Source organism: Streptomyces sp. NPDC007025, from assembly GCF_042869455.1.
Taxonomy (GTDB): Bacteria; Actinomycetota; Actinomycetes; order Streptomycetales; family Streptomycetaceae; genus Streptomyces.
On sequence record NZ_JBIAFT010000015.1, the window covers coordinates 1 to 200,814 of the forward strand.

179 protein-coding genes, 1 rRNA gene and 3 pseudogenes are annotated in these 200,814 nt (G+C 73.5%); 69 read left to right on the plus strand and 114 right to left on the minus strand.

Annotation, left to right across the window (positions count from 1 at the left end):
- Positions 1-694 precede the first annotated feature (694 nt).
- From ACFYMO_RS26215 to ACFYMO_RS26230, 4 genes and pseudogenes are all read right to left on the minus strand, one after another.
- Complete coding sequence (locus ACFYMO_RS26215) at positions 695-850, minus strand: hypothetical protein (protein ID WP_366772565.1); 156 nt, start codon at positions 848-850, stop codon at positions 695-697.
- Positions 851-873: 23 nt separating this feature from the next.
- Entirely contained in the window at positions 874-1,161 is a 288-nt protein-coding gene (locus ACFYMO_RS26220; protein WP_366772564.1) for a hypothetical protein, read from the minus strand.
- A gap of 66 nt (positions 1,162-1,227) precedes the next feature.
- A pseudogene (locus tag ACFYMO_RS26225) lies at positions 1,228-1,647 on the minus strand (IS1380 family transposase); the annotation flags it as partial.
- A gap of 326 nt (positions 1,648-1,973) precedes the next feature.
- Entirely contained in the window at positions 1,974-2,912 is a 939-nt protein-coding gene (locus ACFYMO_RS26230) for an MBL fold metallo-hydrolase (protein WP_388549611.1), read from the minus strand.
- A 104-nt stretch (positions 2,913-3,016) separates the two neighbouring features.
- Between ACFYMO_RS26230 and ACFYMO_RS26235 the strand changes: the two genes are divergently transcribed.
- Positions 3,017-3,955 carry an AraC family transcriptional regulator gene (locus ACFYMO_RS26235; protein WP_366772563.1) on the plus strand — a complete coding sequence of 313 codons (939 nt, stop codon included), beginning with the start codon at positions 3,017-3,019 and terminating at the stop codon, positions 3,953-3,955.
- A gap of 299 nt (positions 3,956-4,254) precedes the next feature.
- On the opposite strand, the gene ACFYMO_RS26240 is transcribed toward ACFYMO_RS26235, so the two are convergent.
- The 5 genes from ACFYMO_RS26240 to ACFYMO_RS26260 form a co-directional block, all read right to left on the minus strand.
- Positions 4,255-4,869, minus strand: a complete 615-nt coding sequence (locus tag ACFYMO_RS26240; RefSeq protein WP_366772562.1) for a TetR/AcrR family transcriptional regulator — start codon at positions 4,867-4,869, stop codon at positions 4,255-4,257.
- On the minus strand, positions 4,869-5,720 hold the full coding sequence (locus ACFYMO_RS26245; RefSeq protein WP_366772561.1) for an oxidoreductase: 852 nt from the start codon (positions 5,718-5,720) through the stop codon (positions 4,869-4,871). Before ACFYMO_RS26245 ends, ACFYMO_RS26240 begins: the two co-directional genes overlap by 1 nt.
- Before the next feature lie 668 nt (positions 5,721-6,388).
- Positions 6,389-7,438 (minus strand): hypothetical protein, encoded by a 1,050-nt coding sequence (locus ACFYMO_RS26250; RefSeq protein WP_388549409.1) that lies wholly within the window; start codon positions 7,436-7,438, stop codon positions 6,389-6,391.
- Positions 7,439-8,052: 614 nt separating this feature from the next.
- Entirely contained in the window at positions 8,053-8,853 is an 801-nt protein-coding gene (locus ACFYMO_RS26255; RefSeq protein ID WP_366772539.1) for an alpha/beta hydrolase, read from the minus strand.
- 94 nt (positions 8,854-8,947) lie between these two features.
- On the minus strand, positions 8,948-10,036 hold the full coding sequence (locus ACFYMO_RS26260) for an NADH:flavin oxidoreductase/NADH oxidase (RefSeq protein WP_366772538.1): 1,089 nt from the start codon (positions 10,034-10,036) through the stop codon (positions 8,948-8,950).
- A gap of 122 nt (positions 10,037-10,158) precedes the next feature.
- On the opposite strand from ACFYMO_RS26260, the gene ACFYMO_RS26265 reads away from it, so the two are divergent.
- Complete coding sequence (locus tag ACFYMO_RS26265; RefSeq protein WP_388549413.1) at positions 10,159-10,731, plus strand: TetR/AcrR family transcriptional regulator; 573 nt, start codon at positions 10,159-10,161, stop codon at positions 10,729-10,731.
- A gap of 77 nt (positions 10,732-10,808) precedes the next feature.
- On the opposite strand, the gene ACFYMO_RS26270 is transcribed toward ACFYMO_RS26265, so the two are convergent.
- Both ACFYMO_RS26270 and ACFYMO_RS26275 read right to left on the minus strand, forming a co-directional pair.
- Positions 10,809-11,597, minus strand: a complete 789-nt coding sequence (locus ACFYMO_RS26270; RefSeq protein ID WP_388549614.1) for an amino acid permease — start codon at positions 11,595-11,597, stop codon at positions 10,809-10,811.
- A complete protein-coding gene (locus tag ACFYMO_RS26275; protein WP_366772536.1) occupies positions 11,489-12,079 on the minus strand; it encodes an amino acid permease in 591 nt (196 codons plus the stop codon). The genes ACFYMO_RS26270 and ACFYMO_RS26275 overlap by 109 nt, the downstream gene beginning before the upstream one ends.
- A gap of 105 nt (positions 12,080-12,184) precedes the next feature.
- Between ACFYMO_RS26275 and ACFYMO_RS26280 the strand changes: the two genes are divergently transcribed.
- Positions 12,185-12,673, plus strand: coding sequence for an Lrp/AsnC family transcriptional regulator (locus tag ACFYMO_RS26280; protein ID WP_366772535.1), 489 nt, complete (start codon positions 12,185-12,187; stop codon positions 12,671-12,673).
- A 58-nt stretch (positions 12,674-12,731) separates the two neighbouring features.
- On the opposite strand, the gene ACFYMO_RS26285 is transcribed toward ACFYMO_RS26280, so the two are convergent.
- Entirely contained in the window at positions 12,732-13,376 is a 645-nt protein-coding gene (locus tag ACFYMO_RS26285) for a dihydrofolate reductase family protein (RefSeq protein ID WP_366772534.1), read from the minus strand.
- Positions 13,377-13,468: 92 nt separating this feature from the next.
- On the opposite strand from ACFYMO_RS26285, the gene ACFYMO_RS26290 reads away from it, so the two are divergent.
- A complete protein-coding gene (locus ACFYMO_RS26290) occupies positions 13,469-13,975 on the plus strand; it encodes a helix-turn-helix domain-containing protein (RefSeq protein WP_366772533.1) in 507 nt (168 codons plus the stop codon).
- 106 nt (positions 13,976-14,081) lie between these two features.
- Here the strand turns inward: ACFYMO_RS26290 and ACFYMO_RS26295 are convergent, their stop codons facing one another.
- The gene (locus ACFYMO_RS26295) at positions 14,082-14,426 is read right to left on the minus strand and encodes a hypothetical protein (RefSeq protein ID WP_019356506.1); all 345 of its coding nucleotides are present in this window, start codon (positions 14,424-14,426) and stop codon (positions 14,082-14,084) included.
- Between the two features lie 519 nt (positions 14,427-14,945).
- Between ACFYMO_RS26295 and ACFYMO_RS26300 the strand changes: the two genes are divergently transcribed.
- The 3 genes from ACFYMO_RS26300 (at position 14,946) to ACFYMO_RS26310 (ending at position 17,427) form a co-directional block, all read left to right on the plus strand.
- Positions 14,946-15,941: an Acg family FMN-binding oxidoreductase gene (locus tag ACFYMO_RS26300; protein WP_366772532.1), complete on the plus strand. Its 996-nt coding sequence runs from the start codon at positions 14,946-14,948 to the stop codon at positions 15,939-15,941.
- A gap of 20 nt (positions 15,942-15,961) precedes the next feature.
- Positions 15,962-16,651 carry a CBS domain-containing protein gene (locus ACFYMO_RS26305; protein WP_366772531.1) on the plus strand — a complete coding sequence of 230 codons (690 nt, stop codon included), beginning with the start codon at positions 15,962-15,964 and terminating at the stop codon, positions 16,649-16,651.
- A 62-nt stretch (positions 16,652-16,713) separates the two neighbouring features.
- Complete coding sequence (locus tag ACFYMO_RS26310; RefSeq protein ID WP_388549419.1) at positions 16,714-17,427, plus strand: CBS domain-containing protein; 714 nt, start codon at positions 16,714-16,716, stop codon at positions 17,425-17,427.
- Positions 17,428-17,535: 108 nt separating this feature from the next.
- Here ACFYMO_RS26310 and ACFYMO_RS26315 read toward each other — a convergent pair whose 3' ends face one another.
- The 3 genes from ACFYMO_RS26315 to ACFYMO_RS26325 form a co-directional block, all read right to left on the minus strand.
- Entirely contained in the window at positions 17,536-18,363 is an 828-nt protein-coding gene (locus tag ACFYMO_RS26315) for an FAD:protein FMN transferase (protein ID WP_366772528.1), read from the minus strand.
- On the minus strand, positions 18,356-18,766 hold the full coding sequence (locus ACFYMO_RS26320) for an FMN-binding protein (RefSeq protein ID WP_366772527.1): 411 nt from the start codon (positions 18,764-18,766) through the stop codon (positions 18,356-18,358). The genes ACFYMO_RS26315 and ACFYMO_RS26320 overlap by 8 nt, the downstream gene beginning before the upstream one ends.
- 75 nt (positions 18,767-18,841) lie before the next feature.
- Positions 18,842-20,212, minus strand: a complete 1,371-nt coding sequence (locus ACFYMO_RS26325) for a ferredoxin reductase family protein (RefSeq protein WP_366772526.1) — start codon at positions 20,210-20,212, stop codon at positions 18,842-18,844.
- A gap of 178 nt (positions 20,213-20,390) precedes the next feature.
- On the opposite strand from ACFYMO_RS26325, the gene ACFYMO_RS26330 reads away from it, so the two are divergent.
- The 3 genes from ACFYMO_RS26330 to ACFYMO_RS26340 all read left to right on the plus strand — a co-directional run bounded on the left by ACFYMO_RS26330 (position 20,391) and on the right by ACFYMO_RS26340 (position 23,747).
- Positions 20,391-21,134, plus strand: a complete 744-nt coding sequence (locus ACFYMO_RS26330) for a response regulator transcription factor (protein WP_366772525.1) — start codon at positions 20,391-20,393, stop codon at positions 21,132-21,134.
- A gap of 1 nt (position 21,135) precedes the next feature.
- The gene (locus tag ACFYMO_RS26335) at positions 21,136-22,599 is read left to right on the plus strand and encodes a sensor histidine kinase (protein WP_388549424.1); all 1,464 of its coding nucleotides are present in this window, start codon (positions 21,136-21,138) and stop codon (positions 22,597-22,599) included.
- A 215-nt stretch (positions 22,600-22,814) separates the two neighbouring features.
- Entirely contained in the window at positions 22,815-23,747 is a 933-nt protein-coding gene (locus ACFYMO_RS26340; protein ID WP_388549427.1) for a universal stress protein, read from the plus strand.
- A gap of 74 nt (positions 23,748-23,821) precedes the next feature.
- On the opposite strand, the gene ACFYMO_RS26345 is transcribed toward ACFYMO_RS26340, so the two are convergent.
- The gene (locus ACFYMO_RS26345; protein ID WP_366772522.1) at positions 23,822-24,709 is read right to left on the minus strand and encodes a universal stress protein; all 888 of its coding nucleotides are present in this window, start codon (positions 24,707-24,709) and stop codon (positions 23,822-23,824) included.
- A gap of 515 nt (positions 24,710-25,224) precedes the next feature.
- Between ACFYMO_RS26345 and ACFYMO_RS26350 the strand changes: the two genes are divergently transcribed.
- The 5 genes and pseudogenes from ACFYMO_RS26350 to ACFYMO_RS26370 all read left to right on the plus strand — a co-directional run bounded on the left by ACFYMO_RS26350 (position 25,225) and on the right by ACFYMO_RS26370 (position 32,055).
- Positions 25,225-27,690: a phosphoketolase gene (locus tag ACFYMO_RS26350; RefSeq protein WP_388549430.1), complete on the plus strand. Its 2,466-nt coding sequence runs from the start codon at positions 25,225-25,227 to the stop codon at positions 27,688-27,690.
- Complete coding sequence (locus ACFYMO_RS26355) at positions 27,687-28,535, plus strand: universal stress protein (RefSeq protein WP_366772521.1); 849 nt, start codon at positions 27,687-27,689, stop codon at positions 28,533-28,535. The genes ACFYMO_RS26350 and ACFYMO_RS26355 overlap by 4 nt, the downstream gene beginning before the upstream one ends.
- Before the next feature lie 183 nt (positions 28,536-28,718).
- On the plus strand, positions 28,719-31,154 hold the full coding sequence (locus ACFYMO_RS26360; protein ID WP_388549434.1) for a glycoside hydrolase family 65 protein: 2,436 nt from the start codon (positions 28,719-28,721) through the stop codon (positions 31,152-31,154).
- Positions 31,155-31,438: 284 nt separating this feature from the next.
- Positions 31,439-31,552, plus strand: a pseudogene (locus ACFYMO_RS26365) (helix-turn-helix domain-containing protein); the annotation flags it as partial.
- A 155-nt stretch (positions 31,553-31,707) separates the two neighbouring features.
- A complete protein-coding gene (locus ACFYMO_RS26370) occupies positions 31,708-32,055 on the plus strand; it encodes a hypothetical protein (protein ID WP_388549623.1) in 348 nt (115 codons plus the stop codon).
- 8 nt (positions 32,056-32,063) lie between these two features.
- Here ACFYMO_RS26370 and ACFYMO_RS26375 read toward each other — a convergent pair whose 3' ends face one another.
- Positions 32,064-32,477: a MarR family transcriptional regulator gene (locus ACFYMO_RS26375; RefSeq protein WP_366772519.1), complete on the minus strand. Its 414-nt coding sequence runs from the start codon at positions 32,475-32,477 to the stop codon at positions 32,064-32,066.
- A 17-nt stretch (positions 32,478-32,494) separates the two neighbouring features.
- Between ACFYMO_RS26375 and ACFYMO_RS26380 the strand changes: the two genes are divergently transcribed.
- The gene (locus tag ACFYMO_RS26380; protein ID WP_388549437.1) at positions 32,495-33,499 is read left to right on the plus strand and encodes an alpha/beta hydrolase; all 1,005 of its coding nucleotides are present in this window, start codon (positions 32,495-32,497) and stop codon (positions 33,497-33,499) included.
- Between the two features lie 335 nt (positions 33,500-33,834).
- Here the strand turns inward: ACFYMO_RS26380 and ACFYMO_RS26385 are convergent, their stop codons facing one another.
- The 6 genes from ACFYMO_RS26385 to ACFYMO_RS26410 form a co-directional block, all read right to left on the minus strand.
- Positions 33,835-35,508, minus strand: coding sequence for a DUF262 domain-containing protein (locus tag ACFYMO_RS26385; protein WP_366772517.1), 1,674 nt, complete (start codon positions 35,506-35,508; stop codon positions 33,835-33,837).
- A 180-nt stretch (positions 35,509-35,688) separates the two neighbouring features.
- Positions 35,689-36,480: a class II aldolase/adducin family protein gene (locus ACFYMO_RS26390; protein WP_388549441.1), complete on the minus strand. Its 792-nt coding sequence runs from the start codon at positions 36,478-36,480 to the stop codon at positions 35,689-35,691.
- Positions 36,477-37,490, minus strand: a complete 1,014-nt coding sequence (locus ACFYMO_RS26395; RefSeq protein ID WP_388549443.1) for a C-terminal binding protein — start codon at positions 37,488-37,490, stop codon at positions 36,477-36,479. The genes ACFYMO_RS26390 and ACFYMO_RS26395 overlap by 4 nt, the downstream gene beginning before the upstream one ends.
- Before the next feature lie 150 nt (positions 37,491-37,640).
- On the minus strand, positions 37,641-38,426 hold the full coding sequence (locus ACFYMO_RS26400; protein WP_388549446.1) for a hypothetical protein: 786 nt from the start codon (positions 38,424-38,426) through the stop codon (positions 37,641-37,643).
- A 409-nt stretch (positions 38,427-38,835) separates the two neighbouring features.
- On the minus strand, positions 38,836-39,648 hold the full coding sequence (locus tag ACFYMO_RS26405) for a L,D-transpeptidase family protein (RefSeq protein ID WP_388549448.1): 813 nt from the start codon (positions 39,646-39,648) through the stop codon (positions 38,836-38,838).
- A gap of 191 nt (positions 39,649-39,839) precedes the next feature.
- On the minus strand, positions 39,840-41,900 hold the full coding sequence (locus ACFYMO_RS26410) for a phosphocholine-specific phospholipase C (RefSeq protein ID WP_388549451.1): 2,061 nt from the start codon (positions 41,898-41,900) through the stop codon (positions 39,840-39,842).
- Positions 41,901-42,235: 335 nt separating this feature from the next.
- On the opposite strand from ACFYMO_RS26410, the gene ACFYMO_RS26415 reads away from it, so the two are divergent.
- The 3 genes from ACFYMO_RS26415 to ACFYMO_RS26425 all read left to right on the plus strand — a co-directional run bounded on the left by ACFYMO_RS26415 (position 42,236) and on the right by ACFYMO_RS26425 (position 46,758).
- On the plus strand, positions 42,236-43,486 hold the full coding sequence (locus ACFYMO_RS26415; RefSeq protein WP_366772511.1) for an aromatic acid exporter family protein: 1,251 nt from the start codon (positions 42,236-42,238) through the stop codon (positions 43,484-43,486).
- Between the two features lie 268 nt (positions 43,487-43,754).
- A complete protein-coding gene (locus ACFYMO_RS26420; protein ID WP_366772510.1) occupies positions 43,755-45,008 on the plus strand; it encodes a lycopene cyclase family protein in 1,254 nt (417 codons plus the stop codon).
- A 187-nt stretch (positions 45,009-45,195) separates the two neighbouring features.
- The gene (locus ACFYMO_RS26425) at positions 45,196-46,758 is read left to right on the plus strand and encodes an FAD-dependent oxidoreductase (protein WP_388549455.1); all 1,563 of its coding nucleotides are present in this window, start codon (positions 45,196-45,198) and stop codon (positions 46,756-46,758) included.
- 7 nt (positions 46,759-46,765) lie between these two features.
- On the opposite strand, the gene ACFYMO_RS26430 is transcribed toward ACFYMO_RS26425, so the two are convergent.
- The 6 genes from ACFYMO_RS26430 to ACFYMO_RS26455 form a co-directional block, all read right to left on the minus strand.
- Positions 46,766-47,797 carry a DUF5914 domain-containing protein gene (locus tag ACFYMO_RS26430; RefSeq protein WP_366772508.1) on the minus strand — a complete coding sequence of 344 codons (1,032 nt, stop codon included), beginning with the start codon at positions 47,795-47,797 and terminating at the stop codon, positions 46,766-46,768.
- Positions 47,794-48,753, minus strand: coding sequence for a phytoene/squalene synthase family protein (locus ACFYMO_RS26435; RefSeq protein ID WP_388549458.1), 960 nt, complete (start codon positions 48,751-48,753; stop codon positions 47,794-47,796). Before ACFYMO_RS26435 ends, ACFYMO_RS26430 begins: the two co-directional genes overlap by 4 nt.
- On the minus strand, positions 48,750-50,309 hold the full coding sequence (locus tag ACFYMO_RS26440; RefSeq protein ID WP_388549461.1) for a phytoene desaturase: 1,560 nt from the start codon (positions 50,307-50,309) through the stop codon (positions 48,750-48,752). Before ACFYMO_RS26440 ends, ACFYMO_RS26435 begins: the two co-directional genes overlap by 4 nt.
- A 491-nt stretch (positions 50,310-50,800) precedes the next feature.
- Entirely contained in the window at positions 50,801-51,403 is a 603-nt protein-coding gene (locus ACFYMO_RS26445; RefSeq protein ID WP_388549464.1) for a phospholipase A2, read from the minus strand.
- Between the two features lie 347 nt (positions 51,404-51,750).
- Positions 51,751-51,990 carry a hypothetical protein gene (locus tag ACFYMO_RS26450; protein ID WP_366773502.1) on the minus strand — a complete coding sequence of 80 codons (240 nt, stop codon included), beginning with the start codon at positions 51,988-51,990 and terminating at the stop codon, positions 51,751-51,753.
- A 395-nt stretch (positions 51,991-52,385) separates the two neighbouring features.
- Positions 52,386-53,372 (minus strand): ATP-dependent DNA ligase, encoded by a 987-nt coding sequence (locus tag ACFYMO_RS26455; protein ID WP_388549467.1) that lies wholly within the window; start codon positions 53,370-53,372, stop codon positions 52,386-52,388.
- 350 nt (positions 53,373-53,722) lie between these two features.
- On the opposite strand from ACFYMO_RS26455, the gene tdh reads away from it, so the two are divergent.
- The 3 genes from tdh (at position 53,723) to ACFYMO_RS26470 (ending at position 57,029) form a co-directional block, all read left to right on the plus strand.
- Positions 53,723-54,751, plus strand: a complete 1,029-nt coding sequence (gene tdh, locus ACFYMO_RS26460) for an L-threonine 3-dehydrogenase (RefSeq protein WP_388549470.1) — start codon at positions 53,723-53,725, stop codon at positions 54,749-54,751.
- Between the two features lie 152 nt (positions 54,752-54,903).
- Positions 54,904-56,133 carry a glycine C-acetyltransferase gene (locus ACFYMO_RS26465; RefSeq protein WP_366773505.1) on the plus strand — a complete coding sequence of 410 codons (1,230 nt, stop codon included), beginning with the start codon at positions 54,904-54,906 and terminating at the stop codon, positions 56,131-56,133.
- Positions 56,130-57,029 carry a LysR family transcriptional regulator gene (locus ACFYMO_RS26470; RefSeq protein ID WP_019355419.1) on the plus strand — a complete coding sequence of 300 codons (900 nt, stop codon included), beginning with the start codon at positions 56,130-56,132 and terminating at the stop codon, positions 57,027-57,029. Before ACFYMO_RS26465 ends, ACFYMO_RS26470 begins: the two co-directional genes overlap by 4 nt.
- A gap of 54 nt (positions 57,030-57,083) precedes the next feature.
- Here ACFYMO_RS26470 and ACFYMO_RS26475 read toward each other — a convergent pair whose 3' ends face one another.
- Positions 57,084-57,959, minus strand: a complete 876-nt coding sequence (locus ACFYMO_RS26475) for a hypothetical protein (protein ID WP_366773506.1) — start codon at positions 57,957-57,959, stop codon at positions 57,084-57,086.
- 166 nt (positions 57,960-58,125) lie between these two features.
- Between ACFYMO_RS26475 and ACFYMO_RS26480 the strand changes: the two genes are divergently transcribed.
- Positions 58,126-59,583: a sugar porter family MFS transporter gene (locus tag ACFYMO_RS26480; RefSeq protein WP_388549475.1), complete on the plus strand. Its 1,458-nt coding sequence runs from the start codon at positions 58,126-58,128 to the stop codon at positions 59,581-59,583.
- A gap of 25 nt (positions 59,584-59,608) precedes the next feature.
- Here ACFYMO_RS26480 and ACFYMO_RS26485 read toward each other — a convergent pair whose 3' ends face one another.
- Positions 59,609-60,688 (minus strand): MBL fold metallo-hydrolase, encoded by a 1,080-nt coding sequence (locus ACFYMO_RS26485; protein ID WP_366773508.1) that lies wholly within the window; start codon positions 60,686-60,688, stop codon positions 59,609-59,611.
- A 157-nt stretch (positions 60,689-60,845) separates the two neighbouring features.
- On the opposite strand from ACFYMO_RS26485, the gene ACFYMO_RS26490 reads away from it, so the two are divergent.
- Together ACFYMO_RS26490 and ACFYMO_RS26495 are read left to right on the plus strand one after the other, a co-directional pair.
- A complete protein-coding gene (locus ACFYMO_RS26490; protein ID WP_366773509.1) occupies positions 60,846-61,727 on the plus strand; it encodes a LysR family transcriptional regulator in 882 nt (293 codons plus the stop codon).
- Positions 61,724-62,629, plus strand: a complete 906-nt coding sequence (locus ACFYMO_RS26495) for a serine hydrolase (RefSeq protein ID WP_366773510.1) — start codon at positions 61,724-61,726, stop codon at positions 62,627-62,629. Before ACFYMO_RS26490 ends, ACFYMO_RS26495 begins: the two co-directional genes overlap by 4 nt.
- Before the next feature lie 68 nt (positions 62,630-62,697).
- Here ACFYMO_RS26495 and ACFYMO_RS26500 read toward each other — a convergent pair whose 3' ends face one another.
- Complete coding sequence (locus ACFYMO_RS26500; protein ID WP_366773511.1) at positions 62,698-63,693, minus strand: SigB/SigF/SigG family RNA polymerase sigma factor; 996 nt, start codon at positions 63,691-63,693, stop codon at positions 62,698-62,700.
- Between the two features lie 258 nt (positions 63,694-63,951).
- Positions 63,952-64,182 (minus strand): DUF6480 family protein, encoded by a 231-nt coding sequence (locus ACFYMO_RS26505; protein WP_366773512.1) that lies wholly within the window; start codon positions 64,180-64,182, stop codon positions 63,952-63,954.
- 101 nt (positions 64,183-64,283) lie between these two features.
- Between ACFYMO_RS26505 and ACFYMO_RS26510 the strand changes: the two genes are divergently transcribed.
- Positions 64,284-65,054, plus strand: coding sequence for an IclR family transcriptional regulator (locus tag ACFYMO_RS26510; RefSeq protein WP_366773513.1), 771 nt, complete (start codon positions 64,284-64,286; stop codon positions 65,052-65,054).
- Positions 65,055-65,059: 5 nt separating this feature from the next.
- The gene (locus tag ACFYMO_RS26515; protein WP_366773514.1) at positions 65,060-65,905 is read left to right on the plus strand and encodes an SMP-30/gluconolactonase/LRE family protein; all 846 of its coding nucleotides are present in this window, start codon (positions 65,060-65,062) and stop codon (positions 65,903-65,905) included.
- Positions 65,906-66,046: 141 nt separating this feature from the next.
- Here ACFYMO_RS26515 and mmsB read toward each other — a convergent pair whose 3' ends face one another.
- The 10 genes from mmsB to map all read right to left on the minus strand — a co-directional run bounded on the left by mmsB (position 66,047) and on the right by map (position 76,133).
- Positions 66,047-67,276: a multiple monosaccharide ABC transporter permease gene (gene mmsB, locus ACFYMO_RS26520; RefSeq protein WP_366773515.1), complete on the minus strand. Its 1,230-nt coding sequence runs from the start codon at positions 67,274-67,276 to the stop codon at positions 66,047-66,049.
- A gap of 7 nt (positions 67,277-67,283) precedes the next feature.
- Positions 67,284-68,816: a multiple monosaccharide ABC transporter ATP-binding protein gene (mmsA, locus tag ACFYMO_RS26525; RefSeq protein WP_388549616.1), complete on the minus strand. Its 1,533-nt coding sequence runs from the start codon at positions 68,814-68,816 to the stop codon at positions 67,284-67,286.
- 44 nt (positions 68,817-68,860) lie between these two features.
- On the minus strand, positions 68,861-69,979 hold the full coding sequence (chvE, locus tag ACFYMO_RS26530; RefSeq protein WP_388549482.1) for a multiple monosaccharide ABC transporter substrate-binding protein: 1,119 nt from the start codon (positions 69,977-69,979) through the stop codon (positions 68,861-68,863).
- A gap of 2 nt (positions 69,980-69,981) precedes the next feature.
- Positions 69,982-70,956, minus strand: coding sequence for a hypothetical protein (locus ACFYMO_RS26535; protein WP_366773517.1), 975 nt, complete (start codon positions 70,954-70,956; stop codon positions 69,982-69,984).
- Between the two features lie 47 nt (positions 70,957-71,003).
- Positions 71,004-72,038, minus strand: a complete 1,035-nt coding sequence (locus ACFYMO_RS26540) for a zinc-binding dehydrogenase (protein ID WP_388549485.1) — start codon at positions 72,036-72,038, stop codon at positions 71,004-71,006.
- A complete protein-coding gene (locus tag ACFYMO_RS26545) occupies positions 72,035-73,201 on the minus strand; it encodes a mandelate racemase/muconate lactonizing enzyme family protein (protein WP_366773519.1) in 1,167 nt (388 codons plus the stop codon). The genes ACFYMO_RS26540 and ACFYMO_RS26545 overlap by 4 nt, the downstream gene beginning before the upstream one ends.
- A 192-nt stretch (positions 73,202-73,393) precedes the next feature.
- Complete coding sequence (locus ACFYMO_RS26550) at positions 73,394-73,774, minus strand: DUF3662 domain-containing protein (protein ID WP_366773520.1); 381 nt, start codon at positions 73,772-73,774, stop codon at positions 73,394-73,396.
- Between the two features lie 176 nt (positions 73,775-73,950).
- A complete protein-coding gene (locus ACFYMO_RS26555; protein ID WP_366773521.1) occupies positions 73,951-74,346 on the minus strand; it encodes a DUF2795 domain-containing protein in 396 nt (131 codons plus the stop codon).
- A gap of 10 nt (positions 74,347-74,356) precedes the next feature.
- Complete coding sequence (locus tag ACFYMO_RS26560) at positions 74,357-75,121, minus strand: VOC family protein (RefSeq protein ID WP_388549489.1); 765 nt, start codon at positions 75,119-75,121, stop codon at positions 74,357-74,359.
- 244 nt (positions 75,122-75,365) lie between these two features.
- Entirely contained in the window at positions 75,366-76,133 is a 768-nt protein-coding gene (gene map / locus ACFYMO_RS26565; protein WP_388549491.1) for a type I methionyl aminopeptidase, read from the minus strand.
- A 60-nt stretch (positions 76,134-76,193) separates the two neighbouring features.
- Between map and ACFYMO_RS26570 the strand changes: the two genes are divergently transcribed.
- The 3 genes from ACFYMO_RS26570 (at position 76,194) to ACFYMO_RS26580 (ending at position 78,724) form a co-directional block, all read left to right on the plus strand.
- Positions 76,194-76,469 carry a helix-turn-helix transcriptional regulator gene (locus ACFYMO_RS26570; RefSeq protein WP_366773525.1) on the plus strand — a complete coding sequence of 92 codons (276 nt, stop codon included), beginning with the start codon at positions 76,194-76,196 and terminating at the stop codon, positions 76,467-76,469.
- Between the two features lie 147 nt (positions 76,470-76,616).
- Positions 76,617-77,258 (plus strand): CatB-related O-acetyltransferase, encoded by a 642-nt coding sequence (locus ACFYMO_RS26575; RefSeq protein ID WP_366773526.1) that lies wholly within the window; start codon positions 76,617-76,619, stop codon positions 77,256-77,258.
- Positions 77,259-77,575: 317 nt separating this feature from the next.
- Entirely contained in the window at positions 77,576-78,724 is a 1,149-nt protein-coding gene (locus tag ACFYMO_RS26580) for a macrolide family glycosyltransferase (protein ID WP_388549619.1), read from the plus strand.
- A 90-nt stretch (positions 78,725-78,814) separates the two neighbouring features.
- On the opposite strand, the gene ACFYMO_RS26585 is transcribed toward ACFYMO_RS26580, so the two are convergent.
- The 10 genes from ACFYMO_RS26585 to ACFYMO_RS26630 all read right to left on the minus strand — a co-directional run bounded on the left by ACFYMO_RS26585 (position 78,815) and on the right by ACFYMO_RS26630 (position 90,039).
- On the minus strand, positions 78,815-81,562 hold the full coding sequence (locus ACFYMO_RS26585) for an alpha-mannosidase (protein ID WP_366773528.1): 2,748 nt from the start codon (positions 81,560-81,562) through the stop codon (positions 78,815-78,817).
- Entirely contained in the window at positions 81,559-82,743 is a 1,185-nt protein-coding gene (locus ACFYMO_RS26590; protein WP_388549496.1) for a Gfo/Idh/MocA family protein, read from the minus strand. Before ACFYMO_RS26590 ends, ACFYMO_RS26585 begins: the two co-directional genes overlap by 4 nt.
- On the minus strand, positions 82,740-83,756 hold the full coding sequence (locus ACFYMO_RS26595) for a sugar phosphate isomerase/epimerase (RefSeq protein ID WP_366773530.1): 1,017 nt from the start codon (positions 83,754-83,756) through the stop codon (positions 82,740-82,742). The genes ACFYMO_RS26590 and ACFYMO_RS26595 overlap by 4 nt, the downstream gene beginning before the upstream one ends.
- Positions 83,757-83,794: 38 nt before the next feature.
- Positions 83,795-85,012, minus strand: a complete 1,218-nt coding sequence (locus ACFYMO_RS26600) for a CehA/McbA family metallohydrolase (protein WP_388549499.1) — start codon at positions 85,010-85,012, stop codon at positions 83,795-83,797.
- Positions 85,009-86,121: an ABC transporter ATP-binding protein gene (locus ACFYMO_RS26605; protein WP_366773532.1), complete on the minus strand. Its 1,113-nt coding sequence runs from the start codon at positions 86,119-86,121 to the stop codon at positions 85,009-85,011. The genes ACFYMO_RS26600 and ACFYMO_RS26605 overlap by 4 nt, the downstream gene beginning before the upstream one ends.
- Positions 86,121-86,957, minus strand: coding sequence for a carbohydrate ABC transporter permease (locus ACFYMO_RS26610; protein ID WP_366773533.1), 837 nt, complete (start codon positions 86,955-86,957; stop codon positions 86,121-86,123). The genes ACFYMO_RS26605 and ACFYMO_RS26610 overlap by 1 nt, the downstream gene beginning before the upstream one ends.
- A complete protein-coding gene (locus tag ACFYMO_RS26615; protein WP_366773534.1) occupies positions 86,954-87,979 on the minus strand; it encodes a sugar ABC transporter permease in 1,026 nt (341 codons plus the stop codon). The genes ACFYMO_RS26610 and ACFYMO_RS26615 overlap by 4 nt, the downstream gene beginning before the upstream one ends.
- The gene (locus tag ACFYMO_RS26620; protein ID WP_366773535.1) at positions 87,954-89,357 is read right to left on the minus strand and encodes an extracellular solute-binding protein; all 1,404 of its coding nucleotides are present in this window, start codon (positions 89,355-89,357) and stop codon (positions 87,954-87,956) included. Before ACFYMO_RS26620 ends, ACFYMO_RS26615 begins: the two co-directional genes overlap by 26 nt.
- A gap of 139 nt (positions 89,358-89,496) precedes the next feature.
- A complete protein-coding gene (locus ACFYMO_RS26625) occupies positions 89,497-89,667 on the minus strand; it encodes a hypothetical protein (protein ID WP_019355387.1) in 171 nt (56 codons plus the stop codon).
- A gap of 15 nt (positions 89,668-89,682) precedes the next feature.
- Positions 89,683-90,039, minus strand: a complete 357-nt coding sequence (locus tag ACFYMO_RS26630; RefSeq protein WP_366773536.1) for a PRC-barrel domain-containing protein — start codon at positions 90,037-90,039, stop codon at positions 89,683-89,685.
- A gap of 597 nt (positions 90,040-90,636) precedes the next feature.
- Here ACFYMO_RS26630 and ACFYMO_RS26635 point away from each other — a divergent pair.
- The 4 genes from ACFYMO_RS26635 (at position 90,637) to ACFYMO_RS26650 (ending at position 94,235) form a co-directional block, all read left to right on the plus strand.
- Entirely contained in the window at positions 90,637-91,065 is a 429-nt protein-coding gene (locus ACFYMO_RS26635; protein ID WP_366773537.1) for a hypothetical protein, read from the plus strand.
- 190 nt (positions 91,066-91,255) lie between these two features.
- Positions 91,256-91,876 carry a carbonic anhydrase gene (locus tag ACFYMO_RS26640; RefSeq protein ID WP_366773538.1) on the plus strand — a complete coding sequence of 207 codons (621 nt, stop codon included), beginning with the start codon at positions 91,256-91,258 and terminating at the stop codon, positions 91,874-91,876.
- An 11-nt stretch (positions 91,877-91,887) separates the two neighbouring features.
- Complete coding sequence (locus ACFYMO_RS26645; RefSeq protein WP_388549508.1) at positions 91,888-93,456, plus strand: SulP family inorganic anion transporter; 1,569 nt, start codon at positions 91,888-91,890, stop codon at positions 93,454-93,456.
- Positions 93,453-94,235 carry an SDR family NAD(P)-dependent oxidoreductase gene (locus ACFYMO_RS26650; RefSeq protein WP_360300177.1) on the plus strand — a complete coding sequence of 261 codons (783 nt, stop codon included), beginning with the start codon at positions 93,453-93,455 and terminating at the stop codon, positions 94,233-94,235. Before ACFYMO_RS26645 ends, ACFYMO_RS26650 begins: the two co-directional genes overlap by 4 nt.
- A gap of 61 nt (positions 94,236-94,296) precedes the next feature.
- Here ACFYMO_RS26650 and ACFYMO_RS26655 read toward each other — a convergent pair whose 3' ends face one another.
- The 3 genes from ACFYMO_RS26655 to ACFYMO_RS26665 all read right to left on the minus strand — a co-directional run bounded on the left by ACFYMO_RS26655 (position 94,297) and on the right by ACFYMO_RS26665 (position 97,773).
- On the minus strand, positions 94,297-94,878 hold the full coding sequence (locus ACFYMO_RS26655; protein WP_388549512.1) for a tetratricopeptide repeat protein: 582 nt from the start codon (positions 94,876-94,878) through the stop codon (positions 94,297-94,299).
- Positions 94,879-95,030: 152 nt separating this feature from the next.
- The gene (locus ACFYMO_RS26660; RefSeq protein WP_366773540.1) at positions 95,031-96,083 is read right to left on the minus strand and encodes a M23 family metallopeptidase; all 1,053 of its coding nucleotides are present in this window, start codon (positions 96,081-96,083) and stop codon (positions 95,031-95,033) included.
- 127 nt (positions 96,084-96,210) lie between these two features.
- Positions 96,211-97,773, minus strand: a complete 1,563-nt coding sequence (locus tag ACFYMO_RS26665; RefSeq protein ID WP_388549515.1) for an MFS transporter — start codon at positions 97,771-97,773, stop codon at positions 96,211-96,213.
- Between the two features lie 171 nt (positions 97,774-97,944).
- On the opposite strand from ACFYMO_RS26665, the gene ACFYMO_RS26670 reads away from it, so the two are divergent.
- The gene (locus ACFYMO_RS26670) at positions 97,945-98,505 is read left to right on the plus strand and encodes a TetR family transcriptional regulator (RefSeq protein WP_366773542.1); all 561 of its coding nucleotides are present in this window, start codon (positions 97,945-97,947) and stop codon (positions 98,503-98,505) included.
- Between the two features lie 143 nt (positions 98,506-98,648).
- On the opposite strand, the gene ACFYMO_RS26675 is transcribed toward ACFYMO_RS26670, so the two are convergent.
- Together ACFYMO_RS26675 and ACFYMO_RS26680 are read right to left on the minus strand one after the other, a co-directional pair.
- On the minus strand, positions 98,649-99,023 hold the full coding sequence (locus ACFYMO_RS26675; protein ID WP_366773543.1) for a DUF6479 family protein: 375 nt from the start codon (positions 99,021-99,023) through the stop codon (positions 98,649-98,651).
- Positions 99,024-99,137: 114 nt separating this feature from the next.
- On the minus strand, positions 99,138-99,857 hold the full coding sequence (locus tag ACFYMO_RS26680; RefSeq protein ID WP_366773544.1) for an MgtC/SapB family protein: 720 nt from the start codon (positions 99,855-99,857) through the stop codon (positions 99,138-99,140).
- A 257-nt stretch (positions 99,858-100,114) separates the two neighbouring features.
- Here ACFYMO_RS26680 and ACFYMO_RS26685 point away from each other — a divergent pair, with 257 nt between their 5' ends.
- Positions 100,115-100,282 (plus strand): hypothetical protein, encoded by a 168-nt coding sequence (locus ACFYMO_RS26685; protein ID WP_366773545.1) that lies wholly within the window; start codon positions 100,115-100,117, stop codon positions 100,280-100,282.
- A 169-nt stretch (positions 100,283-100,451) separates the two neighbouring features.
- On the opposite strand, the gene ACFYMO_RS26690 is transcribed toward ACFYMO_RS26685, so the two are convergent.
- Entirely contained in the window at positions 100,452-102,251 is a 1,800-nt protein-coding gene (locus tag ACFYMO_RS26690) for a PP2C family protein-serine/threonine phosphatase (RefSeq protein ID WP_366773546.1), read from the minus strand.
- Positions 102,252-102,385: 134 nt separating this feature from the next.
- Between ACFYMO_RS26690 and ACFYMO_RS26695 the strand changes: the two genes are divergently transcribed.
- The 4 genes from ACFYMO_RS26695 to ACFYMO_RS26710 all read left to right on the plus strand — a co-directional run bounded on the left by ACFYMO_RS26695 (position 102,386) and on the right by ACFYMO_RS26710 (position 107,613).
- Positions 102,386-102,784: a S4 domain-containing protein gene (locus ACFYMO_RS26695; protein WP_366773547.1), complete on the plus strand. Its 399-nt coding sequence runs from the start codon at positions 102,386-102,388 to the stop codon at positions 102,782-102,784.
- 74 nt (positions 102,785-102,858) lie between these two features.
- A complete protein-coding gene (locus ACFYMO_RS26700; protein ID WP_366773548.1) occupies positions 102,859-104,223 on the plus strand; it encodes an MFS transporter in 1,365 nt (454 codons plus the stop codon).
- Positions 104,224-104,446: 223 nt separating this feature from the next.
- Entirely contained in the window at positions 104,447-105,238 is a 792-nt protein-coding gene (locus ACFYMO_RS26705; protein WP_388549521.1) for a beta-phosphoglucomutase family hydrolase, read from the plus strand.
- Entirely contained in the window at positions 105,235-107,613 is a 2,379-nt protein-coding gene (locus ACFYMO_RS26710; RefSeq protein ID WP_366773550.1) for a glycosyl hydrolase family 65 protein, read from the plus strand. The genes ACFYMO_RS26705 and ACFYMO_RS26710 overlap by 4 nt, the downstream gene beginning before the upstream one ends.
- Before the next feature lie 56 nt (positions 107,614-107,669).
- On the opposite strand, the gene ACFYMO_RS26715 is transcribed toward ACFYMO_RS26710, so the two are convergent.
- Together ACFYMO_RS26715 and ACFYMO_RS26720 are read right to left on the minus strand one after the other, a co-directional pair.
- Positions 107,670-108,884 carry an acyl-CoA dehydrogenase family protein gene (locus ACFYMO_RS26715; protein ID WP_366773551.1) on the minus strand — a complete coding sequence of 405 codons (1,215 nt, stop codon included), beginning with the start codon at positions 108,882-108,884 and terminating at the stop codon, positions 107,670-107,672.
- A gap of 8 nt (positions 108,885-108,892) precedes the next feature.
- Positions 108,893-109,915 (minus strand): phosphotransferase family protein, encoded by a 1,023-nt coding sequence (locus ACFYMO_RS26720; RefSeq protein ID WP_366773552.1) that lies wholly within the window; start codon positions 109,913-109,915, stop codon positions 108,893-108,895.
- 225 nt (positions 109,916-110,140) lie between these two features.
- Between ACFYMO_RS26720 and ACFYMO_RS26725 the strand changes: the two genes are divergently transcribed.
- A complete protein-coding gene (locus ACFYMO_RS26725) occupies positions 110,141-110,290 on the plus strand; it encodes a hypothetical protein (protein WP_019355368.1) in 150 nt (49 codons plus the stop codon).
- Positions 110,291-110,344: 54 nt separating this feature from the next.
- Here ACFYMO_RS26725 and ACFYMO_RS26730 read toward each other — a convergent pair.
- The 4 genes and pseudogenes from ACFYMO_RS26730 to ACFYMO_RS26745 form a co-directional block, all read right to left on the minus strand.
- Positions 110,345-110,841, minus strand: a pseudogene (locus tag ACFYMO_RS26730) (gluconokinase).
- Positions 110,842-110,879: 38 nt separating this feature from the next.
- Positions 110,880-111,194 (minus strand): DUF202 domain-containing protein, encoded by a 315-nt coding sequence (locus ACFYMO_RS26735; protein ID WP_366773553.1) that lies wholly within the window; start codon positions 111,192-111,194, stop codon positions 110,880-110,882.
- Positions 111,191-111,589, minus strand: coding sequence for a YidH family protein (locus ACFYMO_RS26740; protein ID WP_019355365.1), 399 nt, complete (start codon positions 111,587-111,589; stop codon positions 111,191-111,193). Before ACFYMO_RS26740 ends, ACFYMO_RS26735 begins: the two co-directional genes overlap by 4 nt.
- 68 nt (positions 111,590-111,657) lie before the next feature.
- Positions 111,658-112,182, minus strand: a complete 525-nt coding sequence (locus ACFYMO_RS26745) for an NUDIX domain-containing protein (RefSeq protein ID WP_366773554.1) — start codon at positions 112,180-112,182, stop codon at positions 111,658-111,660.
- 134 nt (positions 112,183-112,316) lie between these two features.
- Between ACFYMO_RS26745 and ACFYMO_RS26750 the strand changes: the two genes are divergently transcribed.
- On the plus strand, positions 112,317-114,008 hold the full coding sequence (locus ACFYMO_RS26750) for an FAD-binding dehydrogenase (protein WP_366773555.1): 1,692 nt from the start codon (positions 112,317-112,319) through the stop codon (positions 114,006-114,008).
- 155 nt (positions 114,009-114,163) lie between these two features.
- Here ACFYMO_RS26750 and ACFYMO_RS26755 read toward each other — a convergent pair whose 3' ends face one another.
- The 4 genes from ACFYMO_RS26755 to ACFYMO_RS26770 form a co-directional block, all read right to left on the minus strand.
- Complete coding sequence (locus tag ACFYMO_RS26755; protein WP_366773556.1) at positions 114,164-115,132, minus strand: NADPH:quinone oxidoreductase family protein; 969 nt, start codon at positions 115,130-115,132, stop codon at positions 114,164-114,166.
- Between the two features lie 50 nt (positions 115,133-115,182).
- Positions 115,183-115,728 carry a TetR/AcrR family transcriptional regulator gene (locus tag ACFYMO_RS26760; RefSeq protein ID WP_366773591.1) on the minus strand — a complete coding sequence of 182 codons (546 nt, stop codon included), beginning with the start codon at positions 115,726-115,728 and terminating at the stop codon, positions 115,183-115,185.
- A 132-nt stretch (positions 115,729-115,860) separates the two neighbouring features.
- Positions 115,861-117,579, minus strand: coding sequence for an AMP-binding protein (locus tag ACFYMO_RS26765; protein WP_366773557.1), 1,719 nt, complete (start codon positions 117,577-117,579; stop codon positions 115,861-115,863).
- Positions 117,576-118,385, minus strand: a complete 810-nt coding sequence (locus ACFYMO_RS26770) for an SDR family oxidoreductase (protein WP_388549528.1) — start codon at positions 118,383-118,385, stop codon at positions 117,576-117,578. The genes ACFYMO_RS26765 and ACFYMO_RS26770 overlap by 4 nt, the downstream gene beginning before the upstream one ends.
- Before the next feature lie 425 nt (positions 118,386-118,810).
- On the opposite strand from ACFYMO_RS26770, the gene ACFYMO_RS26775 reads away from it, so the two are divergent.
- Positions 118,811-119,392: a hypothetical protein gene (locus ACFYMO_RS26775; RefSeq protein WP_366773559.1), complete on the plus strand. Its 582-nt coding sequence runs from the start codon at positions 118,811-118,813 to the stop codon at positions 119,390-119,392.
- A 235-nt stretch (positions 119,393-119,627) separates the two neighbouring features.
- Complete coding sequence (locus ACFYMO_RS26780; protein ID WP_388549531.1) at positions 119,628-120,092, plus strand: MaoC family dehydratase; 465 nt, start codon at positions 119,628-119,630, stop codon at positions 120,090-120,092.
- Here the strand turns inward: ACFYMO_RS26780 and ACFYMO_RS26785 are convergent.
- The 3 genes from ACFYMO_RS26785 to ACFYMO_RS26795 all read right to left on the minus strand — a co-directional run bounded on the left by ACFYMO_RS26785 (position 120,073) and on the right by ACFYMO_RS26795 (position 123,413).
- Positions 120,073-120,708 carry a TetR/AcrR family transcriptional regulator gene (locus ACFYMO_RS26785; protein ID WP_366773561.1) on the minus strand — a complete coding sequence of 212 codons (636 nt, stop codon included), beginning with the start codon at positions 120,706-120,708 and terminating at the stop codon, positions 120,073-120,075. The genes ACFYMO_RS26780 and ACFYMO_RS26785 overlap by 20 nt on opposite strands.
- Before the next feature lie 124 nt (positions 120,709-120,832).
- Entirely contained in the window at positions 120,833-121,918 is a 1,086-nt protein-coding gene (locus ACFYMO_RS26790) for a zinc-binding dehydrogenase (RefSeq protein WP_366773562.1), read from the minus strand.
- A 76-nt stretch (positions 121,919-121,994) separates the two neighbouring features.
- Positions 121,995-123,413 carry an aldehyde dehydrogenase family protein gene (locus tag ACFYMO_RS26795; protein ID WP_366773563.1) on the minus strand — a complete coding sequence of 473 codons (1,419 nt, stop codon included), beginning with the start codon at positions 123,411-123,413 and terminating at the stop codon, positions 121,995-121,997.
- A gap of 193 nt (positions 123,414-123,606) precedes the next feature.
- Between ACFYMO_RS26795 and hmgA the strand changes: the two genes are divergently transcribed.
- Positions 123,607-124,989, plus strand: a complete 1,383-nt coding sequence (hmgA, locus tag ACFYMO_RS26800; protein WP_366773592.1) for a homogentisate 1,2-dioxygenase — start codon at positions 123,607-123,609, stop codon at positions 124,987-124,989.
- Between the two features lie 107 nt (positions 124,990-125,096).
- On the plus strand, positions 125,097-125,873 hold the full coding sequence (locus ACFYMO_RS26805) for a GntR family transcriptional regulator (RefSeq protein WP_388549536.1): 777 nt from the start codon (positions 125,097-125,099) through the stop codon (positions 125,871-125,873).
- Between the two features lie 163 nt (positions 125,874-126,036).
- Here the strand turns inward: ACFYMO_RS26805 and ACFYMO_RS26810 are convergent, their stop codons facing one another.
- Positions 126,037-126,303, minus strand: a complete 267-nt coding sequence (locus tag ACFYMO_RS26810; RefSeq protein ID WP_037705985.1) for a hypothetical protein — start codon at positions 126,301-126,303, stop codon at positions 126,037-126,039.
- A 296-nt stretch (positions 126,304-126,599) separates the two neighbouring features.
- Here ACFYMO_RS26810 and ACFYMO_RS26815 point away from each other — a divergent pair, with 296 nt between their 5' ends.
- Together ACFYMO_RS26815 and ACFYMO_RS26820 are read left to right on the plus strand one after the other, a co-directional pair.
- Positions 126,600-127,817, plus strand: coding sequence for a DUF5925 domain-containing protein (locus ACFYMO_RS26815; RefSeq protein ID WP_366773565.1), 1,218 nt, complete (start codon positions 126,600-126,602; stop codon positions 127,815-127,817).
- 145 nt (positions 127,818-127,962) lie between these two features.
- Positions 127,963-128,574: a hypothetical protein gene (locus tag ACFYMO_RS26820; RefSeq protein ID WP_366773566.1), complete on the plus strand. Its 612-nt coding sequence runs from the start codon at positions 127,963-127,965 to the stop codon at positions 128,572-128,574.
- A gap of 74 nt (positions 128,575-128,648) precedes the next feature.
- On the opposite strand, the gene ACFYMO_RS26825 is transcribed toward ACFYMO_RS26820, so the two are convergent.
- Positions 128,649-129,041: a GntR family transcriptional regulator gene (locus tag ACFYMO_RS26825; RefSeq protein WP_366773567.1), complete on the minus strand. Its 393-nt coding sequence runs from the start codon at positions 129,039-129,041 to the stop codon at positions 128,649-128,651.
- Between the two features lie 95 nt (positions 129,042-129,136).
- Here ACFYMO_RS26825 and ACFYMO_RS26830 point away from each other — a divergent pair, with 95 nt between their 5' ends.
- Complete coding sequence (locus ACFYMO_RS26830; RefSeq protein ID WP_366773568.1) at positions 129,137-130,069, plus strand: GNAT family N-acetyltransferase; 933 nt, start codon at positions 129,137-129,139, stop codon at positions 130,067-130,069.
- Positions 130,070-130,105: 36 nt separating this feature from the next.
- Here ACFYMO_RS26830 and ACFYMO_RS26835 read toward each other — a convergent pair whose 3' ends face one another.
- The gene (locus ACFYMO_RS26835; protein WP_366773569.1) at positions 130,106-131,302 is read right to left on the minus strand and encodes a MarP family serine protease; all 1,197 of its coding nucleotides are present in this window, start codon (positions 131,300-131,302) and stop codon (positions 130,106-130,108) included.
- Between the two features lie 348 nt (positions 131,303-131,650).
- On the opposite strand from ACFYMO_RS26835, the gene ACFYMO_RS26840 reads away from it, so the two are divergent.
- Both ACFYMO_RS26840 and ACFYMO_RS26845 read left to right on the plus strand, forming a co-directional pair.
- A complete protein-coding gene (locus ACFYMO_RS26840) occupies positions 131,651-132,670 on the plus strand; it encodes a lytic polysaccharide monooxygenase (protein ID WP_388549542.1) in 1,020 nt (339 codons plus the stop codon).
- A gap of 101 nt (positions 132,671-132,771) precedes the next feature.
- Positions 132,772-133,434: a pyridoxamine 5'-phosphate oxidase family protein gene (locus tag ACFYMO_RS26845; protein ID WP_366773571.1), complete on the plus strand. Its 663-nt coding sequence runs from the start codon at positions 132,772-132,774 to the stop codon at positions 133,432-133,434.
- 40 nt (positions 133,435-133,474) lie between these two features.
- Here the strand turns inward: ACFYMO_RS26845 and ACFYMO_RS26850 are convergent, their stop codons facing one another.
- Positions 133,475-134,401, minus strand: coding sequence for an alpha/beta fold hydrolase (locus tag ACFYMO_RS26850; protein ID WP_366773572.1), 927 nt, complete (start codon positions 134,399-134,401; stop codon positions 133,475-133,477).
- A gap of 333 nt (positions 134,402-134,734) precedes the next feature.
- Here ACFYMO_RS26850 and ACFYMO_RS26855 point away from each other — a divergent pair, with 333 nt between their 5' ends.
- Positions 134,735-137,050 (plus strand): heavy metal translocating P-type ATPase, encoded by a 2,316-nt coding sequence (locus tag ACFYMO_RS26855; protein ID WP_366773573.1) that lies wholly within the window; start codon positions 134,735-134,737, stop codon positions 137,048-137,050.
- A 39-nt stretch (positions 137,051-137,089) separates the two neighbouring features.
- Here ACFYMO_RS26855 and ACFYMO_RS26860 read toward each other — a convergent pair whose 3' ends face one another.
- The 3 genes from ACFYMO_RS26860 to ACFYMO_RS26870 all read right to left on the minus strand — a co-directional run bounded on the left by ACFYMO_RS26860 (position 137,090) and on the right by ACFYMO_RS26870 (position 142,561).
- A complete protein-coding gene (locus ACFYMO_RS26860; RefSeq protein WP_366773574.1) occupies positions 137,090-138,112 on the minus strand; it encodes a helix-hairpin-helix domain-containing protein in 1,023 nt (340 codons plus the stop codon).
- Positions 138,109-141,588 (minus strand): DNA polymerase III subunit alpha, encoded by a 3,480-nt coding sequence (locus tag ACFYMO_RS26865; RefSeq protein ID WP_366773575.1) that lies wholly within the window; start codon positions 141,586-141,588, stop codon positions 138,109-138,111. The genes ACFYMO_RS26860 and ACFYMO_RS26865 overlap by 4 nt, the downstream gene beginning before the upstream one ends.
- A 208-nt stretch (positions 141,589-141,796) precedes the next feature.
- Positions 141,797-142,561: an SDR family NAD(P)-dependent oxidoreductase gene (locus tag ACFYMO_RS26870; protein ID WP_366773576.1), complete on the minus strand. Its 765-nt coding sequence runs from the start codon at positions 142,559-142,561 to the stop codon at positions 141,797-141,799.
- Between the two features lie 130 nt (positions 142,562-142,691).
- Here ACFYMO_RS26870 and ACFYMO_RS26875 point away from each other — a divergent pair, with 130 nt between their 5' ends.
- Both ACFYMO_RS26875 and ACFYMO_RS26880 read left to right on the plus strand, forming a co-directional pair.
- Positions 142,692-143,360: a TetR family transcriptional regulator gene (locus ACFYMO_RS26875; RefSeq protein ID WP_366773577.1), complete on the plus strand. Its 669-nt coding sequence runs from the start codon at positions 142,692-142,694 to the stop codon at positions 143,358-143,360.
- A gap of 202 nt (positions 143,361-143,562) precedes the next feature.
- Positions 143,563-144,591, plus strand: a complete 1,029-nt coding sequence (locus ACFYMO_RS26880; RefSeq protein ID WP_388549547.1) for an aspartate-semialdehyde dehydrogenase — start codon at positions 143,563-143,565, stop codon at positions 144,589-144,591.
- 257 nt (positions 144,592-144,848) lie between these two features.
- Here ACFYMO_RS26880 and ACFYMO_RS26885 read toward each other — a convergent pair whose 3' ends face one another.
- Both ACFYMO_RS26885 and ACFYMO_RS26890 read right to left on the minus strand, forming a co-directional pair.
- Positions 144,849-145,889 carry a S1 family peptidase gene (locus tag ACFYMO_RS26885; protein ID WP_366773578.1) on the minus strand — a complete coding sequence of 347 codons (1,041 nt, stop codon included), beginning with the start codon at positions 145,887-145,889 and terminating at the stop codon, positions 144,849-144,851.
- 646 nt (positions 145,890-146,535) lie between these two features.
- Positions 146,536-147,450 carry a S1 family peptidase gene (locus tag ACFYMO_RS26890; RefSeq protein ID WP_366773579.1) on the minus strand — a complete coding sequence of 305 codons (915 nt, stop codon included), beginning with the start codon at positions 147,448-147,450 and terminating at the stop codon, positions 146,536-146,538.
- Positions 147,451-147,927: 477 nt separating this feature from the next.
- Here ACFYMO_RS26890 and ACFYMO_RS26895 point away from each other — a divergent pair, with 477 nt between their 5' ends.
- The gene (locus ACFYMO_RS26895) at positions 147,928-148,386 is read left to right on the plus strand and encodes a cell division protein SepF (protein WP_019355337.1); all 459 of its coding nucleotides are present in this window, start codon (positions 147,928-147,930) and stop codon (positions 148,384-148,386) included.
- Between the two features lie 49 nt (positions 148,387-148,435).
- Here the strand turns inward: ACFYMO_RS26895 and ACFYMO_RS26900 are convergent, their stop codons facing one another.
- Positions 148,436-149,620, minus strand: coding sequence for an acyl-CoA dehydrogenase family protein (locus ACFYMO_RS26900; RefSeq protein ID WP_366773580.1), 1,185 nt, complete (start codon positions 149,618-149,620; stop codon positions 148,436-148,438).
- A gap of 43 nt (positions 149,621-149,663) precedes the next feature.
- A complete protein-coding gene (locus tag ACFYMO_RS26905; protein WP_366773581.1) occupies positions 149,664-151,400 on the minus strand; it encodes an MFS transporter in 1,737 nt (578 codons plus the stop codon).
- A 196-nt stretch (positions 151,401-151,596) separates the two neighbouring features.
- Here ACFYMO_RS26905 and ACFYMO_RS26910 point away from each other — a divergent pair, with 196 nt between their 5' ends.
- The 3 genes from ACFYMO_RS26910 to ACFYMO_RS26920 all read left to right on the plus strand — a co-directional run bounded on the left by ACFYMO_RS26910 (position 151,597) and on the right by ACFYMO_RS26920 (position 154,093).
- On the plus strand, positions 151,597-151,731 hold the full coding sequence (locus ACFYMO_RS26910; RefSeq protein ID WP_366773582.1) for a hypothetical protein: 135 nt from the start codon (positions 151,597-151,599) through the stop codon (positions 151,729-151,731).
- A complete protein-coding gene (locus tag ACFYMO_RS26915; RefSeq protein WP_388549553.1) occupies positions 151,724-152,890 on the plus strand; it encodes a hypothetical protein in 1,167 nt (388 codons plus the stop codon). The genes ACFYMO_RS26910 and ACFYMO_RS26915 overlap by 8 nt, the downstream gene beginning before the upstream one ends.
- Before the next feature lie 294 nt (positions 152,891-153,184).
- Positions 153,185-154,093 (plus strand): phosphatase PAP2 family protein, encoded by a 909-nt coding sequence (locus ACFYMO_RS26920; RefSeq protein ID WP_388549556.1) that lies wholly within the window; start codon positions 153,185-153,187, stop codon positions 154,091-154,093.
- A 10-nt stretch (positions 154,094-154,103) separates the two neighbouring features.
- On the opposite strand, the gene ACFYMO_RS26925 is transcribed toward ACFYMO_RS26920, so the two are convergent.
- The 5 genes from ACFYMO_RS26925 to ACFYMO_RS26945 form a co-directional block, all read right to left on the minus strand.
- Positions 154,104-154,331 (minus strand): I78 family peptidase inhibitor, encoded by a 228-nt coding sequence (locus tag ACFYMO_RS26925; protein WP_366773585.1) that lies wholly within the window; start codon positions 154,329-154,331, stop codon positions 154,104-154,106.
- Positions 154,332-154,600: 269 nt separating this feature from the next.
- Complete coding sequence (locus ACFYMO_RS26930; RefSeq protein WP_388549559.1) at positions 154,601-155,587, minus strand: helix-turn-helix transcriptional regulator; 987 nt, start codon at positions 155,585-155,587, stop codon at positions 154,601-154,603.
- A 95-nt stretch (positions 155,588-155,682) separates the two neighbouring features.
- Entirely contained in the window at positions 155,683-156,681 is a 999-nt protein-coding gene (locus ACFYMO_RS26935; protein ID WP_366773587.1) for a hypothetical protein, read from the minus strand.
- The gene (locus tag ACFYMO_RS26940) at positions 156,678-157,928 is read right to left on the minus strand and encodes a glycosyltransferase family 4 protein (protein WP_366773588.1); all 1,251 of its coding nucleotides are present in this window, start codon (positions 157,926-157,928) and stop codon (positions 156,678-156,680) included. The genes ACFYMO_RS26935 and ACFYMO_RS26940 overlap by 4 nt, the downstream gene beginning before the upstream one ends.
- A 270-nt stretch (positions 157,929-158,198) precedes the next feature.
- Positions 158,199-158,822 (minus strand): transglycosylase family protein, encoded by a 624-nt coding sequence (locus ACFYMO_RS26945; protein ID WP_366774538.1) that lies wholly within the window; start codon positions 158,820-158,822, stop codon positions 158,199-158,201.
- A gap of 459 nt (positions 158,823-159,281) precedes the next feature.
- On the opposite strand from ACFYMO_RS26945, the gene ACFYMO_RS26950 reads away from it, so the two are divergent.
- Positions 159,282-160,097 (plus strand): hypothetical protein, encoded by an 816-nt coding sequence (locus tag ACFYMO_RS26950; protein WP_366774542.1) that lies wholly within the window; start codon positions 159,282-159,284, stop codon positions 160,095-160,097.
- Between the two features lie 203 nt (positions 160,098-160,300).
- Positions 160,301-160,591, plus strand: coding sequence for a hypothetical protein (locus ACFYMO_RS26955; protein ID WP_366774537.1), 291 nt, complete (start codon positions 160,301-160,303; stop codon positions 160,589-160,591).
- Between the two features lie 54 nt (positions 160,592-160,645).
- Here ACFYMO_RS26955 and der read toward each other — a convergent pair whose 3' ends face one another.
- The 5 genes from der to aroH all read right to left on the minus strand — a co-directional run bounded on the left by der (position 160,646) and on the right by aroH (position 165,276).
- The gene (gene der, locus ACFYMO_RS26960) at positions 160,646-162,124 is read right to left on the minus strand and encodes a ribosome biogenesis GTPase Der (protein WP_366774536.1); all 1,479 of its coding nucleotides are present in this window, start codon (positions 162,122-162,124) and stop codon (positions 160,646-160,648) included.
- 72 nt (positions 162,125-162,196) lie between these two features.
- A complete protein-coding gene (locus ACFYMO_RS26965) occupies positions 162,197-162,862 on the minus strand; it encodes a lysophospholipid acyltransferase family protein (RefSeq protein WP_366774535.1) in 666 nt (221 codons plus the stop codon).
- Complete coding sequence (gene cmk, locus ACFYMO_RS26970) at positions 162,859-163,593, minus strand: (d)CMP kinase (RefSeq protein WP_254693418.1); 735 nt, start codon at positions 163,591-163,593, stop codon at positions 162,859-162,861. Before cmk ends, ACFYMO_RS26965 begins: the two co-directional genes overlap by 4 nt.
- Before the next feature lie 213 nt (positions 163,594-163,806).
- Positions 163,807-164,898, minus strand: coding sequence for a prephenate dehydrogenase (locus tag ACFYMO_RS26975; protein WP_366774534.1), 1,092 nt, complete (start codon positions 164,896-164,898; stop codon positions 163,807-163,809).
- A 15-nt stretch (positions 164,899-164,913) separates the two neighbouring features.
- The gene (gene aroH / locus ACFYMO_RS26980; RefSeq protein ID WP_366774533.1) at positions 164,914-165,276 is read right to left on the minus strand and encodes a chorismate mutase; all 363 of its coding nucleotides are present in this window, start codon (positions 165,274-165,276) and stop codon (positions 164,914-164,916) included.
- A 130-nt stretch (positions 165,277-165,406) separates the two neighbouring features.
- Here aroH and ACFYMO_RS26985 point away from each other — a divergent pair, with 130 nt between their 5' ends.
- On the plus strand, positions 165,407-165,727 hold the full coding sequence (locus tag ACFYMO_RS26985) for a DUF952 domain-containing protein (protein ID WP_019355320.1): 321 nt from the start codon (positions 165,407-165,409) through the stop codon (positions 165,725-165,727).
- Positions 165,728-165,847: 120 nt separating this feature from the next.
- On the opposite strand, the gene ACFYMO_RS26990 is transcribed toward ACFYMO_RS26985, so the two are convergent.
- The 9 genes from ACFYMO_RS26990 to ACFYMO_RS27030 all read right to left on the minus strand — a co-directional run bounded on the left by ACFYMO_RS26990 (position 165,848) and on the right by ACFYMO_RS27030 (position 177,468).
- Positions 165,848-167,080, minus strand: coding sequence for a pseudouridine synthase (locus ACFYMO_RS26990; protein ID WP_366774532.1), 1,233 nt, complete (start codon positions 167,078-167,080; stop codon positions 165,848-165,850).
- Positions 167,080-167,856 carry an SMC-Scp complex subunit ScpB gene (scpB, locus tag ACFYMO_RS26995; RefSeq protein WP_366774531.1) on the minus strand — a complete coding sequence of 259 codons (777 nt, stop codon included), beginning with the start codon at positions 167,854-167,856 and terminating at the stop codon, positions 167,080-167,082. The genes ACFYMO_RS26990 and scpB overlap by 1 nt, the downstream gene beginning before the upstream one ends.
- Positions 167,849-169,048: a segregation and condensation protein A gene (locus tag ACFYMO_RS27000; protein ID WP_388549569.1), complete on the minus strand. Its 1,200-nt coding sequence runs from the start codon at positions 169,046-169,048 to the stop codon at positions 167,849-167,851. The genes scpB and ACFYMO_RS27000 overlap by 8 nt, the downstream gene beginning before the upstream one ends.
- Positions 169,049-169,073: 25 nt before the next feature.
- Positions 169,074-169,748, minus strand: coding sequence for a hypothetical protein (locus tag ACFYMO_RS27005; protein WP_366774541.1), 675 nt, complete (start codon positions 169,746-169,748; stop codon positions 169,074-169,076).
- On the minus strand, positions 169,745-170,809 hold the full coding sequence (locus ACFYMO_RS27010) for a ParA family protein (protein ID WP_388549572.1): 1,065 nt from the start codon (positions 170,807-170,809) through the stop codon (positions 169,745-169,747). Before ACFYMO_RS27010 ends, ACFYMO_RS27005 begins: the two co-directional genes overlap by 4 nt.
- 526 nt (positions 170,810-171,335) lie before the next feature.
- Positions 171,336-172,451 carry an alanine dehydrogenase gene (ald, locus tag ACFYMO_RS27015; RefSeq protein WP_366774540.1) on the minus strand — a complete coding sequence of 372 codons (1,116 nt, stop codon included), beginning with the start codon at positions 172,449-172,451 and terminating at the stop codon, positions 171,336-171,338.
- A gap of 349 nt (positions 172,452-172,800) precedes the next feature.
- A complete protein-coding gene (locus tag ACFYMO_RS27020) occupies positions 172,801-174,912 on the minus strand; it encodes an AAA family ATPase (RefSeq protein WP_388549575.1) in 2,112 nt (703 codons plus the stop codon).
- A gap of 259 nt (positions 174,913-175,171) precedes the next feature.
- The gene (locus ACFYMO_RS27025; protein ID WP_019354069.1) at positions 175,172-175,813 is read right to left on the minus strand and encodes an NUDIX domain-containing protein; all 642 of its coding nucleotides are present in this window, start codon (positions 175,811-175,813) and stop codon (positions 175,172-175,174) included.
- 5 nt (positions 175,814-175,818) lie between these two features.
- Positions 175,819-177,468: a CTP synthase gene (locus ACFYMO_RS27030; RefSeq protein ID WP_388549579.1), complete on the minus strand. Its 1,650-nt coding sequence runs from the start codon at positions 177,466-177,468 to the stop codon at positions 175,819-175,821.
- A 410-nt stretch (positions 177,469-177,878) separates the two neighbouring features.
- Between ACFYMO_RS27030 and ACFYMO_RS27035 the strand changes: the two genes are divergently transcribed.
- Positions 177,879-179,708 carry a glycoside hydrolase family 15 protein gene (locus tag ACFYMO_RS27035; protein WP_366774527.1) on the plus strand — a complete coding sequence of 610 codons (1,830 nt, stop codon included), beginning with the start codon at positions 177,879-177,881 and terminating at the stop codon, positions 179,706-179,708.
- 113 nt (positions 179,709-179,821) lie between these two features.
- On the opposite strand, the gene ACFYMO_RS27040 is transcribed toward ACFYMO_RS27035, so the two are convergent.
- From ACFYMO_RS27040 to ACFYMO_RS27075, 8 genes are all read right to left on the minus strand, one after another.
- Complete coding sequence (locus ACFYMO_RS27040; protein ID WP_388549582.1) at positions 179,822-181,042, minus strand: glycosyltransferase family 4 protein; 1,221 nt, start codon at positions 181,040-181,042, stop codon at positions 179,822-179,824.
- A gap of 215 nt (positions 181,043-181,257) precedes the next feature.
- A complete protein-coding gene (gene recN / locus ACFYMO_RS27045; RefSeq protein ID WP_388549585.1) occupies positions 181,258-183,000 on the minus strand; it encodes a DNA repair protein RecN in 1,743 nt (580 codons plus the stop codon).
- Positions 183,001-183,292: 292 nt separating this feature from the next.
- Positions 183,293-184,294, minus strand: a complete 1,002-nt coding sequence (locus ACFYMO_RS27050; RefSeq protein WP_388549587.1) for an NAD kinase — start codon at positions 184,292-184,294, stop codon at positions 183,293-183,295.
- Entirely contained in the window at positions 184,291-185,097 is an 807-nt protein-coding gene (locus ACFYMO_RS27055) for a TlyA family RNA methyltransferase (protein WP_366774523.1), read from the minus strand. The genes ACFYMO_RS27050 and ACFYMO_RS27055 overlap by 4 nt, the downstream gene beginning before the upstream one ends.
- Before the next feature lie 3 nt (positions 185,098-185,100).
- Entirely contained in the window at positions 185,101-185,610 is a 510-nt protein-coding gene (locus ACFYMO_RS27060) for a hypothetical protein (protein WP_388549590.1), read from the minus strand.
- A gap of 40 nt (positions 185,611-185,650) precedes the next feature.
- Positions 185,651-186,496: an ABC transporter ATP-binding protein gene (locus ACFYMO_RS27065; RefSeq protein WP_388549593.1), complete on the minus strand. Its 846-nt coding sequence runs from the start codon at positions 186,494-186,496 to the stop codon at positions 185,651-185,653.
- A gap of 59 nt (positions 186,497-186,555) precedes the next feature.
- Positions 186,556-187,608 carry a FecCD family ABC transporter permease gene (locus tag ACFYMO_RS27070; protein WP_388549595.1) on the minus strand — a complete coding sequence of 351 codons (1,053 nt, stop codon included), beginning with the start codon at positions 187,606-187,608 and terminating at the stop codon, positions 186,556-186,558.
- Entirely contained in the window at positions 187,605-188,684 is a 1,080-nt protein-coding gene (locus ACFYMO_RS27075) for an iron chelate uptake ABC transporter family permease subunit (protein WP_366774520.1), read from the minus strand. Before ACFYMO_RS27075 ends, ACFYMO_RS27070 begins: the two co-directional genes overlap by 4 nt.
- A gap of 168 nt (positions 188,685-188,852) precedes the next feature.
- Between ACFYMO_RS27075 and ACFYMO_RS27080 the strand changes: the two genes are divergently transcribed.
- Together ACFYMO_RS27080 and ACFYMO_RS27085 are read left to right on the plus strand one after the other, a co-directional pair.
- Complete coding sequence (locus ACFYMO_RS27080) at positions 188,853-189,881, plus strand: ABC transporter substrate-binding protein (RefSeq protein WP_366774519.1); 1,029 nt, start codon at positions 188,853-188,855, stop codon at positions 189,879-189,881.
- A 104-nt stretch (positions 189,882-189,985) separates the two neighbouring features.
- Entirely contained in the window at positions 189,986-190,882 is an 897-nt protein-coding gene (locus ACFYMO_RS27085; RefSeq protein ID WP_388549599.1) for a siderophore-interacting protein, read from the plus strand.
- 69 nt (positions 190,883-190,951) lie between these two features.
- On the opposite strand, the gene ACFYMO_RS27090 is transcribed toward ACFYMO_RS27085, so the two are convergent.
- Entirely contained in the window at positions 190,952-192,025 is a 1,074-nt protein-coding gene (locus ACFYMO_RS27090; protein WP_366774517.1) for an HAD hydrolase-like protein, read from the minus strand.
- Between the two features lie 145 nt (positions 192,026-192,170).
- On the opposite strand from ACFYMO_RS27090, the gene ACFYMO_RS27095 reads away from it, so the two are divergent.
- The 5 genes from ACFYMO_RS27095 (at position 192,171) to ACFYMO_RS27115 (ending at position 198,915) form a co-directional block, all read left to right on the plus strand.
- Positions 192,171-193,442, plus strand: coding sequence for a DUF1015 domain-containing protein (locus tag ACFYMO_RS27095; RefSeq protein ID WP_366774516.1), 1,272 nt, complete (start codon positions 192,171-192,173; stop codon positions 193,440-193,442).
- 190 nt (positions 193,443-193,632) lie between these two features.
- Positions 193,633-195,144, plus strand: a complete 1,512-nt coding sequence (locus ACFYMO_RS27100) for an aspartate aminotransferase family protein (protein ID WP_366774515.1) — start codon at positions 193,633-193,635, stop codon at positions 195,142-195,144.
- Entirely contained in the window at positions 195,138-196,529 is a 1,392-nt protein-coding gene (locus tag ACFYMO_RS27105; RefSeq protein WP_388549604.1) for a lysine N(6)-hydroxylase/L-ornithine N(5)-oxygenase family protein, read from the plus strand. The genes ACFYMO_RS27100 and ACFYMO_RS27105 overlap by 7 nt, the downstream gene beginning before the upstream one ends.
- Positions 196,526-197,107, plus strand: coding sequence for a GNAT family N-acetyltransferase (locus ACFYMO_RS27110; protein WP_366774513.1), 582 nt, complete (start codon positions 196,526-196,528; stop codon positions 197,105-197,107). The genes ACFYMO_RS27105 and ACFYMO_RS27110 overlap by 4 nt, the downstream gene beginning before the upstream one ends.
- Positions 197,104-198,915 (plus strand): IucA/IucC family protein, encoded by a 1,812-nt coding sequence (locus ACFYMO_RS27115; RefSeq protein WP_388549608.1) that lies wholly within the window; start codon positions 197,104-197,106, stop codon positions 198,913-198,915. Before ACFYMO_RS27110 ends, ACFYMO_RS27115 begins: the two co-directional genes overlap by 4 nt.
- Positions 198,916-199,043: 128 nt before the next feature.
- Here the strand turns inward: ACFYMO_RS27115 and ACFYMO_RS27120 are convergent, their stop codons facing one another.
- On the minus strand, positions 199,044-199,757 hold the full coding sequence (locus tag ACFYMO_RS27120) for a tetratricopeptide repeat protein (protein WP_366774539.1): 714 nt from the start codon (positions 199,755-199,757) through the stop codon (positions 199,044-199,046).
- A 962-nt stretch (positions 199,758-200,719) separates the two neighbouring features.
- A 5S ribosomal RNA gene (rrf, locus tag ACFYMO_RS27125) occupies positions 200,720-200,814 on the minus strand; the annotation flags it as partial.

Consider the following 200,814-nt stretch of genomic DNA (forward strand, 5'->3'; position numbering starts at 1 on the left):
AGTACCGACCCCGGCTCATCGACGGCTGCCTCGCCGAGACCGGTCTCGCCATCAGCCCCTGACCGGAGGCGACACCACGAGTTCAACCTCAGTAGACAGGTGCATGCAATATCACTCGTTCGAGTCATTGCCCAGCGGGAGCTGCTAGATACTTCCGATAATAGAATTCTCTCTCCATGGGCACCAGAGCCGTGGCGGCAGCACGTCAAACACGTCGGAAACAGATGTGGAGAGAATTTCGATCAACGGCCGAGGACTCGCGCCGACAACGCTGCGATCCACGGACGGAAGGGACCGGGCACCTGGCAGGCAAATACGGGAGCACGACGCGTCGTGTGGGCTCGCGGTGCCCCGAGCCCGGGCAGATGTAATTCCCCTCCCCCGAGAGGAACGCTGTCGCTTCAGGGAGAGATCCGAGTCCGCGGGGGTCCTCATGTGTCGACCAGTGCCGTATACGCGGCCGTGCTCGATGTGATGCGGACCGCCGGCGGGCAGCTGACTCAGCTTCCGCCCGATCAGCGGGCCCTGAACAGGCTCGCGTCACAAGCCGTTACGGAGGGGCGCGAGCGTGTCACGCGGACGTGGCCGGGATCAGGGTATCCGTCTCGAGGTCTGCCGGAATCACGCCGCGGTCATGTCGGGAATTCCTGCGCCCGGACATCCCTGCCCGGGAACTGCCGGGTCCGGCCACCGGTTACTGATTCACCGCGACGATGGTCCCGCCGCCGTTGCGCGCCCTGGCTGCTTCGGCCTCGCGGCGGGTAGGGTAGTCGCGTGCGACGCCGTTTGGCAGGATCAGCCGGTAGACGGTCACGGTCCGGCGGGCGCGCCCGCCGCAGTTGCATCCCATGACGTTCCTCCTTTTCGAGCGCCTCAGTCGAGCCAGGTAGCCGCCAGGCCGACGAGGTAGGACAACGTCAGCGTCATGGTGATGGCCTGGAAACCGATGGTGCCGCCGATCAGATAGGCGAGTGGGACGATGGACGCGGAGGTCCAGACGCCGGCGCACCAACCGCAGGTGACCAAGTAAGAGATCTTCGATTCGTCTCCGAACCGGTCGGCCACCCATGAGCGGAATCCCGCAGCCAGCTCGTCCTTGGTTATGAATCTGGTAATACGACAAACAGCACCTAGCGTCAACAGAAACACCACCGCGTCCATACGTTCACCGTAAATACCTTTCCCTGAAAGGGAATACCCTCATGCGGATATTCCACCCTTCGCGTCGACCTTGTTCCGCGCAGTCTCGTACAGGGTCAGGTTGCGCAGGCCGGGGGAGCAAGCGGCTCTGATGCGGTCCTCCGGCCTGGCCCGGTGACGGATCTCGAGTCCGGCGGTCGGATGGTCGGCGGCGCCGGTGGCAAAGCACGTGACCCGCATGCCGTCCGCACGTGATCCTCAACTGCACCCCGGGAAGGAGACGTTCCTTTCGGACGATCAGCCGCATGCCCGTGGGGCAGCCGGTCAGGATGTCGCCGGCCAACTCCCCGGCCCAGGCCCCGTCCCGGACCTGCCACCAGTCTCGACGGCGGGAGTCCAGGCAGCCGATGCGGGGATCTTCAGCACATGCTGGTGAATCTGCTCGGTGATCAACATGCCGACCGAGTAGGACAGCCGGCGCCCGCGCTTCGCGAGCCAGGCCACGCACTCATGCCGGTCGACGGACTGGATGTGTCGCACTCGCTGGGAACTGCCGCACGAATAGATACTCCGGGACCGCGCCGCTACGCCAGTGCCACGCTCAACGCTGACCAACGCGCCCCCTCCGGCACCGCCCGTCGAAAACAGCTCTCCCAACACCTCGGGCACCCTCCGCACCTCCGGGCAGAGGAGCGAGTCGTTCCGAGCCGGACGCCGGGGCGCCCGGCTCGGCCCGTGGGATCCGGGCTGACGCAGGTGGCGACGGTCGCACCGGCCGCGGAGGCGTCGAGGGTTTCCAAGTACGGCCCAACGGTGAGCGGATGGGTCGCGGCTCACTCGAAGGCGGGTGCATTCTCCTTCCGACTGGCTGTTGCCCAGGGGCCGAGAGCGAATCTGTCACCGTCCCGTCGTACTTCGAGGGACCCTGCGCCACCGAAGTGCGCGGGAACGAGTAGTTCCCGTTCGTCAGCAGCCCGCCCGAGAATCCGACGGCGGCTGGCCACGGCTTGTTCCGGGGCCAGGCAGGCGCTGCTGTTGCAGCAGGGGTGCAGGATCTGCACCGGGCTGTGCAGCAGATCTCCGACGAAGACCGCCCGGTCGCTGCCGGACGCGAGGCGCAGCACGGACGAGCCGGGAGTGTGGCCGGGCGCGGACTCCAGGGTGAGGTGTTCGTCGATGCGGTGGAGGCCGTCCCACAGCACGCTCTGTCCGGCCTGGTGGATGGGCGCGACGCTGTCTTCGTAGATCAGGCGATCGACGGCCTGCGCGGCGTTCCCGTACGCATTGTCCGGGCCGTAGTGGAAGTCGTCGGCGGCCGGAATGAGGTATTGGGCGTTGGGGAACGCCGGTGTCCACTGTCCGTCCCGGTCGACGGTGTTCCAGCCGACGTGGTCGACGTGGAGGTGGGTGTTGACGACGACATCGACGTCCTGCGGGCGGATTCCGGCCCTCGCCAGGAGGTCGAGGAACTCACTCCGGGAGTGGTGGAACGGCCCCATGCCGGGTCGCTCGCGCCCGTTCCCCGCTCCGGTGTCGACCAGAACGGTCCTGCCCGCGCTGCGCAGTACCCAGCTTTGCAAAGCGAGCACCACCAAGTCGCCGTCCGGCTCCCAGTGGTCCGGTGCCAGCCAGCCCGCGTTGTTCTCCCACACATCGGGCGCAGCTCCCGGAAACATGCCGGAGGCAGGCAGGAACGGCTCGTACCACTCGACGATCCGGATGACCTCGACATCCCCCAGCACCATGCGCTGCACACTCTCGTTCTCCTTCATCACGCGTTCGACCTTAGGAAAAGTCGGACGAGCGCCTCAATACGCAATCGGCTCAGAAAAATACGAATCCCCCTCACTCTCTATACGACAGATACCTTGGACGAATGGATGTGGTGAGCGATGCGATCTCTGCCGTGCACCTCGGGCACCCCTGGTCCCACCGGCTGCGGACAAGCGGGAACTGGTGCGCGCAGCTGGACCCGTACGACGGCGCGGGCTTCTACGTCGTCCTCAAGGGCCACTGCCGGCTCCTGACCGACAGCAGCGCCCCCACGCCTCTCGGCGTGGGGGACGCAGTGCTGCTGCCCCATGGCACAGGCCACGTGATCGCCGATTTCCCGGTCGATGCGGCGGTCGCGAAGAAGAAGGCGGTGCCGTTCGAGCAATCGCTTGTGGAGACAGAGCACCGAACCCGGCCCGCTCGCTACGAGACGGACATCCTCTGCGGCAAGTACTGGCTCGACTGCAGCCGCATGCACCCGCTCATGGCAGAACTGCCCGAGGTCGTCCACCTTCCCAGCCGCGTAGGCGACCATCTCGAACTCCGTGCCGCCATCGAGCTGCTCGCCGGTGAGCTGGACGAGATACGGCCCGGCTCCTGCGTCGCGCTCCCGAGCCTGCTCGACCTCCTCCTCGTCTACATGATCCGCGCCTGGATGACCGAGACCACCAGCGGAGCCTGGCCCCGCGTGCTGGGCGACCCGGTGACGGCCGCCGCCCTGCGGGCGCTGCATTCGGACCCGGCCGCGCCATGGAGCAACGACCTTCTGGCGGCGGAGGCGGGCGTCTCCCGTCCCACCCTGGCGCGCCGGTTCACCAGCCTGGTCGGCCGCCCTCCGATGGCGTACCTCACCTGGTGGCGCGTGATCCGCGCCGCCGCCCTGCTCCGCGACACCCGCGACACCCTGGCCACCATCGCCGGCCGGGTCGGTTACGGCAGTCCGTACGCGCTTTCACATGCCTTCCAACGCGAGTTCGGCACCACACCGGGGCGGTACCGGACGCAGACCGCGGGGCGGTCCGCCGGGGCCGAAGCAAACTGACAGCGAAACTCGGTCAGGCGCGACGCCCGCAGCCACAGCGGAATGACATCCGCCAAGGCCCTCGGCAGGACTCGCCACGCACAACACGACGAGCCGGAAGGCGGTGGTATCCGGAATGCCCTCCCCCGCGTGGTCAGCAGACTGTAGTGGAACGTGTCCGGGGTGCCGCAGGCGCTGTCACGGCACGTTGCCCGGCGGTGACGACGACGGCGTCCGCGGGCAGTACGTGCTGCCCGCGCTCCTGTCGGCACGGTCGGCCCCGAATCCGGTTGCATTCCGCGCTGTCCGCACCGAGCGTCTCAGGGGGCCAGACCGGCGCTGATCAGCCAGATGTGTTCACAGGTGGCGGATGCCTCTTGCAGCTCCTCGCGGGACTCTTGCGAAGCGTGGTAGAACGTTCGCTCGATCATCCAGCACAGGGCACGTGCCATCGCCGATGCCTGTTCCGGTCCCGGGCCGGCCTGGACTCCGGCTCGTTCCAGGACGGCGGTGATGGCCGCCATGAACAGATCAGCCGTGCGGTTCCACAGTTCGCCGATCTCCGGGACGGTCAACGACAGGTCGATCGCCGTACGCATGACCAGCCCGTGTGCGTTCCACAGCTCGACGGTGCGCTGCATGGCCGCGGTGATGGCCGCGCGCGGCTCGTCGGTCTGCGCAGCCACCCGGGACCGCTCCCACAGGTGCTCGACCGTGCGGGCCACGAGTGCCGCGACCACTTCTTGCTTGGAGCCGAAGTAGAAGTACAGGGCACCGCGAGTGATGCCGGCGCCCTGGGCGATGTCGCCGACGGTCGTGGAGTCGTAGCCCTTTTGCGCCAGCAGAGCCTCGCACGTGTCGAGGATGGCACGCTCCCGGACATCGCCCTTGCGTTCGGCAGAGCGGCGGCTCTGCGCCGAGTGGTGACCGGGCATCAGAGCTGGGCGCCTTCGGCGAAGTCGGTGGTACGGGAGAGCGTCTCCCATGCGCGGATGTCCTCGTCGACGGCCGTGCGCGCGGCGGTGACCAGTCGCAGTGCGTCCGAGCCCAGGACGAGGTGCGCCGGTGGCTGCTCGACCGAGGTGATGTGCACGACGGCGTCCCCGGCCTTGGCCGGATTGCCCAACTGGTTCCCGCTGGCCTTCTGCCGCGCTTCCCTGATGGGGGTGAACAGTTCGTCGTAGTCGTCGATGGACTGCGCGGCGCGTGTCATGGACCGTCCGGCCCAGTCGGTGCGGAACGAGCCGGGTTCGATCGCCGTCACGTGGATCCCGAACTGCGCGACCTCCTTGCCCAGCGCCTCCAGAACACCTTCCAGGGCGAACTTGCTGCCGCAGTAGGCAGACATTCCGGGTACGGCCATGAGTCCGCCCATGGAGGTGACGGCCAGCAGGTGTCCCCGGCGGCGCCGTCGCATAGCGGGCAGCGCCGCCTGAAGGGTGGCCATCGCCCCGAATACATTGACCTCGAACTGCCGTCGCACCTCGTCCAGCGGGGTTTCCTCGAAGGTGCCCTCCAGGCCGTACCCGGCGTTGGCGATGACGACATCCAGCGGGCCGACGTTCTGCTCCACTTCCGCGACCAGACCGGAGACGGCGTCGCCGTCGGTCACGTCCACTATCCGGCCGTGCGCGTGTCCGGGTGCGAGATCTTCGAAGACTCGCAGGTCCTTCGCTGTACGGGTGGTGCCGACGACGGTGTGCCCGGCGGCCAGGGCGGCTTGGGCGAAGGCACGTCCGAGGCCCGCGCTGACTCCGGTGACGAGCCAGTTCCGCTTCTTCTCCATTGCGTGTTCCTCCAACAGGGTCCGACAGGGAGCTGAGGCTCCTCCACATGAAAAGTCTACACGGTGTCGATTTCTATCGTCGGAGTGTAGATTCCTCTGCGCTCCACGGCGCAACGAGAGCGGGTCGGCCGCTCGGCGAGGGCGGGCGTCCGCCGATGGGGAAGCGGGCCGGGAAGCCGGGCGGACCGGACGGGCGGGAGCCCCGCCGGGGCCGGCACCCGCCGGGCGCGTGCGCGCGTTCCCGGCCGGTGCGGTGCAGGCGGGCCGTTGCGCGGAACCCGGTAGTGATCGTCGAGCGGATCGGCGCTGCCACACCGCGGAGAGCCCGACCGGCAGGCACGGTCCGGGGGCCCGCACCGGGATCGAGCGTGGTGACGGCGCGCGACGCACGCGCCGAGGCGCCCCGCACCTCAAGGGGTGCGGGGCGCCCGTGATGGTGCCCCGTGGGGCGGGCGTCGCCACGGAAAGGCCCTCACCTCGCTTCCCGCAGCGCGGCGACGGGAAAGGGTGGATCATCCGGCGTCCTTCGGACGGCGGGCAGCAGCAGCCGGACGGGGCCGGGGAGCGCCGGGATACGGGGCGGGCGAGGGTGGGGCGGAGGGTCCGGGTCCGGCCGGGCCGGTCGTTAGGTCCGGGCCGGTCCCGGTCCCCGCCCTGTGGCCTCGGGATCAGCCCTCCGGCGGGAAGCGGAGCACCGCGCCGACGCCGTCCGGCAAGCCCGTGCCCGGCTGTACGACGGCCACCGAGGCACCGGTCTGCGCTCCGGTCTTCAGCAGGAGTGCCTCGCGCTTGGCGTCCGTGCCCTGTTCGAGGAGCAGGGTGTCGACGGCACCGTTCTCGGCGGCCTTCATCACCTCCGGGTCGCCCTTGGCCGCGAGCCGGTTCGCACCGGCTTGCTCCAGACGGGCGGCGTGCCCGGCCTCCGCCTCGGTGGAGTGCTGTGCGGCGATCCGCAGCACCTCGTCGAGGAGGGCGGCCTCGGCACCGGAGTCACCGCGTCCGCCGCGGTCCGTCTCCTCCAGCACCCCGGCGAAGTCACCGGAGAGCTGTTCGCGAACGGCTGTGCGGCCTTGCACCTCGCCGGCCAGGACGAGGATGTCCGGGCGGAACTCGGCGACAGCCGCGCCGACGGCCGCCGAGATGTCCTTGGCGTTCTGCCGCACGGCCTCATCCGCGCGGCGCTGGATCCGCCGGTGTGCGAGCGCGCCCTCCCGCACGTGGTGCGGGCTCTCGACGGCACCGCCCCGCACCTCCGCACGGGCCACCTCGTCCGGCTCGTGTTCGGCTGCGACGACCAGCCGCCGCAACTCGGCGTCCTCCTGGCCGGTGACGACCAGCAGCACCCGCACGGCCTGCGCCGCTTCCCGCACATGCGCGCCGAGCTCCGGAAGCACGCCCGCGTACGCCGTGTCGCCGCCCCCGAGGGCCGCGTCCCACGGCTGGTCGAGGACGACGCCCTCGCCCGCCGCGGCCACCAGGACCCGGCCGTTCGTCTGGGCTTCGCCGAACTGGGCCGACTCCAGCGCCGCCTCCAGGGCGTCCAGAGCCGAGGCGTCGGCGTGCTCGCTCTCCAGCCGCTCGCGGAGGTTCTGCCAGCGGAGACGCACCTGCTTCTCCGCATCCTCACCCGGAGCACGGCCCTCCAGGTAGACCGTCACGAACGGCCCTTCGTGCGCGTATACGGACTTCAGCTCGTCGAGTTCCATGACGTGCCCCACTACAGTCTCCGTCGGTCGGTCGGTGTGTCTGGCGGGACGGGTGTTCCCCGTCTGACGTCGGCAGCTTCATGAGCTGCCGCCCGGCCTCCCTGTGTACCCTGCGAGCGCTGTGTAAACGTGCTGGTGAGGAGCGAGCTTCCGGGCTCCTCCACGCTCCGGGTCCGGAGGGCGATCTGGAGGATCGCGGAGTCCTGAACTGGATCCGGATCGGCCCCTCGCCCTGGACTTCGGAGAGCACCGCTTCGTCGTTCCGCTGGACCCCGACCCGAGCGGTGGCCCCGAGGCGGCCCACATGGTCGGCGTCGACGAGAGCGGCCGGACCTCTGTCCTCGGGGGATGTGGATCTGGTAGCGAGGGCGCGCCCCTGACCCGGGCGGCGGCGAAGCAGAACGCCCCGGGGACACGTCGTCGGCGACGAGCCGGTGGATGCCGAAGGTGAAGCGGTCGCGCCCACCTCCGGGGCCCGGACGATGGCCGCTCCGGCTGGCTCCCTCAGCTCCTCGGGAACGGGCGGGCCGGGTGGCGCTGCCGTGCCCGCCCGCTTCAGCAGCCGTCGGCCAACGGGGTCGGTGTGGCGCCCGGTTCGTGCGCCGGGCCGGTTCGGCGAGTTCGGCCTACCGGGTGGCGAACTCGGTGAGGAGCCGGGCGGTGGCCTCGGGGGACTCGGCGGGGAAGTGGTGGGTTCCCAGGTCGACGAGGACGAACTCGAGGCGGCCTTGGTACCGGTCGATGGCTTCCTGGCTGGTCAGGGCGCGTATCGCGAACACGGTGATCGGCTGCCTGGTCTCGCGCAGCGCCGCGTCCATGTCCCAGGACACCAGCCCCTCGATGGAACGCAGTCCCGCCGGCTGCCGCACCCTCGACATCTTCGCCGTGTAGGTCTCGGTCAGTGCGGGGTCGGCGCCTTGCGGTGTCCCTCCCGCGACCAAGCCCCGGACCGCCGCGGGGAAGTCCTCGCGGAACGCCCGCAGCACCTTCCGCGCCCGGGCCTCTTCCTGGGCGGGGAACAGCGCCAGGTAGTGCAGCGCGTCCAGCGCGACCACGCGCGAGACCCGCTCCGGGAGTATCCGCCCGACCTCGACGGCGACGGCTCCGCCCATCGAGTGCCCGGCGACCACGGCCGAGCCGACCGATTCGGCCTCCAGGACGGCCACCACGTCGCGGGCGAACTCCTCGATCGTCCAGACCGCCCGGGTGGACCGCGACTCGCCGTGTTCGGCCAGGTCCACCGCCAGCACCCGGCAGTCGTCGGGCAGATGCCGGGTGAGTGCGTCGAAGTCGCCGCGGTCGCACGCCCAGCCATGGACGAGCACCAGCGCCGGCCCGTCGGCCGGACCGCTCGCCGTGTACCGGATCGTCGTGTCTCCCCCACGCCGGACCTCGCGGTGCGCGGCGGCCCTGTACACATCCGTCATCTCACGTCTCCTTCGTCAATTTGACTGTCGTCGCTGTCGTCGCTGTCGTCGCTGTCACGGTCGCAGTCGTCTCTGCGGTCGGCGGGCTGCGGTGTCACAGCGCGCGTCGGTACTGGGGCGGCCAGGCAGCCGGGCCGGTGGCCGGGGCGCGCAGGGCGAAGTAGGGGTCGCGGAGCAGCGCGCGCCCGATCATCACCGCGTCCGCCCGGCCGCTCGCCACGAGGTGGTCGGCCAGGGTCAGATCGTTGATCTGCCCGACCGGGGCGACCGCGAGCCCCGACGCCGTCTTCAGGGTGTCCGCGAACTCGGCGTGGACCGCCTCCCGCACCGGCGCGCGGGCCTCCCGGTCCCGCACCACGAGACCGGAGGAGACATCGAGGAGGTCGATGCCCACGGCCGCCAGTTCCTTGGCGAACGCCGCGGTCTCGTCGAGGGTGAGGCCGCCGGCGATCCAGTCCGTGGCGGTGATGCGGAAGAAGGCGGGCTTCTCCGCCGGGAACGCTTCCCGGACGGCCCGGGCCACGCGAAGCGGCATGCGCATCCGGTTCCGCGGGCTCCCGCCGTATTCGTCCGTGCGCCGGTTGGCGGCCGGAGAGAGGAACTCGTGGAGGAGGTAGCCGTGCGCGCCCTGGATCTCGACGGCCTGATACCCCGCCAGGTCGGCCATCCGGGCTGCCTGCGCGAAGGCCTCCACCGCTTCGTCGATGTCGGCACGGGTCGCTTCCCGGGGAGGACGCAGGTCCCCGAAGGGGGTCGCGGAGGCACCGGTCGTCGCCCAGCCCCCGTCGGCCTCGCTCACCGAGCCGTTCTGCCCCGCGCCCACCCAGGGCAGTTGGTGTGACCCTTTCCGGCCCGCGGCCTGCAACTCGACGGCGGGGACGGTGCCGTGCGCGGCGAGGAATGCGGTCAGACGCCGGTGCGCGGCGGCCTGTTCCTCGTTCCAGAGCCCGAGGTCCGCCGACGTGGTGCGGTGCGAAGGTCCCACGGCGGTGGCTTCGACCATGACCAGACCCACCCCTCCGACCGCTCGGGATCCGTAGTGCACCAGATGCCAGTCGGTCGGCTTCCCGTCCGCCCCCGCGGCGTACTGGGCCATCGGGGACATCCACACGCGGTTGGCGAACGTGACGTCCCGCAACCGCAGCGGACGCAGCACGGAGACCACCGAATCCGGTCCGGACACAGCTGAACCCACCCCCTGAGACATACTCACTTTGCAGCGATGACTGCGTTAATGAATCGAAGGTAGCACAAACGCAGTGATCACTGCATCAAAAAAGCAGTGATCAATGAAATAATGGCCGGATGCCCGTTCCGACATCGCCCTCGCCCCACACCGGCAGCCGCCCCGGCGGCCGCTCCGCCCGTATCCGGGCTGCCGTGCACCGGGCCGTCAGGGAACTGGTCGCCGACGAGGGCGGCGAAGTACTGACGGTCCCCGCGATCGCCGCCCGGGCCGGCGTGCACGCCACGACCGTCTACCGCCGCTGGGGCTCCGTCGCCGACCTGCTCGCCGACGTCGCGGCGAGCCGCTTCTCCGGCGACCTCGTGGTGCCGGACACCGGCAGCCTCCGCGGCGACCTGGAACGCTATGCCTCCGACCTCGCCAAGGACCTCGGCGACCCGGACACCCTCGCCCTGGTACGGGCCACCATCGGCACGGGCGGAGGGCAGGGCGCCGCCGCGTGCAGCGGGGAGCGCAGCCAGACCCTCGATGCCGTCCTCGAACGGGACCGGGCTCGGGGACACCAGCCCCCGACCCTCGAACGCGCCACGGACGCCCTGCTCGCCCCCCTCTACTACCGGGCCGTCTTCACCGGGGCGCCCCTCACCCCGGAATGGACCCGGAGCCTGGTGTCCGACCTGCTGCCGGACTGAGGACTGCTGACCACGGCTGACCACGCCTGACCGCGGCTGAGTCTGCCGGGGGCATGCGGGCCGGTTCGCCGGGGGCGTCAGACGGGTGCCGGCATGGATCGGGGAGTCCGCGACCACGCCATCAGGACCACGGCGAGGGCGACGAGGACGGGCCGGCCCGCGAGCGTCAGGAGCAGGAGCACCACCCCGAAGGCTGTGCCTGCCGCGAGGCGCAGGGCGCCGGTCAGGAGGCGCGCGGCGGAGGCCATGCAGCCCAGATACACGGCCAGGAAGAGAGTGGTGGGCAGACCGACGAGCTGTGCGGTCGTCACGGCTCCGGCGCCGACCAGGCCGAGCAGGAGGGCGCTGACGGCGGCGATGGCCACCACGATGCGCACCGATCCGTGCCGCTCCTGCCGGACCGCGCGGCTCTTCCCGGACAGTGTGCTGGGCCCTCTCCCCGGGTCGCGTACCAGCGCCGCGGCCATGGAGGCGGCTCCCGTCAGGTAGGCGTTGGTCGCGGCCAGGGTCAGTGCGATCGCGCACGCGGCGGCCAGCTGCGGGCCCCGGACGCCGATGGCGACGCGCAACAGGTCGGCCAGCGGCACCGCCCCGTCCGTGGCGGGCCCCAGTACTGCGACGGTGGCGCCGGCCATCGCGAGGTAGAGGACCGCGGTGACGGCGAAGGCGACCGCGACAACCCGCGGCAGCTGCCTGCCCGGGTCGCGCAGCCGGACGGTGAGCGGTGCTGCCGCCTCCCACCCCACGAAGGCGAGCATCAGCGGGGAGGCCGCCCCCGCGATTCCGGACCACCCGTGCGGGGTGAACGGCGTCCAGTGGCCGGCGTGCGCCTCGGGGGCCGCACCGGCCACAGCGAGCACCACCAAGGCGACGAGCACGGCCACCAGCGCCAACTGGAGTGAGGTGCCCGTCCGCACGCCGACCAGTCTGACGCCAGGACCAGCACCAGCAGGCACACCGCCGCCGCGAACGCCGCCCGGGTGCCGCCTCCGAGCAGCTCGGCGACATACGCGCCGCCGATGAGGCAGACCACAGGTGCCCCGGTGACGACCCCGGCGAGGAAGCACCAGGCGGCGGCATGCCCGGCACGGGGGCCGAGGCCGGCGGCGGTGTAGCCGGCGGCGCCGACCGTCGAGCCCATCCGGATGCCGAGCCGGCTGAACACGGCGGCGACGAGGCCGGAGAGCACGAGCAGCGCCAGCCAGACCAGCAGGGAAGCGGGCCCGGCCTTCCGGACGGCGAGGCCGGGCAGCAGCAGCATGCTCGGGCCGAGCAGGGCTCCGATGTACAGAGCCGCGGCTCCGGCTGTGGACAGGTGCGCGGGCGGTGCGGACGGCGAGTCGGACATGGAGCGAGCATGGCCCGGTCCGCGCGGCACCCGATGGCGAGTTGCGGCGCCCACAGCCGGTTCTGCGCAATACCGTGCGTCTCGACGCCCCCTATCCTGCACATCATGCCGAGCTCTCCCTACGACCGCATCGATCGTTCGATCCTTGAGCACCTGCAGCGCAACGGACGGATGGCGAACGTCGATCTCGCCGAAGCCGTGCGCCTCTCCCCCTCGTCCTGCCTGCGGCGCACCAAGACGCTGGAGGCCGACGGTGTCATCTCCGGCTACCGCGCCGAACTGGACCGCGACCGCGTCGGCTTGGGGCTGACGGCTTTCGTGGCGCTCACAGTCGAGCAGCACTCCCGGGCGACTTCCCGCTTGATCGAGGAGGCGCTGATCGCGATTCCCGCGGTCGTCGCCTGCCATGTGGTGTCGGGAGAGGCCGACTTCCTCGTCGAGGTGGCCGTCCCGGACCTGGCCGCCTACGAGGTGGTGCTGCTCGGTGAGATCCTCGCGATCGGTCCGGTTCGCGACGCCCGGAGCACCTTCGCCATCCGCACGGTGGTCGACCGCGGCCCGCTGCCGGTGGACCACTGGCCGTCCCGACGTTGACCTGTCCCTCGGAGGTTGAGCCGTCCGGAGACCGACCGGGCGGCTCGGATCCGTCCGCTCAGTCGGCGCCGATGCGATTCCAGAACTGGTGCGTGAGCCCGCTTGCCGAGGTCACCGACTCGACGGTGAAGCGGTCCTCGACTCCGGCGAGCCCGTCCCACATCGAGACCCCGGCGCCGAGGACGACGGGCACGGTGACCAGGTGCAGGAAGTCGATGAGATCGGCTGCCAGGAACTGCCGGACGGTGGTGGGGCCGCCGCCGATCCGGATGTCCCGGTCGCCGGCAAGGTCCTGGGCGTAGGCGAGAGCGTCCTCGGGCGTGGCGTCGAGAAAGTGGAAACTCGTCCCGTTCTCGAAGGAGATGGGGGCACGCCGGTGATGGGTGAGCACCACCACCGGGGTGTGGAAGGGGGGCGCGTCGCCCCACCAGCCTCGCCAGTCCTCGTCGGTCCACTCGCCGGTCTGCGGGCCGAACTTGCCCCGGCCCATGATCTCCGCCCCGATGCCCTGGCCCCAGGTGCTCGTGAGGGCACGGTCGAGGGTGATCGGGGCGTCCACGGCGTCCACACCGTGGATGAACCGTCCGTCGAAGCGCGCGAACAGCGCTCCGGCCTCCCCGATGGGCTTGTCGAGCGTGACCGTCTCGCCTGCGCTGTAGCCGTCGAGTGAGACGTTGAAGTTGTGCACGCGGACCCTGGCCATGCGACCCTCCGAATAGTGCTTGCGAAATGCAATTGGATGAGGGAAGTCTATGATGCAGGAGTTGCATATCGCAATCGCTCAGGAGGTACGTGTTGCGCGAGAAGCCGCGTTCGGGGTGCGCGATCAACGCCGCACTGGAGGTCCTGGGAGACCCCTGGACGCTGATCGTGCTGCGTGACGTGATCTTCGGTGGCCGGCGGCACTTCCGGGATCTGCAACTCCGGAACGAGGAGGGGATCGCCTCCAACATCCTCGCCGGCCGGCTGCGGAAGCTCGTCGAGACGGGGCTGCTCACCCGTGACGACGCCACGCGTGGCCAGAAGGCGACCTACACCCTCACCGAAGCCGGCATCCAGACCCTCCCGGTGATGGCCGCGCTCGGGGCGTGGGGGGTACGGCACCGGCCCACCACCCCGGAGCTCGCGGTGCGCGCCCGCATTCTCGCGGAAGGTTCCCCGGAATTCGTGGAGGACCTCATGGACGAACTGCGCGAGACCCACCTCGGCATCGCCCGCAAGAACCCGAAGAGCCCCAGCGTCTCCGAACGCATGCAACAGGCCTACGAAGCCGTACGGTCGCAGGAGTCACAGGCCCCCTGACCGCCGCCCCCCTCCTCGCGGAAGCCGCTGAGATCCCGCCCCGGAAACCCGTCGATCGCGGCGCACTCGGTGCCTCGAGGGCCAAGGGCGGGGGCGCGGCAGGGAGTCAGTCCGCCTGCGCGGCGCCTCCGTCCGGTCGTGGTGGGCGTCGCTCGATGCGGAGGAGGAAACTGACGACCCCGCAACCGAGTCCTGCGGCCAGGAGGAGACCGGCGTACCCGATCTGGCGTATGTGGCGGGTGTTGCACTCCACGGTGTGCAGGCGAGGGTCTTCCGGAGCGATGGTCGGCCCGCAGGAGGGGCTGTGTGCCCCTGCTCCCTCTTCCTTGAGCGGAACGCACAGCATCATCGTCACGGTCACCACCGCGGCGAGGGCCAGCCCGGCCAGGAACCGGGACCACAGCCTGACCTCGTCCATCGCCTCCTCGAAGGTCTCGGTCTCCCCGCTCATCGCCCAGCGCCCCCGCTTCTCGGTCGTTTTCGCCCGGGCGCAGACTACGCCAGGGCGTTCGACGCCCGGCGCAGCTGCCTCGGTTCACCGGTCGGTCTGCTCGCCTTGGCGGTCCGAGCCCGGGCCGAGAGCGTCAGCCGGTCCGCCGAGCCCCACGCGGTCCCGGCGGCTGTCCGGTGCGTCGCCGGTTCCGCAGCCCGCGGCCGGCAGGCATACGGCGGTCACGGCGAGCGAAGCACCTGCGCGGTGCGTGGAGACGGGCACGGACTCCTGTCAGGTGGACGGGAGCGGGCCCGATGTTGCGGGCCGCGGACGGCAGCCGGCGCCTGCGGCCCCGCAGATCTCTCGAACCGACTCACCACTGTAGACACCTGATGCACTCTGCGTAGGCAGGTTCGCGCCGAGAGGGGGTGACGGGGACGGTCCGCAACGCTGTGATGAGAAGCCGCAGGAGCGCGGCGGGTGACCGCTGGCCCTGCGGCGCCATCGGGTTCACGCTGGAGATGAAGGGAGGCTGTCATGCCGGCAACTCCGCAACTCGACGACGAGCTCGTCAGGGAACTGATCGGCGACGCGGTCGCCGCTCCCTCCATGCACAACGCTCAGCCGTGGCGCTTCGTCTACCACCGCACGGCGCACGTGGTCGACCTCTACGCGGACAGGCTGCGCGCCATGCCGACGGCGGATCCGGAGGGCCGGGCACTGCACATCGGATGCGGTGCGGCACTGCTCAATCTCCGGGTGTCGGCATGGCACGCGGGTCTGCGGCCGGTGGCGACCGTGCACAGCGCGGCCGACACCGCCGAGCCGCTGGCCACGGTGCGCCTGGAACGTGCCGCCCCGCACGAGATCGACTACGACCTGGCCGGGCTCCACGGGGCCGTCTCCGCGCGGCACACCAGCCGCTACCCCTATGCCGAGACACCTCTCCCGGGCCCGCTGCGGCAGCGCCTGGCCGACCAGGCGCGGAGCGAGGGCGCGATGCTCAGCTTCCCCTCCGGCTGGCATCTGGAACTGGTACTCGACGTGATCGAGGACGCCGAGTCGGAGTCAGGCTTCACCGGTGATCCCGACGAGCAGAAATGGGTGCGCACCGGGGCCGACGCCTCGGACACCACGCGGGACGGGATCCCCGAGTACAGCCTCGGCGCGCGCAGGCGGGAGGGCAGGGCGCCGGTCCGGGACTTCGCCCGCGGCCATGCCGAGACCGACCGCGGGGCGGCGGCCTTCGAGCGGATGCCGCAGCTGGCGGTCGTCTCCACCCGCGAGGACAGGCCGCTGGACTGGGTGGCCGCCGGGCAGGCCATGGAGCGCGTGCTGCTGCTCGCCACCCGGGAAGGCGTGGCCAGCTCGTTCGCCACCCAGGCCCTGGAGCGGCAGGAACTGCGCTGGCTGCTGCGGGATCCCGTGGCGGGTGCGGGTCCGGTCCAGATGATCATGCGGCTGGGGTACGGGCCGATGGGGGCGCACACTCCCCGGCGTTCGGTCCAGGACGTCCTGGACACAGCTCCCTGAGGGATCCGAGGGAGGCAGCCATGAGCACCACGAGGGCCCCGGCCGACCGGGCTGCGCGTACCGGGAACGCCGCGCAGCCGTCCTCTCCGCGCACCGTCGGTGACGTGATGACGCACACTGTCGTCGCCGTGGGAAGCGCCGCGGGCTTCAAGCAGATCGTCAGGACGCTGCGCGAGTGGCGGGTCGGTGCCGTGCCCGTACTCGAAGGCGACGGCCGGGTGATCGGTGTGGTCTCCGAGGGTGATCTGCTTCCCGCGCCCGACGACGCGGGAGGTGTCCGCCGGGCTCCGGGAGCGGACGCCGCGGCGCACGGCGGGCCCGGCCGACAGCGCGGCTCGGCGGCGGATCTGATGACGAGCCCCGCGGTGACGGTGCGGAGCAGCACCCGGGTGAGCGAGGCCGCCCGCACCATGGCGGCCAGGAAGCTGAAGAGCCTCCCGGTGATCGACGGGGACGGCAGGCTGATCGGCATCGTGAGCCGCGCCGATGTCCTCAGCGTCTACCTGCGGTCCGACGAGGAGATCGCGCGGGCGGTGCGTGAGGAGATCCTCGCGCCGCTCTCCGGCGCCGTCGGCGAGCTGCGGGCCGAGGTGCACGACGGTGTCGTCACCCTGTCGGGCCGGGCGTCGGATCCCGAACTGGTTCCGCTGGTGGTCCGCACGGTGCTGGCCCTCGAAGGGGTCGTGGACGTGCGTGCCGGCGGCGTCTGAGTCGCGGCCGGGCACCGGTGCCCTCGTGCCGGACCGCGGAGAGAGGCAAGGAGGCCGGGCTGATGAGGCACAGGGCAGTACGCGATCTGATGAGCCGCCCCGCGGTATGCGTCCACCCCGGTACCGGGCTGAAGGAGACCGCCCGGCTCATGGCCGGGCACGGCATCAGCGCGGTACCCGTCGTCGACGAGGACGAGAAGCCGGTCGGGATGGTGTCGGAGGGCGATCTGGTCCGGGCCCAGGCCGAACTCCCGGAACCGGCCGAGCTGCTTCCCGCCGGGCACGCGCGGGCCGGCCGGCGGCGGACCGGAACGAGCGGAAGGCCGGGAGGGACGGGAGGTGGGGCGGCGGGCGCGAGCGGGGAGCGGCCCGGCACCGCGGGGGCCCTGATGTCGAGCCCCGTCGTTCCCGGCAGACCGGAATGGTCGCTGGTGGAGGCCGCCCGGACCATGCGCAGCAACGGGGTGAAGCGGCTGCCCATCGTCGGGGAGACCGGCAGAGTGCTCGGGGTCATCAGCCGCGCCGATCTGATGACGGTCTTCCTGCGCAGGGACGACGCCATCGCGGACGAGATCACCGACGACGTGCTGCGCGGGGCCCTCGGGCTCTCGGCCACCCAGATCTCGGTCACCGTGTCGGAGGGCGTCGTACGGGTGCGGGGGCGGATCGGCGCACACGACTCGCCGGAACTCCTCGAGCGGCTGTGCCGGGCCGTCGACGGGGTGGTCGACGTACAGCTCGACCTCAGCGGGCCGGGGCAGGCATCGGCCGCCTGAACTGACCGATCGAGCTGCCCGGCGCGACCGGGTGACCGGGCTGCCGCGGCGGCGTGCCTGCCCGGCGTGGCCGGTGACCGGCCCACGGCCCCGACCTCCCCGGGAAGCTCACTGGTACGCCGCTCCGCGGGGGAAGTCCGGCCCGGCTCGGACGGTTCCGTCGTCGGCGACGGTGAGCAGGGCGTAGCCGGGGTGCGCGCGGATCCACGTGTGGGCCGCCGCCGGGCCGAGGACCACCGACGCTGTCGCGAACACGTCCGCCCACACCGCGTCGGGTCCGGTCACGGTGGCGGACAGCAGCCCGGTGGCGGGCTCTCCCGTGCGCGGGTCGGTGATGTGCCGGCCGCGCTCGCCGGGGCCGGACGTGGCGACCGCGCAGTCGGCGCCCTCGACGACCGCCAGCAGCCGGTCCGGGCGGCGCGGGTCGACGATCCCGGTGCGCCGGACCGCACCGGGACCGGCCGCGGGCCCCAGGCGCACGTCACCGCCGCCGTTCACGCAGGAGCAGGGCGCTCCGGCGCGGCGCAGTGTCCGGTAGGCCTCCTCGACGGCCCAGCCCTTCACCACGCCGCAGGGGTCGAGGCGGCCGGTGGCCCAGGCGTCGAAGGCGCCGCGGGTGGCGCTGTGGGCGCGGTCCGCGAGTTCCAGCATCCGTACGACCTCGCGCGGCGCCCGGGCGCGGCCGAGTTCGCCCCGGTTCATCCTGCTCACGACGCTGTCCGCGCGGAAGGGCGAGTAGAGCCTGTCGATGTGGTGCAGCAGCGCCACCGCCCGGTCGAGGGCGCGGCGGACGCGGGGCTCGGGCGGATGGTCGAGCACGAAGGAGAACACGGTGCCCATGACCGGCTCGCTGTGCCGGAACGGGGCGACGGGAGCGGCGGGGGCGGCGGAGGCCACCGGCGCGGCGGAAGCGGCCGACACCGCGGGGTCAGCCATGGGAGCGGTCCAGCGCGCTCTGCAGGGAGCTGATGTATCCGTCGCTGGTGTAGGTCGCGCCGGACACCGCGTCGATCCGGGCGCTCTGGGCGGCGAGCGCCTCGCGGGTGAGCTGCGGGACCGCCGAAGCGGCGATCTCCCGGTCGCGGGCGTTGCCGTCGGGCAGCCGTACGGCCTCGACCCGGGTGAGATGGCCCTTGGTGAGCGTGATCCGCAGCTGCACGGGCCCGTACTCGGTCGGGACGACGTCCCCGGTGAAGACGCCGGTGCGGCCGGCGGCCGGCGCGGTGCCGCCGCCCGCGGCCCGGGTGCCGGGACCGTCCGGCGGCCGGTGCGGCTTGGCGGCCAGGACGGTGACGAGGGCGACGAGGGTGACGGCGGAGGTGATGACGACGCGTCGCACGGTTCTCCCCTTTGCGGAGTGCAGGCGCTGCCTGTGGAGCGAAGGCCCGGCGGCACGCGGAGCGAAGGCTCCGCGTCACAGGGCGAAGGCTTCTTGATGGATGCGGCGGGAGGGGACCCCGGCGGCCACGAGAGCGGACCGGGCGGCCTCGGCCATCCCGGGCGGCCCGCAGACGAAGCAGTCCCGCTCGGCGACGTCCGGCACCAGTGCGCGCAGCGCGCCCGGTTCCATGGGCAGCCGCAGGCCGGACGGTTCACTGACCGAGTAGTGCACCCGGGCTCCGCGCGCCGCGGCGATGGCGTCCAGCTCCTCGCGCAGCACCAGGTCGTTCGGGGTGCGGGCGCGGAAGAGCAGCACGGGATCGCCGGGCAGTGTCTCGAACAGGGCACGCAGCGGGGCGATTCCGACCCCGCCCGCCAGCAGCAGGCTCTTCGAGGAGCGGGCGCGCGCCGCGGTCATCGCCCCGTAGGGGCCCTCGGCCCACACCCGGGTACCGGGCCGCAGCCGGGCGAGGGCGGCGCTGTGCCCGCCCGCCGCCTTGACCGTGATCCGCATCCCGTGCGGTCCGACGGGGGCGGACAGCGAGTAGGGGGTCGCGGTCCACCACAGGCGCCGGTCGAGGAACCGCCAGCGGAAGAACTGGCCCTCCCGTGCCGCCATCTCGCCCAGCCGGCGTCCCGTGAGCCGGACCGAGACGACGCCGGGGCCCTCGGGGCGCACCTCGGCGACCCGGAGCCGGTGCCGCAGGCCGAACCGCAGGGGTGCCAGCAGCCGGAAGACCACCAGCAGCCCCGCGGCCGTCGCGTAGAGCGCGTACCAGGCGGCCCGCGCGGCCGGGTCGCCGGTGAACTCGGCGCCGTTGCTCAGCTGGTGGCCGAACGCGAGGAAGATCGCCGCGTAGGTCAGCAGGTGCAGGAAGTACCACGTCTCGTAGCTGAGCCTGCGCCGGGCCGCTCGGGCGGAGAGGACGGCGGTGGCCAGGAACAGCGCGCAGGCGACGGTGGCCTTGAGCATGTCCGGGTAGTCCAGGACCAGCCGGGCGGTCTGCCGCAATGGCCCGGTTCCCCCGGTGAGTGCGTACCCCTCGGTGATCAGCACGGCGTGCGCCAGGATCAGGGAGATCGTGTAGCGGCCGGCGGCGGCGTGCCACCGGGCGAGCCGGTCGGTGCCCAGGGTGCGGTCGAGCACGGGTATCCGCGCCATCAGGACGACCAGGACCGCGCACAGGTATCCGGCCAGCAGCCCGGTCAGCCGCCCGGCGCCGGTCAGCCAGCCCGCGGCGCCGACCACCGACCCGGTGTCGGCCCACCACAGGGCCACCACACCGGCGGCGCCCAGCCAGCCCGCGGCGTACACGAGGAGTGCGGCCGAGGTGTCGCGGCCGGGCAGGGGCAGCCCGGCCCGGCCGCGGCGCGGCGGGGTGGAACGTGCGGCGTGGGCTGCCATACGGGGGCCTCCTTGCGGCCGGGACGGCGCACCGGGCACGGTGCCCGGCGGCGACGCCCACGGTGCCCCCGCTTCTTCAGAGAAGCCTCTGAAGAAGCGTCCCGCTGTGCGGCTCAGAGGGAATTCATAGGCGAGGCGGCCCCGCACGGGCGGGAGGATCGGCGATCCTGGAGGCACCATGGAAGACTCCGCCTGCACCCCGACCGGACCGCTGCGGCCGGACGGCAGCCCGGCCCGCGTCCTCGTCGTGGACGACGAGGAGGACCTGACGGAGGTCCTGGCCGTCGCTCTGCGCGAGGAGGGCTGGCGGGTGCGGACGGCCCGGACCGGGGCCGCCGCCCTCAGCCGCGCGGCCGAGTTCGAGCCCGACGCCGTCGTACTGGACTGGATGCTGCCCGACCAGGACGGGCTGGCCGTGCTGCGCACCCTGCGGGCCGCCCGTCCGGAGGTGTGCGTGCTGTTCCTCACGGCGCGGGACGCCGTCGAGGACCGGGTGACGGGCATCACGGCGGGCGGGGACGACTACGTCACCAAGCCGTTCAGCCTGGAGGAGGTGCTGGCGCGGCTGCGGGGGCTGCTGCGCAGGGCCGGACCGGCAGCCGCCGCGGACCCGACGGGCCCCCGGCTGATCGTGGCCGACCTGGTGCTGGACGAGGAGGCGCGCGAGGTGACGCGCGGCGGCGCTCCGGTCGATCTGTCCCGGACCGAGTTCGAGCTGCTGCGCTATCTGATGAGCAATCCCCGCCGGGTGCTGTCGAAGGCACAGATCCTCGACCACGTCTGGTCCTACGACTTCGGCGGGCGCTCCCATGTGGTGGAGCTGTACATCAGCTATCTGCGCAAGAAGATCGACGCGGGCCGGCCGCCGCTGATCCGTACGGTGCGCGGCGTCGGCTACGTGCTGCGGCCCGAGGCGAACTGAGGTGCGCCGGCTCCCCGCGCCCCGCTCGCTGCGCGGCCGCCTCATCCTCGGCCTGGTGGTCCTGCTGGCGGTCGTCTGCACCTCCGTGGGGGCCGCCACCGTGCTGGCGCTGCGGGGGTTCCTCACGGACCGCCTGGACGAGCAGCTCACCGCCGGGCGCGGCCGGTTCGCCGCCAGCCTGGAGCACGAGCACGCACCCGACGCCGACAACGACGGGGACGGGGACACCCGGGGGCAGGCGGAGGACACGCTGGGGGCGCGGATCGTCGGCGGCCGGGTCGTCGGGGCCGCCGTGGTCAAGGACACCGACGACGACCGCCTCGAGTTGACCCCCGCGGACCGGCGCGCCCTCGTCGCCGTGCCGCGGGACGGCCGGGGGCACACCGTCTCGTTGACCGGGGTCGGTGACTACCGGGTGGCGGCCTGGTCCGGGGACGAGCACGACACCCTGCTGACGGGGCTGCCCCTGCATCCGGTCGAGGAGACCCTGCACCGTCTGGAAGCCGTGGAGGCGGGGGTGTTCGGGCTCGCTCTGGCGGCCACCGGGACCGTGGGCGCGCTCTGGGTGCGCAGGTCCCTGCTGCCGCTGGAGCGGGTGGCGGACACGGCGGACCGGGTCGCCGAACTGCCGCTGGCCTCGGGGCAGGTGGACATGCCGCCGCCGGTTCCCCGGGCGGATCCGGCGACGGAGGTCGGACGGGTGGCGACGGCGATCAACCGGATGCTCGGGCACGTGGGGGACGCGCTGGACCGGCGGCACGCCGTCGAGGAGCGGCTGCGGACCTTCGCCGCCGACGCGGGCCACGAGCTGCGGACCCCGGTGGCGAATGTGCGGGCGCGTGCCGAGCTGGCGCTGCGGCACCCCGGTCCGCTGCCCGGCGACGTCCGCCGTTCGCTGGAGCGGGTGGCTGCCGAGTCCCGCCGGATGAGCGTCCTGGTGGACGAACTGCTGTTGCTGGCGCGGCTGGACGCGGGACGCTCGCTGGAGCGGGAGCCGGTCGACCTGACGCGGCTGCTGCTGGACGCGGCGGAGGACTGCCGGACGCTGTATCCGGAACACCGTTGGACCCTCGACCTGCCCGCGGCACCGGTCGTCGTCGTCGGTGACGGATTCCGCCTGCAGCAGGTGGTGAGCAATCTGCTCGCCAACGCCGGCCGGCACACTCCGCCCGGTACCCGGGTGGAGGCGGTCCTCGGCCGCGCGGCGCGGGAGGCCGTGCTGACCGTCACCGACGACGGACCGGGGATCCCGCGGGAACTCCTCGGCCAGGTCTTCCACCGGTTCACCCGGGGCGAGGCGGGACGCTCGCGGGAGCAGGGGTCCACGGGCCTGGGGCTCGCCATCGTCGACGCCGTCGTCTCCGCGCACGGCGGAACCGCCGACGTCGAGAGCCGCCCGGGACGCACCCGCTTCCGCATCACGCTGCCCACGGAGTCCCCGGGGCGGCCGGCCGCGGACGACTGACCGCCGGACACGGAGCCCGCCGGCCGGGACCGCCCGGCCCCGGTCGCACCGGGCCGTCCCGGTACCGGGCACCGGCGCTGCGCCAGGTACGGCGGCCGGTACGGCGTTCCCGCGGAGCGGCACCGGTGGACAGCACCCGGACCGGGCGCGACGCTGACGGTATGCCCGATGCCCGGCATGGCGGGCATACCGGTCTTGGTGAAAGAGGGTGCGAGATGGGCCCGAGCTTCACGGTAGGCCTCGACGGCTCGCCCGAGAGCACGGCGGCTGCACGGTGGGCAGCCGGTACCGCGCAGCGCTGGGAGTCGGCCCTGCGCCTGGTGGCGGTCCGGACGGGTCCGGCGGGTGCCGCTCCGGGGCGGGAGCCGGAGGCGCGAGCGGAGGCGGCACCGGAGCCGGGCGGGCAGGCGGAGGCGTCCGACGTGCTGCCGACCGTCGCGGCCCAGCTGCGCGCCGAGCATCCCGCCGTGCCGATCAGCACCTCGGCGCTGGAGGGGGCCGCCGCGGGGGTCCTGACGCAGCTGTCGGGCGAGGCCGAGCTGCTGGTCCTCGGCTCGCGCGGGCTGGGTGCCGTGCACGGCTTCCTGGTCGGCTCGGTCGCCCTCCCCGTGGTCGCCCACACCCGGTGCCCCCTCGTCCTCGTCCGGGACTCCTCCCGTACGGACGAGCGCGCCGCACGGGGGACGGCCGAGCCCGCGGAGCGGGTCTCCGCGCACCCGGCACCCGGCGTGGTCGTGGGCTTCGACGTGCGGGAACCGGCCGCGGAGCCGCTGGAGTTCGCCTTCGCGGCCGCCCGGAGGTGGGGCGCACCGCTGACGGTCCTGCACGGGTGGGAGCCGCCGCCGGTCTACGGGGCGCGACCGCTGCCGCTGGCCGCGACGGCGCTGGAGGACGTGCTGGGCGAACGCGCGACGCTGCTGAAGCAGGCGGTGGAGCCGTGGGCCGAGCGCTACCCCGAGGTGGCGGTGGACGCGCGCGCCGTCCTGGAGCAGCCGGCAGTGCTGCTGACGCGGGCCGCCGCCGAGGCCCGGCTGCTGGTGGTGGGGCGGCGCACCCGCGCCGCCCGGCTGGGTACGCACATCGGCCCCGTGACACACGGGGTCATGCACCACGCGTCCGCACCGGTGGCCGTGGTACCGCATCCCTGAGACCGCTGTCCTCGACGTCCGCGGGCGCCCCGCCGGAGGCGGCGCGGGAGGGGGAGCCATGCGGTGCCCGCGTCTCAGGGCTCCCGGTCCGTGCCGGGGACCACGGCGACCGGGCAGGGTGCGTGCTGCAGCATCGCGCTGCTGACCGATCCCAGCAGCAGCCCGGGGAAGCCGCCTCTCCCCCGCGAGCCCACGACCAGGAGTCCCGCACCGGCGGCCGCGTCGAGCAGGGTCTGCCGGATGCGCCCGTTCACGCTCCGCCGCTCGACGGGCACCTCCGGACAGCGGTCGGCCCAGCCGGCCACCGCCTCGGCGAGCAGGCGCTCCTCCCCGCCCCGCAGCTCCTCCACGACCTCCTCGATGGATCTGGTGGGGTCGGTGTGCGGGAGCGTGGGCACGCTCCACTCCGTCCACGCGTGCAGCGCGAGCAGGTCCGTCTCGTGCACGGCCGCCTCCTGGAAGGCGAAGGCGGTCGCCGCTTCGGCGGCGGGCGAGCCGTCCACGCCGAGCACCACCGGGCCGGCCGGCGGCCGCGCGGAGCGGGCCACCAGTACCGGGGTTGGGGCGACGGCGGTCAGGTGGCGGGTGACCGAGCCGAGCAGTCCGCCCGCGACCCGGCCGTGTCCGCGGCTGCCGACCACCGTCAAGAACGCCTCCGCCGCGAGTGCCGCCAGCTGGGAGCGGGCGTCGTCCGTCGAGAGCGCGGTCTCGATCGCGAGGCCCGGTGCGAGGTCCGCGGCCCGGGTACGTGCTTCGCGCAGGATGCTCTCACCGCGCTCGCGCAGTGCGTGCGCACCGGTCTCGTGGCGCACCGCGGCCAGGCTCGGTGGCGGTGTCCGGTCCACGGCGTGGGCGATCACCAGCCGCCTGCCGTGTGCCGCGGCCTCCCCGGCGGCCAGCGCCAGCGCCGCTCCGGCCGGCTCGGAACCGTCCGTGCCGACGACAACCGGAGCGGCGTTCACCGCGGCGCTCCGCGGCGTGCGTACGGGGTGCGACTGGTCATGCTGGCTCCCTGCTGTCGTGGCGCCGGGCTCACCGGCCGGGACGCCCGGCGCGCGGCGCGGAGAGCGGGCTCCCTTGCCGGGTCCCCCCGGCGGAGGGCCGGGTCCCGGTCGCCGGGCCGTGCCCCGGCTGTACGGCCGAGCCCCGGAGCACCCGGGTCCTGCCGGAGAGGACCCCGGGGGCCCGGCCCGGACACCCGGCTCCTGCACGGAACGCTCCCGTCCCGGGCGGCCGGCGGCAACCGGACCGGTGCCCCACCGCCCGGCGCTCACCCGTACGGGTTAACGCCAGGTTGTTCGTCAGCACGAGGATCCTGCGGTTCGCGCCTGCCGGAGGCCGGCTCGCCGCGTCCTACCGTGCCTTCCCGCGTGCCGTCTCCGCGGGACGGGGCGACGATGGCGGGGCGGAGGGGAATCGCAGGAACCGCCACCCGCGCGCTTCACGGCGCCGGCCGTTCGTCGTCACGGAGGTCTCCGTGCCCGCAGAGTCCGCAGCCGGCCAGGCAGGCCCGACCACCGCACCCGCGCCCGGCGCCGCCGAGCTGGACGCGCTGGAGGCACACTGGCGCGCCGCCTGCTATCTGTCCGCCGGACAGCTCTACCTGCGGGCGAATCCGCTGCTGCGCACGCCGCTCGAACCGGCGCACATCAAGCCCCGACTGCTCGGGCACTGGGGGACGTGCCCCGGCCTCAACCTGGTCCACACCCATCTCAACCGGATCATCAGGGCATGGCGCCGGCCGACGGTCTGCATCTGGGGGCCGGGGCACGGCGCCCCCGCGGTGCTGGCGAACTCCTGGCTGGAGGGCAGCTACAGCGAGCTCTATCCCGACGTCACCCGGGACGAGGCGGGCATGGGCCGGCTGTTCGCGCAGTTCTCCTCGCCCGGCGGCGTGCCCAGCCATGTGGCGCCACAGACACCGGGGTCCCTGCACGAAGGGGGCGAACTGGGCTACTCGCTGGCGCACGCCTACGGCGCCGCGCTGGACAATCCGGACCTGCTGGTGGCCTGCGTGATCGGGGACGGCGAGGCCGAGACCGGCCCGCTGGCGGCGTCCTGGCACGGCAACAAGTTCCTCGATCCGCTCCATGACGGCGCCGTGCTGCCGATCCTCCACCTGAACGGCTACAAGATCGCCAACCCGACGGTGTCCGCGCGGATGGACCGGGAGGAGCTGGACCAGCTGCTGCGCGGCTACGGGCACGACCCGCTGCACGTCCGCGGGACGGAACCGCGCCGCGTGCACGAGGCGATGGCCCGGGCCATGGACACCGCCATGGAGCGCATCGCCGGTATCCAGAACGCCGCGCGGGACGCCGGGCTCGGCGAGCGGCCCCGCTGGCCGGTCATCGTGCTGGAGACCCCCAAAGGCTGGACGGGGCCGGCCACCGTGGACGGCGTACCGGTGGAGGGGACCTGGCGGTCCCACCAGATCCCCCTGGCGGGGGTGCGGGAGGACCCGGCGCGGCTGCGGGAGCTCGCGGAGTGGCTGCTCTCCTACCGGCCCGAGGAGTTGTTCGACGAGCGCGGGGCTCCCCGGGACCAGGTGCTGGCCTGCGTGCCGCACGGGGAGCTGCGGCTGGGCGCCTCGCCCTACGCCAACGGCGGTCTGCACACCCGCGAGCTGCCGCTGCCACGCCTGGAGCGGTTCGCCGTCCCGGTGCCGGAGCCCGGCCGCAGCCGGCACAGTCCGACCGAGGTGCTCGCCGGACTGCTCGCCGACCTCGTGGAGGCGACCGCCGAGCGCCGCGACTTCCGGGTGGTCGGACCGGACGAGACGGCGTCCAACCGGCTCCAGGAGCTCTACCGGGCGACGGGCAAGGCCTGGCAGGAGGCGGTCCTTCCGGTCGACGAGCACCTGGACCGGCACGGGCGGGTGATGGAGGTGCTCTCCGAGCACCTGTGCCAGGGCTGGCTGGAGGGCTACGTCCTGACGGGGCGCCACGGGGTGTTCTCCTGCTACGAGGCGTTCGTGCACATCGTCGACTCCATGGCGGCGCAGCACATCAAGTGGCTGAAGACCGCCGCCGCGCTGCCCTGGCGGCGGCCCGTGCCCTCCCTCAACTACCTGCTCACGTCGCACGTGTGGCGGCAGGACCACAACGGCTTCTCGCACCAGGACCCCGGGTTCGTCGACCACATCCTCAACAAGAGCCCCGACGTGGTGCGGGTCTACCTGCCGCCGGACGCGAACACGCTGCTGTCCGTCTGCGACCACGTGCTGCGCAGCCGCGACTACGTGAACGTCGTCGTCGCCGGGAAGCACCCCTGCTTCGACTGGCTGTCCCTGGAGGAGGCCCGCGCCCACTGCGCCCGCGGCGCGGGCATCTGGAGCTGGGCCGGGTCCGGGGAGAGCGGCCGGGAGCCCGATGTGGTGCTGGCCTGCGCGGGTGACGTGCCGACCATGGAGATCCTGGCCGCCGCCGCGCTGCTGCGGGAGCAGCTGCCCGAACTCGCCGTACGGGTCGTCAACGTCGTCGACATGACCCGTCTGCTGCCCCGCGAGGAGCACCCGCACGGGATGCCCGACAACGAGTTCGACGCGCTCTTCACCCGGGACCGGCCCGTCGTCTTCGCCTACCACGGCTACCCCTGGCTGGTGCACCGGGTGGCCTACCGGCGGGCCGTCCACGACCAGCTGCATGTGCGCGGCTACAAGGAGATGGGCAGCACGACCACGCCCTTCGACATGGTCGTCCGCAACGACATGGACCGCTTCCGGCTCGTGATGGACGTCATCGACCGCGTCCCGGGGCTGGCACCGCGGGCCGCCGCGGTGCGGCAGCGGATGGCGGACGCGCGCAGCCGCCACCACGACTGGATCCGGGAGCACGGCGAGGACCTGCCGGAGATCGCCGGCTGGGAGTGGCGACCCTCGCCTCCGGGACCGTCCGGGGAGTCCGGACGGCAGCGGACCGATGCGGCGGGAGGCTTCGCATGAACGAGGTCGTGGTCGGGGTGGACGGCTCGGAGGAGAGCACGCGGGCCGCCCGGTGGGCGGGGCGCGAAGCCGGGGCGCGCGGCGCGGTGCTGCGCATCGTGGCGGCAGCCGGGCCCTGGGCGACGCCGGCGCCCGAGAGCAGCCCGGCGCCGGGTTCCTCGTGGCCGCGGGAGAACACCCGCGCGGCGGCGCAGGCGGCGCAGGACGCGGCCGGCGAGGTCGCCGTGCGGGAAGAGGTGGTCGGTGAGCGGCCGGTGAAGGCGCTGCTGACCGCCGCCCGGGAGGCGGACATGCTGGTCCTCGGCTCCCGGGCGCTGGGGCCCGTGACCGGGTTCGTCCTGGGGTCGGTCGGACTGTCGGTGGTGGCCCACGCGACGCTGCCGGTGGTGGCGGTCCGCGACGGCGGGGCCGGCGCCCCGGCCCCGGTGCTGGTCGGGGTGGATGTCACACACGACTGCGACCCGGTGCTCGGCTTCGCCTACGAGACGGCCCGGCAGCACGGTGTGGGGGTCCGGGTGCTGCACGCCTGGAGCATCCAGCACCAGTACGCCTATCCGTCGGCGCTGCCGGACCCTGCCGCCGTCGACCGGGCCGAAGCGGAGGCGGGGCGGGCGGTGGAGGAGGTGCTGGAGCCGTGGCGGCAGCGGTACCAGGACGTCGAGACGCGTGTCGTGCTGGCCCTCGGCGCCGCCGCGCCGTTCCTGCTGGACGAGAGCAGCAGCGCCGCGCTCCTGGTGACCGGACGGCGGACCAGGGGGCACCCGTTCCCCACCCGGATCGGTCCCGTCACGCACGCGGCCCTGCACCACGCGGCCTGCCCGGTGGCAGTCGTACCGCACCGCTGATCCCGGCCCGCACCCGCGCCGGCCGGCGGTGCGTGGACCGGCATGCCGGGGCCGGGCCCGGTGCGCGCCGCCGCGGGCGCCGGCGGTGGCCGCCTCCCGGCCGCTCTGTTTACCTGGAACCGGGCCGGACCGCCCGTCCGGCCCGGTGGCGGGATCCCGCGGCGCCGGACGGAGGGTGGGACCATGCCGGGGAACGAACCTCCGCACGACGAGTGGACCTGGAGCTACGAGGGGTACTCGCCGGAGCAGGAACGGCTCAGGGAGGCCCTGTGCACCCTGGGCAACGGCTACTTCGCCACCCGGGGAGCCGCACCCGAGGCCGAGGCCGACGCGCACCACTACCCGGGGACGTACGCCGCCGGCTGCTACGACCGGCTCACCTCACACGTCTCGGACCGGCAGGTCGAGAACGAGGACATGGTCAACCTGCCCAACTGGCTGCCGCTCCGCTTCCGCCCGCGCCCGGACCGGGACGGCGGGGAGCCGCCCTGGTGGGCGCCGGACCAGCCCGGGCTCCTGGAGCACCGGCAGCTCCTCGACCTGTGGGGCGGAGTCCTCTCCCGGCGGCTGCGGTACCGGGATCCGGCGTCCGGGCACCGGCTGCGGGTGGTGCAGGAGCGCATCGTCCACATGGGGGACCCGCACCGGGCGGCGCTGCGGACGACGTTCACCGCGGAGAACTGGTCCGGAGAGCTGGAGGTGGAGGCCGGTCTGGACGCGACCGTGACCAACAGCGGCGTCGAGCGGTACCAGGACCTCTCCGGTGCGCATCTGACCGCGGCGGAGGCGGGTTCCGCCGGGGAGGACACCGTCTGGGTGCACTGCCGCACCCGCACCTCCCACCACACGATCGCGGTCGCCGCTCGCCTGGAGTGCTCGGCCGCGGACGCCCGCGTCCGGGTGACCGCGCTGCAGGGCGGCCGCGCACGGCAGCGGCTCGTCCTGACCCTGCGTCCGGGCGAGAGCGTGCACGTCGACAAGACCACGGCCCTCTACCGCAGCGGGGACCGGGGGATCAGCGCTCCCCTCACCGCGGCGCTCGAATCGGTCGAACGTGCCCCCGCCTTCCCCGCACTGCTGGAGTCGCACCGGCTCGCCTGGCGGCACCTGTGGGAGCGGGCGCATCTGGAAGTGCCCGGGGAGACCGGGCGCATCCTGCGGCTGCACCACTTCCACGTGCTGCAGACCCTCTCCCCGCACACCGCAGGTCTGGATGTGGGGGTGCCCGCCCGCGGGCTGCACGGTGAGGCGTATCGCGGGCACGTCTTCTGGGACGAGCTGTTCGTGCTCCCGTACCTCAATCTGCACTTCCCCGAGGTCTCCCGCGCCCTGCTGGCCTATCGGCACCGCAGGCTGCCCGCGGCCTGCCGGAACGCCGAGGCCGCCGGGTACGCGGGGGCGATGTATCCGTGGCAGAGCGGCAGCGACGGACGCGAGGAAGCCCAGACCCTGCATCTCAACCCGGAGTCCCGGCGCTGGCTGCCGGACCACTCGCGGTTGCAGCGCCACGTGGGAGCGGCCGTCGCCTACAACGTCTGGCGCTACGCGGAGGTCACCGGCGACCTGGAGTTCCTGCACACGCAGGGCGCCGAGATCCTGCTGCCGATCGCACGCTTCTGGTCCAGCGCCGCCACGTACGAGGCGGCCGACGGGCGCTACCACATCCGGGGTGTGCTGGGGCCGGACGAATACCACGATGCCTACCCCGGCAGCGGACGGCCGGGCATCGACGACAACGCCTACACCAACGCGGCCGCCTCCTGGGTGCTCACCCGGGCGCTGGAACTCGTCCGCGGCCTCCCCCACCCGCGGCGGGACCATCTGCCGGCCGAACTGGGGCTCACCGCGGCGGAGCTGGACCGCTGGGAGGAGGTCTCGCGGCGGCTGTGCATCCCCTTCCACGGCGGGGTCATCGACCAGTTCGACGGCTACCACGCGCTGGCGGAGCTGGACTGGCAGCGCTACCGCGACCGGTACGGCGACATCCGCCGACTCGACCGCATCCTGGAGGCCGAGGGGGACTCCGTCAATCGCTACCAGGCCTCCAAGCAGGCCGACCTCCTGATGCTCGGCTACCTGTTCCCGCCGCGGGAACTGGCCGCCCTCTTCCAGCACCTGGGGTACCACGTCGACGAGGAGACCTGGGACCGCAGCGTCGACCACTACCTCTCCCGCACCAGCCACGGCTCCACCCTCAGCGGACTGGTCCACGGCTGGCTGCTGTCCAGGGAGCAGCGGCCCGATGCATGGCGCTACATGCAGGAGGCCCTGCGGGGCGACGTGTGCGACCTCCAGGGCGGCACCACTCCGGAGGGCATCCACCTCGGCGCCATGGCCGGCACCCTCGACCTGGTCCAGCGCGGCCTGACCGGGCTGGAGGCACGGGACGGCACGCTCCACCTGGCGCCCGCCGCCGTCCCCGAACTGGGCAGCTACGGCTTCACCATCCGCTTCGGCGAGCACTGGGGCGTCCGCATCCGACTGCGCAAGGACTTCCTGGAGGTGAGCCTCCCGTCGGCGGAGCGGGCGGCGCTGCGGGTCGCCCTCGGCGGGCACACCGTCCTCGTCGCCCCCGGCGAGAGCCGCACCATCAGCCTGACGGAACCTCCGCGTCCCTGACCAGGACATGACGGAGGGACACACGAAGCGCCGGAGCCGCCGCCGTGCCATCGACCGCTCCGCCTCCGGGCCACCGGAGGCGGCTCTCCGGCGCCAGCGCTCTGGCCGGGATGGTTCGCCGGGGCGGTCGTCCGGGCGGTTGGACGCACGGTGCCGTCCGCTCCGACTGCTGGGGGTGTAGTGGCTGAGCTTGTCCGTGTGCGCAGGTTGACCGACCAGAAGGGGCAGAAGCTGCAGCAGCTCGTGCGCCGGGGCAGCACCAGTTCGGGCGCTACCGGCGCGCGATGGTGCCGCTGGCTTCGGCCGGCGGGAACCGGGTGCCGGTGATCGCGAAGCTGGTGCAGGCCGATGAGGACACCGTCCGCGACGTGATCCACCGGTTCAACGAGATCGGCCCGGCCTGCTTGACCCCTCGGTGGGCGGGAGGCCGTCCCCACCTGCTCAGTTCTGACGACGAGGACTTCGTCATCCAGACGGCCACCACCGCCCGAGCAAGCTCGGCCAGCCCCTCACCCGCTGGTCCGTCCGCAAGCTCGCCGCCTACCTGCGGAGAGTGCACGGCCGTGTCATCCGGATCGGCCGCGAGGCGTCACGGTGCCTGCTCGCCCGCCGGAGCGTCACCTTCCACCGGACCAAGACCTGGAAGGAGCCGCCTGACCCCGAGCGCGACGCCAAGCTGACCGCATCGCTGCACGCCTACCTCCGCTGGCGCAACGCCAACGCCCGCCACCGCGATGTCCTGGCCGCCGAACGCAAGGAGCGCGCCCGCATCCGCAGCGGGAAAAGGGATCCGCTGGGGCAGACACCCCCTCGCCACCGCAGCCTGAACGATCCAACGAATCTACGCGGTCACAGCAGCACGGGCGAGCAGAGGCTCACCGGGCAGGCGAACCGCTCGTGACCATGGACTCATGCGGGCGAGAGCATCTCCTGAAGGATGCGCTGCAGCTCGGTGCGGTCCTGGGGGGTGACCCTCGCCAACCTGCGGTCGTACTCCGCCGCGAGGGCTGCAAGTGCACGATCCCGTGCCTCTGTGCCCTCAGCGGTCAGTACGAGCCGGTGACGCCGCAGGTCCGCTTCGTCGATCTCGCGGCGGATGAAGCCCTTGGCGACGAGGTTGCGGACGTAGACCGTCACGCTTGCCTTGGGCAGCAGCAGTGCCGTCGCGATCTCGGCCGGGTACGGCGATGCCTCCACCTCGGCCAGGACGAAGAACTCCTTCGTCTCCAACCCGAGCTCGGCCAGCTCCTCCGTGCAGGCATCCATCACGACTGCCAGCAGCCGCTGGTTCAGCGTCCACAGCTGCGCCCCATCGACCGGCATGCGGCCCCTCCCTCCATATGGTACAGTTTCGTATTAGTTTCAGATCATATAAAAACAGTCGCGTACTGGACTCCTATGGAACAACAATCTCCCGAAAGAAGCCAGGCATGATTCAGCACCTCAGGATCCCGCGCGGCCCCATCAACCTCGCCGCGGACCTCCACCTGCCCGAGAACGCCGACAGCAGCGCGCCGCTGCCCGCCGTGGTGCTCTCCACCCCGGGCAGCAGCGTGAAGGAGCAGATCGGCGCCAACTACGCCTCCCGTCTCGCCGCCCGGGGCATCGCGGCGCTCGTCCTCGACCCCGCCCATCAGGGTCAGAGCGAGGGCGAGCCCCGCGACCTCGAAGACCCCTACCGCCGAGGCGAGGACATCTCCTGCGCCATCGACGTGCTCACCACGGCCCCCGGCATCGACCCGCAGCGCATCGGCGTCCTCGGCATCTGCGCCGGCGGCGGCTACGCCGTGCACACCGCCCGCACGGACCACCGCATCAAAGCGGTCGGCACGGTCGTCCCCGTCAACATCGGCAACGCGTTCCGCAGCTTCTCCCCCGACGGTCCGGCCACAGCACTCGACGCCCTCGCGGACGCACGGACCGAAGAGGCCCGCTCCGGCGAGACGACCCGCGTGAACTGGCTGCCCGACACCCTCGAGGACGCCGCGGCAGCGGGCCTGACCGACATCGACACCACTCAGGCCGTCACCTACTACCGCACCGAGCGCGGCGGCAACGAACACTCCACGAACCGGCGCCTCCTGCGCAGCGACTCCCTCCTGCTGGGCTACGACGCCTTCCACTTGGCCGATCAGCTCATGACCCAGCCCCTCCAGGTCGTCCTCGCCGGACGCATCGGCAACACCGGCTCCTACGACATGGGCATGGAGCTGTGGAAGCTGGCCCCCGACCCGGTCGACCTCATGGTGATCGACGGCGCCGGCCACTACGAGATGTACGACGAGCCCGCATACGTCGACGCCGCCGTCGAAAGGCTGACCAACTTCTACGTCAACAACCTGTAAGGCATCCAACCCGGCGGACCTGTGCGGTCACAGCACTGGCGGGACCCGCGACCGGCACGGAACCTCCCGGTGAGCGCGCCGGTCCCGGAGCGCGGGTCGAGGCAGTCGAGGGCCGTCCCCACCCCGCGCGCAAACCGACATATCCGCCCTCACCAGGAACTCGTCCACCGCGTCCTGCCCTCCTCGATGTGCTCTCCCCGTTCGGACGCGGCTGCCGCGGCCAGAGCTGCCCGGCCGGTGCGCCCACGGAACGATGCGTGCACCGGTGCGCCGCAAGTGCACCCCGCAGAGCACTCGGGCCCAGCGGCCCCTCCCGGACTCTCCGGAGCGGGCACTCACAGGCGCCACTCCTCGAAGAGGACACCCAGCAGATTCTCCTGCCTGGCTTTGAGCAGTTCGGGAGTCCATTCGCTGTGCTGGAGCACCTGGCTGGTCAGGGCGAAGGGGACCACTCCGCCACGGCCCGTGAAATACTTGGCCTTCTTGGCAGCGAACACGTAATTCTGTGCGGCCGAGTTCTTGGCACGGTTCAGCAGCACCAGGTTGCCCAGCCGGTGCGTCCACTGATGACGTTGTTCCTCGTCGAACAGCTCGGCCCACTGCGAGTCGGGACTCGGGTTCTGCGGCAGTACGTGCTCCACCGTGATGAGCGGGTGGTCGTAGGTGACTCCCTGTCCACGAGCCAGGAGTTCGTCGAGGCGGAGAAGGACGTACTTGCGAATCTTGCCGACCAGGTAGAGCTCGCCGTCGAGCTTGGCCCGCGTTTCTGCCCGCTCCTCCTCTCGGAGTTCGAGCGCCGGCGAGTCGAGCCCATGGCCTTCGTCGAGTTGCCGAAGGAGTTCGGCATAGCGCGTCACCCGGGGGGTGGTGTAGACACGGCGGATGAACATGCTGGCCGACAGCCGCTCCAGCGCACGCATGAAGGTGTCGAGCCAGTCGGGATCGTTCTCGTGATGTCGCAGCGCCCAAAGCGCCGCAGGCCGCCAATCGTAGTTGTCGACCTGCTGCAGTTTCCTGAACCAGGCGTTGACCGCCTCCGCGCCGGAGGCGGACTCGTAGCGAGCTTCCCGTATGCGGGCGTACGCCTCGGCATAGGGGCGCACAACATCGTGCACGAAGACTTCGGCACGGTCGGGGAGGTAGCGACTGAGTACCTGTTCGGGGAACTCTTTGAGCAACTCCTGCTCCGCACGCTTCTTGGCGAAGATCATGCGCAGATGGAGGAACAGCTCGGCGAAATCATCACGCCCCAGCATCTCCTCGGCGTCCTCCCATGCGGTAGCGCAGTCCTGGGATTCCGCCGCTTCGAGAGCACCGATGATCTGCGACTTGAAGATATCGGTAGGAGACAGGTCAAGGCCCCGCGAATTCATGACGCTGAAGATCCGGTGCGCACTTTCGAGGTCGGGGGTGCTGACGACCACAAGGAATGTCCGGTCTGCGAGCATCTGAGCCAATGCCAGCCGGCGTTCCTCGGACAGCGCGGCGAGGTCGCGATGCAGGATTGCCGAGTTGCGGAGCACCGCCTTCTGCGCATCAGTCCGCAACTCGCCTTCACGGAGCGCCAACAGCGCGCCCAGCGCCCCCTTCGTCTGCACATACTTCTCGAAGAAGTCCGCGTCGCGGCTGCGCATGGTGAGTCGCGGTCTCGGGTCCAGTCCCCGGATCTTGGCGCCCGGCTCCATCACCAACCGGTCGAGGTCGGAGCAGAGTTCCGCGTCCTGGGTGAGGTCGCGCAGGACCGACAGAAGAATGGTCAGCGTCGTGAGGCGCTGCTGGCCGTCGATGACATCGGACTCGGGATTCCCGGCCTCCTTGACCAGCACGATCGAGCCGAGAAAGTACGGCTCGTGCGTGCTGCGGTCCAGTGCCTCCAGCAGATCCGTGAGGAGTTGGGCCGCCTGCTCCTGCTGCCAGGCATAGGGACGCTGGTAGTCGGGGATATGGAAGTCGTAGTCGCTGCTGAGCACCTTGTGCAGGGGCATCTCATGCGCCTCGAGTTTCTGCATGGCCCGATGATGACGGACGAAGCGGGCCGCCGGACACTCGATCAGCTCAACTGCTCCCGGCCGGACGGGTCTCCGTCCGGCAGCGGTCCGGGCGTCCCGCGGGCGCGGCACACCCGGCCCCCGGCCCGGTGTGCCGTTGGGGACCTGCGGTGCCGGGCGCGGGGTGCCGGGTCGCGGGTGTCAGTCCCGGTAGTCGGGGGCGATGCGTTCGACCAGCCGGAGCAGCGCCGACCAGGCGAGGGCGTAGCCCTGCTCGTCCTGGAGGTCGGACTCGTCGTCCTCGCCCGAGAGCTGGCGCGCGGTGCGTTCGCAGACGCCGGAGGGCGGCAGGGTGAGCCGGGCTCCGCCGGACTGGGCCGAGAGCTGGATCTCGCACGCCTTGTCCAGGTAGTACATGCGCAGGAACGCCTGGGCGGGGGTTTCGCCGACGGTGAGCAGGCCGTGGTTGCGCAGGATCATGGCCGGGTGGCCGCCGAGGTCGGCCACCAGGCGCTGCTGCTCGGTGAGGTTGAGGGCGACGCCCTCGTAGTCGTGGTAGCCGATCCGGCCGTGGAACTCCATGGAGATCTGGTTCACCGGGAGCAGGCCCTGCTCCTGGGCGGCGACCGCGCACCCGGCCCTGGTGTGGGTGTGCAGCACGCAGTGGGCGTCCGGGCGGGCGGCGTGCACGGCGCTGTGGATGACGAAACCGGCCGGGTTGACCGGGTGGGGGCTCTCCTCGACGGCGCGGCCGGACAGGTCGATCTTGACGAGGTTCGAGGCGGTGATCTCCTCGAAGAGCAGGCCGTAGGGGTTGATCAGGAAGTGCTGCTCGGGACCGGGGAGGCGAACCGATATGTGCGTGAAGATCAGGTCGGTCATCCGGAAGTGCGCCACCAGCCGGTAGACCGCGGCGAGTTCGCGGCGCAGCCGCAGCTCCTCGTCGGAGACGGTCCGGGCGGCCTGGTCGGCGCGGGTGGTCGGGGCGGTCACAGGGTGCCTCCTTCGGGGGCGGGGTCGATGACGCGGGTGACGGGGGTGGCGGGCGTGACGACGGGGGTGAGGGGCTGCCCCGTGCGGTGCCAGGCGACGACGTTCTCGGCCGGGCGCTCCACGTAGGTGCGGCACGCGGCGTCGGAGAGGAAGGCCATGTGCGGGGAGAGCAGCAGCCGGGGGTGGGTGCGCAGCGGGTCGTGCGGGGCGGGGGGTTCGGTGGGGAGGACGTCGAGGGCGGCCCCGGCGAGTCGTCCGCCGTCGAGCGCTGCCAGCAGCGCGGTGTGGTCGAGCAGGCCGCCGCGTGCGACGTTGACCAGGACGCTGCCCTCCGGCAGCCGGTCGAGCTCGGCGCCGCCGATGAGGCCGCGGGTGGCGTCGGTGAGCGGGGCGTGCAGCGACAGCACGTCGCTGGAGGCCAGCAGGGTGTCCAGGTCGGTCCGCCGGAAGGGGGCGGGCCCGCGCGCGGGGCGGTCCAGCGGATCGTGGGCGAGGACGCGGCCGAAGAGCGGCGCGGCCAGCTCGGCGAATCGGGTGGCGATGCGGCCGGCGCCCACCAGGCCGAGGGTCAGCTCGCCCGGTTGCCGGGGCAGCCGCGGCAGGTCGCCGGTCCAGCCGCCGCGCCGCACCGCCGCGTCGGCCTGCGGAAGCTCCCGGACCAGCGAAAGGGCGGCGGCGAGTGCGTGGACCGCGACCTCCCCGGTTGCCGCGCCCGGGAGGTTGCACACCCACACGCCGCGGGCGCGGGCCGCCTCGGTGTCGACCATGTCGTAGCCGGCCGAGCAGGTGGCCACGATGCGCAGCGCCGGGAGCCGGTCGAGGAGGTGGGCGTCGATGCGGGCGTATCCGACGAGCAGGGCGACCGCGTCCCCCGCCGCCCGGACGATGGCGTCCGGGGTCGGGCTGTCGGCGATCCGCACCTCGAACCCCGCCTCGGTGAGCTTCGCCACCCCGGGGGCCGGGTCCAGGTCGTCGGGATCGGTGAAGACGGCGAGCGGCGGGCCGGTCATGTCGTGCTCCTGGTCGGTGTGTCGGTCGCGTGCGGATCCCGGTCGGGAGACCGGGGTCGGTCGGCGGTCGGTCGGCGGTCGCGGTCGGTGGTGGCCGGCCGGTCGTGGAAGCGGTCGGGCCGGCCACCGGCTCGGGCCGGTGGCGCGGTCTCAGACCCCGGCGGTCGCCGGACGGTCGGCCGCCGGACCGTCCGGGTGCTCGCCCGCCAGGCGCCGGCGCCACGCCTCGACGACGGCTTCCTCCGTCGGCCTGGTGGCCAGGCTGACGGCCACGTAGGCGACCAGGCCCGCGAGCAGGCCGTAGTAGATCGGCTCGTTGGCGAGGAGCCCGTCGGCCACCATAAAGGTGAGCACCGTGCTGCCGCCCGCGACCATCGTGGCGAGGGCGCCCTGGAGGTTGCCGCGCCGCCGGACCAGACCGCCGAGCACCGGTATCGGCAGACCGCCGACGAGCAGGTCGTAGGCCGCGGTGAGGGCCGCGATGACGTCGCCGAGCACGCAGGCGAGGGCCATGGACAGCACGCCGAGGACGGCGACGGCGACCCGGTCGGAGGCGACACCGTCGGACTCGCGCGGCGCGGGGCCGCCGCTCCGGCGGCCTGCCAGGCGGCGCAGCCGGACCCAGACGTCGTTGTGCGCGACCGTGGCGGAGGCGATCAGCACGCCGCTGGCCGTGGACATCATCGCGGAGAGGGCGGCGGCCAGGACCAGCCCCTTCACCCCGGCGGGCAGGGCGTGCTGGACGACGGCGGCGAACGCCTGGTCGGCGTCGGCGAGCCGCGGGTGGAGCGTCCTGGTGGCCATGCCGATGACGGCGTCGGCCACGGCGTAGACCAGGCAGTAGGCGCCCGCGGCGGTGCCGCCCCAGGCGGCTACCCGGTCGCTGCGCGCGGTGAAGACCCGCTGCCAGATGTCCTGGCCGACGTCGATGAGCATGCCGAAGCTTCGACATCCTCGCTCACCTGAAGGGGGGCGATTCCCGCCTGCCGAGCCGTTGACCGGCGCGGCTTCGGGTGGGTTCCTGGTTCATCGCGCGATGCCCGGCACTCCCCCTGTGCACCTCGACCGGACGCGGCTGCGGACCCTGGTCCCGAGCGCGCCGGACGCCCGGCCGGGCCCTCCCGCGCAGGCCGCCGCCCTCGGCTTCAGCTCACCGGTACCGGCGGCCGAGCTGCCCGGCGCCGACGCCCAGTGGCCGGGCGGGCGCTGGAGCGGGCCGTCGCCAGCGAGGCCCCGGCGGTGGTCCACAGCGCGTCGCACACCCTCCACCCGCTGGTGTCAGCGCCCGAGGCACGCGAACACGCCCGGGCCCGGTTCGCGCCGCTCACGGGGCCGGCTGAGGGGCTCAGGCCGGGGGTTTGCGCCCCCAGATGCGGACGGTGTCCCCGACCCGCATCCAGTTCCACAGGCGCTCCGCGTCGTCGTGGCGGAGGTTGACGCAGCCGTGCGAGCCGGGCGGGCTGTAGATGTTCTTGCGGGTGCCGTGCAGGGCTTGGCCCCCGCTGAAGTACTGGCTGAAGGGCATCGGCTGGTGGTAGAGGCTCGAATAGTCGTCCCGCACGCGGCGCTGGATGGAGAACCGTCCGGTGCGCGTCTCGTACCCCGGCGCGCCGCTGCGCAGGGGCACCGCCTGGACGACGACCTTGCGGCCCTTGAGCAGCCACATCACCTGGTGGGTCAGATCGAGGCAGGCGACACGCCCGCGTTCGGGCGGGCAGTGCGCGTCCGCCAGCAGCTGCTCGGGGTGCCCGGCCGCCCAGCGCGCGTACAGGGCGCGGTAGGTGGTGGGTGAGGCGAGGCCGTCCGCGGGGAGCACGCCCTCCCGCTCCTGGAAGTCCCGGATGGCGGCGCAGTCCTGCGGCGACTGGGTACCGTCCACCGGGAGTCCCAGGTATCCCTCGACGTCGCGCTGCCGCGGACCGGTTCCGGTGGTGCACTCGCGCTGCGGTTCGGGCTCCTGCGGGGCGGTCTCCTGCGGTTCGGGCTCCTGCCCGGCGGGACGGGCCGTCACGGAGCGCGGATTCGCTGCGGCGGTGCCGCTCAGGGGCGGGACGAGCGCCTGCGCGGGCGCGGCTTCGGCGAGGCCGAGCAGCAACAGCAACGCGAGGGCGGGGGTGTGTGTTCTTCGTACGGACCGCGGGAATGTGTTCGCTGGCATGCACGGGGCTGTGCCCTGCCGACCGGGCGCGCAGCACGGAAGTCCGCCGAATCACCTGAGCGCCGCACATCGGCTCCCGGCCGCGGGCCGGTCGCGCTGCGCCGTTCCCCTCCTGATCCGGCCCCGCCCCGGTCCGCGCTCCGGCCCGGGTGGAGCACCGGGCCGGGCGCGCGGACGGCGGAACGCGACTGTCAGTCGGTCAGCGTGGCCGGGTCGCTGACGCCAGCCTCGCCGGTCTCGACGTGGCCGGCGAGGCGGCGCGTCCAGTCGGGGTCGGCCTCGCAGGTGACCTCGAGGTCGTACCAGCGCTTGCTCTCCCGCAGCCGCACCGTGGTCACCACTTCGCCACCCGGGTGCACCGTGTGCGTCTGCTCGGCGCCGCCGTAGGCGTTGCTCACCGTCAGCGTGCGGTCGGCGTCGGCCGCGTTGGTGAGGGTCAGCTCGATGTCGCCGCTCTCGGCGAGGTGGCGTGCGGTCACCTCGCAGCCTGCCTGCTTGTTGGGGCCCTTGAAGGTGCGCAGGAAGCCGTTCGGACCGTGCGCCGTCAGGTCGTAGCTGCCGCCGGAGTAGGCACTGTTCCAGGTGTCGGACAGCTCCTTGCCCGCCTCGGTGGTGTAGGTCCAGGGGCCGTCGGTGCGATTCGCGGAGGTGACGAGGAAGAAGGCGCCCGCCGACTTCCCGCCGCTGAAGGTGAGGGTGAACCTGCCGTCCGAGGTGCGGGCCGCGCCGTCCACCAGCGGTGCGTACGGCAACGGGCGTGTGTGCCGCGAGCCGGACTCCTGGCGGAGCAGCACCGGCTTGGCCGGCGGCTCGGGCACGTAGCTGTCGTGCCGATCCCGGTCCGGGGGCTCGTAGGCGTCGGTGCTCGGCAGCCGCGCGGGTTCGGTGTCCTTGAGGGTGAAGTCGAACGCCGAGGTCAGGTCTCCGCACAGGGACCGGCGCCACGGCGAGATGTGCGGCTCGTGCACCCCGAAGCGGCGCTCCATGAAGCGGAGGATGGAGGTGTGGTCGAACAGCTCGGAGCACACGTAGCCGCCGGTGCTCCAGGGCGAGACGACGAGCATCGGCACCCGCTGGCCGAAGCCGTAGGGGCCGGGGGCGTATCCGGAGAGGCCGCCGGTGTACTGGTCGAGGGAGGTGTCCGCGGTGGCGCGGCCCTGGGCCGCGGAGGCCGGCGGGTAGGGCGGTACGACGTGGTCGAAGTAGCCGTCGTTCTCGTCATAGGTGATGAACAGCGCCGTCTTCGCCCAGACCTCCGGGTCGGCGGTCAGCGCGTCCAGCACCTGGGAGATGTACCAGGCTCCGTAGTTGGCGGGGAAGTTGGGATGCTCGGTGAACGCCTCGGGTGCGGCGATCCAGGAGATCTTCGGGAGCCTGCCCGCCTTGACGTCGGCCTTGAGCTGGTCGAAGAAGCCGTCGCCCTGCCTGGCGTCGGTGCCGGTGCGGGCCTTGTCGTGGAGCGGGTCGCCGGGCCGGGCGTCGCGGTACGCGTCGAAGTAGAGCAGCGAGTTGTCGCCGTAGTTCCCGCGGTAGGCGTCCTCGATCCAGCCCCAGTGGCCGTCCGCGTCGAGGCCGTCGCCGATGTCCTGGTAGATCTTCCAGGAGACGCCGGCCTCCTCCAGGCGTTCGGGGTAGGTGGTCCAGCCGTAGCCGGCCTCCTCGTTGCCCAGGACGGGGCCGCCCCCCTTGCCGTCGTTTCCGGCGTGTCCGCTCCACATGTAGTAGCGGTTGGGGTCGGTGGCGCCGATCATCGAGCAGTGGTAGGCGTCGCAGACGGTGAAGGCGTCGGCGAGCGCGTAGTGGAAGGGGATGTCCTTCCGGGTCAGATACGCCATGGTGCCGGTGCCCTTGGCGGGGATCCACTGGTCGTACCGGCCCCCGTTCCACGCCTGGTGGCCGCCCGCCCAGTCGTGGTTGAGGCCGGCGATGAACTGCATGCCGAGGTTCTCGGCGTCGGGGTGGTAGGGCAGTACGTCCTTGTGTCCGTCGGACTGCTGCCAGACCGTCCGCTTGCCGGTCGGTGCCGCGGGGCGGGGGTCGCCGAAGCCGCGCACTCCGCTCAGGGTGCCGAAGTAGTGGTCGAAGGACCGGTTCTCCTGCATCAGCACGACGATGTGCTCGACGTCGTCGATGGTGCCGGAACGGCGGGCGGCGGGGATGGCGGCGGCCCGCTCGATGCTGCCGGAGAGGGCGGAGAAGCCCGCGGTCGCGCCGGCTATCTGGAGGAACCGGCGCCGGTTGAGTTCTGGCATGGGTCTGCTGACCTCACAGGGCGAATCGGAATCGTCGGACCGGCAGAGTCTGTCAACAACAGCGGCACCATGGAAGGCCACCTGTATGAACAAGTTGGCAACATCTGGGAACGGAGCCCGCAAGGACACCCCCTACCACCAGCAAAGACATGCGGTGACGGCGGGTCGACAACCGCCGGGCTGCGTTCCCTCACCGCCACATGCCGCCGGAGTCGGCTCGCGTGACCACCGCCACACGCCGTCGACCGGAATACGGGGCACCCCGACACGCGCAGCAACGGACGGCCCGCGCCCGTCGGGGGACGCAGGATGAAGCGGTGAAGGAGGACCAACCGATGACCGAGGAGCAGGACGGATCCCCGGAGGGCGGCCGCGAGGTGGCGGCGTCCGGCAGGTGGGCGCGGGCGAGGCAGTGGCTGGACCGGGCGAAGGGGTCGGCCGGCTACGAGCGGCAGACCCTGGAGCTCATCGGCAAGAGCGCCCTGGCGGCCACCGCGGCCTGGTACGTCGCACACAACGTGCTGGCCGCGCAGAGCCCCGCCTTCGCGCCCTTCTCCGCGGTCCTCATCATGCAGGTGACCATCTATCAGTCGCTCGTGCAGGCGCTGCGGTACGTCGCAGCGGTCTCGGCCGGGGTGATGGTGCAGGCGGCGCTGGGCTATCTGGCCGGGCCCGACCTGCTGACCTTCGTGCTGGTCGCGCTCATCGCGATGGCCATCGGCCGGTGGCGGCGGCTGGGTTCCCAGGGCTCCCAGGTGGCGACGGCCGCGTTCTTCGCCTTCTCCACCTACGCCGCCGCCTCCGGAAACCTCGAACGCATCGAGGAACTAGGGCAGATCCTGATGCTCGTCGGCATCGGCTGCGGGATCGGCGTGCTGATCAACGTCACCGTCGTGCCGCCGATGCGCTACCGGAGCGCAGAGTACGGCATCCGCGTCCTGGCCCACTCGCTGTGCGACCTGATAAGCGACATCGCCCCGGCGCTGCGCGAGGGCGACCTGGACGACGAGCGCACCGCACACTGGCGGCAGCGCGCAACGACCCTGGGGCCGCTGGTGACACAGGCACGCTCGGCGCTGAACACCGCTGTGGAGAGCAAGTACTACAACCCCCGGCAACTGCTGCCCGGGCACCGCACACACCACGACTTCTCCGGCTATGAGGAGCTGGTCGACGCGCTGGAGCGCGTCACCCACCAGCTCACGTCGCTGACCCGGGCCCTGCACCAGTGGCCGGAGGACGAGAACGGCGAGGACTGCCGCGGGTTCCTGACGGACTACGCGGGGCTGCTGGAGGCGCTCTCCCGGATCACCCGGCTGTTCAGCGAGATCGACGAGCAGCACCTCCCACGGCAGGCGGAGGGACTGTGCCGCGCGGCGGAGGCGGCGCAGGAGAAGCGGACCGCGCTGGTCGAGAACGTCCGGGAGACCGCGCTGCCGACCGACGACCCGTCCCGCCCCTACAGCATCCTCCTCGCGGAGGCGACCCGGCTGATGGAGGAGGCCCAGCACTCCTGCGACATACTCCAGCACACCGTCGACGAGGCGTCGCAGACCGGCGAACTCCAGGAGCGGACGAAGGGGTGACTGCCCACCGACCCGGGGTGCGCCCCTCCCCCGGCCCGGCCGGCGCGGCGCAGCCTCCGCGCGTGCCCTCTGCGGCCGCGCCTCCCGGAAGGTGGCCGGTCCCCGGAAGGCGGAAGCACCCCGGCCCGTACCGGCCACCGGAGTGTCCTGGACTGCATCCGGGTGGTGACCTCCCGGCTCCGCCGTCGCGGCGACCCGGCCCGGCGTCGCCGGACCAGCAGACTGAGCGCGACCGAACGAGCCGGAAGCGGACGGACGACGGAACCTGGTGGAGTACGAGACGGATGTCGCCATCGTCGGGGCGGGCGCCGCGGGGCTGTCGCTGGCCTGGCGGCTGGCCGCCCGCCGGGCAGCGGACGGCGGCCCGCGTGTCGTCCTCCTGGACGCGCCCCCCGGCCCCCTCCGGCCCCCCGAACGCACCTGGTGCTACTGGGAGGGGCCGGTGGGCGAGTACGACGCGGCGCTGGCGGCCCGCTGGAACCGGCTGCGGGTGCGCGGCCCGGACGGCGAGGTGGTGGCGGGCGGCACCGCGCCGTTGTACTACAAGATGCTCCGCTCGGGCTCCTTCGAGGAGTTCGTACGTGGCAGGCTGGACTCCGCGGCCGGGGTGCGCCGGGCGGAGGCGCTGGTGCACGGCGTGCTGGACGTACCGGGCGGCGCCGAGGTGCGCGGCGTCGCGGCGGACGGCGGCACGCTCACCGTCCGGGCACGCTGGGTCTTCGACTCCCGGCCTCCACGGCGGCTGCCGCCCGCCCGGACGACGCTGCTGCAGCACTTCCGCGGCTGGCTGGTGCACACCCGGCGGCCGGTCTTCGACCCGGCGGCGGCCGAACTGATGGACTTCCGCACCCCGCAGCCGGCCCGCGGCCTCTCGTTCGGCTACGTGCTGCCGCTCGGCCCGCACCGGGCACTGGTGGAGTACACCGAGTTCTCCCCCGCCGTGCTGGACGGCGCCGGGTACGACCGGGCGCTGCGCGACTACGCCGACCGGGTGCTGGGGCTGGGGGACTTCGAGGTGACCGGCGCCGAGCAGGGCGTCATCCCCATGACCGACGGCCGGTTCGCGCGGCGCGCGGGCGCCTCGGTGTTCCGGATCGGCACCGCGGGCGGCGCGACCAGGCCCGCGACCGGCTACACCTTCGCGGCGGTGCAGCGCCAGACCCGGAGGATCGCCGCGGCACTGCACGCGGGCCGCACCCCGCTGCCGCCGCGCGCCTACCCGCGCCGCGCCCTGGCGATGGACGCGGTGCTGCTGCGGGCGCTGGAGCGCGGCAGGGTGGACGGCGCCGCCTTCTTCACCGGGCTGTTCCGGCACCTCCCGGCGGCCGCTCTGCTCCGATTCCTCGACGGCGAGAGCGGCCCCCTCCAGGCGCTCGCCGTCGGACTCCGCACTCCGGTGGGGCCGATGCTGCGTACCGCGGCGGAGCTGCCCCGGCTGTCCCGCACCGCCTCCCCGGCCCCCGGCCTCCCGCCGGTCGCACCCCTCCCGCCGCGAAGGCCACCCCTGCGAGGTACCTCATGACGCTGCCGTGCGCCGAGGCGCAGTCCACCACGTGCGACACGGCCCGACGGCCCGCCCGGCGAAGAGCGCGGTGGGACGCCGGCCGCGTGCGGGTGCGGCCGGCACCCGACGCGGCGGCCGGCACCGTGCTCACCTTCCCGGCCGCGGCCGGACCGGGCCCGGCCGGACCCCACCGCGGAGCCGTACGGTGAGCGCGGCACGGCACGGGCGCGACCGCAGGGCACGGGTGCTGCACCCCGCGCCGGGACGGCCCGCGTTCGACCGGGCCGGGCCGGGCGGCAGCGCCGCTCCGCGGGTCGCGGTGGTGGGCGGCGGGATCGCCGGACTCGCCGCCGCCACCGGGCTCGCCGAACGGGGCGCGCGGGTCACGGTCTACGAGCGCGAACCGCGGCTGGGCGGGCGGCTGGCCGGATGGCCGGTACGGCTGCGGGACGGTTCCCCCACGACGATGAGCCGCGGCTTCCACGCCTTCTTCCGTCAGTACTACAACCTGCGGGACCTGCTGCGGCGTATCGACCCGCTGCTGGCCGGACTGCGCGGGCTGCCCGACTACCCGCTCCAGCACAGCGGCGGCGCGCGCGACAGCTTCGCGCACGTACCCCGCACCCCTCCGTTCAGCGCCCTGGGATTCGCCGCGCTCAGCCCCACCTTCGGGCTGCGGGACCTGGCGGGCATGGCGCCGCGGGCCGCGCTGCCGCTGCTGGACGTGCGGGTTCCCGAGGTGTACGAGCGGTGGGACGGCACCGCGGCGCAGGAGCTGCTGACCGCGATCCGGTTCCCCGAGGCGGCGCGCGACCTGGCCTTCGAGGTGTTCTCGCGGAGCTTCTTCGCCGACCCCGGCGAGCTGTCGGCCGCCGAGATGGCGCTGATGTTCCACATCTACTTCCTCGGTTCGAGCGAGGGGCTGCTCTTCGACGTCCCCGCCGAGCCGTATCCGCGGGCGCTGTGGGAGCCGCTGGGCGACTACCTGGAGAAGCACGGGGTCCGGCTGCGCACCGGGGAGCCCGTGCTCGGGATCCGGCCGGAGGGCGGGACGCGGATCGTGTCCACGGCCACTGGTGAGGAGCACTACGCGGCAGTCGTGCTGGCGCTGGACACCGCCGGGCTGCGCGGCGTGGCCGGCGCCTCCCCGCAGCTGGCCGACGCGGCGTGGCGGGAGCGGGTGGCCCGGCTGCGCACCGCACCGCCGTTCCTGGTCTCCCGGCTGTGGCTGGACCGCCCGGTGGCCCGGCGGCGGCCCGGGTTCCTGGGGACGAGCGGCTACGGACCGCTGGACAACGTGAGCGTGCTGGAGCGCTGGGAGACGGAGGCGGCTCACTGGGCGGCCCGCTCCGGCGGCTCGGTCGTCGAACTGCACGCCTACGCCGTGGACCCCGCGGCGGCGCGGCAGCCGGGAACCCGGGAGCAGGTGCAGGAGCGGCTGCGCGGCGAACTGGCCCGGGTCTACCCGGAGACGGCCGCGGCCCGGGTCCTGGACGCCTGCCACGAATGGCGCGCCGACTGCCCGCTCTTCCCGGTCGGCGGCCACCGCGACCGGCCCACGGTGCGCACGCCCGACCCCCGCCTGGTGGTGGCCGGGGACCTGGTGCGCACCGGGCTGCCGGTCGCCCTCATGGAGCGTGCGGCCACCAGCGGGCTCCTCGCCGCGAACGTGCTGCTGGCCCGCTGGGGGGTGCGGGGGCACCCGCTGCGGACGGTGCCGGACCGGGGCAGGTCGGCGGTGTTGCGGTCGCTGGCCCGGCTGGGCTGAGGCGGGGTCAGCCGGGGAAGTGCCGGGTGCTGCGCAGCTGCCAGCGGCGCTCGGCGTAGGCGAGGTCGTCCCGCCACAGCCGTTCGGCACCGGCCCGCAGCAGCGCGCGCAGCAGCGGCGCCCCGGCGCGTGCGAGGGCGAATCCGGGCCGCGGCGAGTGCGCGACGATCGCCTCGGTCACCAGGGTGCGGGGCTCGCCCGCGGTGTCGGCGGTCAGCGGGGTGGCGTGGGTCTCCACCACGGAGCCGCGTCCCTCCCCCTCGGTGAGGTGCATGACGACGGTGCGCGGTTCGGGTGCGGTGAAGACGGCGCGTACCGGCACCACGACGCGGCCGGCGACCTTGAAGGAGACGTCGACCACGAAACCGTCCGCCGCCCCGCCGTGCGCCGCCGCCTCGTCCGCGACCGCCTCCGGGGCGCTCACCACCGTCAGGTCCACGAAGGAGTAGGGGTGGTACCAGGCGCCGTGCCACGGGTCCAGGCGGTTGGCGACGATGTCGTCGGGAGCGCAGCGGCCGACGGCGGTGAAGACGGCGTCCACCGAACGGGCGGGACGCGGCCGGGTGGGCACCACGGGCCGCTCGGTGGGCTCCTCGCCGCCGGCGTCGTCGAGCCGCACCCATGCCAGCACCCCGTCGTCGTAGGCCGGGTAGGGCGTCCAGCCCGCCGCCGGGCCCCCGTCGAAGGACATTCCGTGCCAGTGGCAGACCAGCCGTCCGCACCGCACCCGGCTGTCCTTGAGCGGCGCGCCCAGGTGCGGGCAGGCGCCCGCGCCCGCGCGGATCCGCCCCTGCGCGTCGTACCAGGCCACGACCTCGACTCCGGCGACGGTGCGGCCCAGCGGGCGTCCCCGGGTCAGGTCCCGGGCCGCGCCGAGCACGTACCAGTTGCCGGAGGGCCGCTTCTGGGCGCGCCGCAGCGCGTCCTCGATCAGGCCGGGACGCGCTGCGCGCCAGGTGGGCCGCTGCCGTTCCCAGGGGACGGCGCGGCGGCGCAGGGTGAGGGGGAGGCGGCCGCGTGGGGGCGCACCCTCGGTCATGACAACTCCCTCTGTCGGGGCCGGGACGTACGCAGGCGGGCCGCGGAGCTCCGGGCCAGCCCGTCGAGCGCCAGGGCCGCCCGGTGGCAGCGCGGGACGACGGCGCGGCGGTGCAGCACGTCGAAACCGCTGTCGACGACGGCCTCCAGGATGGCGCTGTAGAGCACGAAGGCGGTGCGGATGCAGGGCCGGGCCCGGGGATCGAGCATGGCGAGTCCGGGCCGGGCCTCGCGGTAGACCTGGCGGGTGAGGTCGAGGGCCGCACGCAGGGCCGCGGTGATGCGGGGGTCGCGCTGCCCGGTGGCTCTGCTCCAGCGCAGCAGTTCGCGGTCGACGCCGTGCGCCGCCAGCAGGTCCTCCGGCAGGTAGACGCGGCCGCGGTCGAGGTCCTCGCCGACGTCGCGCACGAAGTTGGTCAGCTGGAAGGCGACGCCCAGCGCCGCCGCGTGCGGCGCCGCCTCCGCCGGGGGGACGACGGTGCCGAGCACCGGCAGCATCTGCAGTCCGATGACGGCGGCGGAGCCGTGCATGTAGTGGCGCAGATCCGCGTAGGTCGGATAGCCCGTGACCACCAGGTCGCTGCGCATGGAGGTCATGAAGTCGGTGAAGTGGCCCGGGCTGATGCGGTAGGTGGCGGCGGTGTGGGCGAGGGCGCGGACGACCGGCTCGCTGCTCTCGCCCGTTCGCAGCCCGGCGACCAGGCGGTTCTCCAGGGCGTCGAGCACCGCGGCGCGTTCGGCGGGGGTGGCGGCGCTGCCCTGGTCGTCCACGATGTCGTCGGCCCAGCGGGCGAAGCCGTAGAGCGCGTGCACCGCGGGGCGTCGCTCCGGGGGCAGCAGCCGGGTGGCGAGGAAATAGGTCTTCCCGTGCCGGGCGTTGAGCCGGCGGGAGAGCCGGTAGGCCTCCCGGAGGTCCGGGTCGCGGATGCCCGCTGCGTCGAGTTCGCGTTCGGTCATGCGCGGGTGTCCTTCGCGGGGGTCCGCCGCGGGAGGGCGGGGGCCGGGCGGGGGCCGCGTGCCGGGCGCGGCGCGGGGCCGGTGAGGCGGGCGGCGGCGAGCTTTCCGGACAGCAGCACGGTCGGTACGCCGACTCCGGGGGTGGTGCCGCAGCCGGCCAGCACCGCGTTCGGGGTACCGCGCACGAGGTTGCGCGGCCGGAAGGGGCCGGTCTGGGCCGCCGTGTGGGCGGCCGAGAACGGCGTGCCGGCGGCGAGCCCCTGCGCACTCCAGTCGGCGGGCGTGACCAGCACCTCCTCCCGCACCGCGGCGGCGATGCCGGTCAGTCCGCGCTGCTCCAGGTGGTCCAGCAGCGTGTCGCGGTACCGGGGGGCCAGATCGCGCCACCGGCGGGCGTCGGGGCCGATGTCCGTGTTGGGGCAGGGCGCCAGCACGTAGTGCACATGGCGGCCGGGCGGTGCCAGGTCCGGGTCCGTGGCGGTGGGCCGGGTGATCAGCAGCGAGGGGTCGGTCATCAGGCTGCCGTCCCGGGTGAGTTCGCGGAAGGTGCGCCGCCACGCGCTGCCGAAGGAGAGCGTGTGGTGCCCCAGCCCGGGCCAGGTGCGGTCGGTGCCCACGTGCAGGACGACCGCGGACGGCGCGTGCCGCAGCCGCAGCGCGCGGCGCGGCCGGTGGCCGAGCAGTGCGTAGGACAGCGGCAGGTCGGGGGTGAGGACGACCGCGTCGCAGGGGATGCGCCCGGCCGGGGTGACGACGGCGGTGACGCGTTCGCCCGCGCGCTCCAGCCGGGTGACCGGCTGCCCGTAGCGCAGCTCGGCTCCCGCGTCGCGAGCCGCGGCCGCCATGGCGCCGGGCAGCGCGTGCATACCGCCGCGCGGGAACCAGACCCCCGCCACCGTGTCCATGTAGGCGATCACGGCGTACGCGGCCAGTGCCCGCTCGGGCGGCACGCCCGCGTACAGGGACTGGAAGGAGAAGACCCGGCGCAGCCGTTCGTCCGGCAGGTACCGTGCGATCCGCGCGTCCAGCCTGCCGAACCCGCCCAGTGCGGCCAGCCGGGCCAGATCCGGGTGCAGGAGCTGGCGGGGCGAGTCGAAGTTGACGTCGATGAACCGCCGCATCTGCAGCCGGTAGAGCTCCCCCAGCCAGGCCCGCAGCCGCCGGTAGCCGTCCGCGGCCCCGGCTCCGGCGAAGCGCTCAACCTCGGCCTCCATCGCCTCCGCGTCGCTGTGCACGTCCAGCCGGCTGCCGTCGGCGAACCGGGCCCGGTAGGCGGGGTGCAGCGGCACCAGGTCGAGCCGGTCGCGGAGCGAGTCGCCGACCGCGGCGAACGCCTCCTCGACCAGTTCGGGCATGGTCAGCACGGTGGGCCCGGTGTCGAACCGGTAGCCGGACCGCTCCAACCGGCCGGCCCGGCCACCCGGCCCGAGGTCGCTCTCCACGACGGTCACCCGGCGCCCCGCACCGAGCAGATGGAGCGCCGCGGACAGCCCGGCCAGCCCGGCGCCGACCACGACCACGTGGTCGGCGTGCCCCCGTACGGCCGCGATCGTCACAGGACGCCCGGGAGGCGGAGGGCGACGGCCGCGGGCAGCGGTGCGCCACCGGGGTGCGCGAGGGGGTGAGGCCGGGTCACGGGGTCCTCCCTGGCTGTTCGTCGGCGGGCCCGGGAGCCGACCGGGCGCGCGGCGGGACGGGAGGTCCGCGGCGCCCCGGGTGCGCGACCGGTGCCGTCGCCTCAGTCGAGCACGTCACCCCTGTGGCGCCCGTGCGACCGCGCCGCACCGCGCTCCGCCGCGGGGCGGGATCACCCGGGCAGCGGAGGCCGGTGCACCCGGCGGCGGTATCCGGGCCGGGGTCGGGAGACGACAGGGCTCGCCAAGTCCCGCCACCGATGCGCCCGGTGGCGGGACCCGGGCCGACGGTCGCGCGGCGACGGCGGCCGCGCCCCGCCCGCGTGAACAACGCTCCAGGCCGATACGGCCAGGTCGGGTCCGCTAAGCCCCGTCTGCCCGGCGGGCGGACGACGCTCCTTTGAAGACACCCCCTAGAAGAAGGCCTTGTCTCCGCCGATCCGCACCCCGGCGTAGTAGGTGTCGGCCGCGCGGTGGCAGGTGCGGTGGCGCCCGGCGGCCGGGTACCGGTCGTCGCAGATCCGCCGCATCTCGGTGCGGAAGCGGCTGTCGATCCAGTTCTTCGTGGCGCGGGTGGGGTCCAGCTTCAGTTCGTGGTTGCCGCCGTAGTTGCGGTAGCCGAAGTCGTGCTGGACGCAGGCGGGGCGGAAGACCTCGCTGTAGGGGAGCAGGCCGGTCGGGACGGAGCAGCCGTCGGTGGTCCAGTTGAACGGGGGCGCGTGGCGCACCGCCGCGAACTGCCGGTAGGTGAGCTTCATCAGCCGGTCCGCCTCGGCCCGGACCGCGGGGTCGGCCGGAGCCTCGCGCACCGCCGGGGCGGTCGGGCGGACCGCGCGGACGGAGACGGGGGAGTCGGCCGCCGGCGCCCCGGTCGGCAGCGGCCGGACCGCCGGGCCGCCGGAGGCGGGCCGCGCGGAAGCGGCGGCCACGGCGGTACCCGGCGTGACGAGGGCGCCCAGCAGTACGGAGACCGTGAGCACTCGGGTCGGGACGGCGGACAGCATCCTTGCGCGCATCGTGACTCCCGGTCTCGGCTCTCGGCGCTCCGTCCTGGAAACGAGCCCGCCGGCGGACCGGTGCGGCTGCTTCCCTCCCGCGAGTGACAGGGCCCGCCGTTCGCCTGCGGGCCGGGACCTTCGAGACGCGGACCGGCCGCGGAGACCGGTGGCAGGGAACGGTGGCGGAGACCGGCGGAGTGCGGACAGGAGGCGGGCGGCGTCGTAGGGCCGCCGTCAGGCGCACTCCCCCGCGCCGACGGAGAGCCCGCGGGCCTCGCCTGACGGTGCGCCGGCGATGCCGTCCCGGCACGACCGAACCGCTCGCCCCCGCGGGGTCGAGCGGTTCGGTGCGGGAGGGGCGGGCGTCAGAGGAGGCCGAGCAGTCCGAGCCCGAGGAGGCCCTCGCGGTCGCCGAGCTTCACCAGCCGGGGCCCTTCCTGGCCGCGGGAGTCCTGGCGGTCGGCGCTGGAGGCCGGGGCGGCCGCGGTGGTTCCGCGGGCGTCGGCCGGGGCCGCCTGGGCCACTCCGCACAGCGGGACCAGGGCGGTCACGGTGAGCGCTGCGAGGGTGGCCGCGGTGCGGGGCAGGCGGGGAATGCGGTGCATGGGGACTCCTTCTGTTCGGCCGGACCGGATCCGGCGCCTCGGGGCGCGGGCGGTCGTCGGGGGGACGGTCTTCCCTGCCCTGCTCCCGGCCGGAGGTGCCCCGGGACCGCACGTCCGGCTGTTCACCGCCACGGGCGGCGGATCGCCGCCCGTGGCGCGTACGCGGACCGGGACACCACCCGGCCGGGAGCCGGGATTACTTCGGCGGCCGAGGCCAGGGCGCCGGGTGGGACTCGCGAGGACGGCCTGGCAGCGGTCGCTGACTTCCACGCTGCACCGGACCAGCGCGCCCTGCGCGCGGTGTTGAGCCGGACAGGGCACGAGGGGCCGCCACGGGCCACCCCCCGCCGCGGGCCAGCACCGGATCCCGTTCCCCGGGCGGTGCCCCGGACGGTTCAGTCGGCGGGTCCGGAGGGGAAGCGCGGAACCTCTCCGGGCGCGGTGTCGCGGAGCAGCCGCCGGACCCGTACCGGGTGGCGCCAGCGGCCCGCGTCGAAGGCGACGTCCGCCTCGAACTCGACGACCAGTTGGGGGACGACGCAGCGGTGCGCGAGCATGTCCCGGGTGCCCCAGCCGGACCGGAACCGGGCGTCCTGCCAGGGGTGGCCGGGGTCCGCCGGAGCGAGCAGCGGGCCGATCTCCCGGCGCAGCGCGGCGGTGACCGGGGTGCTCTGCGCCACCATCCGCAGCACTCCGTCCGGGTCGTAGCGGCCCAGCAGCAGCATGTCCGGCGCGGTCCCGGGGCCGGTGACCGCGCCGATCACGGCCTCGGTGGTGGCGCGTGCCCGCAACTTGCGCCAGCCGCGCTCGCCCGGACGGTAGGGCTGCCCCAGTCCCTTGACGACCATGCCCTCGACGCCGACCGCGCCCCAGGCCGGGTCGAGCCACTCGCGGGCCCGGTCCGGGTCGGTGGTCATCGGGCACAGCGCCCAGGGCGGCTGCAGGTCGCGGCGGGTGAAGATCTCCTCCAGCAGGGCGCGGCGCTCCCGGTAGGGGCGGCCCATGGTCACCTCGTCGCCGAGCTGCAGCAGGTCGAAGGCGATGAAGTGGGCCGGGTGCGCCGCGGCCGCGGCCGCGGCGCGCGGTCCGGTGCGCCGGGCCCGGGACTGGAGTACGGCGAAGTCGACCGCGCCGTCCTCGATCACCACCAGTTCCCCGTCCAGGACCGCTTCCTCGCCGAGGGCGGCGGCGGCCCGCAGGATGTCCGGGAATCCGGGGCCGAGGTCGTTGCCGCGGCGGGACTGGAGGCGGGGCGTCTCGGCGCGGGCGAAGAGCAGCACCCGGTAGCCGTCCCACTTGGCCTCGTAGGCGAGGCCCCCGGCGCGGGGCACCGCCGCCACCGTGCGGGCCGTCATCGGGGCGAGGGGCGGGACGAGGCGCATGTCACCGGGGGCGCGGCGGGCGGCGCGCGGGGTTGTCGGCCATGAGCCACGTATAGCGCGGGCGCCCGGGCCGCGCGACCGCGCACGGCCCCCGCCGAGCGGCCTCCGGGCTCTGCCGGGCGGCCCCGCGGGAAGCAGTACGGGCCGCCGGAACGGGGTGTGAAGGCGAGGGTGTGAAGGCGAGCTGCGGGTGCGGTTAAGAAATCCTCGATGGACCCCGGGGCCGCTGTACGGCACATTCGTCCCGGCGGTGCGTGCGCAGCGGCGCCGCTTTCCACCCCCACTCCAGGGCACAGGGCCGGCCGGCCCCGCTTCGCCCTGCCGTGGCGCGAGACGACAGGAGCCGTGGCGTGAAGGCGCTGGTCAAGGAGAAGGCCGAACCGGGACTGTGGCTGGCCGACGTGCCGGAGCCGGAGACCGGGCCCGGTGAGGTGCTGATCCAGGTGGAGCGCACCGGGATCTGCGGCACCGATCTGCACATCCGCGCCTGGGACGGCTGGGCCCGGCAGGCGGTGTCGGCGCCGCTGGTGCTGGGGCACGAGTTCACCGGTGAGGTCGTGGAGACCGGCCGGGACGTGACCGGCATCAAGCCCGGCGACCGGGTGAGCGGAGAGGGCCATCTGGTCTGCGGCACCTGCCGCAACTGCCTGGCCGGCCGGCGCCACCTGTGCCGGGCCACGGTCGGGCTGGGGGTGGGCCGCGACGGCGCCTTCGCGCAGTATGTGGCGCTGCCCGCGGAGAACGTGTGGGTGCACCGCACACCGGTGGACCCCGACATCGCCGCGATCTTCGACCCGTTCGGCAACGCCGTGCACACCGCGCTCTCCTTCCCGCTGGTCGGCGAGGACGTGCTGATCACGGGCGCGGGGCCGATCGGTCTGATGGCGGTGGCCGTCGCCCGGCACGCGGGGGCGCGGAACGTCGTGGTCACCGACGTCAGCGAGGAGCGTCTGGACCTGGCCCGCACCGTGGGTGCCTCGCTGGCGCTGAACGTCTCCGGTGCGAGCATCGCGGACGGCCAGCGGGCGCTGGGGCTGCGCGAGGGCTTCGACGTGGGCCTGGAGATGTCGGGCAACCCGGTGGCACTGCGCGACATGCTGGCCAACATGACCCACGGCGGGAAGATCGCGATGCTCGGGCTGCCCGCCGAGGAGTTCGCGGTGGACTGGGCCCGGATCGTCACCTCCATGATCACGCTGAAGGGCATCTACGGCCGGGAGATGTTCGAGACCTGGTACGCGATGTCGGTGCTGCTGGAGGGCGGCCTCGATCTCGCTCCGGTGATCACCGGCCGGTACGGCTACCGCGATCATGAGGCCGCCTTCGACGACGCGGCCCGGGGGCGCGGCGGCAAGGTCATCCTCGACTGGACGGCCTGAGCCACCGCACTCGCGGTCCGTCCGCACGCTTGCCCCGTCCGTCCCGCCTCCCGGGCCGCACGGCCCTCGTCCTCGTCCCGTTCCCGGTGCCGGGCGCCGTGGCGCCCGGCACCGGGAACGGCACCCCCTCGCCGACCCTTGGAGAAGCTGGAATGTTCGACTCCGTACGCGACCAGTTGCGCGCCACCCTGGAAGAGATCACCGCCGCCGGACTGCACAAGCCGGAGCGGGTCATCGGCACGCCCCAGTCGGCCAATGTCCGGGTCACCGGCGGTGGAGCCGCGGAGCAGGAGGGAGAGGCGGTCCTCAACTTCTGTGCGAACAACTACCTGGGTCTGGCCGACCATCCCGAGGTGATCGCCGCCGCGCACGCGGCGCTGGACCGGTGGGGCTACGGAATGGCCTCGGTCCGCTTCATCTGCGGCACCCAGGAGGTGCACAAGGAGCTGGAGGGGCGGCTCGCGGCGTTTCTGGGCCAGGAGGACACCGTCCTCTACTCGTCCTGCTTCGACGCGAACGGCGGCGTGTTCGAGACGCTGCTCGGCGCGGAGGACGCCGTCATCTCCGACGCCCTCAACCACGCCTCCATCATCGACGGCATCCGGCTCTCCAAGGCCCGGCGCTTCCGCTACGCCAACCGGGACATGGCGGATCTGGAGCAGCAGCTCAAGCAGGCGCAGGACGCGCGGCGGCGGCTGATCGTCACCGACGGCGTCTTCTCGATGGACGGCTATCTGGCGCCGCTGCCGGAGATCTGCGACCTGGCCGAGCGCTATGACGCGATGGTGATGGTCGACGACTCGCACGCGGTCGGGTTCGTCGGCGCCGGGGGGCGCGGCACGCCCGAGCTGCACGGCGTCATGGACCGGGTGGACATCATCACCGGCACTCTCGGCAAGGCGCTGGGAGGTGCTTCGGGCGGCTATGTGGCGGCTCGCGCGGAGATCGTCGCGCTGCTGCGCCAGCGTTCGCGCCCCTACCTGTTCTCCAACAGCCTGGCCCCGGTGATCGCGGCGGCCTCGCTGAAGGTCCTCGACCTGCTGGAGTCCGCCGGTGACCTGCGGGAGAAGCTGGACGCCAACACCGAGCTGTTCCGCCGCGGGATGACCGAGCAGGGCTTCGAGATCCTCCCGGGCTCACACCCCATCGTGCCCGTCATGATCGGTGACGCGGCCGAGGCGGCCCGGATGGCCGAGCTGCTGCTGGAGCGCGGCGTGTACGTCATCGGCTTCTCCTATCCGGTGGTGCCCCAGGGGCAGGCCCGGATCCGGGTACAGCTCTCGGCGGCGCACTCCACCGAGGACGTCGAGCGGGCGGTTGCCGCGTTTGCCGCATCCCGGGCAGAGCTCTCCGGGGCGGCTGGGGGACAATCACTCACGTGATCGAAGCGCGGCGGCTGCACATCCTCCGTGCGGTGGCCGACCACCGCACGGTGACCGCCGCTGCCGCCGCGCTCTATCTGACCCCCTCCGCGGTGTCCCAGCAGCTCAGCGCGCTGGAGCAGGAGACCGGCCACCGGCTGGTCGAGCGCGGCACCAAAGGGGTGCGGCTCACCCCGGCCGGGGAGATCCTGCTCTCGCACACGCATCGGGTGCTGGCCCAGCTGGAGCGCGCCGAGGCGGAGCTGGCCGCCTACGGGTCGGGCGCGGCGGGCCGGGTGGACCTGGCCTCCTTCGCCACCGGTATCGGGCTGGTCGTGGCGCCCGCGCTCGCCCGGCTGGCCCGCACGGCGCCGGGCATCCGGGTGCGGGTCCAGGACGCGGAGGGGGACGCCAGCCTGCCGATGGTGCTGGACCGGGAGACGGACGTGGCGGTGGCCGTCGAGTACCGGGGCGCGCCGAGCGCGGACGACCCCCGGCTGACCCGGGTGCCGCTGTACGCGGAACCCTTCGACGCCGTCGTGCCACGGGGGCACCGGCTGGCCGGCGCCGACCGGGTGCCGCTGGGCGAACTCGCCAAGGACACCTGGATCGGCCCGTTCCCCGGCAACCCGTGCCACGACGTGGTCGTGCTCGCCTGCGAGAACGCGGGCTTCGAGCCCGCCATGGAGCACTACTCCGACGACTTCAGCGCCGTCGTGGCACTCGCCTCCGCCGGGGCCGGGGTAGCCCTGGTGCCGCGGTCGGCGCTGCTGGGCACCCCGGCGGGCGGGGTCGCGGTGCATCCGGTGGACGGCAGCGCGCCCACCCGGCGGGTGTTCGCCGCCGTACGCCGGGGCGCGGAGGACCATCCGCTGATCAGCCCGGTACTGGCGGCCCTGACCGAGGCGGCGGGGTAGCCGTACCACCCCTCCCCCGCCGCCGGGACCGGCCTGCTCCCGCGCGCGGTCCGGTCAGGAGGACTGCTTCGCCCCCTTGGCCACCTGGTCGGTCATGTCCGCGGTCTTCCCGGAAGGCGGCGGCTGCACGTCGACCTCGGTGCCGAAGTCGGAGAGCTCGACGACCGTCTTGACCTTCTGCTTCTCGCCGCCCTCGGCGCCGGAGGGCTGCACCCGCAGTTCGATCTCCTGGCGGCGGGTCATCCCCTTGCCGTCGATCCACAGCTCCATCGGCACATCGTCGCCGAGCTGCTCGCGCAGCTTCTTCCGCTCGGCCGCGTCGCCCTTCGTCATCCTGGCGAGGTCGAGATGCACCCGGTAGTGCGTGGTCTCGGTGCTGCCGACCTTCTCCGTGCCGAGCTTCTCGACGTCCTTCTCGGAGAGGGACTTGGTGTACGCGAGCGAACCCGCCGGGTCGTTGAGCCTCTTGTTCCCGCCACCCTGGGTCTGCAGCTTCCCGAGGTCCACCTTCATCCAGGTCTTGCCGTCCGGAAGCTGCTCCGCCGCCTTCTTCGGCAGCTTCTGGTAGAGGACGCGGTCGACGACGCGCTGCTCGATCTTTTTCGGCCCCTGGTCCAGCGTCAGCTTGCTGGTGCCGTCCCGCAGGTCGATGACGCCGTCACCGGCGACCTTCTTCCCCTGGGCCTGCCCTCCGGAGGTGGTCACCGTCATGGCGATCTTCGCGGTTTCGGCCTCGGTGGTCTTCTTGTTGGTGGCCTGCACCGCCTCGGCCGGGGACTGCGCCTTGGCGGAGTCGGAGGACCCGGTCTTGTCCGAGTCCTTGGAGCCGCCCTCGTCGCTGCTCCCGCAGCCACTGAGCAGCGCCACGCCGACGAGCAGCCCGGCCGAGCCGAGCACTGCGCCGCGCGTGGTTCTCGAGGACCCGTTCATCTGCGATCACCTCTGCCTTTCATGTGATGGTCAATCAAGTACGCGGCCGTGTACCACGGTTGGCGGAACCCAATCTCACAAAGACGCCGCGCGGAGAATTGTTGAAGCTCAGACGGCATTACGGGACGATGCAGACTTGAGGTGACTTAACGGATGGATGGCTGAGATGGCTGAGACAGCTGACGGCGCAGCGACCGGAGCGTCCCCGGGACACCACGGCAAGGCGGTGGGGATCTCCGTCGCCGCCGCGGTCGGCGGCTTCCTCTTCGGCTTCGACTCCTCCGTCATCAACGGCGCCGTCGACGCCCTCTCCGACCACTTCCGGCTGGGCGCCTTCCTGTCCGGATTCGTCGTCTCCATCGCCCTGCTGGGCTGCGCGGTCGGCGCCTGGTACGCCGGACGGCTCGCGGACGGGTGGGGGCGGCGGAGGGTGATGCTGCTCGGTTCGGGCATGTTCGTCATCAGCTCGGCGGGCTCGGCGTTCGCCTTCTCCGTACCCGACCTGCTGCTGTGGCGGGTGATCGGCGGACTGGGCATCGGGATCGCCTCGGTGATCGCGCCCGCCTACATCTCCGAGGTGGCACCCGCCTCCGGGCGCGGCGCGCTCGGATCGCTCCAGCAACTGGCCATCACCGTCGGCCAACTGGTGGTGCTCAGTTCCAACAAGGGCCTGGCCGGGGCCGCCGGAGGCGCCGCGAACGACCTGTGGTGGGGGCTGCCGGCCTGGCGCTGGATGTTCCTGGTCGGCGTTCTCCCGGCCGCCGTCTACGGAGTGCTGGCGCTGCTGATCCCCGAATCACCGCGCTATCTGGTGCTCACCGGCCGGGACGACCGGGCGGCCGCGGTGCTGGCCCGCGTCAGCGGCGAACGCGACCCGCGGGCAAAGATCACCGAGATCCGAGCCACCCTGCGCAAACAGCACCGCAGCAGCTTCGCGGACATCCGCGGCCCGCGGTTCGGGCTGCATCCGCTGGTCTGGGCAGGCATCATCATGGCCGCCTTCCAGCAGCTGGTCGGCATCAACGCGATTTTCTACTACTCGACCACGCTGTGGAAGTCGGTCGGTTTCAGCGAGTCGGACTCCTTCACCACCTCGGTGATCACGGCGGGCATCAATGTGCTGATGACGGTCGTGGCCATGCTGTTCATCGACCGGGCCGGGCGGCGCAGACTGCTGAGCATCGGGTCCGTCGGGATGTTCTGCGCCCTGGCACTGACCGCCTTCGCCTTCTCACATCAGCGGGGCAGCGGGAACGACGTGTCCCTCCCGTCCCCGTACGGGCCGCTGGCACTGGTCGGCGCCAACGCCTTCGTGGTCTTCTTCGCCCTCTCCTGGGGCCCGATCATGTGGGTGATGCTGGCGGAGATGTTCCCCAACCGGATGCGGGCGATGGCCCTGGCCATCGGTACCGCGTCCAACTGGATCTTCAACTTCCTGGTCACCTTCTCCTTCGAGCCCATGACCCGCAAGGTGGGGCTCACCTGGCTCTACGGCGCGTTCGCCGGCTTCGCGCTGCTGTCCTTCGTCTTCGTCCGCACGAAGCTGCCGGAGACCAAGCGCCTCGAACTGGAGGAGATGACGGGCGAGACACACCGGCGCCGGCCCCGGAACGCGTCGTCGTAGCCGCCGGGGCCGGACGGGCGCGGCGTCAGAGTTCGAACTGCTCCAGATGGCGGGGGGACACCACGCGGCTGTGGGAGCCCGCGGCCTTGCGGAGCCGGTCGACCGCGGCCCGGTCGACCGTCCCGTGCACCGCGGGGTCGTCCAGCGGGGTGACCAGGTCGTCGTGGTGGCTGGGGACGATGACGCGGGGCCTGCCCAGCGTTTCGACGGCGCGCTCGAAGTAGTCGTGCACGGCGGCGTGCCCACTGGCGCCGAGCACCAGGACGTCGGGCCGGGCGCCGGAGACCTCGCGGGCCGCGAAGTTGGCCGTGCCGCTCAGGAACATGACGGTCAGCCGGTCGCCGACGGTCACCTGGTAGCCGAGGGTGCCGCCCTCCACCAGGTCGTTCAGGGTCCGGGGCCGGGCCGGGGGCGCGGTCAGGGTGCCGTAGGGGTCGAAGCCGTAGCCGCCGACCTGGCTGTGCAGACTGCGCACCACCTCGACGGTGTAGTCGGGGCGGGAATGCTTGCCGGAGGGCTGCAGAGGGTGGCGCAGCACCTCGCCGCCGGAGACCACCGCGGGCCGGTGCTCGCGTCCCCTGCCCGGGACCCCCATGGCGGTGAGCAGGTGCAGATGGGTCTCCGAGCCGAGGACGGTGATCTCCGCGTCCCGCCAGGCCGGGTGTTCCAGCAGGTAGGGGACGTCGGCGAGGTGGTCCCAGTGGCCGTGGGTGAGCAGCAGGAACTCGGGGGCCCCGGTGAGGTGTTCGCGCAGCACCCGGTCGATGATGCGGTGGTCCACCTCCAGCTTCCTGGTCATGTCGGGCTTGCCGTCGGCGCCCGTGAAGCCCTGGCGGGTGAGGTAGGGGTCGATCACCACACGGTGTCCGTCGAAGGTCATCTCCCAGCCCGCGATGCCCAGCCAGCGCAGCCGTACCCCGCTGTTCCCCGGGCGGCTGCGGCGGGCCGCGGGCCGGGCGGCGGTCGCCCGGCCGCCGGGGAGGGCGCCGGCCGCGGAGGCGGCGGCGATCCCCGTGGCGCCGACGGCTCCGGCGGCGAGGCCGGTGCGCAGCACACCCCGGCGGCTCGGGCGCCGGGGGACGGCTGCGGGCTGCTCATCGGACATGGGTGGCTCCTCGGTCTGGGTTCGTGCGGGCGTCCCGCGCCGGTGGCCGGACCGGGCTCGGGAACAGGGAGTCAAACCCAGGGGGCACCTGGTGTCGAATACACTCTCGACCGGAAAGCGATTCGCTCGGCATATCACCGCAGGCCATGGGGGGCGCATGCTGACGGAGCGGCATCTGGAGATCTTCGTCGCGCTCGCCGAGGAGGAGCACTTCGGCGATGCCGCGCAGCGCGTGGGCATCACCCAGCCGCCGCTTTCGCAAGCTCTGCGGCGGCTGGAGGCGCTGCTGGGAGTGCGGCTGTTCGACCGGGGGCGCGCGGTGTCCCTGACGCCGGAGGGCGCGCTGCTGCTCCCGCACGCGCGCCGCGCCCTGAGCGCGCTGGCCGAACTGCGGGAGACCGGAGCGCGGGAGCACGCGGACGGGCAGCGCCTCCGGCTCGGCCTGCCGCCCGAACTGCCGCCTCCGCTGGGCGCCGCGCTCGCCGCGGCCCCGGTCCGGGCCGGCGTCGGCGGCCGGGTCTCGGTACTGACCGCGCCGACGGCAGCCCTGCTGGCGGACGTCTCCGCCGGACGACTGGATCTGGCCGTGGTGCGCCATCCCGCCGTGCTGCACGGGCTGGCCGCGGGGCCGGTGGCGCTGCTGCCGACCTGGCTGCTGGCGCCCCGCGGTCCCGACGGCGCGGCGGCCGCCGGGCGATTGCCCTATGCCGTCCGTCCGCGGGCCGAGGCGCCCGCCGCCCACGACCTGTTCCTGGACACGCTGGCGGGGCGGGGACGGCGGGTGGAGACGGTGGTCGTCTCCGACGAGCGTGCCGGACTCGCCCTGGCAGCCGCCGGGCAGGCCGTGCTGGTCACCGCGGACTCCGGGCTGCGGGCCGAGGGTGTCGTGCGGCAGCCGACCACCGCGCCGGCGCTGCCGCTGCGGCTGCGCGTGGTGTGGGACGCCCGGCGGCTGGCCGCGGCCGGTGCGGACGAGGCGGCCGAGGTGCTGGTGGAGGCGTTGGCCACCGGCCGGACGGTCCGCGAGGGCGAGCGATGAGCGCGGCCCCGGACAAGGCCGTGGAGCGCACGCTGCGGGGGATGTTCGACGACGCCGGGGTGCGCGGCTGGCTCCATGTGGCCGAACTGCACCGCCCCGCGGCCCGGGTGACGGTCGACGCGGACGGCCTCGCGCTGATGGGGTCGGTCTACAAGCTGCCGCTCATGGTGGCCTACTGCCGGCAGGTGGACGCGGGCGCTCTCGACCCGCGGCAGCGCCTCACACTGCCCGCCGGAGGCCGGCTTCCCGGGCCGACCGGTCTCTCGCTGCTGCGGGACGAGGTGTCGATGTCCCTGCGCGACCTGGTCGTCATGATGATGAGCATCTCGGACAACGCGGCGGCCGACGCCGTGCTGCGGCAGGTCGGCACCGCGGCGGTCGAGGAGACCTGCGCGGGGCTCGGTCTCTCCCGCACCCGGTTGGACGGCGGTGCCGCCGGGTCCCTGGCGCGACTGCTCGCGGAGACCGGCGCGGAGTCGGTGGAGGCGGCCCTCTCCAGGATCGCCGACAACGACCGGGCGGTGCCGCCGGGCGTCTACGACCCCGCGTGGGCGGCCGCGACCACCCCGGCGGAGCTGGCCGCACTGCTGCGCGCCGTCTGGCTGGACGAGGCCGCCTCCCCCGGCAGTTGCGCCTTCATGCGCGCCACGATGGGACTCCAGCCCTGGCAGCACCGGCTCGCGGCGGGATTCCCCTACGACGAGGTGGCGGTGTACGGCAAGACGGGGACGTTCGGCGCGATGCGGCACGAGGCCGGAGTGGTCGAACTGGCCGACGGGCGCGGATACACGGCCGTCGTCTTCACCCAGGCCGCCCGCGCCGACCGCCGGCTGCCCCGCGCGGACGCGGTCATCGGTGCCGCGGCCCGCACCGCTGTCGAGCACCTGCGGAGCGGTGGGTAGCACCGGCGCCGGGCAGCGCCGGGCCACCGGGCGCGGGCGGCGGGAATCCGGCGGAGGCGCGGGGCCGTTCAGGCGGCGGCGCGGGGCGGGTGAGCGTTGCCGTCCTCGTCCTCCCGCTCCTCGATCTCCTCGCGCACCCGGCGGCAGGCCGCCGCGAGCAGGCGGGAGACGTGCATCTGCGAGACGCCCAGCCGACGGGCGATCTGCGACTGGGTGAGCTCGCGGAAGAAGCGCAGATACAGCAGGCGCTGCTCCCGCTCGGGGAGGCGGCACAGACAGGAGCGGACCGCTTCGCGGTCGACGACGTGGTCGTAGCCGCCCTCGTCCGAGCTGAGGGTGTCCATCAGGCAGATCGCCCCGTCCCCGCCGTCGCCTCCGCCGCCGGACTCGGACGCGACAGGCGCGTCCAGGGAGAGCGAATTGAAGCACTGGAGGGCTTCCATCCCGGTGAGGATGTCCTCCTCGGAGAGGCCGCTGTGGGCCGCCAGTTCGGCGACGGTGGGCGATCGCCCGGACGAGGTCAGCTCCAGCTCCCGCAGGCTCGCGCGGACGCGGTTGCGCAGGTCCTGGACGCGGCGCGGGACGTGGATCTCCCACATGTTGTCCCGGAAGTGGCGCTTGAGCTCACCGTAGATGGTGGGGATGGCGAAGGTCTCGAAGGCGTTGCCCCGGCTGGGGTCGTAGCGCTCGACGGACTTGACCAGCGCGAGGGCGGCGACCTGTTCGAGGTCCTCCAGCGACTCGCCGCGGTTGCGGAACTTGCGGGCCAGCCGGTGTGCCATCGGCAGCCACGCCGTGACCACGCAGTCCTGGAGCCGGCGGCGCTCGGGACAGTCCTCGGGCAGTTCCGCCAGCGCGGCGAAGTCGGCCGCGGTGTCGGGGGCGTCGTGATGGGTACGACGGAGGGTGCGCGACGGGGCGGACGGGTCGGCCTCGTCCGGGGCGTTTCCGTCCGGCGCGGTCGGGGACGTGGCAGCGTCCACGGTCCGGAAGGGGTCGCCGTTCTCGTCCGGGGCAGCGGCGGCGCTGTCGTCCTCGGTGGTGCGGATCTGCGTGGTCTTCATGGACTGCTCACTCCCACGTCTCCCATGGGTGCTGCGCAAGACAGGCGGGAAGCGGCCCCCAGTCCGCTCCCGGGCAGGATCTGCGCCGGCGCCGCCGTGTTCCCAGCGGCCCGATTTCACCGTGACACACACCACGCCGCACGGCATCTTCGCAGGTCACACCCGAATGCGTGGGGTGGGCACCGGTCGACGCACGGTCGCCGCGCGCCGGGTCGGCTCCGGGTGCGGGTACGCGCGTCGCCAGCGGGGAGGGGAGGGCTACTGCAGCTCGACCAGGTAGCCCACGAAGAACAGCAGCACGGCGACGACGACGAGGGTGATGAGCACGACCGGCACGACGCTCCAGCCGGTGGTGGGGTTGTGCTTCTCGAAGGGACCGGACTCCGATGTACTGCCCTCCGCCGGCGGTGTCTCGCCGGGCGGCACCTCGCCACCGGCCTCCAGACCGGTGGTGGTGTCCGGATCGGGGTCAGGGTTGGCGTAGCTCATGGCTCCCGGGTGGACCGGCACGACCCCTCGTACACCTCCCCCGCGCCCGATAAGATGTTCGGAGAGGCGATCGCTCTTCGATATTTCGAACAGGAGGAGCCATGGGACGGCTCGTGCCCGCGGTGACCAGGGCGCTGGACATTCTGGAGCTGTTCCTGGAGCGGGACGGCCCGCTCTCGGCACCCGACATCGTGCGCGGGCTGGGTCTGCCCCGCACGACCGTGCACGAGCTGGTCGGCACCCTGACGGCCCGCTCCTACCTGGTGCCGGTGCCCGGCCGGGCGGGCCACTACCGACTGGGGGTGCGCGCCTACCAGCTCGGCAGCCGGTACGCCGAGCAGCTCGACCTCGCGGCCGAGGGGCAGCAGGTGGCCCGCTCGGTGGCCGAGAGCTGCCAGGAGACGGTGCACGTGGCGATCCTGGAGGACACCGACGTCATCTACGTCGCGAAGGTGGACTCCACCCAGGCCGTGCGCATGGTCTCGGCCGCGGGCCGCCGGCTGCCCGCGCACTGCACCGCCGTCGGCAAGATGCTGCTCGCCTCGCTGCCCGCCGAGGAGCTCGCCGCGCGGCTGCCCGACGGGGCCGCGCTGCGTGCCATGACACCCCGCAGCGTCACCGACGTGGCAGCGCTGCGCAAGGAGCTGGAAGAGGTGGCCGAGCGCGGGTTCGCCGTCGAGGAGAGCGAGTCGAACAGCGATGTGAGCTGCGTGGCCGCTCCCGTCCGCGACCGCTCCGGCCGGGTGGTGGCGGCGCTGTCGGTCTCGGTGCCGCTGATCCGCTGGAACCGGGAGCGGCGGGACGAACTCGCGGAGCTGGCCCGGCGCGGCGCCGGGCGGCTGTCGGAGCGGCTGGGGCACCCGCGGCGGTGACCGGGATGCGAGCCGAGACCGCCGTGCCCGCGGCCGCCGTGCTCGGCGAGGGGCCGACCTGGGACGCGGCCGCCGGGCGGCTGATCTGGGTGGACATCCTCGCCTCCCGGGTGCACACCTTCGATCCCGCGACCGGCGGGCGCACGGTGCTGGCCACCGAGCAGCACGTGGGCGCGGCCAAGCCGCGCGCGGGTGGCGGGCTGGTCGTCAACCTGCGGGACGGGATCGGGCTGTACGACGCGGACGGCCGCTTCCGCTGGCTGCGTCACCAGGCGGTGCCCGGCCGCCGGGGCAACGACGCGGCCGTCGCGCCCGACGGCGCGCTGTGGGCGGGCACGATGCGCTACGACGAGGCGCCGGGCGGCGGCACCCTGGAGCGGTTCGCGCCGGACGGCCGGGCCCGCACCGTGCTGGACGGCGTCGCAGTCTCCAACGGAACCGGCTGGAGCCCCGACGGGCGGCGGCTGTACTACGTCGACAGCCCCACCCGGCGCCTCGACGTGTTCGACGTCCGCGAGGACGGGCTGCCCACCGGACGGCGCCCGCTGGCGGCGGTCGAGCCGGGCGCGGGCTACCCGGACGGACTGACCGTGGACGCGGACGGATGCGTGTGGGTGGCGCTGTGGGACGGAGGCGCTGTGCGGCGCTACACGCCGGAGGGAACGCTGGACCGGGTGGTGCAGCTGCCGGTGCGGCGGCCCACCGCCTGCGCCTTCGGCGGTGCCGGGCTCCGCGATCTGTACGTCACCACGGCCCGCGCCGGGCTCGCCGCGCCCCGGCAGCCGGCCGGTTCGCTGCTGGTCCTCCGCGACGCGGGGCGGGGGCTGTGCGGGCCGCCCTTCGCCGGGTGAGGCCCACCGGGTGGGCCTGCGCCGGGCCCGGGGCCTGCCGTCGCCGCGCACGGACGCACGGCGGCGGCAGCTCCCGGCGCCGGTACCCCGGCCGGACTCCCGGGTCGGTGCCGGGCGTCCGGTCCGGTTCCGCGGTCGGTCTCAGTGCCCGGCCCGGCGCTTGTTCCAGACGTCGAATCCGACCGCGGCAAGCAGCACCAGCCCCTTGATGACCTGCTGGTAGTCGGTACCGATCCCGACCAGGGACATGCCGTTGTTGAGCACGCCGAGGACGAGGCCGCCGATGACCGCTCCCACCACGGTGCCGACGCCGCCGCTCATGGAGGCACCGCCGATGAAGGACGCGGCGATGGCCTCCAGTTCGAAGTTGAGGCCGGCCTGCGGGGTGCCGGAGTTGAGGCGGGCGGCGTAGACGCATCCGGCCAGCGCGGCGAGGACGCCCATGTTGACGAAGACGAGGAAGGTGACGCGCTGGTCCTTGACGCCCGAGAGCTTGGCGGCCGCCTTGTTGCCGCCGAGCGCGTAGACGTGCCGGCCGACGACGGCGTTGCGCATCACGTAGCCGAGCCCGATCAGCAGCGCGCCCATCACCAGCATCACCACGGGCACCCCGTGGAAGCTGGCGAGCGTCAGGGTGAAGGCGAGCACGGCGGCGACCAGGGCCACGCACTTGGCGACCCACAGCGTGGTGGGCAGCACCTCCAGCTCGTAGCGCAGTTGCCGCCTGCGGTCGCGCCGCTCGCGCAGCAGCAGGAAGACGATGGCGATCAGCCCGATCACCAGCGTGGGGTTGTGGTACTGCGTGTAGGGCCCCATCTCCGGGATGAAGCCCTTGGCCAGGTTCTGGAAGCCGGTGGGGAAGGGCGAGAGGGACTGGCCGCCCAGCACGATCTGGGTCAGTCCGCGGAAGAGCAGCATCCCGGCGAGCGTCACGATGAAGGACGGGATGCCGACATAGGCGATGAAGAAGCCCTGCCACGCTCCGGCGACGGCACCGATCAGCAGCGACAGGATCAGCGCCGGGACCCACGGCATGCCGTGCTCGACCATCATCACCGCGGCCATGGCGCCGACGAAGGCCACCAGCGAGCCGACGGAGAGGTCGATGTGGCCGGCGATGATGACGATCATCATGCCCATGGCCAGGATGAGGATGTAGCCGTTCTGCTGGATCAGATTGGAGACGTTGTTCGGCAGCAGCAGCGTGCCGTCCGTCCATATCTGGAACAGCACGATGATGAAGACGAGCGCCGTGAGCATGCCGTACTGCCGCATGTGGCCGCGTACGTTCTCCAGCAGCAGGGAAGCCGCCGACCGGGCGGCCCCCTGCGCGGCGGGCGGGGCGTCGGTGGGGTCGGTCGTGGTGGTCATGGGGGCCTCAGCTTCTGTTCCGGGTCATGTGGCGCATCAGGACCTCCTGGGTGGCGTCCGCACGGGCGACCTCGGCCGTGAGCCGGCCCTCGGCCATGGTGTAGACGCGGTCGCACATCCCCAGCAGTTCGGGCAGTTCGGAGGAGATGAAGAGCACGGCCTTGCCCTGTGCGGCGAGTTCGTCGATGACGGTGTAGATCTCGTACTTGGCGCCCACGTCGATCCCCCGGGTCGGCTCGTCGAGGATCAGCACCTCGGGGTCGGCGTGGATCCACTTGCCGAGCACGACCTTCTGCTGGTTGCCGCCGGAGAGCCGGCCGACCTGCTCGTGCACGGTGGGCGCCTTGATGTTCATGGAGGTGCGGTAGCGCTCGGCGACGGAGCTCTCCCGGTGCTCGTCGACCACGCCGTGCCGGGCCAGCCCGCTCAGCGAGGCCAGCGAGATGTTGCGGTTGATGGTGTCGATGAGGTTGAGGCCGTACTGCTTGCGGTCCTCCGTGACATAGGCCAGGCCCGCACCGATCGCGGCGGGGACGGTCCTGGTGCGCACCTCGCGGCCGTCGACCCGCACCGTGCCGGACTCGTAGCGCCCGTAGGAGCGGCCGAAGACGGACATCGCCAGCTCGGTGCGGCCCGCGCCCATCAGCCCGGCCAGCCCGACGATCTCACCGCGGCGGACCGTCAGGGACACGTCGTCGACGACCTTGCGCTGCTGGTCTACGGGGTGCCGTACGGTCCACCCGGACACCTCCAGCGCGGTGCTGTGCTCGCCCCCGTACTGGGTGCGCTCCGGGAAGCGGTGGTCGAGATCGCGGCCCACCATGCCCCGGATGATGCGGTCCTCGGACAGTTCCGGGGCATCGTCCGGGTGCGTGCGGACCGGGAGCGTCTCGATCGTGCGGCCGTCGCGCAGGATGGTGACGGTGTCGGCGATCCGGCGGATCTCGCCCAGCTTGTGCGAGATGACGATGCTGGCGATGCCCTGGTCGCGCAGCTCCCGGATGAGGGCGAGAAGGGTCGCGCTGTCCTCGTCGTTGAGCGCGGCGGTGGGCTCGTCCAGGATGAGCAGCTCCACCTCCTTGGACAGCGCCTTGGCGATCTCCACCAGTTGCTGCTTGCCGACGCCGAGGTCGGCGACGGGGGTCTGCGGGTTCTCCCGCAGACCCACTCTCCGCAGCAGCCCGGCCGCCTGCCGCATGGTGGCGCCCCAGTCCACGAACCCGCGTCCGGCGCGCTGCTCGTTGCCGAGGAAGATGTTCTCGGCGATGGACAGGAAGGGCACCAGTGCCAGCTCCTGGTGGATGATGACGATGCCGCACTGCTCGCTGGCGCGGACGTCCTTGAAGGCGACCGGCTCGCCCCGGAAGCTGACCCGGCCCTGGTAGCTGCCGTGCGGGTGCACCCCGCTGAGCACCTTCATCAGCGTCGACTTGCCCGCGCCGTTCTCCCCGCAGACGGCGTGGATCTCCCCGGGGCGCACGGTCAGGTTCACCTCGCTGAGTGCCGTGACGCCGGGGAAGGTCTTGGTGATGCCCCGCATCTCCAGGACGGGGCGGTCCTGGCCGGTGTCGCCGGCGGCCGCGCTCACTTGAGCTGCCCTGCGGTGAAGTAGCCCTCGTCGACCAGGAGCTGGGTGTTCGACTTGTCGACGGAGACCGGTTTGAGCAGGTAGGCGGGCACGACCTTCTTGCCGTTGTCGTAGTCGGTGGTGTTGTTGACCTCGACCTTCTTGTCGTTGAGCAGTGCGTCGCCCATCTGCACGGCCTGCTTGGCCAGCTTGCGGGTGTCCTTGAAGACGGTCTGGGTCTGCTCCCCGGCCACGATGGACTTCACCGAGGCCAGCTCGGCGTCCTGGCCGGTGACCACGGGCAGCGGATGGCGTTTGCTGCCGTATCCGGCGCTCTTGAGCGCGGAGATGATGCCGATGGAGATGCCGTCGTAGGGCGAGAGGACCGCGTCCACGTCGGTGCTGCCGTAGTTCTTGCTGATCAGGTCGTCCATCCGCTTCTGCGCTTTTCCGCCGTCCCAGCGCAGCGTGGTCGCCTGGTTCATCTTCGTCTGCTTGCTGCGCACCACCAGTTGTCCGGTCTTCAGGAAGGGCCGCAGCTTCTTCAGCGCGCCGTTCCAGAAGTACTTGGTGTTGTTGTCGTCGGGCGAGCCCGCGAACAGCTCGATGTTGTAGTGCTCGTCGGCGTCCTCGTCCGGCTTCTCCAGTCCGAGCCGGTCGAGGATGTACTGGCCCTGGAGTTCGCCGACGCGCTCGTTGTCGAAGGACGCGTAGTAGTCCACGTTCTTCGTGCCGAGAATGAGCCGGTCGTAGGAGATGACCGGAATATGGGCGTCGGCGGCCCGTTTGAGGACGTTGGTGAGCGCCGAGCCGTCGATGGCGGCGACGACCAGCAGCCGGTGCCCCTTGGTGATCATGTTCTCGAGCTGGGCGACCTGGTTCTCGACCTTGTCGTCCCCGTACTGCAGATCGGTCTTGTACCCGGCCTTGCGGAACTGCTCGGCCATGTTCTTGCCGTCGGCTATCCACCGCTCGGACGACTTGGTGGGCATGGCCAGGCCGATCGTGCCGCCCTTGCCCTTGTCCGGCTGGTAGCGGCTGCCGCCGCGCGCTTCCTGGCCGCAGGAGGCCAGTGCGGCGACGAGCGCGGCGGCCAGTACCGCGGAGACGGCGGTACGGCGTCTGCGGGTGCGCATGGTCAGTTCCCTTCGGACTCGGTGTGCTCGAAGCGGTGCAGCGGCCCCGGCAGCCGGGAGCCGAGCGGGGACATGCCGTCCGCGGCGCCGTGCCGGGCCAGCAGGTCCAGGGCGAGCCGCCCTCGGCGCACCCGCTCGCGCGCCGTGTCCAGCACGGCGGCGCGCAGCTGCCGCCCTGACGGGTAGACGCCGGGCGCCCTGGCCAGCCCGAACTTCAGGTAGAGCGGGGCGCCGCGCCGGATCAGCTCGGCCAGTTCGTACATCCGTACGTAGCCGCCGAGATCGTCGGGGGCCTCGATGTACATGTCCATGGGCGCCGCGCTGACCCGCCGGATCTCGGTGAGGTGGTCGGGCGTCAGATCGCTGGGCACGTTCAGCGAGTCGGCGCCGAGCCGCTCGTAGACCGCGTACGAGGCGGGGTTGACCGGCCCGATCAGCGCCGAGACCTTCAGCGTGGTGCCCGCGGGCAGGATGCCGGCGGCGCGGGCCCGGTGCAGCGTCCACAGCACCCCCTCGTCGGCGACGAGCAGGCAGCGCACGCCCAGCCCGGTGGCGCGCACCGCGTCCTCCACGCACCCGGCGAGCGCGCTGTGGCCGCGGGCCCGCAGCCCGGCGCCGCCGGAGTCGGTGCGGGTGGCGGCTCCGGTGTCCCAGGTGCCGCGCGGCCCGGTGAACAGGCACAGCTCGATGTCCCGTTCGGCGCACGCCTGGACCATCTCGGTGATCTCGGCGTCGGTGAGCATCCAGATGCCGCTGCCCTGGCTGATGCGGTGCAGCGGCACCTCGAGCCGCGCCGACTCCGCCAGGACGACGGCCAGTGCCTCGGGCCCCTCGCAGGAGGGCACCTCGGTGCGCCAGCGGCCGCCGTCGGGGAAGGCGTGCGGGGAGGTGTCGGCGGGTTCGGGCGGGGAGGGGGGCAGCTCCAGGGCGGTGAGGGCGGGTTCACCCGGCAGTCGGGGTGCGGTGCTGGTGGTCACGGGGCTCCTTCGGTACGGGGCGGGTGGCCGTGCGGGGAGGGAGGGCGTCAGGGGTGCAGCAGCACCTTGCCGACCGCGGGGTCGCCGTCGGCCACGAGGGCGACGGCCTGCTCGAACTCCGTGACCGGCAGTCGGTGGGTGACCAGCGGCAGCGGATCCAGCAGTCCGCGGGCGAAGGCGCGCACCGCGTGCGCCCAGGCGGCGGGCGGGGCGCCGAAGACGGTGTCCACCCGCAGCGCGCCCAGGACGAGCGCGGCGGGGTCGAGTTCCGCGGCCCCGGCGGGCGGGATCCCGGTGAGCACCAGCCGTCCGCCGCGCCGCAGCAGCCCGGCCGCCTGCCGCGCCGCACCGGGCACCCCCGCCGCCTCGACAACGGTGTCGTAGCCGCCGAGCCCGGTGGTCTCCCGGTGGTGCCGGTAGCCGGTGGCGCCGAACCCGGCGGCGAGCTCCGCGCGTCCGGGTCGGGCACCGGTCAGGAGCAGTTCGGCGGGCGAGCCCGCGGCCAGCAGCCGGACCGCGAGCAGTCCCAGGGTGCCGTCCCCGACGACGGCCACCCGGTCCCCGGCGCGCACGCGGGCCCGCAGCGCGGCGGCCGCGGCGCAGGCAGCGGGCTCCAGCAGGGCCGCCGCCGTCAGATCGGCGTCGTCCGGCAGGGTGTGCAGCAGCCGGGCCGGGAGGGTGAGGGTGGGGGCCATGGCGCCGGGCTCGGTGAAGCCGGTCTCGGTGTACCCGGCGGTGCACAGCGTGGACTCGCCGGCGCGGCAGCGGTCGCACAACTGGCAGTTGCGGAACCCCTCCCCCACCGTCTTGCGGCCCACGAGCGTGCCGGGCACCCCGTCGCCGACCGCTTCCACGGTGCCCGACCACTCGTGACCGGGCGTCACCGGATAGCGCGCGTACGGCGCGGGGCGGTTGCCCTGGTGCAGCTCGCGGTCACTGCCGCAGATCCCGGCGGCGTGCACCCGGACTCGTGCCTCGCCGGGGCCGGGCGGGCGCGGGGTGTGCGGGACGAGACGGACGGTGCCGGGCGCCTCCAGGACGACGGCGCGGCCGTCGCCGGCGCCGGCGGTCCCGGCGGTCACCGGCCGGCGCCGCTCGGGTCGCGGGTCTCCCAGCCCTCGGCCCACAGGTCGAAGTGGGCGCGCTGCTGGGGGAACTCCGCGGCCGCGTCGGTGTCCAGCTCCACGCCCAGGCCCGGCTCCCGGGAGAGCGGGAAGCAGCCGGTCGCGGGGTCCACCTCGGGGGCGCCCCTGACCACCTTCCTGATCTCGGCGTCGGCGAAGTCGTTGAAGTGCTCCAGCACCTTGAAGTTGGGGGTGGCGAAGCCGACCTGGAGGCTGGCGGCGGTCAGCACCGGGCCTCCGACGTTGTGCGGCGCCACCAGCGTGTAGTGGGTCTCGGCCGTGGCCGCGAGCTTGCGGGTCTCGGCGATGCCGCCGAGGTGTCCGAGGTCCGGCTGGACGATGTCGGCGGCCTGGCTCTCGAACAGTTCGCGGAACTCGATCCGGTCGTGGATGCGTTCACCCGTGGCCACCGGCATGTCCACCCTGTCCGCGACCTTGGCGAGCGCCTTGAGGTTCTCCGGCGGCACCGGCTCCTCCAGCCACGCGGGCCGGAACGGCGCCATCTCGCGGGCGAGCCGGACGGCGGTGGCGGGCGCGAACCGGCCGTGCATCTCCAGCATGAGTTCCGCCTCGGGTCCGATGGCGTCGCGCACCGCCTCGATGAGGGAGACCGCGTACCGCGTCTCGGCGTGGGAGAGTTCCAGGTGGCCGGTACCGAACGGGTCGATCTTCAGGGCGCGGTAGCCGCGCGCCATGACGTCCCGGGCGGCACGGTGGTAGGCGTCAGGCGTGCGTTCGGTGGTGTACCAGCCGTTGGCGTACGCGGGGACGGCCTCGGTGACGTTCCCGCCCAGCAGTTGCCACACGGGCACGCCCAGCGCCTTGCCCTTGATGTCCCAGCAGGCGGTCTCCACGCAGGCGATGCCGGACATCACGATCTCGCCCGCGCGCCCGTAGTCCCCGTACTTCATCCGCCGGACCAAGTCCTCCGTGCGGAAGGGGTCGGAGCCGGTGATGTGGTTGACCTCGGCCTCGCCCAGATAGCCGAGCAGCGCTTCGGTACGGCCCAGCATCCGGGTCTCTCCGACCCCGGTGAGTCCCTCGTCGGTGTGGACCTGGACATAGGTCAGGTTCCGCCAAGGCGTCCCGACCACGTGGGTACTGATACCGGTGATGCGCACGAGAGCCGCTCCTGAGATCGTCCATCATGTTCGACATTTCGACACGTGTTCGAAATAGCGATGTGACACTAAGGAGGGCACAGGGGGGTGTCAATGGCCGGAACGAGCTTTTCTGCGCGATCGACTGAGTGAGTGTGATCGGCTTTGTTGCTCGCTGTGCGGTGTCCTCGTGCGCGCACTCAGGGACTGCGGTCAGGGACGCGGGGTGATGCTGCTGTGCACCCGGTAGCGCGGTGGCTCCTGCCCCGCGCGCGGCGGACACAGCCGGACGGCGACCGGCCCCGCGAAGCTGAAGCGCCGCTCGGCGGCGTGCCGCCGCACCTCGGACGCGAGCCGTTCACCGACCGGCCCTGCCTGGCCGGCCAGCCGCGCGTAGCTCTCGGAGGGCAGTTCCAGCTCGAAGGCGTTGGGCACCACCGTGCGGCCCCGGCCCACGATGACCGCCTTCGCCTCGCACTCGCGGCGCAGCACCTCCAGCACCTCCACCGGCTCCTCGGCGCCGCGCGCGAACAGCCGCCACAAGGAGTCGGAGAAGCGCTCCATCCTGCTCTCGACCTCACGGAAGAACGTCATCGCTGCCCGATTCCCCCTGCGCGCCCGAGCATGTTCCCCCGATCAGGTGGCCTGGAGCGGCTCGAGAGGAACACGCGTGCGGGCAGGGCGGCGCGGCCGCCATGCACCGCACCGACGAGCAGGCAGGCATCGGCCCGGGTCCGGCACCGACCGGCACCGACCCCGGGCCGGGAGGCTCAGCCGCGGCGCGACTCGGTGTGCAGACCGAGGGCCTGGGCCAGCTCCTGCACGTTGCTGAAGCGGGTGTCGGCGGGAAGCCCCGCGGCCATGTCCACGAGCCGGTCCGGGGCGTGCTCGGCACGCAGCGCGTCCAGCACCTCCGCGCGCCCGGTCGGGTACAGATGCCGGCCCAGGTACTGGGCGATCTCCGAGCGCAGCTCGACATCGCGGGGCGTCATCCCGGCAGGGGTGCCGCCGGTCCGCAGGGCCTGCGGATCCCGGAAGGGCTCGGGCTGGTCCTCACCCGAGGGCTCCATCTCCCGCCCTTCCTCGCGGTTGGAACGCAGCTCGCCGCGGAGCCGCTTCTTGGCCTCGTCGTCCTGGATCGGTCCGTTTTTGTCATTCTCCTGCATGGTGTGCTCCTTACGCGCTGAGCAGACAGAAGGAGGCTCCCTTGGGATCGCGGAGCGTCGCGGTCCGCCCCAGGGGTCCGGCCCGGGGCGGGGTGGCGACGGTGCCGCCTTCCCGTTCCGCGGCACTCAGCGCCGCGTCCAGGTCGGGTACCCGGAAGTACGGCTCCCACCGCGCCCGGATGGCCGGATCGGGCGGCGCCTCCAGGGCGCCGCCGCGCAGCCCGGCCACCGGGGCGCCGTCGACCCGTACGACGATCTCGTCGTACTGCTCCTCGTAGGTGACCCCGTGGCTCGGGTCGGCCATCCAGTCGAAGATCTCTCCGTAGAAGACGGCGGCGGCGAAGGCGTCGGAAGTGTGCAACTGGAGCCAGGCGGGCGCGGGGCCGGACCCCACCCACCAGGAGGCGGGCCCGTCGCCCTGCCACAGGCCGAACGGCGCGCCCCACCGGTCGGCCGCGATGACGGCACGGCCGCCTCCCGCGCGCAGCGGGCCGACCGCGACGGTCGCACCCCGCTCGGCGATGCGTTCGGCGACCACGTCGGCGTCCTCGACCTGGAAGTACACCGTCCAGCGCTCGGCTTCCGGCCCGGCACCGGGGGCGAGCTGGTTGATCCCGGCGACCGGCTGACCGGCCACCGTGGCGATCCGCCGGTCGGGCCCCGCGTCCGAGGTGACGAAGGTCCAGCTCAGCACCGGCCCGTAGAACTCCTCGGCGGCCCGTTGATCGGGGGTCATCAGACTCACCCAGCAGGGCACTCCGCCGACCGCAGCCATGTGTCCGCCTTCCCGCCGCGTGGGGCATCGGGTGTGCTCCACTCAGGGTACATACGGCTGCGTACCAGGCATAATGGACACCGCGGCGAAGGCGCACCCGCCGCGCCGCGTCCCGCAGCAGAGGCCGATCGCCCCCTCCTCGGAGCCGCACCTCCGAGAGTCCGTACGCACCAGTGCGCACCGAGCGCCCGACGGACGGCACGAGCGGCGGCGCGCACCGCGGGCGGCGCGGACCACACGGGCGTCACGGCAGGGTGAGGATGCGGGGGCCCTGGTCGGTGACGGCGACGGTGTGTTCGACATGGGCGGCCCGGCTGCCGTCGGTGGTCAGCAGCGTCCAACCGTCGGCGCCGGTGCGGTAGGCGTTCCGCCCACCCGCCATGAACATGGGTTCGATGGCGAGCACCAGGCCGTGCCGGAGCGGGAAGCCGCGGCCGGGACGGCCCCGGTTGGGCACATGGGGGTCCTCGTGCATGCTGCGGCCGATGCCGTGGCCACCGAAGTCGGCCGGCATGCCGCAGCCGGCCTGCCGGGCGACGGTGTCGACCGCGTGCGAGATGTCCCCGAGGCGGCCACCGGCCCGCGCGGCGCCGATCCCGGCGTCCAGGGCCCTGCGGGTGGCGTCGATCAGTTCGCGGTCCGCGGGGCGCGGGGTGCCGACGGTGAAACTGACGGCCGCGTCACCGGTCCAGCCGTCGAGCCGGGCGCCGCAGTCGAGGCTCACCAGGTCACCGTCGCGCAGCCGGTAGTCGGTGGGGACGCCGTGCACCACGGCGTCGTTCACGGAGACGCAGAGCACGGCCGGGAACGGCGTCGGCGCGAAGGAGGGCCGGTACCCCAGGAACGGGGAGTCCGCCCCCGCCTCGGCCAGCACCGCGCGGGCCGCCTCGTCCAGTTCCCGCAGGGACACCCCGACCCCGGCCGCCTCCCTGGCCGCGGCCAGGGCGCGGGCCACCACCCGCCCGGCCTCCCGCATCGCGTCCATCGCGGCGTCGGTCTTGATCTCCACCATGTGCTGCGTCTCCCCGCCTCACCACTACCCAATACTTATACCGGTATTAGTATCACAGTCATGGTGAGGACTCCTTTGACCCCGGAGGAACGGGAACGCGGCGAGCGGTTCGGCCTGCTGCTGCGTCAGGCACGCGGCAGCAGGAGCATGACGGAGGTGGCCGCCGCCGCGGGCGTCTCCGCCGAGACGCTGCGCAAGATCGAGACCGGCAGGGCGCCCACCCCGGCCTTCTTCACCATCGCGGCCCTGGCCTCGGCACTGCAGGTGTCCCTGGACGCGCTGGCGGCGGGATGCGCCCAGGACCCGGAACGGCAGGAGCCGGCGCTCTCGGCCTGACGGCAGACATCGAGACGTTCGGCCGCGTCGGGTGGAGCACCGTCCACGGGGGCGACAGCGGCGACAGCGGATCGCAAACGAGTGGCCCGGGACGACAAGGGTCCGCGATCATGAAGCGACCGCCGCTTCCGTCGAAGGACCGCGCCCATGCCTGTGCCCGCCGATCCGACCGTGCTCCACCCGATGCCCGGGCAGCCGCGGGTGGTGCTGCTCAAACCGCTGGTGACGTCCCCGCTGATCGAGGTCGGCGCGTACACCTACTACGACGACCCGGACGATCCGACCGCGTTCGAGACGCGCAACGTGCTGTACCACTACGGCCCGGAGAAGCTCGTCATCGGCAAGTTCTGCGCGCTGGGCACCGGCGTGCGGTTCCTGATGAACGGCGCCAACCACCGCATGGACGGCCCCTCGACCTTCCCCTTCCCCACCATGGGCGGCGCGTGGGCGGAGCACTTCGACCTGCTCACCGGGCTGCCCAGCCGGGGCGACACCGTCGTCGGCAACGACGTCTGGTTCGGCCACGGCACGACGGTGCTGCCCGGGGTGCGGATCGGACACGGCGCGATCATCGGCTCCGGCGCCGTGGTCACCCAGGACGTACCCGACTACGGGATCGTGGGCGGCAACCCGGCCCGGCTCCTCCGCACCCGGTACAGCCCGGAGGACGTCGCCCGGCTGCTCGCGGTGGCCTGGTGGGACTGGCCCGCGGAACACCTCACCGCTCAGCTGCGGACGGTCATGTCGGGCAGTGTCGCCGAACTGGAGGCCGCCGCCCCGCGGACGTGACGCTCCCCGCGGCTCCGGCGCCCCCGCACGCCCGTTCGGCACCCCTGGCGGCTCCCCGCGCGGCGCCGGAAGGCGGCGCCCCGGCGAAAAGGGGATGCCCGCGGGCCGGTACGGGACTACAGTCCCGCGCATGTACTTCTGCGCTCAGATCTACGGCTGACACGGCCGGGGCAACGCCCCGCCGCTCTTCGGCACGCCCCTGTGCGCGCCCCGTCCGGTACCCGCCGGGCAGGCCGGCGCGCGGGCCTGCCGTGTCCTGTTCGCCGCAGATCTGAAGTGAGTGATCACCCTTGTCCCGTCGCCGTGCCCATATCGCGATGGTCGGCATCCCCGCCGTCAGCCACGTCCTGCCCAGCCTCGAGGTCATCCGCGAACTGGTGACCCGCGGCCACCGGGTGACCTACGCCAACGACCCGGCGGTGGCCGGCCTGACCGGGGCCACCGGAGCGGAACCGGTCGTCTGCACCTCCACGCTGCCGGTCGCCGACAACAACTGGCCCGAGGATCCCATCGCCGCGATGGACCTCTTCCTCGACGACGCCGTACAGGCGCTGCCCCAGCTGCAGGCCGCCTACCGCCACGATCCGGCGGACCTGTATCTGTACGACATCGGCGGCTACGCCGGCCGCGCGCTGGCCGAAGCGCAGAACCGGCCGCTGATGCAGCTCTCCCCGACCTTCGTGGCCTGGGACGGCTACGAGCAGGAGATCGGGGCACAGTTGCGGCAGCTGCCGGGCGCGGAAGCGCACCGGGCCAAGTTCGCCCGGTGGCTGGCCGGCTGTGGCGCCATCACCACCGATGTGGACGCCTTCGCCGGCTCGCCCCCGCGCGCCCTGGCGCTGATCACCCCGGCGATGCAGCCGCACGCCGACCGGGTCGACTCCCGCCGGGTGGACTTCGTCGGTCCCTGCTTCGACCCGGCCGCGTCCGCCGGCCAGTGGACCCGGCCTGCGGACGCGGAGAGCGTGCTGCTGGTCTCCCTGGGCTCGGCCTGCACCCGGCGACCGGAGTTCTACCGCCGGTGCCTGGCGGCCTACGGCGACCTGCCCGGGTGGCATGTCGTCCTCCAGATCGGCGAGTACACCGACCCGCGGGAACTCGGCACCGTCCCCGCCAACGTCGAGGTGCACCCCTGGGTGCCGCAGCGGGCGATCCTGGAGCAGGCGGACGCCTTCGTCACCCACGCCGGGATGGGCGGCTGCGGAGAAGGGCTGCTGGCGGGCGTCCCGATGATCGCGGTGCCGCAGGCCACCGACCAGTTCATGAACGCCGACCGGCTGGTGGAACTGGGCGTGGCCCGCCGGCTGGACACCCCGGAGGCGACCGCCGAGGCGCTGCGCACGGCGCTGCACGAACTGGTCACCGACCCGGCGGTCGCCCGCCGTTCGGCACTGCTGCGCGCGCAGGCACGGGCCGCGGGCGGCACCGCGCGCGCCGCCGACCTCGTCGAGGAGATGCTGGTCTGATCCCGCCTGCGGCCGGACACCGGGGCGCACCCCGGTGCCCGGCCGCCCCCCGTCCCGGTGTCCGAGGCGTCCTGGGCGATCCGGGCGTCCTCAGCGCTCCAGCAGGAAGGTGGCGATCTCCCAGGGGCGCAGCCGCACGGCGACGGACTCGTCCGCCACGGACAGTTCGCCCTGCCCGACCGGTCGGCCGAGCAGATCGCAGCGCCGGGCGCACCGCAGCCCCGGCAGCGCGAGCCGGGCCGGCACCGGGTGCGGGACCTCGGCGACGACGCGGACCTCCAACCGCCCCTCGCGCTCCCGCACCGCGCTCAGCACCACGCCCGCACCGGCGAGGGTGAGTCCGTGCCCCGCGCCGGGCAGCGGGGTGGCGGCGGGCGCGGTGCCGGGCAGCGCGGTGAAGGGGTGCCGGAAGGACTCGGCGGCGGCGTGCACCCCCGACTCGTGCCACTCCCCCGGGTACGGCAGCACGCCGAACGTCACCGTCCGCGGACCGCGGCATTGCGCCTGCGGGGTGGCGAACTCGCCGCCCGCGGGCTCGTCGCGCCACGCATGGCGGTTGCGGGACATCATGCCGGTCGGCCGCAGCAGGGTCAGCGCCAGCTCGCGGCCCTCGTCCACCAGTTCGTACTCCGTGGCGTGCTCCAGCAGCACGGCCGCACCGCCCGCCGCGACGAAGGCGGCGGCCGGGAAGGTCGGCAGCGGCTCCTCGCCGAAGCCGCCCTCCGCGGTCAGGCCCCGCTCGACCACGGCGAACTGGCCCTCCGCGTGCGAGGCCCGGGCGCGGCGGGGCAACGGGACGTGCAGCCGGACGCGGTGGTCCTCGCTGCGGTTGTCGAAGGAGACCCGCAGCCGCACGAACCGCTCGCCGGACCGCAGTTCGACGCGGGTGAGCACGGTCGTCGGCTCGATGGCGGCGGTGCGGCCGTCGGCGGCTACGTCACCGGCCGCGGGCCAGGCGTAGCGGCGCTCGATCTCGAACACGCCGAGCAGCGGGCCCTCGGCGAGGCGGCGGACGGTGACCTCGGTGGGCCGGTCCACCAGCACGTCGTGCCGGGGCGGTGCGTAGTTGTAGGTGTCGCCCAGGTCGCCGCCGTCCACCACCCGGCCCACGCCGCTCAGTTCGGTGCCGTCGGCGGTCCGCACGGTGCAGGTGCCGTCCTCGGCGGGCTGCACGGTGAGCAGTCCGTTGGTGAGCGCGCCGTCCGCCGCGCGCACCGGGTGCGCGGGCTCGGGCGCCGCGCCCGGCGCGGCGCGCACGGCCGTGTGGCCCAGCGCCGGTGCCGGGACCGCCGCGACGATCCGCTGCCGGGGCTCGGCCTCGATGACCACCCGCCAGTCGCCCTCCGGCCGCGCGGCGGACAGCGCGTCCCGGACCTCGGCGACGTCGAATCCGGCTTCGCTCCTGCGGGCGACGGTGAAGCGCAGCAGCCGCTCGGCGGGGTCGAGGTGCCAGGAGGTGATCTCCTGCCCGTACAGCTCGCTGCCGTGTACCCGCGCCAGCACGGTGGGCAGCCGGCCGGCCGGAACGGTGTCGTCGGCCAGCAGCGTGGGCGCGCCGGCCGTCCGCTGAGCGGGGAGGGCGGTGCCGTCCGCGGCGGCCAGATGCACGGGGCCGTCGCCCGCCACGTCCAGTTCCACCAGGTCGGTGCGGGGCGCGGGCGTCGGGTTGAGCAGCAGATGCGCATCGTGCGGGACCTGCGCGGTCAGCCGCTTGCCGACCATGTCCCGTACCGCCAGGCCCAGTTGTTCGGCCTCCGCGATGCGTGCCGCGACCTGCTGCGCGGTCTCGTCGCAGCCGCAGCCGGTGACGGAGTCGTGGCAGGAGACCTCGATCAGGCGGTGCCAGGCCATCTCCAGGAAGCGCTGTGCCGTCTCGTCGAGCCACAGCGCGGCCGGGGGTTCGGCGTACCGTTCCACGGCGCGTTCGGCACGGGCCATGGCCTGCTTGAGCGGGGCACGCGCGGAGAGGACCCCGGGCAGGATGTTGGCCCGCGCGTGGCTGCGCAGCTCGCCGTGCACGGCCCGCAGGCCCGCCGTGCCGGTGGGCTGTGCCGCGAAGTACTCGGCCATGGTCGCCAGCCGCAGCCGGGTCCCGCCCTCGGCCGGCTGCCGCCGGTTGTGCCGCTCCAGCAGGTCGGCCAGCTCCGCGGCGGGCGCGGTGTGGTCCGAGCCGTACATCGCCAGCATCGGGGAGCCGTCCGGGCGCCAGGCGCGGAGCGCCTCCGCGACGGCGCCGGCCCGCTCGGCGACCCGCGCCGGATCGTCGAACACGCCCGCCGCGCTGCCGTATCCGCCGGCGGCCAGGTACTCGGTGCGGACGGCCGTGCCGTCGGGCGCGGTCCAGGCGAAGACGTGGCTGTCCACGGAGGCCGGGACGCCGCGCCACACGCAGGCGTGTTCGAGCCCGGCTCCGCGCAGGATCTGCGGCATCTGGGCGCAGTGCCCGAACATGTCGGGCAGATAGCCGACCGGAAGCGAACCGCCCAGCTCCTGGCTGCGGCGCAGCCCGAGTTCGAGGTTGCGGACGATGTTCTCGCCGGAGCAGAGGAACTCGTCCAGCAGGATCTGCCACGGCCCGACGGACAGCCGGCCCGCGGAGACCAGCGCCGCCAGCTGTGCGCGCCGCTCGGGCCGGACCTCGAGGTAGTCGTCCACCGCGACGGCCTGCCCGTCGAGGGTGAAGCGCTGGCGCGGGTCGTTCTCCATGCGCTCCAGCACCTCGTCCAGCAGCCCGATGAGCTGGAGGCGGAACTGCTGGAAGGGCAGGTACCACTCGCGGTCCCAATGGGTGTGCGGCACGATGACGAGTTCGTCCGTGCCCGGCTGTGTGACGCTCATGCGGTTGCTGCCTCTCCTTCGCAGGGGAGCCGGTGGTGGGCCGCGTACGCCGCGACGGCGCACTGCGCGGTGGTCAGGTCGGCCAGCGCGCCCTCGGTCCCGGTCAGCGGCGGGGTGCCCTCGGTGACCATCGTGTGGAAGGCGGCCAGCTCCTCCTCGAACGCCTCGGTCACCGAGCGGTGTTCGGCGCGCCGCTCGGTGTGCGGCCCCTCCCCCGGGGCGGTGGAGGTCTCGGTCAGCACGGTAGGCGCGTTCATCAGATACGGCGAGGGGAAGGCCAGTTCCAGACTGCCGCTCTCGTGGTGGACGGCGAAGGTCTCCCGGTAGGCGGCGTGCCCGGGCAGGAAGTGCCAGCGGATCGCGTAGCGGGCGCCGCCGGGCAGCCGCCCCGACAGTTCGACGGAGCCGGGGCCCGCTGCGGAGGCACTCCACATGGCGGCCAGGTCGACGGTCTCGGGTGCGCCGGCCGCGGTCCGCAGCAGCGACAGGTCGTGGCTGATGGAGCCGATGACGATGTGGTAGAGCGAGCGCATTTCCGGGGTGGCGGCGCTGCCGAGCGCCGCGTCGGTCAGCGCGTCGTCCCGGGCCGTGAGCGCGGCCAGTTCCGCCGGGTCCGCGTCGCCGCCGGGCGCGGGCAGCCGGGCGAAGGCGAGCTGGTCGGGTCCGGTGGGGTGCAGTACGCACACCTCGGCGGACCGGACGCGGGAGGGCCCGCCCGCGTCCGCGAGCAGCGCCGCCAGCCTCCGGGTGGCCGGGTCGTACTGCTTCATGTAGCCGACCATCAGCCGCGGGCCGCGCCGCTGGGCGCGTTCGGCGTCGGCGATGCGGGCCACCTCGGCCCGGGTGAAGGCGAGCGGCTTCTCGCACAGGACGGCGTGCCCGGCGCGCAGCGCGGCCTCGGCGGCCGGACCGTGCGAGCCGGAGGTCAGCAGCACGACGGCGTCGAATCCGCCGTCGGCGAGCAGCGCCTCGGTGCTGGTGTGCCGGTGCTCGGGCGGTACGCCGTACCGGGCGCCGAGCTCCTCGAGGGCGCTCGGGGACAGGTCGCACAGCGCGGTGATCTCGAACAGCTCGCGGCGGCGTTCCAGCAGCGGCAGATGCGCGGTGCGTGCGATGGCCCCGAGCCCGGCGACGGCGATGCGCAGTGGCCGGCCGGCGGGCGTGGCGGTGGCGGGGGTCATGGGTGCGGCCTTTCCTGGCGGAGCGGTTCGGGCGGTGTCCGGTGCGGTGCCACGGGCGGCGGATCGCGCAGCAGGCTGCGGAGGAGTGCACTGTTCGCCTTCTGCTGCGCCGCGATGGCGCCCTGGTCCGGACTCTGGTCCCGGCCCTGGTCCCGGTTCGTAGGAGGGGCGTCCTGCTCGACGACCAGCCAGCCGCCGTAGTCCGCCGCGCGCAGCGCCGCCAGGACGGCGGGGAGGTCGATGTCGCCCTCGCCGAGTGCCGGGAACCCGCCGGCGGCGACCACCGCCCACAGGTCCCCGCCGGCGCGGCGGACCCGTTCGTGCACGGCACGGTCCGCGTCCTTGAGGTGCACCTGGCGGATCCGGGGCCCGAACTCGGCCACCGCCGCCACCGGATCGCCGCCGGCCAGCCACCAGTGTCCGGTGTCCAGGCACAGCGAGACATCGGTGCGGGAGAGCAGCAGGCGTGTCTCCTCGGGGGTTTCCACCGCGGTGCCCAGATGCGGGTGGAAGACGGGCTCCAGCCCGCGCTCCCGGCACCGGTCAGCGGCCCGCTGCACGTCCGCGGCGAAGTCCTCCCACTCCTGGTCCGGACGGCCCGGACGGCCTGCACCGTCCGCGGGCAGCCGGTCCGGGCCGACGGGCACGCCCGGGGCCGCGAAGCGCTCCGGGTCGGCGGGGCAGGCCAGGGTGGGGCGCGGCGCGAAGAGCGCGTCGTCGACCGGGACGGCGGTGAAGGCGTCCAGCGCCCGGTCGAGGGCGCGCAGGTCGGCGGCGAACGCGGCGGGCTCCGCGCCGTAGCGCAGATCGGCCCAGCCGCCCGCGAGGGAGAGGCCGTGCCGGGCGAGGCGGCGGGCCAGCTCCTCCCCCTCGCCGAGGTAGCCGAGCGGGCCGCTGTCGGTACCCCGGTAGCCGTGGTCGCGGAAGGCGGCCAGCAGACGGTCCGGCGGGAGCGGGTGGTCGGGACGGTATATCCCGTACGAGACGGGGGCGTTGGCGATGCGGACGTGCATGGATCCCTTTCGTCGCGCCGGGTGGGCGCCCGGACGGTTCAGGTGCACAGGGCCACCACCTCGCAGGTGTGCGTCTCCAGCCGGTGGAGCCCCTCGGTGGCCGGCAGCCGGACGGTGTCGCCGCGCACCACGGTGCGCCGCCCGTCGGGCCGCACCAGTACGGTGCCGGCGGCGTCGAGGGCGAGCAGTTCGTCCCCGTACCGCAGCAGCACGGCGGCACCGGGGCCGGCCGAGACGGCGGTGCGGCCCGCCGCGAGACCGGCCAGGACATCGCCGTCCGGGCACAGCACCCAGGTGGTCGGCGCACCGAGGGGGCGGCCCTGCTCGGGTCGGTGGAAGTCGCTGCCGCCGAGCGGGACGACCTCTTCGCGCCAGGCCCGTGCCCAGGCGAGGGGTGCCGAGTGCCGCCGGTCGGTCCAGGTGTGGTGCCAGAGTTCGGCGTGCCGGGGCCGCCGTGCGGCGAAGGGGAGTTCCCAGCCGCAGTCGTCGGCCAGCGGGTGGTTGACGGACAGGACGCCGCCCGCGGACTCGGCCTGCTCCAGCCACTCCCCGGCGGGGCGGCGGAAGTCGATCCACCCGGTGTCGCCGAAGACGTTGGCGTGCCCGAGGTCGGTGGTGACCTCCTGGCCGGGCAGCAGCCGGATGCCCTGCCGGCGGGCGACGGCCGGCAGCCAGGGGTGGTGGCTGACGGTGTTGTGGTCGGTGACGGCGAGGAAGTCCAGGCCCTCGGCGGCCGCGGCGCGGGCCAGCTCGTCCGGGGTGAGGGAGCCGTCGCTGTGCACCGTGTGCGCGTGCAGGTCGCCGGCCAGCCACTCCGCGCCGTCCAGCCGGGGGACGCCGCGCCGCGGGCGCCGGTCCGCCGCGGGGTGCGGGGGCGGGGTGGTGGCCGGCGGCGCCGCGGGCGCCCGGGTGCCCAGCCGGGCCCGCACCGTCCAGGGCAGGCCCGGGGGCGGGATGCGGTGCAGCCGCAGCAGTACGTGCCAGGTCCCGGGTTCCAGCGGGCCGGGCAGATAGCCGGGGGTGGCCCACTCCTCGGTGACGGTGAAGGTGTCCCGGGCGCCGCCCGACCAGCCGCGGAACTCCCCGTGCGGGCCCAGGAGTCCCAGGTCGAGCACGCCCGCGGCGCGCGGGTAGGAGAGGGCCGCGGTGAGGGCGCCGGTACCGCCGGGCACCTCGACCGGGACCGTGCGCAGGACCTGCTGGGCGCGCTGCTCCATCGTCCAGGTGCCGTGCCGGATTTGTTCGCGTACGGTCATGACAGCGGGGCCGCCGCGGTTCCGGCCTCCGCACGGGCGGTGAGGAGGCCGCCGTCCCGGTACAGCAGTGCCCGGTCCGCGCGCGGCAGGGCCCAGCCCCGGGCGCCGGGCGCCGGCTCGCGCTCCTCGGGGACGACGACCTGCACGCTGCTGCCGTCCTCGGGCTCCAAGGTGACCAACTGGGCGCTGCCGAGGTTCTCCACTACCGAGACGGTGCCGCCCACCGCACCGTCCACCGCGCTGTCGGACCAGCTCAGGTACTCGGGGCGGATCCCGTAGACGACCTCCTCGCCCGCCGCTGCCAGCCCGGCGGCCTCGTCGGGCACCGGCAGTTCGCCGCCCGCCACCCGCACGGTCCCCTCCGCTGTGACCCGGCCCGGCAGCAGGTTCATGGGGGTCGATCCGATGAACGAGGCCACGAAGGTGCTGGCGGGGCGGCGGAAGACCTCGGTGGGGGTGCCCACCTGGCGCAGTTCGCCGCCCTCCATCACCGCGAGGCGGTCGGCCATGGCCAGCGCTTCGGCCTGGTCGTGGGTGACGAAGACGGTGGTCACGCCCAGTTCCCGCTGGAGTTTCTTGAGGAAGGTGCGGGCCTCCAGGCGCATCCGCGCGTCCAGGTTGGACAGCGGCTCGTCGAAGAGGAAGACCTGCGGATGGCAGGCCATGGCGCGGGCGAGTGCGGCCCGCTGCTGCTGGCCGCCGGAGAGCTGGCCCGGCCGGCGCTCCGAGAGGTGGCCGAGGCCGAGTTCCTCGGCGGTCCGCCGCGCCTTGGCGGCGCGTTCCGCCCTGCCCACCTTCTTGATCTTCAGCGGGTAGCCGATGTTCTCCTCGACGGTCATGTGCGGGAAGAGGGCGTAGTCCTGGAAGACCATGGCGATGTCCCGGTCGCCCGGCTGCAGTTCCGTGACGTCGCGCGCGCCGATCCGGACGGTGCCGCCGCTGGCGGCCTCCAGTCCCGCGATGGTGCGCAGCAGCGTGGATTTGCCGCAGCCGGAGGGGCCCAGGAGGGCGAAGAACTCGCCGTCCCGGACGGTGAGGTCCAGGTCGTGCAGGGCCCGCACGCCACCTGGGTAGACCTTGGCGAGCCGGTCGAGAGTGATGTCTGCCATCAGGCCTTGATCCCTCCGTGGAAGCGGAAGCCGTAGCGGCGGCTGACGAAGAGGAACATCAGCACGACCGGCAGCGAGTAGAGCAGGGAGAAGGTGGAGATCAGCGCGAGGTCGGGCTGGCCGCCCTCGGTGTAGAAGGTGTACATGACCACCGCGGCCGGCGACTTGTCGGGCGAGCGCAGCAGCAGGAACGGGATGAGGAAGTTGCCCCACACCTGGGCGACCGTCCACACCCCGACCGTGGCGAGTCCGGGCCGGACCACCGGCACGACGATGTCCTTCATGACGCGCAGCGGAGAGGCGCCGAAGACCCGTGCGGACTCCTCGTAGGAGCGCGGCGTGGTGTCCATGAAGTCCTTGAGGATGAAGATCGCCGCGGGCAGCAGGCCGCCGGTGAGGACGAGGACGACCCCGAGGTAGGAGTCGACCAGGTCGAGTTCGGCGGCGAGCAGGAAGATCGGCACCATCGCCGCGGTGCCGGTGACGATGGAGGACAGCAGCAGCAGCGCGTACAGCAGCCCGTCCCGGCCGCGGATGTGCACCCGGCTGAGCGCGTACGCGGCCAGCGCGGAGAGCCCGACCACGAGTACGGCGCTGCCGACGGCCAGGATCAGCGAACTGGCGAGTGAGTTCACGGCGTTGGGGTTGTTCCAGAGCCGTTCGAAGTTGGCGAGGGTGAAGTCGGGCAGCGAGACGGTGATGCCCGGATGCTTGTCGAAGGGGGCGCTGGCCAGCCACAGCATGGGCAGCGCGAAGAACGCGAGGGTGAGGGCGACCAGGAGGTAGACGCCGACGCCGCGCAGCAGTGCGGCGGCGGGGTTCGCCGGGGTTCTCACGCTGACTCCTCCAGTTCGCTGCCGCGGGCGCCTTCGGCGGATCGTGCGCGTGCGGTCCGGGTCTTCTTCTTCCGGTTCTTCTGGCCGAGCAGCCGCAGGTAGATCACCGCCACCACCAGGTTGATCAGCAGCATCAGGAAGGAGAGCGCGGCGCCGTAGCCCAGCTCTCCGCTGCCCAGCGCCGTCTTGTAGATGTGCACGGGCAGCGTCTCGGTCTGCCCGTCGGGGCCGCCCGCGGTGATGAGGAACGGGGTGAAGTCGTTGAACGTCCACAGGCTGATCAGCAGCAGGTTCGTCAGAATGTGGCCGCGGATGCGCGGGAAGACGACGTCGCGCAGTTGCTGGAATCCGCTCGCCCCGGCCAGCCGTGCGGTCTCCAGATGGGAGGCGGGCACGTTCCCGAGGGCCGCGCTGTAGAGCATCATCGAGAAGGCGCTGCCGCGCCAGATGTTGTAGACGATGATCGACAGCATCGGGTGGTCGAGCAGCCAGGCGGCACCGGGCGTGCGGAGCAGTTCGTTGAGGGTGCCGCCGTCCCGGTCGAGGAAGGCGATCCACAGGAAGGCGACGACCGAGCTGGGCAGGATCCAGGCGAGCATCACCAGTGCTTCGAGCGTCGTCCTGAGCCATCCGCTGCGCTCGCGCATCCACCAGGCGAGCGCGAAGCCGAGTCCGGCCTGGCCGATGACGGCGGAACCGAGGACGAAGAGCAGGGTGAGGCGGAGCGAGTGCAGGAAGCTCTCGTCGCCCAGCGCCTTGGTGATGTTGTCGAATCCGACGAAGCTGGGGTCGATGGCGGGGATTCCGGTCAGCCGGTAGTCGGTGGCGCCCAGGTAGAGCGTCCAGACGGCGGGCAGCACCAGGAACAGGGCGATCAGCACCAGCGCCGGCGCGACGAAGGCGGCGGCCCGGCGGCGGCCGAGTCCGGCCGCGTCCCGCTCCGGCTCCCGTCCCCCCGCTTCCGCCCGGCCGCGGTCCGCCGCCGGGGCGGCCTGTTCAGCCGATGATGTGGTCGCTGCCACCGAGCACCTCCTCCAGATCCTTGCGGTAGGCCTGTGCGACGTGGTCGGGCTCCTGGCCCGCGACCACCCGGGCCGTCGCCTCCTGGAGCGCGAGGGAGACGGCGGTGTAGGCGGCGAGCGGGGGCCGGAAGCTGGTGACGGGCAGCGCCTTCTCGGCGCAGAACCGGAGCATGGGGTCCTTCTCCAGGACCACGTCGTTCACGTCGTCCCGCTCGGTGATCATGGCGGCGTCCCCGAGCCGCGCCCGCAGCGCACGCGCCGAGTGCAGCGCGGTCAGCAGGGCGAACGCCTGCCGGGGATGGCGGGTGTTCGGGTTGAGCACGTGCACGGCGCCGCCGGAGAGGCTGACGTGGTCCCGGCCGCCGATGCCCTCGTGCCGCGCCCGGGCGGGCACCAGGGCATAGCCGACATCGTTGTCACGCCGCTTCATGGGGGCCGTTCCGGTGCCCGGGGAGATCACGTCCCGCCAGAAGTAGTCGCCCTCGGCCAGGATGCCCAGCCTGCCCTCCGCGAACTGCTCGAAGGACTTGTCCCGGCCTTTGGCCTCCTGCTGGAGCCGCGGGTCACCCAGTCCGTGCCGGTATACGTCCCGGTAGAAGCCGAGCACGGCGCGGAGCTCCGGGGTGTCGCCGTACCAGCGGTCCCCCTTGGCGATCCGGCCGCCGGCTCCGGTGAGCAGCGGGAGCACGCCCTGCATGGTGGTGGCCTCGCCCATCGCGGTGCCCGCGTTGATCTGGAGCGGGGTGACGCCGTCGAGGCGCTTGAGCCTGCGGGCCGCGTCGAGGATGTCCTGCCAACTGGCCGGCTGCCAGTCGGCGGGGAGTCCCGCCCTGCGGAAGAGCGGTTTGTGGAAGTAGAGGACCCGCGCGTCGGTGCCTGCGGGTATGCCGTACAGCTTTCCCTCGAAGCGGGCGAGGGAGCGCACCTTCGGGCTGATCTGCCGCCAGCCGGACCAGTCGGCCACGCCGGATCCGGCCACCTCGCGCAGCGGTCTGATGTACTCGGCCTGCGCGAACTCGCCCAGCCAGATGCCGTCCAGTGCCATCACGTCCGGCCCCGCATGCGCCTTCAGGTCGAGGGCCAGCTTGGTCTTGTACTGCTCGTCGTCGACACCGCTGGGCTGGAACTCCACCCGTACGTCGACGCCTTCGGCACGCTGCCGGGCGACGAAGCGGGGTATGACCCAGCGCTCGATCCACTCGGCCTCGTCGGCATTCTTGCCGCCCGCGACGGCGTTGGTGGCGACGCTGAGCGCTATCGCGCCGTCCCCGCCCTCGCCCCCGCGTGGATCGAGCGGGCTACCGCAGCCTGCGAGTGCCGCCGAACCAGCTCCGAGGACGGCGGCGGTCAGCGCGGTTCTCCGCGCGACAACTCCCATCCGGGCCCCTCCTTGCGTCCTTGCGCCAGAGATCGTGCCCGGAAGAGTGGCACGGTGCCCGGATGACGTAAAGAGCTGTTGTCCTTACATTTACATCACGGACACGATGCCCGGCCACCGCCCGCCGCGGGAGGGCGGCTCAGCGCGGGGAACGCCGGGTGGCCCCGGCGGTGATACGCCAGGCCGCGTACAGAAAGGCGATCAGCGCCACGAAGATGCCGATGACCAGCAGGTAGAACAGTCCTTCGACGATGGAGCCGAAGACTCCCAGCAGGATCGCCACCGCGACCAGGAACAGGAACAGCAGCATCGCGACCTCCCCGTCTCAGCGGCGCGCGAGGCGGCGCTCGCCACCCGCACCCGGGGTGTACTCGATCTCGTAGTGGGCGAAGACGGAAGGCTCGTCCCCGGCCGGCAGCACGTCGTCCGTCCCGATGGAGGGGGCGTCCTTGACCTGGCTCCTGGGGTACCGGACCTTCAGATACCCCGGCCCCACGGTGGCTCCCGCCAGCGGGACGAAGACGAGCCGGTGCCGGGTGGGCATTCCGACGGTCACGGTGGCGAAGGAGGGCTGGTCGGTCGCCGTGTCCACGTACACCGACTCCAGCGGGCCGATCTTGCTGCCGCCCGCGTCCACCACGTCGTGCCCGCGCCACTCCCGGATGTCGTCCGGCTCGAACATCTCTTCCTCCCATGTCGGGGGCCTGCTTCCATGGTGGCACCGGATCCCCCGGCGCTCGCGGCAGCGCGCCGAGAGCGGCATGCGCCCGCTACCGCCCGACCACGGACGGTGACCGCGGGTCGGCCGCCGCGGTCGCCCCGGCAGCCCGGCCGGGCCCCGGGAGCGCCGCCCCGCCCCGGAGCGGCTCGGCGCCCCCTCACCCCCGCAGGGCGGGCGTCCGCGCGGGGCGGCGGATGACCCCCAGGCGGACTCCGGCGAAGAGGCGGGCCGGGGGATCCCGTCGAGGACGGACCGGCGGAAGCACATCGGGACACCGTCGCCGCGACATCGGACCTCCTTCGGAGCACCGCCGGTCGCAATCGCGTAGCCGCACTCCCGGCCGAGTCGGGCGGTGGGTCCACCGTGGGGCGGCTCCGCGAGCAGACGCGCCGGTGGGGATGTGAAAGTTCGAGTTTCAATCGCACGACCGAATCCGGTCAGCGTTCAATTCCCGCCGTTGCGGCTGGAAACCAGCGGACAAAAGCAGCAACCTCCGCTTCTCCAGGACGAGTTCATCCATCGTTCACCTTCGACGTGCGGGTTCGTCACACTCTGTGGGTGACGATGGAATCGGCCCAGCTCGGAGCAGTGGACCGGAGGACGACGATGCGACGCCACGTGACCGCCGCCAAGGCGTGCCTCTCGGCCCTCGTCCTGCTCCTGTCCGTCCTGCTGGCCGCCGAAGGCACCGGCGCTCTCCTCGCCGCGGCGAGCGGACCGGCGGCACCCATCGCCACCGCCGAGGACGTCTCCCCCACCGCGGGGCACGAGACCGAGCACGGTGCGGCCGACTGCCACCCGCGTCGCACCGTCCGGCACCCGGGCGCACCGCCCGCTCCCGGTGAGCGTCCGCCGCAGGCGTGCGCCCCGCGGCTCGGCCCCCCGGCCGCCGCGAAGCGGATCGCACTGCCCGGCAACGGCAGCGCCGGCATGCCGTGGCGCAGATCCGTCGAGGTCCCCGTACTGCACCAGGTGCTGCTGCACTGATACGGCCGCGGCAGCAGCCCGCCGCCGTCCGTGACCGGCCGGTGAGCGGCGCGCACCGCCGCGGGGCGCGGCCCCGCCGACTCCCGTACGCAGCCTCCGTACCGCGATCCGCGCGCAGCCCCCGCTGCCCGTTCCCGGACCGAAGCCCCGTACGCCGATCCCGTACGCACCTGAACGCAAGGTATCCCTGATGCGCTCTCTCATCCCGCACGCACGCTCCTTCTCCGCACGGATCAGCGATCGCGACGACGAACGCGAGAGCTACGGCAGGCTGGCGCAGGGCCAGTCCCCCGAAGCCCTCTTCATCTCCTGCTCCGACTCGCGGGTGCAGCCCGCCGTGTTCACCGGCGCCCGCCCCGGGCAGCTCTTCGAGCTGCGCACCGCGGGCAACGCCGTGCCGCCCTACACCGGAGCCGAACGCCCCAGCGGCGAATCGGCCACCATCGAGTACGCGGTCCGGGTACTGGAGGTGCCCGAGATCGTGGTGTGCGGGCACTCGCACTGCGGCGCGGTCGGCGCCCTGGTGCGCGGTGAGGACCTGGCGGCCGTGCCGGCCGTGCACGGCTGGCTGACCGCCCAACTGCAATCCTCCGCCGAGCTGGCCCCCGACGACGAGGCCCGCACGCAACCCGACGTAGCCGCAGCCGTGCAGCGCCATGTGCGCGCCCAGTTGGCCCGGCTGCGCGACCATCCCTGCGTCGCCGAGCGCGAGGCCGCCGGGCTGCTGCGGCTGCGCGGCTGGTTCTACGGCATCGACACCGGTCTGATACTCCAACTCGACACGCGTCTCGACGCGTTCCTCCCGCTGTGAGAGGCGGCGTCATGACGCACTCCGAGAACTCCGAGAACAGCAGTGTGCAGAATCCGGGCGGCGCACGTGCCGTGCTTCCCCTGCCCGACCGGAGCACCCTGCGGGCGGACTTCACCGCCTCGCTGGTCGTCTTCCTCGTCGCCGTGCCGCTGTGCGTGGGCATCGCCGTGGCTTCCGGCGTACCGGCCGAACTCGGCCTGGTGACCGGCATCGTGGGCGGTCTGGTCACCGGGTTCCTGCCCGGAAGCAGCATCCAGGTCTCCGGCCCGGCCGCCGGGCTGACGGTACTGGTGTACGAGGCCGTGCAGGCCTACGGCATCGGCGCGCTCGGCGTCCTGGTGCTGCTGGCCGGGCTGCTGCAACTGCTGATGGGTCTGCTCAGGCTGGGCCGCTGGTTCCGTGCCATCTCCGTCTCCGTCGTGCAGGGGATGCTCGCGGGCATCGGCCTGGTGCTGATCGCCGGTCAGCTCTACGCGCTGGCCGACGCCGAGGCACCCGCGAGCGGTCCGGAGAAGATCCTGGGCCTGGGCGGGCTGGTGCTGGACACCGCGCGCGACAGCGCGGCCGCGACCGCCCTGGCGATCGGGGCCGGGACGGTGGCCGTCCTGCTGCTGTGGCCGAAGTGGCGGCCCGCGGCGCGGGTGCTGCCCGCGCCGCTGGCGGCGGTGCTGCTGGCCACGGCGGCGACTGCGGTGTTCGACCTGCCCGTCGCCCGCGTCGAGGTGCAGGGTCTGCTGGACTCCGTCCAGCCTCCGGGCCTGGACGAGTTCGGCGGCCTCGCCTCGCTGGGCATGCTGGGCACGGTGCTCGCGTTCACCCTGATCGCCTCGGCCGAGTCGCTGTTCAGCGCAGCGGCCGTCGACCGGCTGCACGACGGTCCGCGCACCGACTACAACAAGGAGCTGATGGCCCAGGGCGCCGGGAACACCGTGTGCGGGGCGCTGGGCGCGCTGCCGATGACGGCGGTCATCGTCCGCAGCTCGGCCAACGTCCACGCCGGGGCCAGGACGAAGGTCTCCCGGGTGCTGCACGGTCTGTGGCTGCTGCTGTTCGCGGCCGCATTCCCCGCTGCGCTCGGCATGATCCCGCTCTCCGCGCTGGCGGGCGTCCTGGTGCACGCGGGCTGGAAGCTGATCCCGCTCCGCGACCTGGGGCCGATGTGGCGGGAGCACCGCGCGGAGGTGGTGGTGCTGGCCGTCACGGCGCTGGCCATCGTGCTGACCAACATGTTCGAAGGGGTGCTGCTGGGGCTGCTGATGGCCGTCGTGAAGACCGCCTGGGAGACCTCCCACGTCCACGTCGAGACGGAGGACCCAGGCGCCGGACGGCCGCTGCGGGTCACGGTGCTGGGAAACGCCACTTTCCTGCGGCTGCCCAAACTGCAGGACCAGTTGGAGGCGCTGCCGGCCGACCGGCGCGTCGAACTGTGCCTGGAGAAGCTGCGGCACATGGACCACGCCTGCGGGCTCGCCCTGTCCACCTGGGAGGAGCAGCACAACAAGGCCGCCGCACGCGGCGGTGCCGCCGGGTCCGGTGCCGGGGAGCGGCACGGGGAGGGCGCTTCTAGCATGATCCGATGACACGATTCGAGGGATACGCGGCGCTGGTGACCGGCGCCGGACAGGGCATCGGAGCGGCCGTCGCACGTCGGCTCGCCGCCGAAGGCGCACAGGTCCTGGTCACCGACCGGGATCCGGACCGCGCCGAGCGGATCGCCGCGGACATCCGCGGCAGCGGCGGCCGGGCCGCGTCCCGCGGCTGCGACGTGACGGACGCCTCGGCGGCGCAGGCGACGGCCGACCGCGCCGCCGAGGTGTTCGGAGGACTCGACGTCCTGGTCAACAACGCCTACGCCTGCCACCGCGATCCGGCCCGCTTCGAGGACTGGCAGGAAGCGTCCTGGTACGAGGACTTCGAGGTCACCCTGCACGGGGCGGCGCGGTGCACCCGTGCCGCACTGCCCCTGCTGGCCGCGGCCGAGGGGCGGGGTGCCGTCGTCAACGTGGGCTCGGTCAACGCGGAGCGGCACTTCGGGGAGCACGCCTACAGCGCCGCCAAGGCCGGGCTGGCCTCCCTCACCCGCACCCTGGCCGTCGAGTCGGCGCCGCGCGGGGTGCGGGTCAACCTGGTCGAGCCCGGCACGGTGCGCACCGACGTGTGGCGGGAGCGGGCCGAGATGCTGGAGCGTGTCACCGCGCACTATCCCCTCGGCCGGGTGGGCGAGCCGTCGGACATCGCCGCAGCCGTGGCGTTCCTGGCCTCCCGGGACGCGGCCTGGATCACCGGGGTCAGCCTCCCGGTGGACGGCGGGCTGCTGGTGTCCAACCTCGCGATGAACCGCACCATGGCGCAGCCCTGACCGGCCGCCACCCGGCCCGGACGGCGCCGGTCTCGCCCGGTCCGGGTCCGGGCGTGCGGACTCACTCCTCGGCGCGCCGCGCGAGCTGCCGCGCGTACCCGGCCATCGAGCGCTGATAGCGCGGCAGATGCGGGGCGAGTGCCGTCAGCAGGAGGGGCACCGCCTCGCGGGAGCGGCCGAGGTCGGTGAGGGCCAGCGCGAGAACGGCACGCACAGCGTCCTCCAGCGCGACGACCTCGGCCCTCTCGTGCGCCCCGGCCGCGCCGTCCGTCCCGATGTCGCGCTCCAGTTCGGCCCGCAGCAGCGCGACGCTCTCGCCGGGCCGGTCCAGATTGCGCAGCGAGCTGGCGAGCTGGATGACGGCACGGCGGCGGCGCACCCCGGTCAGTCCACCGTGCAGCGCCTCCCGGTAGAGCGGGACGGCGCGCTCCGGGAGGCCCGTGGAATCGAAGGCGCAGGCCCGTTCGAAGGCGGCCTGCGGGCTCCCCGCGGACAGTTCGCCGGCCAGCTCCCCGACCGCGGCGCGGAACCCGTCCGCTCCGCGCTCGGCCACCAGCGCGTCCATCCGCGCCCAGGTGTCGGCCACCCGCCGCTCCCAGTCGGCGCCGTCCCCGCTCGTACCGCCCGCGTCCTGTCCGTTCACGGCGTCAGCTTCACACGCCGGGCGGCCCGCGGCCAGGGGCCGTCGGTCCGGGGCCCGCGAGGTCGGTTCGGCGGGGCCGGGTGCGGCGGGCGGAAGCGGGCCTCCGGCCGCCGCATCGGGCGCTGCCGCGGCGTCACACCGCGGCGGCGGCGTCAGACGTGCACGCCGCGGCTGCGCAGCCAGGGCAGCGGGTCGACCCCCGAACCGACGTCGGGAGTGACCCGGACCTCGAAGTGCAGGTGCGGCCCGGTGGAGTTGCCGGTGCTCCCGGACAGGCCGATCTGCTCGCCCGCGTCCACCCGGTCGCCCTGCCGGGTCTGGATCCGGGAGAGGTGCGCGTACTGGGTGTAGTAGCCGTTGGGGTGCTTGATGACGATGTGGTTGCCGAACGGCCCGCCGCCACCGGTCCGTACGACGGTCCCGGCGCCGACGGCCCGCACCGGAGTGCCGGTGCCGACCGCGAAGTCCTGGCCGGTGTGGCTGTGCGCCCAGCGCTTGCCCGCCGAGGCGAAGCCCGCCGACAGCGTGTAGCCCTCGACTGGGGCCACCCATTTCGCCTCCTCGCCGCCGGAGCGGAGCGCGGCACGGGTGATCGGGCCGGCGGCGCGCGCGGCCCTCTCCTCCCGTGCCTCCCGGGCCCGCTCACCGGCCTGCGTCAGCCGCCGTTCGACGGTGCGCTGCGCACGTCGCCGCCGGTCGGCCTCGGCCTTCAGCTCGCCCAGCACCGTTCGCCGGTGCGCCCGCTGCCGGTCCAGCTGCCGCTGGACCGTCTCCGTGGTGCGCAGCAGCCGGTGGAAGGCGTGGTCGCCCTGGTGCTGGGCACGGAGTTGGTCGAAGAGGGTGTCCGGCGATCCGGTCGTCAGCAGCCGGGTGGCGGGAGCCCAGCCGCCCTGCTGGTACTGCCTGCGGGCGACGGCGCCGAGCTGCCGGTGCAGCCGCCGCAGCCGGTGCGCTCCTCTGCTGACGGCGCGTTCGGCCCGGGCGACCGCCGCGCGCTGGGCCGCCACCTTGCGGGTGGCGGCCTCGTAGCGGGCGGCGGCTGCCGCGGCCTCGCGGTAGAGCGCGGGCAGCGGTCGCGCGGCCTCGGCGACGCCCCTCGCGGGGGCGGTTCCCGCGGCCTGCGGCGTACCTCCGGCGAGTACCGCGGCACACACCAGTGCGGCCAGCGGAGCCGCCGCCCGTCTCGTTCGTACGGCCTCATTCATGGCACGATCGTGCGGCCGGAAACCGCGTGGAGGCCGGTTGGCGAGCGCGGCGCGCGGGCAGCTTGAGCCGTTCGCCGCAGCGATCCGTCCTCAGGACGAGTGCTTTACCGCCCGGTGCGCGGGTGCGTCAGTCGTGCCGGTCGGCGGCTGCCTGCCCACCGGGGCCGGGATCTGCGTCGCCGCCCTCCCCGGGCCGGGGCCGCAGCAGCTGCCAGGCCAGGACGGCGGCGATCGCGAGCAGCGCGGCACCGGCCAGCCCGGTGGCCTGGACGCCGCCGGTGAAGGCGGACCTGGCCTCGGCGAGCAGCGCCCTGCCGGGCTCACCGCCCAGCCGCGCGGCGATGGCCAGCGCGTTGCCGAGCGTCTCGCGGGCTGCCTCCAGCGCGGCGGCCGGTACGCCGTCGACCGGGTCGAGGCGCATCCGGTACGCGGAGGAGAGCACGCTGCCCAGCACGGCCACGCCCAGGGCCCCGCCCAGCTCGATACCGGTCTCGGAGACGGCGGAGGCGGCCCCGGCGCGCTCGGGCGGGACGGCGGCCAGGACCATGCTGTTGGTCAGCGTCATCACCGTGCCCACGCCCAGACTCACCAGGCAGAAGGCCAGGACGACCAGGGCCACTCCGTGGCCGAGCCGCAGTGCCGTCAGCACCGCGAATCCCGCCGCCGCGGTCGCCAGCCCCGCGGTGATCAGCTGTCGGACGCCGGTGTGGCGGGCGGCGGCGGCCGCGAAGAACCCGGAGGCCACCGAGAGGGCGGCGCCGGGCAGCAGGAGCAGTCCGCCGCGCAGCGGGGAGAGTCCGGCCGAGAGCTGGAGGAACTGCGGGATGAAGAAGAGCGAACCGGCCAGCACGAAGATGACGAGCACGTTGGTGACGATCGCGGCGGAGAAGTGGCGGATGCCGAAGAGCGAGAGGTCGATCAGCGGGTCGGCGAGGGTGCGCTGGCGGCGGACGAAGACCGCGCCGAAGGCGAGCCCCAGGACGAGGAAGGGCAGGGCCGCGGGGCCGTCGCCGTGTGCGAAGGACTTCACGGCGTAGACGGCGGGCAGCACGGCCAGCAGGGTGAGCCCCGCGCTGGGCAGGTCGAAGCGGCCCGGCGAGGGGTCCTGGGTCTCGGGTACCAGCAGCGGCAGGCCGATCAGCGCGAGCAGTACCAGCGGCAGGTTGATCAGGAAGACCGAGCCCCACCAGAAGTGCTCCAGGAGCAGTCCGCCGATGACCGGGCCGAGTGCGGAACCGGCGCTGAAGGCCGAGCCCCAGGCGGCGACGGCGACCAGCCGCTGGCGCTCGTCGCGGAACATGTTGCGCAGCAGCGAGAGGGTGGAGGGCATCAGCGTCGCGCCGGCCACGCCGAGCAGCACGCGGGCCGCGATCAGCCAGCCCGCGCTCGGGGCGTAGGCGGCGAGCGCGGAAGCGGCGCCGAATCCGGCGCATCCGGCCACCAGGAGTCTGCGCCGACCGATGCGGTCGCCGAGGGTTCCCATGGTCACCAGCAGTCCGGCGAGGACGAAGGAGTAGATGTCCACGAGCCACAGCAGCTGAGTGCCGGACGGCGCGAGATCGGCGCTGAGGGCGGGGACGGCGAAGCCGAGGACGGTGAGGTCGACGGCGATCAGCAGCACGGGCAGGGTGAGGATCAGCAGCCCCGCCCACTCCCGGGGTCCGGCCCTGTCGGTCGTCTCCTGCGTCATGGCTCGCTGTCTCCGTCTCCCGGCGCCTGCGTGGCGCGCTCTGCCCCCGTGTGCGGTGCGGCGCCCGTGCGGCGTGTTCCCGCGCGCACCGCACTTTTGTGTACAGCCGTACATAAAACTGTGTACTAGGGTACACAGAATCGCCGGAGCCGAGAAAGGCGGACAGCGCCGATGGGAGCCAAGCGCGGGCCCGCCGACCCCGCACGCCGGGAACGGATCATGGCCGCCACCGAGCGGATCCTGCTGCGGGGCGGCATCGCGGCCCTCAGCCACCGCGCGGTGGCCCGCGAGGCCGGGGTGCCGCTGGGCTCGACCACCTACTACTTCGCCACCCTGGACGACCTGCTCGACGCGGCCATCCGCAGGCTGAGCGAGCGCTACGCGTTCCGGCTGCACACCTGGGGCGCCGCACTGGGCGACCTCTCCCGCGCCGGACTCGTCGAAGCGCTGGCCGACCTGGTGGAGGCACTGCTGCGGGAGGACCGCCCCGCGCTGGTGCTCTCCTTCGAGCTGTCCGCCGCCGCCATGCGCAGACCGGAGCTGCGCGAGGCGGCCCTGCTGTACGCGGAGACCGAGCGCGAGGTGCTGCGCGCGCACACCGACGAGCGCACGGCGCGCGCGCTCTCCCGCGTCCTCGACGGCCTGCTGCTGCACTCCCTCGCCGCGGCGGCCCCGCCCACCCGCTCCGACATCACAGGACCGCTCGCGGCGCTGCTGACGCCCGAGGAGTGAGCACCCGGCGCGGGAGCACCCTTGGCACACGGCGCGCCCCCGGCCGCGATCGCCGAGGGCGCCTCACCACGCTGTCCGCGGCACCGGGCCGGGCTCGTCGCGTGCGGCGCGGGGCCGCCGCCACGCACTGCGCGGGTACCGGCTCAGCCGGCCCCGCCGCTGCCGAAGGAGCCGCTCTTGCCGGGCTCCCACTTCTTGCGGGTGGGGGGTTCACCCGGATGGTGCTCGCGGTCGCCCTGGTCGTGCACCCCGCTGTGCGGCAGCCGGCGGATCCCGTCGCGCGGCATCTCGTCCGGCTCGCGGTTCTCCGTGATCTCCTCGACCGGGCCGCTCTCGGGCAGGTGCGGCTGCTGGTCGGGCTCCGGGAGTTCGGGCTCACGGCTCTTGATCCGGATGCCGAGCCAGACGGCGCCGATCAACGCGGCCACGATCAGCAGCCCGATGAGCCCGGGCACCAGACCCACCAGATGGTCGCGGGCGGCGAGGTCCGCCGTCGCTGCGAGGACGTCCGCGTTCATGTGCTCAGCCCCCTTCGGCTCGCGGTGTCGCCCCCCGGGGTTTCCGCAGCCGACGGGCAGGAAACCTCGCCCGGGGGCGAGCACCCGGTTGCGCCAAGTGCGGTTGCGCCGAACTCAGTCGCCGTCCTGCGCGCTCGCGGCGGTACGGCCGTTGACCGCGCGCACCCCCGGAACCGCCACCAGCTCGCCCACGAGCTCCGGCACCGAACCCGGCCCGGAGACCGCGAGGGTCAGCCGCGCCAGATCCGGTTGCCGCTCGTCCATCTGCTCGACACTGGTCTCGGTCACCGCGAACCCCCGCTCCGTGCACAGCTCCAGCACCGTGCGCAGCACGCCCCGCCCCTCCTGGTAGGTGAGCCGCAGCCGGCCGGGCTCCACGCCCGGCAACCGGTCGCTGATCTTGGTGAAGCCCCACACCGTGAGGAAGTGCATCGCCACCACCGCCACGGCCAGCAGCGGCAGACCCGCGCCGCACGCCATCCCGACCGCGGCCGAGACCCACACGATCGCCGCGGTCGTCAGCCCGCGCACCACGTCGCGGCGCAGGAAGATGACCCCTGCACCGAGGAACCCGACGCCCGAGACCACCTGCGCCGCGATCCGGGACGGGTCGAAGGAGACATCCTCCATACCCATCAGGTCGGCGAAGCCGTACTTGCTGACCAGCATGAAGAGCGCGGCACCGATTCCCACCAGCGTATGGGTGCGCAGACCCGCGCTCTTGCGCTTGGCCCGCCTCTCCAGGCCGATCAGCGAGGTCAGGACGAAGGCGAGGGCGAGGTCGGCGAACTGGGGCCAGCCCTGGCCCGTCGAGGAGAAGAACGCGTCGTTCATGTCCGAGGTGTCACCGCCTCACATCATCCGTCCGGACAGGCGGCCCGCGGACGGTGACGGACGGGCGGCGTCCGGCACCGCGCCCGCTCCGCCCGCACCCGCCTGCGGCGGTCCGGCTGCCCGTGCTCCTGCTTTCCTGGGCTCCTGATGAAGTTTTCCGTTTCCCTTCGGTCAGCGTCCGTTATATCCCGGTTCGCGTTTCGTCACCCGAAGCCTGGGGACCCGCTTCCGTGAGCCGACCTCGGAGGTGATCCCACGTGCAGCAACATCAGACGACCCGTGACGAGAACGCCCGGGAACCCCGCCGCCCGACCGTGCACGTCTCGCGGACGGCGAGCAGCCCGGACGGCCCCATGAGCTACGGGCCGCGCTCCTCCCGCGGCGACGGGGACCCGGAGTCGCACATCTTCCGCGGCGAGGACTGAGCCCCGGGCCGGCCGGAGCGGCCGGGTACCCGCACACGCCGGCCGCACTCCGCCCGGTTCCGGGCGGACCCCGTCGGAGGACGGCGCCCCGGCGGGGAGTTGCCGCGCGGGAGGGCGGTGAGGACTCGGGCGGAGCCTTCCGGAGCGTCGGCGGCAGCCTTCCGGAGCGTCACCGGACGCACAGCGCGAGGATCGTCGCGTCGTCCTCGGCTTCACGCCCCAGCAGGGCCGCGGCCACGCAGTCGACGGCCTCCTGCGCGGAGACACCGCGCTCCGCGCACTCCCGGGCGGCTGCCATCAGCGCTGCGACCCCCTCGTCCAGGTCCATGCCGCGGCGCTCGATGACCCCGTCCGTGTAGCAGAGCAGCAGGTCGCCCGAGCACAGCCGGGTGGTGGCGAGCGGATAGGCCGCGTGCGCGGTGACCCCGAGCATCAGTCCGTGCTCCGCCTCCAGCAGCCGCGGCACCCCGTCCCGCACCAGAATCGGCGTGGGATGTCCGGCACTGGCCCAGCGCAGCACCCGCGCCCTCGGGTGCAGATGGCCGACCACACAGGTGGCGGTGGTGTCCAGGCCGCTGTAGTAGACGACCTCGCCCAGTGCCGTGGTCAGCGCCGCCGCGTCCTGGTCGGTGTAGGCGAGTCCGGCCAGCGCGGAGCGCTGCTGCACCGCCCGGCTGGCCGCGTCCACGCCGTGCCCGGAGGCGTCGCCGACGGCCAGCAGCACCCGCCCGTCGGGCAGCTCCCGGCACTTGTACCAGTCGCCGCCCACCCCCGAGTCGGAGGGCACATAGACGGCGCCGACGGAGAGCCACGGCGCGGTGAGGACGCCCAGCGGCGGGGTGAGCGCCTGGCGGAAGGTCTCCGAGACACGCCGGTCGACGGCCGCCTCCCGGCGCAGCCGCTCGGTCTCGGTCAGGGCCCGGCTGAGCAGTTCCTCCTGGCCCGTGACGTTCCGCGCGGTGAACAGCAGGGAATCCGGCACCCCGGCGCCCTCGGGCTCGGCGTGGCCGATCCAGCGGATCCGCCGCTCCCGTCCCGCCACCCGGAGGGTGACCTCGCGGTCCACGACCTCGCCGCCGCGCAGCAGGGCGCTCATGTCGGCGGCGAAGGCGGGCACGTCCTCCGGGACGATCCGCCGCCGCAGCTCCAGCAGCTCGGCCGTCACGTCGTCGACCGAGGTCACCGAGCGGGCCTCGCCGTCCAGACCGTGCTCCGGCTCCGCCGCGGCCGCGGACGCGGTGGGCAGCCCCAGCAGCCGGCGCAGCCCGTGCGACCAGCGCATCCGACCGCTGACCAGGTCCCACTCCGCCCACCCCAGCCGGCTGCGCTCCTGGATCCGGTGGCTGAGCCGCACGTCGCCCACCGGTTCCCAGTTCGTCAGCAGCAGGCCCTCGTCCGGCAGCAGCACCACCGTGCCGCGCAGCCGCCCGCGCTGGAGACCGCCGTCGACCAGGTCGACGTAGTCGAGGTCGTCGGCGGAGGCGGGGCCGCGCCCTTCCAGGGCCGCCCGGTAGACGTCGTACATCCCGCCGGCCCGGATACCCGGCCGGGTCTGCGACAACGGCCGGCCGAGCAGAGCGCGGGGGTCGCGCTCGACCCCGCTCAGTTCGAGGTGGTTGGCGCCGACGACGAGGAAGTCCCGCGCCGTGCCGTCCGCGGCGCACTGCGGGCGCAGCACCGCGGCGCTGCCCCGCAGCACACCCAGCACCGCGGGCAGCCAGGACGGCAGCCCGGGCAGTACCGCCACCTCGGGGGTCGCCCGGCGGGCGGCACCAGCCCGGTGGGGCGGTCCGCTCCCGGTCCTCGGGGCGGAGGAGGCGGGGAGATTCCGCGCCTCGGTGACGCGGACGCGCGCGCGGTGCCGGGCGCGCGCCTCCGTGCGCAGCGCGACCCGGTCGAGTTCCCGGAAAGCGTCTTCCGGGGTCAGGGCGGCGGCTGCGGAGCCGGGGCCCGCGGAGAAGACATTCATATGTGGTCATTGTCGGCCTTGCTGCGGATCTTCGCCGGGTGGCGACCGGCAGCGGGGCCGGACGGCGCCCTCCGGGAGCCGGCGCCTGCGGGCGCCCTCGGCTCCCGGAGGGCGTCCGACCTAGAATCGGGAGCATGACGGCAGAGGAGGGGTCGGTGCGGGTCGACAGCTGGATCTGGTCCGTCCGGCTGGCAAAGACCCGTTCCCAGGCGGCGACCGCCGCCCGCGGTGGACACGTCAAGATCAACGGTGAGCGGGCGAAGGCGGCACACGCCCTGCGGGTCGGCGACGAAGTGCGGGTCCGGCAGGCCGGGCGGGAGCGCATCGTGATCGTCAAACGGCTGCTCAAGAAGCGGGTGGGGGCCTCGGTCGCCGCCGAGTGCTACCAGGACAACAGCCCGCCGCCGCCCTCTCCGGTGGAGGTCCCGCTCGTCCCCCGGCGCGAACGAGGAGCCGGCCGCCCCACCAAGCGCGACCGGCGCGAGCTGGACCGGCTCCGCGACGTGCGGCGCACGGTGCCCGAACCGGAGTGAGGCGCGGCTTCCCGAGCCGGCGGGACACGGTGCCCGAGCCGGACCGCTCGAACGCGCGGTCTGGAGTTTTGCGGATGACCGAGCGGAGCCGACGGCCGCTGGCAGGCGTGCTGGCAGCGATGGCCGTTTCCCTGACCGGGACCCGCATCTCGGCCATCGCGCTCCCCTGGTTCGTCCTGGTCACCACCGGCAGCACCGCCCGCACCGGGCTGGTGGCCCTGTGCGAGATGGCCCCCTACGTCCTGGTCAAGGCGTTCACCGGACCGCTGGTGGACCGGATCGGTCCACGCACGGTCTCCTGGATCACCGACGTGGTCAGCGCGGCCGCGATCACCGCCGTCGGCCTGCTGCACCTGGTTGACGTGCTCTCCTTCTGGCTGCTGCTCCTGCTCGTGGCGGTGATCGGAGCGGCCCGCGGGCCGGGCGACCTGTCGAAGGAGATCATGGTCCCGGTGGCCGCGGAACGCGCCCGGGTACCGCTGGAGCGGGCCGCCGGACTGGCCGGGGTCACCGAACGGCTGGCGTCCACGGTGGGCCCGGCCGCCGGCGGCGCGGTGGTGGCGCTGCTCGGTGCGCAGACCGCGCTGTTCGCCATCGCCTGCTGCTTCGCCGCCGGTTCCGTCCTCATCGTGCTGCTGCTGCCGGGCCGCCGCACAACCGCGCCGGCCGGCTCCGGAGCCGACGCCCGGACCGTCTCCGAGGACGGCTACTGGCGGCAGCTCGGTGCCGGGTTCCGCTTCCTGCGGCGCGATCCGCTGCTGCTGACGGTGATCGCGACGGTCGGCGTCACCAACCTCCTGGACGCCGCCTTCGCCACGCTGCTGCTGCCGGTCTGGGCCCGGGAGTCCGGCAACGGGCCCGGCGCGATCGGGCTGGCCAACAGTGCGCTGGGGATCGCCGCGGTCCTCGGCAGCCTGCTGGCCGCCGCAGTCGCGCACCGGATGCGCCGTCGCCCCGTCTTCTTCGCCGGGTTCCTGCTGGCGGGCGCGCCCCGGTTCCTGATCCTGGCCGTGGACGTACCGCTGTGGGCGGTACTGGCGGTCTTCGCACTCGGCGGGTTCGGGGCGGGCTTCCTCAATCCGATACTCGGGGCGCTCAACTTCGAACGGGTGCCCGGTGAGCTGCGGGGCCGGGTCAACGCGCTGGGCGACTCCCTCGCCTGGGCCGGTATCCCGCTCGGCGGTCTCCTCGCCGGTACCGCCGTCGCCTCCTTCGGCCTGGTGCCGGTGCTGTGCACCGGGGCCGCCGCCTACTTCCTCACCACGAACCTGACCGGGCTGCGGCCGGAGTGGCGCGAGATGGACCGGAAACCGCCGCGGCCCCGCGGCGCCGGCGACGAATTCCCGGACGCGGATGCCGGAGCGGACCCCGCGCCCGACGGCCGGGGCACGGCGGCTGGGCCGGGAGCGGCCGGCGACCTGACCTCCGCCCGGCCGTAGCCCGCGGGATCCGCCGCACGGGCCCGCCCGCCGCACCGCGTACGGGAGCGACCCGGAGCCCGCGGCGCCGGGCCGCTCACCCTCCCGCGCGGCACGGGCCGGTTCCGGCGAGGCGGCACCGGGGTTCCCCGCAGGGGCCGGAGGCCGGTCCGGCGAGCGTCCAGCCGGGCGGCAAAGCGCTTCGGCAGGCATGCCGGAGCGGCGGCCAGGGGACCCGGCACGCATGACGATCCTCGGTCTGCCGGACCGCATCCGCGCATGCCTGTTCGACCTGGACGGCGTGCTGACCAAGACGGCCGCCGTGCACGCCGCCGCGTGGAAGGAGATGTTCGACGCCTATCTGCGGGACCGGGACGGGCCCGGGTTCCGCCCCTTCGACCAGGTGGCGGAGTACGACGCCTATGTGGACGGGCGCCCGCGGGCCGACGGCGTACGAACCTTCCTCGCGGCGCGGGACATCCGCCTCCCGGAGGGCGACCCCGACGATCCGCCCGGCCGCGAGACGGTCAACGGCCTGGGCAACCGCAAGAACGACCTGCTGCTGCACAAGATCCGCACCGACGGCGTGGCGGCGTACGAGGGGTCGGTGCGGTATCTGCACGCGGTGCGGGCGGCGGGGCTGCGGACGGCCGTGGTCTCCTCCAGCGCCAACTGCCGGGACGTGCTGGCCGCGGCCGGTATCGAGGACCTGTTCGAGGTGCGGATCGACGGGATCGTGGCCCGGGAGCGTGAACTGCCGGGCAAACCCCACCCGGACACCTTCCTGGCCGCCGCCGCGGACCTGGGGGCCGCAGCGGGCGAGTCCGCCGTCTTCGAGGACGCGCTCGCCGGGATGGACGCCGGACGAGCCGGGGACTTCGGATATGTCGTGGGGGTCGACCGCACGGGACAGGCCGACGCGCTGCGCGCGCACGGTGCGGACACCGTCGTGCAGGACCTGGCCGAACTGACGGACCGGGAGGGGAGCCGGGAACGGGACGCCCCCCGCCCTCCGGCGCGGAAGGAGCGCTCGTGATCAGCAACTCGTCCTACGCCGTGCAGCCCTGGTCGCTGCGCGAGAGCACGCTGGACATCGACAGGCTGCCGCAGAGCGAGTCCCTCTTCGCGCTCTCCAACGGGCACATCGGCTGGCGCGGCAACCTCGACGAGGGCGAGCCGCACGGTCTGCCCGGCACCTATCTCAACGGGGTGCACGAGCTGCGCCCGCTGCCGTACGCGGAGGGGGGCTACGGCTACCCGGAAGCCGGACAGACGGTCATCAACGTCACCAACGGGAAGGTCATGCGGCTGCTCGTCGACGACGAGCCGTTCGACGTGCGCTACGGCAAGCTGCGCTCCCACGAGCGGGTGCTTGACCTGCGCACCGGACTGCTGCGCCGGGTCTGCGAGTGGAGCTCCCCGGCGGGCTGCACCGTACGGGTCACCTCGACCCGGCTGGTCTCCTTCAGCCAGCGGGCCGTCGCCGCCGTCTCCTACGAGGTGGAACCGCTGGACTCGGATGTGCGCGTCGTCGTGCAGTCCGAACTGGTCGCCAACGAGCAGCTGCCGCAGAAGAGCGGCGAGGACCCGCGGGTGGCCACCGCGCTGGAGGACGTGCTGCAGCCGGAGGAGGATTTCGCCTCCGACATGCGGCTGCGCCTGGTGCACTGCACCGAGCGCAGCGGGCTGCGGGTCGGCGCGGCGGCCGACCACCTCGTGCACGGCCCCGAGTCGACCAGCACCTCCAGCGAGAGCGGCGAGAACGTCGCACGGCTCACCGTCACCGCCGAGCTGCGGCCGGGCGAGCCGCTGCGGGTGGAGAAGCTGGTGGCCTACGGCTGGTCGGGGGTCCGCTCGCTGCCCGCCGTGCGGGACCAGGTCGACGCGGCCCTCGCCGGAGCCCGCAGCAAGGGCTGGCAGGGACTCGTGGACGAGCAGCAGGCGTATCTGGACAGCTTCTGGGCGCGGGCCGACGTGGAGGTGGACGGGGACGCGGAGATCCAGCAGGCGGTGCGCTTCGCCCTCTTCCACGTGCTGCAGGCCGGTGCCCGGGCCGAGAAGCGCGCCATCCCCTCCAAGGGGCTGACGGGCTCCGGCTACGACGGCCACTCCTTCTGGGACAGCGAGCAGTTCGTGCTGCCGGTGCTCACCTACACCTCGCCGGACTCGGTGGCCGAGGCGCTGCGCTGGCGGCAGGAGACCCTGCCCGCGGCGCGGGACCGGGCCCGCCAGCTCGGCCTGCGGGGTGCGGCCTTCCCCTGGCGGACCATCGACGGCTCGGAGTGCTCCGCGTACTGGCCGGCCGGTACGGCCGCCTTCCATGTCAACGCCGACATCGCGGACGCGGTCACCCGGTACGTCGCGGCCACCGGGGACGTGGAGTTCGAGCGGGAGACGGGGGTGGAGATCCTGGTGGAGACCGCCCGGCTGTGGCACTCGCTGGGCCACCACGACCACCACGGCACCTTCCACTTCGACGGGGTCACCGGGCCGGACGAGTACAGCGCCGTCGCGGACGACAACCTGTACACCAACCTGATGGCGCAGCAGAACTTGCGCGAGGCGGCGGACGTGGTGGAGCGGTACACCGAGCGGGCCGCCGCGCTGGGGGTGGACGACGAGGAGGCCGCCGCCTGGCGGGACGCGGCCGAGGCGGTGGCGCTGCCGTTCAACGGGACACTGGGCGTGCACGAGCAGTCGGCGGGCTTCACCGGGCACCAGATGTGGGACTTCGCCGCGACCGGCCCGGACCAGTACCCGCTGATGCTGCACTTCCCCTACTTCGACCTGTACCGCAAGCAGGTCATCAAGCAGGCCGACCTGGCGCTGGCGCTCTACAAGCGCGGCGACGCCTTCGACGCGGAGCAGAAGGCGCGCAACTTCGACTACTACGAGCAGATGACCGTCCGGGACTCCTCCCTGTCCGCCTGCTGCCAGGCCGTGATGGCCGCCGAGGTCGGGCATCTGCGGCTCGCCTACGACTATGTGGGCGAGGCGGCGCTGATGGACCTCGCGGACCTGGAGAGCAACACCCGCGACGGACTGCACATCGCCTCGCTGGCCGGGGCCTGGATCGCGCTGGTCGCCGGGTTCGGCGGGATGCGGCTGCGGCACGGCATGCTGGACTTCTCCCCGCTGCTGCCCGAGCAGTTGAGCCGGCTGGCGTTCACCGTGCAGGTGCGGGGGCGGCGGCTGCGGGTGGAGATCCGCAGCCGGACGGCCCTCTACACGCTGCTGGAGGGCGAGCCGCTGGAGCTGTGCCACTGCGGCAGGCAGTTCACCCTCTCGGCAGGAGAGCCGCAGACCCACCAGGTGCGGCGCCCGCCGCCCCGGCCCGAACCGTCTCCGCCGCAGGGCCGGCACCCCGCCCGGCGGCGCGGCGGCCCGGTGCCGGTCGAGCCGGGGCGGTGACACCGGCGCGGCTCCGGGCGGCTCCGCGCCGCCCGGAGCCCGGTGCCGCCCCGCCCTCAGGTGTGGCGCTTCAGCTCCCGGCGGGCCAGCGAGCGCTGGTGCACCTCGTCGGGGCCGTCGGCCAGCCGCAGCGTGCGCGCCGAGGCCCACAGGTGGGCGAGCGGATAGTCCTGCGAGACCCCGGCCGCGCCATGCAGTTGGACGGCGTCGTCGAGGATCCGCACCACCGCACGCGGCGTGGCGATCTTGATGGCCTGGATCTCGGTGTGCGCGCCCCGGTTGCCGACGGTGTCCATCAGCCAGGCCGTCTTCAGCACCAGCAGCCGCAACTGCTCCACCTGCACCCGCGCGTCGGCGATCCACTCGCGCACCACTCCCTGCCGGGCCAGCGGCGCCCCGAAGGCCGTCCGGTCCAGCGCCCGGCGGCACATCAGCTCGATGGCCCGCTCGGCCATGCCGATCAGCCGCATGCAGTGGTGGATGCGGCCCGGACCGAGCCGGGCCTGCGCGATGGCGAAGCCCCCGCCCTCCTCGCCGACGAGGGCGGACGCCGGGACGCGGACGTCGTGGAAGACCACCTCGGCGTGGCCGCCGTGACAGTGGTCCTCGTACCCGTAGACGGACATCGCTCGGCGCACCTCGAGACCCGGTGTGTCCCGGGGGACGAGCACCATGGACTGCTGGCGGCGCACGTCCGCGCCGTCCGGGTCGGTCTTGCCCATGACGATGAAGACGGCGCAGTCCGGGTGCATGGCTCCGGAGATGTACCACTTGCGGCCGGTGACGACGTACTCATCGCCCTCCCGCCGGATCCGGGTGCCGATGTTGGTGGCGTCCGAGGAGGCGGCGTCCGGCTCGGTCATGGCGAAGGCCGACCGGATCTCGCCGGCCAGCAGCGGCTCCAGCCACCGGGCGCGCTGCTCGGGCGAGCCGAACTGGGCGAGCAGTTCCATGTTCCCGGTGTCGGGCGCCGCGCAGTTGAGCGCGGTCGGCGCGAGCTGCGGACTGCGCCCGGTGATCTCGGCCAGCGGTGCGTACTGCAGATTGGAGAGTCCGGCCCCGTACTCCTCGTCGGGCAGGAAGAGATTCCACAGCCCCTGCGTGCGCGCCTCGGCCTTGAGCTCCTCGAGGACCGGCACCGTGCTCCAGGGGGAGTCCTGCGCGGCGCGCTGCTCCTCGGCCGTCTGCTCGGCCGGGTACACGTGCTCGGTCATGAAGGCGAGCAGCCGCTCGCGCAGTTCCTCGGTGCGCGCGTCGTATGCGAAGTCCATGTGCTGCCTCAGCCCTTCCGCAGAGTGGAGAGTCCGTTGTCGATGAAGACCGGCACCAGTTCGCCGATCCGGTCGAAGCCCGCGCCGACCGTGCTGCCGAGCGTGAAGCGGTAGTGGATGCCCTCGAGAATGACGGCGAGCTTGAAGTAGGCGAAGGCGGTGTACCAGTTGATCTGCGAGACGTCGCGGCCCGAGAGTCGCGCGTAGCGCTCGATCAGCTCGGTGGCCGAGGGGTGGCCGGGGGCTCCGCTGGTGGTGCTGACCGGCGAGTCGGGCACGTCCTGGCGCTCGCTGTACATCGCCAGCAGCCCGAGGTCGGTGAGCGGGTCGCCGAGCGTGGACATCTCCCAGTCGAGCACCGCGGCCACCTCCCCGCCGGCGTCGATCAGCACGTTGTCGAGGCGGTAGTCGCCGTGCACGACGGTGGGCCGCGGCGAGTCGGGCAGCGCCTCGCCGAGCGCGCCGCGCAGCTCGTCGACACCGGCCAGCTCACGGCTGCGGGAGGCCTCCAACTGCTTGCTCCAGCGGCGCAGCTGACGCTCCAGGAAGCCCTCGGGCCGCCCGAAGTCGCCCAGCCCCACCCCGTGCGGATCGACGGCGTGCAGCGCCACCAGCGTCTCGGGCAGCGTCAGGACGACCTCGCGGGTCCGCTCGGCGCCGAGCGGGGCGAGTTCCTCGGCGGTGCGGTAGGGGGTGCCCTCGACGTGGTCCATCACGTAGAACGGCGCGCCGAGCACGTCGGGGTCCTCGCACAGCAGCACGGTCCCGGGCACCGGCACCGGGGTGTCGCGCAGCGCGCTGATGACGCGGTGCTCGCGGGCCATGTCGTGCGCGGTGGCCAGTACGTGCCCGAGCGGCGGCCGCCGTACCACCCACCGGCCCGTCCCGTCGGTGACCCGGTAGGTGAGATTCGACCTGCCGCCCTGGACGACCTCGGCGCTCAGCGGCCCCCGTACCAGTCCGGGGCGCTCGCGCTCCAGGTGCGCGGCCAGCCGCGGCAGATCGAGACCGGGCGGGTTCTGTTCGCTCATCGTGCGCGCTCCTTCGGCATCGGTCGGACCCGATCATGCCGACTAGTCGGTATGGAGTCCAGAGGGGGTCACCTGCCGGTCCGGATTCCGTTCCTCGCGGCCGGGCGACGGGGCCGGTGGAAAACGGTCCGGATTGACCGCCGTCCTCCCGGCTCGGTGTGTGATGCACCGCTTTCCGACCGAAGTCCCATGACAGGCGCACGGGTGGCGCTCTAGCCTCGGGGCATGCCCATGGGTGACAACGAGCCGCTGTTCGTACGCGACGAGCGCTCCAGGAACGGCTACGTCCTCAACCACCGCAACCCCTCCGGCCTAGCCCTGATCATCGTCCTCTCGGTCGGGGTGCTGATCCTGGCCGCCGTCGCGCTCGCCTGACCCGCGGGCCGAAGCACGCCCGGGGCCCGCGGGCCGGACCCCGGCGGGCGCCCCTCAGCACACCCGGGCGCGCGCCAGAGCGCTCCACGCCTCGCGCGTCTCCTGCGGGGTGCCGGCGACGGAGACGGCGGCACCGTACTCGTCCCCGCCGAGCGGTTCGAGGGCCTCGAACTGGGAGCGCAGCAGGCTGGACGGCATGAAGTGGCCGCCGCGGCGGGCCGGCCGTCGCGCTATCAGCGGGCAGGGGCCCGTCAGGTGGACGAAGAAGAGCCGCCCGGACGCCCGACGGAGCCGGTCGCGGTAGCGGCGCCTGAGCGCCGAGCAGACCAGCACGCCGCCATCGGCGGGGTTCCCGGCGGCGGCACGGCTGCGCAGCCAGCCGGCCACCGCGTCCAGCCACGGCGCCCGGTCCGCGTCGTCCAGCGGGACGCCGGCCGACATCTTCTCGATGTTGTGCGCGGGGTGGAGTCGTCCGCGTCGGCGAACGGCACACCGAGCGCCCCGGCCAGCCACTCCCCGACGGTGCTCTTGCCGGAACCGGACACCCCCATGACGACCACGAGCGGCGCGTACGGGCCTTCGGGTCCGTTCACAGCAGCAGCATCCCGCCCACTCCGACCAGCACCAGCACACAGGCCAGTGCCCCCAGGGTCTGGGCCGCCCCCATCGTCCGGGGCCGGGACCGGGCGAGCGCGCGGATCCGCCGGTGCGCGGTCACCAGCAGGCCCACCCAGGCCAGCGCGCCGAGGCAGGCGGCCGCCACGGCGGGGCCGGAGGGATCGGCGAGCGCCACCCGCGCCGTCAGCGCCACCGACACCGCGCAGGTCAGCGTCGTACGGCGCCAGGCCAGCCAGGTGCGCTCCGGCTGGGCGCCCGGGTCGCGGGGCGGCTCGCCGCCGCTCACCGGCCGGCCAGGCCGAACACCACGACGGCGACGACCAGCAGCGCGGCGAACGCCGTACCGCCCGCCAGCAGCACCGGGAAGCGCGAGGCGGGCAGGTCCTCGCCGCGGCGCATGGCGCGCTCGCAGCGCACCCAGTGGTTCACGGCCCGGACGGCACACAGCGCCGCACCGGCCAGCAGCACGGTCGCGACGGCCGTGCGCACCCCCCAGCGCAGGTCGGTCAGGAACTGGTCGACCGCGATCCCGCCCGCCACCAGGGCCAGCGCGGTGCGGATCCAGGCGAGGAAGGTGCGCTCGTTGGCGAGCGAGAAGCGGTAGTCGGGCGTGGTGCCCTCCTCCCTGAGCCGCTGGGGGGCGAACCACAGCCGAAGAGTCGCCGAGAGCCGGTCGCGCATGGCTCAACCGTACGCGGTGACCTGCGGCGCTTCCCCACGGGGACGCCCACGCCGCACGGGTGCACCCCTTACCCGGCGGCGAGCCGCCGGTGGCACTCCAGCCCGTCCGGGACGACGCTGCCCTGTGCGACCCAGCCGGCCAGCCGCCGCTCCAGCTCCTCCTCCGGCAGGAAGTCCCACCACGCGACCTCCTCCGGCTGCGGCCGGACGGGCAGCGTGCACACGACCTCGTACACCTGGAGAAACCAGGAGTACTCGGGCGCCTCGAAGAGGAACTTCAGCCGCCGCTCGGGCTGCGGCAGTCCGCTGACGCCCAGTTCCTCCTCGGCCTCCCGGAGGGCCGCCGTGTCGTAGTCCTCGCCCGCGCCCACCACACCGCCCACCACCACGTCGTACAGCCCGGGGAAGATCAGCTTGGTGGGGGTGCGGCGGTGCACGAAGATCCGGCCCGCCGCGTCCCGGACCCGGATGGCGGTGCTGCGGTGCCGCAGCCGGCCGGCGTAGACCTCGCCGCGCAGCCGCTGCCCGACGACCCGGTCCTGTGCGTCCACGATGTCCAGCAGCTCGTCCGCCGAGCGCCCCTGCGGTGTCATGCGCCCATCCAAGCACCGTGGACGGGCCCCGCGCAGGGGTGTCCGCGGGCGGGCCCGGAGGTTACTCTCCGGTCACCGGTCCCGGTGCGGGTGTCCGCGCACCTGCTGCGGCAGTTGTCAGGAAAGGTGGGAGCATGGCGTACGACGCCGATGTGATCGTGGTCGGAGCCGGACTCGCGGGTCTCGCCGCGACAGCCGAACTGGCCGACGCCGGGCGGCGCGTCCTCCTCCTCGACCAGGAGCCCGAACAGTCGCTCGGCGGGCAGGCGCACTGGTCCTTCGGCGGCCTGTTCTTCGTCGACTCGCCCGAGCAGCGGCGGCTGCGCATCCGGGACAGCCGCGAACTCGCCTGGCAGGACTGGCTGGGCACGGCCGCCTTCGACCGGCCCGAGGACCACTGGCCGCGCCGGTGGGCCGAGGCGTACGTGGACTTCGCCGCGGGCGAGAAGCGTGCCTGGCTGCGCGCCCAGGGGCTGAAGCTCTTCCCCGTGGTGGGCTGGGCCGAGCGGGGCGGCTACGGCGCGGGCGGCCACGGCAACTCGGTGCCCCGGTTCCACATCACCTGGGGCACCGGGCCCGGCATCGTCGAACCGTTCGAGCGGCGCGTCCGCGAGGGCGTGGCGCGCGGGCTGGTGGAGCTGCGCTTCCGGCACCGGGTGACCGGGCTGTCCCGGACGGCCGGAGCGGTGGACACCGTGACCGGCCAGGTGCTGGAGCCCAGCGACGCGCGGCGCGGCACGGCCAGCGGCCGGGAGTCCGTCGGCGGCTTCGAACTGCGCGCCCAGGCCGTGATCGTGACCTCCGGCGGTATCGGCGGCAACCACGAACTGGTACGCGCCCACTGGCCCGAGCGGCTGGGCACCCCGCCCCGGAAGCTGCTCTCCGGCGTGCCGGCGCATGTGGACGGGCTGATGCTCGACGTGGCAGGAGAGGCGGGCGGCCACATGGTCAACCGCGACCGGATGTGGCACTACACCGAGGGGATCGAGAACTGGAACCCCATCTGGGCCCGGCACGGCATCCGCATCCTGCCCGGACCCTCCTCGCTGTGGCTCGACGCCACCGGGCAGCGGCTGCCGGTACCGCTCTTCCCCGGCTTCGACACGCTGGGCACCCTCGACCACATCATGCGGACAGGGCACGGCTACACCTGGTTCGTCCTCAGCCGGAAGATCATCGAGAAGGAGTTCACGCTCTCCGGATCGGAGCAGAACCCGGATCTGACCGGCCGGTCCGTGCGCGAGGTCCTGGGCCGGGCACGCGGCGGCGCCCGCGGCCCGGTGCAGGCGTTCATGGACCACGGGGCCGATTTCGTCATCGAGCGCGATGTCGCCGCCCTGGCCCGCCGGATGAACGAACTGACCGGGGACGGGCTGATCGAGGCGGCGGCGCTGCACCGGGAGATCGCCGCCCGGGACCGGGAGATCCGCAACCCGTTCACCAAGGATCTCCAGATCACCGCGCTGAACGGCGCCCGGCGGTACCTGGGCGACCGGCTCATCCGGGTCGCGGCCCCGCACCGCCTGCTGGACCCGGCCGCCGGTCCGCTGATCGCGGTCCGGCTCAACATTCTGACCCGCAAGAGCCTGGGCGGGCTGGAGACGGACCTGTCCTCGCGGGTGCTCGCCGAGCCCGCGCGAGGACCGGCGGACGCGGCACGGCCGCACCGGGGCGACCCGGTTCCGGGGCTCTACGCAGCGGGGGAGGCCGCCGGCTTCGGCGGCGGCGGGGTGCACGGCTACCGCTCGCTGGAGGGCACCTTCCTGGGCGGCTGCCTCTTCTCGGGGCGCACGGCCGGACGGGCGGCGGCCGCCGCGGTCGCCTGACGTCCCGGGCCCGGCACGGTGCCGGGTGCCCGCGGCCGGGGAGACCGGCAGCCCGGTGCTCCGCGGAGCGACCGGGAAGCCGGTGCCGACGGAGACTTACGGGCCGGCGGCGGCCGGGAACGCGTCGCGGCCCGCCGCCGTCCGTCCGGGGCCGGTCAGCCGGGCTCCACCACCACGCGGCCCGTGGTCACGCCGTCGAAGACCCGCTGGACGGCGTCGGCAGCGCCGCCCAGCGGCACACGCTCGCTCACCAGCGGCCGGACCGCGCCCTCCGCCGCGAGGCGGGTGAGCTCCTCGTGGCAGCGGTCGACGGCTGAGGGCTCCCGCTGCGCGTACAGCCCCCAGTGCAGCCCGAGGACGGAGTAGTTCTTCACCAGCGCGTGGTTGAGTCCGGGGGTGGGCACCGCGCCGCTGGCGAAGCCGACCACCACGATGCGCCCCTCGAAGGCGATGCACTTGGTGGACGCCGCGTAGGCGTCGCCGCCCACCGGGTCGTAGACCACGTCGGCGCCCGCGCCGCCGGTGGCCTCCTTCACGGCGGCGACCACGTCCTCGCTCCTGCGGTCGACGACCACGTCGCAGCCCAGGCCCCGGGCGACCTCGGCCTTCGCGGCACCGCCGACGACTCCGATCACCCGTGCCCCGGCGGCCTTGCCCAGCTGGACGGCCGCACTGCCGACGCCGCCCGCGGCGGCGTGCACCAGCAGCGTCTCGCCCTTCCGCAGCCCGGCGCGCCGGTGGAGCCCGAACCAGCCGGTCTGGTACCCGATGTGCAGCGCGGCGGCTTCGGCGTCGTCCAGCGCGCCGGGCGCGGGACGGGCGCTGTCCTCGGCGACGACGGCCGTCTCGCCGAAGGCGCCGCAGGGCAGCACCGGCTGCCCGAGCACCCGCTCCCCCGCCCGGGGCCCGCCGACGATCTCGCCGCAGAGTTCCACGCCGGGGGTGAACGGCAGCGGTGGGCGCACCTGGTACTCGCCCCGGCACAGCATGGCGTCCGGGTAGTTGACGTTCGCGGCCCGCACCCGGACCAGCAGTTGCCCCGGGCCCGGTTCGGGCTCGGGCACCTCTTCCAGCCGCATCACGTCGCGCGGTTCGCCGTTGGTGTGGACGCGCCATGCCTGCACGGATGGTCCTTTCGTCGACGGGGGGCCGCGCTCCGCGGCCCCGGGCCCGCTCAGGGCCGCAGCGCCCGCAGCAGCAGATCGGCCAGGTGGTCGGCGACCTCCTGCGGCGTGAGCCGGCCGCCCGGCCGGTACCAGCTGCTGAGGTGGTGCACGGAACCGAAGTGGTAGTCCACGACCAGGTCGGCGGGGGTCGCGTCGCTGAACACCCCGGAGCGCCGACCCTCTTCGATCAGCGCACGGAACCTCTCGTGGTAGCGGCGCCGCTCGGCCCGCACCTGCTTCTGCTTCTCCGGGGAGAGCTGGTGCATCGAGCGGAAGAAGATCATGGCGTCGTCGAGGTTGTCGATGGTGGTGACGACGACGTCCGCCGCGGCCTGCCGCAGCCGCTCCTCCACCGGGGCCGCACGGTCGGCGAGCAGGTCGAGGCGCTCCTGCTGGAGCCGCAGCAGCCGGCCGTAGATCTCGTGGAGCAGATCGTCCTTGGATCCGAAGTAGTGGTAGAGCGCGCCCTTGGTGACGCCTGCCGCCTCCACGATCTCCTGCACGGACGTGCGGTCGTACCCCTGTTCGGCGAAGAGGCGGGTGGCGGCCGCCATCAGCCGCTGCGGTACCGGCACCCGGGTGTCGTCCCCGCTCCGGGCACGCGCCGGGCGCGTCCCGCCGCCGTGTACCGGATCTCCCTCACCGGCCCTGGTCGCCATGGCCGCCACCTGCCTCTCGCTCGTCGTTCACCGGCCGGCGCCGCCCGGCCTGCCCGGCTGCCCGCTCGCCGTCGGGGCGCCGTCCTGCCGGGAACGCAGCTCCCGCCGGAGGATCTTGCCACTGGTGGTCTTGGGCAGCTCCGGCAGCACCTCCACCTCGCGGGGGTACTTGTAGGCGGCCAGCCGCTCCCTGCAGTACCCGCTCAGCTCCTGAGGAGCGGCCGACGCGCCCTCGCGCAGGCTGACGTACGCCTTGACGGTCTCGCCGCGGTACTCGTGCGGCACCCCGACCACCGCGGCCTCGCGAACGGCCGGGTGCGTGTAGAGCACGTCCTCGACCTCGCGGGGCCAGACCTTGAACCCGGAGGCGTTGATCATGTCCTTCTTCCGGTCGACGACGTACAGCCAGCCGTCCGCGTCCATGAAACCGATGTCCCCGGTGCGCAGTTCGCCGTCGGGCATCCCGGCGGCGGTCTCCGCGGGCCGCCGCCAGTAGCCGGGCACCACCTGCGGGCCGCGCACGGCGATCTCGCCCTGCTGCCCGAACGGCACCTCGGCGCCGGCCTCGTCGAGTATCCGCACCACCGTGTCGGGGCCGGGCAGGCCGACGGCCAGCGTGCCGGACTCCGGGTCGACCGGGGCCTCCCTGCCGGGCGGTACGGAGGCGCACGGGGCCGAGCACTCGGTGAGGCCGTAGCCGTTGCCGATGTAGGGGCCGAAGGCGGCGCGGAACTTCTCCACCAGCGCGGGGGGCAGCGGCGCGCCGCCGGAGGAGAGGTGCGTGAACGAGGCGAAGTGTGCGCGGGACGCGGCCGGGTGCGCGGCCAGCGCCATGAACGCGGTGGAGGGGCCGACGGTGTAGGCGGGCCGGTGCTCCAGGAAGGCGTCCAGGACGACACCCGCGTCGAAGCGGTAGGCGAGCGCGAGCGTGCCCTTGTTGGCGATGCAGCCGCAGAGCTGCACGACCGCTCCGGTGATGTGGAAGAGCGGGGCCAGCGCGAAGACGCACGCCCCCTCGGGAATGCCGTGGCCGACGCGCTGCCGCTCCGCGTTGTAGGCGAGGTTGGCATGCGTGTTCATGGCGCCCTTGGGGGAGCCGCTGGTCCCGGAGGTGTAGCTGATCAGGGCGATGTCCTCGCCGGTGAGTCCGCGTCCGGCGGGTGCGGGCGCGCCGCTGCGGGCGACGGCGAGCAGGTCCTCGGCATCCTCGGCGGGCGCGCGCCGGTCGAAGTCGAGCACCCGGGGGTCGTCCCGCGTCTGCAGGTCGAGTTCGCAGGCGGTCAGCACCGTGCGCACGGTGCCGCCGGCCGCAACGGCGCGCAGCCGGTCCTCCCAGGCGCGGTCGGAGCACACCAGTGCGGCCGCCTCCGCGTCCTGGAGCACATGCGCCACCTCGCGCTCCTTGTACATGGGGTTGACGGGCACCACGGTGGCGCCCGCCTTCCACGCGCCGAGCAGCGCCAGCACGTAGTGCGGGCTGTTCTGCAGCATCAGGGCGAGCCGGTCGCCCCTGGCCAGGCCGCGTGCGGCGAGGTGCGCCGCGACGGCGTCGGAGAGCGCGTCGGCCTCGGCGTAACTGAGCCGGCCGTCGAAGTAGCCGAGCGCGGTCCGGTCCGGTACCTCGCGGACCGCGGCGCGGAAGGCGTGCAGCAGCGTCTCCGGCGGTGTGACGGGGGCGCGTTGGGCCTCGGTGAGCTGGGCGAGCCAGGGCTTGTCCCCGTACCCGGCGGCGGTCGCTGAAGTCATGCCGGCTCCCCCTCCCGTGTCCCGGCGGCGCCCTGCCGGGTCCCGCCGGCTGCGTCCTCGACCTTGCGCTGCAACTGGTTCATGGCGCTCAGCCAGGTGTCGGTCCCGCTGGCCCGCGCGGTGTAGTGCCCCTGGGTGGTGGCGTGCGGCAGGACGAGGAAGCGCCCGTCGGCGAGCGCGGCGAACAGCGCGTCGGCCACGGCGTCCGGGGCGATGGCGCCGGGCCGCAGCACGAGGTCGCCCGCGGCGCCGGTGGCCTCCAGCATGTCGGTGCGTACCCCCTCGGGGCAGACGGCGAGCACCTGGAGGCCCCGGTGCCGGTAGGTGACCGACAGCCACTCGGCGAAGGCGAGTGCGGCGTGCTTGGTGACGCTGTAGGGCGCCGAGCCGACCATCGTCAGCAGTCCGGCCGCCGAGACGGTGGAGACGAAGCGCCCCCGCCCGCGCTCCAGCCAGTCCGGCAGCAGCTCCCGCGCGGCCCGGACGTGCGCCATCACGTTGAGGTCCCAGGCGGCGTCCCACTGCGCGTCGGGGGTCTCGGGGCCGCCCTCGGTACCCAGACCGGCGTTGGCACAGAACGTGTCGACCGTTCCGCCGAGCGCCTCGCGCGCGGGCGCCACGACGGTTGCGGCGTCCCCGGGGACGGCGATGCCGCCCATCTCCTCGGCGACCGCCCGGGCGCGGCCCGGGTCGAGGTCGTTGACCGCGACCCGCGCGCCCTCGGCGGCGAATCTGCGGGCGAGGGCGGCTCCGATGCCGCCGCCCGCTCCGGTGACGACGACGGCACTGTCGCGCAAGGACTCCATCGGCTGCGCCTCCCACTCTCCGGGCGTGTGCTCCTGCGGCCCCGTTCGGGCGCGGTCGGCGGAAAGGCTCCGCGGCGCCGCGCCCGGTCGGCAGACTAACCAGTCGGTATGTCATTGCGGAAGGGGTGCCGGCGACCCTCCCGGCACCGCGTCGGGAACGGCGGTGCCCGCAGGCTCGTTCCTCTGCTGTGGGCGGCGCGCGGCGCCGCGTATGCGTGACCGGTGGAGACCCCGGAAGCGGCTGCGCCCGATGGGGCGGGGCCGCGTCCCTTACAGGAATAGCGGACCGCATCCGGGGTAATCCGCCACGCCGAAGCAAGTGCGCGCTCTCCGCGCGAAAAAGCATTGCCGGAGACGGATCCGAACCGCGGGGCGGCACGTCACATCCCCGACGACACGGGTCCTCTCCGCCGGAGGTGGGATGATTGGCCGGTTTCAGAGCGCTCGCCCGACAGGTCCGGGATCCGGACAGAGAACGGTCCCAGCGGCGACAGGCGCTGCGCAAGTGCCTGGAGCGGTTCGCCCCCTACGGACACCGCGCCACCTGGCAGCACCTGTGCAGGAACGCAGGGTTCGACCCGGAGGACCGCGAACCCGACCCCGCGCTGCTCGTCGCGGCCCTGGAGGAACTGGAGGAGGCCCGCGCGGTCTGGCTCGCCTACGAGTCCGAAGTCGCCGACCGCCGCAGGCGGGAGAAGCACAAGGGGATCAGGCAGCCGACCGCACTCGACGAGTGGCACCGCAGGACGTGGGGCGGCAGGTCGCTGCTGCGGTGCGATCCGGCCCGGCCGCCCACCCCCCGGCTGGCGGAGGTGCTGCGCCGCATGATCGCCATGCCGGGCGGCGTCCGGGACGCGCCCCCCTACCGCCGTGCCCTGCGCAAGGAGCGGGGGACCCGTACGGAGATCCGCACCGAGGGCACCGGCCGCCGCGAGAGCCGCAATCCGCACCGTGCGGGCGCCGGCTCCCGGCTCGGGTTCGGCAGCCCGCTGCCCTCCCAGGGCTGAGCGGCGGCGGCACACGGGCGACAGCGGCACCCGCCGAGGCCGGGGGCGTGCCGACGAACCGGGCGCCGCACCGGACTGCGGCGCCGGACCGGGGCACGGCACGAACCGGGTGTGGTGGGCGGCGGGGGTCGGGGTGGCGCCGCTCGGGGGCCTGCTGGCATGCTGACCGGCACGTGCTGAGCGATCGCTTATTCGGCATCCGCTCCGCGACTTACCAGCGTGGGAGGTTGTTTGCATGGCGGAACCCCAGGTTTTCTCCTCGGCCCCGGAGCTGCGCGCCGCGGTCGGACAGGAGCTGGGCGTCAGCGACTGGCTTGAGGTGGACCAGAAGCGGATCGATCTCTTCGCGGACGCGACCGGCGACCATCAGTGGATCCACGTGGACCCGGAACGCGCCGCCGCGGGCCCCTTCGGGAGCACCATCGCACACGGCTATCTGACCCTCTCGCTGCTGCCCGCGCTCGTCCCGCAGATCCTGCGCGTCGAAGGGGTGCGGATGGGCGTCAACTACGGCACCGACAAGGTGCGCTTCCCCGCCCCGGTGCCCGTCGGCTCCCGGCTGCGCGCCCGGGCGACCCTGGCCGACGTCAGCGAGACACCGGACGGCGGGGTGCAGGTCGCTGCGCAGGTGACCGTGGAACGGGAGGGCGGCGACAAGCCGGTGTGCGTCGCGGTGAGCCTCAGCCGCTACTACTGGTGAGACCGGCGGGCCGGTGGCCCGCCATCCGCAGGGCGAGATCGGCGTACAGCGCGCCGATCTCGTCCGGCGTCCGGCGGCCCTCCGGGCTGAACCAGCGGGCGACGTCGATGCACAGCGACATCACGGCCAGCGCCGTGCCCCGCAGGTCCGGGATGTCGAACTCCCCGGCCGCCACTCCCTCCTCCAGGACCGCGCGCAGAATCTCCTCACTGCGCCTGCGCAACAGCACGATCCGCGCGTAGTGTTCCTCCCCCAGCGCCGCCAGCTCGTACTGGACGACCCGCGCCGTGGTGTGGTGCTCCGCATGCCAGCGTACGAACGCGCGGACGGCGCGGGCGAGCCGCTCCGCACAGTCGGGCACGCTCGCGACGGCCTCCTCCAGCACCGCGACCGAGCGCTCGTGGCCGACCCGGCTGATGTGGAAGAGCAGCTCTTCCTTGGTCTTGTAGTGGATGTAGAGCGCGGCGGGGCTCATTCCCGCACGTCCGGCGATGTCGCGGGTGGTGGTGGCGTGGAAACCCCGCTCGGCGAACGCCTCCACGGCGCCGAGCAGCAGGCGGCGGGCGGCGTCCGGGGTGACGCCGCCGAAGGATTCATCGATCACACCCGTCGTCATCCGCCCAGCTTACTGCGCACTGAGCGGCTGCTTAGCCCGCACCCCGCCGGGGCGTGGACCTCCGCGGGTGGCCTGACCCCGCCGGGGCCCGGAAGAGCAGCGCGCCCCGGCAGCCGGCCCGGGATCAGAAGACCACCAGGGTGCGCCCGCCCCGCCCGGCCCGCATGGCCGCGAAGGCGTCCCCGACCCCCTCCAGCCCGACCCGCTCGCTCACCAGCGCCCCCAGCTCCAGCCGCCCGTCCCGCACATGCTGGGCCAGCACGGGGACGTCCCGCGCGGGATCGGAGTCGCCGTAGACGCAGCCGCGCAGCTCCCGTGCGAAGTGGAAGATCTCCAGCGCGGAGAAGGTGACCTGCTCCTCCTTGCCGCCGATGCCGACCACGACGGCCCGGCCGCCCCTACGGGTGCAGTCCCAGGCGGCGCGGACGGTCGCCGCCCGCCCCACGCACTCGACGGCCACGTCGGCGCCGTAGCCGCCCTCGGTGAGCGCGCGGACCTCCTTGGCGGTCTTCTCCCCCGCCACGACGAAGTCCGTCGCCCCGGCGGCCCGCGCCATCTCCTCCTTCTCCGCGGAGACGTCCACCGCGACGATCTGTCCGGCACCGGCCAGCCGCGCCGACTGCAGGGTGGCCAGCCCCACCCCGCCCACACCGAACACCGCGACCGACTCGCCCACCCGCACCCGGGCGCTGTGGTGCACCGCGCCGTACCCGGTGAGCATGGCGCAGCCCAGCAGCGCCGCGTCCTCCAGGGGCACCCCCGCAGGGAGCGGAAGGACGGCCCGGCGCGGGACGACCGTCTCCTCGGCGAAGGCGGCGACGCTCAGCCCGGGGTAGAGCCCGTCACCGCTGCGGGTGCGCGCGTAGGGGGTGGTGGTGGCGTCGTTGGCGCGCACGCACAGCCACGGCTCGGACAGCTGCGCGCAGAAGTGGCACTCGCCGCAGCTCGGTGCCCAGTTGAGGACGACCCGGTCGCCCGGGGCGACATCCCGTACGTCCTCGCCCACGGCGACGACGGTTCCCGCGCCCTCGTGGCCGAGGACGGCCGGTACGGGCTGGCGCAGGGTGCCGTTGGCCAGCGAGAGGTCGGAGTGGCAGACCCCGGCGGCGGCGAGCCGCACCCGCACCTGGCCGGGTCCGGGATCCGGCAGGGCTATCGAGGTGACCTCCAGCGGTGCCGAGACAGCGGGCAGGACGAGGGCGCGAACCATGCGGGCTCCAAACGGGATGCGGGACGGGGGTGGCCTCGGACGGACCGGCCCGGCGCGGACGGTGTGGGCGCGGGTCTCAGAGCTGGAGGGACTTGGTCTGCAGATACTCCTCCAAGCCGTGCACGCCCAGTTCCCGGCCGACGCCGGACTGCTTGTACCCGCCGAAGGGTGCCAGCGGGTTGAACCGGCCGCCGTTGATGTCGACCTGTCCGGTCTCCATCCGGCGTGCGAAGGCGACGGCCTCCTCCTCGTCCTCGGACCACACGGCGCCGGCCAGGCCGTAGACGGTGCCGTTGGCGATCCGCAGCGCGTCCTCGGTGTCCTCGTACTTCAGCAGGGACAGCACAGGGCCGAAGATCTCCTCCTGGGCGATGGTCATCCCGGGGGTGACGTCGGCGAAGACGGTGGGCCGGACGTAGTGGCCGCGCTCCGCGCCCTCGGGGGGCTCGGCGCCGCCCGCCACCAGTCGGGCGCCCTCCTCGCAGCCGCGCTCGATGTAGCCGGTGACCCTCTCGCGCTGCGCGGCGTTGACGAGGGGGCCGACCCGGGTGGCCTCGTCCAGCGGGTCCCCGGTGGTGTACTTGGCGGTGGCTTCGGCGGCCAGCCCTACGGCCTCCTCGTAGCGCTCGGAGTCCACCAGCATCCGGGTCCAGGCGCTGCACGTCTGGCCGGAGTTGGACATCACGTTGGCGACCCCGACCTTCACGGCCTTCGCCAGGTCGGCGCCGGGCAGGATGACGTTGGCCGACTTTCCGCCGAGTTCGAGCGCGACGCGCTTGACGCCGGACGCGGCCGCCGCGCCGATGCGGCGGCCGACGGCGGTGGAGCCGGTGAAGGAGAGCAGGTCGATGTCCTCGTGCTCGGCCAGCGCCTGTCCGGCGACCGGGCCGAGCCCGGTGACCAGGTTGAAGACCCCGGCGGGCACCCCCGCCTCGTCGACGGCCTCCGCGAACAACTGGGCGACCAGCGGGGTGTCCTCGGCCGGTTTGAGCACCATGGTGCAGCCGGCCGCGAGGGCCGGTGCGGCCTTGGCGACGATCTGGTGCAGCGGGTAGTTCCACGGGGTGATGGCGCCGACGACTCCGACCGGCTCGCGCAGCACCAGGGAGTTGCCCAGCCGCTCCTCGAAGGAGTACGCGGCGGCGAGCTCGGCGTAGCCGGTGCAGACGGCGATCGGCACGGCGGCGTGCACCTTCTGCGAGAGGGTGAGCGGGGAGCCGAGCTCGGCGGTGACGGTCCGGGCGATCTCCTCGCGCCGGTCGGTGAGGATCCGCCGGAGGGCGTCCAGCCGCGCGGCGCGTTCCGCGGGCGGGGTGGCGGCCCAGCCGGGCAGCGCCGCGCGGGCGGCGCGCACGGCTGCCGCGACGTCTTCGGGCCCGCCCGCGGGGACGGTGGCCAGGAGGGTTCCGTCGGCGGGGTTGGTGACCTCGATCGTCCCGGTGCCCGTGGCGGGGCGCCAGGCGCCGTCGATGTACATGCCGTCGTGTGCCTTCATGGGGCAAACCTACTGTCGGGTCAGCAAGGTGTCAGCACGGCGTCGGAGTGCCCTGGGTCACCGGGGCCGGTGGCACGCCTCCGCACGGCGCGGACCGCCCGGATCGCCGGGCGGGCACGCGTGGTGCGTTGACGGAGACCCCCGTTATTCCTATGGTCCTCCATAGGAATCCATGATGCGGCGGGAGTTGGCGATGGGCCAGGGCACCGACAGCACCACCACCAGCAGCACCGGCACCTCCGCCGACCGGGCACGGGATCAGGCGCGCGGCGCGGCCGGGCAGCTGACCTACCAGGCCGGGTTCGGCAACGAGCACAGCAGCGAGGCCGAGCCGGGCGCACTGCCCCTCGGGCGCAACTCCCCCCAGCGGGCACCGCTGGGCCTGTACGCGGAGCAGTTGAGTGGCAGCGCGTTCACCGAGCCCCGGGCGCACAACCGCCGCTCGTGGCTCTACCGGATCCGCCCCTCGGCAGCGCATCCGCGCTTCGTCCGCGCGGACAACGGCGGCCTGCGGAGCGCCCCCTTCCAGGAGACGGAACCCGATCCCAACCGACTGCGCTGGGGCCCGCTGCCCCGGGTGCCGGAGGGCACCGACTTCCTGGACGGTCTCTGGACGCTGGGCGGCAACGGCGACGCGCGGCAGCGCAGCGGTATGGCAGTGCATCTGTACGCCGCCAACGCGTCCATGACCGACCGGGTCTTCAGCGACGCGGACGGCGAACTGCTGATCGTCCCCGAGCGCGGCGGACTGCTGCTGCACACCGAGTTCGGGCCGCTGAGCGCGGCCCCGGGGCACGTGGCGCTGCTCCCGCGCGGGGTGCGCTTCCGGGTGGAGCTGCTGGCGGAGAGCGCGCGCGGGTACGTCTGCGAGAACTACGGCCGCCCCTTCGTGCTGCCCGACCTGGGGCCGATCGGCGCCAACGGACTGGCCAACGCGCGGGACTTCCTGGCCCCCACGGCCGGCTACGAGGACGTGGAGCGGCCGGTCGAGGTGGTCAACAAGTTCTGCGGCAACCTGTGGAAGGCCGTCTACGACCACTCGCCGCTGGATGTCGTGGCCTGGCACGGCAACCATCTGCCCTACGTCTACGATCTGCGCCGCTTCAACGTGCTGGGCAGCATCAGCTACGACCATCCCGACCCCTCGATCTTCACCGTGCTGACCTCGCCCTCGGACACCCCGGGCCTGGCCGGGGTGGACTTCGTGGTCTTCGCACCCCGCTGGCTGGTGGGCGAGGACACCTTCCGGCCGCCGTACTTCCACCGCAATGTGATGAGCGAGTACATGGGCCTGATCGAGGGCGCCTACGACGCCAAGGCGGGGGGCGCGGGCGGCTTCGTACCGGGCGGGGGCTCGCTGCACAACATGATGTCGGCCCACGGCCCCGACCGGGAGACCTTCGAACGGGCCTCGGCAGCCGAGCTGGCACCGCAGAGGATCGACGACGGGCTGGCCTTCATGTTCGAGACGCGCTGGCCGGTCACGCTCACCGGGCAGGCCGCGGACGCCGCACACCTGCAGGCGGACTACGACGCGGTGTGGCAGGGTCTTGAGCGCCACTTCCCGGCTCCCTGACGTCCCCGGTCGGTCCGCCCGCGCGGCCCCGCGCGGCTCCGCTCTCCGCAGGGGCCCGCGACGGTCGCGCGGACCGCGGGCCGACCTCACCCGTGGAGGCACGCCCCATGACGCCGCTGTTCACCCCCGACTCCGTCGAGCTGAACCGGAAGCTGCCCCTCTGGTACCAGGTCTCCCAGTCCCTCCGCGCCTCCATACTCGGCCGCCCCCCGCAGGCGCCGGACCGGCTGCCGCCCGAGGACCGGCTGGCCGAGCACTACGGCGTCAGCGTGCTGACCATGCGCCAGGCCCTCAAGGAGCTGGAGGCGGAGGGGCTGATCAGCAGGCACCGGCGGCACGGCACCTTCATCGAACCGGAGGCGCGCCGGGCCCGGCCGGTGCGGCTGCTCGGCTCGGTGGACACGATCGTCGCCCAGCAGTCCGGGGAGCCCACCACGCTGCTGGGCCACGGGCCGGAGCCGGTCCCCGCCGAGCTGGCCGAGTACTTCCCCGGCCAACAGGAGGCGATGGCCTACCGGCGGCTGCGCTGCGAACGGGAGAGCGGGGAGCCGACCAACTGGGCCTGCAACCTCATCCGCAGGGATGTCGCCGAGCACATCGATCCGGCGGATCTGCGGCGCGACTGGCCCATGACGAAGGTGCTGCGGGACGCCGTGGGGGTGCGGATCAGCAGGATCACGGACACGGTCGAGGCGCGGCTGGCCGATCCGGAGACGGCCCGGCTGCTGCGGGTGCCGCTGCTGAGCCCGATCCTGCACTACACGGGAGTGACCTACGACGCGGAGGGACGTGTGGTGGACGTGGTCCGCATCCACTACCGGGGGGACCGCTTCGCCTTCTCCGTCACGCTGGAGAACCTGGCGGACCACGACGAACGGGCGTGACGGGCGCAACGGGCCGGGAGGGGCGGGCCGGGGAGCCGGGGCCGGGCCCTGGACAGCGTGCGGGAAGCACGGGCGACGCAGGAGATACGAGGGGGAAACGGCCGCCGGGGCGTTCCGCGGAGGATCCGCGGACTCCGCGAGGGGAGCAGTCCGGCGGCCGCCTTCAGCCGCGCTCGCCGAACAGCGTGCGGCGCAGCTTGCGCAGCGGGGCGAAGAGGGAGACCCGCGCACCGCGGTTGCGTGTGCGGCTGTGCAGCGCGTCGCGCTGCGTGATCTCCCGCATCAGCGTGGTCGCGTCCTCCGCCTCGCGCGGTGGGACGGCGGGGCCCGCGAGCACGGAGAGGTGCCGATCGAGGCGCGAACTCGTCGCGCCGGTACCGCATTTGATCGCGGGCACCCGCGCCCTGCTGCCGACTGTTATCTGTTCCATGTCACTCCCCACCCGTACGAGGGCACCCGGCCCGGGCAGAGTAACCCTATCTCCCGACTACGACATGCGTGTATCCCGGCCACAGCATTCACCTGCCCCACAAGGCTGTTGACGCACACGGTACGCCGTCCGGGCAGCTGACCGGCACCCCGGGAAGCCTCGCGAACCGGGACGAACCAGCCGGATTCCAGGAGGCGTCGGGCGCACCCAGGGGGCGGACGGGCTTCCTGGATGCGCGGGTGGCGCGCCGCGAAACCCGCGTGCGAGTGCCGCCGCCATGCCGGATCATGGCGTCCATGTGTACCGACCGCCGACCCGACCAGAGGAGCGCGGCCCTGGCTTCCGAGACCTCGACGACGCCCCCGGCCACCCCCGCCCCCGGCACCGCGGCGGCCGCCGCGGCCGGAAGCGGCGCACCGGAACCGACCGCACCCGAACGGGCCCTGGTGCCACGGCTGCAGATCGACGACAGCGACTCCACCGGCGACATCATCGACGCCCTCTTCCTGGGCCGCTTCACCCTGGGGGAACAGCCGTACTCGCGCAGCCACACCGTCGACCGTGTCAAGAAGGGGCGCACCCTGCTGCCGCCGGGCGCGCGGATCCTGCGCGAGGCCAAGGACGACAACTCCGGCTCGGTGCTGGCCGAGGGGGAAGGCTGGACGGCGCGTGTCTCGCGCTGGAACCGCGGCGCCGAGGTCACGGTCACGGCGGTCACCGACGAACTCGCCGAGCAGCGGCTGCGGCAGGCGGTGGACGGCGCGGAGGACGAGCCCGAGCCGCAGGAGGACCAGGTGTCCATGGGGTTCTGGTACCACTCCCCCATGCGCGGCCCGCGCCGCACCTCCCGCACCATCAGCGCCGGCGCCTGGTCGGACGTGCGGCAGAACTACACGGCCCGGGTGGCCACCGCCATGGACGACCTGATGAAGGTCACCCCGGACGAGATCTCCGGGCGCCTGCTGCTGCTGCACGGCCCGCCCGGCACCGGCAAGACCTCCGCGCTGCGCACGCTGGCCCGGTCCTGGAGCGAGTGGTGCCAGGTGGACTGCGTCCTGGACCCCGAGCATCTGTTCAACAACATCGGCTATCTGATGGACATCGCCATCGGCTCCGACGACTCCGACCCGGAGTCCGGCCGCTGGCGGCTGCTGCTCCTGGAGGACTGCGACGAGCTGATCCGCGGCGAGGCCAAGTACGCGGCGGGGCAGGCGCTCTCCCGGCTGCTGAACCTCACCGACGGGCTGCTGGGCCAGGGCCGCAACGTACTGGTGGGGGTCACCACGAACGAGGACCTGGAGCGGCTGCACCCGGCGGTGGTGCGGCCCGGGCGCTGCCTGGCCCGGATCGAGGTGGGCTCGCTCAGCCGTGAGGAGGCGGTCGCCTGGCTCGGCACCGAGGACGGCGTCGGCCGCGACGGTGCCACCCTCGCGGAGCTCTACGCCCGGAAGAAGGGCAAGCGGCCCGCCGACGTCCCCGGACAGCAGCGGGAGAGCGCGGGCCTGTACCTGTGACCGCCGGGCGGCGGCCCCGGCCTCCGGCCTGTGACCGCCCCGCGCGGGCCGGGCCCCCAGGGGTCCGGCGCCGCCCGCGCGGACAACCATCGGCGGCACTCGGGGGTCTGACTCCACGACAGTTCGCCCAGGGGGAGGACCCACCATGCGTACTCGCTCCGCCGCCGCCGCGGCCACCGCCGCCGCCGTCGTCCTGCTCACCGCCGCGACGGCCACCGCCGCCGCTGGCCCGTCCCGGACCGCGGCACCGGGCTTCCTGACCGCCGACGACCTGCCCCCGCACGCCACGTCCCCCTGGTACCAGGGTGCGGTCACCAAGGGCCTGCCGGATCCGGAGCCCTTCTGCGTGGACGGTGCGGTGCCCGACACCTCCGCTACCTACCACCGCCTCTTCGGCACCGACTACGACACCCACGCCTCCCAGGTCGCCACCACGACCGCGTCCGTGAAGGCGGCGGACAAACTCGCCGCGAAGCTGGCGGACCGCGCGGCGGGCTGCGCCGCCGACTGGCTGCGGGACCACCCCGGCAGCACGGCTTCCTGGGACGACTACGGCACGGTCGACGCCGGGGACAGCGCACACCTCTACGGCGTGCACACCGCACCGCCGGAGTCGGAGCACGGCGTGAACCTGTTCGCGGTGATCCGCAAGGGCACGAAGGTCACCGTGGTGCGCTGGGCCGAGATGGGCACCCTGCCGGACGCCCCGGTCACCGCGTTCCGCACCACCGCCACCAAGGCCGCGGCCCGCCTCTGATCCCCGGTCGCGCGCCGCGATCGCCGCGCCGGTCCGGGACCGGCGCGGCGATCCGCCCGGAGGGAGCGGCCGGGCTACCCGCCGTACTGGGCGCGCAGCGCGTCCCGGGCGGCGGACAGCGCCGCGTCCTGGCCGGCGTCCAGCCGCCTCGCGCGGGCGGCGAACGCCTGTGCCGCCTCGGCCAGCTCCCGCTCGGCGACCCCGCCGGCGGCGGCGATGAAGGTGCCGTTGCGCCCCCGGGTCTCGATGACGCCGTCGGCCTCCAGCGCGCGGTACGCCTTGGCGACCGTGTTCGCGGCGAGCCCCAGCTCCTCCGCGAGGCCCCGCACGGTGGGGAGTTTGTAGCCGGTGGGCAGGTCGCCACCGCGGGCGAGCGCGGCGATGCGCGACCGCACCTGCTCGTAGGGCGCTTCCGGCGCCTCCGGGTCGAGGTCGATGGCCAGGGCGTTCGTGGGATGCGGCGGCACAGGTCCTCCGGGGAGCGAGCGGGTACGGGCCGATTCTCCCCCACCCCGCGAAATCCGGAGGCGCCGCGCCGCGCCGCCGACGTAGCCTCCGCGCCATGACGTCCCGGATCCGCGCCTTCAGCCCCGACGACCCCGCCGACGCCCGGTCGGTGGCCGCGGTCCGCCGCGCGACGATCCCGTATCTGGTGTGCACGGCAGAGACGGTCGCCTGGGAGGTGGCGCAGGCGCCCGCGGGGCAGCGTCGGCGGCTGCTGGTGGCCGAGGACGCGGACGGCACGGTCACGGGGTGCACGGAAGCCGGCCTGGTCGCGGGAAGCGTGGAGCCGGGGCAGGGCTTTCTGCACACGGCGGTACCGCCCGGCCGCCGGGGCCGGGGCACGGGCTCGGCCCTGGTGGCCGCGGGCGAGGCGTATCTGGCGGGGCTGGCGGTGCGGCGGGTGTACAGCTGGGTCGCCGCGGGAGGGCACGCCGCCGGGTTCGCCGAGCGGCGCGGCTACGCCCCTTCCCGGCAGGCGCACTTCCTCGGACGCGAACTGGACGGCGCCGCACTGCCCGAGCTGCCCGACCCGCTGCCGCCGGGCGTGACCCTGCACCGGGTCGCCGAGTTCGCCGAGGATCTGCGGCCGCTGTACGAAGCCGACACCGAGTGCGCCGCGGACGAGCCGGGCGACGTGCCCGTGGGCCGGACACCGTACGGGCAGTGGCTGCGGCACAGCTGGCAGCGGCCCGACTGGAACGCCGAGCTGAGCAGTGTGGCGCTGGTGGACGGGCGGGTCGCGGCCTACAGCGTCGCGCAGACCGACGGGGTGGACCGCTACTGGTCGGGGATGACGGGCACCCGGCGCGCCTTCCGCGGCCGGGGGCTGGCGCGCCTGGCCAAACTGGCCGCGCTGCGGCGGGCCCGCGCGGCGGGCTACCGGCACGCCTACACGGGGAACGACGCGACGAACGCGCCCATGCTGGCCGTCAACCGGCGTCTGGACTACGCGGAGGTCGCCACCGAGTGGCGGTGCGTCAAGCGGCTCTGACGCGCCGCCGCCCCGGTCGGGGCGGCGGCCCCGGGCTCACAGCGCCGAGCGGTTCCCGGTGTCCACGGCGGCCGTGGCGTCCGCGGCCGCCCGGGCGGCTCCCCGTACCTGGTCGGCGGTGAGCGCGTACCCGGTCCCCGCGTCCGTGGTCGAGCGCGCGAACACGACGCCGTACACCCGCCCGTCGGAGGTCAGCAGCGGCCCGCCGGAGTTGCCCGGTCGGACCTGGGAGCGGATGGCGTAGATGTCGCGGGTGGTCAGCGAGCCCCCGTAGATGTCCTGGCCGCGGGCCGGGGTGCGGGCCGCCACGGCCGCGGCGCGCAGGTCGAGGCCGCCGTTCTCCGGATAGCCGGCCACCACGGCCCGGTCCCCCCGCCCGGCGTCACCCGCGAACCGCAGCGGCGGCGCCTCCAGGTCCGGCACGTGCAGGACGGCGATGTCCTTGTCCGGGTCGAAGAGGACGACCCGGGCCGGGTGGGGGCGGCCGACACCGCCGACCCGGACGGTCGGTGCGTCGACACCGGCGACGACGTGCGCGTTGGTCATCACATGGCCGCGGGCGTAGACGAACCCGCTGCCCTCCTGCCCCTGCCTGCCGCCCCGCACGTCGGCGACGCCCTCGACCTTGACCGTGCTGCGCTGCGCGGCGGAGGTCGCCGCCTCGGTGACGGCATCCCCGGACGGCTGCGGCACGGACGCGCCCGGCTCTTGCTCGAAGGGGTTGAAGACCGGCGGGAAGCCCGCCGTGGTGAGCGCGCCGGTGGCGCGGTTGAACCAGGTCGCCGCGCTGTCGGGCATCCGCTCGTGCACCCCCTCCAGCAGCGCGGAGCCCCGTATGGCCTGGTTGAGCGCGGGCGAGGGGGAGGCCGCGAGCGCACTGCCCGCCATCCAGCCGACGACGAGGACGGCGACGGCGTTGACGAGGGCACCGCCCACTCCGTCCACCCAGCGCGCGGGGGTCCGGCGGAGCGCGTGGCGTATCCGCCAGGCGAGCTGGGAGGCCAGCGCGTGCCCGGCCAGCGCGGGCACCAGCACGGTCAGCAGCGCGAGCAGAGTGGCGGTGGTGGTACCGCGCTCCGCGAGGCGGAGGGCATAGGGGAGCAGCCACACGCCGAGAGAGGCGCCCCCGACGAACCCGGCGAGCGAGACCAGGCCCGCGACCAGCCCCCGGTGGAATCCGGAACCGGCGTAGGCGAGCGCCGCGACGATCAGGAGCAGGTCCAGCAGGTTCACGGCCTGCTCCCTCCCTTCGTGCCGAGTGTCCGCCTCGGCCCGCGGCGGTGTCCGCGGGAGGCCGGGCGGGGCGTTCCGGGAGGAAAACGCACAAGCCCAGCTCGCGGTTCCGCGCGGCGTGCCGCGGCCGGGAGTCTGTGGGGGTGCTTAGACCCGCCTTAAGTGATCCCTAAGGATCCCGGCAGCGGCCGCCGACAGGCGGTTGCGGGCCCTCGGCGTGGCTAACGTGCTGGCCACCGGGGCGGGTTCGGCAGCACGCCGCTGGGGAGGCGGTGCGCCCCGAGCCCGTTCCGGCCCCCACGCCTGCCGCCTCCGGGTGGCCTTCCCCCATGACGAGGAGTCCTTCACATGTCCGTTCGCCGCACGGCCGCAGGAATCACCGCGCTGGGCTTCGCCCCGCTCGCCCTCACCCTGGCGACGGCCGCTCCCGCCGCCGCGCACGGGTCCATGGCGGACCCCGTCAGCCGGGTCTCCACCTGCTTCGCCGAGGGGCCCGAGAGTCCGCAGTCGGCGGCGTGCAAGGCGGCGGTAGCCGCGAGCGGGACGCAGGCGTTCTACGACTGGAACGAGGTCAACATCCCGAACGCGGCGGGCAAGCACCGCGAGCTCATCCCGGACGGGAAGCTGTGCAGCGCGGGCCGGGACAAGTACAAGGGGCTGGATCTGCCGCGCGCGGACTGGCCGGCCACGGCGATGGAGCCGGGCGAGCACACCTTCCGGTACCAGGCCACGGCACCCCACAAGGGCGGCTTCGAGCTGTACATCACCAAGGACGGCTACGACCCGTCCGAGCCGCTCAAGTGGTCCGACCTGGAATCGGAGCCCTTCGCCGAGGCGACCGACCCGGCCCTGAAGGACGGCAGCTACGTCATCGACGGCTCCCTGCCGAAGAAGGAAGGGCGCCATCTGATCTACAGCATCTGGCAGCGCTCGGACAGCCCGGAGGCCTTCTACACCTGCTCGGACGTGACCTTCGGCGGAGGGGGCGGCGACGGCGCCGGGAAGGCGCCGAAGGTGCCCGACGAGCAGCGGATCGCGGCGGGTGCGGACAAGTCGACCGTGGACCACGGCGGGCACGGCGGTGGGGACGGCGGCTCGGGGCACGGCGCGGAGGGCGGCGCCGGACACGATGACGGCTCCGCCGCTCCCGGCTCCGGGCCGGGCGGCGAGGGGCCGGCTCCGCAGGGCGGGGCCGCTCCGCGCGACGCGGCCGAGAAGGCGGACTTGGCCGAGACCGGTGGCGACAGCAGTACGGTCCCGCTCGCAGCGGGCGGCACCGCGGTGCTCGCAATCGGGGCCGGGGTGCTGGTCGCCACCGCCCGCCGCAGGGCGACGGCGACCAGCACGCCGACCCCGCCGCGCGGCTGACCGCGCCGATCGCAGGGTACGGCGCCGCCCTCCCCCTCGCAGCGGGTCGGGCGGCGCCGTACGCTCGTTCCTGTTACCGGGGTTGAGGGAGCGGAGTGGTCATGACGGCACCTGAGGCGGCAGCGCTCGGGGCGGCGGACGGGATGGTGGAGGTCACCACCGAGGAGGAGTTGCGGGCCCTGGTGGGGCAGCCGGCCCCGCACGCGGTGCACAAGACCCGTACCGCGCTGCATCCCCTGGACCGCGCGTGGCTGGCCCGCTCGCCGTTCTGCCTGGTGGCCACCTCGGCGGCGGACGGGAGCTGCGACGTCTCCCCCAAGGGCGATCCGCCGGGGTTCACCGAGGTGCTGGACGACCGGACCATCGCCCTGCCCGAGCGGCCGGGCAACAGGCGGGTGGACGGGCTGCGCAACATCCTGTCCAACCCGCACGTCGGCCTGATCCACTTCGTGCCGGGCCGCGGTCACACGCTGCGGATCAACGGCCGGGCGCGGATCGTGCGCGAGGCGCCGTTCCTGGACGGGATGGTGGCGCGCGGTCACCGTCCCGCGCTGGCGCTGGTGGTGGAGATCGACGAGGTCTTCCACCACTGCTCCAAGGCGTTCCTGCGCTCCGGTACCTGGGATCCGGAGACCTGGCAGCCGGACGCGCTGCCGAACCGCGCCCGGCTGGCCAAGACCCTCGACCGGACCGAGGACTCCCTGGAGTTCCTGGAGGAGTACTACGGCCCGCGGTACGCCGAGAAGATTCACACCGAGGGGTGAGCCCCGGCGCCGGTCCGCCCCGGGAGAGGGCGGATCCGCCTCAGGAGAAGCAGCTGGTGCGGGTGGCGTGCGCCGGGTCGAGCGCGTTCGCCGTCTCGTGCCAGGCCGCCCGGTCGACGAGCGCGATGGCCAGGTGCTCGGAGATGTCGACCGGGCACAGGTCCTGGAGCGTCACGTTCTTGACGTCCGGCCCGTCGAGGAACTGCGTCCGGTAGGGCGTGACGACCTCGTCGTACCTGGTGGCGATCACGGTGTAGGCGACGCCGGGCACCGTGTCGCCGCCCGCGTTGAGCTTCTCCAGGAAGTCGGAGCCCTTCTTCTGCTGGAGCAGCGCCGGGCCGATCTCGTCGACCACGTCGCCGACGGGCGGGAACTGGTCGGCGAGCACGGCCAGACCGCTGAGGGTGGTGCCGTGGTTGCTGGGGGCGATGCCGACGAGGGCGTTCACCTTGGGGGCACCGCCGAGGAACTTGAGGTAGTACCGGGGCATCATGCCGCCCTGCGAGTGGCCGACGATGTCGACCTGGCCGGTGCCGGTGGAGTCGAGCACCTTGTCGACGTAGGCGGAGAGCTGCCCGGCGGAGTCCTCGATGGGGCCGAGTCCGTGGAAGAAGGGCTTGCCCGGCAGCTGCCCGTAGTCCAGCGAGAAGACGCAGTAGCCGCGCCTGACCAGGTAGGGGGCGAGCCCCAGCCAGTTGTCCACGGAGTTGCCGAAGGTGCCGTGGACCAGTACGACGGGGCGTGGGTGCGCCGCGGACGGTTTGCAGGAGTAGTCGTTCCAGCCGCTGGTGGTGCGTGCGCTCTCCGGCGCCGCGGTGGCGGTGGCGGGCAGTGCCACGACCGCCGCGACGGCCAGGGCCAGCGCGGCGGCCGCCGACCTGCGGATGCGCGATCTGCGGAGGGGTTTGTCCGACGGCGGCGCCGGTGTCGTCGACGACGCTGCCGGTGTTGACGGCTTCAGCTTCATGTCCGGCTCCTCGTGCTGTGAGGGATGGGGGGAGCGGAGCTGTTTGAACCGCCGTCAACTTACGCGCGAGTAAGGTCACTGGCCAGTAGTCGCGCACGAATTTGTTACCGGGAGGTTTCCGCCCCGTCCCGGACCCCGCCCCCCGGGGACGGCTGCGGATCACCGGAGCGAACCCCGGGGCACCCCTTCGCGCACCCCGGGAACCCCTTGCGTCAGGTACGGGGTGGGGGTATACAGGACCTCGGCCCCACCGATACCCCAGGCGGGTATGACAGAGTGGGGCGGAGAACACCCAGGCCCCGGCATCCGGCCGGGCACCGCCGAGGAGACGTGATGACCGCGACGCATGAGAGCACGGAGCGGACCGCGGGCGCCGGACGCCCCGCCGCGCAGACCGAGGTCGAGCTGGCGATCGGCGGTATGACCTGCGCCTCCTGCGCCGCCCGCGTCGAGAAGAAGCTCAACCGGATGGACGGCGTCACCGCCAGCGTCAACTACGCGACGGAGAAGGCCAAGGTCGGCATGGCCGACGGCGTCCAGATCACCGATCTGATCGCCACCGTCGAGGCCACCGGCTACACGGCGGCCCCGCCCGCGCCCCGGCACCCGGAGCCGATGCCGGAGCACGGCGGCGGCGAGGGCCCGCCCCCCGCGGACGGCGGGGACGACGAGCTGCGCACCCTGCGCGAGCGGATGGTCGGCTCGGCGGTCCTGGCGGTGCCGGTCATCGCGATGGCGATGATCCCCGCGCTCCAGTTCACGTACTGGCAGTGGCTCTCCCTCACCCTCGCCGCGCCCGTCGTGGTCTGGGGCGCCTGGCCCTTCCACCGCGCCGCCTGGACCAACGCGCGGCACGGCGCGGCCACCATGGACACCCTCGTCTCGCTGGGTACCTCGGCCGCGATGCTCTGGTCGCTGTGGGCGCTGTTCTTCGGCACCGCGGGCATGCCCGGGATGACGCACCCCTTCGAGCTGTCGATCGGGCGCAGCGACGGCGCGGGGAACATCTATCTGGAGGCCGCCGCCGGTGTCACCGCCTTCATCCTCGCCGGGCGGTACTTCGAGGCCCGCTCCAAGCGGAAGGCGGGTGCGGCGCTCAGGGCGCTGCTGGAGCTGGGCGCCAAGGAGGTGACCGTCCTGCGGGACGGTCGCGAGCTGCGGATCCGCACCGAGGAGCTGGCCGTCGGCGACCGCTTCGTCGTCCGCCCCGGCGAGAAGATCGCGACGGACGGCACCGTCACCGAGGGCAGCTCCGCGGTGGACGCCTCGATGCTCACCGGCGAGTCCGTGCCCGTCGAGGTCGGTGTCGGGGACGGCGTCACCGGCGCGACGCTCAACGCGGGCGGACGGCTGGTGGTGGAGGCCACCCGCGTGGGCTCCGACACCCAGCTGGCCCGGATGGCCGCGCTGGTCGAGGACGCGCAGAACGGCAAGGCCGCGGCGCAGCGGCTCGCGGACCGGATCTCGGCGGTCTTCGTCCCCGTGGTGATCGTGCTCGCGCTGGCCACCCTCGGCGGCTGGCTGGTGGCCGGCGCCGGAGCGACGGCCGCGTTCACCGCCGCCGTCGCCGTCCTGATCATCGCCTGCCCCTGCGCGCTGGGCCTGGCCACCCCGACCGCGCTGATGGTCGGCACCGGACGCGGCGCCCAGCTCGGCATCCTGATCAAGGGCCCGGAGGTGCTGGAGACGACTCGCAAGGCGGACACCGTGGTGCTGGACAAGACCGGCACGGTGACGTCCGGCGAGATGACGCTGCTGGCCGTGCACCTGGCGGAGGGAGTCGCCAGGGGGGAGGCGCTGCGGCTGGCGGGCGCCCTGGAGAACGCCTCCGAGCACCCCATCGCGCAGGCGGTGGCCAGGGGTGCCGAGCGGGAGCACGGCACGCTGCCGGTCCCCGAAGACTTCACCAATGTCCCCGGGCTCGGTGTCCAGGGGGTCGTCGAGGGTCACGCGGTGCTGGTCGGACGCGAGAAGCTGCTGCGGGAGTGGGCGATGGAGCTGCCGCCCGCGCAGGCCGCGGCCAAGGAGGAGGCCGAGCGGGCCGGACGTACCGCGATCGCGGTCGCCTGGGACGGTGAGGCGCGCGCCGTACTGGAGGTCGCCGACGCGGTGAAGCCCAGCAGCGCCGGAGCTGTCCGGCGACTGCGGGCGCTGGGGCTGACCCCGGTGCTGCTGACCGGTGACAACCGGGCCGTGGCCGAGTCGGTGGCCGCCGAGGTCGGCATCCCGGCCGGCGACGTGATCGCCGAGGTCATGCCCGAGGACAAGGTCGGCGTGGTCAAGCGGCTCCAGGACGAGGGACGCTCGGTCGCCATGGTCGGCGACGGCGTCAACGACGCGGCGGCGCTCGCACAGGCCGACCTGGGGCTGGCGATGGGCACCGGGACGGACGCGGCCATCGAGGCCGGGGACCTGACCCTGGTACGGGGCGACCTGCGGTCGGCCGCCGACGCCATCCGGCTCTCCCGGCGCACCCTGGGCACCATCAAGGGCAACCTCTTCTGGGCCTTCGCCTACAACGTGGCCGCACTGCCGCTCGCCGCCGCCGGCCTGTTGAACCCGATGATCGCGGGCGCGGCGATGGCGTTCTCCTCGGTGTTCGTGGTGGGCAACAGCCTGCGGCTGCGGAGGTTCCGCGCGGCGGAGTGAGCATGGGCGGTCTGCGGCGTCCCGGGAGGCCGGGGCGCCTCAGGCAGCTTTCGGCGGATCCGCTCCGGCCGGACGCACCGCGGCCGCGCCGAAGCGGCGGCGGGCACGGTCGGCCGCCGCCTCTGCACGGCGGGCCTTCTCCTCGCGGACGTCGAACGAAAGCTGGTGGGAGGCGAGTTCGGCCGCCGTCAGCTCCTCGGCGCGGAGCGCCAGGCCCCGGACCCTGGCGCGCTGCAGGCCCAGCGCGTCGTGCAGCGCGTAGGCGGCGGCGGTCAGTCCGGGGGTGTGCGCGGTGGGTTCGGGCAGCCTGCGGGTACGGGTGGTGGCGGTGCGGTCGGCATAGCGGACGGTGAGCGTGAGGGCCCGGGCCACCTGCCCCTCGGCCCGCAGCCGGAACCCCAGCCCGTCGGCGAGGGTGAGCAGCGCGCCGCGGCGCCGGGCGGCGTCGAGTTCGTCCCGTTCGAAACGGTGCTCGGCGCCCGCGGAGCGCGGCGGTGCCGTGGGGGTGACGGGCGCGGGGTCGATCCCCCGCGCCCGCTCGTGCAGCCGCCGCCCCGCTGCGGCGCCGAGGATCCGCTGGAGGGTGGCGGGCGGCGCGGCGGCGAGCCGGCCGACGCTGTCGAGGCCGTAGGCGCACAGCGCACGCGCCGTCGCGGGGCCGACCCCGTGCAGCGCGGCCACCGGTCTGCGGTCGAGGAAGCCGGCCGCGTCCTCGGGGCGCACCTCGCGCACCCGCCCCGGCTCCCCCGCCTGTGCGGCCATCCGCGCCAGCAGTGGATTGGCTGCGACCCCGACGGTGCAGTCGGTGCCGTACAGCGCGAGGGCGCGCAGCCGCACGAGCCGTGCCAGGTCGACGGCGTCCCGTCCGAAGTACCGCAGCGCGCCTTGGACGTCGGCGAGCGCGGCGTCCGGCGGCAGGGCCTGGACGACGGGGGTGATGTCGGTGAGGAGGGCGAGAAGCGCGTCGTGGCGTCCGGGCCCGGCGGCCCCGGCGCCGTCGAGGTGTACATAGAGCACGTGGGATCGCCGGGGTCCGGCCGGCGCCGGCGCCGGGCCGCTCATCCCGCGCTCCCCGGGCTGGAGTGCCACATCCTGCGCAGCGCCCTGGCCGAGCCCGTCGTCTCGCCCGCGGGGCGCAGATCCGCCCAGGGGTGCATCTCGTATCCGGGGGCGACCTGGAGGGTGCGGCCCGGACCGTCGGCGGGCTGCGGACCGCCCTTGGGCGGCTCCGCCAGCCTGGCTGTGACCGCCTCCAGGCCGCCGGTGCGGCGCAACTCGACCAGTTCGGCCAGGTCCCAGGCGGCGGAGCCGACGACGGTGAGGCTGCGCGGCCCGCGGCGCTGGACGACGCCGCGCACCAGCAGCAGCCAGGAGTGGAAGACGGTGTGGGCGCAGGCGGCGTGCGCGTCCTCGAAGAAGGCGAGGTCGGACAGGCCGGTGCCGTCGTCCAGGGTGGTGAAGATGACGCGCTTGCCCGAGGCGAGCGGCGGGGTCTGGGTGGCGGCCTTGGCCCCGGCGATCAGCACCGTCTCGCCGTGCCGTGCCGTGCGCAGGGTACGGGCCGAACGGGCGCCCAGTTCCCGCAGGAAGGCGACGTGGTCGGTCATCAGGTGGCGGGAGGTGTCCATGCCCAGGACGTCGAGTTCGGCGCCGAGCCGCTCGCCCCTGTCCAAGTCGGGCAGGTGGACCGGTTCGGCCTGCTGCGGGGCCCGGTCCGCGGGCGCGGCGCCCTCGCCCAGTGCGAGCTGCCCCTCGCGCGCTCCGGCCGCACGCTGGGTGCGGTGCAGTTCGGCGAGGTGCAGCAGCAGGTCGCGGCGGTTGCCGCCGGGGGCGAAGGCGTCCAGCGCGCCGACCTGGGCGAGGCGTTCGGCCACGGGCCGGGAGGGGCGGGCCCGGCGCCAGAAGTCCGCGAGCGAGTCGTAGGGCTGCCCGGCCTCGATACGGGCCGCGTCGGCCTCGCTGATGCCCTGCACCTCACCGAGCGCGAGGCGCAGCCCCCACACCCCGGATTCGGACTCCAGTTCGATCCGATAGGAGGCCGCGGACCGGTTCACCTCCAGCGGCAGCACCGGAACCCCGCGCCGCCGGGCGTCCGCCAGCAGCAGCCGCTTGGGGTACATCCCCGGGTCGTGCTCCAGGATCCCGGCATAGAAGGCGGCGGGACGGTGCGCCTTGAGCCACGCGGACTGGTAGGTCGGCACGGCGAACGCCACGGCGTGCGCCTTGCAGAACCCGTAGGAGCCGAAGGACTCCACGATCTCCCAGGCCTGCGCGACGGTCCCGGCCGCGAACCCCCGGCGCGCCGCCGCGCGTTCGAACCAGAGCTTCGCTGCGGGACGCTGCTCGTCGTCCTTGAGCACCCGCCGCACCTCGTCCGCCCGGCCGCGGTCGCAGCCGGTGAACCGCGAGAGAACGCGGATCACCTGCTCGTGGAAGACCGCGACGCCGTACGTCTCGGCCAGCGGCTCCGCCAGATCGGGATGCGGATGGCGGATGCGGCGCCGCCCGTGCCGGGCCTCGACGAACGGGTGGACCATGTCGGCGCCGACGGGCCCCGGCCGGAAGAGGGAGATGTCCACGACCAGGTCGTGGAAGGTCTCCGGCTGGAGCCGGCCGATCAGTTCGCGCTGGCCCGGCGACTCGATCTGGAAGCAGCCCAGTGTCTCGGAGGAGCGGATCAGCTCATAGGTGGCCCGGTCACCCTCCGGGACCGCGTCCAGGTCGATCCGCTCCCCCGCCGCACGCTCCACCTCGGCGACCGCGTACGCCATCGCCGACTGGAGCCGCACACCCAGCACATCCAGCTTGAGCAGTCCGAGGTCCTCCACGTCGTCCTTGTCGAACTGCGCCATCGCGAAGCCCTCGCCGCTGGTGGGCACGACGGGCGTACGGGCACGCAGCGACGCGTCCGAGAGCAGCAGTCCGCACGGGTGCATGGCCAGCCCGCGGGGCAGCCCGTCCAGCGCCTCGACCAGCTCCCAGAAGCGCTCCCCGTGCCCGGCGGGCGCCCCCTCGGCCGCCTCCCGCCGCAGCTCCGCCAGCTCCGGCAGCTCGGCCAGCGCGGAGCGCGCGTCCCGCGCCCTGATGTGCGGGAACGCCTTGGCCAGCCGGTCGGTCTCGGCCGGGTCCAGCGCCAGCGCCGCGCCCACGTCGCGGATGGCGTGCCGCACCCGGTAGGTCTCGGGCATGGCGACGGCGGCCACCCGCTCCTCGCCGAAGCGTTCGAAGACCGCGCGGTAGACCTCCAGCCGCCGGGCCGACTCCACGTCGATGTCGATGTCCGGCAGCTCGGCCCGGCGCGGGGAGAGGAACCGCTCCATCAGCAGCCCGTGCTCGACCGGGTCGGCGTGCGCGATGCCCAGCAGATGGTTGACGAACGACCCGGCGCCCGAGCCGCGCGCGGCGACCCGGATGCCCCGCTCCCGCACGTCCTCGACGATGCGGGCGACGGTCAGGAAGTACGAGGAGTAGCCGAGCTTCTCGATGACGGCCAACTCGTCCTCCAGCCGTCGCCAGCGGGCGGGCTGCCGGTCGTAGCGGCGGGCGACCATCGCGGCGGCGCAGCGGGAGCGCAGGACCCGCACGGCGGTGCGGCCGCCGGTGCCGGCCAGCCGGGACTCGGGGAAGTGGACCCGGCCCAGGCCCAGATCCTCCTCGGGGTCGACCCGGCAGCTCTCCGCGGTCTCCTCGGTGAGGGCGAGCAGGCGGTGTGCGGTGCTGCGCCGGTATCCGGCGGCCTCGGCGATCCGCTCCGCGGCTGCGGCCATCTCCGCCGGCCCCTTCAGCCAGCGCTCACCGCTGTCGAGCCCCGCGCGCGGGTCGACGGGGACGAGGCGGCGGGCGGCGTCCAGCACGTCGGCGACGTTCACCTCGGCGGACGGCGCCGGATCGGCGTAGCGCACGGCGTTGGTCAGCACGGGTGCGACGCCCTCCTGCGCCGCCAGTCCCAGCGCTCTGGCGGCCTCGCGCAGCGGCCCTGCGGCGGAGACGGCCAGCCGGAGCGCGTCACCGTAGATCTCGCGCCACCATCCCAGGAGCGCAGCCGCGCGGTCGGGGCGGCCCGCGGCGAGGGCGCGCCCGACGTCGGAGCCGGTACCCAGCAGCACCGTCACGGCGCCGCCGCGCAGCGCGGTCCGCGCAAGGAGCGGCGCGTCCTGCCCGGCGGCGTGCGCCTCGGTGACCATCCGGCACAGTTCGGCCCAGCCGCGGGCGCCGTCGCGGGCGAGGAAGACGGCGCGCCGGGCGGACTCGTCGACGAAGCGCCCGCCTCTGACCGGTGTACGGCGCCGCTCCCCGCCCTGCACGTCCGGCTGGTCCGACGGTGGCCCGATCGCGAGGTCGACCCCGTACACCGGGCGCACCCCGGCGCGGGCGCACGCCTTCGTGAAGCGGACGGCACCCGCGACGCCGTCCCGGTCGGTGAGGGCGACGGCGGCCATTCCCCGTTCGGCCGCCCGCTCGGCGAGGGTCTCGGGGTGCGAGGCACCGAAGCGCATGGAGAAGCCGGAGGCCACGTGCAGATGTGTGAACGCCGACATCGTCCGCACCACCTCCTGCCTCAGCACCCCCCTCTGTCCCGAGCAACCACAATAGACCAGCTATCGAATCTGTATTCGAATAGCACACCACGCCGCCGCTCCCGCCGCCGCACGGGGGCGGCCACCGGAGTGACGGGCCGCCGGGAGCGGGGGCCGTGGCGGGCTCGGGGGCGGGCCGACCGGGGCCGGCCACCGGGAGCCGGCCGGCTCACATATGGGTGCCGCCGTCGATGCGCAGTTCGGTACCGGTGATGAAGGCGCCGTCCTCGGAGGCCAGCATCGCGATGGCGCCCGCCACGGTCTCCGGGCCGGCGAACCCCTCCCCGAGGGCCGGTGCGAGCTTCGTGAACAGCTCGGGGTCGGCATCCCCGGGCAGCCCCGGGGCCCGGGTCATACCGGAATCGATGGAGCCGGGCGCCACGCAGACGGCCCGCAGCCCCCGCTTGCCGTACTCGGCCGCGACGGCGTGCGTGAAGGACTGGATGCCGCCCTTGGAAGCGGCATAGGCGGCCATGTAGGGATGCGCGAAGCTCGCCGAGGTCGAGCTGAAGTTGACGACGACCCCCTTTCCGGCCGCCAGCAGCGCGGGCAGCGCCTGCCGGGTCACCAGGAAGGTGCCGGTGAGGTTGACGCCGATGATCCGGTTCCAGAACTCCAGGGTCATCGCCCCGGTGTGCCGCGAATCGAGGATGCCCGCCGCGTTGACCAGCACGTCCAGGCCTCCGAAGCGCTCGACGGCGGCATCGACCCGCGCACGCACGGAGTCCTCGTCGGCGATGTCGAGGACTGCCCGGCTCAGCCGCCCGTCCGTGCCCGCCTCGGCGGCCAGCGCGCGGGTCTTCTCCAGTCCGGCCTCGGCGATGTCGGTGGCGGCGACACTGCCGCCCTCCGCGAGTATCCGCAGCGCGGTGGCCTGGCCGATGCCGGAGCCGGCTCCGGTGACCAGGACCCTGCGGCCGGTGAAGCGGTTCATGACCGACTTCCCTTCTGATGTGGGATGCCCGTTTCGGGCGCGTACCTGGTCACAGTACGCCTGAATGGCACGACGTGCCATATCGACGCATCACGTAAACCTGCGTGATCTCTGACATACGCTTCCGCCCATGACCTCCCAGCCCGACAGGCCGACCCCGCACACCACCCGCCCCTCCCTCACCGAGCGCCGCAAGGCCGAGACCGAACGGGAGATCGCGCGGCACGCCGCCGGACTGTTCTCCGCACATGGCGCGGCGAGCGTCACTGCGGAGGGGATCGCCCGCGCGTCGGGCGTCTCGTTGCGCACCTTCTACCGCTACTTCCGCACCAAGGAGGAGGCGGTCGCTCCGCTGCTGACCGGCGGCGTACGCCAATGGCTGGCCGACCTGGCCACCGCACCCGCCGAGCTGCCCGTGGCCCAGGCCCTGGAGCACGCCGTCCGGGCGGCGCTCACCCCGGCCGGGCCGTACGCGGACCTCCAGGCCGAGGCACTGGAGAGCACCAGGGGGCTGCTGCGCGCCGTCCCCGGCGATCCGGCGCTGCGATCGGTGTGGCTGGGGGTGCACGCGGAGACGGAGGAGGCACTGGTACCTGTACTGGCCGGGCTCGCCCGCGAGGACACCGACCCGCTGGAGCTGCGGCTGACGGCGAGCGCGGCCAATGCCGCCATGCGGATCGCGATGGAGACCTGGTCGGCCGGCGAAGCGGATTCCGACGATCCGGAACAGGGTCCCGCCGCACTCGCCGTACGCTGTCTGCGGGGGCTGACCGCCGGGCTGCGCACGCCCCGCGCGTGAACCCCCGGGGCCGGCGGCACGGCGCCGGCTCCCCCGATGCCGGTACCACTCGGCGCCGGTGCCACCGTGCCGGGCTGTGACCCAAATCAAAGTGCTGGCACCCCGTACCCGGCACCGTGCAGGGTAGGGGCACGCGGGACACGCACGAGACCAGCGCGGCGGGACGAACCCACAAGGCCGCGCGTTCAGCAGAAGGAGCCCCATGAAGGTCGGGATTGTCGGAGCCACCGGTCAGGTCGGCACAGTGATGCGCGAGATTCTGGCCGAGCGTGATTTCCCGGTCGACGAACTGCGGCTGTTCGCCTCCGCGCGCTCCGCGGGCCGGACGCTGCCCTGGAAGAGCGGCGAGGTGACCGTCGAGGACGCGGCCACGGCCGACTACGCCGGTCTGGACATCGTCCTGTTCTCCGCGGGCGGTGCCACCTCCAAGGCGATCGCCGAGAAGGTCGCGGCCCAGGGCCCGGTCGTCATCGACAACTCCTCGGCCTGGCGGATGGACCCCGAGGTGCCGCTGGTCGTCTCCGAGGTGAACCCGGAAGCGGCCCGCCGGCGCCCCAAGGGCATCATCGCCAACCCGAACTGCACCACCATGGCCGCGATGCCGGTGCTGCGTCCGCTGCACGCGGAGGCGGAGCTGACCGCACTGGTCGTCGCCACCTACCAGGCGGTCTCCGGCAGCGGCCTGGCGGGCGTCGCCGAACTGGACGGCCAGGCACGCAAGGCGGTGGAGAACGACGCCGCCCGGCTCGCCTTCGACGGCGAGGCGGTGGACTTCCCCGAGCCGGACAAGTTCAAGCGGCCCATCGCCTTCAACGTGCTGCCGCTGGCCGGCTCGATCGTCGAGGACGGCCTGGCCGAGACCGACGAGGAGCAGAAGCTCCGCAACGAGAGCCGCAAGATCCTGGACATCCCCGCGCTGAAGGTCTCCGGCACCTGCGTGCGCGTCCCCGTCTTCACCGGCCACTCGCTGCAGGTCAACGCCCGCTTCGCACACCCGCTCAGCCCCGAGCGGGCCGCCGAGCTGCTCGCCGCGGCGCCGGGCGTGGAACTGTCCCCGATCCCCACCCCGCTCCAGGCCGCGGGCAAGGACGCCAGCTACGTGGGCCGGATCCGCGCCGACGAGACGGTCGAGCACGGCCTGTCGCTCTTCCTGTCCAACGACAACCTGCGCAAGGGCGCCGCGCTCAACGCCGTGCAGATCGCCGAGCTGGTCGCCGCCGAACTGGGCTGACCACCGGGACGTCCGGAACGGTCCGGCGAGACGCCGGAGCGGGCCGGCCCCCGACCGGGTGCGGGCGCCCTCGTCCTCCGTCCGGTGGCACGGAAGAACGCCGCCCGGCAGCGGCACAGCAGCACGGAACCCCCCGGACCGCGTCCGGGGGGTTCCGCTGTGGGGGGTTCCGAGCCCCTTCCGGAGGGGCTCACCAGGATCCCGTGCGGGGGCCGGGCCCGTCGGCCGGCCGGCCGGGGCCGGCCGGTCCCGCGGGGTCAGCCGATCTCGGCACCGAGCGCGTCGAGCGCGGCGGGCACCGGCTGGAAGTAGGTCTCGCCGCCGGAGGAGCAGTCACCGCTGCCGCCGGAGGTGAGGCCCAGCGCCTTGTCGCCCGCGAAGAGCGAGCCGCCGCTGTCGCCCGGCTCGGCGCACACGTCGGTCTGGATCAGCCCGTTGACGGTGCCCTCCGGGTAGGAGACGGAGGCGTCCAGCGCCTTGACCGTGCCGTCGTGCACCTGGGTGGTGCTGCCGCTGCGGGTGACCGTCTGGCCCACCTCGGCCTCTCCGGCGCCGGAGATGGCCTGGGTGCTGCCGTCGTACAGGTCCACCTCGCTCGGGTGGTCGGTGTCGCCGGTGTAGGTGGCGATGCCGTAGTCGTTGCCCGGGAACTTGCCCTCCCCGCTCTCCGCGATGGGCTGGCCGCCCTGCGAGTCGGACCACGAGGAGATCGCGGTGGTGCAGTGGCCCGCGGTCAGGAAGCCGGGCTCGCCGTCCGCGGTGGTGACGTTGAAGCCGAGCGAGCAGCGGCCGCCGTCGCCCCAGATGGCGTCCCCACCGGCGATCTTGGTGGTGAACTTGCCCTCGGTGCGCTTCAGCTCGGCCTTGCCGCCCTGGGCCTTGAGCTGCTTCTTGAGCTTGGCCAGCTCGGCGCCCTTGACCGTGCTGTCCGCGGTGACGACCACCTTGTTGGATTTCACGTCGACGGCGCGGGCCGTGCCCGTCACGTCGTTCTCGGTGAGCGCCTTCTTGGCGGAGGTGAGCTGGGAGAGCGTGTGCTCGACGACCCGGGCCCTGGCTCCGGCCGCCTCGGCCTTCTCCTTGGCCGCCTCGTCGGTCACGTTGACAACGAGTTGCTTGGCCTTGGCGTCGTAGTAGGCGCCCGCGTCACCCTTGATGTCCGAGGTGAGCTTCGAGGCCAGCTTCGATGCCGAGCCGGCGGAGAGAGTCTTGACCGAGGGGGCCTCGGGCGCGGCGTTGGCGGTGGTGACCGTGAGCGCGCCGGCCGCGAGGGCCGCGGCGCCCGCGCCGGCCAGCATTATCCGCCTCTTGGGTACGCGTCGGTGGTCGGACAAGGTGATACCTCCAGTGGGGGGTTGGGACCGCCCCGGAGCGGGGTGGTCCCGGAGGATGTACGGACACGGCCCTCTTGCCCAAGAGAAAGTCGCGTCCATGCCAACTTGTGCGCCGAGTATTGCGATCCCCCCGACCTCCGCACAAGGTCCAGATCACGTCAGCCGACCGGAAGTTCGGTCCGGCTGTCAAGATGCCGAACGTCCCATCCTGTCCCTGACGTCCGGCGGAACGAACACGACGGGCGACACCGCGTGTTCATGAGGTAAGGCATGGACCTGTCCGGTATTCGTCGCCCAGGCGGCCGAATTGCGGCAGCACGACGAGGCATGTCGCCCCACGTCCACCCGCGTGCGGCGACGTGGCGCCGTCGCGCACGCCAACACACCCGCGCATGTGCGCACAAAGACGCCCCGCCGGAGAATGGACCCATTCGCGACCCGCAGTCCGCAGTCCGCAGTCCGCAGTCCGCAGTCCGCAGTCCGCAGTCCGCACGAGGACGCCCCGCGGAGACGGGTCCGCCCGCACACGCGGAAGTGCCCGTACACACACCCAGGGAGCGTGTACGGGCACAGGACCGAGCGGTGCTCGGCCGGCACGGGTGGCGCTGCGTCAGTAGACGTTCACGCCGTACGCGTTGAGCGCCTCGGTGACCGGCTGGAAGAAGGTCGTCCCACCGCTGCTGCAGTTGCCGCTGCCGCCGGAGGTGAGGCCGAGTGCGGTGCTGCCCCGGTAGAGGGGGCCGCCGCTGTCGCCCGGCTCCGCGCACACGGTGGTGCGGATGAGGCCGTAGACGATGTCGCCGCCGCCGTAGTTGACCGTGGCGTTGAGCCCGGTCACCTGGCCGCTGTGGGTGCCGGTGGTGCTGCCGCGCCGGGTCACGGTCTGACCCACGGACGGGGTGCCGGCACTGGTGATGTCCTGCCCTCCGACGGTGCCGGGGTGCGAGATCGAGGTGTTGTCGTAGCGCACTATCCCGTAGTCGTTACCCGGGAAGCTGGAGCCGACGGTGGGCCCGATGCGGGTGGAGTGACTGGAGTTGGTGTACCAGTCGCCGCCGCCCTCGGTGCAGTGCCCGGCGGTCAGGAAGTAGTACGTGCTGCCGCTGCGGACGTTGAAGCCCAGCGAGCAACGGTAGGAACCCGAGTAGATGGCGTCCCCGCCCGAGAGGTACTTCTTGAACGTACCCTTGACGTGCTCGATCTCCACCGCGCCCGCGTTCTTCCCGGCACTGTGCCGGATCCGGGCGATGTCGGCGTCCGAGACGCGGCTGTCGACCGCGACGACGACCTTGTCGCTCTTCTTGTCGACGTGCCAGGCCGTGCCGGCGACATCCGCCGCGCGCACGGCGTCGCTCGCCGAGCCGAGCTGGCTCGCGGTGAAGGTGTGGGGGGACGGAGCTTCCGCGGCGGCCGTGGCGGGCACGATCAGTGCCCCGGCCGCCACCATGCCCGACGCGACGGCGATCAGCCGGGTGCGTCTGCGTCCGGCCGTGCTGTCGTTGGCTTTTGTGCGTTTGGTCTTCACTTTTCCTCCCGATCAGGGAAACCAAGCGTGCTCCTGACAAACGCTGCCTGGAGTATTCGCGGCGGTATTCCGGCCCCGCAAGGGCGTCTTTCGGACTCCGTCGGTCCAGTTCGCCTGCCGTCCACACCGTTTGACACCGGGAGGTGCGGGGGAGAAGAGGGTTCTGGCCTATCCCTGGCCAGCCCCTTGTCAATCTGGGCGCACGACCGGACCGTCGCTCACTCGGATGTCGTCGGGCGACCACCGGTCACGGCCGGAACGGGGCAGTGCGGCACCATCCCGCGCCCCGTCACCAGCCACTCGGAACAACAACCTTGCTCGAGCGCCACCCGTTTGTGCACCAGAACCGTCACGAATGCCGTGCTGGACGGGTAACCGCTTGGCGCATCATCAGCATCATGGACGACCATAGGGGTTGCGGACCCGCGGCGGAGCGCTAGCAACGGTGGGACACCGCGCAGAGGAGAGGAGGCGTCCATGGGATCGGTGCGCAAGGCGAGTGCCTGGCTGGGCCTCGTCGACGACAGCGAGATGCGGTACTACGACTATGCCGACGGAGCGGACGGCCCGGCCGAGGGGCCGGAGACCGGGAACGCCGCACGCGAGCCGTGGGTCACCGACCCCAGAGTGCGCGTCACGGCCGAGACGGCGCAGGACCAGGGCACCAAGATCGCGACGGTCAGCCCGGACTGCTTCCGGGACGCTCGCGGCATCGGCGAGCTCTTCCGGGACGGGGTCCCGGTGATCGTCAACCTCACCGCCATGGACCCCGCGGACGCCAAGCGCGTGGTCGACTTCGCGGCCGGACTGACCTTCGGCCTGCGCGGCTCCATCGAACGGGTCGCCAACCGCGTCTTCCTGCTGACGCCGCCCGACTACAGCGTCGTCACCAACGAGGACCGCCGCGACCAGGGCGGCTTCTTCAACCAGAGCTGAGCTGCGGAGGGGCCGGCGAGCGGCCCCTCCGCAGCGCGGTGGACACTGTTCAGCCCCGGAAGGCGTCGACGCCGGTCAGCGCCTTCCCCAGCACCAACTGGTGCATCTCCACCGTCCCCTCGTAGGTGAGCACGGACTCCAGATTGGTGCTGTGCCGCATCACGGGGTACTCCAGCGAGACGCCGTTGGCACCCAGCACGGTCCGGGCGGTCCGGCAGATCTCGATGGCCTCCCGGGTGTTGTTCAGCTTGCCCAGGCTGATCTGTTCCGGCCGCAGCCGTCCCGCGTCCATCCGCCGCCCCAGGTGGTGCGCGAGCAGCATCCCTTTGTGCAGCTCGACCGCCATGTCGGCCAGCTTGGCCTGGGTGAGCTGGAAGGCGGCCAGCGGCTTGCCGAACTGCTCCCGCTCGGTGGCGTAGGCCAGCGCCGTCTCGAAGCACGATCGCGCGGCGCCCATGGATCCCCACACGATCCCGTACCGGGCGTGGCTCAGACAGCTCAACGGGCCGCGCAGCCCGCGCGCCTCGGGCAGCACCGCGTCCGCCGGCAGCCGCACCTCGTCCAGGACGAGTTCGCTGGTGACCGAGGCGCGCAGGGACCACTTGTGCTTGATCTCGGGCGCCGAGAAGCCCGGCGCGTCCGTCGGGACGACGAACCCGCGTACCCCTTCCTCGGTGCGGGCCCAGACCACGGCGACCCCGGCGACCGAGCCGTTGGTGATCCACATCTTGCGGCCGGTGAGCACCCAGTCCGCACCGTCGCGCCGGGCGTGGGTCCGCATTCCGCCGGGGTCGGAACCGTGGTCGGGTTCGGTCAGCCCGAAGCAGCCGATCACCTCCCCCGCCGCCATCGGCGGCAGCCAGCGCTGCTTCTGCTCCTCGCTGCCGAACCGGTGGATGGCGTACATCGCCAGCGAGCCCTGGACCGAGACCAGGGAGCGGATACCGGAGTCGGCGGCCTCCAGCTCCAGGCAGGCCAGACCGTACTGCACGGCACTCGCGCCCGCGCATCCGTAGCCGGTCAGGGACATGCCCAGGGCACCGAGCGAGCCGAGTTCCCGGGCGAGTTCCCGGATGCCGGGCAGCTCCCCACGCTCGTACCAGTCCGCGACATGGGGCAGGACCCGGTCCGCGGCCCAGGAGCGCACGGTGTCGCGCACGGCGCGGTCCTCGTCGCCGAGCAGGTCGTCGATCCCCAGCGGATCGTGCGCGTCGAACGCGGGCAGCGGGCTCATGGGCGGCCTCCGGAAGGGAACGATCACGGATACCGACCAGACGCTACGGCTGGGTAACGCCCCGCGACAAGGGGTTCTCGGCGCGCCCCGGCCGGTCCTCGCGGATCCGGGCCCGCTGCGGGGCATCGGAGACGGCGCCCGGCCCGGCCCCGGAGGCGGCACCGGCCTCCGCGCCACCGGAGGCCTCCTCGCGCACGGTGCCGTCGGCGGTCTCCATCCGGCTGGGCAGCCGCAGCGCCGCCAGCGCACCGAGCAGCAGCAGGCAGGCGCTGACCAGCAGGGCCACATGCAGCCCGGTGACGAACGAGGACCGCGCGGCGGACCGCAGCGCGGCGCCCGGAGCGCCGCCGAGGTGTCCGGCGACCTCGTACGCCTCCCCCAGCGAGTGTGCCGCGTCGGCGCCGGTGCGGTCGGGGAGACCGAGGCGCCGCGCCGCCTCCCGCACCCCCGGCCCGTAGGCGGCGTTCATCACACTGCCCAGCAGTGCGATGCCGATCCCGGCCCCGAGCTGGTAGGCGGTCTCGCCGACGGCGGCCGCGCCCCCGGACCGGCCGGGGGGTGCCTCGCTGAGCATGGACTCGTAGCAGCCGAACAGGGTGGTCTCCAGGCCGAAGCCGAGCAGCACGAACCCGCCGACCAGCAGGCCGGGCCGATCGTGCTGGCCCACCCCGGTCAGGCACAGCACCGCGGCCGCGGTCACCAGGAAGCCGAGCGCGACCATCGTGCGCGGGCCCAGCAGCGCCAGCAGCCGGGAGCCCAGCAGCCCCGCCGCGATGGCGGCCACCGACAGCGGCAGCAGCCGCAGTCCGGTCTCCAGTGGGGAGAGCCCGAGGACGAGCTGCAGATACTGGGCCGCGATCAGCGCCAGCCCGACCAGCGCCAGCACGGTCAGCACGATGCAGCCCACGGAGGTGCCGAAGGCGGCCCGGGTGAGGGTGCCGAAGTCGATCAGCGGGTGGGTGCGCCGCCGCTGGCGGCGCACGAACAGCGCGATCAGCACGGCCCCGGCGAGCAGCGGCAGCCAGCACAGCGGGGTGAGCACCTCGCCGCCGCCCGCCTGCTTGACCCCGAGTATCACCCCGAAGAGGCCCAGCGCCGCCATCACGGCGCCCAGGACGTCCCAGGGACCGCCGCTGCCGGTGGCCGACTCCGGCAGCAGCCACCGCCCCACCGGGAGGCTGGCGGCCATCAGCGGAATGTTGACCAGGAAGACCGAGCCCCACCAGAAGTGCTCCAGCAGCGCTCCCCCGACCAGCGGACCGACCGCCGCGCCCACCGCGGCGACGGCGCTCCAGATACCGACGGCCAAGGCCCGCTCGCGGCGGTCGGGGAAGACCTGGCGCAGTATCGAGAGAGTGGCGGGCATGATCATGGCGCCGCCCACCCCGAGCAGTCCCCGCGCGGCGATCAGCACGTCCGGGGTGGGCGCGTACGCGGCTACGGCGGAGGCGGCGGCGAACAGCGCGTAGCCGAACAACAGCACCCGGCGGGTGCCGATCCGGTCGCCGAGGGTGCCGAAGAGGATCAGCAGCGAGGCGCACACCAGCGGATAGGTGTCCACGATCCACAGCAGCTCGATCGAGCCGGGGCGCAGGTCCTCGGAGACCGCGGGCACGGCGACGTGCAGCACGGTGGCGTCGACGGCCACCAGCAGCAGGCTCGTGCAGAGCACGACGAGCACGACCCAGCGGTTCGCCTCCCGGTCGGACCGCCGCGCTCCCGGTCCGCTGCCGGGGACGTCCGCCGCCTTTCGCGATATGGCCGTGGTCGTCCCGGACATGTACGCACCTCCTGTTGCTCTCGCACCCGCGGGACGGACCGTGGGGGTGGGGGACGGTTGCCCGGGTCGCGGCTGTCGCGCGCGGCCCGATCGGCGTCGGCGTCCGGCCCCGGTGAAGAGGGGCGAGTGCCGGTCAGCGTACGCGAACCGGCACGGGCGTCCAGTGCTCCCCCATCAAACGGAAGGAGTGCCCCCGGTGCAGCTGCCCGACGTGCGGCTGTCCATGACCACGATTTTCCCGCAGTTTCCGGACACCGGTCGCGCCCTGCCCGTCGGCCCGCCCTCCGCACCGGGCGCCGGGGGCGTGGCCAATAATCGTCCGAATGACTGACCTCGCCGACCCTGGCACCCCCGAGGTGCGCCCCGGGACCACCGGATACGGCGGCCCCCGGCCGCTGCGCGGGCCCGCCGCCGCACTGCTGGCCTACGCGGGCGTGCGCGTGCTCGGCCTGCTCGTGCTGGCGCTCTGGAGCGCGGAGCGGGACGCGAGCGCGCACACTCTCCTCACGGCGCGCTGGGACTCCCTGTGGTACACCCGGGTCGCCGACGGCCGGTACGGCTACCAGGTGCGGCTGCCGGACGGCGGCGTCCATTCCGACCTGGCCTTCTTCCCGCTGCTTCCGGCGCTGGAGCGCGGGCTGGCCGGGGTCTCCCCGCTCACCGCGCCGGACGCGGGCATGCTGGTGAGCTGGCTCTCCTCGCTGGCGGCGGCCTGGGCGCTGTATCTGACGGGTGCGCGGCTGCACGGGCACCGCACGGGAGTCTGCCTGGCGGTGCTGTGGGCGGCACTGCCGGTCGGCGTGGTGCAGTCGATGGCCTACAGCGAGTCGCTGTTCACCGCGCTGGCCGGCTGGGCGCTGTGGTCGGTGCTGCGGGGCCGGTGGGTGTGGGCGGGCACGCTGGCCGCGCTGGCGGGGCTGACCCGCCCGGTGGGTGCCGCGGTGGTGGCCGCGGTGTGGCTCGCCGCGCTGCTGGAACTGCGGCGCGAGCGGCGCCGGCCGGAGGCGCGCATGGCGCTGGGACTGCTGCTGGCACCCGTGGGGTGGCTCGGGTACGTCGTCTGGGTGGGGTTCCGCACCGGAAGTGTGACCGGCTACCTGGACGTCCAGGCGCAGTGGGGCAACGGCTTCGACGGCGGCTGGGCGTTCGCGGGGTTCGTCCGGGACACCTTCGCGGACACGGCCGTCGGCGGCCTGGGGCTGCTCGCGGGGGTGGCCCTGGTGCTCTGGCTGTACGTGCTGTGCGTGCGGAGCCGGCAGCCCGCGGCGCTGCTGGTGTACACGGGTCTGGTGGTGGCTCTCGCGCTGGGCGCCAAGGGGTACTTCGGCTCCAAGCCCCGGCTGCTGCTGCCCGCCTACCCGCTGCTGCTCCCGGTGGCGGCCGCGCTGGCGCGGTGGCGGCGCGCGGCTGCCACGGTGCTGCTGTGCGGTCTGGCAGCCGTCTCGGCCTGCTACGGCGCCTGGTGGCTGAACGGTTCCGGACCGCCGTGAGGCCGGCCAGGGCGCACCAGGCTGTGAGAAGCGCAGGGGGCGTACGCAGGGGCGCGGGTCGCGCCGACGCGCGGAGGAAAGCGGGGTGCACGGACCGCTGAATGGTGCGAATTTCCGTCAACCCACGTGTGACGGAAGTCGCTTCACGGTCCCGTCCCGACAATGAATCGGGCCCGGAATCGTGGGGGATAAACAGCGCCCGGGCCCGCGCGGGGTGCTTTTGCACATCACATCGGCATCACGAACGGGCCGCCCTCGCCGGACCGGCTCTTCACGGCCGGTAATCTCGATTAGGTGCGTACCGACCGAATCTTCTCCCGGCTGGAGCAGGAGCCTCATCGCCCGCGGGGGCCCTTCCCGCGGATGAGCCCTGTCCGGCTGGGCCTGTTCAGCACCACGGTCGCCTTCTATCTGGCGATCGTGGTCGCCGTGCTGGGCACGACGTGGCTCGTGCAGCTCGACTGGCAGGTCATGCTCTTCCGCCCGTACAAGCAGTGGCCCGCCATCCACGGGTTCCTGGACGCCTTCGTGGTGCTGGGGCAGCGCGGTCCCACCGCGGTGCTGGTCGCGGCGTGGCTGGGCTGGCGCTCCTGGCGGCAGCGCACGCTGCGACCGCTGCTCGCCCTGGGGTTCGCGCTGCTGCTGCTCAACGCGTCGGTCGGCGCCGTCAAGATCGGCCTCGGCCGGCTGGGCCCGCACTACGCCACCGAGATCGGCTCGGCCGAACTGTGGGCCGGCGGGGATATATTCCCTTCGGGACACACCGCCAACGCCGTGGTGACCTGGGGCATCCTCGCCTACCTGGCCACCACGCCGCGGGCCCGCAGATGGCTCTCCGTCGTCGCCGCCGTCTTCGCGCTCGGGGTGGGCGCGACCACCGTCTACCTCGGTACACACTGGGTGAGCGACGTACTCCTCGGCTGGGCCGCCGGACTGCTGATCCTGCTGGGGCTGCCCTGGTGCGAACCCGCGATCGCGCGGGTGGAGGCCACCGTCCTGGCCTGGCGTGAACGGTTCAGCACGGCGGGCTCACGGCAGCCGGGGGACGCCTCGCCCGCCGCCTCGCCCGCCGCGCAGCCGATGCCGACGCGGCAACCGCTGGTCGGGGCACGGCTCCCGGCACAGGACTCCGGGAACGGGACCCGCGCTGCGCTGCCGCGCACGGCGGACGAGACGCGCTCGGCCGCCTCGTCCCGGTCGTGACCGCCGGGCCTCAGCCCGCCCAGCAGCGGACCACCCGGTCGTCCTCGACCGCCAGGTTCAGCCGCCCCACCACGTACTCCATGGTGATGATCGCGTCCGGCTCCAGCCGGCGCACGCTCGACCAGCCCCGCGCGCGGGCCCGCTGTTCGGCCTCCTGCGCGCCGAGACCCACATAGTCCTCGGGAGCGTCCTGCGGAGTGCCGTCGGAGGGCTGCGGTGCTGCGGATTCCGGTGCCATGGGACCACCGTATGCACCCGGCCGGGGCAGCCGGAAGTCCCGCCTTCGCAGCAGCGGCGTCACACTTGCGTCACAACGCTCCGTGCACTCTCCCCCGTTGCCCGCTTCACTCGTACGTGGCCTCTGCACATCTGTACGCCACGCAATTCGACGAATTCCGCATTCGCTTTCCGTTGACCGGATCGGAGGCATTGCCGACGGTCCTACGAATTCCGGAACGACACGGGAAGCACACTTTAAAACCGTCGGAAGAGCAGCCGAATACCGCGTTACCGCCGCTCTCCCGGCGGATCCGCGGGGACCAGCGCGCGGGCCAGCCGATCGCGCAGCAGACCGATCTGCTCCGCCAGGTCCGAGGGCCCGCGGACCTCGAAGTCGAAGTCGAGCAGGAGCAGATGGACGAGCAGCATCTCCCGCGAGGCAGCGCCGGTCCGCAGCAGGCAGCTGTGCTCGTCGACCGCCTCCAGGGTCCCGGTGGCCAGGGATATCCGCTCGGCCGCCACCGTCACGGGAGCGTGCAGCAGAACGGTGGCTTGTGCCGGATAGGCGCGCGTGGACACGCCCTCGGCAACCCAGGCGGCCAGGTCCTCGGCAGGCGGCGGCCGGGGCTCGAACCGCGGCCCGTGCGGCGGAGTCAGGGCGAGGCGGTCGGCCCGGAATGTCCGCCAGTCGGCGCGCCGGGTGTCCCAGGCCACCAGGTACCAGCGGCGGTGCGTGGTCACCAGCCGGTGCGGCTCCACCAGCCGGTGCGAGGAGGCTCCCCCGCGCGACTCGTACCGGAAGCGCAGCTGCTCGTGGTCACGGCAGGCGCGGGCGAGTTCGGCGAGCGTACCGGGCTCGACGGTGGGCCCGCGGTGCGGAACGGTCAGCTGCACGGTGAACTGGTTCAGCGCCGCCACTCTCCGGCGCAGCCGGTCCGGGAGGACCTGTTCCAGTTTCGCGAGGGCCCGCTCCGAGGCGTCCCTGATCCCCTCGACGGCGCCGCCCGCCGCGCCGCGCAGCCCCACGGCGACGGCGACCGCCTCGTCGTCCGCCAGCAGCAGCGGCGGCAGCCGGGCTCCGGCACCGAGCCGGTAGCCGCCTGCCGTGCCGCTGCCGGAGTGGACCGGATAGCCCAGCTCGCGCAGCCGGTCCACGTCCCGGCGGACGGTGCGGGGCGTGACACCGAGCTGTCGGGCCAGGTCGCCGCCCGACCGGTCGGGGTGGGTCTGCAGCAGCGAGAGCAGCCGCAGCAGTCGTGCCGAGGTCTCCAGCATGGAGCGATTCTGGCAGCACTCGCGGGCGACGTGCGCCGGGGTCCCGGACCGGACGGGTCCGGGACCCGCTCGGTGCCGTCCGCCCGCGGCCCGGTTCACTCCGCGCGGTCGATCCGCACCGCCAGGTCGTTGTTGAGCGTGTAGTACGGCTTCGCGGTGACCGCGGCAGTCCCGGCGGCGACCGGCCCGGCCCCGGCCGGTTCCCCGGCGTCCCGGGCGACGGGCTGCGCGGGGTAGGTGAAGATCCGCTTCTTGTCCGGGACATCGTCCAGGATCCGCGCGACCCGCACCGCCTCGGCGCCTTCGGCGGGGCGCAGCCACAGGTCCCACAGCCGGCCCCCGGCCAGCGCCGCGAACGGCAGCACGGCGGCGAACTCCCGCCGGTCGCCGCCCGGCCCGGCCGCGTCGGCGACCACCGGCTCGGCCGGTCCGCGCCGCGGCCATGCCTCCAGCCGCGCGGTGGCGGAGACCTCACCGCCGTAGAGCCGTCCGCCGACCTCCAGGGCACCGTCCCGCATCCGCAGGGCACCGGCCTCGGCGTGCGGCCAGCGCATCCAGGCCCGGACACTGAGGTTGCCGTGCTTGGTGGCGTAGGGGATGCGCACGCCCAGCCAGCCGCGGTTCTCGTGCGGCACCCGGTCCACCAGCGAGCGCAGGTCGTTGACGCCCGGTGAGAGCCTGCGCGGGTCGCGTCCGGCGAGCACGAGGAAGACGTTCCAGCGCCCTTCGGTCAGCCTGACGGTGCTGGGCAGCGCGGCGCGCAGCGTGCCGGGCTCCGCGTCCTGCACCGGGGTCAGCGGCAGCCGTACCTCTTCCGTCTCGCCCGAGGCATCCGGGCGGCGGCGCAGCAGCAGTCCCGCGTCCTCGCTCCCGGTCTCGGCGTCGGTCCCGGCGAGTCTCAGGTCGAAGGTGAGGCCGCCCGCGCTGTCGGCGGTGCAGTCGGTTGCCGGGCCGCGCTGGGCGGGCTGTGGGGGCACGGGTTCTCCAGCGTCGTGGCGGTGCTCCTCCTCTGCGCCGAGGGGACGGGGGGCGAGCAGGCCGTCGGCGACGGACGCCGCTTCTGTGGTGACGGTCCGGATCGTGCTGCCGCTCATGCTGTGTGTCCTCCCTGGAGCGCCGCCTGCCCGTTGGACAGCGCGTCCTTGACGGCGTAGGCCCCGCTCAGCAGCGAGGCGCGGGTACGGTGCAGGCCCCGGCTGCCCTTGCCGACGAGGTCGTGGAGTATCGACTCGTAGCGGGCCCCGATGAGCGAGGGGTCGAAGCGCGCGGAGTCGGCGAGCGCGGCCCGGCCCATCCGGCGGCGCAGTTCGTCGTCGTTGATCAGGCCGAGGAGCGCTCCGGCGACGGCGTCCTCGTCGCCCGTCGGCACGAGACGTCCGTCGACGCCCGGCCGGACGATCTCGGCGGGCCCGTGCGGGCAGTCCGTGGCGACGACGGGCAGACCGCAGCGCATGGCCTCGACGATGGTCATGCCGAAGGACTCCAGGCTGGAGGTCACGGCCGCTATCGACCCCTTGGCCCACTCCGGCTCGATGGGGTGGATGGGTCCCATCAGAAAGACGTGGTTGTAGAGCCCGAGTTCGTCTATCAGGGAGCGAAGCTCCGGCCGCTCCCGCCCTCCCCCGTAGATCCGCAGCCGCCAGTCCGGCCGCTCGGCCACCACCTTGGCGAAGGCGCGCACCAGCAGGTCGTACCGCTTGGCCGGGGCGAGCCGGCCCGCAGCGACGACCCACTTGCTGGTGCCGTCCGCCGGTTCGACGGCGGGTGCGGGGACGCTGTTGGGGACCGCCTCCACCCGGACACCGGGCAGCCGCAGCAGACGGCGGTAGTCGGCGGCGTCGGCCTCGGTGACGGTGGTCAGCGCGTCGAGCCGGGGGTAGACGGTGCGCAGTACGCGTTTGAGGCCGCGCGAGTGGGTCGCGAGAGTGAGGTGCTCCTGTCCCAGTCTCGCCGGCCCGCGCCGGGTCTGGCGGGCGAGGTGGACGTTGAGGCCCGGCCGGGTGCCGATGACGACGTCCGCCCCGGTGCTGCCCAGGTGGTCCCCGATGAGGCGGTCGGTCAACTCGCTGTACATCGGGTACTTGCCGTCGGCCTCCGGGAAGATCTGGGCGGGCCGGGCGTGTTCGGCGCCCAGGCTGTCCGGTGAGCGCACCCCGCGGGTGTCGACGAGATGGCGCAGCCGCACGCCCGGTCCCGGGTCGAACACCGGCCGGTCCCGGGTCCGGAAGACCGAGACGACTTCGACGTCATGGTGTTCGGCCAGGGAACGGGCCAGGTTGTAGGTGGTACGGACGGTTCCCCCGATGGCGTACCCGTTGTGGAGCAAGAAGGAAATGTGCATTTGTCCCGAGTCCCACGCATCCTCGCGGTCAGTCCCCCTCTGTCCGCCTGTCACCGAGCTAGACCGTTAAGTGCGGTGCAGGGTTGGGTGCGTTGAGCAGGTTGTTTCAGAAGAGTTCTGAATGGTTTTACTTTTGTGACCTGTTGAGGGGAACGAAATCCGTGCCCGGGACGTAGCCGACGGTGCCCACGACAGACGCGGCGGCCCCGCCAGGCGTACGCCTGGCGGGGCCGCTCCGCTCCCGGCCGTTCGGCGGCCGGGCGCGAGTGGTCAGACGTCGAGCTTCTGACCGGCGAGGATGAGGTCGGGGTCGCTCCCGATGACGTCCTTGTTGGCGCGGTAGAGGTCCTTCCAGTCCTTGCCGTGCGCCGCGGCGATCGCGCCGAGGGTGTCACCGCTCTCGACCGTGTAGTTGCCGGATCCGCCACGTGTGGCACTGCGGCCGGGGTGCGTGGCGGGGCGGTCGTTCGACGGGGAGTCGCTGCGCGGTGCCGACTGCTGCCCGGAGCCCTGCCCGGACTGCGCCGGACCGGTCGCCCGGGGCGGGGTGCCGGAGGCTCCGGCCTTGACCGAGCAGTTGGGCCAGGCGCCCCAGCCCTGGGCCTGCTGCACCTTGGTGGCGACCGCGATCTGCGCGGCCCTGCTCGCCTGATCGGCGGTGGGCGCGTAGGCGCCGCCGCCGTACGCGCGCCAGGTGCTCGCCGAGAACTGCAGGCCGCCGTAGTAGCTGTTGCCGGTGTTGGCCTGCCAGTTGCCTCCGCTCTCGCACTGGGCGATACGGTCCCACACTCCGTCGTTCGACGCCGCCGAGGCCGTCGGAGCCGTGGCGGCGAGCAGAGCGAGCGGGGCGGCGAGACCGGCACCCGTGAGCACTGCTGTACGACGCTTGGACAAATCAAACCCTCTCCACGAACCCGGGAGACCCCGTTGCTCCCCCGTGCGGGCCGAGCGGCGGTGGGCGCGTCCGGCGCCCGCACTCGACTCCACCTGTCCCGGGTGGTGCTCGATGCACCGCCGAGGAATGTAGGGAGCACCTCGCCCGAATTGCAACCAGAACACGGTCTTTGCAGGCCATGCACCGGTTACCGGCTATAACAGCGGTTTCAGGACACCCCCCGAACAGGTGCATTCCGGGCAGTAGTTGACAGTCCGGCCTCGCCGCTGTGAGTCAGCTCACCAGTCGAACTCCTGCGCGCTCGACAGGTATTGACGGGGTGTGAACTCTTCTCCCGGTTATGTGACCGGTTGCGTACGAACGGGGGACGCGCACCGGCACCCGCGCGTGACCGCGACCACAGGTCTCCCGTTGTCCAGGCGAACAGGAACCGAAAGCCAGGAGTCCCCGTGTCCCCCATGCTCGATGTCAGCGACGCCGTACGCGCCGAGATCGGCGAAGCCGAAGCCGAGAGGCTGCTCGCCGGAGAGAACGCCCCAGGAGACTACGACTGCACCTCGTGCCGCACCCGGGGCAACACCGGACAGGAGCGCACCAGCACCGTGCTGTTCGTCGGCGAGGAGACCGCGGTCCTCGCCTTCGCACACGCGGCCTGCATCCCCTCCCAGGTGGTGACCGTCGCCGAGGACCAGCTCCAGGGCGCGGTACGCACCCTCTCCGCACCCGAGTCCGCACCGGCCGGGCCACCCGCAGCGCCCGCCGTCCCCCCGCCCGCCGCCGAGCCCGGGACGGGGCAGCGCCAGGCGGTGCTGGGCATCACCTGCGGCCAGGTCCTCATCGACGGCACCGCGCGCTCCGCGCTCGTGGTGGAGCCCACCGGCCCGATCTCCCGCCCGGGTTCGGACGGTCCGGGCGACGACTTCCTGCCGCTGCTGATCGAGCAGGGCTTCATGCCCGTCACCGACGTGGGGCTGCTGCCCCCTCCGGTGGCCGGGTGGTCGGTGCTGGTGGCCATGGGCCAGCTGCACGCCGTCTTCCAGCCTCCCGCCACACCCGGCGGGCAGCCGGTCGCCTGGTGGCAGGCGCACCAGCCGCTCGCCGTCACCGAGGGCTGGCGCACTGCGGCCGCCAAGAGCCACACGGTCGTGGTCTACGCCGCTCCCGCGGGCTCCATCGGCCAGCAGCCGCGCGAGGACCTGCTGCGGGAAGCGCTGGAGAAGGCGGCGGCCGGCGGCGTGCTGGTCGCCGGCACGATGCCGCTGACCGGCACATGAGCCACTCCCCGCATGCGTACGGGCCGCGCTCCCGGCACCTTCCGGCGGCCGGGGGCGGGAGCACGGACACCCTCGGGCAACTGGTGCGATCCGGTCATTCGCCACACGGGGCCGCATCCGGCGTGCCGCCCGGTCGTTGGGCAGACGTGCAGCAATACGAGCCTCTCCGAGCCCATCACCCGCATCTCGGCCACGGCCGCGCCGTGAGCGCCTCCGGGGCCCCCGCCGTACCCCGGATGCGGGCGCCGTACAGCTCGTCCCCCGAGGGGTCCACGCCCATCTACGACTCGCTGTACGCGGAGTACCGCAGACTCTTCCGCGCCCTGCCGGGGGACCGCTCCGGCGAGGAGGAGCTGCGCTTCGAGGGGTTCGGCACGGCGCACGGCATCGGGTCGGACTCCTGGAGCGACCAGGAGTCCCCGGCCGCCTGGCACACCCCCTCCTGGCAGCTTCCGGCGCTGCCTCCGGCACCCCGCCACGGCCACCACCGCTGACGCCGATCCGCCGGAACCCGGCCCCGGGTTCCGGCGGGTCAGCGTCCGGAGCGGCTACTTCTTGCGGCCGCGCTTCTCGCGCACCCGGACCGAGATCTGGACCGGGGTCCCCTCGAAACCGAACTCCTCGCGCAGCCGCCGCTCCACGAAGCGCCGGTAGCCGGCCTCCAGGAAGCCCGAGGCGAACAGCACGAAGCGCGGCGGGCGGGTGCCGGCCTGGGTGCCGAAGAGGATGCGCGGTTGCTTCCCGCCGCGTACCGGGTGCGGGTGCGCGGCGACGATCTCGCCGAGGAAGGCGTTGAGCTTGCCCGTCGGGACCCGCGTCTCCCAGCTCTCCAGCGCCGTCTCGATCGCCGGCACCAGCTTCTCCACATGCCGCCCGGTGCGTGCCGAGACGTTGACGCGGGGCGCCCAGCGCACCTGGACGAGGTCCCGCTCGATCTCCCGTTCCAGGTAGTAGCGGCGCTCCTCGTCCAGGGTGTCCCACTTGTTGTAGGCCAGCACCACGGCCCGGCCGGAGTCCACCGCCATGGTGATGATGCGCAGATCCTGCACGCTGATCGACTCGCTGACGTCGATCAGCACGACGGCGACCTCGGCCTTCTCCAGCGCCGCCGCGGTACGCAGCGAGGCGTAGTAGTCGGCGCCCTCGGCCATGTGGACCCGCCGCCGGATACCCGCCGTGTCCACGAACTTCCAGGTCCGGCCGCCGAGTTCGATCAGCTCGTCCACCGGGTCGCGGGTGGTGCCGGCCTCCTCGTTGACGACGACGCGCTCCTCGCCCGCCACCTTGTTCAGCATCGAGGACTTGCCGACGTTGGGACGGCCGATGAGCGCGACCCGGCGCGGGCCGCCCAGCGGGACGCCGTCGAAGCTCTGCCGGGGCGCCTCGGGCAGGGCCTTGAGCACCTCGTCCAGCATGTCGCCCGTACCGCGCCCGTGCAGCGCCGAGACCGGGTGCGGCTCGCCCAGGCCCAGCGACCACAGATAGGCCGCGTCGGCCTCTCCCGAGGGACCGTCGACCTTGTTGGCACACAGCACCACGGGCTTGCCCGCACGGCGCAGCAGCTTGACGACGGCCTCGTCGGTGTCGGTGGCGCCGACGGCCGCGTCCACCACGAACACCACCGCGTCGGCGGCCTCGACGGCGAACTCGGCCTGCGCGGCGACGGAGGCGTCGATGCCGAGGACGTCCTGCTCCCAGCCTCCGGTGTCGACGACCTTGAACCGGCGGCCCGCCCACTCCGCCTCGTAGGTGACCCGGTCCCGGGTGACACCCGGACGGTCCTCGACCACGGCCTCGCGACGGCCGATGATCCGGTTCACCAGGGTCGACTTGCCCACGTTGGGCCGGCCGACGACGGCGAGGACGGGCAGCGGCCCGTGCCCCGCCTCGCCGAGCGCGCCCTCGACCTCGTCCTGGTCGAAGCCCTCCTCGGCGGCGAGCTCCATGAACTCGGCGAACTCGGCGTCACCCAGCTCACCGTGGCCGGGCTCGGTGCCGTCGTCGGCGGGGTGCATCTGGTCGTTCATGACGTCTCGTCCTCGTCGTTCAGCGGGTCTGTGCGGCTGCCGCGCAGGGTGCGGCCGCCGGTGGTACGGGGGTCAGGGTGCGGCGCGGCCGGTGAGCCGCCTGGCCTCGGTCAGATGCCCGGCGAGCCGTTCCCGGAGCCGTACGGTGGCCTCGTCCAGCGCTTTCCTGGTCCGGCGGCCGGAGCCGTCGCCCACGGTGCACGGGTCGCCGAAGACCACGTCGACCCGGCTGCGCAGCGGCGGCAGCGCCCGTATCAGCCGGCCCGGGCGGTCCGAGCTGCCGAGCACCGCGACCGGCACGACGGGTGCGCCGGAGCGCAGCGCGAAGTACGCGAGCCCGCCGCGCAGCGCGGCGAAGTCGCCCTCGCCTCGGGTGCCCTCCGGAAAGATCCCCAGCGCCCCGCCCTGTTTCAGCACCGCCAGCGCGCCGGTCACCGCCGCGCGGTCGGCGCCGCTGCGGTCGACCTCGAGCTGGCCGATACCGTGCAGGAACGGGTCGAGCGGACCGACGAACGCCTCTTTCTTGATCAGGAAGTGCACCGGCCGCGGCGCGGTACCCATCAGCATGGGTCCGTCGATGTTGTGCGCGTGGTTGACCGCGAGGATCACCGGGCCGCTCGCCGGCACCCGCCAGGCGCCCAGCACCCGGGGGCGCCACAGGGAGTACATCAGCCCGATGCCGATCCGGCGGCCGACGGCGGCGCCCCGCTCGCTCGCGGCGGAGTCGGATTCCGTCACCTGGCGGCCTTCTCCCGGTCCTGCGCGGGACCCTCCTTGTCCGCCGCCGCCTTCTCCACGAGGGTGACGACGCACTCGACGACCTGCTCCAGGGTCAGCTCGGTGGTGTCCACCTCGACGGCGTCGTCGGCCTTCTTCAGCGGGGAGGTCTTGCGGCTGGAGTCCGCCCGGTCGCGTGCGGTCAGCGCCTGCTGGGTGGCGGCCAGGTCGCCGACGGAGGTGCCGTCGGCGGTCTTGAGCTCGCCGTTCCGCCGTGCGGCACGCGCCTCGGGAGAGGCGGTGAGGAAGACCTTCAGGTCCGCGTCGGGCAGCACCGTGGTGCCGATGTCCCGGCCCTCGACGACGATCCCGCCGCGCGCCTCCGCCGCGATCGTCCGCTGGAGCCCGGTGATCCGCTCCCGCACCTCGGGCACCGCGCTGACCGCGCTGACCGCGGCGGTGACCTCCTGGGTGCGGATCGGGCCCGAGGCGTCCGCGCCGTCGGCCGAGATCGCCGGGGAGAGCGGGTCGGTGCCCGAGACGATGCTGGGCTTGCCCGCCGCGGCCGCGACGGCGTCGGCGTCGGCGGTGTCGACACCGTTGTTCAGCATCCACCAGGTGATCGCCCGGTACTGGGCCCCGGTGTCGAGGTAGCTCAGCCCCAGCCGGGCCGCGACGGCCTTGGACGTGCTCGACTTGCCCGTGCCGGAGGGGCCGTCGATGGCGACAATCACTGCCGGGGTTGCAGACACGGTTGTGGGCACCTTTCGTGGGTCTGAGGCTCGCGCGCGGCGCACAGGAACGGACGGGACCGCCCTGGGCCCTCGCACAAGGCTACCGGCTGCCACGGACACGCCAGGCCGCGCGTCCGGCCCCCGGCGCCGCCCGCGGTGCGGCCCGGCGGTGCGGCCGCGGCCGGGTCCGAGCGGCGCCCGGGACCCGCCGGCCCGTCGGCCGCGCCGGCCTCACTGCCGCAGGGACCAGCCGCGCTCGCGCAGCGCCTGCTCCAGCACCGGCACCGCACCCGGCTCCACCATGAGCTGCATCCGGCCGGCCTGCTGCCCGGTCGCGTGCTCGATGCGGACATCCTCGATGTTCACACCCACCGATCCGGCGTCGGCGAAGATCCTGGCGAGCTGCCCCGGGCGGTCGCTGATCAGCACCGTCACCGTCTCGTAGGCGGTCGGCGCCTGGCCGTGCTTGCCCGGGACGCGGGCCCGTCCCGCGTTGCCGCGGCGCAGCAGCTCCGCCACGCCCGCGGTCCCGCTGGAGCGCTTCGCCTCGTCGGCCGACTCCAGCCCGCGCAGCGCCCGTACGGCGGCGTCCAGGTCGGTGGCGACCGCGGCGAGGATGTCGGCCACCGGGCCCGGGTTCGCGGAGAGGATGTCCACCCACATCGCCGGGTCGGATCCGGCGATCCGGGTCACGTCCCGGATGCCCTGGCCGCACAGCCGCACATCGGTCTCGGCGGCCTCCTCGAGCCGCGCCGCCACCAGGGTCGAGAGGAGCTGCGGGGTGTGCGAGACCAGCGCGACGGCCCGGTCGTGCGCGTCCGCGTCCATCACCACCGGCACCGCCCCGCACAGCGCGATCAGCTCCAGCGCGAGGTTGAGCACCTCCGTGTCGGTGCCCTGGGTGGGGGTGAGCACCCAGGGGCGCCCCTCGAACAGGTCGGCCGAGGCGGCCAGCGGGCCGGACTGCTCGCGGCCGGACATGGGGTGGCTGCCCAGGTAGGTCGTCAGGTCGCCGCCCCGCTCCAGCAGCTCCCGGCGCGGGCCGCCCTTGACGCTGCCCACGTCGATGACGCCGCGCGCCAGCCCGGCACGCTGCACGTCGGCCACGGTCGCGGCCAGGTGCGCCGGCGGCACGGCCACGATCGCCAGGTCGACGGGTGAGCCGGGGGCCGGTTCCGCCCCGGTTCCGGCGCCCAGCGCGACGGCCGTGCGGACCCGCTCCGGGTCGCGGTCGCGCAGGTGCACCTCGACGCCCCGCGCGGAGAGGGCCAGCGCGGCCGAGGTGCCGATGAGTCCCGTACCGAGCACGAGGGCGGTGCGCATTGCCGTGGGGTGTCCTTACTGGGCGATGTCCTTGCGGAGAGCGGCCGCGGCGCCCAGATAGACGTGCTGGATGCCGGACCTGGGCAACTCGGTCTCCGTGTGAGCAAGGATACGGACCACCCGGGGCATCGCACCCGCGACCTCGAGTTCCTGCGCGCAGATCAGCGGCACGTCCGCGATGCCCAGCTTGCGGGCCGCGGCGGCGGGGAAGTCGCTGTGCAGGTCCGGGGTGGCGGTGAACCAGATGCTGATCAGGTCCTCGGTCGAGAGACTGTTGCGCTCCAGTACCTCGGTCAGCAGTTCCCCGACCCGCTCGTTCAGGTGTCCGGCCTCGTCCCGGTCGAGCTGGACGGCCCCCCGCACCGCACGCACCGCCACCGCCACTCGCCCCTTTCCGACCCGCCGCCGAACCGATCCCTGCCGGTCGCCTGCCCGGCGCGGCCAGGGTAGGTACGTTCCAGCGCGGATGTCCGGGCCGCCCGCACAGTGAGACGGTACAAGTGGAGGCATGCTCTTCCACGTGGTCCCGCTCGACGACTGGTTGCTCGCCCCGGACCGTCCGTACGCGCCACGCGCGCTGGCCGAGGACGGGTTCATCTCCTGCACGCCCGACGAGAAGCAGGCGCTGGCCGTCGCCGACGCGCGTTTCCGCGAGGCGGTGGGGCCGCTGATGGCCCTCATGATCGACGAACGGCGGCTCGACGCCCGCGTCTGCTGGGACCCCGCGCCGCGGATCCACGGTCGGGTGAACCGGTCCGCGGTGGCGGGGATGCTGGAGGTCCGGCGCGACGACGAGGGCCGGGCCGTCGATCTGGCGCTGTGGTCCTGAACTCCCGGGCCCGCCCGCTCCCGGCGGCCGGGCGCGGGGCGCCTTCCGGGCGCCGGTGCCGCGGGCCGGGCGCCCGCGGGCGCGGGCAGGCCCTCCGCGGCTGCGGAGAGCCTCGCGCCGCTACAGGCCGACCTCGCCCATCAGCATGCCGACCTCGGTGTTGGTGAGGCGGCGGAGCCAGCCGGACTTCTGGTCGCCCAGCGCGATGGGGCCGAAGCGGGTGCGCACCAGCCGCTCCACCGGGAACCCGGCCTCGGCCAGCATGCGCCGCACGATGTGCTTGCGCCCCTCGTGCAGCGCGACCTCGACCAGGTAGTTCTTCCCGGTGTTCTCCACGACCCGGAAGTGGTCGGCGCGCGCGTACCCGTCGTCGAGCCGGATCCCGGACTTCAGCTGCTTGCCCAGGTCCCGGGGCAGCGGCCCCTGGATGGCGGCCAGGTAGGTCTTGGTCACGCCGTACCGCGGATGGGTGAGCCGGTGGGCCAGCTCACCGTGGTTGGTGAGCAGGATGATCCCCTCGGTCTCGGTGTCGAGACGGCCCACGTGGAAGAGCCGGGTCTCCCGGTTCTGGACGTAGTCGCCCAGGCACTGACGGCCGTCGGGGTCCTCCATGGAGGCGACGACTCCGGCGGGCTTGTTCAGCGCGAAGAAGAGGTACGACTGGGTGGCGATGGTCAGCCCGTCGACCTTGATCTCGTCCTTCTCCGGGTCGACGCGCAGCCCCTGCTCCCGGACGATCTCGCCGTTGACCTCGACCCTGGCCTGCTCGACCAGTCCCTCGCAGGCGCGGCGGGAGCCCATGCCCGCACGTGCCAGCACCTTCTGCAGGCGCTCGCCCTCCACTTCGCCGAACGTCTTGGGGAGCTTGACCGGGGGCTTGCTGTGCCGGGCCCGGTTGCGCTCCTCGATCTGCGCCTCGTACTCGCGGGGGCGCGCGGGCGCCGAGGCCCGGCGGGCGCGTGCCTTGGGGGCGCCGCTCTTGGTCACGTCCTTGCGCACGTTGCCCTTGCCGCCGGACTTGCCGCCCTGGCCCTTGGCGGCGCCGCCCTGCCCCTTCGGTGCGCCGGGCTTGGCCTTCGGGGCGCCGGGCCTGCCGCTACCGCCGGACCCGGAGGTGCCGGACCCGGAACCGCCCGACCCGGAGCCGCCCTGGGGGTAGCGGCGCTCCTCGGGGCGCGGCGGCCGGGAGTCCGCGGACTGCTGCCGCCCCCGCTGCCCGCCCTGGCCCTGCCGGCCGCCGGAGGCGCCCTGCCCGCGCCGGGCGCCCTGCCCGCGGCCCTCCTGGCCGGCGCGGCTCGCGCCGCCCTGTTTGCCGCCTCGGTTTCCGCCGGTGTTCCTGCCGCTGCTTCGCATCAATGTTCCGTCTGGGAGTCGGGGGAAGGATCGTCTACGTCGAACGACGGCATACCTTCCTGGGTCTCCCCCTCGACGGCCTCCGCTTCCGGGAGGAAGGGCGCCAGCTCCGGAAGCTCGTCCAGGCCGCGCAGGCCCATCCGCTCCAGGAAGTAATGCGTCGTCCTGTAAAGGATCGCACCTGTCTCGGGTTCCGTGCCCGCCTCCTCCAGCAGACCGCGCTGGAGCAGGGTACGCATCACGCCGTCGCAGTTCACACCGCGGACGGCGGAGACCCTCGAGCGGCTGACCGGCTGCCGGTAGGCGACGACGGCGAGGGTCTCCAGCGCCGCCTGGGTCAGCCGGGCCTGCTGCCCGTCCAGCACGAAGCGCTCCACCGCGTCCGCGTAGTCACCACGGGTGTAGAACCGCCAACCGCCCGCGACCAGCCGCAGCTCGAAGCCGCGGCCCTCGACGGTGTACGCGTCGGCCAGCTCGCGCAGCGCGTCCGACACCTCGCGCGGGCGCCGCTCCAGGACCTTGGCCAGGTGCTCGGGGGTGGCGGGCTCGTCGACGACCATCAGCACCGCCTCCAGCGCGGGCTTCAGCGCCAGCTCCGCGACGCCGTCGCTCCCGGCGGGCTCCGCCGCCGCGCCGCGCTCCTCCGCGGCCTCCTGCACCTCGTAGGTCTCCGCGCAGCTCGCCTCCGGGCCTTCGACCGCCCGCTCCGGAGCCTCGGCCTCCGGCGCTCCGGGTGTCCCGCCGGTTCCGGCCCGGTCGCCGACCGCTTCAGTCATCCTTGCGCCCTCCTGGCTCCTGGTCGAACTCGTCGGTCACCAGCGGTGTCCCGTCCCGGGCGTCCGCTGCGCCGCTCCACCTGACGAGGAGCGCGCCCAGCGCCTCGTCCTGGTCCAGTGCGACGGCCCGCTCCCGATACAGCTCCAGCAGCGCGAGGAAGCGGGCGACGACGGTGAGGGTGTCGGGGGCGTCCCGGGTCAGCTCCTGGAAGCTGGCCTCGCCCCGCTCCCGCAGCCTGGCCACGACCACCTCGGCCTGCTCCCGGACGCTGACCAGCGGCGCGTGGATGTGCTCGACGTACACCTGCGGCTTGGGCTTGGGCCGCATCGCCTTGACGGCCAGCCTGGCGAATCCCTCCGGGCCGACGCTGAGGGCCACCTCGGGCAGCAGCTCGGCGTGGTGCGGTTCCAGCCCCACGGTGCGCGGGTGGCGCCGGGCCTCCTCGTCCAGCCGGGCCGCGAAGATGTTCGCGATCTCTTTGTAGGCGCGGTACTGGAGCAGCCGTGCGAAGAGCAGGTCCCGGGCCTCCAGCAGCGCCAGGTCCGCCTCGTCCTCCACCTCGGCCTGCGGGAGCAGCCGGGCGGCCTTCAGGTCGAGCAGCGTGGCGGCGACGACGAGGAACTCGGTGGCCTGGTCGAGGTCCCACTCGGGGCCCATGGCGCGGATGTGGGCCATGAACTCGTCGGTGACCCGGGAGAGGGCGACTTCGGTGACGTCCAGCTTGTGTTTGGAGATGAGCTGGAGCAACAGGTCGAAGGGGCCCTCGAAGTTGTCGAGGACGACCCTGAACCGCCCGTCGTCGGCCTCCTGCTCGCCCTCGGCGGCCCAGGCCGGCTCGGCGGATGATTCGGGGGGCGCTTCCCCGGCGGCCGGTCCGGCGGCTTCTTCCGGACCGACGGGGGGCGCCGCTGCGGGCTCCGCGCGGGGTCCGGCCGGGGACGCGTCGACCGGCCCGGGGGATTCCGCCGCGGACCCGTCCGCCGGTCCGCCGGGCGGTTCGGCGGACTCCGGCGCGGGTGCGGCGCGTTCCGCCGGTACCGGCGCGGGGGGCGCCGCGGGGGCCGGTAGGGGTGCCGCGGCTCCATCGGGACTCCCGACGGCGGCGGGCTCCGCCTCGTACGCCGTCCCGGGCCCCCGCCCCAGCGGTCGGCGGGAGCCCCGGCTGCGGAGTGCGTCGTCAGGAGTGGGCATCGCAGGCAGCGTACTGGCAAGCAGGTCAGCGCCCGCGCAACCGCCGTACGAGAATGCTCGCGTCTCCGCGGGATTCGAGGTCGGCCAGCACGACGGCCACGGCCTCGCGCACGATCCGCCCCCGGTCGACGGCGAGTCCGTGTTCGCCGCGCAGCACCAGCCGGGCGTGTTCGAGGTCCATCAGTTCCTCGGCCGAGACATAAACGGTGATCTTCTCATCGTGCCGCTCGCGCCCGCTGGGGCGGCGGGCCGCCCGGCCGCGGCGGGAGGTCGCCGGTGCGGCGGAGGCCGTCGGGGAGGCCGTTCCCGAAGCACCGGCCGGCTGACGGCCCTTGGCGGCGCCGCTGCGGCGCCCGGTGCGCTCGCCGGGCGCCGGGCCCGCCTGTTGGGGCGGTGCGCTCCGCTGGTCGTCGGCTGTGGCCGTGCCGCGCGCACCGCGCACGGTGCGGCGTGCGCCGCCGGGCTCGCCGCCGGACTCGTCGGCCGCGGAGCGCTGGGCGCCGCCGGTCTCCGGAACCGGCTCGGAGGCGGGAGCGGGCACCTTGGGAGCGGCAGGGGCGTCCGGGGCCGCCGAAGGCTGCGCCGGGGCCTCCCCGTTCGCCTGGCCGACCTGCGTGGACCGCTCCTCCTGCGGCGCGGACGGCTGTACGGCGGCGCCGCCTGTCGTACGGAACAATTCGTCGGCTGCCGGGAGACTCACTCGGCGTGGCACCGGGCGAGCACCTCCCTGGCGAGCTGGCGATAGGCGGCGGCGCCGACGGAGTTGGAGGCGTACGTCGTGATCGGCTCACCCGCGACGGTGGTCTCGGGGAAGCGGACGGTGCGCCCGATGACGGTGTGGTAGACGTTGTCGTCGAACGCCTCGACCACCCGGGCGAGCACCTCGCGGCTGTGCACGGTCCGCGAGTCGTACATCGTCGCCAGGATGCCGTCCAGCTCCAGTTCCGGGTTGAGCCGCTCCTGGACCTTCTCGATCGTCTCGGTCAGCAGCGCGACTCCGCGCAGTGCGAAGAACTCGCACTCCAGCGGGACGATCACCTTGTGCGCCGCGGTGAGCGCGTTGACCGTGAGCAGGCCGAGCGAGGGCTGGCAGTCGATGACGATGAAGTCGTAGTCGTTGAGCAGCGGACCCAGCGCGCGTTGCAGCGTCGACTCGCGGGCCACCTCGCTGACGAGCTGCACCTCGGCCGCCGACAGGTCGATGTTGCTGGGCAGCAGGTCCATCCCGGCCACCGCGGTCTTCAGCAGCACCTCGTCGGGGGCCAGGCCGCGCTCCATCAGGAGGTTGTAGACCGTCAGGTCAAGTTCCATCGGATTGACGCCGAGGCCGACCGAGAGGGCACCCTGCGGGTCGAAGTCGACCAGCAGCACGCGTCGTCCGTACTCCGCGAGCGCCGCGCCCAGGTTGATGGTCGACGTCGTCTTGCCGACGCCGCCCTTCTGGTTGCACATGGCGATGATCTTGGCCGGGCCGTGCTCGTTCACCGGGCCGGGGATCGGGAAGTAGGGCAGCGGGCGTCCGGTCGGGCCGATGCGCTCCCGGCGCTGGCGCGCGGCATCGGGCGCGAGGGTGGCCGCGTACTCCGGATCGGGTTCGTACTCCGCGTCCGGATCGTAGAAGTGGCCCTCGGGCAGCTCGCCCTGGTTGGGGTCGTAGTGCGGGTCACTGTAGTCGGCGAAACGCTCGGCGGACGGACCGTTCGCAGCGTCGCCGGCCGTGGCGTTCACGTGGTGGCCGTCCGTGCTCTGGTTGGCTGTCATGGTGGGCGTCGGGTTCTGGTGGGCTGCGAAGGTGCGGACAGCGACGGAGCCGACACCCTCGGGTCCTGTGGGACCTGAGGACCCCTGGCCTCGTACAGGCGCTCCTGGTTGACCACCCCCGGGAGAAAATGTCGACTCGTTCACAAGTCGTCGTACCTCCTTGGTGACCAGGAAATTTCTCAACAGGTCAGCGTGACACCATGCCGACGGTTGGCGACTCTATGGCGTGTCGGCGGTCCGCAGCAACACAATCCGGCTCAGACGGCCCGATGTGTCGGTATGCGGACCCCCTGCTGTCAAGAGGCTCCCGGGTGACGTCGGGGCGGTTTCCCCGGTGGGCAAAAAGGTTGGACAGTTACGTTAAGGGCAAGTCGGGTCGCCGTCCCGCGGACACGACGACGTCACCGTCCGGACCTTCCCTCCAAGGCCCGGACGGTGACGTGAGGTTGCCGACGTTGACGCCGGGGGTTGACCTGACCGCGGGTTCGCCCCGGCCCCGCGACGGCGGGCGGGCCCGCTCGGCGACTCAGCCCAGCAGCGTCGCGATGTCCCGCACCGGCAGGTCGTGCGCCTCGCCCACCGGACCGTAAGTGACCTCGCCGTCGTGCGCGTTGAGGCCCTTGGCCAGCGCCGGGTCGCGGCGCAGCGCCTCCCGCCAGCCGCGGTTGGCCAGCTCGACGATGTACGGAAGCGTCGCGTTGGTCAACGCGTGCGTGGAGGTGTTCGGCACGGCGCCGGGCATGTTGGCGACGCAGTAGAAGACCGAGTCGTGGACGCGGAAGGTCGGCTCGGCGTGCGTGGTCGGCCGCGAGTCCTCGAAGCAGCCGCCCTGGTCGATCGCGATGTCGACAAGGACACTTCCCGGCTTCATCCGGGAGACCAGCTCGTTGCTGATCAGCTTCGGAGCCTTGGCGCCCGGGATCAGCACGGCGCCGACCACCAGGTCCGCCTCGAGCACCGCACGCTCCAGCTCGAAGGCGTTGGAGGTGATGGTGCGCACCCGGTTGCCGAAGATCCTGTCGGCCTCACGGAGCTTGTTGACGTCCTTGTCCAGCAGGGTGACGTGGAAGCCGAGACCGACCGCGATCTGGGTGGCGTTCCAGCCGGAGACCCCACCGCCGATCACGACGGCGCGGCCGGGGTTCACGCCGGGCACCCCGCCGGGCAGCACGCCGCGGCCGCCGGCGGAGGCCATCAGGTGGTAGGCGCCGACCTGCGGGGCGATCCGGCCCGCGACCTCGGACATCGGGGCGAGCAGCGGAAGGGTGCGGTTGGCGGGCTCGACGGTCTCGTAGGCGATGGCCGTGGTGCCCGACTCCAGCAGCGCGTCGGTGCACTCGCGCGAGGCGGCCAGGTGGAGGTAGGTGAAGAGGGTCTGGTCCTTGCGGAGCCGGTGGTACTCCTCGGCGACCGGCTCCTTGACCTTCAGCAGCAGGTCGGCGGTGGCCCACACCTCGTCCGCCGTGCCCAGGATGGTGGCACCGGCGCCGGTGTACTCGGTGTCGGGGATGGAGGAGCCGACCCCGGCGCCCTTCTCCACGTACACGTCGTGGCCATTCCGCACCAGTTCGTTCACCCCGGCCGGGGTGATGGCGACACGGAACTCGTTGTTCTTGACCTCGCGGGGGATACCGACCTTCACGTCGATCACGGTCCTTCACTCAGGGGTGCAGAAGGCAGAGAAAGCCGGGTCGCGCATGCTCGAAAACACCGGGGGGACCGCGGCTCGACCAGTCTAATGAAGGAGGCTGAGCTGTCCAGCCTTACAAACAGTCGATCTTTTTCGAGATTGCTATGTGATTCGCAGGTTCCCGACGGAGGGCCGCGACAGCGCCCCCGCGAGTGCCGCGAACGGTCACCGAGTGGCACATGTCACACTCCTCAGAGGGCCCGGGAATTCGTTCCGTTTCCACCCCTCGGCCAGTTCCGTCCCCGGCCAGGTCCCATTCCGGCGCCCCGCGCTCGGCTCCGGTTCCGGGCCGGGCCGGTTCTCAGTCCCCCGCGGCCCCGGCGGAGCCCGCCGCGGGGCGCCGCAGCCGCGCGGCCGCCGTCCGGTACCGCCGGGCGTCCCGCAGGCTCCCGGCCCGCTCGCACGCCTCCGCGGCCCGCAGCGCCAGTTCCGCCGCCAGCCGGGCCTCCCCCGCGTCCCGGGAGATCCCGTACGCCTGGCCCCAGGTGCGCAGCGCGTCCGTCCGACGCCCCGACTGCTCCTGCACCGCCGCCACCTCGGCGAGCGCCCGCGCCCGCGCGGCCGGCTCCTGGAGCCTGCGGAAGGCGGCCGCCGCGGCCCGCCACGCCCGCAACGCCTCCTGCGGGCGCGCCGCCCAGGTGTGCACGGCGCCGATCCGGCCGTGCAGCCGTGCCACCGCCGCCCGGTCCGCGTGTTCGTCCCGGGCCAGCCGCAGCGCCAGCGCGCGGCCGTACCAGTCGGCGGCGCGGTCCCAGTCGGCCAGCTCCGCGTAGCCGTCGCCCAGCGACTCCAGGGCCCGGCCCGCCGCCCACTCGTCCTCTCCCTCCCATGCCGCGTCCAGCGCCGCGCGGTAGCGGACGAGGGCCTCCGCCCAGCGATCCGTGCGCGCGTCCAGATCCCCGAGGTTGAGCAGCGCGGCGGCACGCTCCCGGTCCCTGCCGTTGCGCTCGGCCACCAGCAGCACCAGCTCGTGCAGTTCGTAACGGTCGGACGCGGCCTGCTCGGGCGCCTCGTGCGCGTCGAAGGCCCGGGCCAGTGCCGACACCAGGCGGCGGGCCAGCGTGTCGAGTTCGCCCGCGCCCTCCGCGACGGCCGCCCGGACGGCCGACAGCAGCGCCGGGCGCCGGGTGCGCAGCCAGTTCCGCGCCTCCAGGGGATGCAGGAAGCGCAGCCCGCGCGGCATTCCCGCCAGTTGCCGGCGCGCCTCGGACCCCGACGGTTCGCACACCGCTCGGCATGCCTGGAGCCGGCTGACCAGCCGCTCCAGCATCCGCGCCCGGGCCAGCAGCACCTCGTCCGGCTGCTCGTGCGCGGCCGACGCGGCGCGCAGCAGCGGATCCAGACACCCCGGAACCCGGTAGTGGGCGGAGTCGAGCGGACGCAGCAGACCGAGCCGCACATAGTCGTCCAGCGCCGCGTGCGCGCTGCTCAGCGAGCAGCCGCCGAGCGCGGAGGCGAGCTGCGGATCGACGAACCCCGCCGGTGCGAGGGCGAGCAGCCGCAGCAGGCGCCCCTGCGGACGCGGGAGGGAGTCGTGGACGAGCCAGAAGGCCCGCTCCAGCGGGTCCGGGGCCGCCGGGATCCGCGCGGCCTCGCCGGAGTGCGCCTCCTCCGGCGTCGGCGGACCGCTTTCGGCCAGCGCCCGGGAGGCGTCGAGCAACGACCGCTTGGGGTGGGCGCCGAGCCAGCCGCTCAGCAGCGTGAGCGCCGCCGGGAGGGCACCGCACTGCTCGACGAGTGTCTCGGCGCTGCGCGGATCCACGGTGACCCGGGGCGAGGAGCCGGCGTGCCGGGAGAGCAGCGCCACGGCACTCGTGCGGTCGAGACCGCCGAGTGCGCACGGGCGGACGTCGGGCACATCGGTGAGCGGCCCCGAGGAGACGGCGACCACCAGGCAGTCGCGGCTCTCCGGCGCCAGGTCGAGGAGCTGCTCGGAGTCGGCCACGTCGTCGAGGAACAGCAGGACCCGGCCGCGGCGCTCGAGGGCGGAGCGCAGCGCCTCGGCGACATCCGCCGGGTCGGCACCGGGCGGCGGGTCCTGGACCGCCGCGTCCTCCTCGGGGCGGAGCGCCGAGCCGGGCCCGGCGCTCCGGGCAAGGGAGGCCAGCAGGTCGCGGGCGGTGCGTTCGGTGGGAACCGGGATCCCGCCGGGCTCGGTGAGCCGGGCCCGCAGCACCCCGCCGGGATAGCGGTCGGCCACCTGCCGGACGAACTCCTCGGCCAGCGTGGTGCGGCCCGATCCGGCCGCCCCCGCGATCAGCAGTACCCGGCTCTGCGGGAGCGGGCGCCCGGACATGGTGTGCAGCCCGGCGCTCTCCAGGTCGGCGCGCAGCGCGCGCAGTTCGCGGTCGCGGCCCGTGCAGGAGTGGGGGCCCGGCCCCGCGGCCGCGGGCTGCACCGCCTGATCTGTCACGGGCTACGCTCCCGTTCGCTGTTCACCTGGTGTGTGCGCGGACGAATACGGCGAGCGTAGTTCACCGCGGGCCGCCGACCGGCGCGAACGGGCCCCGCGCCCGCCCCGGGAATCACCACATCGGCTCAGGTCGGCCGGGCCGGGGCGCCTCCGACCGGGAGCCCCGCCGCCCCGCCCGGCGGACCACCGGAAGGCGGCCGCGCGCGGCGAGGGGCGGGGGAGGCGCGGGCGCGAAGCGCGGGGCGGCTCCCGCGGGCGGCTACATCGGGTCGAAGGGCCGGGCGGGCCAGGGGGCCTGGGCGGGACGCAGCGCACCGAGACCGCCACCGCTGGAGAGCGCGGCGCTCAGCGCCAGGCACCCGACCACGAGGCAGTTGTTGTGCAGCTGCCCGGCGAGCGCCCCCCGCACCAGTTCTTCCATCGGCACCCTGGCCAGCTCCATGTCGGCCTCTTCCCCGGAGACCTCGAAGCGCGCGCCCTCGGCCTCGGACAGCCGCCGGGCCAGGAAGATCCGCACGGCTTCGTCGCTGCCGCCGGGGGTGGTGTAGACGTCGACCAGGACCCGCCAGTCCTCGGCCTGGACGTGGGCCTCCTCGTACAGCTCCCGCTGCGCGGCGGCCAGCGGGTTCTCGCCGGGGACGTCCAGCAGCCCGGCCGGGATCTCCCACAGCTTCTCGCGGACGGGGTGCCGGTACTGGCTGAGGACGAGCACGTGGTCCTGGTCGTCCAGGGCCAGCACGGCGACCGAACCGGGGTGGGTCTGGTAGTCGCGGCTGACGGCGACCCCGTCGGGCATGACGACGTGGTCGGTGCGGACCCCCGTCTTGGCGCCCTGGAACGGTGTGGAGGTCGCGGTGACCTCCCACTCCTCGGGAGTGTCGGCGATACGGGACGCGGACACGGCGCTCACTCCCCCTGCTGGCCCGCCACGGCGGCCTTGACCAGGCCGGCGAAGAGCGGGTGCGGGCGGGTCGGCCGGGAGCGCAGCTCGGGGTGCGCCTGGGTGCCGACCAGGTAGGGGTGCACCTCGCGCGGGTACTCGACGTACTCGACGAGCTTGTTGTCGGGCGAGGTGCCGGAGAAGACCAGTCCGGCCTTCTTCTCCAGTTCGGTGCGGTAGTGGTTGTTGACCTCGTAGCGGTGGCGGTGGCGCTCCTCGACGTAGGGCTCGCCGCCGTAGGTCTCGCGCACGATGGAGGCGTCGGCGAGCTTGGCCGGGTACATGCCCAGCCGCATGGTGCCACCCATGTCTCCCTCGCCCGCGACGATGTCGAGCTGCTCCTCCATGGTGGAGATGACCGGGTGTGCGGTGCCCTGGTCGAACTCGGTGGAGTTGGCGTCCTCGATGCCGGCCAGGTTGCGGGCGCCCTCGACGACGATGCACTGCAGCCCCAGGCAGAGGCCGAGCAGCGGAACGCGGTGCTCGCGGGCGTAGGTGATGGCGCCGACCTTGCCGTCCACGCCGCGCTCGCCGAATCCGCCGGGGATGCAGACGGCGTCGCAGTCGCCGAGTTCGCGCTCGGCGCCTTCCGGGGTGCGGCAGTCGTCTGAGGTGACCCACTTGATCTTGACGCGGGCCCGGTTGGCGAAGCCGCCCGCCCGCAGCGCCTCGGTGACCGACAGATAGGCGTCGGGCAGGTCGATGTACTTGCCGACCAGGGCGACCTGCACCTCGTGGTCCGGCTGGTGGACCCGACGCAGCAGGTCGTCCCACTGGGTCCAGTCCACGTCGCGGAAGGGCAGGTCCAGCTTGCGGACGACGTAGGCGTCCAGGCCCTCGGAGTGCACGACCTTGGGGATGTCGTAGATGGAGCGCGCGTCCTTGCAGGCGACCACGGCGGCGTCGTCCACGTCGCACATCAGCCCGATCTTCCGCTTGATGGAGACGGGCACGTCGCGGTCGGCCCGCAGCACGATGGCGTCGGGCTGGATGCCGATGTTGCGCAGCGCGGCGACCGAGTGCTGGGTGGGCTTGGTCTTCAGCTCCCCGGAGGGGCCGATGTAGGGCAGCAGCGAGATGTGGACGACGAAGACGTTGTCGCGGCCCACCTCGTGCCGGACCTGGCGGACGGCTTCCAGGAAGGGGAGCGACTCGATGTCGCCGACGGTGCCGCCGACCTCGGTGATGACGACGTCCACGTCGTCGGTGGCCATCCGGCGGATGCGGTGCTTGATCTCGTTGGTGATGTGCGGGATGACCTGCACGGTGTCGCCCAGGTACTCGCCGCGCCGCTCCTTGGCGATGACCGTGGAGTAGACCTGGCCGGTGGTGACGTTGGCGCTGCCGTCGAGGTCGACGTCGAGGAAGCGCTCGTAGTGGCCGATGTCCAGGTCGGTCTCGGCGCCGTCGTTGGTGACGAACACCTCACCGTGCTGGAAAGGGTTCATCGTGCCCGGGTCGACGTTCAGGTAGGGGTCGAGCTTCTGCATGGTCACCCGCAGGCCGCGCGCCTTCAGGAGCGCGCCCAGGCTGGAGGCGGTGAGCCCCTTGCCGAGCGAGGAGGCGACACCCCCGGTGACGAAGAGGTGCTTGGTCGTCATGGACGTAGGCGGCATGGCCAAGAGGGGGCTCCCGTGGTCGCTTGGTGGGGTGCGATGGCTGCGTCCCGGATGGGTGGCCCGGGTGGCCTCGCTGCGGTTCGGGGGGCTGCCGTCTCGAACACTTCGCGTTCGCGCGCCCACCGCTCCACGGGCTACCAGCGTAACAGTGCCGAGGGGGCGGTGCCGCTGCCGAGGCCCGTCGGCGGGTGGGCGTCTCGACCGGGTGCGCCCCAGGGTGACGGGAGAGTCGCAGCAGGTGAAGCCCTCGGTCAAGCTCACCCCATCGGCGCAGCCGGACTCAGCCGACCGTCGGGCGGAAGGGATCGCTGCGTCGTATCCTGCACGGACACTTGCCTGGGGACAGGCAGAAACTCACAGGTCATCCAGCACGTCCCGCGGGGGCGTCGCAGTTCGTTCGACTGGAGATGCACGTGGCTGGGCGCATCGAAGATTACGCACTCATCGGGGATATGCAGACTGCGGCCCTGATCGGCAGGGACGGCTCGGCCGACTGGCTCTGCCTACCCCGCTTCGACTCCCATGCGGTGTTCGCCGGGCTGCTCGGCACCGAGGAGCACGGGTTCTGGCGGGTGGGTCCGGCGCACCCGGCCGGCGGCGACCCGCCACCGGCCGACCGCCGCCGCTACCGGGGGGACTCCCTCGTACTGGAATCGGAGTGGGACACCCCTCGGGGTACCGTCCGGATCATCGACTTCATGCCTCCGCGTGAGAACCACGCACCGCAGTTGGTGCGCATCGTGGAGGGCGTCAGCGGGCGGGTGCGGATGCGCTCGGCACTGCGGATGCGGTTCTCCTACGGCTGGGTGGTGCCGTGGGTGCACAAGGAGGGCCGGCGCACGGTCGCCGTCGCCGGGCCGGACTCGGTCTGGCTGGACACCGAGGCCGACACCTACGGAAAGGACCTGACGACCTACTCCGACTTCACCGTCGGCCCCGGCGACCGGGTGGCGTTCACCATCAGCTGGGAGGCGTCGCACCGGCCCGCGCCGGAGCTTCCCGAGCCGGAGGAGGCGCTGCGCACCACCGAGGACTTCTGGCGCGAGTGGGTCGAGACCTGCACGTACCACGGGCCCTACCGGGAGGCCGTGGTGCGCTCGCTGATCACGCTCAAGGCGCTGACCTACGCGCCCACCGGCGGGATCGTCGCCGCGCCGACCACCTCGCTGCCGGAGGAGATCGGCGGGGTACGGAACTGGGACTACCGTTTCACCTGGCTGAGGGACGCGGCCATCACCCTCTCCTCCCTCCTGCGCACCGGGTACCGCGAAGAGGCCCGCGCGTGGCGCGAGTGGCTGCTGAGGGCGGTCGCCGGCGACCCGGAGAACCTCCAGATCATGTACGGCATCGCGGGCGAACGCGAGTTGTCCGAGGCCGAGTTGAGCTGGCTGCCGGGGTACGAGGGCTCCAAGCCGGTGCGGGTGGGGAACGGTGCGGCGGGCCAGCTCCAGCTCGATGTGTACGGCGAGATGGTCGAGGCACTGCACCTGGGCCATATGACGGGCCTGGCACGCAACGACTACGCCCAGCTGCTCCAGCTCAAGCTGATCGGCTATCTGGAGGACCACTGGGAGGAGAAGGACGAGGGCATCTGGGAGGTGCGCGGCCCGCGCCGGCACTTCGTGCACTCCAAGGTGATGGCCTGGGTGGCCGTCGACCGCACGGTCAAGCTCATCGAGTCGGGCGACGTGGACGGGCCGCTGGAGCGGTGGCGCAACCTGCGGGACGAGATCCACCGCCAGGTCTGCGAGAAGGGCTACGACAAGGAACGGAACACCTTCACCCAGTCCTACGGCTCCAAGGAGCTGGACGCCTCGCTGCTGCTGATCCCGCAGATGGGCTTCCTGCCGCCGGACGACAAGCGGGTGATCGGCACCATCGAGGCCATCCAGCGGGAGTTGACCACCGAGGACGGCTTCGTGCTGCGCTACCCGACCAGCAGCGAGGCGGGCGCCGACGGCACGGCCGAGAACGTGGACGGCCTCGCGGGCGAGGAGGGGGCCTTTCTGGCCTGCTCCTTCTGGCTCGCCGACGATCTGGCGATGATCGGCCGGGTGGAAGAGGCCCGGAAGCTGTTCGAGAAGCTGCTGGCACTGCGCAACGACGTGGGTCTGCTGGCCGAGGAGTGGGACTCCGCGCGCCAGCGGCAGGTCGGCAACTTCCCGCAGGCGTTCAGCCATGTCCCCCTGATCGACACCGCGCTGCGGCTGACCGCATCAGGGGCGTACGGGGTCTGACCGTACGCCCCGTTTCGAGTGCCCGGTGCGCGGAAGCGCGCCGGGCAGCTCTCGGCAGGAGTCTTCGGTCGTCGGATACCGCGGTACCTGCCGCCCGGCGGTCGGCACCGGGCTCAGCGATCCGCGGCAGCGCGGGTCACCTCGTCGTACACGCTGAGGACCAGCGCGGCCGTGTCGTCCTCGCCGGGCCAGGTGCGCGCCCGGGCACGTCCCGCCGCGCCGAGCGCGGCGCGGCGGGCCGGATCGGCCAGCAGGCCCAGTACGGCGGAGGCGAGCGAGTCGGCGTCACCGGAGGGGACCAGCACGGCGGCGCTGCCGACCAGTTCGGGAACGCCGCCGCTCGCCGCCGCGACCAGCGGCACGCCCGCGCGCAAAGCTTCCTGGGCGACCAGCGACGGCCCCCGGCAGCGGGTGGGCTGCAGCGCGATGTCGGCCTCCGCCAGCAGCCGCAGTGCGTCGTCCCGCCGCCCCAGCAGCCGTACCGGCAGCTTCTCCTCGTCGATACGGCGCTGCAGCGCGTCGCGTTCGGGGCCCTCTCCCGCGACGGCGAGCAGCGGCGCCGGAGTGAGGCCCCGCCAGGCACGGGCAGCGGTCAGCGCGGTGTGGTGGCCGCGCCGCCCGTCCAGCCGGCCGACAGCCATCAGCAGGGGCCGGTCCGCCGCCCCGATCCTCGCGCGCGCCGCGCTCCGGAACCCGTCCTGGGCTGCCGCGTCCTCCCGGTCCGGCGGCGGCACGGCTCCGGTCAGCGGGACGGGTGCCGGTGCGAGGCGTGCGTCCCGGGCTCCGCTGCGGCGCGCGGCATCCACGAGTTCCGTGGTGGTCCCCAGGACGACGGTCGCGGCACGGGCCACCCGCCGGAGCAGGAGCCGGGCCACCAGGTCGTGGGCGGCGTCCGCCCGGGAGGCGTGTCCGGGTCCGGCGCGCGGCAGTGCGTGCCAGGTGACGACGAGCGGCACCGGGCCCCGCCGTCTGCCGAGCGCGAGGGCGGCCAGCAGTCCGGCGCGCAGGCCGTGCGCGTGGACCAGGTCGGCTTCCGCGCAGACCGCGCGCAACCGGGCCACCGCCTCGGCCTCCGAACGGCCGGGGAGGGCGGTGAACTCCGCGCCGGTTCCGGTGAACGAGTGCCGCAATGCTTCGTCGTGCCGGGTGCACACCGTCACCCGCACCCCGCGCGCGGTCAGTCCCCGGGCCAGCGAGCGCGCGTGGGCCGCCGTACGCGCCGAGGGTACGTACGTCCCGTCGGCCGCCGGGCCGCCCCCGAGCACATGCACGGCGTGCGGCGGCCGCGCACCGACCGCGGGCCGGCGTGCGGCGTGGGTACGGCTCGGGCTCACGGCGGTCGGGCTCCCTGGCTCGGGGATGGGCGCATGCGTGCCCAGGATGCCAGCCGAACCGGGACCGGCGCGCCGCCGTGCGGACCGTGGCGCCGCCACGCAGGGCGTACACCCCGCGCTTTCACTCACACGAGTGAAAGCGCGCGAAGTCAAGCCGTGCGCCCCCGGGCGCGCGCCCCTCCTCGCACCACCGGGCGGCGGGCCGGAGGGGCGGCTCACAGACCGCCGCGGGCCGCCTCCAGGAGTTCCTCGGCGTGTGCCCGGGCGAGTTCGGAGTCCTCCTGACCGGCGAGCATCCGGGACAGCTCGCGCACCCGCTCCTCGCCGTCCATGACGCGGACACCGCTGTGGGTCACCGACCCGTCGTCGGTCTTCTGCACCACCAGGTGCCGGTCGGCGAACGCCGCCACCTGCGGCAGGTGCGTGACCACCACGACCTGCGCCGACCGGGCCAGTCGCGCCAGCCGGCGCCCGACCTCGACCGCCGCCTTGCCTCCGACACCCGCGTCGACCTCGTCGAAGAGATAGGTCGGCACCGGATCGGAGTCGGCGAAGACCACTTCCACGGCGAGCATCACCCGGGACAGCTCGCCGCCGGAGGCACCCTTGGCGATGGGCCGGGGCGGCGCACCCGGGTGCGGGGCGAGCAGCAGTTCGACCTCGTCCGTGCCGTGCGGCCCGAAAGCCACCGCCCGTCCGTCGACCTCGATGCCGTCCGGGTCCTCGGTGTGCTTGAGCGCGAAGCTGACCCGGGCGTGCGGCATGGCCAGCTCCGCCAGCTCCTCGGTCACCGCGTCCGCGAACCGTTTGGCGGCGTCCGCACGCGCCTCGCCGAGCGTGCGGGCGAGGGAGCCGAGCTCGGCACGGAGCGCGTCCCGCTCAGCACCCAGCTCGCCGATCCGGTCGTCGTCGCCCTCCAGCTCGGCCAGCCGCTCGGCACCCTCCCGGGCCCAGCCGAGGACGGCGGCGATGTCCGCGCCATATTTGCGGGTGAGCTGCGCGAGTGCGGCACGGCGCTCCTCGACCGCGGCCAGGCGGAGCGGATCGGCGTCCAGGTCGTCGGCGTACCCGGCCAGTTCGCCCGCGATGTCGGAGAGCAGGATGTGCACCTCGCCCAGCCGGTCGGCGAGCGCGGCCAGCGCCGGATCGTGCGCGCGGACCGCCTCAAGGGCACGGTGCGCCCCGGCGACCAGCGTGGCCGCGTCGACACCTTCCGGGTCGGCCGGGTCTCCGGCCAGCGCACCGTGCGCGGTGGTGGCGGCCGAGGCCAGCGCCTCGGCATGGCCCAGCCGTTCGGCCTCGGCCGCCAGCTCGGTGTCCTCACCGGACCGCGGCTCGGCGGCCTCGACCTCCTGGATCCCGAACCGCAGCAGATCCGCCTCCTGGGCGCGTTCGCGGGCCCGGGTGGTCAGCTCCTCCCACTCCGCGGCGACAGCCCGCAGCCTGCGGTACGCCTCCCGGTAGGCGGCCAGCGGCCGGGCCACGGCCTCGCCCGCGTAGCGGTCCAGCGCCTCGCGCTGCCGCGCGGCCCGCAGCAGGCCCAGCTGATCCGTCTGGCCGTGCACGGCCACCAGGTCGGCGCCCAACTCCGCGAGCAGCCCGGCCGGCACCGAACGCCCGCCCACGTGGGCCCGCGACCGCCCTTCGGCCGAGACGGTGCGACTGACCAGCAACGCTCCCTCGTCCAGCTCGGCGCCCGCCTCCTCGGCCCGGCGCGCCGCCGGCGCGTCCGGTGCCAGCGCGATCCGGCCCTCGACGAGGGCGGACCTGGCGCCGACCCGGACCAGCCCGGCATCGGCACGCCCCCCGAGCAGCAGCCCGAGGCTCGTGACGACCATGGTCTTCCCGGCGCCGGTCTCGCCGGTCACCGCGGTGAAGCCTGGGGACAGCTCGACAACGGCGTCGTCGATCACGCCCAGGGCTTTGATCCGCATCTCCTCCAACACGGATACGACCATACGAGGTCCCCGCGCACCGGCCACACCTGTGGTCCGGGTGGTAGCCGGATCGTGGTGCGGCACCACGGGGGAACTCGACCCGGGTTGCACCGGTATACCCGTTTCCTCCCCCACGTCTCGGCCCGGGCTCCCCCACCCCGCGCGGTTCCCCGCCGTTCAGGGAGCGGCGCGCGCCGCCGCACGCGCCGCGCCACCGCCCCGCGCCGGCCCGCACCCTGCGGCAGGCCCCACGTCGGGTCGTCGAAGCCCCGTCCGCCGGGCAGGGGCGGACGGGCTCCGTCGAGGACGCTCCCTAGCGCGGCGCCCCGCGCCAGCCCGTGACGGGCAGCGCAAATTTGGCGACCAGACGGTCGGTGAACGAGGCATGGTGCAACCGCGCCAGCCGTACCGGCACCGCGCCGCGCCGCACCTCCACCCGGGCCCCGGCGGGGAGTTCGACGCTGCGCCGCCCGTCGGCCCACAGCACCCCGTGCGGCGTCTGGGGCCGGACCTCGACGGCCAGCACCGAATCGGGCGCGGTCACCAGGGGCTTGGCGAACAGCGCGTGCGCGCTGATCGGCACCATCAGCAGCGCCTCCACCTCCGGCCACACCACCGGTCCCCCCGCGGAGAACGCGTAGGCCGTGGAGCCGGTGGGGCTGGCGCACACCACGCCGTCCCCGCCGAAGCTGGAGACGGGCCGTCCGTCGACCTCGATGACGACCTCCAGCATCCGCTCGCGCGCCGCCTTCTCCACCGAGACCTCGTTGAGCGCCCAGTCGGCGTGCACCACCTGGCCGCTGCCGGGGCTGTGCGCACCGTGGCCGCCGTTGCGCACCAGCACGTCGAGGGTCATCCGCTCCTCGACCTCGTAGGCGCGGGAGACCACGCGGTCCACGACCTGGTCCAGATCGTCGCGCTCGGCCTCGGCGAGGAAGCCGACCCGGCCGAGGTTGACGCCGAGCATCGGCACGCCCGAGGCGCGGGCGAACTCGGCGCCGCGCAGCAGGGTGCCGTCCCCGCCGAGCACGACCAGCAGTTCGCAGCCCTCGGCCGCGTCCTGCCTGGCCGACACGGTCTGCACCCGCTCGGGCAGCGGCAGGTCGGCCGCCTCGTCCGCGAGCACCCGCACCCCGATCCCGCAACGCAGCAGCCCCTGGACCACCAGTTCGGCGCTGCGCACGGCGGCCGGTCTGCCGGTGTGCGCGAGCAGGAAGACCGTACGGTCCCCGCCCGCCGCGCCGGGGTCCGGCGCACCGCCCCGGCGGTCACCGGGAGGGTGTGCTGGCTGCGTAGCTCCGCTGTCCTCGGTCACTTGGGCCCCTCCGCCACCGCTCGCTCGACTTCGGCCGGGTCGAGGGTGTCGGCCCCGGCACGCAGCCACAGAAAGTATTCGACGTTTCCCGAGGGCCCGGGCAGCGGACTCGAGGTGACGCCCAGCGCGCCCAGGCCCAGGGCCGCCGCGTGTCCGGCGACCGTTCGCACGGCCTCGGCGCGCAGCTCCGGACTGCGGACGACACCTCCGCTGCCCAGCCGATCCCTGCCCACTTCGAACTGCGGCTTCACCATCAGCACCAGATCCGCCTCGGGTACGGCGCAGCGGACCAGCGCGGGCAGGACGAGCCCCAGGGGGATGAACGACAAGTCACCGACGACGAGTTCCACCGGCTCGCCGTCGATGTCCTCCAACGTCAGTTCCCGGACATTCGTACGGTCCTTGACGGTGACCCGCGGGTCGTTCCGCAGCGACCAGGCGAGCTGCCCGTAGCCCACGTCCACGGCGACCACCCGGGCCGCCCCGGCGCGCAGCAGCACGTCCGTGAAGCCGCCGGTGGAGGCGCCCGCGTCCAGCGCACGCCGGCCGGTCACCCGCAGTCCGCGGGGGCCGAACGCCTCCAGCGCTCCGGCGAGCTTGTGGCCGCCGCGCGAGACATAGCCCGGATCGTTCTCGTCCGCCTTGACGACCAGCGCGGCACTGGTCTCGACCTGGGTGGCCGACTTGGCCGCGACGTTGCCGCCGACCGTGACCCGGCCCGCAGCGATCAACTGGCCCGCATGCTCCCGGGAGCGGGCGAGGTTGCGGCGTACCAGCTCCGCGTCGAGTCGGCGTCGTGCCACGGTTCAGCTCCGGGGTGTGTGGGGGCGGTCCAGCGCGGCCAGGCTCTCGCGCAGGCCGTCGTGGACATCTTCGTACACCTCCAGATGGCCGGAGACAGCGAGGTGGTCGGCGTCCTCCAGCCGCTTGAGCCGGGCGTCGACCGGGCCGTTTCCGGTGGGGCGCACACCCACGCCGAGGGGGCGCGGACCGTCTTCGGGCTCCTCCTCCGGCTCGGGCCCGGAGCCGACCGGCCCGCCGTCCGGCCCGGGGACGCGGCCGACCGCCTCCTCCGGCTCGGCGCGCGGCTCCTCGTCCCCGCCGGGTGCGGCCTCCGGCTCGCGTGCGTCCGCCGGCTCGGGGAGGCCCGGGCCGCGGCGGACCCCGGGGTCCTCGGGGCGGTCCGCCGGGGCCTGCCCGGGGTGCCCGTGCGGCTGATCGGGCCGCACCGTCTCGTCGTACCGCTCGGTGGCGCTCCCCGGGGGCTGCTGCTCGGGGACACGGCCGGGCCCGGGGCCCTGCGCGAACTCGCTCATGCCCCGACGCTACCCTCCGGGTCCGACAGAGCCGCCCGTGTCAGCGCCGTGCCGCGGGCACCACCAGCGGGGTGCCGGTCTCGGGATCGTCGATGACACGGCAGGGCATGCCGAAGACCTCCGCCACCAGTTCCGCCGTCACGATCTCGCCGGGTTCGCCCTGTGCGACGATCCGGCCGTCCCGCATGGCGATCAGATGGGTGGCGTAGCGGGCCGCGTGGTTGAGGTCGTGCAGGACGGCGACCAGGGTGCGCCCCTCCTCCTCGTGCAGCCGGGCGCACAGGTCGAGGATCTCGATCTGGTGGGCGATGTCCAGATAGGTGGTGGGCTCGTCCAGCAGCAGCAGCGGTGTCTGCTGCGCCAGCGCCATGGCGATCCACACCCGCTGCCGCTGGCCTCCGGACAGCTCGTCCACGAAGCGGTCCCCCAGGCCCTCGACGCCGGTGGCCGCCATGGACTCGGCCACCACCCGCTCGTCGTCGCGCGACCACTGCCGCAGCAGTCCCTGGTGCGGATAGCGGCCCCGGGCCACCAGGTCGGCGACGGTGATGCCGTCGGGCGCGGTGGACGACTGGGGCAGCAGGCCCAGGGTGCGGGCGAGTGACTTGGCCGGCAGGCCCGCGACGTCGGCGCCGTCCAGCAGCACCTGCCCGCGGGTGGGTTTGAGCATCCGCGAGAGCGCGCGCAGCAGCGTCGACTTGCCGCACGCGTTGGGGCCGACGACGACCGTGAAGGACCGGTCGGGCACGGCCACGTCCAGCTCGCGGGCGATGGTGCGCTGGTCGTAGCCGAGGGTGAGGTCGTGCCCGGTCAGCCGGGGCTCGCCGGCCGCCGGCCCGGCGGCGGCCGCGGTCTGCGCCCGGTCGGCCTGTGTCGCGGTCTTCATCGTGTCCCCGCCTCCGTGGTGCGTACGTACGTGGGTGCCGGTCGGGCCGTGGGTGCCGGTCATATCCGCCCCGCTCTGCGCTCGGTGGCCAGCAGCCAGACCAGGTACCCGCCGCCCACCACTCCGGTGATCACGCCCACCGGCAGCTGGTGCCCCTCGAAGGCCCGCTGGGCGAGCAGATCGGCGCAGATCAGCAGCAGGGTGCCCATGCACAGGGAAGGCAGCAGATTGGGGCCCGGCGCCTTCGTCAACCGCCGGGCGAGCTGCGGGGCGCACAGCGCGACGAAGGAGACCGGCCCGGCCGCGGCGGCCGAGAGCGCCACCAGCAGGATCCCGGCGACCAGCAGCGCGAGCCGGGTGTGTTCGACCCGGACACCGAGCGCGTAGGCCGCGTCGTCTCCCATCTCCATCATGCCCAGCGCACGTCCGCAGCCGAGCAGCACCAGCGGGACGAGCACCACCATGCCCAGGGCCAGCGGCAGTACGTCGTCCCAGCCGCGCCCGTCCAGGCTGCCGGTCATCCACAGCACGGCGCGGGACGCCTCGGTGAGGCCCGCCCGGGTGATGAGGTAGCTGTTGACGCCGGTCAGGATGGCGGTGGTGCCGACTCCGACGAGCACCAGCCGATAGCCGTGCATGCCGCGCCTCCAGGCGAGGGCGTAGATCAGCGTGCCGGTGACGAGTGCCCCGGCCACGGCGCCGCCCGCCAGCAGGGCACTGCTGCCGCCCACGGCGAAGATGACCAGCAGCGCCCCGGCGGCCGCTCCGTTGGTGAAGCCGAGGATGTCCGGGCTGCCGAGCGGGTTGCGGACGACGGCCTGGAAGACGGCGCCGCTCAGCCCCAGGCTCGCGCCGACGAGCAGGGCGGTCGCGGTGCGGGGCAGCCGCAGCTCGTTCACGATGAACGCGTCGGCGGGGTCGCCCTGTCCGAGCAGGGTGCGCAGTACGTCGCCGGGCGGCATCGGGTACTCGCCGCTGCCGATCGCGAACACGGCGGCGACCAGCGCGAGCAGCAGGCATCCGGCGCCGACCAGCAGGGCGCGCGGACGGTAGCCGACCGAGAGGCCGCCCGCGGTGCGGACGACACGGGAACGGGTGCCGGTGAGGCTCATACGTGTGCCACCCTCCGCCTGCGCACGAAGTAGAGGAAGAGCGGTCCGCCCAGCACCACGGTCACGATGCCGACCTGCAGTTCGCCGGGGCGGCCCAGGATCCGTCCGAGGATGTCGGCGCCCAGCAGCAGCACGGGCGCCAGGACGGCGCAGTAGGGCAGCATCCAGCGCTGGTCGGGGCCGGTGAGCGCGCGCACCATGTGCGGCACCATCAGTCCGACGAAGACGATCGGCCCGCACGCCGCGGTGGCGGCGCCGCACAGCAGGGTGATGGCCACGATGGCGGCGGCGCGGGTCCTGGCGGGCCGGGAGCCGAGGGCGCGGGCCGCGTCGTCGCCGAGCGCGAGCGCGTTCAGCGGCCGGGCCAGCGCCAGCGCGACCAGCGCGCCGACCGCGATGAAGGGCAGGGCCGAGAGGACCGTGGCGTCCTGGGCGCGGGCGAGCGAGCCGACCATCCAGAACCGCATCCGGTCCAGCGAAGCGGTGTCCAGGAGCTGCACGGCGCTCACGTAGGAGATCAGCGCGGCGTTCAGCGCCGTCCCCGCCAGGGCGAGCCGGGCGGGCGTGGCGCCGCGGCCGCCACCCACGGCGTAGACGAGTACGGAGACCGCCGCGGCGCCCAGGAAGGCGAAGCCGATGTACCCGGTGTATCCGGCGACGCCGAAGAAGGAGATGGCGGTGACGACGGCCGCCGCGGCACCCGCGTTGATGCCCAGCAGGCCGGGGTCGGCCAACGGGTTGCGGGTGAGCGCCTGCATGACGCCGCCCGCCAGACCGAGCGCCGCGCCGGCGAGCAGGCCGAGGAAGGTGCGCGGCAGCCGCATCTCGTGGACGACGGGATAGCTCGCCGAGCCGCTGTCCAGCAGGCCCGACCACGCCTCCCCCAGGGAGAGCGGCCGGGCACCGAAGGCGAGGCTGAGCAGGGCGACGAGCAGCAGGACAAGAGTGGCGGCCAGCAGCCCGGCGGCCCGGGCGAGCGGCGCCCGGGCCCGGGCGGGCTGTTCCGCGCGGGCGGCCGACGGCTCTTGCTCGACCGCCGACCCCCCTTGTATCCGCGGAGACTTGGGGAGAGTCACGTACGCGCTCCGGTAGGGGCCGGGGAATCGTGCGGCCCGGCCACTGGACAACAACAACTTTGGTTAGGTTAGCCTAACTGGGAACTCGGCCCCATGGCCGCCCCGCATGGACGTCCGCGGCCTGCCCGCGGTGCGTTCGCAGCACGTCGAGAGAAGGCCGGAGAGAAAATGCCCAGCTCCTCCCCCATGTCCCCGCTTTCGCGCCGCGGTCTGCTCGCCGCGGGCGGCGCCGTCGGCCTCGGCGCGCTGCTCACCGCCTGCGGAAGTGACGACTCCGGATCCGGTTCGGGCAATGACCCGAAGGGCAAGGGCTGGTCCTTCACCGACGGCCGCGGCGAGAAGGTCTCCCTGGACGCTGTGCCGGAGCGGATCGTCGCCTACACGGCCACGGCCGCCGCGCTGTGGGACTTCGGCGTCCGCGACCAGGTCGTCGGCGTCTTCGGGCCGACCAAGAAGAAGAACGGCGAGCCCGACGTGCTCGCCGGGGACATGGACATATCCAAGGTCGAGATCATCGGCAACGCCTTCGGCGAGTTCGACCTGGAGAAGTACGCAAAACTCCGGCCGCAGCTGCTGATCAGCAACATGTACCTGAAGGACGCGCTCTTCTACGTCCCGGACGAGAGCAAGGACAAGATCTACAAGCTGGCCCCGCACGTGGCCATGAAGGCCGCCGGGGTGCCGATGCTGGAGGTCGTACAGCAGTACGCCAAGCTCGCCGAGTCGCTGGGCGCGGATGTGCAGGCCAAGGCCGTCACCGATGCCAAGGCCCGCTTCGAGAAGGCCGCCGAGCGGCTGCGCAAGGCGGCGAAGAGCGGCATCCGCGTGATGGCCGCCGCCGGGGCGCCCGACCTGTTCTACGTCTCGGACCCGGACGCCAGCACCGACCTGCAGTACTTCAAGCAGCTCGGGGTGGACTTCGTGAAGCCGAAGAAGCTCAGCAAGCAGGGCTTCTTCGAGGAGCTGAGCTGGGAGAACGCGGACAAGTACGCAGCCGATCTGATCATCCTGGACAACCGCACCCAGTCCCTGCAGCCCAAGGCCCTCGCCTCGAAGCCGACCTGGAAGGACCTGCCTGCCGTCAAGGCGGACCAGGTCGCCCCCTGGGCGGCGGAGCCCCGCTTCTCCTACGCGGGCGCCGCACCGCTGCTGGAGAACCTCGCGGAGGCGATCGAGAAGGCCGAGAAGGTCCGCTGACCCGCCGCGGGGCCCGGCACCCCCGGGCCCGCCGGGCCACCTCCGTCCGCATTATTTCCCGCCCGCACCGCCCGCACCCGTCCCTCCCGGGAGGAGCAGCCACGATGAGCAAGGCCAGCACGGCGCAGTCCGCGCCCTCCACCGTCCCGTTCGAGTTCTTCGCCCTGCACGTCGTCAGGACCCGCCGACTGGGTCCGACCCTGCTGCGGGTCACCTTCGGGGGCGAGGGGCTGGACCTGTTCGCCTCCGGGGGCCGCGACCAGCGCGTCAAGCTCTTCCTGCCGCAGCCGGGGCAGACCGCGCCGGTGGTCCCCGTCGCGGCGGGCACGGAGTGGTTCGCCGAGTGGCGGGCGATGGACGAGAACATCCGCGGGATCATGCGCAGTTACACCGTGCGGGCACTGCGCAAGGGCAGCCAGTACGGCGCCGCGGACGAGCTGGACATCGACTTCGCGCTGCACGGCGAGATCGGTCCCGCCTCGCGCTGGGCGCTGCGGGCCGCGCCCGGGGACCGGGTGACGCTGCTCGGCCCGGTCGTCGAGGACAACGCCGGTGTCGACTTCCGGCCGCCGGAGGGCACCGACTGGGTGCTGCTGAGCGGTGACGAGACGGCCCTGCCCGCCATCGGGGCCGTGCTGGAGTGGCTGCCGGCCGGGATGCCGGTGCGGGTGTTCGTGGAGGTCGCGCACCGGGAGGACATCCAGGACCTGCCGACCCTCTCGGACGCGCGGATCTCCTGGCTGGTGCGGGACGAGTCCGGGAGCCGGGCCGCCGGCTCCCGGACCGAGCGCGCGGTCTCGGCCGTGCGCTCGGCCGGGCTGCCCCCGGGCACGCCCTACGCGTGGCTCGCGGGCGAGGCAGGCACGGTCAAGGCCCTGCGGCGCCATCTGGTGAACGAGCGGGGCTTCGACCGCCGGTCGGTCACCTTCACCGGCTACTGGCGGGCCGGCACCTCGGAGGAGCAGCTGGTCGCCGAGGCTCTCGCGGCCGCGGCGAGCTGAGGCCCGCACGGCCGCGGCAGGCCGGGGCCCGCTCGGCGCCCGGCCGCCGCACAGTCCCCGGCCCCCGCCTCAGAACCCCAGCCGGGTCAGGGCCTGCTCCGCGTCCAGTCGGCACTCCGCGGTTCCGGCCGCCGACCAGGCCGCCCCGCACAGGGCCCGCAGCCCGTCGGCCGGATCGCCGTCCCCCGCCACCTCCAGCCGCCCGTCCCCGGCCCGGGCGCTCCAGCCACCGCAGCCGGCAGCGCCGTCCGGCCCCACCGTCACCTCCGGTTGGGGCTCCAGCAGGCCCCGCAGGTCGCGGGCCACATAGGTGGGGCGGTGCACCGGGGAGGCGGCGAGCAGCCGGGCCGCATCAGTCACCCCGGTCAGCACCAGCAGCGAGTCCACGCCCCCCGCGTGCGCCCCCTCGATGTCGGTGTCCAGCCGGTCGCCGACGACCAGCGGGCGCCGCGCACCGGTGCGCAGGATGGACTCCCGGTGCATCGGCGGCAGCGGCTTGCCCGCCACCTCGGGCTCGGGCGGCGTGCGCATCCAGCGGGTCGCGAGGCGCACGACCTCCACGGCCGAGCCGTTGCCCGGCGCGATGCCGCGTCCGCTGGGGATGGTCAGATCGGTGTTGGACGCGAACCACGGCACCCCGCGCTGCACGGCGAGCGCCGCCTCGACCAGCCGCCCCCACTCCATCGACGGCCCGCCGTAGCCCTGCACCACGGCTGCGGGGTCCTCGTCCGCCGTCTCGACGACGGTCAGCTCCCGCTCCGCCAGCGCGGCCCGCAGCCCCTCGGCGCCGACCGCCAGGACCCGCGCACCGCGCGGCATCCGCTCGGCGACGAGCCGGGCGACGGCCTGCGCCGAGGTGATGATCTCCTCGGCCGCCGCCGGCACGCCCAGTTCCGTCAGATGCGCGGCGACCACCTGCGGAGTGCGGGCCGCGTTGTTGGTCACGTACGCCGTCCGCAGCCCGCTCGCCCGGGCGGCGGCGAGGGAGTCGACGGCATGGGGCACGGCCTCTCCCCCGGCGTAGACGACCCCGTCCAGGTCCAGCAGTGCCGTGTCGTACGCGGTGTGCAGCGCGCGCTCGCTGGCCTGCGGGGCGCGCCGCGGCGCCGGTGCCGCCGTGTCGGAGGCGGGGCTGTCGTGCATCAGGGGTCGCTCCTCGTGCTCTCTCCCGGGGGACGCGGACGCCGGGGCCGGCCTGCGCGCGGTCCGATCCTCTCGCACCCTCCGCACCCCTGCGCCCCCTGTGCCCCGCTCCACCGGCCGCGGGGCACCGGCATACCATGCACGGATGACCGTCCGAGGACTGAGACTCACCCCGTTCCGGGGGCTGCGCTACGTGCCGGAGAAGGTCAGCAGCCTCGCTGCCGTGACCTCGCCCCCGTACGACGTGGTGGTCCGGCCGGACGGACTGCGGCACCTGGAGACCGCGGACCCCTACAACATCGTGCGGCTCATCCTGCCCCAGGCCGAGGATCCGGCGGCGCGGCACCGCAAGGCCGCCGACACCCTGCGCCGCTGGCAGGACGAAGGGGTGCTGGCACGCGATCCGCAGCCCGCGCTGTACGTCTACGAGCAGCGCAAGGGCGAGCTGCTGCAGCGCGGTCTGATCGGTGCCCTGCGGCTGTCGGATCCCGAAGAGGGGATCGTGCTCCCGCACGAGGCGGTGATGGACGAGGTCGTGGCCGACCGCGCGGAACTGATGGGCGAGATGGCCGCCAACCCCGAGCCGCTGCTGCTCTCCTACCGCGGCGACGGCACCCGCAGCGGCGCCACCGCCGTCATCGAGCGGACCATACGCGGCGCGCCGCTGGCGGCGACGACCACCGAGGACGGTTTCGCGCACCGGCTGTGGGCGGTCACGGATCCGGCCGAACTCGCCCAGGTGGACGCCGAGCTGTCCCGGCACAGCGCGCTGATCGCCGACGGGCACCACCGCTGGGCGACCTATCTTCGGCTCCGCGCCGAACAGGGCGGCGGGGCCGGGGAATCGCCGTGGAACCACGGCTTGGTCCTGCTGGTGGACACCGCGCGCTATCCGCTGCAGGTACGCGCCATCCACCGGATACTGCCCAGGCTGCCGGTGAAGCGGGCGCTCGATCTCCTCGACCGCGCGGAGGCGCCCTTCCGGGTGCGTACGCTGGAGGCGCCGCTGGACGAGGCGCTGGAGGAACTTGCCGACACCCCGGGGAACGCGTTCCTGCTGACCGGGGGCGACGGCGTCTTCCACCTGCTCGACCGGCCCGCTCCGGCCCTGCTGGAGCGCACGGTCCCGGCTGACCGGCCCGAGGCGTGGCGCCGGCTGGACGCCACGGTGCTGCACTCCACGCTGCTGGACGCGGTCTGGCAGGTGCCCGACCGCCCGGCGGACATCGGCTATCTGCACCACGTGGAGGCGGCGTTGGAACAGGCGGCGGCGCACGGCGGTACGGCTGTGCTGCTGCGGCCCGTTCCGGAGTCGACGGTGCGGGCGCTCGCCGAGCGCGGTGTGACGATGCCCCGCAAGTCGACCTCGTTCGGCCCCAAGCCCGCCACCGGACTGGTACTGCGCACCCTGCGCTGACCGCGGCGGCCCGCGCACCCGGCGCCGACGGGCCGCCCGCCGTGGCCCGCGCCGCCTGCGGGCCACTCCCGTGCCCCCTCGCGGGTCGCCGCGAGGCCCCCTTGCATGCGGACGAACAGAGCTGGTTAGGCTAGCCTTACCTGACCGCGCGAGTCGCGCGGGTGCCACGTCCGTGTCAGGAGGACACTTCATGAGCAGCAGGTCCCACCTGCTCAACGACAGGACAGCGGAGCACTACAGGCGCTCCCTCACACACGGCGTCGAACGGGTCGCCGCGAGACTCGCCCGCACCGAGCAGCCGTTCACCGGCGTCACCCCGGCCGGGCTCGCCCCCACCGTGTCCGCCGTGGACCTGGAGAAGCCCCTGGGCACGGCGAGCGAGGCACTGGACGAGCTGGAGCGCGTGTACCTCCGCGACGCCGTCTACTTCCACCATCCGCGCTACCTCGCGCATCTCAACTGCCCCGTGGTCATTCCGGCCGTGCTCGGAGAAGCCGTGCTCTCCGCCGTCAACTCCTCCCTGGACACCTGGGACCAGAGCGCGGGCGGCACCCTGATCGAGCGGCGGCTCGTGGCCTGGACCGCGCAGCGGGTGGGCTTCGACGCGTCCGCCGACGGCATCTTCACCAGCGGCGGTTCGCAGTCCAATCTGCAGGCGCTGCTGCTGGCCCGCGAGGAGACCTGCCGCCTGGTGCGGAAGAACTCCGAGACCGCGCTCAGCACCCCGCAGATCCTGCCGAAGCTGCGGATCCTCACCTCCGAGTGCAGCCATTTCAGCATCGAGAAGGCCGCGGTGCTGCTGGGCCTGGACACCGAGGCCGTCGTCCCGGTGCCCTGTGACGAACAGCGGCGGATGCGCGTCGACGCGCTGGGCGAGGAGATGGCCCGCTGCGAGCGGGCCGGAGAGACGGTGATGGCCGTCGTCGCCACCGCCGGCACCACCGACTTCGGCAGCATCGACCCGCTGTCCGCCGTGGCCGACCTGTGCGAGCGGACGGGCACCTGGCTGCACGTGGACGCCGCCTACGGCTGCGGACTGCTCACCTCGCGCCGCCGCCGCGGGCTGCTGGCCGGTATCGAGCGTGCCGACTCGGTCACCGTCGACTACCACAAGTCCTTCTTCCAGCCGGTGAGCTCCAGCGCCGTCCTGGTCCGCGACGGGGACACCCTGCGCCATGTCACCTACCACGCCGACTACCTCAACCCGGCGCGCAGCGTGGAGCGGGAGATACCCAACCAGGTCGACAAGTCACTCCAGACCACGCGGCGGTTCGACGCGCTCAAGCTCTGGATGACACTGCGGGTGATGGGCGCCGACGCGCTCGGCGAACTGTTCGACGAGTGCGTGGACCGGGCCGCCGAAGCGTGGCACCTGCTGGACGCCGACGAACGGTTCGACGTCGTCGTCGAACCCCGGCTCTCCACCCTCGTCTTCCGCCACCTCCCGCGCGGCGCGGACGCCGCCCTCACCGACCGGGCGAACCTGCACGCGCGTGACGCGCTGTTCGCCTCCGGCGAGGCCGTCGTCGCCGGCACCGTGGTCGACGGCCGCCACCACCTCAAGTTCACCCTGCTCAACCCGGAGACCTCGACCGCCGACATCGCCGCGGTCCTGGACCTGATCGCCGCACACGCCGACCGGTACGCCGCCGAGCACGGCGCGGTCCACCCGCCCGCCCTCAGCACCGCCCCGGCATGCTGACCGATCCGACCCGGAGCCCCCACGTGACGCCCTCCAGCGCCGGCCCCGCCGACATACCCGTCCACGATTTCGTCGCCATCGGAGTGGGCCCCTTCAACCTGGGCCTCGCCTGTCTGACCGCGCCGCTGGCGGAGCTCGACGGGATCTTCCTGGACGACAAGCCGGAGTTCGACTGGCACCCCGGCATGATGCTGGACGACAGCACCCTGCAGACCCCGTTCCTGTCCGACCTGGTCACCCTGGCCGACCCCACCTCGCCGTTCTCCTTCCTCAACTACCTCAAGGAGTCCGGCCGGCTGTACGCGTTCTACATACGCGAGAGCTTCTACCCCCTTCGTGCGGAGTTCAGCGACTACTGCCGCTGGGCGGCCGACCGCCTGGGCGACACCGTGCGGTTCGGCCACCGCGTCACCTCGGTCGAGTACGACGGGGCCGACGGCCTCTACACCGTCCACGCCGAGCACCTGCCCGACGGGGAGCACCGCGCCTTCCGCGCCCGGAAGCTCGTCCTGGGCACCGGCACCCCGCCGCACCTCCCCGGGCCGTGCCAGGATCTGGGCGGCGACCTGCTGCACAACTCCCGCTATCTGGAGCACAAGGAGGCGCTGCAGCGGAAGCAGAGCATCACCCTGATCGGCAGCGGCCAGAGCGCGGCGGAGATCTACCACGACCTCCTCCAGGACATCGACACCCACGGCTACTCGCTCACCTGGCTCACCCGCTCCCCCCGCTTCTTCCCGCTCGAATACACCAAGCTGACGCTGGAGATGACCTCCCCGGAGTACGTGGACTACTTCCACTCGCTCCCGGCCGACACCCGGGACAGCCTGGTCGCCTCCCAGAAGAACCTCTACAAGGGCATCAACACCGAGCTGATCGACGCCATCTTCGACCTGCTCTACCGGAAGAACCGCCGCGCCCCCTGCCCCACCCGGCTGATGACCAACACCGCGCTCACCGACGCCGCGTACGACGAGTCCGCCGGCACCTACACCCTCGGGCTGCGCCAGGAGGAGCAGAACCGTGACTTCAGCCTCACCACCGAGGGACTGATCCTGGCCACCGGCTACCGCTACCAGCGGCCGGACTTCCTCGGCCCGATCACCGACCGCATCGAATGGGATGCCCAGGGCCGCTTCGCCGTACGCCGCGACTACAGCATCGACACCTCCGGTCAGGAGATCTACGTGCAGAACGCGGAGCTGCACACCCACGGTTTCGTGGCCCCCGACCTGGGCATGGCCGCCTATCGCAACTCCTGCATCATCCGCGAGCTGCTCGGCCGGGAGGTCTACCCGGTCGAGAAGTCCATCGCCTTCCAGGAGTTCGCCGCACCGGCGGACACACCGGCCGCGCCCGCCGCGGTCCCGGAGGCAGCGCTGTGACCACCGCCGATGCCACCGTCTTCACCCGCACCGACGAAGAACTGGGCACCTTCTCGCTGCGCCCCGTCGACCCGCTCGCCGACACCGGGCTGCTGCACCGCTGGGTGACCCACCCCAAGTCCGCGTTCTACCTGTTGCAGGACGCCTCGCTGCCCGACGTGGAACGCGAGTTCATGAGCATCGCGGCCGCCCCGCACCACGACGCCTTCCTCGGCCTGCACCGGGGGGAGCCCGCCTTCCTCATGGAGCGCTACGACCCCCGGTACGTGGAACTGGCCGGGCTCTACCCGCACCGGCCGGGCGACGTCGGCATGCACTTCCTGTGCGCGCCCACCGAGCAGCCCGTCCACGGCTTCACCCGGGCGGTGATCACCACCGTGATGGCGATGCTCTTCTCCGACGCGGACACCCGGCGCGTCGTCGTCGAACCGGACGTCCGCAACACCGCCGTGCACGCCCTCAACGAGGCCGTGGGCTTCCGCGTCGACTCCACCCTCACCAAGCCGGAGAAGGAAGCCCTGCTCAGCTTCTGCACCCGCGAGCAGTTCCGGACCGCCACAGGAGAAACCCCCGCATGACGCTCCCTCTCACCCCCCGGCCCTCGCAGCCGCACGAAGCGGTCAGCCACCTCACCCCCGAGCGCTGGGAGCGGGCGACCCGGCTCCTGATCCGCAAAGCCCTCGCGGAGTTCAGCCACGAACGGCTGCTGGAACCCGCTCCACTGGACGGCCAGGAGCGCCGGTACGCGGTCCGCTCCGACGACGGCGCCACCGAGTACCGCTTCACGGCCCGCCGCTCGGCCCTCGACCACTGGCAGGTGGACGCCGACAGCGTCACCCGGCACCGGGCGGGGGGCGAACTCCCGCTGGACGCCCTGGCGTTCATCACGGAACTGCGCAGCGCCCTGGGGCTGGGCGAGGAGATCCTCCCCGTCTACCTGGAGGAGATCAGCAGCACCCTGGCCAGTACCGCCTTCAAGCTGGCGGCCACGCCCAGGAGCGCGGCGGAGCTGGCCGCGGCCGACTTCCAGACCATCGAGTCCGGGATGACCGAGGGCCACCCCTGCTTCGTCGCCAACAACGGCCGGCTCGGCTTCGACAGCGCCGAGTACCGTGCCTACGCGCCCGAGGCCGGAGCGCCCGTACGGCTGGTCTGGGTCGCCGCGCACCGCACCCGCACCACCTTCACCACCGGCGCCGACCTCAGCTACGACAAGCTGCTGCTCTCCGAACTCCCCGCCGCCACCCTGCGCCGCTTCTCGGCCACCATGGCCGAACAGGGCCTGGACCTGGACGACTACTACCTCGTCCCGGTCCACCCCTGGCAGTGGTGGAACAAACTCTCGGTGACCTTCGCCGCCGAGATCGCCCAGCGCTCCCTGGTCTGCCTGGGCCACGGCGACGACGCGTACCTGGCCCAGCAGTCGATCCGCACCTTCTTCAACTCGGACCACCCCGAGAAGCACTATGTGAAGACCGCGCTCTCGGTCCTCAACATGGGCTTCGTCCGCGGTCTGTCCGCCGCCTACATGGAGGCCACACCCGCCATCAACGACTGGCTGGCCGAGCTGGTGGCAGGCGACGACATCCTGCGCGGCACCGGCCTGGGTCTGCTGCGCGAACGCGCCGCCGTCGGCTACCACCCCGCCCCCTACGAGGCCGCGGCGCCCAAGGGCTCCCCCTATCTCAAGATGCTGGCGGCCCTCTGGCGGGAGAGCCCGGCGCCGTTCCTCGACGAGGGCGAGAAGCCGGCCACCATGGCGTCGCTCCTGCACGTCGACCGCGACGGCGACTCCTTCGCCGCGGCCCTGGTGCGGCAGTCGGGCCTGGAGCCCGCCGAGTGGCTCCGCGCCTATCTCCACGCCTACCTCACCCCCCTCCTGCACTGCTTCTACGCCCACGACCTGGTGTTCATGCCGCACGGCGAGAACGTGATCCTGGTCCTGGACGCACACGGCGTGCCCCGCCGCGTGCTCTTCAAGGACCTGGCCGAGGAGATCGCGGTGATGAGCCGGGACGCCGACCTGCCGCCCGAGGTGGAACGCATCCGCGCGGACGTCCCGGAGGACATGAAGATCCTCTCCCTGTTCACCGACGTCTTCGACTGCTTCTTCCGCTTCCTGGCCCCCGCTCTCGACACGGCGGGAGTCCTGGACGAGGACACCTTCTGGTCGACGGTGGCCGACGTGGCGAAGGGCTACCAGAAGTCGACCCCCGAGCTGGCCGACCGGCACGCCCGGTACGACCTGTTCGCCGACGAGTTCGCCCTCTCCTGCCTCAACCGCCTCCAGCTCCGCAACAACCAGCAGATGGTCGACCTCCAGGACCCGGCCGGTGCCCTTCAGCTGACGGGGACACTCCGCAACCCCCTGGCCCGGTACCGGTAGCAGCAGACCCCCGGCACAACAGCAGGGCGGACCCTTGGGGGATCCGCCCTGCTGTCCATGCGTTCGTATGTCGTCCTGCTGCCCGTCGCGCGCATCCGCCCCCGCGGCGGCGGACGGGCACCCGGTGCTCAGTCCTCGGCCGGGGGCTCCTCTTCGGCGTCCTCGTCGAGGGCGTCGATGAACTCGACACCGTCCAGCTCGGCCAGCCGGTCGGACGCGTCGGTCACCCCGCCCTGGTCGGCCTCCAGCGCCTTGGCGAACCAGTCACGTGCCTCGTCACTCCGCCCCACCTCCAGCAGCGCGTCCGCGTAGGCGTACCGCAACCGGGCCGTCCACGGCTGCGTCGAGTGAGAGGCCAGCTCCGGGCTCTGCAGCGTGACCACCGCGGCGTCCGGCTGCCCCATGTCCCGGCGCGCTCCGGCCGCGACCAGCCGCATCTCGACCTGCCCGGCCTTGTCGAGCTTCTGCACCTCCGGCTCGCCGGCCATCGCCAGCGCCTTCTCCGGACGGCCCAGCCCACGCTCGCAGTCGGCCATCACCGGCCACAGGTGCTGGAGCCCGGTCATCCGCCGCGCAGCGCGGAACTCGGCGAGCGCCTCCGCGTACTTCTGCACTCCGTACGCCGCGAATCCGGCAGCCTCCCGCACCGAGGGCACCCGCGACGCGAGCCGCAGCGCCACCTTCGCGTACGCGTACGCCTGCTCGGGATCCTCGTCCAGCAGCCGCGACACCATCACCAGGTTCCGGGCGACATCCCCGGCCAGTGTCTTCGGCAGGCTCATCAGCTCCTGCTTGACGTCCTTGTCCAGCTCGTCCCCGGTGACGTCCTCGTCGATCGGCAGACGCCGCAGCGGCTCCCGGTCCGGCCGCTCCTGGCGCCGGTCCCGGTCCCCGCGCCCCGCGTACGGCCGCTCCCGGTCCCCGCCACGGCGGAAGCCGCCGCCACGCCGGTCATCACGCCGATCGTCGCGCCCGTTCCTGCGGTCGTCCGGACGGCCGTCCCGGCGCTCGTCACGCACCCGGCCGCCGCCCTGGCCGTACGGCCGCCGACCGCCGCGGTCGTCGTCCCGGCGCGGGCCACGGCCACCCTGCGGACGCCCGGCGTCCCGGGGCTCGCTGCGGTCCCGGCGGTCGCGACCGTCGTCACGGCTGTCACGGCGGAAGGGTGCGCGACCGCGGTCATCCCGCTGCGGCCGGTCGCCCCGGTATCCGCCACGCCGCTCCTCGCCGCGGCCGTCACGTCCACGGTCATCGCGACGGGGTCGGTCGTCACGTGCCCGGTCGTCACGGCGGGGGCGCTCGTCGCGGCCACGGTTGTCGCGGCGGTCATCCGCTCGGCTGTCCCGACGGTCATCCCGGCGGAAGCCGGAGCCACCCTGGCCGCCCTGCCGAGGACGGTCGTCCCGGCCACGGCTGCCGTAGGCCCGCTCGTCGCCGCGTCCGCGGTCGTCCCTGCGGCGCTCGTCGTCGCGCCGGTCATCACGCCGGTCGCTGCGCCGATAGCCCTGCGAAGAGCCGCGCTCCCCACGCCGCAATCCCCCACCTGCACGGTCGCCACCCTCGCGACCGGGGCCGCGGGTGCGCTCGCGGCCGTCGCCGCCGCGCAGGCCGGACTGCCGCGGCCGACGGTCGGCTCGATCGCGATCGTCTGACGAACTGGGGGACATCGGTGACTCCTGTCTGCGGTACCTGCGTTTCGATTCTCGCGCAGGTGCTGGAACAACGCTCTTCGGAAAGCCGGGGACAACAAAAAAGCCCTTGGCCTCCAGCGCATGCACGCTGGAGGCCAAGGGCCATAAAGATTGTTCGGCGGCGTCCTACTCTCCCACACGCTCCCGCATGCAGTACCATCGGCGCTGAAAGGCTTAGCTTCCGGGTTCGGAATGTGACCGGGCGTTT

What these genes read in the sequence shown, in the direction of transcription:
- ACFYMO_RS27095 (WP_366774516.1), top strand. Translation starts at nt 192,171, where the DNA reads ATGACCGTCCGAGGACTGAGACTCACCCCGTTCCGGGGGCTGCGCTAC.
- ACFYMO_RS27115 (WP_388549608.1), top strand. Translation starts at nt 197,104, where the DNA reads ATGACGCTCCCTCTCACCCCCCGGCCCTCGCAGCCGCACGAAGCGGTC.
- ACFYMO_RS26810 (WP_037705985.1), bottom strand. Translation starts at nt 126,303, where the DNA reads ATGGAACAGATAACAGTCGGCAGCAGGGCGCGGGTGCCCGCGATCAAA.
- recN (WP_388549585.1), bottom strand. Translation starts at nt 183,000, where the DNA reads ATGGTCGTATCCGTGTTGGAGGAGATGCGGATCAAAGCCCTGGGCGTG.
- ACFYMO_RS26690 (WP_366773546.1), bottom strand. Translation starts at nt 102,251, where the DNA reads ATGAATGTCTTCTCCGCGGGCCCCGGCTCCGCAGCCGCCGCCCTGACC.
- ACFYMO_RS27065 (WP_388549593.1), bottom strand. Translation starts at nt 186,496, where the DNA reads ATGAAGACCGCGACACAGGCCGACCGGGCGCAGACCGCGGCCGCCGCC.
- ACFYMO_RS26975 (WP_366774534.1), bottom strand. Translation starts at nt 164,898, where the DNA reads ATGCGCACCGCCCTCGTGCTCGGTACGGGACTCATCGGCACCTCGGCC.
- ACFYMO_RS26720 (WP_366773552.1), bottom strand. Translation starts at nt 109,915, where the DNA reads ATGAGCGAACAGAACCCGCCCGGTCTCGATCTGCCGCGGCTGGCCGCG.
- ACFYMO_RS26660 (WP_366773540.1), bottom strand. Translation starts at nt 96,083, where the DNA reads ATGAATGAGGCCGTACGAACGAGACGGGCGGCGGCTCCGCTGGCCGCA.
- ACFYMO_RS27035 (WP_366774527.1), top strand. Translation starts at nt 177,879, where the DNA reads ATGCACGTGGCTGGGCGCATCGAAGATTACGCACTCATCGGGGATATG.
- ACFYMO_RS26605 (WP_366773532.1), bottom strand. Translation starts at nt 86,121, where the DNA reads ATGGCAGACATCACTCTCGACCGGCTCGCCAAGGTCTACCCAGGTGGC.
- ACFYMO_RS26590 (WP_388549496.1), bottom strand. Translation starts at nt 82,743, where the DNA reads ATGACCCCCGCCACCGCCACGCCCGCCGGCCGGCCACTGCGCATCGCC.
- ACFYMO_RS26360 (WP_388549434.1), top strand. Translation starts at nt 28,719, where the DNA reads ATGCCGGGGAACGAACCTCCGCACGACGAGTGGACCTGGAGCTACGAG.
- ACFYMO_RS26240 (WP_366772562.1), bottom strand. Translation starts at nt 4,869, where the DNA reads ATGCCCGGTCACCACTCGGCGCAGAGCCGCCGCTCTGCCGAACGCAAG.
- ACFYMO_RS26555 (WP_366773521.1), bottom strand. Translation starts at nt 74,346, where the DNA reads ATGCAGGAGAATGACAAAAACGGACCGATCCAGGACGACGAGGCCAAG.
- ACFYMO_RS26245 (WP_366772561.1), bottom strand. Translation starts at nt 5,720, where the DNA reads ATGGAGAAGAAGCGGAACTGGCTCGTCACCGGAGTCAGCGCGGGCCTC.
- ACFYMO_RS26255 (WP_366772539.1), bottom strand. Translation starts at nt 8,853, where the DNA reads ATGACGGATGTGTACAGGGCCGCCGCGCACCGCGAGGTCCGGCGTGGG.
- ACFYMO_RS26940 (WP_366773588.1), bottom strand. Translation starts at nt 157,928, where the DNA reads ATGCACATTTCCTTCTTGCTCCACAACGGGTACGCCATCGGGGGAACC.
- ACFYMO_RS26500 (WP_366773511.1), bottom strand. Translation starts at nt 63,693, where the DNA reads ATGAAGACCACGCAGATCCGCACCACCGAGGACGACAGCGCCGCCGCT.
- ACFYMO_RS26935 (WP_366773587.1), bottom strand. Translation starts at nt 156,681, where the DNA reads ATGAGCGGCAGCACGATCCGGACCGTCACCACAGAAGCGGCGTCCGTC.
- ACFYMO_RS26435 (WP_388549458.1), bottom strand. Translation starts at nt 48,753, where the DNA reads ATGACCGAACGCGAACTCGACGCAGCGGGCATCCGCGACCCGGACCTC.
- ACFYMO_RS26705 (WP_388549521.1), top strand. Translation starts at nt 104,447, where the DNA reads ATGACGATCCTCGGTCTGCCGGACCGCATCCGCGCATGCCTGTTCGAC.
- ACFYMO_RS26665 (WP_388549515.1), bottom strand. Translation starts at nt 97,773, where the DNA reads ATGACGCAGGAGACGACCGACAGGGCCGGACCCCGGGAGTGGGCGGGG.
- ACFYMO_RS27090 (WP_366774517.1), bottom strand. Translation starts at nt 192,025, where the DNA reads ATGCACGACAGCCCCGCCTCCGACACGGCGGCACCGGCGCCGCGGCGC.
- ACFYMO_RS26570 (WP_366773525.1), top strand. Translation starts at nt 76,194, where the DNA reads ATGGTGAGGACTCCTTTGACCCCGGAGGAACGGGAACGCGGCGAGCGG.
- ACFYMO_RS26415 (WP_366772511.1), top strand. Translation starts at nt 42,236, where the DNA reads ATGACCGAGGAGCAGGACGGATCCCCGGAGGGCGGCCGCGAGGTGGCG.
- mmsA (WP_388549616.1), bottom strand. Translation starts at nt 68,816, where the DNA reads ATGCGGGGCATCACCAAGACCTTCCCCGGCGTCACGGCACTCAGCGAG.
- ACFYMO_RS26560 (WP_388549489.1), bottom strand. Translation starts at nt 75,121, where the DNA reads ATGGCTGCGGTCGGCGGAGTGCCCTGCTGGGTGAGTCTGATGACCCCC.
- ACFYMO_RS26805 (WP_388549536.1), top strand. Translation starts at nt 125,097, where the DNA reads ATGACGCCGCTGTTCACCCCCGACTCCGTCGAGCTGAACCGGAAGCTG.
- ACFYMO_RS26780 (WP_388549531.1), top strand. Translation starts at nt 119,628, where the DNA reads ATGGCGGAACCCCAGGTTTTCTCCTCGGCCCCGGAGCTGCGCGCCGCG.
- ACFYMO_RS26715 (WP_366773551.1), bottom strand. Translation starts at nt 108,884, where the DNA reads ATGGACTTCGCATACGACGCGCGCACCGAGGAACTGCGCGAGCGGCTG.
- ACFYMO_RS26580 (WP_388549619.1), top strand. Translation starts at nt 77,576, where the DNA reads ATGGTCGGCATCCCCGCCGTCAGCCACGTCCTGCCCAGCCTCGAGGTC.
- ACFYMO_RS26640 (WP_366773538.1), top strand. Translation starts at nt 91,256, where the DNA reads ATGCGCTCTCTCATCCCGCACGCACGCTCCTTCTCCGCACGGATCAGC.
- ACFYMO_RS27060 (WP_388549590.1), bottom strand. Translation starts at nt 185,610, where the DNA reads ATGAGCGAGTTCGCGCAGGGCCCCGGGCCCGGCCGTGTCCCCGAGCAG.
- ACFYMO_RS26515 (WP_366773514.1), top strand. Translation starts at nt 65,060, where the DNA reads ATGCGAGCCGAGACCGCCGTGCCCGCGGCCGCCGTGCTCGGCGAGGGG.
- ACFYMO_RS26900 (WP_366773580.1), bottom strand. Translation starts at nt 149,620, where the DNA reads ATGAGCCCGCTGCCCGCGTTCGACGCGCACGATCCGCTGGGGATCGAC.
- hmgA (WP_366773592.1), top strand. Translation starts at nt 123,607, where the DNA reads ATGGGCCAGGGCACCGACAGCACCACCACCAGCAGCACCGGCACCTCC.
- ACFYMO_RS26990 (WP_366774532.1), bottom strand. Translation starts at nt 167,080, where the DNA reads ATGCGAAGCAGCGGCAGGAACACCGGCGGAAACCGAGGCGGCAAACAG.
- ACFYMO_RS26375 (WP_366772519.1), bottom strand. Translation starts at nt 32,477, where the DNA reads ATGCCGGTCGATGGGGCGCAGCTGTGGACGCTGAACCAGCGGCTGCTG.
- ACFYMO_RS27070 (WP_388549595.1), bottom strand. Translation starts at nt 187,608, where the DNA reads ATGAGCCTCACCGGCACCCGTTCCCGTGTCGTCCGCACCGCGGGCGGC.
- ACFYMO_RS26885 (WP_366773578.1), bottom strand. Translation starts at nt 145,889, where the DNA reads ATGCTGGCCGGCGCGGGCGCCGCGGCCCTCGCGGCCGGCGCGCTCACG.
- ACFYMO_RS26330 (WP_366772525.1), top strand. Translation starts at nt 20,391, where the DNA reads ATGGAAGACTCCGCCTGCACCCCGACCGGACCGCTGCGGCCGGACGGC.
- ACFYMO_RS26865 (WP_366773575.1), bottom strand. Translation starts at nt 141,588, where the DNA reads ATGTCGGCGTTCACACATCTGCACGTGGCCTCCGGCTTCTCCATGCGC.
- ACFYMO_RS26280 (WP_366772535.1), top strand. Translation starts at nt 12,185, where the DNA reads ATGCCGAGCTCTCCCTACGACCGCATCGATCGTTCGATCCTTGAGCAC.
- ACFYMO_RS26880 (WP_388549547.1), top strand. Translation starts at nt 143,563, where the DNA reads ATGAAGGTCGGGATTGTCGGAGCCACCGGTCAGGTCGGCACAGTGATG.
- ACFYMO_RS26905 (WP_366773581.1), bottom strand. Translation starts at nt 151,400, where the DNA reads ATGTCCGGGACGACCACGGCCATATCGCGAAAGGCGGCGGACGTCCCC.
- ACFYMO_RS26895 (WP_019355337.1), top strand. Translation starts at nt 147,928, where the DNA reads ATGGGATCGGTGCGCAAGGCGAGTGCCTGGCTGGGCCTCGTCGACGAC.
- ACFYMO_RS26510 (WP_366773513.1), top strand. Translation starts at nt 64,284, where the DNA reads ATGGGACGGCTCGTGCCCGCGGTGACCAGGGCGCTGGACATTCTGGAG.
- ACFYMO_RS26405 (WP_388549448.1), bottom strand. Translation starts at nt 39,648, where the DNA reads ATGCCAGCGAACACATTCCCGCGGTCCGTACGAAGAACACACACCCCC.
- ACFYMO_RS26625 (WP_019355387.1), bottom strand. Translation starts at nt 89,667, where the DNA reads ATGCTGCTGTTCCTGTTCCTGGTCGCGGTGGCGATCCTGCTGGGAGTC.
- ACFYMO_RS26985 (WP_019355320.1), top strand. Translation starts at nt 165,407, where the DNA reads ATGCTCTTCCACGTGGTCCCGCTCGACGACTGGTTGCTCGCCCCGGAC.
- mmsB (WP_366773515.1), bottom strand. Translation starts at nt 67,276, where the DNA reads ATGACCACCACGACCGACCCCACCGACGCCCCGCCCGCCGCGCAGGGG.
- ACFYMO_RS26860 (WP_366773574.1), bottom strand. Translation starts at nt 138,112, where the DNA reads ATGAGCGGCCCGGCGCCGGCGCCGGCCGGACCCCGGCGATCCCACGTG.
- ACFYMO_RS26620 (WP_366773535.1), bottom strand. Translation starts at nt 89,357, where the DNA reads ATGGGAGTTGTCGCGCGGAGAACCGCGCTGACCGCCGCCGTCCTCGGA.
- ACFYMO_RS27000 (WP_388549569.1), bottom strand. Translation starts at nt 169,048, where the DNA reads ATGCCCACTCCTGACGACGCACTCCGCAGCCGGGGCTCCCGCCGACCG.
- ACFYMO_RS26325 (WP_366772526.1), bottom strand. Translation starts at nt 20,212, where the DNA reads ATGGCAGCCCACGCCGCACGTTCCACCCCGCCGCGCCGCGGCCGGGCC.
- ACFYMO_RS26575 (WP_366773526.1), top strand. Translation starts at nt 76,617, where the DNA reads ATGCCTGTGCCCGCCGATCCGACCGTGCTCCACCCGATGCCCGGGCAG.
- ACFYMO_RS26215 (WP_366772565.1), bottom strand. Translation starts at nt 850, where the DNA reads ATGGGATGCAACTGCGGCGGGCGCGCCCGCCGGACCGTGACCGTCTAC.
- ACFYMO_RS26285 (WP_366772534.1), bottom strand. Translation starts at nt 13,376, where the DNA reads ATGGCCAGGGTCCGCGTGCACAACTTCAACGTCTCACTCGACGGCTAC.
- ACFYMO_RS26785 (WP_366773561.1), bottom strand. Translation starts at nt 120,708, where the DNA reads ATGACGACGGGTGTGATCGATGAATCCTTCGGCGGCGTCACCCCGGAC.
- scpB (WP_366774531.1), bottom strand. Translation starts at nt 167,856, where the DNA reads ATGACTGAAGCGGTCGGCGACCGGGCCGGAACCGGCGGGACACCCGGA.
- ACFYMO_RS27010 (WP_388549572.1), bottom strand. Translation starts at nt 170,809, where the DNA reads ATGACAGCCAACCAGAGCACGGACGGCCACCACGTGAACGCCACGGCC.
- ACFYMO_RS26830 (WP_366773568.1), top strand. Translation starts at nt 129,137, where the DNA reads ATGACGTCCCGGATCCGCGCCTTCAGCCCCGACGACCCCGCCGACGCC.
- ACFYMO_RS26220 (WP_366772564.1), bottom strand. Translation starts at nt 1,161, where the DNA reads ATGGACGCGGTGGTGTTTCTGTTGACGCTAGGTGCTGTTTGTCGTATT.
- ACFYMO_RS26950 (WP_366774542.1), top strand. Translation starts at nt 159,282, where the DNA reads ATGCTCGATGTCAGCGACGCCGTACGCGCCGAGATCGGCGAAGCCGAA.
- ACFYMO_RS26645 (WP_388549508.1), top strand. Translation starts at nt 91,888, where the DNA reads ATGACGCACTCCGAGAACTCCGAGAACAGCAGTGTGCAGAATCCGGGC.
- ACFYMO_RS26675 (WP_366773543.1), bottom strand. Translation starts at nt 99,023, where the DNA reads ATGAACGCGGACGTCCTCGCAGCGACGGCGGACCTCGCCGCCCGCGAC.
- ACFYMO_RS26230 (WP_388549611.1), bottom strand. Translation starts at nt 2,912, where the DNA reads ATGAAGGAGAACGAGAGTGTGCAGCGCATGGTGCTGGGGGATGTCGAG.
- ACFYMO_RS26795 (WP_366773563.1), bottom strand. Translation starts at nt 123,413, where the DNA reads ATGAAGGCACACGACGGCATGTACATCGACGGCGCCTGGCGCCCCGCC.
- ACFYMO_RS26750 (WP_366773555.1), top strand. Translation starts at nt 112,317, where the DNA reads ATGGCGTACGACGCCGATGTGATCGTGGTCGGAGCCGGACTCGCGGGT.
- ACFYMO_RS26650 (WP_360300177.1), top strand. Translation starts at nt 93,453, where the DNA reads ATGACACGATTCGAGGGATACGCGGCGCTGGTGACCGGCGCCGGACAG.
- ACFYMO_RS26430 (WP_366772508.1), bottom strand. Translation starts at nt 47,797, where the DNA reads ATGACCGAGGGTGCGCCCCCACGCGGCCGCCTCCCCCTCACCCTGCGC.
- ACFYMO_RS27085 (WP_388549599.1), top strand. Translation starts at nt 189,986, where the DNA reads ATGAGCAAGGCCAGCACGGCGCAGTCCGCGCCCTCCACCGTCCCGTTC.
- ACFYMO_RS26740 (WP_019355365.1), bottom strand. Translation starts at nt 111,589, where the DNA reads ATGCGCGACCGGCTCTCGGCGACTCTTCGGCTGTGGTTCGCCCCCCAG.
- ACFYMO_RS27100 (WP_366774515.1), top strand. Translation starts at nt 193,633, where the DNA reads ATGAGCAGCAGGTCCCACCTGCTCAACGACAGGACAGCGGAGCACTAC.
- ACFYMO_RS26585 (WP_366773528.1), bottom strand. Translation starts at nt 81,562, where the DNA reads ATGAGCGTCACACAGCCGGGCACGGACGAACTCGTCATCGTGCCGCAC.
- ACFYMO_RS26700 (WP_366773548.1), top strand. Translation starts at nt 102,859, where the DNA reads ATGACCGAGCGGAGCCGACGGCCGCTGGCAGGCGTGCTGGCAGCGATG.
- ACFYMO_RS26760 (WP_366773591.1), bottom strand. Translation starts at nt 115,728, where the DNA reads ATGGCGGCCGCCACCCGCCTCTTCGCCGAACAGGGGTACGACCGCACG.
- ACFYMO_RS26480 (WP_388549475.1), top strand. Translation starts at nt 58,126, where the DNA reads ATGGCTGAGACAGCTGACGGCGCAGCGACCGGAGCGTCCCCGGGACAC.
- ACFYMO_RS26815 (WP_366773565.1), top strand. Translation starts at nt 126,600, where the DNA reads ATGTGTACCGACCGCCGACCCGACCAGAGGAGCGCGGCCCTGGCTTCC.
- ACFYMO_RS26475 (WP_366773506.1), bottom strand. Translation starts at nt 57,959, where the DNA reads ATGAACGGGTCCTCGAGAACCACGCGCGGCGCAGTGCTCGGCTCGGCC.
- ACFYMO_RS26495 (WP_366773510.1), top strand. Translation starts at nt 61,724, where the DNA reads ATGAGCGCGGCCCCGGACAAGGCCGTGGAGCGCACGCTGCGGGGGATG.
- ACFYMO_RS26310 (WP_388549419.1), top strand. Translation starts at nt 16,714, where the DNA reads ATGAGGCACAGGGCAGTACGCGATCTGATGAGCCGCCCCGCGGTATGC.
- ACFYMO_RS26925 (WP_366773585.1), bottom strand. Translation starts at nt 154,331, where the DNA reads ATGGCACCGGAATCCGCAGCACCGCAGCCCTCCGACGGCACTCCGCAG.
- ACFYMO_RS27105 (WP_388549604.1), top strand. Translation starts at nt 195,138, where the DNA reads ATGCTGACCGATCCGACCCGGAGCCCCCACGTGACGCCCTCCAGCGCC.
- ACFYMO_RS26765 (WP_366773557.1), bottom strand. Translation starts at nt 117,579, where the DNA reads ATGACTTCAGCGACCGCCGCCGGGTACGGGGACAAGCCCTGGCTCGCC.
- ACFYMO_RS26915 (WP_388549553.1), top strand. Translation starts at nt 151,724, where the DNA reads ATGACTGACCTCGCCGACCCTGGCACCCCCGAGGTGCGCCCCGGGACC.
- ACFYMO_RS26845 (WP_366773571.1), top strand. Translation starts at nt 132,772, where the DNA reads ATGACGGCACCTGAGGCGGCAGCGCTCGGGGCGGCGGACGGGATGGTG.
- ACFYMO_RS26680 (WP_366773544.1), bottom strand. Translation starts at nt 99,857, where the DNA reads ATGAACGACGCGTTCTTCTCCTCGACGGGCCAGGGCTGGCCCCAGTTC.
- ACFYMO_RS26465 (WP_366773505.1), top strand. Translation starts at nt 54,904, where the DNA reads ATGTTCGACTCCGTACGCGACCAGTTGCGCGCCACCCTGGAAGAGATC.
- ACFYMO_RS26695 (WP_366773547.1), top strand. Translation starts at nt 102,386, where the DNA reads ATGACGGCAGAGGAGGGGTCGGTGCGGGTCGACAGCTGGATCTGGTCC.
- ACFYMO_RS26455 (WP_388549467.1), bottom strand. Translation starts at nt 53,372, where the DNA reads ATGCGCCTCGTCCCGCCCCTCGCCCCGATGACGGCCCGCACGGTGGCG.
- ACFYMO_RS26380 (WP_388549437.1), top strand. Translation starts at nt 32,495, where the DNA reads ATGGTACAGTTTCGTATTAGTTTCAGATCATATAAAAACAGTCGCGTA.
- ACFYMO_RS26490 (WP_366773509.1), top strand. Translation starts at nt 60,846, where the DNA reads ATGCTGACGGAGCGGCATCTGGAGATCTTCGTCGCGCTCGCCGAGGAG.
- ACFYMO_RS26820 (WP_366773566.1), top strand. Translation starts at nt 127,963, where the DNA reads ATGCGTACTCGCTCCGCCGCCGCCGCGGCCACCGCCGCCGCCGTCGTC.
- ACFYMO_RS26410 (WP_388549451.1), bottom strand. Translation starts at nt 41,900, where the DNA reads ATGCCAGAACTCAACCGGCGCCGGTTCCTCCAGATAGCCGGCGCGACC.
- ACFYMO_RS26595 (WP_366773530.1), bottom strand. Translation starts at nt 83,756, where the DNA reads ATGCACGTCCGCATCGCCAACGCCCCCGTCTCGTACGGGATATACCGT.
- der (WP_366774536.1), bottom strand. Translation starts at nt 162,124, where the DNA reads ATGAACGACCAGATGCACCCCGCCGACGACGGCACCGAGCCCGGCCAC.
- ACFYMO_RS26265 (WP_388549413.1), top strand. Translation starts at nt 10,159, where the DNA reads ATGCCCGTTCCGACATCGCCCTCGCCCCACACCGGCAGCCGCCCCGGC.
- ACFYMO_RS26840 (WP_388549542.1), top strand. Translation starts at nt 131,651, where the DNA reads ATGTCCGTTCGCCGCACGGCCGCAGGAATCACCGCGCTGGGCTTCGCC.
- chvE (WP_388549482.1), bottom strand. Translation starts at nt 69,979, where the DNA reads ATGCGCACCCGCAGACGCCGTACCGCCGTCTCCGCGGTACTGGCCGCC.
- ACFYMO_RS26385 (WP_366772517.1), bottom strand. Translation starts at nt 35,508, where the DNA reads ATGCAGAAACTCGAGGCGCATGAGATGCCCCTGCACAAGGTGCTCAGC.
- ACFYMO_RS26930 (WP_388549559.1), bottom strand. Translation starts at nt 155,587, where the DNA reads ATGCTGGAGACCTCGGCACGACTGCTGCGGCTGCTCTCGCTGCTGCAG.
- ACFYMO_RS26600 (WP_388549499.1), bottom strand. Translation starts at nt 85,012, where the DNA reads ATGACCGTACGCGAACAAATCCGGCACGGCACCTGGACGATGGAGCAG.
- ACFYMO_RS26395 (WP_388549443.1), bottom strand. Translation starts at nt 37,490, where the DNA reads ATGACCGGCCCGCCGCTCGCCGTCTTCACCGATCCCGACGACCTGGAC.
- ACFYMO_RS26315 (WP_366772528.1), bottom strand. Translation starts at nt 18,363, where the DNA reads ATGGCTGACCCCGCGGTGTCGGCCGCTTCCGCCGCGCCGGTGGCCTCC.
- ACFYMO_RS26355 (WP_366772521.1), top strand. Translation starts at nt 27,687, where the DNA reads ATGAACGAGGTCGTGGTCGGGGTGGACGGCTCGGAGGAGAGCACGCGG.
- ACFYMO_RS26295 (WP_019356506.1), bottom strand. Translation starts at nt 14,426, where the DNA reads ATGAGCGGGGAGACCGAGACCTTCGAGGAGGCGATGGACGAGGTCAGG.
- map (WP_388549491.1), bottom strand. Translation starts at nt 76,133, where the DNA reads ATGGTGGAGATCAAGACCGACGCCGCGATGGACGCGATGCGGGAGGCC.
- ACFYMO_RS26745 (WP_366773554.1), bottom strand. Translation starts at nt 112,182, where the DNA reads ATGACACCGCAGGGGCGCTCGGCGGACGAGCTGCTGGACATCGTGGAC.
- ACFYMO_RS26630 (WP_366773536.1), bottom strand. Translation starts at nt 90,039, where the DNA reads ATGTTCGAGCCGGACGACATCCGGGAGTGGCGCGGGCACGACGTGGTG.
- ACFYMO_RS26305 (WP_366772531.1), top strand. Translation starts at nt 15,962, where the DNA reads ATGAGCACCACGAGGGCCCCGGCCGACCGGGCTGCGCGTACCGGGAAC.
- ACFYMO_RS26855 (WP_366773573.1), top strand. Translation starts at nt 134,735, where the DNA reads ATGACCGCGACGCATGAGAGCACGGAGCGGACCGCGGGCGCCGGACGC.
- ACFYMO_RS26400 (WP_388549446.1), bottom strand. Translation starts at nt 38,426, where the DNA reads ATGCTCATCGACGTCGGCCAGGACATCTGGCAGCGGGTCTTCACCGCG.
- ACFYMO_RS26450 (WP_366773502.1), bottom strand. Translation starts at nt 51,990, where the DNA reads ATGCACCGCATTCCCCGCCTGCCCCGCACCGCGGCCACCCTCGCAGCG.
- ACFYMO_RS26550 (WP_366773520.1), bottom strand. Translation starts at nt 73,774, where the DNA reads ATGACGTTCTTCCGTGAGGTCGAGAGCAGGATGGAGCGCTTCTCCGAC.
- ACFYMO_RS26670 (WP_366773542.1), top strand. Translation starts at nt 97,945, where the DNA reads ATGGGAGCCAAGCGCGGGCCCGCCGACCCCGCACGCCGGGAACGGATC.
- ACFYMO_RS26505 (WP_366773512.1), bottom strand. Translation starts at nt 64,182, where the DNA reads ATGAGCTACGCCAACCCTGACCCCGATCCGGACACCACCACCGGTCTG.
- ACFYMO_RS27080 (WP_366774519.1), top strand. Translation starts at nt 188,853, where the DNA reads ATGCCCAGCTCCTCCCCCATGTCCCCGCTTTCGCGCCGCGGTCTGCTC.
- ACFYMO_RS26790 (WP_366773562.1), bottom strand. Translation starts at nt 121,918, where the DNA reads ATGGTTCGCGCCCTCGTCCTGCCCGCTGTCTCGGCACCGCTGGAGGTC.
- ACFYMO_RS26875 (WP_366773577.1), top strand. Translation starts at nt 142,692, where the DNA reads ATGACCTCCCAGCCCGACAGGCCGACCCCGCACACCACCCGCCCCTCC.
- ACFYMO_RS26725 (WP_019355368.1), top strand. Translation starts at nt 110,141, where the DNA reads ATGCCCATGGGTGACAACGAGCCGCTGTTCGTACGCGACGAGCGCTCC.
- ACFYMO_RS26445 (WP_388549464.1), bottom strand. Translation starts at nt 51,403, where the DNA reads ATGCGCGCAAGGATGCTGTCCGCCGTCCCGACCCGAGTGCTCACGGTC.
- ACFYMO_RS26275 (WP_366772536.1), bottom strand. Translation starts at nt 12,079, where the DNA reads ATGTCCGACTCGCCGTCCGCACCGCCCGCGCACCTGTCCACAGCCGGA.
- ACFYMO_RS26850 (WP_366773572.1), bottom strand. Translation starts at nt 134,401, where the DNA reads ATGAAGCTGAAGCCGTCAACACCGGCAGCGTCGTCGACGACACCGGCG.
- ACFYMO_RS26485 (WP_366773508.1), bottom strand. Translation starts at nt 60,688, where the DNA reads ATGTCCGATGAGCAGCCCGCAGCCGTCCCCCGGCGCCCGAGCCGCCGG.
- ACFYMO_RS26235 (WP_366772563.1), top strand. Translation starts at nt 3,017, where the DNA reads ATGGATGTGGTGAGCGATGCGATCTCTGCCGTGCACCTCGGGCACCCC.
- ACFYMO_RS26340 (WP_388549427.1), top strand. Translation starts at nt 22,815, where the DNA reads ATGGGCCCGAGCTTCACGGTAGGCCTCGACGGCTCGCCCGAGAGCACG.
- ACFYMO_RS27030 (WP_388549579.1), bottom strand. Translation starts at nt 177,468, where the DNA reads ATGCCGCCTACGTCCATGACGACCAAGCACCTCTTCGTCACCGGGGGT.
- ACFYMO_RS26770 (WP_388549528.1), bottom strand. Translation starts at nt 118,385, where the DNA reads ATGGAGTCCTTGCGCGACAGTGCCGTCGTCGTCACCGGAGCGGGCGGC.
- ACFYMO_RS26870 (WP_366773576.1), bottom strand. Translation starts at nt 142,561, where the DNA reads ATGAACCGCTTCACCGGCCGCAGGGTCCTGGTCACCGGAGCCGGCTCC.
- ACFYMO_RS26300 (WP_366772532.1), top strand. Translation starts at nt 14,946, where the DNA reads ATGCCGGCAACTCCGCAACTCGACGACGAGCTCGTCAGGGAACTGATC.